Origin of the sequence: Micromonospora sp. DT43 (assembly GCF_049841645.1) — a bacterium.
Taxonomy (GTDB): Bacteria; Actinomycetota; Actinomycetes; order Mycobacteriales; family Micromonosporaceae; genus Micromonospora.
Window position 1 is genome coordinate 1 of record NZ_JBNCKR010000011.1, and the last position, 227,068, is coordinate 227,068.

Here is a 227,068-nt window from a genome sequence, read left to right on the forward strand (position 1 = left end):
GTGTGAGCACCTCGTCCGGCGCTGCACAGTTCAAAGGGGGAAAGTCTGGGGGTCGGCGGCCTGCGAGCGGGGGGCTCACGGCGCCGGGACCGTGTGTAACGACCGGCTGGCCGGGGTCATTCCCAGGCCCTCGGCGGGACCCGGGACTGGCCTGCGGTCGTTCGCGGGGTCTGCAACGAGCCGGCCCGGCCGGCCATTCCCACCCTCACGACGGGGCGGGGGTGGCCGTGGTCCTGCGATCGTCAGGGTATGTAACGACCCCCGGCCCGCCACGATTCCGGCCCACGGGTGCACCCGGTCACAGCCCAGACGCCCCAGGACCGGACAAATATCCCACGGCGCACGCTGGAGGCGGCCTTCGTCGGGTGATCCACTCGCCTTCGGCGAAACCGGGCTATCCGGGACGTGTAGACACCCCGGTTTCAGTGAACGCGAGTCGATCACCCCGACCCCCGCCCGGCCCCGACCCCCGCCCGGCCCCGCACCCCGATCAGGAGCCCACGGCGGTCGGGGGCGCGGCGCAGGCCCTAGGGTGATCGGTGTGGCGACCCTTCTGCTTCTGCGACACGGCCGTACCACCGCGAACGCCGACGGCGGCCTGGCCGGTCGGCAGCCGGTCGAGCTGGACGACACCGGGCGCGCCCAGGCCACGGCGGTGGGCGAGCGGCTGCGGGCGGTCCCGCTGGCCGCGGTCGTCACCAGCCCGCTGATCCGCTGCCGGCAGACCCTGGAGCTGGCGTTGCCGCAGGCCACGCCGGTGGTCGAGGACGGGCTGATCGAGTGCGACTACGGCAGCTGGGAGGGGCAGCCGCTGAAGAAGCTCGCCAAGGAGCCCCTCTGGCCAGTGGTCCAGCAGCACCCGAGCGCGGCGGTCTTCCCGCAGGGGGAGGCGATGGCGGCGATGGCGGCCCGCGCGGTGGCGGCGGTCCGCGCGTGGGACGCCCGGGTGAGCGCGGAGCACGGGTCCGAGGCGGTCTGGTTGGCGTGCAGCCACGGCGATGTGATCAAGGCCATCGTGGCGGACGCGCTCGGCGTACACCTGGATGCTTTTCAGCGGATCGTGGCCGACCCGGCGTCGGTGACGGCGATCCGTTTCACGCCGCTGCGACCGTTCCTGGTCCGGCTCAACGACACCGGCGGTGACCTCGCCGCGCTGGTCCCGGCGCCGCGCAAGCGGCGGCGGCGGACGGCCCGGGCGGCCGACTCGGACGCCGCCGTCGGCGGCGGGGCGGGTGCGACCCGGTGAGGCGCGCGACGGCAGCGTCCCCGGTCCGGGCGGCGTCGGCGAACGCCGGAAAGGCCGCCACGCCCGGGTGTGGCGCTCGCTACACCGGGCGCGCCGCCCCTGCGGCGAATCGGGTCGGTGGGGTGCGCGACGCCCTGGCGGGCCGGATAGGGTCGTGGGTATGACCCACCAGGTGCACGCCTTCGAACCGCCGGAGCGGTTCGTCGCCGGGACTGTCGGGCCGCCGGGGGAGCGCACGTTCTTCCTGCAGGCCCGCGGCGGCGGCAGGCTGGTCAGCGTCGCGCTGGAGAAGGTCCAGGTCTCACTGCTCGCCGAGAAGCTGGAGGAGCTGCTCACCGAGGCGCAGCGTCGCTTCGGGGTCGACCTGCCCGAGCTGGCGCCGGTCATCGGCGACAACGAACCGCTGGACACCCCGGTCGACGAGGAGTTCCGGGTCGGGACCCTCGGGCTGGCCTTCGACGTGGACACCGCGACCGTGGTGATCGAGGCGATCGCCGCCGGCGAGGTGGAGCCCGAGGTCGAGCTGGGCGACGAGGACGACGACGAGGACGACGAGGACGAGGACGAGGAGCCCGACGAGGACCTGGACCGCCTGCGGGTCCGGCTCACCCCGCAGGCCACCCGCCAGTTCATCGAGCGGGCCCGGCGCGTCGTCAACGCGGGTCGGCCGCCGTGCCCCCTGTGCGGCCAGCCTTTGGATCCCGCCGGGCACCTGTGCCCGCGGCACAACGGTTACCACAGGTGACCTTGTCCGGCCTCGAGCCTCTGCGCGACGGTGACGCCGCGCTGCGGCTGCTGCGCGACGGCACGCTCGACCTGGAGGGCCGACTGGTCGACGCGTCGAACACCACCCTGCGGGGCATCCTGACCCTCGACGGCGTCACCGCCCGCTGCGTCTACAAGCCGGTGCGCGGTGAGCGTCCGCTGTGGGACTTCCCGGACGGCACGCTCGCCGGGCGGGAGGTGTCGGCCTACCTGGTCTCCGCCGCCACCGGCTGGGGTCTGGTGCCGCCCACAGTGCTGCGCGACGGGCCGTTCGGTCCCGGCTCCTGCCAGCTCTGGATCGACGAGCCGGACGACGCCGAGCCGCTCGTCGGGTTCGTGCCGGCCGACGAGCTGCCGCCACGGTGGTTCCCCATCGCGGCGGCGCGGGACGACGACGGCGTCGCGTACGCCCTCGCGCACGCCGACGACCCCCGGCTGGCTCGCCTCGCGGTGCTCGACGCGGTGATCAACAACGCGGACCGCAAGGGCGGCCACGTGCTTGTCGGCGCGGACGACCGGATCTACGGCGTGGACCACGGGGTGAGCTTCCACGTCGAGGACAAGCTGCGGACGGTGCTGTGGGGTTGGGCCGGCAAGCAGCTGCCGCCGGACGCCGTGGAGATGCTCGCCGGGCTCGCCGCGCAGGTCTCCGGGGCGCTCGGGGACGAGCTGGCCGATCACCTGACGATCAGCGAGGTCGCGGAACTGGCTGCCCGCATCGACGTCCTGCGGGAGACCTGTCGTTTCCCGCAGCCGCCGGAGGACTGGCCGGCCGTTCCCTGGCCGCCCATGTGAACGCTGTCATCTTGATCACCCGTGGGGCGGCCCGGTGCCGCCTGAGGGCTGGTTAGGCTGAGGTCATGGAGTCTTGGGCGGGACACGAGGTGCCACGGCTGCCGGGCAGGGGTGAGCCGTTGGCGTTGTACGACTCGGCGCGGCAGGGTGTCCACCCGAGCGAGCCGGACGACGCGGGAAGCATGTACGTCTGCGGCATCACCCCGTACGACGCGACCCACCTCGGCCACGCCGCCACCATGATCACGTTCGACCTGGTGCAGCGGATGTGGCGGGACGCCGGCCGTCCGGTGCGCTACGTGCAGAACGTCACCGACATCGACGACCCGCTGCTGGAGCGGGCCGCCCGTGACGGCGAGGACTGGGTGGTCCTGGCGATGCGCGAGACGGCGCTGTTCCGCGAGGACATGGAGGCGCTGCGGATCATCCCGCCGGAGCACTACGTGGGCGCCGTCGAGTCGATCCCGGACATCGCCGACAAGGTCGAGGTGCTGGTCAAGGACGGCGCCGCGTACCGCCTCGACGACGGCACCGGCGACGTCTACTTCGACATCTCCGCCACCGGCCGGTTCGGCTACGAGTCCAACCTGACCCGCGAGCAGATGCTGGAGATCTTCCCCGAGCGCGGCGGCGATCCGGACCGCGCCGGAAAGCGCGACCCGCTCGACCCGCTGCTCTGGCGGGGGGCCCGCGAGGGTGAGCCGTCCTGGCCGGGCGGGGAGCTGGGGCCGGGCCGGCCGGGCTGGCACATCGAGTGCGCGGTCATCGCGCTGAACCTGCTGGGCGACCGGATCGACGTGCAGGGCGGCGGCAACGACCTGCTGTTCCCGCACCACGAGGCTTCCGCCGCGCACGCCGAGCGGTTGACCGGGCAGGCGCCGTTCGCCGAGCACTACGTGCACGCCGGGATGATCGGCCTGGACGGCGAGAAGATGTCCAAGTCCCGTGGCAACCTGGTCTTCGTGTCCCGGCTGCGCGCCGACAAGGTCGACCCGATGGCGATCCGGCTGGCGTTGATCTCCGGGCACTACCGCGGTGACCGCACGTGGACCGACGAGCTGCTCACGGCCGCGCAGGAGCGCCTGGACCGCTGGCGGCGGGCCGCCGCCGCGCCCGCCGGGCCGTCCGGGGCCGAGCTGCTGGCCGGGGTACGCGAGCGCCTGGCCGACGACCTGGACACTCCGGGTGCCCTCGCCGTGGCGGACCGGTGGGCCGACGCGGCACTGTCGGGTGTTGCCGATGACGCGGGCGCCCCGGCGCTCTTCGCCCGGACGGTGGACGCCCTCCTGGGCATCCGCCTCTAGCCGCCGTGCGGTGATCGACTCGGTTTCCGGGAAGTCGCGGTGTCCAACCGCGTGCGACGCACCGATTTCCAGGAAGCCGAGTCGATCAACGCGTCACGGAATGAACGCCACCTCGGGGAAGGACCGGCTCGGGCCGCTCAGCAGGTGACCGCCCCGGTGCCGCAGGTGCAGGTCGAAGAACGCCAGCGGGTACGCCTGCCCGATGCGGACCGCGCGGGCGGGGTCGAGATTGCCGATCCAGCCGACGAGTTCCTCGTCGCTCATCCCGATGACCCGTGCCAGTTGCGGAATCAGCCACTGGTTGTCGCCGTACGACGCGTGGATCGCTTCGGCGGCCTGGATGTTGAGTCGCCATCCGCGTAGATGCGTGAAGAACTCGGCGACGGCGGGCTCCGCGGCCCGGGTGGACTCCGCCGTCATCAGCATGAACGGCCGGTACAGGTCGGCGGTGGGCATCGGCTGCGACACCATCGGGCCGTCCAGGCTCAACCCCGCCCGGACGCGTCGGTCGGTGCCCATGGTCAGGGCCGTCGCGGTGCCGCCCTTCGACCAGCCGAACATGCCGATCCGGCTCAGGTCGAGGGAGGCGCCCAGCCCGGCTGGCAGCGGCGCGTGGTCGACGTCGGGGTTGCCCCCGGCGGCGAGTTCGGCGATCTGGTCGAGGACGAACCGGACGTCGCGGGTGTAGGTCCACGGGGTGGAATCGAATTGCTCTTCCTGGACGGTGACCCGGCCGTCGGGGAACTCGCCGAACCCGTCGTAGGTGTGGTCCACCGTGACCACCACGTAGCCGTGGCTGGCCAGTTCCTGGACAATGATTGTGGTGTCCGACCGGTGACTTCCGGCGCCGTGTGAGTACAGCACCACCGGCAGCCGTCGGCCCGGGCGCCGTACCGGGGCACCCTCGTGGCCGGCGGTCAGGGGCGCCAGCACGGCGTCGGGGTCGAAGCCGGCGGAGCCCAGCAGCGTACGCATCGACGCGGCGCCCATCCACGGGGCGAGCGGGTACCGCCGCACGTCCCCGGCGGGATACCAGACGCTCACCATCAACTCCCGGTACCGTCCCGGCCCGGCCAGCGGTTCCGGTCGTGACCGGTCGCGCAGGTGCAGCGGCACCGTGCCGACGCGGTACGGCCCGGTCGGCCGGGGAAGAGTGAGCCGGGCCGGGCCCGAGTCGGCGGTGGCCGCCGTGGCGCGGCCGGCAATGCCCATCGATACGCCGACTCCCACCGCCAGCGTGGCTCCGACAAGGCCACGGCGTGTCATCCCCTGTGCACCAACGGGTTTCACGGTTGGCATTGGTCCTCCCCTGGGTTGCTCGACGCCGGAACGGAACGCTCCGGCCATCGATATACTCGCAGTATATATACCGAGTGTATAGACGCAACGGTGGCGGCGCTCTTCGATGATGAAGACATCAGTGCCCCGATGGTGGAGACACCGGGCCGCCCGTGGCTGGGCGGGACGGACCCCCGTGCGGCACCGGATGCGGTCCGCGCACGTCGGCTGGCCGTCGGTCACCTGTCGGCGGTCGGTGCCGTCTCCGCTTGTTCGACCTGCTGGATGAGTTGCTTGAGGTGGGCGATCTCGTCGCGCAGCGCTGCCTGACCGGCGGCGGTGAGAGTCACCCAGGTGCGTGGGCGCCTGCCCTCGTAGCCCTTCTCGATCTGGATCAGCTCGGCCTTCTCCAGGACGTTCAGGTGCTGCCCGAGGTTGCCTGCGGTCAGCTGCAGGGTGGTGCGCAGGAAGCCGAACTCGACCTGGCGGGCCTGGTGTGCGATGGCCAGGATGCCCAGTCGGACGCGCTGGTGGACCACGTCGTCGAGGCCGTTGGTGGGATGGTCGGTCATCGCCCCGGAGCCTCGGTGGTCCGCCGGGACAGGGCGAAGGCGGCACTGCCGAGCAGCAGCAGCGCCGCCGGGACGAGCAGGTGCGGCAGGAAGAACCACCGCGAGGTCGAGTGGAAGACCTGGCCGCCCTGCACCATCACGACCGCCAGGTAGACGAGGCTGTAGGCCAGCAGCGCCCAGTTGCGTTCGACCCACGCGAGCACCAGCAGCGCCAGCGCGATGACCGCGATGGGACTGACCAGCCCGTTGATGAGCCACGCAGCCGGCCCGACCTCGATCTCGACCGGGTCGGTGGAGAAGGGGTCGGCGGGGACGGGGATGAGCGGGTGGAACGTCAGCCAGATCGACACGGCCGCCATCAGAACGGCCAGCGCGACGCCGACGACGACGTACGGGCGGATGGGGGTGCCCACGCCACGCCGTCGGGACTGCCGTACGTAGAAGCCTGCGATCGCCGCGTAGGCGAGCACCAGCGCGACCGTCCAGTATCCGAGCTGCGCCGGATTGGGCGCCATGCAGACCGTGTGCTGGGGGCGGGATCGGCAGGTGTCGAACAGGTCGAGGTAGGGGGCGTACCGGTAGACGGGTATCGCGACCAGGGTGATCACCGCGAAGACCAGCAGCGGAAACCAGGTGCCGCGCTGGGCGACACGGACCTGGCGTGTCAGGTCGCGCACGGCCGCCAACAGCTCGTGAGGCCCGTCCGCCTGGGGGACGGATTCGTGTGTCATGAAGTTAGCTTTGCATTACAGACCTATCCGTGCAAGAGAGTGGGCGGCATTTCGCGGGCCGTGCCAACTGTGACCGCGCCGCCTACCGCGAACGCAAACCAGGTGGGACGCGGGTTGGCCACCGACTACCGAGCCGCCCTTAACCGCGTCGAGGCGCTGGACCGGCTACGTGCCATGCCCAACGGCCGCGAACGCCTGGCCCATGACCTGGACACCCCCGGCACCCCGGCGGCGGCCGACCGTTGGGTCGACGCAACCCTGGCGGGCGCTGCCGTGGCGGGCGTGATCGACTCAACTTTCAGGAAGTCGCGGTGTCCAGGCCGGTGCAACCCACCGACTTCCAAGAACCCGAGTGGGCCGGGGTGGGCCGGGGGTGGGTGGGCGGCTGTCAGCCCAGGACCAGGCCGGGGTCGGGTTCCGGGTCCGGGGTCGGGCCGGGGATCCTGTACTCCTCGGTGAGGGTGGTCATGGGGCCGGGCCAGGTTGCCTGGGCCACCTCGATCGGCTTGCGGTTCGCGTCGTACGCGACGTGCAGCAGGTGCAGCACCGGGGTGTCCGGCCGGATCTGGAGGGTCTCGGCCTCCTCCCGGCTGGGCTGGCGGGCGCTTATCGTGTCGGTGGCCGAGACGTACCGCCGGCCGGTCGCCTCCTCGGCCTCCTGGTAGAGCGGCCGGCCGAACGCCTCGGCGCGTTCCAGCGAGGTGCCGGCGGTGTCGGCGGGCAGGAACCAGGAGGCGCCCACCTCGACGGGGGAGTCGTCGGTGCGGACGAGGTGGCGGCGGCAGAGCAGGTCGGTGCCGTCGGAGACGCCGAACGCGTCGGCGACCTCGGCGGGGGCGGGGGAGCGGCCGACCGAGACGAGTTGCTGGCGGTACCGGGCGGCCAGGTCGGTGTGGTAGCCGCGGAAACCGCCGTACCGGCCCCGGGAGAGGCGGTTGAGTCGGCGCCGGGTGCCCCGGACGTACGTACCGGAGCCGGGTTTGGTGATCAGGATGCCCTCGACCCGCAGCTGGTCGACGGCGCGCTGCACGGTCTGCTTGGCGACGCCGAACATCTCGGCGATGGCCGGGATGGACGGCAGTCGTTCGCCGGGCCCCCAGTCGCCGCGACGGACCTGGGCCTTGAGCTGCGCGGCGATCTGCCGGTGGGGGAACTCGGCCGCGCCGGGGTTGATCTGCACACCCGCCTCCTTGATCACATCTAGGTTCCTAGGATGCCCTAGAGGGTGTGACCGCGCCACCCCGGACACGCGAAAACGGGCCCCCGGACCACAGAAGGTCCGAGGGCCCGCGGCGAAACAGTGCTACCAGGAGCCGGCGGTGGGACCGGCCGAGCCGCCCCGACGCCGGAGGTACTTCTCGAACTCCTGGGCGATCTCGTCACCGGTCAACGGGGTGATGCCCTCGTCGCCGACGCGTTCCTCCAGCTCACGGACGTACTCACCCAGCTCGGCGTCCTGCTCGGCGGCGCTGCGCACCCGCTGCTCCCACTCGGCGGACTCCTCGGCCAGGTCGGCCATCGGCACCGGCAGGTCGACGACCTCCTCGACCCGGTGCAGCAGCGCGAGAGTCGCCTTGGGGCAGGGCGGATTGTTGGCGTAGTGCGGCACGTGCACCCAGAACGACACGGCGTCGACCTCGGCGCGGGCGCAGGCGTCGTGCAGCACGCCGACGATGCCTGTCGGCCCGTCGTAGCGGGTCGGGGTGAGCTGGTAGCGCTCCGCGGCCTGCGCGTCGGAGGCGCTGCCGCTGATCGGCAACGGCCGGGTGTACGGCACGTCGGCAAGCAACGCGCCGAGCAGCACCACCCGTTCCACCTCCAGGCTGTGGCAGATCTCCAGCACCTGCTCGCAGAACGTCCGCCACCGCATGCTCGGCTCGATGCCCCGGATCAGCACCACGTCCCGCTCGGTGCCCTCGGGGCTCGCCACCATGAACCGCGTCGTCGGCCACTCCACCCGGCGGGTCTCCCCGTCGGCCATCGTGATGGTGGGCCGGCTGACCTGGAAGTCGTAGAAGTCCTCCGGGTCCAGTTCGGCGATCTGCCGCGCGTTCCAGACCTGCTCCAGGTGCTCGACGGCCGCTGTGGACGCGTCGGCGGCGTCGTTCCAGCCCTCGAATGCGGCAATGGCCACGGGGGACCGCAGTACCGGCAGTCCGTCGAACTCGGTCACGCCGTCACCTCACCCTGCTCGTCGCGGCCGACACCGGGACCGCGCCCGGTCGTCGGGCCGTGGTGCACGGTGGCGTCCCTGTTGTCCTTCACGTCCGCCAGCCTACGTGCCGGGCAGGGATGCGGCCCGTCGGCCGCGCCGGTCCGCTCGGTCCACGACCGGGCATACGGCAGCGAACCGGACAGCGTGATCCGCCCGACACAATATGGGATCGGGCGCGGACGGCGCTCGGGTTCCGGCAGGACCGCACTAACCTGAACGGGTGCGGACTTCGTTGCTGGATGTGCTGACCGATCGGATCCTCATCGCCGACGGGGCGATGGGCACGATGTTGCATGCCGCTGACCTCACGCTCGACGACTTCGACGGCCTCGAAGGGTGCAACGAGATCCTCAACGTGACCCGTCCGGACGTGGTGCGGGGGGTGCACGACGCCTACCTGGCCGCCGGCGCGGACTGCGTGGAGACGAACACGTTCGGCGCCAACCTCGCCAACCTCGCCGAGTACGACATCCCGCAGCGCATCCGGGAGCTGTCCGAGGCCGGCGCGCGCATCGCCCGCGAGGCCGCCGACGCGGCCAGTACGCCGGAGCGCCCCCGGTTCGTGCTCGGCTCGATCGGCCCGGGCACCAAGCTGCCCACCCTCGGGCACGCCCCCTACGCGACCCTGCGCGACGCGTACCAGGAGAACGCCGCCGGCCTGATCGTCGGCGGCGTCGACGCGCTGATCATCGAGACCTCTCAGGACCTGCTCCAGGTGAAGGCCGCAGTGGTCGGGTCGAAGCGTGCGATGGCCGAGCTGGGCCAGTCCGTGCCGATCATCTGTCACGTGGCGATGGAGACCACCGGCACCATGCTGGTGGGCAGCGAGATCGGTGCGGCCCTCGCCGCCATCGAGCCGCTCGGGGTCGACCTCATCGGGCTCAACTGCTCCACCGGCCCGGCGGAGATGAGCGAGCACCTGCGCTACCTGTCGCAGCACTCCCGGCTCCCGCTGTCGGTGATGCCGAACGCCGGCCTGCCGGTGCTGACCGCCGACGGGGCGTACTTCCCGCTGACTCCCGTGGAGCTGGCCGAGGCCCTGGAACGCTTCATCACCGAGTACGGCGTGGGGCTCGTCGGCGGCTGCTGCGGCACCACCCCCGAGCACATCCGGGTGCTGTCCGAGCGGCTGCACGGCGTCACCGCCCCGGCCCGCGAGCCGCGCCACGAGGCGGGTGTCTCGTCGGTCTACCACCCGGTGCCGTTCGCCCAGGACGCGTCGGTGCTGATGGTGGGTGAGCGGACCAACGCCAACGGCTCCAAGGCGTTCCGGGAGGCGATGCTCGCCGGTGACTTCCGCGCCTGCGTGGAGATCGCCCGCAGCCAGGCCCGCGACGGCTCGCACCTGCTCGACCTGTGCGTGGACTACGTCGGCCGCGACGGCACGCAGGACATGCGGGAGCTGGCCGGCCGGTTCGCCACCGCGTCGACCCTGCCGATCATGCTGGACTCCACCGAGCCGAACGTGGTGGAGGCCGGGTTGGAGATGCTCGGCGGCCGCTGCGTGGTCAACTCGGTGAACTTCGAGGACGGCGACGGCCCCGAATCCCGCTACGCGCGGGTGATGCCTGTCGTGCGCGAGCACGGCGCGGCCGTGGTGGCGCTGCTCATCGACGAGGAGGGGCAGGCCCGTACACAGGAGTGGAAGGTTCGGGTCGCGGCGCGGCTGATCGACGACCTGACCAACCGGTGGGGCATGGACCGCGCGGACATCCTGATCGACGCGCTGACCTTCCCGATCGCCACCGGTCAGGAGGAGACCCGCCGCGACGGCATCGAGACGATCGAGGCGATCCGCGAGATCGCCCGCCGCTATCCGGGGGTCAACTTCACCCTGGGCATCTCGAACATCTCGTTCGGGCTCAACCCGGCGGCCCGGCAGGTGCTCAACTCGGTGTTCCTGCACGAGTGCGTGCAGGCCGGCCTGACCTCGGCCATCGTGCACGCCAGCAAGATCCTGCCGATGTCGAAGATCCCCGACGAGCAGCGCGAGGTCGCGCTCGACCTGGTCTACGACAGGCGCCGCGAGGGCTACGACCCCGTGCAGCGTTTCCTGGAGCTCTTCGAGGGCGTCGACGTGACGAGCGCGCGGGCCACCCGTGCGCAGGAGTTGGCGGCGCTGCCGCTGGACGAGCGGCTCAAGCGGCGGATCATCGACGGTGAGCGCAACGGCCTGGAGGCCGACCTGGACGAGGCGATGGCCGGCGGCCGGTCCCCGCTGTCGATCATCAACGACATCCTGCTGGACGGCATGAAGGTCGTCGGCGAGCTGTTCGGCTCCGGGCAGATGCAGCTGCCGTTCGTGCTCCAGTCCGCCGAGGTGATGAAGACCGCTGTGGCGTACCTGGAGCCGCACATGGAGACCACCGAGGACGGCGGCAAGGGCCGCATCGTGCTGGCCACCGTGCGCGGCGACGTGCACGACATCGGCAAGAACCTCGTCGACATCATCCTGTCCAACAACGGCTACGAGGTCGTCAACATCGGCATCAAGCAGCCGATCAGCGCCATCCTGGACGCCGCCGAGCAGCACCGCGCCGACGCGATCGGCATGTCCGGGCTGCTGGTCAAGAGCACCGTCATCATGAAGGAGAACCTGGCCGAGATGGCCACGCGCGGGGTCGCCGAGCGCTGGCCCGTGCTGCTGGGCGGGGCGGCGCTCACCCGGGCGTACGTCGAGGACGACCTGCGGTCGATGTTCCCCGGCCAGGTGCACTACGCGCGGGACGCGTTCGAGGGGCTGTCCCTCATGGACAAGGTGATGACCGCCAAGCGCGGCGGTGCCCCGGTCATCGACCCGGAGCGGGAGGCGGCCCTCGCGACCCGGCGAGCGCGCCGCGAGCGCCAGCGTTCGGTGGTCACCGAGTCGCTGCCGGAGCTGCACGACTCGTCGGTACGCTCCGATGTCGCCGCCGACGTGGCGGTACCCACCCCGCCGTTCTTCGGCACCCGGGTGGTCAAGGGCGTGCCGATGGCCGACTACGCGGCGCTGCTCGACGAGCGGGCCACCTTCCGCGGGCAGTGGGGGTTGAACGGCGCCCGGGGCGGCAAGGGTCCGTCCTACGACGAGCTTGTCGAGACCGAGGGCCGGCCGCGCCTGCGGTACTGGCTGGACCGGCTGATCGCCGACCAGGTCCTTGAGGCAGCCGTGGTGTACGGCTACTTCCCCGCGTACTCCGAAGGCAATGACCTTGTGGTGCTCGACGAGAACGGGCACGCGGAGCGTGCCCGGTTCTCGTTCCCCCGCCAGCGCCAGGAGCGACGGCTCTGCCTGGCCGACTTCTTCAAGCCCAAGGGCGACCAGCTCGATGTGGTCGCGCTGCAACTGGTCACCGTCGGCCAACCCGTCAGCGAGTACGCGGCGAAGCTGTTCGCCCGCAACGAGTACCGCGACTACCTGGAGGTGCACGGGCTGTCCGTGCAGCTCACCGAGGCCCTCGCCGAGTACTGGCACCGGCGCATCCGAGCCGAGCTGACCCTGCCCGACGGGCGTCCGCTGGGGCACGACGACCCGACAGACCTGGCCGGCATCCTGCGCAACGACTACCGGGGCTGCCGGTACGCGTTCGGCTACCCGGCCTGCCCCGACCTGGAGGACCGGGCGAAGATCGTGGAACTGCTGGGGTCCGAGCGGATCGGCGTGGAGCTGTCCGAGGAGTTCCAGCTGATGCCGGAGCAGGCCACCGACGCCATCGTGGTCCACCACCCGGAAGCGAGCTACTTCAACGCCAAGTGACGGGCGTAGGGTCGCTGAGCCGCAATTACGGTCGTCCCGCGGCCACGGGTAACACGATCAGTCGTCAACGGGTTCCGGGCCGTCATTAGTGACCTGGCCCTCGCTGAACGCCGTGTCGATGGCTCGGCGCGTCCGGATCTTGTCTCTTCGCCCTTGTCGTTCAGTCTGGCTCGTGTAGATGCTGTTCGAGGTCACCGAGGGTGTCGTAGAACTCGGCCTTTGGCCAAGGCGGTGTTTCGGCTGCACCTCTCCAGGTGAGGTGGATGAGTGCGCAGCGCCCGGCTGGGAGTTCGACGACGATGTCGTCCGAGACCTCGGACTTGGCGATGACCTTGGTGGGTTGGTCGTGGAGAGGATGGCCCGCAGCCAGCTCGGTGAGGAGTTCGGCTTGCAGGGTCTGCTGTAGTTGGCGTTCGGCGGGGCCGCCTTGGCGTAGGTCCCACCATGGGTCGCTGAAGACGGGTTGCTCATCCACTGCCTCATCCTCGCTCAGTTCGTGGGGATAAGGGTTTGACGGTCGACAGTGACGCGGGGCCGCCCCGTCGGGCAGGATTCCGGCGGGTGTAGAACGGAAGCGTGGAGATCGCGCAGCTCAGCCAGGCGTTGGATGACATCTTCGACGGCGCTGTCGTACATCACGGGTACACCGACTACATCCGCGATTACGAAGTCATTGTCTACGTCACCGCAGACCCGCGTTCCGGCATCCCGCCGGTCCATCTTCGTTACCTCTTCAAGTACTGCGTCTCCGCCGAGGTGCGGACGGTAGTGGGTCCCGACATCTGGCGTCGTTCGCTCGACGACCGGCTGACGGACCGGGAGGTCGGTCCGGACCTGGACGGCTTCGTTTGGGCGGTGCGCTGGCAGTCGCTTTACCCAGGTGCCGAGGTGGTGGCCGACTCCGAGCGTGGGCGGTCCTGGGCTGACAGGATCGGCATCCCCTTTCATGAGGTTCGCTTCGAGATGAACGCCCACGTCCTCACTCTCATCTTCAGCGACCTTCAGGTGACGGAGGTGGGGGAGGGCTACACGCCCTTCATCGTCACCGAGGACTGACACCAGGGTCCCCTCAACTCGGGATGCGACGAGGCGTTCTGGCGCGCGAAGTCGTCAAGGTGGGCTTGACGCGGTAGGTGTGGCGGTTCGCTCACCGGGGCGGGTCGGTGTGAACGAACTCAACGTCCAGCAGATCGGCTGCTTCCTCGACGGTGGCCACGAACTTGTCCGGTGGAATCCTGGCCACGAAGACCTTGCCCAGGTCATCCGGGAAGGGATGGGTTCGCCGCCAGAACGCGAAGACGATCACCAGGTCGTCGTCCAGGTAGGCGTACTTGGAGACGTTGTCGACGGTCTCACCCCACTGCATGAACCAGAACTGCTCCCGGAACTCCGTGTCGTCCGCGTGGAGCAGCCGGAAGATCTCCTCCGGTGTGCGGTCCGGGAATGGACAGGGCCTGACGTCGCGTCGGCGCACCTGCGCCGCGCTCGACCGCATGGCGTTGATGAAGAACGGGAGGAAGGCGTAGTTGTCGTCGGTGGTCAGCCTCTTGCCAGCCGCCCACAGGTCGACGACCCGCAGTTGGTACGGCTCGATCTCGCCGATCTCCACGGCGAACGTAGCGAGGCCACCGAAGCGTCGTGTCGGCCCCGTCACTCGTACCGGTACTTCAGCGAGTCCGCCTCGGCCTGCTCGATGTCGGCGATCGTCAGGTTCGGCATCCGTAGCTGGGCCAGCGTCACCTCGGCCGAGGTGGGCTGGGCGTCCGCCGGCAGCCACCGCTGCGGGTCCCAGACACCGGTGCGCAGGAGCGACTTGGGGCAGTGCGGGTAGACCTCCTCGATGCCCACCACCAGCGCGCTGGCCGGTGGCTTGCCCACGGCGGTCAGCTGCGACAGCAGGTCGGGGCGGGTGGAGACGCAGGCCCGGCCGTTCACCCTGAGTGTCGTGGTGCGCCCCGGAATGAGGAACAGCAGCCCGGCACGCCCGGTGGCGATGACGTTCTGCAGGGTGTCCAGGCGCTTGTTGCCTGTCGCGTCCGGTATCGCCACCGTCCGCGCGTCCAGGACGGCGACGAATCCGGCGGGGCCGCCGCGCGGGGAGACGTCGCAGTTGCCCTCGGCGTCCACGCTGGCGACCAGGACCAGCGACGAGCAGCCGATCAACCGTCGGGTCTGCTCGGTGAGTTCGGTCATCTGCTTCCGCACGGCCGCCTCGCTGGGGAGCTCGTAGGCCCGGCGTAGCGATTCCTGGTCGGGCACCGCGTCGAGGCGCAGCGAGTCGAACGCGGTGGTGGCAGGGGCTGGTGTCATGCCGCCGACCCTAATGGGGCGCACAGCAGCCGTGGGGGGACCACGATGGCCGCGGTTCAGACCGTCCCGGACGTTCCGGCATCGCGGCCGACCCAGGTGGCGATGCACACCTCGTTGCCCTCGGCGTCGGCCAGCACCCACCACATCGGCGCGTACGCGTCGGATACCAACCGGCCGCCGGCGGCCAGGGCGGCGGCGATGCGCGCCTCGGCCTGGTCGTGCGGGACGGCGACATCGAGATGCATGCGGTTGCGGTGCGAGCGCGGTAGGTCCATCTGCTGCAACCCGAAGCCGGGGCCGCGGCGCGACGGGTCGTAGAGGTAGTCGTCGCCGATCGGGGAGTAGCCGAGTACCGCACGCCAGAACGGCAGCACGTCCGCGCCGACGAGCGCGTCGAGCGTGACGTTGATGACCTGCACGGCGGTCGGATCGGCGGAGAGCCCCCGGTCCTGCGCGGCCGCCGAGATCCGCCGGGCCAGCCCGGCATCGCGCCGGGACAGGGACACCGTGACACCGGCGTTGCGCAGGTCGATGGTCAGAATCCGCTGCTCGGCCTCGTCGGCGAGCCTGCCGATCTCATCGACGAGAGCGATGCCGTCCGTCAGCGAGCGAGTGGGGAAGTGGGCAGAGACCAGGTGGTACAGAGAGCGCCAGTCCTCGACACCCTCGGCGGCGTGAAACTCCCTGGCCGTGATCTGCCGAGTCATGCCGGCGAACCTAACATCGCACGCCCCGACCGGAGTCCGGACGCCCACTGCCGGGACGTGGAACCTGTCCTGGTTGCTCCTGGGACGGCGTCGGCCGGCTCGCGGCCCTAGGTTCCGCTGGCGACGAGCGCGGCCTCCGCTGACTCTGGGCGCGTTCGCTCGCCCCATCGGACGACCGCTGGCACGGCGAGCCCTACGGCGACGAAGATGCCGCCCATCAGCAGCCAGCCGGGAGCCCCCCAGGCGATGCAGAGCAGGCCCAGTATGGAAGGGGCGGCGACGTTGGCCAGGCCCGTGCCGAGCCCGGATACTCCCGTGTACTGCCCCTGCGCGTGCGCGGGGGCGAGTCGGAACTGCAGCTCGAGTGACCCCGCTGCGTGCCACAACTCGCCGATGGTGTGCGCGGCGACCCCCAGCGTTATCACCGTGACGGCGAGCCATCCGGGCATCGTCGACGTGGCGGCGATCAGGGCCATCCCGATCAGGAACGCCAAGCCGGAGCGGCGCATTGCCCGACCCGCCGCTGGGCTGGTGTCGATTCCCCGGCTCGCTCTGACCTGAAGCGCCGCCACGAGGGCGGTGTTGACCAGCACGGCCACCCCGACGAACCAGCGCGGCGCCTGCGTCTGCGAGATGATCCACACCGGCAGCGCGAAGACCAGTACCTGGCCCTGAATTCCCAGGATGGCGTCGAGCACGGTGACCGCCAGGAAGGGCTTGTCCCTCAGTGCGATCCAGCGCCCGGTCATCCGGGGCACTGGAACAGGCGGCAGCGAGGGCAGCCGGGTGATGATGGCGGCGCATGCCACGAAGCTGATGGCGTTGCCGACGACCAGGGCGAGGTAGGCCGCGCGGGTGTCCAGTTGCACCGCAGCGCCGGCGGCGAGGGCGCCGCAACATCCGGCAAGGTTGGCGACCGAACGCAGATAGGCCCGGTACCGGGCCAGATGCGTGCCGGCGAAGCCACGCACCAGCGGACCGCGAGACGCCCCGCCGGCCGAGTGGGCGAACTGGGTCAGACTCACCAGGACGACGAAGAGCCAGAATGAGTGCACGAATGCCAGAGCGGCCATGGTGGCGGCTCGAACGATCAGCGTCAGCAGGTAGATCTCGCGCGGCCCCCGCCGATCGGCGAGATGCCCCACCGGGACTCCGGCGAGCATTCCGACCAGCGCTGCTATGCCCATGCCCAGGGCGACCTGCGCAAGGGGCAGCCCGACGGACCGGGTGAAGAAGAGCACGGCACTGGCCATGAAGATGCCACTTCCGAGCATGTTGACGAAGGTCGCGAAGGCCAGCACGCGACGAGGACCGCTCGCGGGAATGAGTCCTCGGGCAACCAGCCACGAGCTGTCGGGCGGCGGGGTGGAGATGGGCGATGTCGCTGCCTGCACGTGACGAACCTTCCGTCGGGGATCATGGGCTCGTGGCAGGGCTGCAACCTGCCCGAGAGCTCCTACTCGAGGCTGGTCAACCGCTAGCTCACCCAGTGCTTGACCGACCGGAGCGGCGAGAAGTGGAAGGCCGCCGTGCCGCTGTGGTCCAGCCGAGTGTCCAGGCACCCGCGGGCCGCGCGGTAATCACGTTCGTGGGCATTGGGCGAACGTAGCCACCGCCGCTGACGTGCGCAGTCGGTTGTCCGCCCGATACCGATCGCGCACAATCGCTGTTAGGTTATCTATCGTGGGAAGCGCTCCGCCGGCAGCGCGATGACGGCTCTCGCGCGGTAGTCAGGTGGGCTCGTAGGATCTGCTGATGATCGAGCCTGCGCCGGTGACCCGGTCGTCGTTGCGTCGCATTTCGCCGATCGCGGCGCCGATGCCGTTGGCGGTGCTTCCGGCCCGGACCTGGTCCGACGAGCAGTGGAAACGGATCACGCTCGGTTACCGGGCCCGCGACATGGACGAGAAGTGGAACGTGTTCGTTGAGGACGAGGTTGCGTTCCTGCATCGCAGCTGGACCGGCAATGGCATCTACGAAGCGTCCTTCTCGCCCGTACCCGGCGATGGCTGGCGTATCTCCACCGTGGTGGTGGAGTCCGATCCGTCGCGTTACCGCCGCCGTTCGGACCAGTACGACCGCCTGCTGGTCGAGTTGGTGCTCAGCGGAATCGTGCTCGGTGAGCCCGTCGTTGATCTACGGGCCGAGCTGGTAGCGCTGACAACGCAGGGGTCTGGCCGCACCGACCTGCCCGCAGGCGTCATCGAACACAGCGCGCTCGGGCTGAGGTCACCCCAGTAGCCGACAAGGGTTTGCCCGACCCCGTCCACGGTGAGCGCTCAACTGTGTCTTCGGCCCGACCTGGGTGACGGCAGCGGAGGCGATGCTTCCGAGCAGGGCGCCGAGCGCGGCGAACAGGATGCCGTCCCAGGGCTGCGGTAACGACCCCTGCGACAGCACGGCAGCAGCAAGAGCCGCTGGCAACGCCGTCAGCACCGCTGCGCCGAGGGCCCACCCCGAATGGCGATCGTCCTTGTGGTGCAGGAAGCCCAACGCGGTGAGGATCGCGAGCATCCCATCGGAGTAGAACCACGACAGGGCCAGGACGAGGACAGCTCCCATGGTCAGGCCATGGGCCGATCGCTGGAGAGCGGCGCCCAGCGACACGATACCCTGCTGAGCCGGATCCCCTCCGCTGCTCAGGTCATCGGCCGTGCTTGCCACCGCGCCGGTAAGCGGGTCACCCATGAGATGGCGGCACACCGGCCACTCGGCCCTACTGGCCACGTTCACGCCAGTGTGCTTCTCGGCTCCGATCCAGCTTGGGCAACCTGTTCGGAAAGTGCGGCCCGGTATGCCTCGTCTACTATCCGTGCGAACAGACGTTCCCGAATCCGAAAGGACGGCTCCAGATAGGCTTCGCGCGAGCTCTTCCAGAAGTTGCGAATCTTGTCGCTCTCGAATTTGCGCTTCATCTCAGAGCGAAGTTCCGGTTCGGTGATGGTGCCGAGGTCGAAGGCCGTCAGTAGGTAGGCGAACACCAGGTTCGTATATGCGCGCAGGCGAGCCTCGGCGGCAGGGGTTTCTTCCCGGTAGCCCCACGCGGCCAACAGATCTGGATCCTCGAGCGCCGGTTTAACAAGTTCAAGGCGCATCGTCCGTGAAGCCTGTACCTGACTGATCCGCGTCTGCTTTCGTTGCATGAGCAGCGAAAGAGCTACGCCAGCGAGTGCGATCACTGAGATCCCGACGGAGCTGATGGCTGCGACGCGCTCAAGCGAGAGCCGGACACCACCCCGTGTCGAGAACGCGTCGGTGGCTTCGTCTCAGGGGAGGATGCGACCACGGAGGCCGCAGCAGAGCGAGGAGATTCGGCATGGCGATCCAGCGGATGGACAACGTCCTCATCGTTGTCAACGACCTTGACGCGGTCGTCGCGTTCTTCGTCGAACTCGGCATGGAGGTGGAGGGCAGGGGGCCGGTCGAGGGACGGTGGGTGGAGCGCGTCATCGGCCTCGACGACGTCCGCCAGGAGGTCGCGATGCTGCGGACCCCGGACGGTCACGGCAAGGTCGAGCTGGCGATGTTCCACACGCCGAAGGCGATCAGCCACGAGCCGGAGAACGCCCCGACGAACACCCTGGGGGTTCGCCGGATCATGTTCGCGGTCGACGACATCGAGGACGTCGTCACCCGGCTGCGTGCCCACGGGGCCGAACTCGTCGGGGAGGTGGAGCGGTACGAGGACATCTTCCTGCTCTGCTACCTGCGCGGCCCGGAGGGCATCGTCGTCGGGTTGGCCCAGCAGCTCACCTGAGCGTCAGGCCCCGATCTCGGCGACCATCGTGTCCGCGTCCGTGAATGACTCGACAGTGCGGAACCCCTCGGCGGCATAGAGGCGGGCGGCCGCGTTGGCCCGCTCGACGCTCAGTGACACGGTACGGATGCCGCGTTCCCGTGCGCTGTCCAGGACGGCGCGCAGCAGTGCCCGGCCCACACCCCGACCCCGCCAGGCGTCCACCACGCCGATTGTCAACTCGGGCACGTCGTCACTGACGTACCCGTATCCGGGATCTTCGGCGGTGAGGTAGCGGAACCAGGCCGCGCCGACAGGCCGACCGGCCGGGTCCACCGCGACCACGCCGAGGTCGGTGGGCCGCATCCACCCCGCCACGTAGTGGGCCAGCGCGCGATCCGTCAGGATCCGCTCGCGAGGCCAACTGCGTTCGGGCAGCCAGTTCACGGCCTCGACGAGCATGTCCACCAGGAAGTCGGCGTCGGCCGGGGTGGCCGCGCGGATGGCGAAGTCGGTCACCGTGCCAGCCTCGCACAGGCGAGCGGATGCGAGAGGCGGCCGGCGCCACCACAATGGGCGCCGGAGGTGATCGAGGATGGTCGACCAGGAGAGCGTGCCCAAGCTGTGCCAGGTGGTGCTCGACTGCACCGACGCCCGGTCGCTGGCGGAGTTCTACCGGCAGCTGCTGGGTTTGGTCTACCGGCCCGGCGACGAGCCGCCAGCGCCGGGGCAGGACGATCAGCGCGGGCGCGACTGGCTGGTGCTCAGGACTCCCGAGGGCGCGTCCCGGATGGCGTTTCAACAGGTGGATCACCTGCCGGAGACGACCTGGCCGGACAACACGGTGCCCCAGCAACTGCACCTGGACCTGACCGTGGAATCGGTCGAGGAGCTGCTCGTCCAGCACGAGCGGGTCCTGCGCCTCGGTGGTCGGTTGCGCTACGACCGCATCGACGACCGCGACGAGCCACTGCGGGTGTACGCCGACCTGGCCGGCCACCCCTTCTGCGTGTTCGTCGGCTGAGCGACACCGCCTGCGCGGCGTGAGCGCCGAGCGCAGTGAGCCCGGCAAGCGCCGGCAGCGCACGGGGGTCGGTCGGTCTGGAGAGGCATATACCTGTGAGTCATAAGTATGACTCACAGGTATACCGCTCAACGGCGATACCGCCCCCGGCTCACAGCGGTGGGTGACGGCCGTCGTCCACGACCTGCGCGCCAGCAGGCGGGAACGTGGCGCTGAGAGCGAACATGCGGTACGCCGGAGCGTGCGGTCCCTACGATGTCCGAAGAGGTGGCCGCTGTGAACGGGGATGACCATGCCGGAACCGCGCGCTTTCTGGGTCGACGAGCACTTCGACCGGGAGCACGGCGTCGACGACCGCGGCCGGTACGAGGCCGAGGTGCTGAGACGGATCGACGAGTTCACCGCCAGTTGGGACGACATCGCGCCGGTGAGCTTCGCGGCTACCGCGTGGCGCATCGCCTGTGAGTTGGAACCGGGCTACGTCCGCTGGCATCGGCGGATCCTGTCGGCGTCCTGCACGCGCAGCCCGTGGGACGGGGGCATGGTCTGCGCGGTGACGGTGATCTCCCGCTGGCCGGCGGAGCTGACCTGGACGAAGCAGTGGCAACGCGACAGGGGTTGGCAGGACTGGCCGCAGATGTTCGGCCAGTACACGACCCCGTCCGAGCAGGACGTGACGCGCCGCCCGCACCTGCGGGCGCTGCTGCAGGTGGAGGCGCCGGTTCCGCTCGGGGAACTGCCGCCGGCGCCCGCCGGGCCGCAGGATCAGGTGGTGTCCGCTGCGCGCAGGGCGGTCACGGTGCTGTCCCGGGAGCTCAACGACCTGCTCGCCCCGATGATCGGCCAGCTCGAGGCCGGGGTCCCGGCCGACTCCTGAAGGCCGCCGACAGCGACGCCGTCGAGGGCGACGCCGCCGACAGCGAACGCGGAGGCCGGCGACACGACCAGGGAGTCCGGGGCGACGGCAGGCCGCCCCGGACTCCACAGGCTCACACGGTCCGGTAGGCCCGCAGCACCGTCTGCGTCACCGTGTTGCCGGCGGTGTCGGTGGCCGTGACGCGCAGCGACACGAAACCGGCCCGCCGTGGGTGAGCGACGAGCGCGACGCCGCGCACCACCGGCAGCGCGATCCACGTCCTGCCGTCGTCGAACGAGGCGGAGACGCCGAGCTTCCGGTTGGGCGCGGCCGACGAGCCGGCCTGCCGGTCCAGGCCGACCGGGATCGCCATGACCCGCCCCGCCCGGGCGGTGTTGGTGTCGTCGAGCGTCGGCGTCGGCCGGGCTGTGGTCAGGGGCAGCCGCTGCGGCGCCGAGGTGTGCGCCGAGGTGAACGTCCAGGCCACCGACACCGACGTCGACAGGGTGTCCGGGGCGCCGCGCCCGGCGATGGCCTCCAGCCGGTAGTCGGCCTTGCCGGCGGGCACCGTGAACTCCGCCCACGGGCTGTCCGACGTGCCGATCCGCGTGCCGTTGCGGAACAGTCGGACCTCGACCGGCAGGTCGTCGCGGTTGGCGGGGCGGCCGGTCGCGTCACCGAACAGCGGCAGCCCGGCGATCGAGATGGTGTCGCCGTCGCGGCCCGCGTACCCCAGGGGGTTCAGGGCTGGCACCTGGGCCACCGACGGGCCGAACGGGGCCGCGTTCCAGGTCTGGGTGTACGCCCGTCCCGGTTGGAAGGTCGACTCCTGGATGGTGGAGTTGTCGCCCTCGACGAACGTGGACGTCCAGGTGAGGCCACCGTCGGTGTTGTAGTACTCGGTGCCGTGGAACGGCAGGTCGATGGGCGTGTTCGACCCGATCGGGCCGGATCCGCCAGGTGCCGCCGCGCGGTGGAACCGGACGGCCGTCGCCGTGGTGGACTGGCGGCGGTAGGTCGCGGTGACGGTGGCGAGGTTCTTCGACGTCAGCTTCGTCGACAGTCCGGTGAACATGTCGCCCTGGCGGACGTAGGCGAGGTCGTACGTGTAAGGGCTGTTGCGGAAGGTCCCGTCCCGGCCGGGGCGGGCGAGTCCGACGCCGAGCGTCGCGGCGAACTCGGGGGCGGCGACGGCGGGCCCGATCCGGCCGAAGAACACGTCCGTGAACGACACACCGCTGAGCTGCACGCCCGGGTAGCGGAAGCCGTCGTCCCAGTTGGCGCTCACGTTGATCGCGGTGGGCGCGGCGTCGCGCTGCGGCACGGTCAGTGCGACGGGCTTGGCGGTACGGGCGTCGACGGCCTCGGTGACCGGGCCGTGGACATCGAGGACCGGCTGGACGAGCAGCGTCGAGGCGTCGCCCTCGTGGATGGTGCTGTAGAGCGCGTAGCGGCCCACGGGCAGCCGCAGGGTGCCGCCGCCGGGCTCGGAGGTGAGGGTGCTGAACTCCCCGGTGGCGAGGTTCGCCGCCACTGTCGTGTACTCGGTCGCCGGCTTGCCGTCCCGGCCGGTGTGGGGGAGCGCGACGTCGTAGCTCTCGATCTCGCGGTTGAGGGCGAACGGCGTGCGTACCCGCAGGTCACCGGCGCCGGTGGCGACGACCGCGCCCTGGTAGACGCCGTCGGCGGCGTCCACGCGGGTGTCCACGGTGATCGTGGCCTCGGCCCGGCCGCCGGCCGGTACGACAAGCGTGGTCGGGCTGACGGTGAGCATGCCGGCCGGCGCGGGGGCGACGCTAAGCGACAGGGTGACCGGTGCGGCGCCGGTGTTGCGGTAGCCGACGACCCGGGTGACGGGGGTGTCGTCGGCGTGCGGCCAGCGCTGGACCGGGAAGTCGATGGCGGCCACGTCGGCGGCGATCGGCTGGGTGACCGCGCGGGCGATGTCGACCCGGCCGGCGCCCTGCTCGTAGAGGGTGTCCGCGCCGGTCGGCTTGGCCGAGTCCATGAGCGCGGCCTTGAGCTGCGCTCCGGTCCAGTCCGGGTGCTGGCCGGCGAGGATCGCGGCGCTGCCCGCCACGTGCGGGGTGGCCATCGACGTGCCCGCCATGGTGGCGTAGTCGCCGCCGGGGGCGGCCGCGACGATGTCGACGCCCGGCGCGCTGATCTCGGGCTTGATGTGGTTGTCGCCGACGCGCGGGCCTCGGCTGGAGAAGTACGCCCGCTGGTCGTCGGCGTCGACGGCCGCGACGGCGAGCGCGTCGTCGGCGGACGCCGGCGAGGACACGGACTTCGGCTTGCCCTCGTTGCCGGCGGCGACCACGAACAGCGTGCCGTACCGGTGGCTGAGGTCCTGCACCGCCGTCTCCAGGGGGTCGAGGCCGGGCGCGTCGTCGCCGCCCACGCTCAGGTTGACCACCCGGGTCTGCGGGGCGAGCCACTGCATGCCGGTGATGATGTCCGAGTCCTGGCACTCGGTGGTGGCGCAGACCTTGCCGACGAGCAGCTTCGCGCCCGGCGCGACACCCCGGTACCGGCCGCCGGAGGCGGCGCCGCTGCCCATGATCGTCGACGCCACGTGGGTGCCGTGGCCGACCGCGTCGGAGGGGTCGTCGCCGCCGGTGAAGTCGCGGACCTCGGTGAGGTGCCCGGCGAAGTCGGGGTGGGCGGCGTCGATGCCGGTGTCCAGCACGCCGACGGTGACGCCGGTGCCGTCGAAGCCGGCCTGCCAGGCGGTCGGGGCGCCGATCTGCGGGACGCTGCGGTCGAGCGTCACCCGCCGTTTGCCGTCGAGCCAGATGGCGCTGACCCCGTCGGTAAGGGTGCGGGCCATCGACGTGCCCCGGGTGAGCGACGACCACAGCGTCACCCGGTCGTCGCGGCCCGCCCGTACCGCGAGGGCGTGGGCGGCGGGCAGGTCGGCCCGCACCCGCCCGTCGCCCCCGACGGTCGCGGTCCGCGCCCCCGCCGCGTTCTTCCCGGGGTACGCGACAAGCAGCGGCAGGTCGGCCGCCCGGTCGTCGTAGCCGAACCCGGCCAGCGTGGTGAGGTCGAACAGCCGCCGGTCGAGCCGCCCGTCGCGCAGCAGCGGCAGGGCGTCCACCGGGACGACGAACTGGTGGCCGCCCTCCCGGCTGGTCACGAAGCGCATCGCGGTCCGCCCCGGCCCCCGCTCGATCGCCGGGCGCCCGGCCCCGTCGACGGACACCCGGTCGCCGGTGATCAGCGTGAAGGTGCCGGGCGTGCCGGGCGTGCCGGGCGTGCCGGGCGTGCCGGAGACGGTGGCCGCGGGCCGCACCTGCGCGCTCGCCGGGTGGGCCGCCAGCCCCGCCGCGACAAGTGCTGCCGCGAGCACCCGGGCCGTCAGGGCGCGTCGTTGACGTCGTCGCACATCGTCCTCTCCGCCACGGGCGTCTCCCGGGACGGCACGATGACGTCTGGGCTCCCCACCCGGTTGATCTCTGCTGGTGTGACCGTGATCACAAACCGACCGGGGTGGCCGTCGGCCGGGTCGGCGCGGCGAGTTGCATGCGCGGTGACCAGGGGAACGAGGCTTCGGAAGGCGCAGGTCGGATGCGTGACGCTGAGGAGTTCGACGCCCTCTACGCCGCCTGCGCCGGGCGGATCGTGGGTCACGTCTACGCGCTGACCGGCAACCGCAGCGAGGCCGAGGACGCCGTCGCGGAGGCGTTCATGCGGGCCTGGCAGCGCTGGCACACCGTCCGGGAGGCGGACAGCCCGGAGGCGTGGGTCCGCGCGGTCGCCTCCCGGGCGGCGGTGAGCAGTTGGCGCAAGACGTTCAACCGGATCCGCGCCCACCACCGGGCCGCCGTCGACCAGAGCGTGCCCGGCCTCAGCGAGGACCACGTCGCGCTGATCCAGGCGTTGCAACGGCTCAGCGCCAACGAGCGCCGCGCCGTCGTGCTGCACCACCTGAACGACCTCAGCGTCGCCGAGGTGGCAGCCGAGATGCGGGCCCCCGTCGGGACCGTCAAGACGTACCTCGCCCGTGGTCGCCGGGCGATGGCCGGGTTGCTGACCGAGGTGAACCAGGAGGGGACCTCCCATGCCTGATCCGCACGACGACCTGCGGGCGATCGTCGACGAGGTCCGACGCGTCACGACCCTGCCCCCCGCAGGGGCGCTGCGCGGGCGCAGCGACAGGCGGCGTCGACGCCGGGCGGCGGTCACCGGCGTGGGCCTGGCCGTGCTGGTCGCGGCCGTCGGGACCGCAGCTCTGCGGGTACGCGCCGACGTCCCGACACCGACCGTGGGCCCGGCGGGCGTGGTGTCGCCGTCGCTCCTCGCCCCGACCCAGGCCGTCCCGAGCCAGACGGCACCGGCGGGGCCGCAGGACATCCTCGGTGGTCGCCGGCAGGTCCGGATCGTGGTTCCCGGCCTGGGTGGGGCGGCGCTGGCGAGCGGCCCCGACGACGACCGGGTGCGGGCCACCGCCGGGGCGGGCGTCGACGAGCGCGCGTTGTGGGTCCTGCGGCCCGCGGGGAAGGCGTTCCGGATCGTGGCGGCCACCCCGGCCGGCGCCGGCCAGGTCTGCATGACAGTCGTGCACGACGCCGCGCCGGGCAGCGTCCGTGCCCGCGCCTGCGAGCCGACCGCGGCGACGCAGCTCTTCACCATCGACCGGGTCGCCGACGGCAGCTACTCGATCCTGCAGGGCAGGCGCTACGTGCAGGTCGTCGATGGCACGTTCGCCCTCGTTCCCGACCTGCCGGAGGCCCTGACCACCACCTACGAGTTCGAGGACCGGGGCCCGTCGGGCTCCTGACCGCCGCCGGCCGGCAGGTGGTGCGACACCGCTGCGTGATCGGCTCTGCAGGCTCGGGCTCAGGAGACCAGGGTGCCGCCGTCGATGGTCACCACCGTGCCGGTGGCGTAGGTCGCCCGCAGCAGGTAGACGAACGCCTCGGCGACCTCCTCCGGCTCGCCCACCCGGCCGAGCGGCAGCGACTCGCTGAGCTGGGCGTACATCTGCTCTCGGGTCTCCTCGGCCAGCGAGTCCCACAGCGGCGAGCGGATCACGCCCGCCGAGACGGCATTGACTCGGATCGGGGCGAGTTCGACGGCGAGCGCGCGGACCAGGGCGTCGATCGCCCCGGTGATGCTGGACGGCACCGACCAGCCGGCGCTCGGCCGGTGGTTGGCGGTGCCGGTGGTGAGGGTGATCGACCCACCTGGCCGCAGGTACGGCAGTGCCGCGTTGACCGCGGACAGGGCGCCGAAGTACCGCAGGTCGAAGGCGGTACGAGCGGTGGCGAGGTCGAGGGCGTCAACGGACATCAGCGCGAGCGGCTCACCGGCGGTGTAGACGAGGTGGTCGAACGGGCCGAGGCCCTGGAACAGTCGGGCCACGTCGCCGGGGTCGGTCAGGTCGGCCACGTGCCCCTGGGTGCCGGCCGGCAGGGTAGCCAGGGCGCGGTCCACGCTGCGCTGGTTCCGGGAGGCGACCACGACCTGGGCGCCCTCGCGGGCGGCCCGGGTGGCCGTGGCCAGCCCGATTCCCGAGGTCCCGCCGAGTACGACGACACGCTTGTCGCTGAGGTTCATGATCGTGTCCTTCCGGATCTGTGGTGGAGACGGTTCCCACCATGCGCCGGTTGCCGCGCCCACGTCCAAGACCTCTTTCACCTGCTGTGATACCCATCGGGTATCATGGATACGGCCCGATGGCGGGACCGGACGGGGGACCGGATGGATGTCGATCTGCGCAAGCTGCGCTACTTCGTGGCGGTCGCCGAGGAACTGCACTTCGGGCGGGCCGCCGCGCGGCTGCACATCGCCCAACCGGTCCTGTCGCGCCAGATCCGGGTCTTCGAGCAGGAGTTGCGCGCCGAGCTTTTCGTCCGGGACCGTCGCTCCACCGTGCTGACCGAGGCAGGCCGTCAACTGTTGACCGACGCTCGTCCGCTGCTCGCCTCGGCCGAGGCACTGCATCGGCGGGTGCAACGGGCCGCCCACGGCAGGTCGACGTTCACCATCGCGTTCATGCCCGGCATCATCGTCACTGCCGAGGCTCGCGCGATCGCCGAGCGGCACCCCGACCTGTCCGTCGATGTCGTCCGCACCTCCGTGACCGACCAGGCCGACGTGGTACGCGAGGGGCGCGCCGACGTCAGCTACGTCCGGCTTCCGATCGACCAGCGCGGCCTGAGCCTGCGCCCCCTGTTCACCGAACCCCGGGTCGTGGTCCTGCCTCGGGAGCATCGCCTGGCCGGCAAGGAGTCGGTCGGGCTTGCCGAGCTGGTCGGGGAACGGCTTCTCCAGGACCCGGACGTGGTGCCCGAGTGGCGGGACCTGCCGAACCGTCCGAGCGACAGCGATCCCCGTCCCCGGCCCGTGCTGTCGTCCGTCGAGGAGAAGCTGGAACACGTCGCCGCGCACGCGGGAATGGTGATCCTGCCGCTGTCGATCGCGACGTTCTACACCAGACCGGATGTCGCCCACGTGCCCGTCGGCGACCTCGGGCACAACCAGGTGTGCCTGGCGTGGGCCGAGGACAATCGCTCGCCGCTGGTGCGGGAGTTCGTCGACATCGCCGCGCGGCAGGCCCGGGCGGCCGACCGCACGTCCCCCAGTGGGGACGGCCGCTGACTACGCTCGGCGCATGTTCCGTGCGGCTCGGCCCGATGACTTCGCGCAGATCATCCGCCTCTACCGGCAACTGAACCCGGACGATCCGGTGCTGGACAACGGCGCCGACGAGGCGGCCTTCCACCGCATCCTGGGGGCACCGGGGCTGCACCTGTTCGTCCTCGAAGCCGACGGGGTCGTCGTCGCCACGACCTACCTCAACGTGATTCCGAACCTCAGCCGGTCGGCTTCGCCGTACGCCGTCGTCGAGAACGTCGTCGTCGAGGAAGCACGGCGCGGCACCGGCCTGGGTCGGCAGATCATGGCCGGGACTCTCCAGGCGGCCTGGGACGCCGGCTGCTACAAGGCGATGCTGATGACCGGCTCGCGCGACGCGGCGACCCACGCCTTCTACCGCGCGTGCGGGTTCTCGGCCGACGTCAAGACCGCGTACCTCGCGCGCCCGCCGGCAGCCTAGGCGGGGAAGGTCTCGCGCAGCGCGGAGTCCAGTGACCGGCCGGTCGTCGGCTCGACGAACAGGTCGGCGAGCAGCAGGTCCGCGAGGTGGGCGGGGTTGATGCCCGACTCCTTGCCCCCGAGGCTCTGCAACCCGCCGCCGAGTCGGAGGGCGGCCTTCGCCGCGCCGGCCGGCAGTCGGGCGACCCGGCGGCGTCGGCCGACCGCCTCGGCGATGCGGCCGAGCATGTCGTGCCACGTGAGGTTCTCGTCGGCGACCGGGATGTCCGCGCCACTGGCCTGCTCCAGAGCGTCCGCCGTGACCTCGGCGACGCTGCGCGCCGAGGCCGCGGCGCTCCCGCCGGTCGGGGCCACCAGAGGGGTACGGGAGCGAGCCCACCGGTCCAGCGGCCCGGCCCAGTTCGGCAGCCGGTCGCCGGAACGACCGAAGACGAAGGGCAGTTCGAGGACGGCTATCGGCAGATCCGGGCCGGCCGCCGCGCGTCCCTCCCGGGCCTGCTCGACCCGGCACCTGATGTACGTGTGCCGCTCGGCGAGCCGCCACTGCGGATGCCGCCTGTCGAAGTAGGTGTAGTACGAGCCCATGACGACACCGCGGGTGAGGCCCTCCAGGCGGGCGGCGGTGAACAGGCGTACCACCGGATCCACGTTGTCGCGGCGGAACTGCGGATAGATCGGCTTGGGCAGCGGGCGCTGCTCGTCGGTGCGGGTGGCGTACACGACGCCGTCGTGACCGGCGAGCAGCGGCCGCAGCTCCTCGATCGGGGCGGACCCCACATCGAGCAGGTGGTCGACCCCCGGCTGGGCGGTGCGTGCCACGGTGGTGGTGGCATGGCCACGCTCGCGCAGCACGTCCACGACACGAGCGCCGATCAGGCCACTGCCACCCACCACGAGAATTCGCACGGTGCATCGTCCAGTCTGGACCCCGGTGCGTGTCAAGCCATGGCGCCGGTCACTGCTTGTTCTTCGCGACGTTGTAGATGTCCAGGACGTCGTCGTCGAAGTAGGGGCCGTACATGTTGCCGGAGTACTTGTACGACATCACCGAGTTGACGTACCCGAACCGGAGGGTGTTGTCCCAGGCGCGCAGGAACGGGCCTCCGCTGGAGCCGTGGTTGAGTGGGCAGTCCTTCAGCTTGACCCGCTGCGCCCCGGCGGCCTTGATGCCGCCCTGGGCGTAGTACTGGGACTGCCCGTCGTAGGGGGCCTCGCCGGGGTAGCCGAGCAGCAGCGCCGTGAGCGTCTTGGACTTGTTGACGCTGAGCCCCTGCCCGCCGGTGACGTGCACGAGCCGGTCGCCGTTGCGGGGGTGCATGGTGACGAACGCGAAGTCCCACCAGAGGTAACCCCAGTCGACCCAGCCCTCGACCGAGGTGAACTCCTTGGCGAACCAGAGGCCGTGCAGCGCCACACCGTCGGTGAACTCCGGGGCGTACGCCCAGTTGTCGAACCAGACCGACCCGCCGTCACCGGGATGGACACAGTGCCCGGCGGTGGACACCATGTTGGCCTGCGGATTGTTGATGGTGCCGCCGGAGCAGAAGAAGTCCTCGTCGTTGTGGGTGAAGAAGACGCGTCCCACACCGGGTGAGGCGTTCACCGACAGGGTCCCCTGGCTGGCGCCCCGCGCGGCCGCGCTCAGCCCGGCCGCCGGGGAGCGTGGGGGTGCCGGCGTCGCCACGTCTCGTGCGGGGCCGATGCGGCCGGGTCGGTCGGTGGCCTCCCCGTCGAAGGTGTCGACCCCGTCGGGCATGGGGGCGGGGCGTGCCGCGCGCATGCGCTCGGGCGTCCAGTAGGCACTGCCCGCCGACGCCGCGGTGTCCGCGTCGGTCGACACCCGCCCGTGGATGGTGGCACGCGCCTCGGCCACGCTCGCCGAGGCGCTCGGCGCGTCCGCCGCCGAGGCACCCGCACGGGCCGGCGTCGGTACGACGGCGAGGGTGGCCACCAGCATGATGCCCACCGGGACGAATCCGAGTTTCCTGCGCACGGGACCCCCTGAGGTTGGCGGTCGGAGTCACTACGCTCCGACGTCGCACCGCCAACGCTAGGGTCGGCCGGCCGATCCACAGTGGTCCTGTCGTCTACGTTCGGTGACGGTTGCCTGACTGCGGAACGGGCTCCGCCGTGTATGAGAATTCTTCACTACCGCCTGTGCGGACTGGCCAGAAAGGAGCCGGGGCGGACGGTGTGCACCGTCCGCCCCGAACTCCCGCCGTTTCACGGCCCGGCCGCCGACCAGGCCGGGTAGCGCCGTCTAGCTGCTGGTCAGGATGAACCTTTCCCAGGATCCGACAGACGTGCGGTTGGCGATCAACGCACTCGCCCCGGAGTTCTCGGCGGCCACGATCTGGTTGTTGGCAAGTGCCCGCAGCGCGACCGTCCCGTCCGAGTTGTTGATGACCTGGAAGGTCTCCCACGGGCCGATCGTCGTACGGTTCGCGATCAACGGACTGGTGCCCGTGTTGTCAGCGCAGACGTACAGTCCGTTGGCGCGCGAGCGCAGGGCGATGTTGCCGTTGCCCGCGTCCACCCGGTCGTACTGCTCGGTCGTCGAGACGCTCGCCTTGTTGGCGATCAGCGGGTTGCTGCCGACGGCCGACACGTACTGGTTGTTGACCTGTGCCCGCAGCGTGATCCCCCCGGTGGGTGGGGTGGTCGTGCCTGTGGTGAAGGTGAACGCGTCCAGGTCGAACAGGTTGCCCGAGCCGCCCTTGAACACCAGGTACAGCGTGGTCGACGCGGTCGGCGGGTTGCTGATGGCGGTGGAGACGTCGACGAAGGTCTCCCAGTTACCGGTCACCGGCACGGTGGCGGTGCCCAGCAGGGTGCCGGTGGCGGACCCGGTACGGACCTCGATGGTGCCGCCCGCGCCGGCCGAGGAGACCCGTGCCGTGAACCGGGTCGCGTTGGCCAGGTTGTACGGCTGGTACGAGATCCAGTCGTTGTTCTCGATGAACCCGGCCGTCCGGCCACCCTCGGCGTTGGTGTGGTCGGTCGCCTGCACACCGGACTGGGCGGTGAAGTGCTCACCCTGGCGGTGCTTCGGCTGGAGCGTCTTGATGCTGTGCGTGGTGAGCCCACCGTTGTCGGTGTAGGCCGCGTCGAAGACCCCGTAGATGTTGGCCGCGGAGTCGTGCTCCCCGTCGGTCGGGACGGTGATGGAGCCGCTGCACCCGTTCTTCGAGGTGATCTGGTGCGCGTGGCTGTCGTGGCCCAGCGCGTAGGTCAGGCTCACCTTGGAGCAGTCGATCGTGCCGTCCTGCGGGTCGCTCACGCTGATCTGGTACGACACCGTGTCACCGAAGCTGAACAGCTGCCCGTCGGCGGGCGTGGTCAGCGTCACCGTCGGCGCGGTGTTGCCCACGGTGACGACCAGGCTCGCCGTGCCGGACAGGCCGGTCGGGTCGGTGACCTTCAGCGTGGGGGAGTAGGTGCCGTCGGTGGTGTACGTCTTCGTGGGGTTGGCCGCCGTCGACGTGGTGCCGTCGCCGAACGTCCACAGGTAGCTCAGCGCGCCACCCTCCGGGTCCGAGCTGCCGGCCGACGAGAAGTTGACGGTCAGCGGGTTCGACCCCGAGGTCGGGTTGGCCGAGGCGACCGCGATCGGGTTGCGGTTGCCGCCGCCGATGTACTCGATGCGGAAGAGCGCCTGGTTGTTCGAGCCGGTGCCGTAGTCCAGCACGTAGAGCGCGCCGTCCGGGCCGAAGGCCATGTCCATGACCTGCGTGCCGCTCCACGGGAAGCTGGAGATCTCCCCGCGCGAGCCGTCGGAGTTGACCTTGATCGGCTTGATCCAACGGCGGCCGTACTCGCCGGCGAAGAACTGGCCGTCCAGCGACTGCGGGAACTTGATGCTGGAGTTGAGCGAGGCGTTGTACCGGTACACCGGGCCGCCCATCGGCGACTCCGAGCCGCTGCCGAACTCCGAGGGCGACCCGGAGTCGCCGGCGTACTTGATCCAGGCCGGCTTCGCCGCGGGAAGCGTGCCGAGACCGGTGTTGCGGAACGAGTTGTTCGTAGGCCCGCCGGTGCAGTTGTACTTGGACTGCGACGGCCCGGACGGGAAGGTGTATTCGTTGTATGTTTCGGCGCTGGTGTTGCTGCCGGTGCAGTACGGCCAGCCGAAGTTGCCCGGTGCCGCGATGCGGTTGAACTCCACCTGACCCTGCGGACCGCGGCTGGAGTTGGTGCTCCCCGCGTCGGGGCCGTAGTCACCGAGGTAGACCACGCCTGTCGCCTTGTCGACGCTCATCCGGAACGGGTTGCGCAGACCCATCGCGTAGATCTCCGGACGGGTGTTGGCCGTGCCGGGCGCGAACAGGTTGCCGGACGGGATCGTGTACGTGCCGTCCGCCTGCGGCTTGATCCGCAGCACCTTGCCCCGCAGGTCGTTGGTGTTGCCCGCCGAGCGCTGGGCGTCGAACTGCGGGTTGCGGTTGGTGCGCTCGTCCAGCGGCGCGTACCCGGACGACTCGAACGGGTTGGTGTCGTCGCCCGTGGTCAGGTACAGGTTGCCGGCACCGTCGAAGTCCAGGTCACCACCGACGTGGCAGCACTGTCCACGGTCGTTGGCGACCTGGAGCACGATCTTCTCGCTGCTCAGGTTCACCGTGTCGTCGGAGTTGAGGGTGAACCGCGACAGCCGCAGGTGCCCCTTCCACCGGTCCCAGTCCGACTGCGAGCCCGTGGTCGGCGCATCCCCGGACGGGGTGCTCAACGTGGGCGAGTAGTACAGGTAGATCCACCGGTTGGTGGCGAAGTTGGGGTCGACGGCGACGCCCTGCAACCCCTCCTCGTCGTGCGTGTAGACGGACAGGGTGCCGGAGACCTTGGTGTTGCCCGCCACGTCGGTGACCCGCAGCACGCCGTTGCGGGCGGTGTGCAGCACCGAGCGGTTGGGCAGGACGGCCAGGGACATGGCCTCACCCAGCTCTGCCGAGCCGGTGGCGAGTTTGACCTGCTGATAGTCGGAGGCCGGGATGACCGCCGCCTGAGCGGTGGAGGGCGCGGCCACGGCCAGGGCCACACTCGCGGCGGTGGTGACCGCTGCGACGAGTGCCCGGGACCAGCGCCGGGGGTTCGAAAGCATGATCGTCCTTTCTCGACGACCAGGGCCGGGCGTGCGGGGGCGCACCACGGCCAGGTGGGGGTGGTGAAGAGCGCGTCGAGACGCGATCAGTTGGTGGTGACGAGGTCGAACTTCTCCCACTGACCGATGGAGGTCCGGTTGGCGATCAGCGGGGAGGCGCCAGCGTTGTCGGCCGCGACGTAACGGTTGTTCACCGTGGCCCGCAGGCTCACCGTGCCGTCGGAGTTACGGACGAGCTGGAACGTCTCCCAGGCGCCGGCGCTGGCCCGGTTGGCGATCAGCGCGGAGGCCCCGGAGTTCTCCGCCGCGACGAACTGCCCGTTGCTCTTGGCGCGCAGCGCGACGTTGCCGTTGGCGAGGTTGACCAGTTCGAACCGCTCACTGGTCCCCACGGAGGTCTTGTTGGCGATCAGCGGGGTGCTGGCGTTGGGCGCGCTCACGTACTGGTTGTTGGCGCGGGCCTTCAGCGTGGAACCGACGGCGGCGGGCGGCGGGGTGGTCGGCGGGGCCGTCGTCGGCGGGGGAGTGGTCGGCGGGGCAGTGGTCGGCGGGGCCGTGGTCGGCGGCGGGGTCGTCGGGTTCGTCGACCCCGGCGAGCAGTTGGCGCTGACCGAACCCGCGGCGACCTGTAGGCCACCGAGCAGCATCCGGGTGAAGTTCGGGTCGGTGTACGACGCCTCGGTGTGCCCGAGGCCCGTGTACCACGCCCGGCCGCTGCCGACCGTCTTGCACCAGGTGATCGGGTGGTCGCCGTTCATGTTGCCGCCGCTGTAGGACGACTCGTCGAGGCTGGCCAGGACCCGCACGGTGGACCGGGGGTTGGTGCGGTAGTTGTACCACTCGTCGGAGCGGGACCAGGTGCTGGGCAGGTGCGCGGTCGACGGGTTGGTCCGGTCCTCGATCTTCACGGTCGCGGTCTGGATCGCCGGGTGCGAGTCGAACCACGCCCCGACGAGCTGGCCGTACCACGGCCAGCTGTACTCGGTGTCGGCGGCGGCGTGCACGCCGACGTACCCACCACCGGCGGCGATGTACGACTCGAAGGCCGTCTGCTGGCTGGAGTTGAGGACGTCGCCGGTCGTCGACATGAAGACCACCGCCTGGTACTGGGCCAGGTTCGAGGTGGTGAACTGGCCGGCGTCCTCGGTGGCGGTCACGCTGAAGCCGTTGGCGGAGCCGAGCTGCTGGATCGCGGCGATGCCGTTGGGAATGGCCGAGTGGCGGAAGCCGGCGGTCTTGCTGAACACCAGGACCTTGGTCAGCGGTGCCGCCGAGGCGGTGGTCGGCAGTGCGACCAGACCGGCCATCAGCACGGCCAGGCCGGTGACGAGGGCCAGTAAACGGGGACGGGAACGCATGGTCTTGCTCCTCTGCTGAGCGTCGACCCCGAAGGTGTGCACGAGGGCACGCCCGGAGCCACGGTGGCGGTGGTGCGGAAGCCGGGCCGCCGATGCTCGGCTGAGATGGTGCGGTGATGTGGTGGTGTGGTGCGGTGATGTGATGCGGTGGTGAACGTGCGAATGGTCAGCCGATGACCCCGACCACCCTCAGTGGACGGTCGCCGCGCATCGACTCGCATCGCTGACGCAGTAAACCTCCGATGTCTGCGCCCCGTCAAGCCCACCCGCTCCGGCCAGGGACGCGCCGTCGCACGGTCAGCGCTGGCGTCGGGGCGGGACGTAGGGTCGCCCTATGTCCACCGACGAAGATCGCGAGCGCCTCGCCGGGCACCTCGCGGCGCTGCCGGTCCGTGAGCTGGTCGACGTCCTGCGGCGTGTCCTACCGCACTTCGAGCAGGAGGCGTACGGCATGCGAACGGTGCTGACCCTGGCCAACGTGACCTGGTACGAGGACGATGTCGACCCCGGCCTCGATGTCGAGCTGGTCGCCTGGCCCGATCCCGACCACTACGGCGGGGAGCTGGGCCCGGACCAGGGTCTGTGGGAGAACGGCCGGTGCCGACGCTGCGACGTCGAGGTCACCTCGAACGCCAAGCGCGCGCACTGCCCGTACTGCGGCACCGTGTGCGCCCTGACCTGACGGTGGGCGCCGGCGTCGTGGTGGTCAGCTCCGGCTGTCCGCAGCGGGACCGCGGGTGCCCGTGGTCGCCATGAGGATGAGGTCGGCGATCGTCTCGGGGTGCGTGACCATGGCGAGGTGCGAGGAGTCGACCTCGATCGTCGTCGCGTTCATCCGTTCGGCCAGGAACCGCTCCAGCTCCGGCGCGGTGGTCCGGTCCGCCGTGGAGACGGAGTAGTAGCAGGGGCGGTTCCGCCAGGCCGCGACAGTCGTCCGGCCCGCGAACAGGTCCCCGGCGATCGGCCCCTGAACGGCGTAGAGGGAACGCGCACGGGTCGCCTCGACGCCGCCCGCGAAGTCGTCGAGGAAGGCCTTCTCGCTGAGCTGCGCGAAGCCGTCGTCGTGCACGAGCCCGGCGTTCGCCGGCGGGGTGGGGAACCGTGCCGCGAGCGCTGTGAAGTCCTCTCCGGCGTCCGGCGCGCGGGCGGCGACGTACACCAGGGCGGTGACCGTGGGATGGTTGCCGGCCTCGCTGATGACCGTCCCCGCCCAGGAGTGGCCCACCAGCACCGTCGGCCCGTCCTGCCGGTCGAGAGCGCGGTTGGTGGCCGCCACGTCGTCGGCCAGGGAGGTCAGCGGGTTCTGCACCGCGGTGACCGTCAACCCGGCCCTTTGCAGGAGAGGAATGACGTCGGACCAGGAGGAGCCGTCGGCGTAGGCGCCGTGCACCAGGACGACGTTGCTGACGGGCCCGGTCGGGGTCGTGCCGCTCATCCGCACCTCCGCACGCCACGACGCCGTGCCACCGCCCGGCCGTCGACGACAGTTCTCGTCAGCACTCTTCCCCACCCCGGCAGGGTCGGGGGGCCGAACGGACGGGCTTCCGCCGGAGGGGTCAGCGACCGAGGACGAGGTACGCGAGGCCGAGAACGCCGCGGTAGCCGCTTACGTACTGGTGCAGCCGGTCGTCGAGCTCCGCGCGGACCTCTGCCGCGCGGGGATCCTCCGGGTACGTCAACAGCCACTCCTGCCGGCCCGCGAGCCAGGTCGACTCGAAGTCGTCCCACTCGCGCTGGTCGGCGGTGCTCAGGTGCAGCAGCCGCCATCCCCGCTCGCGCGCGGCCTCGACGAGCCCCGCGAGATCGGTGACCTCCGTGCCGAAGATCTCCTCGGCCTCCGTGGTGGGGTCGCGCTGCCAGTACGCCTCGCCGAACAGCAGTCGCCCACCGGGCCGGACCACTGTCGCGAGCGCGTCGAGGGCCGCCCCGGTGCCGCCGAAGGCGTGCGCCGAGCCGATGCACAGGACCCGGTCGGCCGGCTCGTGCCAGGCCGCCGCCTCGCCCATCACGAAGGCGACGTGCCGGTTCAGCGACCTCTCGCTGGCGAGCCGGCGACCGCGGGCGAGCGCGGCCTCGTCGGTGTCCACACCGACACCCCTCGTCGCGACCGGACCGGTCACGCCGCCGGCGGCGACGGCGCGGAGCAGCAGTTCTCCCCAACCGCAGCCCAGGTCGAGCACGCGCGCGCCGGGCCCGACGTCGAGTCGTCGCAGCAGCAGGGCCGCGTGCTCCTCCGACAGCGGCGTGTTCCAGCGCATCCGCGCGTACCGGCTGGTGGCGAGGTGGTCGGTGCTGTGCATCCGTTCAGGGTCTCAAGCCGTGATCACCGGCGTGCACCGGGTGGGGCGCGTTCGTGTTGCGCGCACGTCGGGACGGGCGTCGGGGCGTACGGCAGGATCGGTGGTGTGGACGCGGGCGCGGCGCAGCCCTGGCGGCCGCCGACCCGCCACGAGGTCGCGGCCGCGGCCGGTCGCGGCCTGGTGGACGTGATCGGCCCCGGCCTGCGGGTGCTCTTCTGCGGCTTCAACCCGGGCCTCTACTCGGCGGCGGTGGGGGAGCACTTCGCCCGCCGGGGCAGCCGCTTCTGGCCGGCCCTGCACGGCGCCGGCTTCACCGACCGGGAGTTGCGCCCGTGGGAGCGCGCCGAGCTGCTGCGCCAGGGACTGGGCATCACCAGCCTGAGCAACCGTGCCACCGCCCGCGCCGACGAGCTGACCAGCGCCGAGCTGGTGGCAGGCGTGACCGGGCTGGCGGTCAAGGCCGAGCGTCACCGGCCACGGTGGGTGGCGATTCTCGGGGTGACCGCGTACCGGATCGCGTTCGTCCGGCCGAAGGCCGGGCTGGGCCCGCAGCCGGAGCGGCTCGGCCCGGCCCGGGTCTGGGTGCTGCCCAACCCCAGCGGCCTGAACGCGCACTTCCCGCTGCCGGCCTTGACGGCCGAGTTCGCCGCGCTGCGCCGGGAGGCCGGCCCCACGACGGGGCGCGAGGCCGGCCGCTAGGCGTGCGGCGCGGCCTCGGCGACCAGCCCCTCGTAGTAGGGCTGCATGGCGGGGTGGTACTCGTCGAACTGCGGTCGGGGTGAGCCGTCCCGGGCGGCGACGAACATGTCCAGGTAGTACTCCCAGCCGGCACCCATCTCGGCGATGCCCTCCACGCTGTCGAGGTGTTGCACGAAGCGCAACTCGGTGCTGCCGTCGGTCTCGGTCAGCGCGAACTCCAGCAGCCAGGTGCCGTAGCTGTCGGTCGTCGACACGGCGAGGCGCCGCCGCGGCTCGCACGCGTCGATGTGGACGTCGCACCAGGGCTGCTCCTCCTCGTACGCCATCTGGACCCGGATGGTCCGGTCGGGCCCGGCATCGCCCTCCCACGGACCGAACCAGCGGGCCGTGCGCTCCGACTCGGTCAGGCTCGCCCACACGTCCGCCGCCGGGGCGCGGAACGTGCGGGTGAGGACGAGGTCGTGGCCGGTGGCGGTGCGAAACAGGCGTCCAGCGGGTGTACGGGTCATGCGACATGCTCCGTTCGATGCTCTGCCGGGCCGCGGGCGCGGCGTTCCCGGCGGGTTCGATGGACCTCGGTCTCCAGCGCGTCGAGGCGCTGCTCCCACTTCTGCGGTGCGGTGAACTCGGCGACCCAGTCGGCCAGCGCGGCGAGTGGGTCGGGGTCGAGCCGGTAGATCCTGCGACGGCCGACCACCTCGTCGCGGACCAGTCCGCTCTCCCGCAACACCCGCAGGTGGCGGCTGACGGCGGGTCGGCTGATGGCGAACCGCTGGGCGATCTCGCCGGCGGCCAGCGGCGCGTCGCGCAGCATGGTCAGGATGCGCCGCCGCACCGGGTCCGCGATCGCGGTGACCACCTCGTCCACACCGGAAGCGTAACCCATGGGTTACGCAATTGCCTGCCGCGCTGCGTCGATGGTGGGCGCATGATCAGGTGACCTGGCACTCTTGGCGGCATGCCAGCCCAGCTTCGATCCCGCCTGCTCGACTGGACCGTCGCCGTACCCGTGCTCGCCGTGCTGGTGTTGCTCGTGACGTGGGGGCGGGACCTTCCCGGTCCCGTCGTCGTGGTGGTCGCCGCGTTGCTGGGCGGCGCGGTGCTCGCCGCCGTGCACCACGCGGAGGTGGTCGCCCACCGGGTGGGGGAGCCGTACGGCTCGCTGGTGCTCGCCGTTGCCGTCACCGTCATCGAGGTGGCCCTGATCGTCACGCTGATGATCAGCGGGCCGGAGAAGACCCAGTCGCTCGCCCGCGACACAGTCTTCGCCGCCGTCATGATCACCTGTAACGGGATTCTCGGCCTGTCCCTGCTGCTCGGGGCGCTGCGCCGACGCGTGGCCGTGTTCAACCCCGAGGGCACCGGCGGGGCCCTCGCGACGGTGATCACCCTGGCCACGTTGAGTCTGGTCATCCCGACCTTCACCACGGCCCGCCCCGGGCCGGAGTTCAGCCCCGCGCAGCTCGTCTTCGCCGCCGTCGCGTCGCTCGCCCTGTACGGGCTGTTCGTGCTGGTGCAGACCGGCCGGCACCGCGACTACTTCCTGCCCGTCGACACCGAGGGGCGGGTCATCGACGCGGAGGAGCACGCCAGGCCGCCGACCACCCGCGCCGCGCTGATCAGCCTCGGGCTGCTGCTGGTGGCGCTGGTCGCGGTCGTCGGCGACGCCAAGACCGTCTCACCGACCATCGAGGCGGGCGTGGCGGCGGCGAACCTGCCGCACGCGTTCGTCGGCGTGATCATCGCCCTGCTGGTGCTGCTGCCGGAGACCCTGGCCGCGGCCCGCGCCGCCCGTCGTGACCGGGTGCAGATCAGCCTCAACCTCGCCCTCGGCTCGGCGATGGCGAGCATCGGCCTGACCATCCCGGCCATCGCGATCGCCTCGATCTGGCTGGACGGCCCACTGCTGCTCGGCCTCGGCGGCACCCAACTCGCGCTGCTCGCCCTCACCGCCGTGACCGCCGTGCTGACAGTGGTGCCGGGCCGGGCCAACGTGTTGCAGGGCGGCGTGCACCTGGTGCTGCTGGCCGCGTTCGTCTTCCTGGCCGCCAGTCCCTGACCGGCCCGCCGGCTCAGCCGGCGGGCGGAGGGTCGTCCGCGAGACGGTCCGCGCGGGCGTTCAGGTAGCGCTGCTGCGCCAGGTTCGTCGAGCGCGCCGCCGCCATCCGGTACGCCTCCCGCGCCGCGACCCGCTCACCCACCTGCTCCCACAGGTGGGCGCGGGCGGCCGGCAGCCGCGGATCGTCGGCCAACCGGACGTCGCCGGCCAGATCGGCCAGCAGTGCCAGGCCGGCCGACGCGCCCCGGCTCATGGCGACCGCCACCGCGTGGTTGAGCGCCACGACCGGATTGTCGGCCAGGCCGAGCAGCACCTCGTACAGGGCGGTGATCTGCGCCCAGTCGGTCGCCGCCGCGGAGGGCGCCTCGTCGTGCACGGCCGCGATGGCCGCCTGGAGCTGGTACGGGCCGACGACCCCGCGCGGCAACGCCTCGCTGACCAGGGCGACGCCCTCGGCGATCTGATCGGCCCGCCATCGGCCGCGATCCTGCTCGGCCATCGGCACCAACTCGCCGTGCGCGCCGATCCGCGCCGGCGTGCGAGCGTCGGTGAGCAGCATCAACGCCAGCAGCCCCGCGACCTCGGGATCGTCGGGCAGCAACCGGTGCACCAGCCGGGTCAGCCGGATCGCCTCGGCGGTCAGGTCGGCGCGCAGCAGCCCCGGGCCGGCGGTCCGCGCGTACCCCTCGGTGAAGACCAGATACAGCACGTGCAGCACCGCGGCGACCCGCTCGGCGCGTTCCGCAGGCGTCGGCGGCGCGAACCGGAGGCCGCTGGCGCGGATGCGCTGCTTGCCCCGGCTGATCCGCCTGGTCATCGTCGCCTCCGGCACCAGGAACGCGCGGGCCACCTCGGCGGTGCTCAACCCGCCCACCGCACGCAGCGTGAGTGCGATCTGCGATGCCGGTGAGAGGGCCGGATGGCAGCACAGAAACAGCAGGACGAGAGTGTCGTCGACGTCCGCCGTCGGCCGGTCGGCGGCCGGCGCCAACCACTGCTCCGGCAGCGTCCACCGCGCCACGGTCTCCTCCCGCCGCGTTCGCGCCTGGTCGCGCCGGAGCAGGTCGGTCAGCCGCCGGGACGCCACGGTGATCAGCCAGGCCCGGGGATTCTCCGGTACGCCGTCGCGCGGCCAGCCGCCCGCCGCAGCGATAAGCGCCTCCTGCACGGCGTCCTCGGCCGTGTCGAAGTGACCGTAGCGGCGGACGAGCGCGCCGAGGACCTGCGGCGCCACCTCGCGCAGCAGGTCCTCGACGGGTGTGTCCGGCACCGGTCAGCCGGCCAGGTCCTCGACGCCGTCCAGCACCGGCCGCACGTCCACGTACTGGCCGGGGGCGTCCGGGTCGACCAGGCCGGCGGCGATCTCCGTGGCCCGGTCGAAGCTGGCACACTCCACGATCGTGTAACCGGCGAGGACTTCCTGCGTCTCCGGGTACGGGCCGTCGGTCACCACCGGTGCCCCGTCGCGCACCTGCACCCGGCGGGCGTGCACCGGCTCGCTGAGGCCCTGCGCGTCGACCAGTTCGCCGGACTCGGCGAGCGCCTGGTGGAACGTCTCCATGTGCTTGTGCATGGCCGCGATCTGTTCGGCCGACATGGCCGGCCGCTCGGTTGCCCGCCCCGACAGCACGTCGTAGTCCCGCTGCGACCCGTAAAGCAAGATCATGTATTTCACACCGCTACCCCCTTCTGACAAGCGCACCGCCCGGACCGGGCCGGCGTCACCAGAAACGTCGAACCCACCCCGCCCACCCGGACACCAACCCCACCTCATCCCTGGTTGATCATGAAGTTATTGCCCTCGATGCCGGCGTGTCGGCGCAATAACTTCATGATCGACGAGGTGGGGGCGGGGGTTGGGCGGCCGGGGTCTGGTCAACTCCGTTGTGTGGTCCTACCGGACTACGGTGGCGGGCATGACGGTGGTGTGGGTGGTCGCCGGGGCTTTCGTCGCGGTGGCGGGACTGGCGGTCGGAGTCGTGGCGCGGCGGGGACGGGGTCGGCCGGGCTCGGGTGACGACCGCGCCGCTGGGCGGGACGCTCGGGTGCGCCAGCAGCGGTACGAGGCCGAGCGGCACGCCGACCAGGGCGACACATGGCAGCGCGGACGCGATTCCAGCGGATGAGGGTCACTGGCCGTAGGACAGGCGGAGGCGGTTGTTGACCAGGTAGTTGAGGCGGTGGCGTAGGTAGCCGAGGGTGCTCTCGCTCGGCAGGTCCGCCTCGCTGGTCAGGGTCCAGCGCAGCGTGCAGTCCCCGCCCGGTGATCCGGGCGTCACGTCGAAGCGGATCCGGTCCAGCGGCCGGTGCGGCCACAGCGACGACCACACCAGCAGCACCGGCGCGTAGCCGGCCACCACCCGGGGCGGCACCTCGTCGTCGCGCAGCTCCAGCCAGGGACGATCGCCCGCCGCGTACGGGTCACGCAACGACCGCCACACGACGTGCGCCGGGGCCGGTTGGCTTCGCCGGCGGCTGCCCAACACGTGCACGTCGCGCCCTCCTCGCCGGACGGCCACATCCGCCCCGGGCCATTGTGGCCGCCCGGCGCCGGCCCGTGAACCGCCCGGCCCGGTCGTGCGTGCATCCGGTGGGCATGCGGTCGTACCGTCGGGGTATCGCACAGCCTGAGCGCCGATGTCTGGGGAGGCACCGTGGGGGCATGGTCAGGACGCGACATCCGAGGGCCACTGGCGGGCCTGATGGTGGCCGCGCTGGTGTCGCTCGCCTGCGCCGGCGGTGGGCTGGCCGAGCCGGAGGGCGAACGCCCGGGCGCGAAGCCGTCGGCCGCCTCGCCGGGACCGAGCACCACCCGCGCCGACAGCACCACAAGCGTGGCCGAGTTCAAGCAGGACGTGGCCGACGCGCAGGCGGTCGCCGAGCGCTACTGGGCGGCCCAGTTCAAGGCGTCCGGGAAGCGCTTCTCACCCGTCCGGCGGGTCACCCCGTACCAGCGGGCCGGTGAGGTCTCCTGCGGCGGGCAGCCGCTGCCCCGCAACAACGCGGTCTACTGCTCGCAGGGCGACTTCATCGCGTACGACGTCGCCTGGTCGGTGGCGGCGTTCCGCGAGGTCGGTGACGCGTTCGTGTTCTACCTGCTCGGCCACGAGTACGCCCACGGCATCCAGGTGCGCCTCGGCATCAACTACAGCTTCACCATCCAGCAGGAGTTGCAGGCCGACTGCATGGCCGGGGCGTACCTCGGCGATTCGGTACGCTCCGGCGACCTGAGCCTCGCCGAGGGCGACCTGGACGAGTTCCGGGAGGGGGTGGCGGCCGTCGGCGACGACCCCGACCAGCCGTGGTTCGCCGAGGGCGCGCACGGCACCGCCGAGCAGCGCACCGACATGTTCTTCCGCGGCTACGAGCGCTCCCTGTCCGAGTGCGACCTGGGCTGAGCGGGGGTAGCCCCGATCACCTCGGCGCCCGTTGCCGCCACCGGCGACGACAGGTGCTGGCAGGATCTCCGGTGTCGGTTACGACCCAGGAGGATCCGCTGAGCAGCCATCACCCCGCCGCCGTGCTCTTCGACATGGACGGCACGCTCGTCGACAGCGAGAAGCTGTGGGACGTCGCCCTGCAGGAACTGGCGCGCGAGTACGGCGGTGATCTCTCCGCCGACGCCCGCCGGGCGATCATCGGCACCGCCATGGCCGAGTCGATGCGTATCCTGCACGACGATCTGGGGCAGCCGGAACGGGATCCGGACCTCAGCGCGGCGTGGATCAACGCCCGGATCCTGGAGCTGTTCCGCACCGGTCTGCGCTGGCGGCCCGGGGCGTTCGACCTGTTGCGCGCGGTCCGCGCGGCGGCGATCCCCACCGCGCTTGTCACCTCCAGCCCGCGGGCGCTCGTCGAGATCGCCCTGGACACCCTGGGGCGGGACAACTTCGACACGGTGGTCGCGGGCGACGAGGTGGTCGCGGCCAAGCCCCACCCGGAGCCCTACCTGACCGCCGCACGGCTGCTCGGTGTGCCGATCGAGCGGTGTGTGGCGATCGAGGACTCGCCGACCGGGGTGGCCAGCGCGCGTGCCTCCGGCGCTGCCGTGCTGGCCGTACCCGCCGAGGTGCCGCTGCCCAGCCTGACCGGCGTACACCAGGTGGAGAGCCTGACCGGCGTGGACCTGGAGCTGCTCGCGACCCTGGCGGCCGACCGGGCCGGCGCGACCGGCTGAGCCGGGCCGGCGCGGTTCAGGGACGCTCGGCGAAGACCGCCGCGACCACCTGGTAGCCGTCGAACGCCCGCGCCGCCCCCGCGTAGGCGGCGAGGTGGATGAACAGTTCGACGATCTCCTCCCTGGTCACCCCCGACTGCAGGGCGATGCGGAGTTGGCCACGCAGCGGTTCGTGGGTGCCGAGGGTTGCGGCGATCGCCACGGACACCAGGCTGCGGCTGCGGAGGTCCAGACCCGTTCGGGGCCATGCCTCGCCGAAGGTCTGCAGGGTTGCCAGGCGGCGGAAGTCCTCGCCCACGGAGGGCTCGCCGTCGCCGAGGGGCAGCACGAGCGGTTGACCGAGCAGTCGCTCGGCGGTCGCGAGCGCGCGGTGGTACGCGTCCTCGTCGGTCATGTCGTCCGTCCCGGGGTCTCGGCCGCCGCGACTCGTGGGCGGGCCGACGCCGTGCCGGCCCGACCAGCCTGGCAGCGCGCGCCGACCGACGGGGACGAATCGGCCAGGCCGGACGGCCGAGGCCCCCGACCGCGCAGTGGCGGTCGGGGGCCTCGGTGACGTGCTCAGTCGTGGGCGATCGCGCCCAGGACGTTGATCCGGGCCGCCCGCACGGCGGGGAGCACCGCGGCCACCACCCCGATGATCGCGGCGAGACCGAGGAAGACCCCCATCTGTCCCCAGGGCAGGATCAGGTCGGTGATGCCCTCGTCCTTGAGCGCCTCGACCACTGCGGCGCCGAGGCCGCTGCCGACCGCCACGCCCAGCAGCGCGCCGAACACGGAGATCACCACCGCCTCGACAGTGATCATGCCCATGGTCTGGCCACGGCGCAGGCCGATGGCCCGCAGCAGACCCAGTTCCCGGGTCCGCTCCAGCACCGACAGCGCGAGCGTGTTGATGATGCCCAGCACGGCGATCACGATGGCCAGCGCCAACAGGATCTGGATCATCGTGAGCAGCCCGTCGAGCGAACTGGTCTGCTGCTTGATGAACGCGTCCCGGTCGGCCACCGAGACCTCGGGGCTGTCCGCGAGCAGCGTCTCCACCTGCGGCTGCACGTCGGCCACCTGGGTGCCCGGCGCGAGCTGGATGAAGCCCTGGATGGGCTGCGGGATGGCGAAGTCCTTCGCGGCCTGCACCGGCAACGTCACCGGGTTGGTCAGCTGCGACGACTCGTAGATCCCGCTGACGGTGTAGGTCCGGGCCTCGCCCCGGGTCGGCTGCACCTTGACCGTCGAACCCACCGACCAGCCACGGGATGTGGCCGTGTCCGAACTGGCCAGCATCTGGGTCGGACCGAGCCGGTCGATGTCACCGGCGGTGGCCTTCGCCCCGAAGATCCGCCGCAGCGACGTGATGTCACTGCTCGCCGCGACCCAGGTGCTCTCACCGTCGAGCTTCGCCATGTCGCCGTACTCGCCGTCGACCAGCGCCACGCCGGGCAGGGCCTTCGCCTTGTCCAGCACACCCGGGTCGAAGCTCGGCGGACGCGGCCCGCCCTGCTGACCGGAGATCACCAGCTCGGCCTTGATGGTGTCCTGGGCGAGGGCGCTGATGCTGCCCTTGGCCGAGTCGAGGATCACCGTGACGCCGGTGACCAGCGCGATGCCGACCATCAGCGCGGCGGCGGTGATCGCCGTGCGCCGCGGGTTGCGCCCCGAGTTCAGCCGGCCCAGCTTGCCCGGCACCGACCAGGAGAAGATCGCGCCGAGCAGGCTCACCACCGGCCGACTGATCAGCGGCGTCAGCAGCGCCACGCCGATGAAGGCGAACAGCACCCCACCCAGGATGGTGGCCAGGGTCTGACCGCCCGCGTTGCCGCTGAGCCCCAGGAAGAGCAGCACCGCGCCGATGCCCGTGACGACCGCCCCGGCCACCGTGACCTTGGTCAGCGGCCGGTCCGGGGTGGCCACGTCCTGCATGGCGGCGATCGGGGGGATCCGGGATGCCCGCAGCGCCGGCAGCAGCGCCGCCACCACGGTGATCACCAGACCGACGCCGAACGACCCGATCACCGCGGCCGCCGGCACACCGATCCCGGCCAGGGTCAGCCCACCGGCCAACTTGCCGAACAGGAACGCCAACAGCGCCCCCACGCCGATGCCGGCCGCCAGGCCGAGCACCGACGCGATCAACCCGACCGCGATGGCCTCCAACACCACCGAACCGATGATCTGCCGGCCGCTGGCCCCGATGGCGCGCATCAGCGCCAACTCCCGGGTGCGCTGCGCCACGATGATCGAGAAGGTGTTGAGGATCAGGAAGGTGCCCACCAGCAGCGCCACCGCGGCGAAGCCGAGCAGGATCTTGTTGAAGAAGGACAGGCCCTCCTTCAGGCTGGCAGAGGCGTCCGCGGCCACCTGCTCGCCGGTCTTCACCTCGAAGTCCGCGCCCAGCGTGCGGGCCACGTCGTCGCGCAGCGTCTCGTCCGAGACGCCGTCGGCGGCGCGCAGCGTGATGCTGCTGAACGTGTCCGGCTCGCCCAGCATCAGCCGCTGCGCCACAGGCGTGGTGAAGAAGACCTCGTTGACACCACCGATCGAGTCCCGGTCACCGCTGTAACCCATGATGCCGACGAGCGTGAAGTCCCGCTTCTTCGACTCGAACGCGGTGAGCACGCCGACCTTCTGACCGACCTGCACCTTCGCCGTCGTGGCCAACGCCTTGTTGATGACGATCTCGTTCTCGGCCTGCGGCGCGCGCCCCTCCCGCAGCTGCATCAGGTCGCTCTCGCCGATCCAGTTCTCGCCCAGCTGCGGCGGACCGAACGACGTGACCACCTTGCCGTTGCTGCCGATCACCCGGGCGCCGTCGGCGTTGACGATGCCGGTGGCCGAAGCCACCCCCGGCACCTGCTTGACCCGGCCCACCACGGCGGCCGGCAGCGCAGCGGCGGTCTGCTCGCCCTCCATCTCGTTGACCTCGACCTTCGGCTTCGCCGCGACGTTCACGTCGATCTCGGAGAAGCCGTCGGCGAAGACCGAGTCGAAGGAGCGGCCGAGCGTGTCGGTCAACACGAACGCGCCGGAGACGAACATGACCCCGAGCACCACCGCCAGCCCGGACAGGATCAACCGGACCTTGCGGGCCAGCAGACTCTTGAGTGTCGCCCGGAACATCAGTTGCCCACCTCGGCCGGAGTGTCCAGCTTCTTCATGGTGTCCAGCACCGTCTCGGCGGTCGGCTCGATCAACTCCGAGACGATCTGCCCGTCGGCGAGGAAGACCACCCGGTCGGCGTACGCCGCGGCGGTCGGGTCGTGGGTGACCATGACGATGGTCTGGCCGTGCTCACGCACCGAGTTACGCAGGAAGCCGAGCACCTCCGCCCCGGAGCGCGAGTCCAGGTTGCCTGTCGGCTCGTCCGCGAAGATCACCTCGGGACGGGAGACCAGCGCCCGCGCACACGCCACCCGCTGCTGCTGACCGCCGGAGAGCTGCGCCGGCCGGTGGTCCAACCGGTCCTGCAGCCCCACCGTCCTGATCACCGTGTCGTACCAGGCCGGGTCCGGCTTGCGCCCGGCGATCGACAACGGCAGCAGGATGTTCTCCTTCGCGGTGAGCGTCGGCAGCAGGTTGAACTGCTGGAAGATGAAGCCCACCTTGTCCCGGCGTAGCTTCGTCAGCCCCGAGTCGCCCAACCCGGTGACAGTCGTCGCACCGATCGACACCGTTCCCCGGGTCACCGAGTCCAGACCGGCCAGGCAGTGCATCAGCGTCGACTTGCCGGAACCCGACGGGCCCATGATCGCGGTGAAGCGGCCACGTTCGAACTCCGCGCTGACCCCCCGCAGGGCGATGACCTGAGCCTCGCCGCTGCCGTACACCTTCCACACGTCGTTCGCCCGGGCCGCGGCCTGCGCCTGCTGGCCTACCGTCGCGGTCACGTCATCTACCTCTTCCGTCTGTCCGAATCTCACGCCGCCCCCCGATGGTCCGGCGTGACTGTTCAATCATCGGCGCTGCTCGGGCCCGCCTTGTCCGCCCACGGGGGGACCCGGCGCGGATTTCCCGCTGCGGGTGCACCCCCATGCCGCATCAGGGTTGCCCCTGACCCGACGGCCGATCGACAGGTTTCCCGACCGGCGAAACACCGCCGGGCACGACACTTCCCCCTCACGCCACAGGAGGGTCAACCGCGCCGAGCCGTCTACGGTCACGGTAGGTGACGACGGCAACAGAGCCGTCCCCCCACGGAGGGATCTTCGAGTACGCCGGGTGGGGTACCCGTCACGCGGCCACTACGCCCGCGGGCGGACCAGACCCGACTCGTACGCCAGCACGACCGCCTGCACCCGGTCGCGCAGCCGCAGCTTGGTCAGCACGTGCCCGACATGGGTCTTGACTGTGGTCTCGCTCACCGACAGCACAGCGGCGATCTCGGCGTTGGACAACCCCCGGGCCACCTGCACCAGCACCTCACGTTCCCGGTCGGTGAGCGCGCTGAGCGCCGCCGACGGAGTCGCCGCAGGGTCCGGCAGCAGGCCGGCGAAGCGCTCCAGCAGGCGGCGCAGGATCCGCGGCGCGACAACCGCGTCCCCGCCGGCCACCGTGCGGATCGCGGCGATCAACTCCTCGGCCGGCACGTCCTTGGCCAGGAACCCGCTCGCGCCCGCGCGCAGCGCGCCCACCACGTACTCGTCGAGGTCGAACGTGGTCAGCACCAGCACCCGCACCGGCAGCCGGGAGTCGACGATCGCCCGGGTCGCCGCCACCCCGTCCATGCGGGGCATCCGGATGTCCATCAGCACGACGTCGGGCAGCAGCCGCCGCGACAGCTCCACCGCCTCCACGCCGTCGCCGGCCTCCGCCACCACGTCCAGATCACCCTCGGCGCCCAGCACCATCCGGAAGCCCGTGCGCAGCAGCGGCTGGTCGTCGGCGAGCAGGATCCGCACCGGCCGCGCCGAGGCCACCCGATCGGCCATCACGTCTCCCGTCCCCGTCGCCGTCGCGCCCACGCCGGTCATCGTCGCGTACACCGGCCGGCGCGTCGTGGACCACCGTAGAGGCCCGCCGGCCGCGGTGTCCCGACCGACGCGGCACCGTCGCGGTCGGGCCCGGGCGAACCGGCGGTCACTCGTCGGCGCCGGGCACCACCGGAGCGGACCGGGCGTCGCGCAGCGGATCGGCGTTCGCCGCCGCGACGGGGAACGGCGGCGGAGTCCCGCCGAAGGTGGGGCAGAGCGCCTGGTGACTGCACCAGTCGCACAGCCTGCTCGGACGGGGTCGGAAATCCTGCCGGGCGGTGGCCTGCTCGATCGCCCGCCACAGCGCCACCACCGTGCGCTCGAAGCGGACCAGCTCGTCGGCGTCGGGGGTGTAGTCCAACACCTCGGCGTCGCGCAGGTAGAGCAGCCGCAGCACCCGGGGCACCACCCCCCGGGTGCGCCACAGCACCAGCGCGTAGAACTTCAGCTGGAACAGCGCCCGCGCCTCGAACGCCTCCCGCGGCGCGCCGCCGGTCTTGTAGTCGACCACCCGCAGCGCGCCGTCCGGGGCGACGTCGAGCCGATCGAGATAGCCCCGGATCAGCAGCTCGTCGTCGACGACCGCCGAGATCAGGCTCTCCCGCTCGGCCGGCTCCAGCCGGGTCGGATCCTCCACCGCGAAGTAGCCCTCCAGCAGCCCCGCCGCGGAGCGCAGGAACTCCACCGGGCCGGCCGGCTCGGCGTCGTCGAAGATCCCGGCAAGCTCCGGCTGCTCGGTGACCAGCCGATCCCACTGGGGGGCCACCAGGTCGCCGGCAGCGGCCGGGGTGCGGCCCTGCGCCGGCAGGTCGAACAGCCGCTCCAGCACCGCGTGCACAAGCGTGCCCCGCGCCTGCTCGACTGTCGTCCGCTCCGGCAACCGGTCGATGCTGCGGAACCGGTAGAGCAGCGGGCAGGTCTTGAAATCCGCCGCCCGCGACGGCGACAGCGAGGCCCGCACCGTCGGCGGCGCCTGCGCCGGGGAGGAGGACTGGGAGGTGGTGACCGGTTCCGCCGTCATGTCCGCAAAGGTTAGGGCACCGGTGTGACACCGCCCGCCGCCCGCCCCACGCCGGACCGGTCCGTAGCATCGGTGCGATGGAGCAGACACCCCGGCCGCCGCGTCGGTCCGACCGGCGACCCGGTCTGAGCGCGGGCCGGGTGCTCGGGGTGCCGCTGCACCTCAACGCCTCGATGCTCCTGCTCGCCGTGCTGGTCGCCGTGCTCTACGCCGAGTTCGCCCGCCGGCAACTGGACCTGCCGCAGGTCAGTGGCTACCTCATCGGCTTCGGGTTCGTGGTGTCACTGCTCGGCTCGGTGCTGCTGCACGAGCTGGGACACGCGCTCACCGCCCGCCGCTACGGCATCGGTGTGCGCGGGATCACCCTGGAACTGCTCGGCGGGTACACCGAGATGGACCGGGACGCGCCGACGCCCAAGGTCGACCTACTGGTGTCGCTCGCCGGCCCGGCGGTCTCCGCGGTGCTCGGCGTCCTCGCGGTCGCCGCCACCGTGGCCCTGCCCCCGGGCACCGTGGCCCACCAGCTCGCCTTCCAGCTCGCGCTGAGCAACGTCATCGTCGCGGTGTTCAACATCCTCCCCGGGTTGCCGCTGGACGGCGGGCGTGCCCTCCGCGCCGCCGTGTGGGGCCTGACCCGCGACCGGCACCGCGGCACCGAGGTCGCCGGCTGGGCGGGCCGCGTCGTGGCCGTCGGCACCGCCGTCCTGGTCGGTCTGTTGACCCTGACCGACTACCTGGTGCCGGTGGCGCTGCCCCTGATGCTGCTGGTCGCCGTCACCCTCTGGCGCGGCGCCGGGCAGTCGATCCGGGCCGCGCGGGTCAGCCGGCGGTTCCCGCTGATCGACCTGTCCCGGCTGGCACGGCCGATCTGGCCGGTGCCCACCGGCACACCGCTGTCCGAGGCACAGCGCCGCCGCGCCGAGGGCGGGCAGCCCGCCGCCGCGCTGCTGGTCACCGACTCCACCGGTCACCCGGTGGCGCTTGTCGACCCGGCCGCCGCCGCGGCCGTCCCCGCCGAGCGCCGCCCCTGGCTGACGGTGGACACCGTCGCCCGGCCACTGGCCGCCCTCCCCGCCCTGCCGGTCGGGTTGGACGGGGAACGGGTGATGGAGGCCGTGCAGACCCACCCGGGCGCGCAGTACGTGGTGACGTCAGGCGAAGATGTCGTCGGCATTCTGCACATCGGGGACCTGGCACAGCTCCTCGAACCCAACCGGAAGATGACATCGTGACCGCAACTCCCTCCACCGTCGCCGCCGACACCGCCCCCGGAGCGCTGACACCCGTGCACCGTGGCCCGTTCCGGCCCGGCGACCGGGTGCAGCTGACCGACCCCAAGGGGCGGATGCACACCGTGACGCTGGAGCCCGGCAAGGAGTTCCACACCCACCGCGGCATCCTGGCGCACGACGCGCTGATCGGGCTGCCCGACGGCAGCGTGGTGACCACCTCCGGCGGCGGCACCGCCTTCCTGGCGCTGCGCCCGCTGCTCTCGGACTACGTGCTGTCCATGCCGCGCGGCGCCCAGGTGATCTACCCGAAGGACTCGGCGCAGATCGTCGCGATGGGCGACATCTTCCCCGGCGCCAAGGTCCTCGAGGCCGGCGCCGGCTCCGGCGCGCTCAGCTGCTCGCTGCTGCGCGCCGTCGGCACCGAGGGAGAGTTGCACTCGTTCGAGGTGCGCGACGACTTCGCCCAGATCGCCAAGCGCAACGTCGAGGCGTTCTTCAACGGGCCACACCCCTCGTGGAACCTGCACGTCGGCGACGTCGCGCAGTGCCAGGAGACCGGCTTCGACCGGATCATCCTCGACATGCTCACCCCCTGGGAGACCCTCGACATGGTCGAGCGCGCGCTGGTGCCCGGCGGCGTCTTCATCGGCTACGTCGCCACCACGCCCCAACTCTCCGAACTCGTCGAGGCGCTGCGCGAGCGCGGCGGCTGGACCGAGCCCCGCGCCTGGGAGTCGCTGGTGCGCGACTGGCACGCCGAGGGCCTCGCCGTGCGCCCCGACCACCGGATGATCGCGCACACCGCGTTCCTGGTCTCCGCGCGCAAGCTCGCCCCGGGCGTCACCGCGCCGCCGCGCCGCCGCAAGCCCAGCAAGGGCACCGAGGCGTACGCGCAGCGCCGGCAGGACCTGCGCGAGGCCGAGGCGGCCCGCCAGGCGGCCGCCGCCCGGGCCGCCGACGCGCAGCCCGACACGACCGGGGAGATGGACAGGCCGTGACCATCGGCGAGCGGGGGGAGGCGGCGGCATGAGCCGACCGGGTTACGGCGGCGGCGACCTGCCCGCCGTTTTTCCGGACTGGTCGCCGTACCAGGATCTGGAATCGGCGGCGCGGGCCTACCTGCGCGACCCGGACGTCGCCCTGGAAGCCCTCGGTGGTGTGCTGCGCGGCGCCTCGGTGCTCGGCTTCACCCTGGAACGCTTCGTCAACGAGGTCAACGGCGTGTGGCAGGAGGTTGTCGTCTGCGACGGCAGCCGACTGATCCTCTGGCACGGTGAGGACGTGCCGCCGGGGGAGGGGCCGCCGGGCTCGATGACGTCGTCACTGCGGGTGGTGCCGGTCTCCACTGTCACCGAGGTGGGCTGCCGGCGGCGGCTCAACCGCTCCGAGAGCGGCGAGATCCGGGTCGACAGCATCGACGTCTACCTGCTGCTCACCTCGCTGGACGAGGCCCCGCCGAGCGAGGAGATGGCGGGTACGCCCCGACACGACGCGCTGCGCTTCGGCAAGACCCTCGACGACGGCGGCGCCGGGCAGATCGCCCGACTGGAGGAGTTCGCCCGGCTGGTGGCGTCGGTGGTCGGCCGCCCGATGCTCTGAGGGCGTACCCCGAACGGGTGGCGCCGGCGTCGCGCGAACCGCGACGCCGGCGCCCGCCCGACTCAGTCGTCCTCGGCGTCCGGGCCGGCGACCTCGACGCCGTCGCCGCGCACCACGTGGATGCAGTCGCCCGGGCACTCCTTCGCGGAGTCGATAACTTCGAGGCGCAGGTGCGCGGGCACGTCCACCCGGCTGCCCGGCGCCATCCGCAGCTCACCGTCGACGCCCTTGACGTACGCCAGGCCGTCGATGTCGAACTCGAAAACCTCCGGCGCGTACTGCACGCAGAGCCCGTCACCCGTGCAGAGATCCTGGTCCACCCAGACCTGCAACTGGTCGGTCGCGACCTCGGCCACCGGTGCACCCCCCATGTTCTCCCGTACCAGCCTCCGACGGTACCTGAACGTCCGTACCGGCCCGCCAGGCCACCCTTGGCGATCAAGGTTCGGTGACGAGGGTGTTGCGTGGGACCGAATCGGGCTCATAGCGGCTAGTGTTAGGTCAGAACGTTCAAGCCCCCCGGGGAGGTGGGACGTGGCAGCACGCAGCGACGACGCGGACTCGCGCGCCGCACGGTGGGAGAAGGAAGCCCACGATCTCTCCACGCAGGTCGCGTTCCTTCAGGAGGAACTCGCTCTGGTGCGGCGTAAGTTGACCGAAAGCCCCCGACACGTCCGGCAGCTCGAAGAGCGGCTGGCGGCCACCCAGGCACAGTTGGCGCGGCTGACCGAGAACAACGACCGGCTGGTGAGCACCCTCAAGGAGGCTCGCACGCAGATCGTCACGCTCAAGGAGGAGATCGACCGGCTCGCGCAGCCGCCGAGCGGCTACGGGGTCTTCCTGGCCAAGCACGACGACGGGACGGTGGACGTCTTCACAGGCGGCCGCAAACTGCGGGTCTCCGTCTCGCCCTCACTGGACGTGGACGAGCTGCGCCGCGGCCAGGAGGTCCTGCTCAACGACGCGCTCAACATCGTCGACGCGTTCGGATACGAGCGGGTCGGTGAGGTCGTGATGCTCAAGGAGATCCTGGAGGGACCGAACGGCGGGCCGGGCGACCGGGCGCTTGTGGTCTCCCACTCCGACGAGGAACGCATCGTGCACCTCGCCGAGACGCTCATCGGCTCGGCGATCCGGGCCGGCGACTCGCTCATGATCGAGCCCCGCTCGGCGTACGCGTACGAGCGGATCCCGAAGAGCGAGGTCGAGGAGCTGGTCCTGGAGGAGGTGCCCGACGTCGACTACGGCGACATCGGTGGCCTCCAGTCGCAGATCGAGCAGATCCGCGACGCGGTGGAGCTGCCGTTCCTGCACGCGGACCTGTTCCGCGAGCACCAGCTCCGCCCGCCCAAGGGCATCCTGCTCTACGGCCCGCCCGGCTGCGGAAAGACACTCATCGCCAAGGCGGTGGCCAACTCGCTGGCCAAGAAGATCGCCGAGCGGCAGGGCAAGGAGAAGCACACCAGCTTCTTCCTCAACATCAAGGGCCCGGAGCTGCTCAACAAGTACGTCGGCGAGACCGAGCGGCACATCCGGCTGATCTTCCAGCGGGCTCGGGAGAAGGCCGGCGAGGGCACCCCGGTGATCGTGTTCTTCGACGAGATGGACTCGATCTTCCGGACCCGCGGCTCCGGTGTCTCCTCCGACGTGGAGAACACGATCGTCCCGCAGCTGCTCAGCGAGATCGACGGCGTGGAGGGCCTGGAGAACGTCATAGTCATCGGCGCCTCCAACCGGGAAGACATGATCGACCCGGCGATCCTGCGCCCCGGTCGCCTCGACGTGAAAATCAAGATCGAGCGACCGGACGCCGAAGCGGCGAAGGACATCTTCTCCAAGTACATCCTCTCCGGGCTGCCGCTGCACCCGGACGACCTCGCCGAACACGGAGCCGACCCCCAGGCCACCGTCGCCGCGATGATCGACGCCGTCGTGCTGCGGATGTACTCCGAGACCGAGGAGAACCGCTTCCTCGAAGTCACCTACGCCAACGGTGACAAGGAAGTCCTCTACTTCAAGGACTTCAACTCCGGCGCGATGATCCAGAACATCGTCGACCGGAGCAAGAAGATGGCCATCAAGGAATTCCTCACCTCCGGTCGCAAGGGCCTGCGCCTGCAGCACCTGCTCGACGCCTGCGTCGACGAGTTCCGCGAGAACGAGGACCTCCCCAACACCACAAACCCCGACGACTGGGCCCGCATCTCCGGCAAGAAGGGCGAGCGGATCGTCTACATCCGCACGCTCGTCTCCGGCGGCAAGGGCGCCGAGGCCGGCCGGTCCATCGAGACCGCCAGCAACACCGGCCAGTACCTCTGAACAAACGGTGACACCAGCGGGCCCGGGACGCGTCGCGTCCCGGGCCCCACCCGTCGCGCCGACCCCTGCCGGGCTGGTCCCGGCGACGGGCAGCGCAGACGACACCGGTAACCCGCCCGCACCGGCGTGCCCCCGTCCCCGAACACTCGGACTACGCTCGACATGACGGGGGACCGGGTCGGGCGAGCGAAGCGGGTAGGTCGATGAGCGTAAGACGGATCATGGGCACCGAGGTCGAGTACGGCATCTCCGTGCCCGGCCAGGCCGGAGCCAACCCGATGGTCACCTCGTCCCAGGTGGTCAACGCCTACGGGGCCCGGCCAGAGCTCAACCGGGGCGGGCGCGCCCGCTGGGACTACGAGGAGGAGTCGCCGCTGCGCGACGCCCGCGGCTTCACCTACTCCGGGGCCGCCTACGACCCCGCCGAAGCCCTCGCGGACGAGGACCTCGGCCTGGCCAACGTGATACTCACCAACGGCGCACGCCTGTATGTGGACCACGCCCACCCCGAATACTCCACCCCCGAGGTCACCACCCCCCGCGACATCGTGCGCTGGGACAAGGCCGGCGAGCGGGTCATGGCCGAGGCGTCCCGCCGGGCCGCCACCATCCCCGGCAGCCAGCCCATCCACCTGTACAAGAACAACACCGACAACAAGGGCGCGAGCTACGGCGCCCACGAGAACTACCTGATGCGCCGGCAGACCCCGTTCGCCGACATCGTGGCGTACCTGACGCCGTTCTTCGTGACCCGGCAGATCGTCTGCGGCGCCGGCCGCGTCGGCATCGGGCAGGACGGCGGGCAGAGCGGCTTCCAGATCTCCCAGCGCGCCGACTTCTTCGAGGTCGAGGTCGGCCTGGAGACGACCCTCAAGCGGCCGATCATCAACACCCGCGACGAGCCGCACGCCGACGCCGACAAGTACCGCCGGCTGCACGTCATCATCGGCGACGCCAACCTCTCCGAGATCTCCACCTACCTCAAGGTGGGCACCACCGCGCTGATCCTCACCATGATCGAGGAGAAGGCGCTCGGCGCGGACCTCGGCATCGCCGACCCGGTAAGCGAACTCCGCGCGGTCAGCCACGACCCCTCCCTGGCGCACCTCATGAGGCTGCGCGACGGCCGCCGCCTGACCGCTCTGGACCTGCAGTGGGCGTACCTGGAGCGGGTGCGGTCCTTTGTCGACGACCGCTACGGCACCGACGTCGACGAGCAGACCGCCGACGTGCTGGACCGGTGGGAGGACGTGCTGGACCGGCTCGGCCGCGACCCGATGCTCTGCGCCGACGAGCTGGACTGGGTGGCCAAGCTGCGGCTGCTGGAGGGCTACCGGGAGCGGGAGAAGCTCGGCTGGGGCTCGCACAAGCTTCAACTCGTCGACCTGCAGTACTCCGACGTACGCCCGGAGAAGGGCCTCTACAACCGGCTGGTCTCCCGGGGGGCGATGAAGACGCTGCTCACCGACGAGGAGACCCGCACAGCCATGACCGAGCCCCCGGAGGACACCCGGGCCTACTTCCGTGGCCGCTGCCTCGCCCAGTACGCCTCCGAGGTGGTCGCCGCGAGCTGGGACTCGGTGATCTTCGACGTGGGTCGGGAGTCACTGGTCCGGGTGCCGATGATGGAGCCGGAGCGGGGCACCCGCGCCCACGTCGGCGCCCTCTTCGACCGCTGCGCCAGCGCCAAGGACCTGTTGGAGACGCTGACCGGGGGCTGAATCCGCTCCCGAATGCCCGCCGTGCGCCGCAACCCGGCGCGCGGCGGGCTTTTCGTCGTCCGCGCGAGGTAAGTTCATCGCAGACGATCGTGGAGGAGGCAGCAATGGCCACTCATGACAGCGGCGGCCAGTCGCAGTCCGGTAAGTCCCGCCAGGGCGAGGAGATCGAGGACGTCACCACGGAGGCCAACCCCGAGGTGGCCGAGCGGCACGCCGAGATCACCGAGGACGTCGACGACCTCCTCGACGAGATCGACTCCGTCCTGGAAGAAAACGCGGAGGAGTTCGTGAGGGGTTATGTCCAGAAGGGCGGGGAATAGGGCTTAATGTCCGATTTATCGGACCCCTCGGGCAAGGCATGCCCGCAGTGCAAGAGGGTGCTGCCCAGCACGGACTTCCATCGAGACCGTCGACGGGCAGACGGTCTCGCCTTCTACTGCAAAGCCTGTGCGGCTCTCCGGTCCGCGGCGAGCCGGCGTAAGCGGGGTATCGCCCCGCAGCGACGCTCGCCCACGCCCGTCGGCGAGGGTCTCAAGTGGTGTCCGGACTGCGAGCAGATCAAGCCCTTGGAGGAATTCCCCACCACCACGACCAAGGCGAGCGGCCGGCACAGCTACTGCAAACCCTGCCATAATGCCCGTGGCAAGGAGACCGCGCAGCGGCTCTACGGCGGGACACGCGAGTACCACCTGCGGCGGCGGTACGGCATCGGCGAGAAGGAGTTTCAGGAGCTCCTGGCCGAGCAGGGCGGGGTCTGCGCGATCTGCGGCGGCGCGGACCCGCAACATCTGGACCACGATCATCGCACCGGATGGGTGCGCGGGATACTCTGCTTCAACTGCAACGGTGGTCTTGGCCAGTTCCGTGACAGTCCTACGAGGCTGGCCAGGGCGATCACGTACCTGAGAGGAACCACGTGGCAGCGGGCTTTGATCCATCCGGGCGTCTACCAGATGTGTTCACCAACGCGGGGACGTCCTCCTTCACCACGTTTCTGAGCCGGGTGGCGCCCGAGATGCTGCCCGGTCGTCGGCCGTTGCCGCCGGGCATGGCCGCCGACCTGGCGCCGCACGCGACCACCATCGTGGCGATCTCGGCCGCCGGCGGTGTGGTGATGGCCGGCGACCGACGGGCCACCATGGGCAACCTGATCGCCCAGCGCGACATCGAGAAGGTGCACCCCGCCGACGCGTACTCGCTAGTCGGCATCGCGGGCACCGCGGGCATCGGCATCGAGCTGATGCGACTGTTCCAGGTGGAGCTGGAGCACTACGAGAAGATCGAGGGCGCGATGCTCTCGCTCGACGGCAAGGCCAACCGTCTGGCGTCGATGATCCGGGGCAACCTGGGCGCGGCCATGCAGGGCCTGGCCGTGGTTCCGCTGTTCGCCGGCTTCGACCTGGCCGCCGCCGACCCGTCGCGGGCGGGGCGGATCTTCAGCTTCGACGTGACCGGTGGCCCGTACGAGGAGACCGGGTACGACGCGATCGGCTCCGGCTCGCTCTTTGCGAAGTCGGCGTTGAAGAAGCGCTTCCGGGCCGGCATCTCCGTGGACGACGCGACCCGGCTCGCGGTCGAGGCGCTCTACGACGCGGCCGACGACGACACCGCGACAGGCGGACCGGACCTGACCCGCCGGATCTATCCGGTGGTGATGACCGCTACCGCCGAGGGCACCCGCCGGCTGACCGACACCGAGACGGCGGCGATCGCCGAGGGTGTGGTCGCCGGTCGGATGGAGAACCCGGGCGGTTGAGTTCCGTCCACCCCCACCAGTCAGCAGTCGTCAGCACAGTGCCGTAAGGAGAACCGCCGCCGTGGCAATGCAGTTCTACGCCTCGCCCGAACAGATCATGCGCGACCGCTCCGAGCTGGCCCGCAAGGGCATCGCCCGGGGTCGCAGCGCGGTGGTCCTCAGCTACTCCGGCGGGGTGCTCTTCGTCGCGGAGAACCTCTCCAGCGCCCTGCACAAGGTCAGCGAGATCTACGACCGGATCGGCTTCGCCGCGGTCGGCCGCTACAACGAGTTCGAGAATCTACGCCGCGCCGGTGTGCGGATGGCGGATCTGAACGGCCTCAGCTACGACCGGCGGGACGTCACCGGCCGGGCGCTCGCCAACGCGTTCGCGCAGACGCTCGGCGCGATCTTCACCGAGCAGTCGAAGCCGTTCGAGGTGGAGATCTGCGTGGCCGAGGTCGGGGCGACTCCGGATGACGACGAGCTGTACCGGCTCACGTACGACGGGTCGGTCAACGACGAGCCGGGCCGGATGGCGATGGGTGGCCAGGCCGAGGCGATCACCGGTGTGTTGAAGTCGCAGCACCGTGCGGACATGTCCCTCGGTGAGGCGGCCCGGGTGGCGGTGCAGGCGTTGAGCACCGTCGGCGGTGAGGGCGGCGCGGCCCGCACGATCGCCGCCAACCAGCTCGAGGTGGCGGTGCTGGACCGCCAGCGGGTGGGTCGTACGTTCCGTCGGATCACGGGCGCGGCGTTGACGGCGCTGCTCGATGGTGACGTCGCGGACGCGGACCAGCCGGCCGAGGCGGGTGGCCCGGACACGCCGGCGCAGCCGACCACGGAGGGGCACAAGCCGACGACGTCGGCGGGCTCCGCCGACCTGGAGGACAAGCCGGCGGACGGCAAGTAGCGCCTGTCGTGTCGGCGGGCGGCCCGGGGGAACGGGTCGCCCGGTCCGCCAACGTCGATCGTCGGTGTCGGACGATCGGGTCACGCGGCCGGTGCGGCCTTCAACGGCTCCCACCAGGCCCGGTTGTCGCGGTACCACCGCACGGTCTGCGCCAGGCCGTCGGTGAGGTCGATGCTCGGGGCGTACCCCAACTCTTGATTGATCTTGGTGATGTCCAGCGAGTAGCGGCGGTCGTGGCCCTTGCGGTCGGCGACCGGGACGACCCGGTCCCGGCCGGCGCCGCAGGCGTCCAGCAGCAGGCCGGTCAGCTCCTTGTTGGTCAGTTCGGTGCCGCCGCCGATGTGGTAGACCTCGCCGGCGCGGCCCTTCTGCGCAACCAGCGCGATGCCCCGGCAGTGGTCGTGCACGTGCAGCCAGTCGCGGATGTTGCCGCCGTCGCCGTAGAGGGGAACGGTGCCGCCGTCGAGCAGGTTGGTGACGAACAGCGGGATGACCTTCTCGGGGAACTGGTACGGCCCGTAGTTGTTGGAGCAGCGGGTGACCACCACGTCCATGCCGTGGGTGCGGTGGTAGGCCAGGGCGAGCAGGTCGGAGCCGGCCTTCGAGGCCGAGTACGGCGAGTTCGGCGCGAGGGGTGAGGTCTCCGTCCAGGAGCCCTCGTCGATCGACCCGTACACCTCGTCGGTGGACACGTGCACGAAGCGGCCGGTGCCGTGGCGCAGCGCGGCGTCCAGCAGCGTCTGCGTGCCGAGCACGTTTGTGGTGACGAACGGCGTGGCGCCGGTTATCGAGCGGTCGACGTGCGATTCCGCCGCGAGGTGCACGATCACGTCGTGCCCGGCGACCACCTCGTCGACCACACAGGGGTCGCAGATGTCGCCCTGTACGAAGCGCAGGCGCGGGTCGTCGCGCACCGGGTCGAGGTTCGCCAGGTTGCCCGAGTAGGTGAGCTTGTCGAGCACTGTCACGCCGGCGGGGTCGACCGCGGACACGCCCGAGGCGGTGCCACCGGGCACGCCCAGCAGCATCCGGACGTACTCCGAGCCGATGAATCCGGCACCGCCGGTGACGAGGATCCTCACGGATCCATGAGTGTACGCGAAGCGGTGGGCTGTCTGCCGCGACGAAACCATGCCGACGGGCTGGTTGCGGCTAAGCTCCCACGGGTGCGCGGAATCGTACTCGCCGGCGGCACCGGCTCCCGACTCTGGCCGATCACCCGGGTGGTTTCCAAGCAGTTGATGCCGATCTTCGACAAGCCGATGATCTACTACCCCCTCTCCACGCTTGTGATGTCCGGTGTCCGGGACATCCTGATGATCACCACGCCGGAGGACCAGGACCAGTTCCGCCGGTTGCTCGGCGACGGCAGCCAGTTCGGGCTGCGGCTGGAGTACGTCACGCAGGCCCGCCCGGAGGGCATCGCCCAGGCGTTCATCCTCGGCGCGGAATTCATCGGCGACGAGTCGGTGGGGCTGATCCTCGGCGACAACATCTTCCACGGCGTCGGTCTGGGTCGGCAGTTGGCCGCCCACAGTGACCTCGTCGGCGGCCGGGTGTTCGCGTACCCGGTGGCCAACCCGCAGGAGTACGGCGTGGTGGACTTCGACGCCGAGGGTCGGGTGCTCTCGATCGAGGAGAAGCCGGCTCGGCCGAAGTCGCGCTACGCGGTGCCCGGCCTGTACTTCTACGACAACCGCGTGGTGGACATCGCCCACAAGGTCACGCCCAGCGCCCGGGGCGAGTTGGAGATCACGGCGGTCAACGAGGTGTACCTGGAGACCGGTGAGCTGTCCGTCACCCTGCTGGACCGGGGGACGGCCTGGCTGGACACTGGCACGTTCGCGTCGATGATGCAGGCCGGCGAGTTCGTCCGGGTGATCGAGCAGCGGCAGGGTCTGAAGATCGGTTGCCTCGAGGAGGTGGCCTGGCGGGCCGGCCTCATCGACGACGACCAGCTGGCCGCGCTCGCCGAGCCGCTGACCAAGAGCGGCTTCGGGGACTACCTGTTCGGTCTGCTGGCCGAGAAGAACGACGCGCAGGCGACCCGATGAAGATCCGGGAGCTGGGCATCGAGGGGGCGTGGGAGGTCATGCCGCAGCGGCACGACGACCCCCGCGGCATGTTCATGGAGTGGTACCGCTTCGACAAGCTCGCCGAGGCGGTGGGCCATCCGCTGCGGTTGGCCCAGGCCAACCTGTCGGTGTCCGCGCGTGGCGTGGTGCGCGGCGTGCACTTCGCCGACGTGCCGCCCGGGCAGGCCAAGTACGTCACCTGTGTGCGCGGCGCGGTCCTCGACGTGATCGTGGACCTGCGGGTGGGCTCGCCGACCTTCGGCCGGTGGGAGGGCGTCCGGCTGGACGACACCGACCGGCGGGCGGTCCACCTGAGCGAGGGGCTGGGGCACGGCTTCTGCGCGCTTACCGACGACGCGACGTTGAGCTACCTCTGCTCGGCCACGTACAACCCGACCGGCGAGCACGCGGTGCACCCGCTGGACGAGGAACTGGGCATCGAGTGGCCCGCCGACGTCCCGCTGCTGTCCGCCCGCGACGACGCCGCGCCGACCCTCGCGCAGGCGCGCGAGGGCGGTCTGCTGCCGGAGTACGACGCCTGCCGGCGGTTCGTGGCGACCATCGGGCCGGACGGAATGTCGCACTCAGCCGGTATGTGACCACCCCCGGAGCACGACCTGTGGTGTGACAGTGACGAACCGGGCCTCCGGGCGGCTAATGTCACACCATGGAGCGGCGAATCTTCGGCCTCGAGACCGAGTACGGCGTCACCTGCACCTATCGCGGGCAGCGGCGGCTGTCCCCGGACGAGGTCGCGCGGTATCTGTTCCGTCGCGTCGTGTCCTGGGGTCGGTCGAGCAACGTGTTCCTGCGCAATGGGGCCCGGCTCTACCTGGACGTCGGGTCGCATCCGGAGTACGCGACACCGGAGTGCGACTCGGTGACCGACCTGGTGGCCCACGACCGGGCCGGCGAGCGGATCCTGGAGGGGCTGCTCGTCGACGCGGAGAAGCGGCTGCACGACGAGGGCATCGCAGGTGAGATCTACCTGTTCAAGAACAACACCGACTCGGCCGGCAACTCGTACGGCTGCCACGAGAACTACCTGGTCTCGCGGCACGGCGAGTTCGGTCGGCTCGCTGACGTGCTCATCCCCTTCCTGGTCACCCGGCAGTTGATCTGTGGGGCCGGGAAGGTCCTGCAGACCCCGCGCGGCGCGGTCTACTGCCTGTCGCAGCGGGCCGAGCACATCTGGGAGGGCGTCTCCTCGGCGACGACCCGCAGCCGACCGATCATCAACACCCGCGACGAGCCGCACGCGGACGCCGAGCGTTACCGGCGCCTGCACGTGATCGTCGGTGACTCCAACATGAACGAGGTCACCACGCTGCTCAAGGTCGGCACCGCCGACATCGTGCTGCGGATGATCGAGGCCGGGGTCGTCATGCGGGACCTGTCGCTGGAGAACCCGATCCGGGCCATCCGCGAGGTCTCGCACGACATCACCGGTCGGCGCAAGGTGCGACTGGCCTCCGGCAAGGAGGTCAGCGCGCTGGACATCCAGCAGGAGTACCTGTCCAAGGCCACCGAGTTCGTCGAGCGCCGTGGCGGTGACCAGGCCGCCAAGCGGGTCGTCGAGCTGTGGGGCCGGGTGCTCAACGCGGTGGAGAGCGGTGACCTGGAGCCGGTCTCGCGCGAGATCGACTGGGTCAGCAAGCTGCGGCTGATCGAGCGCTACCAGCGCAAGCACGACCTCCCGCTGTCGCACCCCCGGGTCGCGCAGATGGACCTGGCGTACCACGACGTGCGCCGTGGGCGTGGCCTCTACGGGCTGCTGGAGCGTCGCGGTGAGGTGGACCGGGTGGCCACCGACCCGGAGATCTTCGAGGCCAAGGAAACCCCGCCGCAGACCACGCGGGCGCGGCTGCGCGGAGAGTTCATCAGGCACGCCCAGGAGAAGCGGCGCGACTTCACAGTCGACTGGGTGCACCTGAAGCTCAACGACCAGGCGCAGCGCACCGTGCTCTGCAAGGACCCGTTCCGGGCGTACGACGAGCGGGTGGAGCGGTTGATCGCCAGCATGTGACGGGTGTGCCGGCCTCGTCGGTGGTGTACGCCGACGGGGCCGGCCGGCCCGGTAGGCTGGGCGCGCCATGACGACTTCTGGACCATCCGACCGCTCCGAGCGCTCCGAGCGCGGCACCGAGCGGCAGAACTGGGTCGAACGCCGGCGGGAGAAGATCCGCGCCGAGGTCGACCGCAACAGGCGCGGCGACTACACCGTGCCGACGTGGGTGCTGGCCCTGGCGCTGGTGCTCATCGTGGGCGGCTGGCTCGCCCTGATCTTCCTCTCCTGACCCCGCCGTCCGAGCCCGCCTTCGGGTGTCGCTCGGGTGGTCGTCCGTGACCCATCGGGGCCAGAGGTTGGCCCGGCCGGGTCGCGTCGACGGGTACCCGCTCGCCGTCGCCGTCGCGGACGGGTCCGCCCGCCTCTCGCGTCGACGACACCGACGCGACGACGCGGGAGGCGATCATGGACGACGAACCGAAGGTGCCGCAGCCGGAGCGCGGTGGCGGAGGCTGGCAGGACCCCGGGCCGCGCGACGTGGTCCGGGACCGGCAGAACCCCGACCTGCTGACCCCGCCGAGCACGGACGCGGGGACACTGCCCAACCTGCGGTTCTCCTTCTCCGACGCGCACACCCGCGTCCAGCGCGGCGGCTGGACCAGAGAGGTGACCGTACGCGAGCTGCCGATCGCCACCGAGCTCAGCGGTGTGGACATGGCGCTGGAACCGGGCGGCTACCGGGAGCTGCACTGGCACAAGCAGTCCGAGTGGGCGTACGTGTCACGCGGCAGCGCCCGGATCAGTGCCGTCGACCAGGAGGGCCGTAACTTCCTCGACGACGTACACGCCGGTGACCTGTGGTTCTTTCCGCAGGGGGTGCCGCACCACATCCAGGCGCTCGACGAGGGCGTGGAGTTCCTGCTGGTCTTCGACGACGGGGCGTTCACCGAGAACGGGACGTTCCTGATCAGCGACTTCTTCGCGCACACCCCGAAGGATGTGCTGGCCAAGAACTTCGGGTGGCGACCCGAGCAGCTCGACTCGATCCCGGAGCGGGAGAAGTACATCTTCGCGGGGCAGGTGCCGCCGCCGCTGGACCGCGACCGGGTGGTCAGCCCGACCGGGGACGTGCCCCGCAGCCTGAGCCATCGGCTGCTCGCGCAGCAGCCGCAGCGGTTCGCGGGCGGTCAGGTCCGCATCGCCGACGTCGCCCAGTTCCCGGCGGCGACCACGATCTGCGCCGCGCTGGTCGAGGTCGACCCGGGCGGGATGCGCGAGCTGCACTGGCATCCCACCGACGACGAGTGGCAGTACTACCTCTCCGGCCACGGTCGGATGGGCGTGTTCGCCAGTCAGGGAGTGGCCGGCACCTTCGACATGCGCTCCGGCGACGTCGGGTACGTGCCGTTCGCGTACGGCCACTACATCGAGAACCTCGGCACGGAGCCGCTGGTCTTCCTGGAGATGTTCCGCAAGCCCCGGTTCGAGTCCGTCTCGCTGACCCAGTGGATGGCGAACACCCCGGCCCAGGTCAGCGCGGACACCCTCAACCTGCCCCGAGAGCTGATCGAGGCCCTACCCCGCGACCAACGCCCAGTAATCCGCTAAACCCACCCACCCCCCCCAACCCACTCGCGTTGATCATGAAGTTATTGCCACGACACGCCGAGGAGGCGGGCAATAACTTCATGATCAACGGGGCGGGGGCGCCCGTGGGGCGGGGGGCTGGGGGCGGGGGTGGGGGTGGGGTGGGGGTGGGGCGGGGTGGGGTTAGGGGATGTGGGTGGTGGCTTGGCGGCCGGCTGCGGCCGCCGCCATGAAGTAGGCGTGGTCGGCGTCGAGGTTGCGGCCCATGGTGGACAGCGGCACGGCGCTGGCGCGCAACGCGTCGTCGAGGCCGGCGGTGGGCACCCGGACGATCCGGTGCCGGGCCGCCAGCGGCGCCAGCGCCGCGTCGACCTCGGCGGCGAGCGCCGGGTCCAGGTCGTCGGGTACCACCAGCTCCGCCGGGGCGAGCGCCACTCGGCCGTACGCGGTGAGGCTGTGGTGCGACACGCCCCGGTGTCGGGGGCGGGGGTCGGCGTCGGAGATGCGCAGTGAGCCGACCGGCCGGCCGCCGAGCGTGGCGATCGCGTTTACCGCCTCGCCGACGGCGACGCCGGAGAAGCCCCAGCGGGTGCCGGTGCCCAGGTTGCCGGGCCCCTGGGCCACGATGGCCACGTCCGCCTTCAGCACGTGGCGGGCGGCGAGCAGGCCGCCGTGCAGGGTGGTGGCCTCCAGGTCGCCGCCGAACGCCTGCCCGACGGTGATCGTCCCGGCCAGCTCGTCCCGCAGCCCGGCGAGAGTGCGGGAGAACCAGGCCGGCAACGCCCCGCCGTCGGTGAGCAGGTACGCCACCCGGGCTCGTGGGGCGTCGGCGCGGATGCCGGCCAGGATCGCCGGCAGCGCCGAGTGCAGGTCGGCGGTGACCACAGGCATTCCGCCCAGGTCGTCGGCGTCGGCGAGGACGGCGCGGTGTGGGCTGGCCTCCTCGTCGACGCCGAGCAGGATCGGCTGCAACGGGGTGTAGCGGGCCTTGACGAGGTGCCCGGCGTCGCGGGTGTCGGCGGCGTCCGGCGGGTCCGGCGGCAGCCGGTCCGGCAGGGCCACCACGAGGGCGTACCCGCCGGTGCCCAACCCCATCAGCAGCGCACCCGCGTTGAGCAGCACCCGGTCACCCGGCTCGGGCGTGCCGACCAGCTCGGGATAGGCCAGTGCCCGCATGCGCGTGCCGTCGGGCAGGTCGACGTCGAGTTCCACCGCCCCGGTCCACTGCCGCCGCAGCGCCGCCACCGTCCCCGCCCGCCATCGCACCATGACGGGCACGCTAGCCGCGCGGACCGGCCGGCCCGCGCCCGGGTCAGCCCGTCCCTCAGCTGGGGTCGGGTTCGCCGCCGGCGTCGGCGCTGGGCCGGGCCTGGGTGGGGTCGGGTTCGCCGCCGGCGTCGGCGCTCGGCCTGGCCTGGGTGTGGCGGGCCTTCCCGGGGGCGCCGGGCAGCGAGCGGGTGGGATCGAGGAAGACGTAGCGGATCTCCGGGTACCGCCCGGTGAGCCGCCGCTCGGCCTCGTCGGCGGTGGCCTCGATGGCCGCGCCGGTGGCCTCGTCACGGAAGTCGACCTTCGCGGCGACGAGGATGTCGTCCGGGCCGAGCTGCATCGTCAGCAGGGTGTCGATCCGCTCCACCTCGGGCAGCCCGGCCAGGTCGTGCTCGATCTCGCGGCGCAGCCGCTCCGGGACGGCCCGACCGACAAGCAGCGACAGGTTGTTGCCGGCCAGGATCCCGGCGACGGCCAGCAGCAGCAGCCCGATCAGGATCGACGCGACGCCGTCCCACACCTCGTCGCCGGTGGCCTGGGACAGGCCGACGCCGAGCGCGGCCAGCAGCAGACCGATCAGGGCCGCGCTGTCCTCCAGGAAGACCGCCTTGACTGTGGTGTCGGCGGTCAGCCGCAGGAACCGGCGCGGTGTCGTCTCCCAGCGCGCGGACTCGCGGCGAACCTGCCGCACTGCCCGGGCCAGCGAGATCGACTCGATGACGAACGACACCGCCAGCACGATGTACGAGATCAAATAGTCGCCACTGTGCTCGTGCACGAGGATCGTGGTGACACCGTGGGTGACGGCGAAGCCCGCACCTGCCACGAAGGTGAACATGGCGGCGAAGAACGCCCAGACGTAGCTCTCCTTGCCGTACCCGAAGGGGTGTCGCTGGTCGGCCGGGCGTGCCCCGCGGCGCAGCGCCTGGAACAGCAGCACCTCGGTGGTCGTGTCGGCGACCGAGTGCGCGGCCTCGGAGAGCATCGCGGCCGACCCGGAGATCAGCCCGGCGACCAGCTTGGCGATCGCGATGGCGAGGTTGGCGGCGCCCGCGACGACCACCGTGCCGACGCTCTCGCTCTCGGTCTTCATCCCGGCTTGCGACATGAGGGCAACCCTATGACCGAAGCCGTCGTCACGCCGCTCGGGTGGCGCGACACCCCGGATCCGAACAGATGTGCGGCACGCCCGCGTGGGTGCACGCCTGTGCCGCGTCGGCTGCTAGCGTCTACCCGTGTCGCGGACCCGCACCGAACGCCTGGTCAACCTGGTGATCTGCCTCCTGTCCACGCGACGGTTCCTGACCGCCGCGCAGATCGCCGCGACCGTGCCCGGCTACGAGCACGACCCCGACGACGCGCGCGACCACGAGGCGTTCCAGCGCAAGTTCGAGCGGGACAAGGCCGAGCTACGCGAGCTGGGCGTTCCGCTGGAGACCGGCACGGCAAGCGTCTTCGACGCCGAGCCCGGCTACCGCATCGCCCACCGCGAGTACGCGCTGCCCGACATTCCCCTGGAGCCCGACGAGGCCGCCGCGGTCGGCATCGCCGCCCGCCTGTGGCAGCACGCCGGCCTGGCCGCCGCCGCGTCGTCCGGGCTGGCCAAGCTGCGTGCCGCCGGGGTGGACGTCGACCCGCAGGCCACCCTCGGGCTGGAGCCGATGGTCACCGTCGACCCGGCGTTCGCGCCGCTGACCGCCGCCGCCCGGGACCGTCGCGAGGTCGGGTTCGACTACCGGGTGCCCGATCGGGACGCCTCCACCCGTCGCCGCCTGCAGCCGTGGGGCGTGGTCTGCTGGCGCGGGCGGTGGTACGTGGTCGGCCACGACCTGGACCGCGCCGCGACCCGCTGCTTCCGCCTGTCCCGGGTGGTCGGCGCGGTCCGGCTGACAGGCGCGCCCGGCGCGTACGAGCCGCCGGCCGGCGTCGACCTGATCAGCCACGTGGCCCGCTGGTCCGGGCCGGTGGAGCGCACCGGCCGAGCCACCGTGCTCGCCGCGCCCGGGCGGGCCGCCGGCCTGCGCCGCTGGGCCGTGGAGGTGACCGCCGGGTCGGAGGGCGACCGGCTGGTCCTGCCGTACGCCGACGCGGACGGGTTGGCCGGCCAGCTCGTCGGGTACGGGCCGGACGTGCGGGTGCTCGACCCGCCGGAGGTCCGCGAGGCGGTCATCCAGCGGCTCAAGGAGATCGCCGCCCGGCACGACGAGCTGGCCGTCTCCGGGGGTGCCCGGTGACCCGCCCGGCCGCACGCGGCGCTTCCCGGGCCTCCGCCGACCGGCTCGCGCGACTGCTCAACCTGGTGCCCTACCTGCTGGCCCGGCCCGGCATCGAGATCGCCGAGGCAGCCGGTGACCTGGGCGTCACCGAACGGCAGCTCCGGGAGGACCTGGAGCTGCTGTGGGTGTGCGGGCTTCCCGGTTACGGCCCCGGTGACCTGATCGACATGGCGTTCGACGGCGACCGGGTCACCATCACCTACGACGCGGGCATCGACAGGCCGTTGCGGCTCACGCCCGACGAGGCCCTCGCGCTCGTGGTGGCGCTGCGGATGCTCGCCGAGACCCCCGGGGTGGCCAACCGGGAGGCCATCGAGCGGGCCCTGGCCAAGATCGAGGACGCCGCCGGTGACCTGGTGGGCGCGCCGGTCGCGGTCCGGCTGCCCGGGGACACCCGGCGGGTCGAGGCGCTGCGCGCCGCCGTGGAGGGCGGCAGGGCGCTGCGGATCACCTACTACACGGCGGCCCGGGACGAGACGACCGAGCGCGTCGTCGACCCGCTGCGGATGTTGATGGTCGGTGGCCGGGCGTACGTGGAGGCGTGGTGCCGCCGCGCGGAGGCGGTCCGGCTGTTCCGGGCCGACCGGATCGACGCGATCACCGAGCTGGACGAGCCGGCCACCGTTCCGCCGCAGGCCGTTCCGCACGACCGCACCGAGGGTGTCTTCCGGCCGTCGCCCGACCTGCCGCTGATCACCCTGCGGGTAGGCCGCAGCGAGCGGTGGATCACCGAGTACTACCCGTGTGAGCGGGTCGAGGCCGGCGACGGGGACCAGTGGCTCGTCTCGCTGCGGGTGACCGACCTGGGGTGGGCGCGGCGGTTCGTGCTGGGCCTCGGCCCGGATGTCACAGTTGTCGCCCCGGGCGAGCTGGCCGAACAGGTCCGGGCGACCGCGGCCGCCGCCCTCGACGCGTACGCCGTGCCCGTGTCCGCTGTCCGGGCCCCGGCCGATTCCGTGCCGTCGGGCGATCCGGCGGTGGCCGCCGGCACCCAGTAGGCTGACCGGCGTGCTGATCTGGATCGTGCTCGCGGTGGTGCTGCTCCCGCTCGTGGTGTTCGCGCTGGCCGTCCGCCCGGTGCTGAGCCGGCTGCCCCAGCTGCGGCGCGCCGCGGTGGCGTTGCAGCGACGGGCCACCGAGGCGGAGGCGCTGCGGGAGTCCGCCGAGGCGTTGCAGCAGCGCGCCGAGGGTGTCCAACGCCAGCTCGACACCGCCCAGCAGCGACTCGCCGTGATCCAGGCCAAGCGCGGCTGACCGACAGCCGTCGGCCACCGCCGGCACCCGGCCGGGTGGCGATGGTTGACTGATCATCGCGGTTGGTCAAGACTTCACCGGCCGGGCCCTGATCATCATCCCCGGCAGGTGGCATTCGGTTCATCCGCACGTACGATGGGCTGCGTACCACCCCCGGACACAGAGCGACTGGAGCTTCTCATGGGTGCCCTCAAGCCGTGGCACATCGCCGTTCTCGTGGTTGTGCTGATCCTGCTCTTCGGTGCCAAGCGGCTCCCCGACGCGGCCCGCTCGCTGGGTCGCTCGCTGCGGATCATCAAGGCCGAGACCAAGAGCCTGCAGGACGACGACCGCGACCTCGCCGAGAAGGCCGACGCGCAGGCCGGCTACCAGCCGCTGCCGCCGCACGCCGGCCAGCAGGCGCCGTACGCCGGGCAGCCGCAGCAGGCGCCGTACCAGCAGGCGCCGGCGCAGCAGCCGGTCGTCGACCCGGTGCACCGCGTCCGCGACAACTGACCGAAGGGCCCCACCACCGTGGCCTTCGCACTGCGTAAGCGCGGCCCGAGCACGTTCGAACGGGCCGCCGACGGCTCGATGACGCTCATCGAGCACGTCCGTGAGCTGCGCAATCGTCTCTTCCGCGCCTCGCTGGCGATCCTTGTCGGCTTCGGCTTCGGCATCTGGCTGGCCGAGCCGGTGCGGCATCTGCTGTCGCAGCCGTACTGCGACCTGCCGGGGTCGAAGGACGCGTCCGGCAAGTGCCTGTTCGTCCAGCTCGGCCCGGCCGACCTCTTCCTGTTGAACCTGAAGATCGGCCTCTGGGTGGGCCTGATCATCGCGGCGCCGATCTGGCTCTATCAGCTCTGGGCGTTCATCGCTCCCGGTCTGCACCGGCACGAGCGGCGCTACGCCTACGCCTTCACGGCTCTGGCAGCACCGCTCTTCGCCGCCGGTGCGGTGCTGGCGTTCTTCGTCACCACCAAGGGCCTCGAGTTCCTGATGAACGTGTCCGGCGATGACATCCAGACCACCCTGGAAGTCACCCGGTACATCTCGTTCGTCACCAACCTGATCCTGCTGTTCGGGGTGGCGTTCGAGTTCCCGCTGATCGTGCTGATGCTCAACTTCGTGGGCATCGCCAGCGCGAAGCGGCTGCTCAGCTGGTGGCGGGTGGCGATCTTCGTGTTCTTCGCGTTCTCCGCAGTCGTCACCCCCACGCCGGACCCGTTCGGGATGACCGCCCTGGCGGCCTGCCTCTCCGCGCTCTACTTCGCGGCGGTAGGGGTGGCGTTCATCAACGACCGGCGACGCGGGCGGGGCAAGGAGGTCTACGCCGGTCTCGACGACGACGAGGTCTCGCCGTTGGAGTTCGACGCGGACCCGGTCGTGGCCGGGCAGCGGGTCGACGCGACCGCCCCGGTCGGCGCGCCCGAGCCGATCGCCAAGCCGGCGCCCATCGAACGCCGCTACGACGACATGACCTGACGGCCCCGCGCCGCCTGGTTCACCGACGCCGTCCCCGCCTGCCGGGGGCGGCGTCGTCGTCGGGTCACCCCTGCTGCGCTCACCCGTCGCGTCGACGGCGGAACTGATCGTGACGTCGCCCGCCCCGGGTGAACGGGGGGTGTCCGACCGGTACGGTGCTGCCCGTGACCGCAGACGATCACCTGCCCGGCCCGCCCACCGATGGCCCGGTCGAGCGCACCCCGGCCGTCGGCGGCTCGGTCGATCGCGTCCGGGATGAGGGTGGCCCCGTGGCCGTGCTCGCCAATCCGACCGCCGGCCGGGGACGGCACCGGGCCCTTCTGCCCCGGCTGCTGGACGGGCTGGCCGCCACCGGCCGGCCGGTCCGACTGCTGCCGGCGTCCACTCCGGCCGAGGCGGAGGCGGCGTGCCGGAGCGCGGTCGCCGAGGGCGTCGGCGCGCTGATCGCGGTCGGCGGGGACGGCACCGTGCACCGGGCGATGCAGGCGGTCGCCGGCACCGACGTGCCGTTCGGGCCGGTGCCGGCGGGCACCGGCAACGACTTCGCCCTCGACACCGGCTTTCCGGCCGATCCCGTCGCGGCCGTGGCGGTGATCGCCGAGGCGCTGCGCGCGGGCCAGACCCGCCCCGTCGACCTGGCCCGGATGACCGGTGCCGACGGGGCCGTGCGCTGGTACGGAGCTGTCCTCGCGGCGGGCTTCGACGCGATAGTCAACGAGCGCGCCAATCGGATGCGCTGGCCGCGCGGCCCCCGCCGCTACGACCTGGCGATCGTGGCCGAGCTGGCCCGGCTCCGGCCGCGCCGCTACACGCTGCGCCTCGACGGGGTGCCCCACGAGCTGGACGCGGTGCTGGTGGCGGTGGGCAACTGCCCGACGTACGGCGGTGGGATGCGGATCTGCCCCGACGCCGACCCGACGGACGGACTGCTCGACGTGGTGGTGGCCGGCCGGGTCGACAGGCGGACCCTGATCCGGGTCAAGCCGCGCATCTACCAGGGCACCCACGTGAGCCACCCCCTGGTCACCAGCTACCGGGCGCGCACCGTGGAGCTGGCCGCCGACGGCATCGTCACGTACGCCGACGGGGAACGCTCGCTACGCCTGCCGGTGACGATCACCGCCGTGCCGGGCGCTCTGCGGCTGCTGCTCTGACCCGTACCGCGCCGATGCTGGCAGCGATGACGAGCGCGATGGCGGCGCACTCCAGCAGGCTCAGCTCCTGCCGCAGCACCAGCCAGCCGGCGAGGGTGGCGATGGCCGGGCCGAGGCTCATCAGCACCGCGAAGGTGGCGGTGGGCATCCGGCGCAGGGCCAGCAGCTCCAGGGTGTACGGCAGCCCGGAGGCCAGCACCGCCAGGGCCGTGCCGAGCGCCAGGACCGTCGGATCGAGCAGCTCCGCGCCGCCGTCGACGACGCCCAGCGGCAGGGTGACAAGCGCGGCGAGGGCCAAGGCCAGGGCCAGCCCGTCCGCGCCCGGGAACCGGCCGCCGACCCGCGCGCTGAGCACGATGTACGCGGCCCACATGGCGCCCGCGCCGAACGCGAAGGCCACACCGGCCGGGTTGAGCCGGTCGAAGCCGCCCTGCCCGAGCAGCGCCACCCCGGCCAGCGCCAGTCCTGCCCAGCACCAGCTCGCCAGCCTGCGGGCGGTGAAGACGGACAGCGCCAGCGGGCCGAGCACTTCCAGGGTCACCGTCGGGCCGAGGGGGATCCGCTCGATGGCCTGGTAGAACAGGGAGTTCATGCCGGCCAGCGCCAGCCCGAAACCGCCGGCCGCCAGCCAGGCCGAGCGGTCGTGCCCGCGCAGCCGGGGCCGGCACACGACGAGCAACAGCACCGCCGAGATCGTCAGCCGCAGGGTGACCGCCCCGGCCACCCCGGTACGCGGAAAGAGCAGCGCGGCCAGGGCGGAGCCGAACTGCACCGACAGCGCCCCGCCGAGCACGAGCCCCACGGCGACGACGCCACCACGCCGCTCCGGTGGCGCGTCGGTCGGGGTGGGCAGCAGGGTCTCCGTCACGCGCATGACGCTAGGCGGTCGCCTCAGGCAACTCCCCAGCGGTGTCCACGGCAGCGGGCGGCGCTTGCGGGCGGGCTTCGACGGGCGGGCCGCGTGGACGCCTGAGCGCCAACACGGGCCGCAGATAGTCGCCAACCCGGTGCTACCGGCGTACGGTCTCGGGTATGACCAGCGCCATGCGGAAACTGTCGATCTCCGTGCCCCCGGACGTGGCGGAACGTCTGGAGCACGAGACGAACGCCAGCGCGTACATCACCCAGGCCGTCCGGGACCGCATGCGCCTGGACGCACTGGACGCCGAGCTGGCCCACCAGGGCATCCAGATCACCGAGCAGGGCGTGGCCGAGGCGCGTGCCCGCCGTGCCGCCGTCGAGGCCGAGTGGTCGCCGGAGCGCCGGGAGGCCCTTCGCGAGCGGGCACGCCGCCACGCGCTGAACGCCGCCGGCACCGTCGAGCAGCCGGCTGCGTGACTCCGGAGGACGACCGGCCGATCCGGCTCGTGCTGGACCGCTCGGCGCTGCTGGCGTACCTGGCGGGATCGGTGCATGTCGGGGAGCCGCTGCACGAGGTCATCCAGGACCGCAACCGGTTCGGCGTCACCGCCGTGACCGCGGCGGAGACGCTGGCGATCGTCAGCGATCCGAAGGAGCGGGCGACCCTGCACCGACTGCTGAACCTGGACGCCTGCGAGGTGCTCCCGACCGAGGGGCACTCCTGGCACGAACTCAGCTTCTGGCGTACGGTGACCGGCCGTGCCGATCTGGCCACCACGGCGCTGGCCGTCCTCGAACACGACGCCTCCATCCTGACCGGGGAGGACCGGTACGGCGACGGTGACCTGCCGGTGATCCCCATCCCGAACTGACCGCCCAGGAGCTGTGGGTCAGGTCGGCAGGGCCAGGTCCAGGACCGCGCCGAGGCCGTTCTCCCGACCAGGGTCGGCGGCCGGCAGCACCAGCACCGCGCAGCCGGCCGCGACGGCGCCCGCGTCGGCAGGTGTGTCGCCGACCATCAGCGTCTGCTCGGGGTCGACGCCGAGCATTCCGCAGGCCCGCCAGAAGATCGCCGGGTCGGGCTTGCAGCGTCCCACCTCGTACGAGAGCGCGAACGCGTCGACGAGGTCGGTCAACCCCCAGGCGTCGAAGTGCGGTCGCAGGTCGAAGCCGATGTTGCTGACCACACCCACCCGCACACCGGCCTCGCGCAGCGCGGCGAGGGTGGGTGCGGTGTCCGGGTACGGCAGCCAGCCCTCGGCGACGAGCAGCCGCTCGTAGAGCGCGTCGGCGAAGCCCTCGATGCCCGCGTCCACGGTCTCGGCGAGCCCCGTGTACGCCCCCCGGTGCGCGTGCGCGTAGAGGTCCCGGTCGGCCCACAGCTCGGCCAGCCGGGGCGGCACCCGGGCCGGCAGCGGGCCACCGGCGCGCCCGGCGGTCAGCAGCCGGTCGGCAAGCGAGGTCGCCCGGACCCGGTCGAGGGTGACCCCGCACGCGGCGGCCGCTTCCATGACCCACTGCCGGGGCTCCTCCACCTGGGCCAGGGTGCCGTGGAAGTCGAAGAGCACCGCCTTGACGGGCCGTCGGGACGCCCGGGGTGCGCTGGCATCGGCGACGCTGCCCGGCGGACTGGTCTGGGGCGGTTCGGCATGGTCCGGCACGCCGTGCACCCTACCGACCGCCCCCGACGGCCCCTCCGCACGGCCTTGTCGGGTGTCCTGTCCCGGCACGCACTAATCTTGGTGCCATGTCGAGCCCCGCCGAGCGGTTTGCAGCGGCGCGCCGCCGGGCCGCGCAGGCCGCACAGTTTCCGGCGCTGGACGAGTTCGCCCTTGACCTGGGGTTCGATCTCGACGACTTCCAGCGGGAGGCGTGTCAGTCGTTGGAGCGGGGCAGTGGCGTGCTGGTCTGCGCCCCCACCGGCGCCGGCAAGACGGTGGTCGGCGAGTTCGCCGTACACCTGGCGTTGCGGGGGCGGCCCGACGACCCGGCGGCGGCCGACGACGCCGCGACGCCGCCGATCCGGCGCAAGTGCTTCTACACCACGCCGATCAAGGCGCTCTCCAACCAGAAGTACCACGATCTGGTGGCCCGGTACGGCGCCGAGCAGGTCGGCCTGCTCACCGGCGACAACGCGATAAACGGCGACGCGCCAGTGATCGTGATGACCACCGAGGTGCTGCGCAACATGCTCTACGCGGGGTCCAGCACCCTGAACGGGCTGGCCTACGTGGTGATGGACGAGGTGCACTACCTCGCCGACCGGTTCCGTGGTGGTGTGTGGGAAGAGGTGATCATCCACCTGCCCGCCTCGGTCACCCTGGTCTCGCTGTCGGCGACCGTGTCCAACGCCGAGGAGTTCGCCGACTGGCTGGTCACCGTGCGCGGCGAGACCGCGGTGGTGGTCAGCGAGCACCGGCCGGTGCCGCTGTGGCAGCACATGCTCGTCGGCAAGCGGATGTTCGACCTGTTCCACGACGCCGACGCGGCCCGCAAGCACGACGTGCACCCGGAGCTGCTGCGCTACACCCGTGACCAGATGCGCCGCCTGGAGCTGGGGGAGGGGCGCAGCGCCGGGCCGGGCTCCGGTCGGCGCGGCCCCCGTTGGCGTGGGCCCATGCGTCCGGACATCGTCGACCGGCTGGACCGCGAGGGGCTGCTGCCGGCGATCCTGTTCATCTTCAGCCGGGCCGGCTGCGCCGCCGCCGTGCAGCAGTGCCTGGCCGCCGGACTGCGGCTCACCTCGCCGGAGGAGCGGGCCGAGATCCGCCGCGTCGTCGAGTCCCGGGTCACCGCCATCCCCGGCGAGGACCTGACGGTGCTCGGCTACTGGGAGTGGCTCGACGGCCTGGAACGGGGCCTCGCGGCCCACCACGCCGGCATGCTGCCGGTGTTCAAGGAGATCGTCGAGGAGCTGTTCGTCAGGGGTCTGGTCAAGGCGGTCTTCGCCACCGAGACCCTGGCGTTGGGCATCAACATGCCGGCCCGCTGCGTCGTCCTGGAACGCCTCGTCAAGTACAACGGCGAGGCGCACGTCGACCTGACCCCGGGGGAGTACACCCAGCTCACCGGGCGGGCCGGCCGGCGCGGCATCGACGTCGAGGGGCACGCCGTCGTGGTGTGGTCCCCGGAGACCGATCCGCGGCACGTGGCCGGGCTGGCCTCCACCCGCACCTATCCGCTGCGGTCCAGCTTCCGGCCCTCGTACAACATGGCGGTGAACCTGGTCGGCACGGTGGGTGCGGAGCCCGCCCGGGCGTTGCTGGAGTCCTCGTTCGCCCAGTTCCAGGCCGACCGGTCGGTGGTCGGCCTGGCACGGCAGGTGCAGCGCAACACCGAAACCATCGAGGCGTACGGCGCGGAGGCAGCCTGCCACCACGGCGACTTCGACGAGTACTTCGCGCTGCGGGTGGCGATCGCCGACCGGGAGAAGGCGATCGCCCGGCAGGGGCAGACCCAGCGCAAGGCCGCCGCCGTGGCATCGCTGGAGCGGCTGCGGGTCGGTGACGTGATCCGCGTGCCGTCGGGTCGGCGGGCCGGCCTGGCGGTCGTGCTCGATCCGGCGACAGGCGGTTTCGGCGAACCCCGTCCGCTGGTGCTCACCCAGGACCGCTGGGCGGGGCGGGTCAGCCCCGGCGACTTCACCACCCCTGCCGAGGTGCTGGCCCGCATCCGGGTGCCCAAGCACTTCAACCACCGGTCGCCGGGTGCCCGGCGGGATCTGGCCGCCGAGGTCAGCGGCACCGGCCTGGACCGGCACGGCGGTCGCCGCGGTGGCCGTTCCCGGCAGACGCCCGGCGAGGACCACCAGCTCTCCCAGCTCCGCACCGAGCTGCGCAACCATCCCTGCCACGCCTGCCCGGAGCGCGAGGAGCACGCCCGCTGGGCGGAGCGGCGCCGACGGCTGGAGCGGGACACCGAGGAGCTGCGCGAGCGGGTGTCCGGACGCACCGGGTCCCTCGCGCGGACCTTCGACCGGATCGTCGCCCTGCTGACCGACCGCGGTTACCTTGCCCGCGACGGCGCGGTCACCGACGCCGGTCGGATGCTGGGCCGGATCTGGACGGAAGCCGACCTGCTGGTGGCCGAGTGTCTGCGCCGACGCGTGTGGGACGGGCTCTCCCCGGCCGAGCTGGCCGCCGCGGTGTCCGTGGTGGTCTTCGAGGCGCGTCGCGACGTCGACGAGCGGGCGTCGCTGCCACGTGGCCCGGTGGCCGACGCGGTGGACGAGACGCTGAAGCTGTGGGGTGAGATCGAGGCCGACGAGGCGGCGCGCGGTCTGTCCGCGACCCGGGAGCCGGATCTGGGCTTCGCCTGGCCTGTCTTCCGGTGGGCGCGGGGCGAGGCCCTGGCCAAGGTGCTCGGCAGCGGGCACGAGATCGACGGGGAGATGCCCGCCGGTGACTTCGTCCGCTGGGCGCGGCAGGTGGTCGACCTGCTCGGTCAACTTGCCGACTCCGGCGGCGCCTCGCCGGAGCTGCGCTCCACCGCCCGGCAGGCGATAGCGGCCATCAACCGGGGCGTACTGGCCTACCACACCTCCGCCTGATCATCATTTTCGGTCAGCGCCGCCCCCGGGTCGACGCATCGGACGGTCACCGCGCCGGCACCCCCCGCATCGCCCGGGGGGCGCTGTTGCGCCTGTTCGGGGCAGCCCTGATCATTGCCCGAGCGCCGTGTTTACGCGCCGGTAACGAATGGGGAGAGAACCGCCGTGGCGGACATCAATCATTTTGAGTACGGGTGGATCACACCCGCGCTGAGCTACGCGCTGTCCGTGCTCGGCTCGGTTCTCGGGCTCGTCTGCGCCGGCCGCATCCGGACGGCCCGCACCGCCGGTCAGCGCGCCTGGTGGGGCCTGCTGGCCGCCTGGGCGCTGGGCGCCACCGCCATCTGGGCGATGCACTTCATGGCCATGCTCGGCTTCGCCGTCGACGGCGCCCGCATCCGCTACGACGTACCCCTCACCGCCGCCAGCACCGCCATCGCGGTGGTCGCCGTCGGCATCGGCCTGGCCATCGTCGGCACCGGCCGGTTGAATCCGGTACGCCTCGTCGCCGGCGGCGTCTTCACCGGCCTCGGCGTCGCCGCCATGCACTACACAGGCATGGCGGCGATGCGCCTCAACGGCAGCCTCGGCTACGACAGCACCCGCGTCATCCTCTCGGTGGTCATCGCGGTCGTCGCCGCGACCGTCGCGCTGTGGCTCGCGATGACCGTCCGGCGCGGCCTGGCGATCTTCGCGTCCGCGCTGGTCATGGGCGTCGCCGTGAACGGCATGCACTTCACCGGCATGAGCGCGCTGTCGGTGCACCTGCACGAACGCGCCGGCGGGGTGAGCGGCGCCGGGGTGAGCGCCCTGCTCGTGCCGATCGTCGTGGCGGTGATCTTCGGGGTGGTGGGCCTGCTCTACGCGCTGCTCGCCGCGCCCACCGACGACGACCTGGCCGCCGCCGCTTACCTGGACGCGCGCCGGGCACCGGAGCCCGCCCCGGCCGCGCCGGTAGCCGCTCCGGACCCGGTCGGGCTGCGCGCCCGGTCCACACTCGGGCAGTCCGGCACTCCGTTCCCGTCCCGCCGGGACACCCCTACCCGCCGGGACACCCCGTCGCGCTGACGCCGAGCACCCGGGGGCCGATCAGGCCCCCGGAACCCGGTCCAGCCAGCCGAGCACCTGGCGCAAACGCCCGTCGCCGTCCACCACGGCGACGTCGAAGCCCACGATCGGCGCCTCGACGCCGTCGGGTCCCAACTCCCAGGTGAACCGGACCTGATCGTGGTGGCCGTCCACAGGTCCGGCGAGCCGGAACGTCATGCCGGGAAAGAACCGGTCCTGTACGGCCGCGATCATCGCGTCGATCGCCTCCCGACCCTCGGCGACGCTCAGCGGGTCGACGTAGCGGGCGTCGGCAGCCCACACGTCGGCGATCTCCGTGCGGCGACGGGCCGGGTCGATCTCGTTCCAGATCGCGATGTACCGCTCGGCCAGGGTGTCGAAGCTGGTAGCCATGACTCTCTCCTCATCGTCGGACGACGGCGGCGGTGCTCGCCGCTCTCGAGAGAGATGCTCGCGGCCGGCGCGGGGCGCTGTCGATTACGTCGGAGGTAATGGCCGCTGCGCCGCCGCGGTCACTAGGGTCGGTCGCGTGACGACGACGACCAGACCTGTGCGACGGGTCGGAGAGCTGCTGCGCGACTGGCGTCAGAGCCGCCGGATGAGCCAACTGGACCTGTCGATCGAGACCGGAATCTCCGCGCGACACCTGAGCTTCGTGGAGACCGGGCGGTCCCGGCCGAGTCCCGAGCTGATCCTGCGGCTGGCCGAGCAGCTCGACGTGCCGCTGGCGGACCGCAACACGATCCTGCTCGCCGGCGGGTACGCGCCCGCCTACCCCCGCCACGAGCTGGACGACCCGGAGTTGGCGCCGGTGCGTGCCGCCGTCCGGCGGATCCTCGACGGCCACGGTCCGTACCCGGCGGTGCTCATCGACAGGCACTGGCAGCTCGTCGAGGCCAACCCCGCGGTGGCGTTGTTCACCGACGGTGCGGCGGCGCACCTGCTCGCCCCTCCGGTAAACGTGCTGCGGCTCAGTCTGCACCCCGACGGCATGGCCCCGCGGATCGGCAACCTGCCCGAGTGGCGTACGCACCTGCTCGCCCGGCTGCGCCAGACGGCAGTCACCACAGGCGACGCGGCCCTGCACGACCTGCACGAGGAGCTGCGCGGCTATCCCGGCGACAACGGCCACTCCCCGGCAACGGGTGACCCCGTCTCGCGGGTCGCCGTCGGGCTCCGCTACCGCCACCAGGGCCGGGAACTGTCCTTTCTCAGCACCACCACAGTGTTCGGCACCCCGCTCGACGTCACAGTCGCCGGGTTGGCCGTCGAGTCGTTCTTCCCCGCCGACGCGGCGACGCTGCGCGCCCTCGGCGTACGGGGCGGCGACGAGGTCCCACCGAGCTGACCGAGGTGATCCCGCCGTGCCGGGCGCGGGGCGTGTCGGTGTTGAATGCGGGGGTGTCCGCCACCGCCCGGTCAGCCCGGACACGGAGGAGAGTGAGATGAACTTCCAGCGCATCGGCCCGAGTGGCCAGGAGATCCCTGTCGTCCAGCGCGACGGTACGACCTTCGACCTGCGGCCGCTCACCGCCGACCTGGACGGGGCGTTCTGGGCGTCGGACGGGATCGCGCGGACGCGGGACGCGCTCGACCGTGGCGAGCTGACCGAGCTGCCCGACGCGGACAGCCTGCGGGTGGGCGCCCCCATCGCCCGACCTCACAAGATTGTCTGCATCGGACTCAACTACCGCGACCACGCGGCGGAGACGGGTGCGGCGCTGCCCGCCGAGCCGGTGGTCTTCATGAAGGACCCGATGACAATCGTCGGGCCGTACGACGACGTTCTCGTCCCACGTGGCTCGACGCAGACCGACTGGGAGGTCGAACTCGCGGTGGTCGTCGGCACGACCATCCGCTACGCCGACTCCCCGGAGGAGGCCATGCGGCACATCGCGGGGTACGCGGTGTCGCACGACGTCTCCGAGCGCGGGTTCCAGTTGGAGCGCGGGGGCCAGTGGGACAAGGGCAAGAGCTGCGAGACCTTCAACCCGTTGGGGCCGAGCCTCGTGCCGGCCGACGAGGTCGACGACCCGCAGTCGCTGGAGCTGCGGTTGTGGGTGAACGGGGTGCTGCGCCAGGACGGGTCCACGAAGGACATGATCTTCCCGGTCGCGCACGTCGTCTGGTACCTCAGCCAGTTCATGGTCCTGTACCCCGGCGACGTCATCAACACGGGCACCCCGGCCGGGGTGGCGCTGGGCCTTCCGGACCACCCGTACCTGCGCGCCGGTGACGTGGTGGAGCTGGAGGTCGCCGGCCTGGGCCGGGCACGCCAGACGTTGGTGGCGGCGTGAGCGCGGAGTTCGCCGGGCTGGCGGCGCTCGTCACCGGCGGTTCCTCCGGCATCGGCCGCGCCACCGCCGTGGAGCTGCGCGAGCGGGGCGCGCGGGTGGCCGTCCTGGACCTCGACCCGAGCGACCTGCCGGAGGACGTTGCCGGCTTCGCCGCCGACGTGTCGAGCCGCCCGTCGGTGCGGGAGGCGGTCGCCGCCGCCGCCGACGCGCTCGGCGGCATCGACGTGGTGGTCAACAATGCCGGGATCGGCGCGACCGGAACCGTCGCCGACCAGAGCGACGACGAGTGGCACCGCGTGCTCGACGTCAACGTGGTCGGCATGGCGCGCGTCGTCAGCGCGGCCCTGCCCTGGCTGCGCGCCTCGGCGCACGCGTCGGTCGTCAACATCTCGTCCATCGCCGCGCTCAACGGCCTGCCTGGCCGGGCGCTCTACTCGGCCAGCAAGGGCGCGGTGCTGTCGCTGACCCTCGCCATGGCCACCGACCACGTCCGCGAGGGCATCCGGTTCAACTGCGTCTGCCCCGGCACTGCCGACACGCCCTGGGTGGGACGGCTGCTGGCGCAGGCCGACGACCCGGCCGCCGAACGTGTGGCGCTGCAGGCCCGCCAGCCCATCGGACGACTTGTCACACCGAAGGAGGTCGCGAACGCGATCGTCTACCTGGCGTCGCCGCTGTCGGCGTCGACCACGGGTACGGTGTTGGACGTCGACGGTGGGGTCACCCATCTGCGGGTCCGGCCGTGACGGCGGCCGGCCGGCGACGGTCGGTGGGGGGAGGCGGGCCGTGCGGATCGCGCTGTTCGTGACCTGCCTGGCCGACACCATGTTCCCGCAGGCGGCCACCGCGACCGTGCGGCTGTTGGAACGGCTCGGCCACGAGGTGGTCTTCCCGCAGGAGCAGACCTGCTGCGGGCAGATGCACGTCAACACCGGCTACCAGCGCGAGGCCGTCCCCCTGGTACGCCGGCACGTGCGGGTCTTCGACCCGTACGACGTGATCGTCGCGCCGTCGGGCTCCTGCGTCGGGTCGGTGCGGCACCAGCACGCGACGGTGGCCCGCCGGGCGGGCGACGTGCGGCTGGCCAGCCGGGCCGAGTCGGTGGCCGAGCGGACGTACGAGCTGTCCGAGCTGCTCGTCGACGTGCTCGGGGTGACCGACGTGGGCGCGTACTACCCGCACCGGGTCACCTACCACCCGACCTGCCACTCCCTGCGGATGCTGCGGGTGGGGGACCGGCCGCGACAGTTGCTGGACGCGGTGCGCGGGCTCGACCTGGTCGAGTTGCCGGCCGCGGAGCAGTGTTGCGGGTTCGGTGGCACGTTCGCCGTGAAGAACCCGGAGACGTCCACGGCGATGCTCGCGGACAAGATGCGTCACGTGCTCTCCACAGGCGCCGACGTGTGCGCCGCCGGGGACGTCTCGTGTCTCATGCACATCGGCGGTGGGCTGTCGCGGCTGCGGACCGGCGTACGCACCGTGCACCTCGCCGAGATCCTGGCCTCGACCGAGCAGAGCGGCGCGGTCGGCGTCGGGTCGGCGGCCCGGTCGTGACCCGCCGGACGTTCCTCGGCATGCCCGGGGCCATGCCACCGGTGACCGCGCCGGCCGGCGTGGGGCACCTGCGCGGCGACGAGTCGTTCCCGACCGCCGCGCGGCGTAGCCTGGCCGACCCGCAACTGCGGCGCAACCTCCGCCACGCCACGACGACGATCCGGGCCAAGTCCGCGGGGGTGATCGCCGAACAGTCGGACTGGGAGCAGTTACGCACGGCGGGCGCGGCCATCAAGGCCGACACCCTGCGCCGCCTGCCCGACCTGCTGGAACAGCTCGAAGAGAAGGTCACCGGGGCAGGCGGGGTCGTGCACTGGGCGGCGGACGCCGTCGAGGCCAACCGCATCGTCACCGACCTCGTCCGGGCGACCGGCGCGGACCGGGTCATCAAGGTCAAGTCCATGGCGACCCAGGAGATCGGCCTCAACGAGGCCCTCGAAGCGGCCGGGATCACGGCCGTCGAGACCGACCTCGCGGAGCTGATCGTGCAGCTCGGCGACGACCGGCCGAGCCACATCCTGGTGCCCGCGATCCACCGCAACCGGGCCGAGATCCGGGAGATCTTCCTCCGCGAGATGCCCGGCGTCGACCAGGCGCTCACCGACGACCCGACGGCCCTCGCGGCCGCCGCGCGCCGGTTCCTGCGCGAAACCTTCCTGAGTACGCCTGTGGCGGTGTCCGGCGCGAACTTCGCCGTCGCCGAGACGGGCACCCTGGCCGTGGTGGAGTCCGAGGGCAACGGGCGGATGTGCCTGACCCTGCCGGAGACCCTCATCACCGTGATGGGCGTGGAGAAGGTGGTGCCGACCTGGCGCGACCTGGAGGTCTTCCTCCAACTGCTGCCACGGGCGTCGACCGGGGAGCGGATGAACCCGTACACCTCGATGTGGACGGGTGTGACCCCGGGCGACGGGCCGCAGACGTTCCACCTCGTGCTGCTCGACAACGGGCGCAGCGCGGTGCTCGCCGACGAGGTCGGCAGGCAGGCGCTGCGGTGCATCCGCTGCTCGGCGTGCCTCAACGTGTGCCCGGTCTACGAGCGCGCCGGCGGCCACGCCTACGGGTCGGTGTACCCGGGGCCCATCGGTGCGGTGTTGTCGCCCCAGCTCACCGGCATCGAGGACAACGCGTCCCTGCCGTACGCGTCGACGCTCTGCGGCGCCTGCTACGACGCCTGCCCGGTCAAAATCAACATCCCGGAGTTACTCGTGCACCTGCGTGCCGAGGCCGTCGAGTCGCGACAGCGGCCCACCGCCGAGTCGATTGCGATGGCCGCGGCCGCGTACACGATGGACCGACCCCGGCTGTACGCGGCCGGGCAGCGCGCCGCGCGGCTGAGCCGGCTCGCCGGCAGGCGTGGTCGGGGGCTGCCGCCGCCGCTGAACGGCTGGACCGCCAGCCGGGACCTGCCGGACCCGCCGGCGCAGACGTTCCGCGAATGGTGGGCCGGGCGGTGACCTCCCGGGACCTCGTCCTCGGCCGGCTGCGGGCCGCGCTCGCCGCGGACACCGCCGCGCCCGTCGACGTGCCACGCGACTACCGGCAGGCCGCCGCCGTGGACCTCGACCAGTTGGCGCAGCGGCTCACCGACTACCGGGCGCACGTGCACCGGGTCGCCGAGGCCGCTGTCGCCGACACGATCGCCGACCTCCTGCCGGACGGCGGCACCGTCGTCGTACCGCCGGGTCTGCCGCACGCCTGGCTGCCGCCGACGGTGACCGCGCTGCCCGACGACGGCCTCGACCACGCGCGGATCGGCGCCGCCGACGCTGTCGTCACCGCCGCCGCCGTCGCCGTCGCCCAGACCGGAACCGTCGTCCTCGACGCCTCGCCCGACCAGGGACGCCGGGTGCTCAGCCTCCTGCCGGACCGGCACGTGTGCGTCGTCCGCGCCGACCAGGTTGTGGCCACCGTGCCGGAGGCCCTCGCCCGACTGACGCCACACCGTCCACTGACCTGGATCAGCGGCCCGTCGGCGACAAGCGACATCGAGCTGATCCGCGTGGAAGGGGTGCACGGCCCCCGCCAGTTGCACGTCATCCTGCTGCCCTGACCAGCGTCTCCTACTCGGTCATCCGCCGACCCGTCCGAGCGCGCCGCCCCGGACGAGTAAGACGCTTGACTCAAGACGGGGCTTGGGTTGCGGCGACCGGCGCTGGCCATCCGCTGTGGCTGCTCGGCGAGCCGATGTGCTGTTGAGCGGTATACCGCAGAGGTATGAATATGACTCTGAGGTATATCGCTGACGACCGCATCCGCCCCCAAGAAGGTGACGGACGGTCACGGCCGCCGGCTGCGCCCACCGCCCAGCCAGGGCTAGGAATCACTCGTGTAGGGCCCATGCCGAGAGCACAGGCGGTCGCGCTGCGGCGTGACGGCGGGCCGGCCGGAGTCCGCGAGGTCGATGCGCCAGTCGTTGCTGCGCATCAGCGAGCCGCTATCCGGCGGATATTCGAAATTGCAGGGGCCGAGGAGGGCGAAGCCGAGGCGGTGGCAGAGCGCGTTGGAAGGGGCGTTGTCGACTGCGGGGAACGCGTGCAGGCTGTGGGGCTCGTCGGGCTGGCGGGCGACCTCGCGGACGATAGTGATCAGGGTGGCGCCGGCTGCGGAGGCAATGCCTCGGCCCTGGTAGGGCGGTAGGACGTTCCAGCCGGTCTCGAAAATCTGCTCACCCTGCCAGGTGCGTCGGTGATAGGCGATGCTGCCGACCATCTCGTCGCCGAGCAGTACGGCGAACATGCAGCCGCGACCAGTTGCCGGCATGGCAAGGTACCGGCGGTGCCGGGCAAGCAGTTGTTCCTCCGGCTCAGGGCCGCCGACGTGACGACGCATCTGCGGAGTGTTGATCCGGCGCAGAAGGTCGAGCGCGGATTCCGACCAAGGCTCAAGACGAAGGTCCATGCGGCGCAGCCTGGCAGGCATCGGGATCACCAAGCACCTCATTTCGACCGGGTGCGGATGTCGTTCGCCTGTACAACTCGGGCCTGCGCCGCATTCGGCGGCAACGCGGCCTTGGAGCCGGGTGGTGCCCGTGGGACGTGGGGTTGGGGACGCGGCTGCCGGCTGGACCGTCGAGTGAGACCTAGTCGGACTGCCCAGCCTCGGCCACGTAGACACCCTTGCCGGGCTGTCCCTCGACCAACCCGCGATCTTTGAGGATTGTCGTGACCCGGTTGATCGTGGAGATGTGCACACCGTGCTGGTCGGCCAGCTCTCGTGTGGACGGTAGCTTCTCGCCCGGCGCAAGCTCTCCGGACTTGATCTTCTCGGCTATCTCGTTGGCGATGCGCCGGTAGTCCACTCTCTCGGTCGGCATGACTCGATCTCCGTAGGTCCCTGGTTTCGGCAAACTCCTGGGTTCCTGGCGGCAGGCCCACCTGAGGGAGCACAACGGGCTCGCTCAGGTGGGACCCAATCATCGTGGGGAAGGTGCCGATCATGTCGATAGACGAACCGGTGTCGAAGGCAACCGAACTGTTCATGGCGAAGCGGGTGCTCGACGCACACTGGACTCGGGCACTCGACCGGCCATGGCGAGTAGGTGGGTGCCTGGAGTGTCAAGGTCGCAATGATTGTCCACAGCTTGACTGGGCAATCGCGCTGACCGCAGACGTGGCAGCCCGGATGATTCCGAAACTGGCGTCATGACACTCGCGCGGCACAGCGACTGGTCGTCACGGCTCATGATCATGTGATGAAAAGTAGGCCAGGAACGCCTCTAGCACCTACTTTCCATCACATGATCAAGCTTTGCCCGGTCGCTCCACCGCGACGTAGCTGCTGGAGCACGGGGGTGTCGGTGATCTTGTCGTCGGCGGCGTGGTCGCTCGGCGCTGATCACCTCGGCGGCCCTGGTCATCGATCGACCAGCCTGGCCGCAGCGCGGGTGACGCCGCTGGGCCGTCGTCGCCGTCCTATTCCGGCTCCCAGGCGATCAGTTGGTCGAAGACGCGCCGGTCGCCGTCGACTTCCAGCGAGTCCATCGCGATGCGGCCGTAGCAGAACATGACAAGCTCATTGGCCGTACCCCGGGCGGAGACATAGGCCGTCTCCGGGCGCTCGCCGGCGACCGGCGTGGGGAGGCGGGCGGCCCGGGCGCCGTCGGCGGAGAACCAGAGCCGCCAGGTTCGGCCCTCGGTGGCGTGGTAGTCGACGACAGCGGGCTCGTGCGGCCACGCGATCGTCGTCGCGACGCAGGTGGTCACGAACTCGTCGACACCGTCGAGGGCCACCTCGTCCGGCAGCGGCTGCGGGGCGCCCACGGCGACCTGGGCGTCGTAGGTGTGCACGGCGACCTGCTGGAGCTGGTGCCGGGCGACGGCACCGGCGGTCTGCGGCGACTGCGAGTCACCCCACCACGTCCAGCAACCACGATCCGGGCCGGCCTCCCGCAGCGCGTCCAGCAGCTCCCCCGTCGCCGCGGCGAACCAGGCCAGCAGGGCCTCGCGCTCCCGGGGCGCCTCAGGGGCGGTCATCTCCGGCGGAGCGTCGGCGGGCCCCGCGGCCACGATGGCGGCCCACCTGCGGCGACCCTCGCCCAGGTGCTGCACCAGGTCGAACAACGTCCACTCGGGACAGGTCGGCACCCGCACGTCGAGGCTGGGTGCCGCGGCGACCGCCGCCCGGAAAGCGGTCGATCGTTCGTCCATCAACCGCAACAGGTCGGCGAACTCCAGAGTCTCTTCCACCGCGGCTTTGTACCACCTCCCCTTCGACAACCGGCAGCGAATTTCCCACCCCCGGTGGCGGGGCCACCGAGCACGCGCGCCGCGCTGACACGGGCCGTGCGGGGAGGGTGGACCCCGCACGACCCGTGCCGGTTCAGCGGTGCGGCCTGGGCGCGACGCGCGGCAGGACGTACGGCGGGCCAGCGAAGATCAGGTCGGACTTCAACTCCTGGTACGCCCGCTTGGGCTGGTAGTTCTCGTCGTAGATGGTGGCCAGGCCCTCGGGCGGGTCGTTGAACCACTCCGGCACCCAGGAGTACTTGTCGCTGAAACCCCACACGGTGTACGACAGGCAGGTGCGCACGGCGAGGCACGCCTTCATCAGCACGCTGAAGTTGGCTGCCGACGCCTGCAACCGGGGGTTTATCTCGGCGGAGTTGCCGGCCCGGACCGCCTCGGTCATCTCACTGCGCACGTCGACCTCGGTGAACGCGGTGGCCAGACCGAGCCCGGCGAACCGCTTCAGGGCGTCGGTCACCTGGAGGGTGTCGAAGTTGCCGTACTGGGTTCCCAGGTGGCCCTGCGAGCCGACGCCGTCGATCGGGACGCCCTGCGCGCGGAGCCTCTTGGCCATGTCGTAGACGAACTGCGTCTTGTCGTCGGCAGGGTTGCCGGAGCCGAACGCCTCGATGTTGTAGTCGTTGTAGAACAGCAGCGCCCTGGGATCGGCGGCGCGGGCCCAGCGGAACGCGTCGGCGATGTAGTCGGGGCCGAGGTTCTGCGCCCAGAAGCCCTTGTAGTGCAACGTCGACGGGGTGTCCCAGGGGTCGCTGACCGCCTCGTTGACCACGTCCCACTGCCAGATCCTGCCCTGGTAGCGCTTCACGACTGTGGTGATGTGCTTGCGCAGCAGCTCGCGCAGCTCCTGCTTGCTGATGCTGCCGTCGGCGACGCCGTTGGTCAGCCAGGCGGGCAGTTGGCTGTGCCAGACCAGCACGTGGCCGCGGACGGCCTGGCGGTTGCGTTTGGCGAACTCGACGAGCTGGTCGGCGGCCGTCCAGTCGTAGGTGCCCCGGGTGGGCTCCAGGCTCTCCCACTTCATCGCGTTCTCGGCAGTGACCGAGGAGAACTCGGAGGCGGCCAGCCGGCGGTACTGCGGGTCGCCGGTGTCGTTGAGGGCTGTCGCGTTCACAGCGGTGCCGATCTTCAGCCCGTGGCGCTGGCCGAGAGCGGCGAGGGTCTGCGCGGTCGGGTCGTACGGCCGGCTCGCGGTGGCCGGCATCGCGTTCAACGCCGCAGCGGTCGCGACGGCGACGACGCCGGCGCTGATCCACCGTCGTGGCTTCATCTGCCTACCTTTCGGAATTAATCGACAAGTGTCGATCTTCAAAGGGAGGGTGCGGGGCGGGACGAGGACCGGAACTCGTTCGAAACATTATGGCCGTCGATGGGCCCCGTCAACTCTGAAAACTTCCGGAAAAGAGTCGGGTGAGCTGCCCGGCTGTGGACAGTCGTCGGATGAAAGTTTCGACGGTACGTCCGCTCACGACAGTGGGGACGGCACCGACCGCGATGAGTCGGTGCCGTCCCCACTGTGCTGGTTCGACGAGGGAGCGCCCTACCGCAGACGCGCCTCGATGGCCTCGATGACGCGCGGACGCAGCTCGGCGGCGCGGATGACGGCGTCCACCGAGCCGACCTCGACGGCACGTTGGATGTTGTGCACCCGGTCGAACTCCGTGGCCACCTCACCGAGCTTCTCCGCCCGCACCGATGAGCGCAGCTCGTCGAGCTCGGCGGCCAGCGCGGCGCGCTCGGTGCCGGCCGCGGCGGCGACACGGGCCTCCAGGGCCCGCACCCGCTCGTCGGCGGCCGTACGGGCGTTGACGTCCGCGGAGAACACCACCGCCGCGGCGGGAGCGCCGCCGAGCACCGAGGCGAACGACCCCTCAAGCGCGAGCACCGTCATGCTCGGGTTCAGCGCCTTCGAGAACACCACGAACGCGCCGCCGTGGTAGCGCGAGATCACGCAGAACACGATCGGACCCTGGAAGTTCACGATCGCCCGGCCGATCTCCGCGCCGTACTCCAGTTGCAGCTTGCGCATCGACTCGGGCGAGCCGTCGAAGCCGGACAGGTTCGCCAGCACGACCAGGGGTCGGTTGCCGCTTGCCGCGTTGATGGCCCGCGCGGCCTTCTTCGACGAGCGGGGGAACAGCGTGCCCGCCGTGTAGGTGTCCGGGCCGTCGGTGGGCGGGAATCCGCGCCGCGGCACCGACCGGGACTCGATGCCGAGCAGGCACACCGGGATGCCGCCGAGGTGGGCGTCCTGCACGACCGCGGTGTCGGCGTCGGCCATGCCCGCCCACCGCTCCAGCACCGGGTGGTCCTGGTCGGCGAGGGCCCGCAGCACCGTCCGGATGTCGAACGGCTTCTTGCGGTCCGGGTTGGCCTCGGCGGAGAAGATCTCACCGACCGTGCGGAAGGGGCTGCCCGCCACGTCGTGCGGGAAGCTCGAGACGTCGCGGTCCACCGGGTCGGTGGTGGTCGCCCGCCGCGGCGCGTCCTCGCCGGGCGCGACGTACGTGTGCTCGTAGTGGGCCATCAGCACGTCCCGCGCGGCGGTCAGGTTCGGCGCCCAGTACTGCGCCTGCCCGTTGGGCCCCATCACCCGGTCGTAGCCGCCGATGCCGAAGTTGTCCTCGGCGGACACCCCGCCGGAGAAGTCGAGCGACTGCTTGCCGGTGAGCACCATCGCCGAGTCCGGCGTCATCACCAGGACGCCCTTGGTGTGCATGAGCATCGTGGCCTCGGCGTTCCAGTACGGCTGCGCGCCGACGTTGATGCCCGCCACGACGATGTTGATCTCGCCGCCGGCCTGGGTGAACTCGACGATCCGCTTGAGCGCGGCGGCCACCCAGTCCATGTTCTCCGTGCCCGAGGTCATCGAGATCCGGGCTCCGGCGGACAGCGCCCACCACTCCAGCGGCACCGCCATCCGCTCCGCCAGGTCCAGCGCGGCGATCACCCGCCGGCACTCCGGCTCGGACAGGGCCCCCAACGACTTCGTCGGGTCACCGAGCAGCACGACCCGGGTGACACCCTCCGGGTGCAGCGTGGCAGGCGTGGTGACGACACCGGCGACGATCGCGGCCCGGTTGCGCCCCTTCGGCCGGTCCACGGGCACCAGCGACTGAGCGCAGCCGGAGCCGGTGTTGGGCGGAGACGAGCACAGTCCATCGTGCCCGGCGTGCGCGTCGTCCAGGTCGTGCTCGACGAACTCACCGAGCCGGCTGGTCAACTCGTACGGGTACACCGTGTTGCGGCTGCTGGCCCGCAGCACCTTCAGCCGGTACTCGTCGAGCGGCTCCACCGGCTCGACCGGCGGGGTGCCGACGGCCAGCTCGGCGCCGCCTGCGGCGTCGAACGAGATCCGTACCGCGATCTTGGTCAGCTCGCCGGTGCGACGGTCGCGCTGCCGCGCGACGAACAGGATCTCCTCCAGGCCGGCGCCCACTGTCGTCGGGCGCACGCGCCCGGCGATCATCTCCATCTCCTCGCGGGTCAGCTCGCTCGGCGGCCAGACGTAGACCACGATCCGGTTGGTGGTGAAGCGCGTCTTCGACGGCCGCCGCGACTGCGCCCGGCGGATCGAGTCGAGGCACGCCGCGACCGCGTCCTCGGCGGTCGGCAGCGCCACCAGCCGGCCGTCCTGCTCGCGCAGCTCGGTCAGGTCGCGCACCTGGGCGAACGCCACGAGACGCTCGTCGGCCGGGTTCTCCCGCGCCACGCACTGGAAGAGGTAGACCTCCTCGTCGGACGACGGCAGCCGGGTCAGGTCGAACTTGTGCAGCCGCTCCAACTGCATCCGCTGCGCGATGTACGGGTGCAGACCGCGGATCAGCCGGTCCTCCACCATCGCGCCGTCGGACGGGCGGAAGGTGAAGTGGTGGTGCATGACCGCACCGCCACGACCCGCGACGGTGGCGGTGAGCCGACGGACCTGCGCCGGCAACGGATGCGCGGCGAGCACCTGGAGCAGCGCGGCGGCCATGGCGTCGAAGTCCTCCGGCTGGTTCTCCCAGCCGAGGTAGATGTCGGCGTCGACGGAGTCCTCGTCGCCGGCCAGCTCGGCGAGCCCACGCAGCGCGCCACCCAGCGCGTCGAAGCTCACCGCCGCGGAGACCACACTGGAGTCCGCGCGTTCGGCGACCACGAAGGCGCAGTCGGCGACCTCGCGGGTCCGTACCCGGGTGAGGGCCTTGTTGCCGTAGTAGCGGCGGGTGAGCACCTCCAGCATGACCGTGTTGTCCAGGTGGTCACGGACGAGGCGCTGGCCGAGCAGACGCACCAGCGGCTCGGTGCTGCGGACCATCTCGGCGATGCGCTCGGCGCGGTCGGGGGCGTCCGGGTGCGCGTCCAGGTGCCGCAGGTGCGCCCGGATCTGGGCGTAGACGCGGGCACGGTTGCGGCGTAGCAGCGGCTGCGCGAACCACGCGAACACGACACCCCGCGCCAGGTCGGCGATGGCGGGGAAGCGGACCTGCGTCGCGGCGATCAACCGCTCGAGCGCCAGACCGGCGGGCTCGCGCAGCGACTCGTCCGGCGGGGTCTCCCGCAGCCATTCGCGCAGCAGGGCCGCCACGACCGTGGCGTCGGCGGACGCACGCTGCTGGGCCAGGAAGATCCGGAACACGGCGGCTTCCAGGCCGGGGGAGCGCTCCAGGTCGGTGATGCCGTAGTGGCCGAGCGCCTTGGCGAGCCTGGCCTGGAAGGCGTCGGGCAGGCCGGCCCGCTCCACGTCGAGGCTCTGCAGGTAGGTGTGGAAGTACTCCCGGGCGCTGCGGACGTGGGCGCCACCGTCCTCGCCGGTCGGCCGGTTGCGGCTCAGCTCGGCCAGGTCGGCGAACACGTCGACGAGGTCCACCTCGGCGGCCAGTTGCCGGTGCCCGTCCTCGGCGGCCAACCGCCGCACGACGAGGTAGTCGTCGAGCACCCGGCGGTCGTCGTGCGGGTCGACGTCGAAACCGAGCAGCAGGCCGCGCAGGTCCTCCTGGCCGCGCCTGCTGCGCTCGTACGCCCCCGCGTTGTCGTCGGCGGCGGGCAGGTCCAGCTCGACGGTGTCGGCGCTCGGGGCGGCGGCGGCCTCGGTGGCCTCGTCGGCGAGCGGCTCCAGCCGCAGCAGCGGTGCGCCGGCCTCCACCTGGCTGCCCACCGCGACGGCGCACTCCTTGAGCCGGGCCCGGAACGGCGCGCGCAGCACCGTCTCCATCTTCATGGCCTCCAGCACCAGCACCGGCGCGCCCGCCTCGACCTCGGCGCCCACCTCCAGCGGCGTGGCGACGACGAGCGCGGGCATGGGGGAGCGCAGGACGCCGCCCTCGTCGCGGCTGACCCGGTGCGTCACACCGTCGACCTCGACGAGGTGGGTCGGCCCGTGCGTGCCGGTGAGCAGGCGGTACCGGATGCCGTTGACGACGATCTGGCCGGTGTGCCTGTCGAAGCGGTCCAGCTCGACGTCGGCCGTGTGCACCGTGCCACCCGCCTCGATGCCGACGCGGAACCGGTGTGCCCCGATCCGCGCCACCCGCATCCGGTAGGTGGCGCCGCGCAGCTTGAGGTCCAGCGGCCGCCCGCTGGCGTGCTGCACCTGCGGGCGGCCACCGGCGGCCGTCGACAGCAGCCGCTGCCGCTCGGCGCGCTCCTCCTCCTCGTACGACTCGATGGCGGCGGCGGCCAGGGCGACCGCTGAGTGCCGGTGCGTCACGAGTCGGCCCTCGCCCCGGACCCGGTCGATCCAACCGGTGTCGGCGCTGGCGTCGATGATCTCGGGCTGGTCGAGCAGGTCGAGCACGAAGCTCTTGTTCGTCGCGCCGCCCTCGATGATCACCGTGGTGTTGGCCATCGCCCGCCGCAGCTTGCCGAGCGCCTCGTCGCGGTCGCGCCCGTACGCGATGATCTTCGCAATCATCGAGTCGAAGTCGGCCGGAATCGTGTCGCCCTCGCTGACGCCGGTGTCCACCCGGATGCCGGGGCCGGCGGGCAGGTCCAGCCGCGCGATGCGGCCGGGCGACGGTGCGAAGTCGCGGTCCGGGTCCTCGGCGTTGAGCCGAGCCTCGATGGCGTGGCCGCGCTCGGCCGGCGGCTCACCGACGAGCCGGCCGCCGGACGCGACGTGCAGCTGTGCCTTGACCAGGTCGAATCCGGTGGTCAGCTCGGTGATCGGGTGCTCGACCTGCAGGCGGGTGTTGACCTCCAGGAACGCGAACAGCCGATCGCCGGGGTGGTAGAGGAACTCGACTGTCGCGGCTCCCCGGTAGCCGACCGCCACGGCGAGCCGCTCCGCCGAGGTCTTCAACTCGGCCGCCTGGGACGCGTCGAGCACCGGTGAGGCCGACTCCTCGATGACCTTCTGGTTGCGCCGCTGCACCGAGCAGTCGCGTACGCCGAGCGCCCACGCGGTGCCCTGGCCGTCGGCGATCACCTGGACCTCGACGTGCCGGGCGCCGGTGACCAGGCGCTCCAGGAACACGATCCCGCTGCCGAACGCCCGCGCCGCCTCCTGGCTGGTGCGCTCGTACGCGTCGGCGAGCTCGGTCTCGTTAGTGATCACGCGGATACCGCGTCCGCCGCCGCCTGCCGTCGCTTTCAGCATGAGCGGATAGCCGATCTCGGCCGCCGCCGTGCGAGCGGCGTCCAGCGTCTCGACGGCGCCGCGGCTCCACGGCGCGACAGGCACGCCGACCTCCTCGGCGATCAGCTTCGCGCCGATCTTGTCGCCGAGCTGGCGCATGGCCTCGGGACTCGGCCCGACGAACGTGACGCCGATCTTCTCGCACAGCTCCGCGAACGCCGGATCCTCGGCGACGAAGCCCCAGCCGACCCACGCGGCGTCGGCCCCGGTCTCGATCAGGGCGCGCTCCAGCGTCGCCAGGTTCAGGTACGGGCGGGCGGACGCCGGCCCGAGGTCGTACGCGATGTCCGCCTCGCGCACGAAGGTGGCCGTACGGTCGACGTCGGTGTGGAGGGCGACCGTCTCGATCCGGCTGCCCGTCTCCGCGGCCAGCTCCCGGACCGCGTGGATGAGCCGCATGGCGGCTTCACCACGGTTGACGATGGCGACACGGTTGAACACCCGACTGACCCCTTTGGTAGACCATATGTGCGTGCCGGGAGTCGACGGCTCCCGGCAGTGGTCACTTTTCCGGCTCTCGGCGGACAGCGCCATGGTGCAACCGCCGAACCGACAGTCGCTCTGTTGTAGGAACCCCACAAAACTTTTTGGCTGTCAGGGCGCGAGTGCCGGATCTCCGCCCGATCCTCGGCCTGGATGCCCAGATGTCCGCTTCGAGGTCTTTGCGGACATTGGCGACGATTGGGGGCCGGCTGGCCCGCCACGAAGAGGCCACCTCCGATACGGCAGGCGTCTGTCATACATTCATATGTATCGCACGGATCATCCCTACGCTCTGTCTGCCCAGCTCAACGGGTACCGACGTCGAGAGGATGGAGCGGTGTTGACCAGAAGAAGCAGATCCGCGTTCGTGGCGGCGGTCGCGGCGACTGTTGTCGCGGTGGCGGCAGGCGCGCTCGCCGGCGGCACGGCGAGCGCCGCCGAGCCCTCGCCGTTCACAGTCGTCGACGGCGCGATCCGCACGGCGACCGGCACCCCCACGCCCACCTCCGGCACGCACGCCTCGCTCTGGGGCAACTCCAGCTACGCGCAGACAAGCGTCACAGGCTCCGGGCGGGTGCTGATCGGCGCGATTGGTGACAACTGCCAGGGGTGGCCGACCGTACGGGTGACAGTCGACGGCGTCAGCGTCGGCCAGACCACCATCGTCAGCGCGACCGCCTACGGCACCTATCCCGTCGGCGCGGCGGTCGGGGCGGGTCAGCACACCGTGCGGATCCAGTTCGTGAACGACTTCCGGGCCGAGTCCTGCGACCGCAATGTCCACGTCGCGTACGCGCGGATGGAGACCCCGGGCGCCACGGACACGACCTTCAGCTTCGCCGTCCTGCCGGACACCCAGCAGGAGGTGCTGAACAGTGCGGACACCCGGTTCCGCAACCGTACGGACTGGCTGGTGCGCAACCGGTCCGCACTGGACCTGCGCTTCGTGGCCTCCTCCGGTGACATGGTCAACTGGGACACCCCCGACCACTCCCAGTACGTCATCGCCCGCGACGCGATGCGCCCGATCGAGGCCGCCGGCATCCCGTACGCGCTGGCGATCGGCAACCACGACACCCAGGCGACTGGCGTCGGCGGCTCGGCCCGCGACCCGGCACACACCCGGGAGCTCGTCCGGGACACCACGGTGTTCAACCAGTTCTTCACCGTCGGCCAGTACGGCGCGGTGCAGGGGCAGTTCGAGAGCGGGAAGGTCGACAACTCGTACTCCACCTTCTCGGCCGGCGGCGCGCAGTGGATGGTGCTGACCCTCGAACTCTGGCCCCGGGTCGAGGCCGTCGCCTGGGCCCGCGCCGTCGTCGCCGCCCACCCCCGGCACAACGTCATCGTCGTCACCCACGACTACATCGACGGCAGCGGTGCCATCGAGCAGAGCGCGTCGTACGGCGCGACCAGCCCTCAGTATCTCTTCGACAACCTGGTCAAGCAGTACGCCAACATCCGTTTCGTCTTCTCCGGGCACGTCGGCGTCGCCGGCAACCGGGTCGACACCGGTGTCAACGGCAACAAGATCTACTCGTTCCTCCAGACGTTCCACTCCAACACGACGAACCCGGTGCGGCTGGTCGAGATCGACACGGCGGCCAACTCGGTGCGTACCTGGATCCACGCGCCGTACACGAACCAGTCGTTCCCCGAGTACGACAGGTCGTTCACCGGCATCGGCGTCCTGCGCTGACCAGGACACCGTCCACGGAGGGCGTGCGACAGCTGTCGCACGCCCTCCGGTCGCCCGTAATTGATCAAGACCGTGTGGGCGGTTCACGTCGACAGTCCCTCGCGTTCACCGTCGGGTGATCGGCTGGCCAGGAAGATCGCCGCGGTTCGGGCCAGTTCGCCCGTCCGGCGTGGAACCTGCGGGCATCGGCCCGCAACCGCACCGAAGGAAAGGAACGGCGATGAGGCCATCGCACCTCGTACGCCCGGGTCTGGCACTGCTGCTCGCCGCAGGGCTGAGCACGCTCGCGACGCCGGCCGAAGCCGCCCGGATCGCGACGACGACGTCGGCGTCAGTGGCCCCGGTCACGGTCACGTCGAGCGAGCAGCTCGCCCCGGGCGTCACGTACGGCTCGTTCCAGGTGGACACCCCGCGCGGCGCCGCCGTCGGCTACCTGCTCACCGCCGACCTGCGCAAGAACAAGGTCTCGCTGGACCTCCTGCACCCGGACACCGTGGCGCAGCGCCAGGTCGTCTCGGCGATGACCAACGCCCAGGGCGCCATCGCCGGCGTGAACGGGGACTTCTTCAACATCAGCGAGACGCACGCCGGCGTTGCACCGACCGGATCGTCCTCCGGCCCGGAGATCGCCGACGGCGAGCAGCTCAAGTTCGCCGTGCCGACCGCCCAACGCTTCGGCCCCGGCCTCGCCCCGGGCACCTCGACCCGCGACGTGTTCGGCGTCGGCGTGAACGGCGAGGCGCGTGTCGACACCCTGAGCCTCACCGGCGAGGTCCGCAGCGGGACGCACGCGATCGCCCTGGGCGGCCTCAACCAGTACGCGCTCCCGGTCGGCGGCGTCGGCCTCTTCACCTCCGCCTGGGGCACGGCCTCCCGGGTTCGCTCGACCTGCGGCAGCGACACCAGCCGCAACGACCCGTGCAGCACCCACACGTACGAGGTGACCATCCGCCGCGGAGTGGTGACCGCTGTGGGCCAGACGCCCGGCGCGGGTGCGATCCCCGCCGACACCGAGGTGCTCGTCGGCCGCGAGGGCGGCGCGGACGCGCTCGACGACCTGGCCGTCGGCGACCGGGTGAGCGTGCACGAGAAGCTCGCCTCCGCCGGGGCGCCCAAGCTGACGTTCGCGGTCGGCGGTGCGCCGATCCTGCGCGACGGCGTACCCCTCGCGGGCCTCGACACCAGGACCGCCGCCGTGCGCAGCGCGGCCGGCGTCAGCCCGGACGGCAGGACCGTGTACCTCGTCGCGCTCGCCGGCCGCGCCCCGGCCAGCGCCGGCCTCACGATCGCCGAGCTGGCCGACGTGCTGCGCTCTCTCGGCGCGGACGCGGCGGTCAACCTGGACGGCGGCGGCTCGACCACGATCGCCGTCCGCGAGCCGGGCCAGGCGGCGGCCACCGCCCGCAACAGCCCCTCCGACGGTACGGAGCGCGCGGTCGCCAACGGCATCGGCATCTTCGTCGGCCGTCACTGACCGAGCTGTCCGGGTCGGCGCCGCGGTTGCGCCGCAGTTGTTTCCTAGGACGCTCTAGGGGGTGTGCGGCCCGCCACGCACGGCGGGCCGCACCCGTGGCCTAGCTGGCCCGGCGGCCGCGCGTCGACACGAAGTGGTACGACATGACGGCGAACGAGGGCTCACGCAGCAGTCGACGGAAGGCGGTGAGCTGCTGGGGAGACAGCCCCGCCGCCAGCAGGTCCGGCTCCAGCTGACGGGAGTTCGTCTCGTAGAGCGACGCACCGGTCGACCCGCCGGCCCAGCTCTGCGAGTGGGTGCTGGTGTCCACCTCGATCAGGCCGGCGAGGATCATCTCGGTGTGCACGTCCTGCGCCCACCCCAGGTCGGCGCCGTGCTCCTGCAACACCTCCATCATCGCGTCCATCACCTGCGTGAACAGCTTCGCCGCGTCGTCGCTCGGCGCGTTCAACACCCGCACCGGCGTGGTGCAGTCGAACTCCTCCACGAGCAGCCAGCCGCCGGGGGCCAGCGCGCCGACGAGGGTACGCAGGACCCGTCGGCGCTCGGGCAGGTGCAGCAGCACGAGACGGGCGTGGACCAGATCGAACGCGTCGCCGGGCGGAAGGTCGGTGCGGACGTCGTGCCGCCGTACGGTCAGGTTGCCGTCGGCACGCAGGTGCGTGGGGTCGATGTCGGTGGCCAGCACGCCGCCGTCCGGGCCGACCGCGCGGGCGATCCGTCGGGCCATCGAGCCGCCACCGGCCCCGACCTCCCAGCAGGTCGAGCCGAGGCGCAGCACCGGGCGGGCCAGGCGACGCATCGTGATCGGGTCCAGGAAGGACTCCAGCGCCCGCATCTGCGGGACCGCGTCCGGTGCGCCGTTGTCGAAGGTGTACGCGCCATCGCTTGTGGGAGTCGCCATCGTCTTCTGCCTCTCCGAGAGGAAACGGGTGACCTACGGGGTGTCGGCCCAGAGCCGAGGGGTCGATCGGTTGGCCGGGGAGGGCGGCGTGGCAGCGATGCCCACGATCGCCTCCAGCGGACCCGGGTCGCTGCGCGCCTCGACGGTCGGCCGGTCGTAGACGACCCGGCCGTACTCCAGCACCGCCACCCGGTCGGCGACCTCGATCGCGTGGCGGAGCTGCTGCTCGACCAGCAGCACCGTCAACCCGCCGGCGGCCAGCTGACCGATGAGGTCGCGGACCCGCGCGGCCAGATCGGGGGAGAGCCCTTCACAGGGCTCGTCGAGCAGCAGCACCCGTGGTTGACCGAGCAGCGCGCGGGCGATGGCCAACATCTGCTGCTCGCCGCCGGAGAGTTCGCAGCCGCGGTGGCGCAGCCGTGCCGAGAGCCGGGGCAGCAGTTCGAGGATCCGGGGCACCGTCCAGCCCTCACCGCCGGGTGTCGCGGCCCGCCACGGCGACGCCGCCAGAACGAGGTGCTCGGCCACCGTCAACCGGGAGAAGACCCGCCGGCCCTGCGGGACGAGGCCGACGCCGGACTGGGCGACCCGGTGGGGTTGCCGTCCGGCCACGTGGACGCCGCCGATCTCGATGCGTCCGCTGGAGGCGCGTACCAGCCCGGCGATGGTGTGCACGAGCGTGCTCTTGCCCGCCCCGTTGCGGCCCACCACGGCCTGGATGCTGCCCGGGTGCACCCGCAGGTCCACCTCGTGCAGCACGATTCCCCCGGCGTAGCCGGCGCAGAGCCGCTCCACGTACAGCATCAGGACACCCCGTCGGCGTAGGCCCGCCGCACCAGCGGCGAGGTACGGATCTCGTCAGGTGTGCCGGCGGCCACCGTCCGGCCGTCGCGCAGCACGGTGACGGTGTCGCAGAGGGCGTACACCAGGTCCAGGTGGTGCTCGACAAGCAGCACGGCTACCCGTCGGGGCAGCGCCGCCAGCAGCTCGGTCAGCCGGGCGACCTCGGTGGCCGACAGGCCGGCCGCCGGTTCGTCGAGCAGGAGCAGGCGCGGACGGCCGGCGAGGGCGATCGCGATCTCCAACTGCCGACGCTGCCCGTGGGCGAGGTGACCGGCGGGCACCGCCGCGAGATCGGACAGGCCCAGTTGGTCGAGCAGCCCGGCGGCGGCCTGGCGGGCCGCGCCCCGGGTCCCACCGGGCCGCCACCTGCGGCGTCGCATCGTTCGGGGCAGGGCGGCGACCTCGACGTTCTCGATCGCGGTGAGGGTCGCGAAGACCGCCGGTCGCTGGTGGGTCCGGTTGATGCCGCGCCGCGCCCGCGCCGCCGGGCCGAGCCGGCTGACGTCGCGTCCGGCGAAGCGCACCGTGCCGCGCTGCGGCCGTGTCGTCGCGCCGAGCACGTTGAGCAGTGTCGTCTTGCCGGCCCCGTTGGGCCCGATCAGGGCGTGCCGCTGACCGTCGTGCACGCACAGGTCGACGTCGGTGAGCGCGGCGAGCGAGCCGTACCGCACGCTGATCCTCTCGGCGCTCAGCAGGCAGTTCATACGCGTAGCTCCGACGTCGCCTCGCGGTCGCGGGTCGCAGCGGCGTCCGGTGGGCGCGGCGCGAAGACCGGACGCGGGCGGCGGGCCCGGGTGACGCCGGTGGGCAGCAGGTAGACAGTCGCCACGAACAGCGCGCCCAGCACCAGCGGCGCGTGACCGGGCAGCACCCCGAACAACCAGTCGCGGACGGCGATGACGAGCGCCGCCCCGACCAGCGCGCCGCCGACCGACGCGGTGCCGCCGATGACGACGCCGAGCAGGAGCAGGGCGGAGGTGTCGAAGCCGAAGTCGGCGGGGGAGATGTACTGCTGGGCGACGACGAGCAGGGAGCCGGCCGCGCCGGCGATCGCCCCGGCGGCGACGTGCGCGCCGGACAGGTACAGCGGCACGCGGTGCCCGCTGGCCCGCAGCCGCATCTCGTCGTCCCGGCCGGCGCGTAGCAGCAGCCCGACCCGGGTCCGCAGCAGCAGCAGGACCGCGCCGACGAGTGTCGCCACGACGACAAGCGTGTAGAGGTAGCGGGCCTGGTCGGTGGCCAGGACCGGCAGTCCCCAGAAGGGACGGACCCCGGCGATGCCGGCCAGGCCGTCCGTCCCGCCGGTCACCGACCGCCAGCGCCCGAGGACTGTCACGGCGAGTTCGCCGACGGCCAGGGTGATCATCAGGACGATGACGCCCCGGGCCGGAACGACCAACGGCAGGGTCACGGCGGCGAGCGTCGCCCCGGCGAGCGCCGCCACGGCGACCTGCACGACGCCGACGTCGGAGACCTGGCTGCCGAGCACCGCGCTGGCGTACGCGCCGGCGGCGTACGGCGCGGTCTGGCCCAGGGTGGGCATGCCGGCGACACCGGTGAGCAGTGCCACGCTCACTCCGACCAGGCCCAGCGCCAGCGTCCGGGCGAGAATCGCCGAGGTGTAGTCGTCCACCACCCACGGCGCCACGACCAGGCCGGCCAGGACGAGCGTCGCGACGGCGGCGCGTACCCGACGGAGCACCTCGTCCCTCACGTCGCCGCCCACCGCAGGGCCAGGCCGCGTGCCCGCACGGCGAGCACGGCGGCCATGGCGGCGAACAGCAGGAACGGGGCGGCGGACGGCAGCAGCGCTACGCCCAGGGTCTGGATCTCCCCGATCGCCAGCGCCGCGAGCAGGGTGCCCACCATGGACCCGAGGCCGCCGAGGACGACGACCACAAGCGACAGCAGTAGCACCGTGTCGGCGGTGTCCGCGCCGGGGCCGATGATGGGCGCGCCCAGGACGCCGGCCGCGCCGGCCAGCGCGCCACCGGCGGCGAGCACACCCACCCTGATCCGCGCCGGGCTCACGCCCAGGCAGGAGACCATCTCCGGGTCGTCGACGGCGGCGCGGACCAGCATCCCGGCCCGGGTCCGCCGCACCGTCAGGTAGAGCCCGGCGGCGAGCGCCGCCGCCACCACGATGAACACCAGCCGGTACGCGGCGTAGCGGTGCCCGGCGACCTGTACCGACCCGTCGAGGGCGGCGGGCACCAGGACCTGCGGATCGTCGGGGCCGAAGCCGGCGACGAGCAGGCTGCCGCCGGCCAGCGCCACCCCGAAGGTCAGCAGCGCCTGGGTGAGATGGTTGCCGGCGGCGACAGGTGTGAGCAGGCCGGCGAGCAGCGCACCCGCCGCGGCGGCGGCCAGCACGCCGACCCCCAGCGCCAGGGCCAGACTCGCCCAGCCGCCGTCGAACACCGCCGCCGCGGTGTAGCCGCCGATCGCGTAGAACATGCCGTGCGCCAGGTTGAGGATGTTGGCGACGCCGAAACAGAAGACCAGGCCCGCCGCCGCCACGAAGACGAGCAGCCCGTAGGCGACACCGTCCAGCGCCGGGATGACGTACGGGTCGATCCGGTTCGGGCCGGCCGCCACCGCGATCACCGGCCGATGGTCGCGAGGTCACCCACGACGGTGTTGGACAGCGCCCGGCCGTCCTGGCGGACCTGACGCAGGTACCACTTCTGCACCGGCGAGTGGGTGACTCCTGAGAACTGCCACGCGCCGCGTGGGCTGGCGATCTGCCCGAGCTTGCCGATCTGGGCGTTGATCGCCTCCGGCGTCGGGTCGTCCCCGGCGGCGCCGATGGCCCGGTCGAGCACCGCCGCCGCGTCGTACGACGCAAGGGCGTACGTGGTGGGCGATCCGTCGTGCTTGGCCTTCCACGCCGCGACGAAGCCACGGTTCTCGGCGTTGTCGAGGTCGGGGGAGTAGTTGAGCACCGAGAAGATGTCCCGGGCCGCCTCGCCCTGCGCGTTGAGCACGCCGCCCTCGGTGAGGAACCCCGCCGCGTACAGGGGGACGTCCTTGATCTCGGACTGCGCGTACTGCTTGACGAAGTCGACGGCGGCGCTGCCGGCGTAGAAGGTGTAGACCGCCTGCGCGCCGGATGCCTTGATCCGGGCGAAGTACGGCGTGAAGTTGGTGGTGGCCGGGAACGGGGTGAAGGTGGTCTTGCCGTCGGGGTTGGCGAGCGTTCCGCCGGCCTTGGCGAACGCCTCGGTGAAGCCGCGCAGCTCGTCCCAGCCGCCCTGGTAGTCGGGGCCGATGGCGTACACCGAGCCCTTGACGTTGTCGCGGACGTGCTGGGCGATCGCGGCGCCCGGCTCGTCGGAGAGGTACGAGGTGTGCCAGACCCGGGAGACGTCCTTGATCTCCGGCCGGCCGTTGGAGCCGACGAGCGGGACCTTGGTCTCCTGCAGCAGGGGGTAGACGCCGGCGACCGACCCGCCGCCGACGATGCCGGTGAGTGCGGCCACCCGGTCCTGCTTGAGTAGCTTGGTCGCCGCCGGCACGGCGGTCGCGGCGCCGTTGCCCTCGTCGGCGACGACGAGGTCCACCTGCCGGCCGCCGAGCTTGCCGTCGTGCGTGTCCAGGTACAGCTCGAAGCCGTCGCGGATTTCCTTGCCGACGGACTGGTACGTCCCGGACAGCGAGGCGAGCAGGCCGATCTTGATGGATCCGCCGCCGGTCGTGCCGGGCTCGTCGGCGGCGCAGGCGGTGCTCGCGCTGAGCACGAGTGCGAGCAGCCCGGCGGTGAGGGCACGGCTGCGCGCGGGGGTGGTGAGGGACATGTCGTCTCCAGGGGAAGGGGAGGGGTCGGGCGGTGGGGGTCAGCGGCTGCGGGCGAGCGCCGCACGGGCCGCGGGGGTCAACGCGTCGCCGATCCGGTTGGCCAGCTCCGTCATCTCGTAGGAGACCTTGCCGACGTCGCACTCGGGTGCGGCGAGCACCAGCAGCGACGCCCCGTCGTTGAAGGCCATGGAGAACATGAAGCCGCCTTCGAGCTGGGTGACGTTGGAGATCACCGCCCCGGCGTCGAAGAACGCCGCAGCGCCCCGCAGCAGGCTGACCAGGCCGCTGCCTGTCGCGGCGAGCTGGTCGGCCCGGTCCGGCGGGAGGTCGCGGGTTGCGGCCACCATCAGGCCGTCGCTGGAGATGGCGATCGCATGGCTGACCTCGGTCGCGCGCTCGGCGAAGCTGTCCAGCAGCCAGCCGAGGTCCTGGTGGTCGGTCACGTGCCCTCCCTGTCGGTCATGAGTTGCCGAGGTTGATCGGGGTCCGCCGGCGGGCCGCCACTCCGCGCGCGTACGCGGCCATCGCGGTGGCGACCTGGGCCGGGTCCCGGTATTCGGAGCGTTGCTGTGGCGGGGGCGTGATGACGCCGCCGGGCACCAGGTGCCGCTGCGGCTGTCGTTTGGGCAGGCCGGCATTGGTGGTCGCGGCCACGTCGGGGGTGTGCGCCGCAGCGGCGGTACGCCAGGCGTCGTCGGCGGGGCTGGACCACTGCCTGTCGTCGGAGGCGTCGACGTCATCGGCGTGGAACCAGTGGTTGACCTGTTCGAAGATGAGCAGCTCCTCGGTCGGCGCGTCATCGGGGTCCGCGCGGGGCGTCGGGCGGAACACGGGCGCCGCCGGCAGGGGCCGCGCCGCGGGGGCGTGCCCGGCGGTCGGCCCCGGCCGGTACGGCGGGGGTGCGGACGTGCGGGCGGCCCGCCGCGACAGCCGGCCGGGCGCGAGCAGGTACTCCTCCGGCGGCAACGACCGGATGATCGCGGCGGGCAGGGTCGCCTCGGCGAGGGTGCCGCGGCGGGGGCCGCGACGCAGTTGGACGCTGGCGCCCAGGCGGGCCGCGAGCTGGCCCACGACGACCAGCCCCATGGCCCGCACGGCGGCGACGTCGATGGCGGGTGGCCGGGCCAGCAGATCGTTGAGCTGCTGCAACCGCTGTGCGGGCAGACCCACGCCCTCGTCGCTGATCTGGATGATGACCCGGTCGCCGAGGCTGCGGCCGCTCACCCAGGTCTCGCTGGCCGGCGGCGAGTACGCGGTCGCGTTGTCCATGAGTTCGGCGAGCAGGTGCACGACCTCGTCGACGGACTTGGCGGCCACGGCGACGTCGCCGTCGACCATGCCGAGCCGGATCCGCGCGTAGTGCTCGATCTGGGACAGGGCCGCCTGGAGCACCTGTTGCAGCGGTACGTCGTGTTGGCGTACCCGGCCGACGCCGACGCCGCCGAGCACGAGCAGGCTGGCGTTGATCCGGCCCATCCGGGTCGCCAGGTTGTCCAGGGTGTAGAGCTGGTGCAGGCGGTCGGGGTCGGTCTCGTCGCGTTCGACCCGGTCGACCTGGGCGAGGACGGCGTCGACCAGCCGCTGTTCGCGCCGGCTGAGGTGGATGAAGATGTCGGCGGTGTTGGCGCGCATGACCGCCTGTTCGGCGGCGGTCCGCACGGCGGCCTGGTGTACGGCGCTGAACGCCTGGCCCAGCTCGCCGATCTCGTCGTCGCTGGAGGGTTCGAGGGCGGCGGTGGATTGTTGGCGGGCCAGTTCGTCGGGGTCGACGCTGGCGCTGTCGGGGCGTTGCAGTCGAGCCACCACGGCGGGGAGTTGTTCGAACGCGACGGCGTTGGCCGCGTCGCGCAGGCGTCGCAGCCGGCGGGTGATCTGCCGGGCGACGGCCCAGGTCACCAGGGCGGTCAGCAGCAGCGCCAGCAGCACGCCGACCGCCTCGGCCACGGCCCTGCGGCGTTGGTCGGCGTGGGCGGCCCGGACGTCGTCGAGCACCGCGACGTCGACGCGTCCCCGCAGGTCGGCGAGGCGGGCGGCGCGCTGCTGTGTGGTGGACACCCAGTCGGCGGTCGCCAGGCGCAGCGGCGTGCCCGGCTGGGCGCGGGACACCTCGTCCTGCATCCGTTGCAGGGCCAGCGCCTCCTTACCGCTGCCGGCCTGCTCCCACCAGATGCTCCACTCGGCCGGGGCGAGGGCCAGGAACGACAGGCTCGACTCGGTGTAGCTGGTGCGGGCCGCGGTGATGTCCTGCTGGGTGGCGGGGGTCAGCTCGCCGGCCGCGGCGGCGCGCAGCACGGCGACCTGCTGCTGGCCGATCGCCTCGGCGGTCTTCGACAGCGCGGCCGAGGCCCGGATGCCGTCGGCGAGCCGGGCGTTGACGACGCCGTGCGAGACGTTCTCCCGGAAGGTGATCAGGTCGGCGATCGCGATGCGGTAGCTGAAGGTCATCGCGGACACCGAGGCGTGCTCGGCCGTACGGACCTGGGTGCGCAGCGGGGACAGGCCGTCCAACGCCGCGTCGACGCGGCGCAGGAGCGCCGCGTTGGCGTCGGCGGGCACCCGGTCGCGCTGTCGGCGGTACCGCGCGACGGCGGCGTCGGTGGCGGCCAGCTCGACTCCGAAGGCGTCCTGCTGCTGCCCGTCGGGGTGGGTGAGCAGGTCGGCGGCGGCGACGCGTTCGCGTTGCAGCCGGTACGCCAGGTCGCCGGCCTCGGCGCCGAGGCGTGCCACCACCTCCAGGTCGCTGGCTCGGGTCGTCTGGCGCGCGCTCTCGGTAAGCGCGAGGCCGGCGAACCCGATCACGGCCACCAGGGGCGCTGCCACGATGAGCCGCATCCGTCCGGCGATCTTCCAGGCGCGACGACCCCTCGGGTAGGGTCGGGCCGCGTGGGACCTCGTGCTCGACGCCAAGATTGACTCCCACGACTCGTCGATGACGGTCTATACGCACCTTGCCGAATGCAAGTCCCATTCCGCCGGAACCCGCGCTCGGAGGCCAGACCTGGCGGTGGTACAAACTGGCCGTACCAGCATCTGTACCCACAGTCAGCGGCCGGTGGCGTCCCAGCGGTCGGTCGCGGACGCCGCGCTCAGCGCTTGTCGTCGAGGTGCTCGGGCGCGCGGCGCGGCCCGGGGTCGTCCGCCTCCGGCTGGCTGTTGAGCACCTGGCCGATCAGCTCACGCAGCTCGTCGATGGCGTCCACCACGGCGCCCGGGTCGCGCGCGTCGCGCCGACCCCGCTGGCGCGGCACCGGCGGATCGAGTCGCGCCTGCTCCGCCGATCGTGGGCCCCGTCGGCCGTCGGCCGCCAATTGCTCGGCCGCGACCTGCGGCCACAGCGACGCCAGCACGCCGCCGGTGTCGAGCACGTCGTCGCAGCGCACCGCGAACTCGTGGCTGCCGAAGCGGCGGCCCGACTCCACCGCCGCGACCGTCTCCCGGCTGAACCGCACCAGGTCCGCCAGTGCCCGCTGGGTCAGTCCCCGTCGGACCCGGCAGCTGCGCAGCGCCCAGCGAAATTGTTGGCTGGCCGCGGAGTGAGCGGCGCTCGGCGGGGGCGTGTGCTCCATGCGCTCACCTTCGTGGCACCCGCGAATCAGCAGCAGGTGCCAGATCGAGACTGGCCGATGGGCTGAACATTCATAGGGGGCAATTCTTAACCCTGGACACGATGGGTGTGAAGACGTACGCCGAAACCAGTCGCCGCGCACAGTGTGCGAGGCCAGGCGTCCGACGTGCCCCGAGGTGGCGGGAGCGCGTCGGGTCGAGCCCAACCGGCCGCCTCGATTGGCCCGCAGGTCAGCGCCATCGGCGTCCTCGTCGTCAGGCGGCCCGCGCCTCGGTGGCGGCGGCCGGAGCTGCCGTCGGGCCGTCGGCGGGCGCGAGAATATCGATTGTCGCGACGAGTGTGTGGTGTGCGCGAAACGAAACATTGGGGTGGAACGAACGGCTGTGCTCGGGTGTCAGACGGAGGCCGGGAATGGCCTCGGCGAGTCGGGTGAGAGCTGCGCCGGCCTCCAGTCGCGCCAATGCGGCCCCGATACAGAAATGCGGCCCGTGGCCGAACGACAGGTGATCGGCGGCATCGAGGCGGTGCGGGTCGAACCGGTCCGGTTGGGCGAACACCGCGGGGTCCCGGTTCGCCGCGCCGATCATCAGCAGGCAGCGCGCCCCCGCCGGAATGGTGGCCCCGCCCACTGTGACGTCGCGGCGCGTCACCCGCAGCCAGCCGTCGATGGCCGGCGCGAACCGAAGGGTCTCGGTCACGAAGTCGGGCACGGATCGCGGGTCGGCGACGAGCGCGCGCCACCGCTGCGGTCGGGACAGGGCCTCGTCGAGCGCGTGGGCGAGCAGGCCGGCGGTCGTCTCGTGCCCGGCGACCAGGAGGTTGAAGGCGAGGCTCGCCACCTCCGGCACGGTCAGCACCGCGTCGTCGTCGTCGCGGTAGGCCAGCGCCCGGCTGATGAAGTCGACGCCGTCGCCTCCACTGTCGAGCCGCTGCCGCACCAGGTCCTGGCAGTAGTGCCAGAACTCCAGCAGACCCCGAGCCAGGCGCACCTGCTCGCCCGGGTCCGGCTGCCCCCAGATCAGGGCGACCTGGCCGTCGGCCCACCGCCGGATCTGGTCGACGTCGGCGTCGGGCACCCCGAGGATGTCCAGGATGACCAGCAGCGGAAGCTCGGTGGTGAAGTGGCTGACGAGATCCACCCGCCGGCCCGCTCGGTCGACGAGCCGGGACACCAACTCGTCGACGCGGCGACTGACGATCGCGCCGTACTCGGCCTCGGCCCGGTCCGGCGTGTTGGCGAAGGTGGCCCGCAGGGCGCGGCGGGTACGCGGATGCGTCGGCGGGTCGGCGGCGGCCGTCGTGGGTGGCGCGTCGATCTGCGTGATGACGCTCATCGCCTCCGGGCAGACCTCGTAGATCGGGGCGAGGGTGAGGGCGTTACCGAACGTCGCGGTGTCGGCGAGGGCGCGCCGGACATCCGCGTGCCGACTGATCAACCACAGCCCCAGATCCTCGGCGTAGGGCACCCGATCGGGATCGTCGAGAATGCGTCGCCAGGCGCTGGCGGGATCGGTGAGATAGACCCCGGAGAACGGATTCAACTGCATCGAGCGCCTCCTGATACGCCGCGTGCAATCAACGGCGCTCGCATTCGGGGCGTCGCCGAAGGCGGGGCCGACAATGGTGCGCAACCGCCGTGCGCCCTTCACGGTGCGCCGGTCCAATGTGCAAGTCAAGATAGGTCGATATCTATTTACCGGTCGCGCCAATTGTCGACCGCAGAACCGTTCCGGCCTTGGCGGGACGCACCTTGCATCCCGGCGCTTGCCAGTTCCGTCGCCAGGTGCAGGCCCGATGCGTGTCCTCCGTCCACGGTGGTTGGTGGGATTACCAGTTCCTGCAAATCCTCATTCCCGACAACGATTCCGCGGGACGACTGTGACGCCGGAGCGGGAGGCGCGACCCTGGCGAGGGCGTTCAGCCGTCGGCGCTGCGGCCCACAGGCGTGGTCAGGTGGGCAAGCCATCCACGCAGGCGCCCCAGCGCGCCCGCCGATTCGAGCAACGACAGTCCGCCGCCCACCATCGCCACGCCCGCCGTGGCGGCGACCATCCCGACCGGGTACTCCCGCGCCGGGAACGCCAGCAGGCCCAGCACGGTGACCGCCGCCCCGCTGAGCGCCAGCAGCGCCCCGGCGAGGGCGTCCCGCCGCTCGGCGAACACGAAGACGAGCGTCACGCCCAGCCAGCACAGGCCGGCCACCGCGACCACGACGGCGGTCACCACGGACCCCTCGCGGGCCAGGCTGACGCCGGCCGGAACGCTGGGCACGCCCAGCGCGCCGGCCCGGGACCAGAACACGCGGGCCTGCCGCAGCAGATCGAGGCCGGCGCTGTCCGTACCGAAGAGATCCCGGCGGTGAAGGAGGACGAGGAGGCCCACCAGCACGGCGAAGGTCCCCAGGGTCACCCCGACGAGCCGGCCGCCGGCCCGCTCGACGCGCACGGCGTCGGTGACGACGAACAGACCGGCGGTGCAGACGCTGATGCCCGCCAGCGAGGTCAGAGCGGTTGCCCGGTCCCGGGCGACGAGCGCGGCGCAGGCGATCGCCACGACCGCCACCAGGGTGAGCGGCCCGGCCCACGACGCCGGCGTCGTCACGGCCAGCGCGACACCGGCGACCGCGACGGCGAGCATGATCCGGGGCAGCGCCTCGGCCAGCGGGGCGCGCTCGTCGAGTCGGTGGTGGCCGTACACCACGGCCACCACCAGGAGCACCGCGCCGACGGCGACCGGCGGGAGGACGGTGGCCAGCTGGTTCAGGGCCACGGCCGAGCCCGCCGGGCCCAGCCACCCGACCAGCCGCGGCCGCCACCGCTCCGTCCCGGCCCGCGGTGGGGAGGGCTGCGGTTCGCGTACGGACGACATGCCGCCAGCCTCGCACCCGGGCACCAGTCCGCGGCGAGTGCTCGCCGCCGGCCAAGGCGCGGCCGGCGGCGAGCGAGAGGGTACGGATCAGGAGTACGGAAGGCGCAGCACGGACTGGTTGCCGACGCCCACTGTGGTGGGGTTGTTGCCGATGGCCGACCAGACCTCCACCCGCACCGTGCCGTTGCTCAGCGTGCCCAACGAACCGGTCGCCGAGGCCAGGCCGACGGCCTGGGTGTAGTGCTCGTAGCCGGCCACCGGGTCGGTGGCGAAGTAGCGCCACGTCTCCGTCCGGTCCCAGCTGCCGTTGCCGGTCAGGTCGTAGGACACGCGTACCTGCACGCCGTTGCCCACGGCCGCGCCGGCGTCGAGGAACAGGTCGAACGTGGTCTGCGCCCCGGAGTAGGCGAGGTTGAGGCCTGTCGCCGTGAAGACCTGCGCGTTGGTCGGCGTACCGTCGTGGTTTCCGTTGGCGGCCGCGACGGTGGTCGTGGCCGCGCTGCCGGCGGCGCCCAGCCCGCCACCGGGCAGCAGATAGCGCGTGGGTGAGCCCGAGCTCGGTGGCGGCGTGGTCGGTGGCGCGGTGGTGGGAGGCGCGGTGGTCGGCGGGGCGGTGGTGGGTGGGGCTGTGGTCGGCGGGGTCGTGCTCGGCGGCACGCCGCCGGAGGCGTTGCCACCGCTCCAGGTGTACGCCCCGGTGGTGGCCGTCCGGCCGGCAGCCACGGTGAGCCGGGTGCCGGTGGAGAACGTGACGGTGATCGGGTTCGCCGTCGGGTTCGACGCCACGTAGGTGCGTGCCCCGTTGCGGGAGAAGACCGCGCTCAGCGGGTGGTTGGCGGTGACAGTCGTGTCGACGGTGCCCAGCGCCGCCAGGTTGCGGATCCAGTGGAAGGTGTGCGCGCGGCTCTCCCCCTCCTCGGGCGTGTAGCCGGGGTTGGCGCGCAGGTTCGCCAGGGCCGCGTCGCCGTCGCCGAGGGCCTGGAACTGCCAGAGGATGTCCTGCCACACCGTCGGCGGCCCGCCGTTGTTGCGGACCAGCTCGGCGTAGTTGGTGCGCACGTACGCCGGGTTGTTGCCCAGGTAGAGGTGCCCGCCGGTGACCGGTAGCAGGTTGATGCCCTGGATCATCTCCGGCTCGCCGCTGAACCAGGTGGCGTACGCCCCACCGTCGCCCCAGACCATGCCGACAGTCGAGTGCCCGAAGGCGGCGGGGAAGTTCTGGTCGCTGGCGTCGAACCAGTACTCCTGAATGGCGGCGGCCTGCGTCGTGTAGAGGAAGATGCCGGCGTCGCGCACTGCGGTGTCGCCGGTGACCTGCCCCCACTGGATGAGGGCGTTGGCGAAGTTCATCCCCTCGGAGGACGACTCCTGGTTGTTGCCGGAGCCGAACGAGCCGTGCCCGGAGGCCCAGTCGTGGCCGGCGTAGATGTCGAAGTCCCGCAGGTACGGAAAGCGGGTGTCGTCGCGGCGGTAGTTGTTGGCGTCGCGGATCAGCAGGTCCACCATGCCTCCGTAGCGGCTGGTCGCGGCCCACGACCTGTCGAACTTGGCGAGCGTCGCGGCGGCGGCGATGAAGTAGCCGTAGTGGAAGTGGTGGTCGTTGAGTTCCTGGTCGGAGCCGTACGACGCCGGGTAGCCGATCAGGGTGCCCCAGTTGGCGTCGTAGTAGAAGAGCCTCTGGGTCTTGCCGCTGGACGCGGTGAACCAGTCGGTGAGGGTGCTGCGGATCGCGTTCAGCGCGCTGTCGCGGGTGGCCGTGTCGTTGACCAGGTCGGCGACCTCGGCCAGCCGGGCGGCCCGGCCGAGCCCCTTGCCGGTCCAGTACGTGTCGTTGCCCCGCTGGTCCGTCGGGTTGCTCCGGGCGGCGGCCAGCTGGCCGGTGAGCGTGGCCAGGTCCGCGCCGCTGCCGTCGCCGACGGCGGGCAGTTCGGGCAGGACCCCCTGGAACGCCATGGCGGTCCGGAACTGGTTGACGCCGGTGAGGACCTTCATCCGGCCGCGCGCCGACGGGTAGGTGGGCGTGATCGGGGTCGAGCCGGCCAGCGACTTCCACTGGTGCGGGTAGAGGCTCACCACTGTCTGCGTGGCGGTCCCCTCCCGGGCGGTGGTGGTGAACGCGTACGTCGTGCTCAGGCCGTTCGTCGTCGGGTCGAAGGCGTAGGAGACCCGGGTGCCGGTGACGTGGGCGTGCGCGTACCGGCCGTAGGTGGTGGCCAGGTCGGCGCGCTCGGTGGCGTTCGCCGTGGGAGGCAGCAGGGCGACGGAGAAGTAGCCGCGACCGGCGAGGGCGGAGGAGATGCGGCCGCCGCTGACGGCCCAGGTCGCGCCGCCGGGCGCGTACGCCACGTAGTCGTGGCCGTTGACCCGGAAGCCGATGGTGGCGCCGCCGGTGGACCAGACGTCGGCTGTGCCGGACGTGTTGATCACCGCGTCGCCGCCGCTGGCCTGGAAGTACGCGAACGGCAGGCCGTGGCCGATGGTGGCGCGCAGGGTGCGGGTCCCGTCGCTCCAGTACGGGCTGACAGTCCAGTCGGTCCAGCCGTCCACAGTGACCTGGGGCGCGGCGAGCCCGGCCACGCCGACGCGGATGTCCTGCACGTACGGGTAGTGGTACTCGCCGACGCCGGTGGCCGTGCCGCTGATGGCGGGTGTGGAGTTGGCCGAGAAACCGAGACCGTCGGTGAACGTGTCGTACGAGGTCGGGTGGGCGTGCAGGGGCTCGCTGAAGGCGCAGTCGGTGCGCTTCCACAGCAGCGAGGACCACCAGTCGTTTGTGGGCACGGCGCCGACGGGCGCGTTGGCGGTGGCGTACTGCCGGGGGTTGCCCGACATCGCGCCGCAGCCGGTGGGGAGCGCGCCGACGGGTGTGGTGGTGTAGCTGCCGGCGCCCACGGGCGCGGCCTCGGCGGCGCGGGTGACGGGGATCGTGAGGCCACCGACGACCAGGGCCAGGGCGGTGGCGCCTGCCACAGCCCAGCGGCGGTGGGGGACGGGAGGTTTCATGGTGCCTCCATCGCGCGTCCCGGTACGGACCGTGTCGACCCGGGCGCGTAGCGTCTGAATTGTGGAAAACGTCGATCGGGAGAGCGCTCTCTCAGTCGGCACGGTAATCGATCGTCGAGATGCCCGTCAATGTGTCGGTCCGGTTGCGTGCTGATGTCGCAAACTGATCGCCCACCGTGTCGGCTAGCTTCCCGCCGCGCGAGCCCCGTCCAGGTCGGTGTGCAGCGCGTCCGGCGCACGCATCCGCCACGCGTCGGTCACGAGTTCGTTCAGGCGGTCGACGTCGACGGCCGCCAGGCGCAGCATCACCAGCGGCAGTCCGTCGTACCCGGAGGTCGTGAAGAAGACCTCGGGCTCGCCGAGCAGGAGGGCCTGCTTCTCGGCCTCGTCCCCGACGAACAGCACCGCGATGTCGCGCCGGAGCACCCGTGGCCTGCCCGGCCGGCGCTCGGGATAGGACCAGACGAAACCCTTGTCGGCCACCCGGAAGTCGAAGCCGTCGCTGTCGATCTCGACCGTGTGGGGCAGGGCCAGGGCCAGGCGGCGTACGTCGTCGGCGTCAGCCACCGAGACTCCGCACCGCGCGTGCCATCAGCATGTGCCGAGGTTACGCACCGGGACCGACAGCCGTCGGGCGGGCCGGCCACCGGTGACGTCAGCCGGCCGCAGCGGCCAGGTCGACGGCCGTCGCGCCGACGATCGCCCGGTCGCCCTCGCGCTGGACGTAGCCGATCACCGTGGCGCGGCGACTGTCGAGATCCGGCGGCGTGGCCAGTTCCACCCGGCCCTGCTCGGCGTCCAGGGGCACCGACGCGAAGGCGCGCACCACGTTGTCCTGCCGCAGCGTCCGGCCGGCGTTCTCGCCGCGGGCGATCTCGCTGTCCAGGCCGCGCTGCACCACCGCCACATTCACCACGGCGCGCTGCGGCAGCCGCTGCACGCGATAGTCCAGCGCCATCTGTCCGCCGTCCACGACGTCCGGCACGGACAGCGTGAGGGGTGCGGTGGTAGCCGACGTCAGGGCGGACGCGATGGCGCTCGCCGCCCGGCGACGGTCGGAGCCGACGAACTCCACGGTGCCGTTGACGATCATCTGCGGGGTGTAGAGCCCTCCGGTGCCGAAGCCGCGCGCGTACGCCTCCTGCCGCGCGGTGTACGCCGCGTCCGCGAACTGGTCGGGCCAGCCCAGGTCGTCCCAGTAGTCGACGTGGAAGCCGAGGGCGAAGACCGGATCGCCTCGCGTCCGGGCGTCATGGTCGATCTCGGTCAGCAGCTCCTCGGCCGGAGGGCAGCTGTTGCAGCCCTGCGAGGTGAACAGCTCCACGACGGCGACGCCGCCGCCCGTCGCCGAGGACGGCGGAGCCGACGAACGGGCAGGGTCCGACACGTGGGGCGACGGGTTCGTCATGGCATCTCCTCCCAGAGCTGCTGGCGACCCCTGCGATTCCCGTTACCGCACCGACAACGCCTGGTCACCGGGGTCGCGAGGGCCGACGGGTGCGTCCAGGGCCGGCGGGTGCCGCACTACCACGAATCCTCCGTTACGCCCGGAGATGCCACTTACGGGTAAACCGCGTCTAAGTGGCGTCATCCTCCGATAGCTTGCCAATGAGAGGAAACCTCGTATTTTCTCCCCAAAGCGGCTAAGGAGTCAGTAATGAAGCGCAGCGTAGCGCTAGCGGCGGCCCTCCTGGTGGGTCTGACCAGTGCCGGATCGCTCCCCGGAGCTGCCTTCGCCGACGGCGGCGGCCCGGCGGGCAACCACGACGAGCGCGGGGGAGGTGGAAACCACCACGACAGCGAGGGCGCGGTCTTCGTCCAGACCAACAAGGCCGAGGGCAACACCATCAAGGTGTACGACCGGGACGAGGACGGCCGCCTCAGCAAGGCGGGCGAGTACGAGACCGGCGGGCTGGGCGGGTTCACCATCGGTGCGCCGGTCGATGCACTGGCCTCGCAGGGATCCTTGATCTATCACAAGGGGCTGCTGTTCGCGGTGAACGCCGGCAGCAACACCGTGACGGTCTTCGGGGTTGACGGCACCAAGCTGCACAAGCTTCAGGTCATCTGGTCCGGGGGTCTGCTGCCGGTCAGCGTCGCGGCTCGTGGTGACCTCGTGTACGTCCTCAACGCCGGCGGCGAGGGCTCGGTGCAGGGGTTCGAGCTGCACAAGGGGCGCCTGTCGCGGATCGAGGAGGCCAACCGGTCGCTGGGGCTGCACAACGGCAACCCGCCCGCGTTCGGGACTGCCCCGGCCCAGATCAAGATCGACCCGGACAGCGAGTTCGTGTTGGTGTCGACCAAGGCCGCCAACGTCATGTTCAGCTATGAGATCGGTCGTCACGGCGAACTGGCCCGGAACCCCGTCATCAGCGACGCGGGGGACGGTCCGTTCGGCTTCACCTTCGACACCGACGACACGCTGCTGGTCACCGAGTCCAACGCGAACGCGGTCAGCCGGTTCGAGCTTGAGGACGACGGCGCGCTCGACCAGGTCGGGCCGTCGGTGCCCAACGGCCAGCAGGCGACGTGCTGGATCCAACGCGTCGGCGACTTTTTCTACGCCGGCAACGCCGGCAGCTCCACCATCAGCTCCTACCGGGTCAACGACCACGGCAAGCTTGAGCTGGTCAAGGCCGTCGCCGTCGACACCGGCGGCGGGGCGATCGACATGACCACAAGCGACGGCTTCCTGTACGTACAGAACGCCGCCGCCGGCAACGTGCAGGGCTACGAGGTGGACAAGGACGGCTCCCTGAAGCTCGTCACCACCGTGGAGGGCCTGCCGAAGTTCACCGACGGCATCGGCATGGAGGGCATCGCCGCCTCCTGACGGTCGACACCCCGCTGGTCCCGGTCGACACCGACCGGGACCAGCGCGCGTCCCCGCTCTGGTTTCGTGGCCGGTGGGCTCGGCGTCGACGAGACCGCCGGCATCGACCGGATCGAGCTGCTTCCGCAGGTCCTGTTCGCCGCGATCGGCGTGGCCGTCACCGCCGCCGCCTACGGCCGCCGACGCCCCTGACGTCCCCGGGCCGCTCCACTCCGCCCGGCGCGGAGCGGACCCGCCCGTGCACCATGGCGACGACCGCAGGTGGTCGCCACGGGCGCTGTGCTTGGATGGTCCGGTGCAGTTCACCGTGACAGAGGCGCCGACGCGGGAGCGGTTCGAGGCGCGCGACGAGACGGGCGCGGTCGCCGGGGTCGTCACCTACCAGCTGACCGGCGCCATCATCGCCTACACCCACACCGAGGTCGATCAGGCGTACGAGGGTCGCGGCGTCGGGTCGACCCTGGCCCGCGCCGTCATGGACGACGCCCGGGCCAGGGGACGCACCGTGGTGCCGATCTGCCCGTTCCTCGCCGAGTGGCTGGCCAAGCACCCGGAGTACGAGGACATCGTCGTGCGGTCCACCCGCAAGGTGAAGTAGCGCCGGGCTCAGTGCCTCCCGCGACTCCTTGAGGCTCAGTTGTCGGTGCGGTGGCGTTCGATCGTCTCGGCGATCCGCCTGATCCGGCGGAGTCGGGCGTCCCAGGCGTCGCCGACGGCGGCCAGTTGGGCGACCGCGCGGGCGAGCTGCGCCTCGTCGACCCGGTAGTGACGCTCACGGCCGGCCGGAGCGGAGTGGATCAGGCCGACCCGGTCCAGGACGGCCAGGTGCTTCGAGACGGCCTGGCGGGTGACGGGCAGCCGCTCGCTCAGCGACGTGGCGGTGCCGGGTCCGCCGGCGAGCAGCAGGTCGATCATGCTGCGCCGGATCGGATCGCCGATCGCCGACCACAGGGCGTCGTCGACTGCCGTGGTCATGACGCGGCGACCAGCTTCGCGACGTACACGCCGAGGGCGGGGATGTAGTGGTCCCACCCGCTGACGTGGTCCTGGTACTGCTTCTCCAGGACGGCGATCTCCCAGCCCATCTCGCGGAAGCCGGTCTCCGTCATGCGGATGCGGGTCCCCGCTCCGATCGGGACCAGGTCGAACGTGACGAACAGCGACTGCCCGCCCCGGTCGGGCCCGGTGAAGCACCACCGGAAGGAGAACCGCTTCGGCGGGTCGACGTCCACGACGGCGAGGTCGACCGTCGTCGTCTCGCCGGTCTGCGCGTCGCGCCACACCAACTCGCCGGGCGCGCCCTCGACCGGTTCGAACCGCGCGTCGTCGGGCCACCACTCCCGCACGTGCTCGGGCTGGCTGATCACCTCGAAGACCACCTCGGGTGAGGCGTCCACGTCGATGTCGCGTTCGATGACTCCGTACTCCATGGGTACCACCCTTTCGCAACGTTTGGTTGCGTAAGGCTATGACACCCCAACGCCTCGCGCAACCCTTTGTTGCGCTTTCGGGGGACGGTTCCGCGCTGGCGCACAGAGAGTGCGACGACGGTACGGTCCAGCCGCGCCTCACGCGTGCGTGCCGCCCCGCACGCGTGACCGCACACGCGTGCGTGCCGGGCGGTGGCGGTCAGGCGTCGGCGCGGGCGGACAGGGCGTCGACGAGGCGGCGGGCGGATCCGGCCAGGTTCCATTGGCCGGCCAGATCGAGCAGCCGTTCCGGGTCGGCGGGGGCGGTCGGCAGGGCGGTGGGCAGCTCCGGCAGCGCCACGTCCAGGGCGACCCGGACCACGGTCGGCGCGACGGCCAGGTAGTCGCGAGCGCCGGCCAGCTTGGTGCGCAGCCCCGGCGCGAAGGACGAGTCGGAGTCGTCAAGCGCGGCGAGGATGCCGTCGATGCTGCCGTACCGCTCGATGAGCCGCGCGGCGGTCTTCTCACCCACCCCCGGCACCCCGGGCAGTCCGTCGCTGGGGTCGCCGCGCAGGGCGGCGAAGTCGGCGTACCTGTCGGCCGGCACGCCGTAGCGGGCGCGCACCGCCGCGTCGTCGCAGTCGTCGAGCTTGGCCACGCCGCGCCCGACGTAGAGCAGCCGCACGTCCCGGGTGTCGTCGATGAGCTGGAACAGGTCCCGGTCGCCGGAGACCACCTCGACCGGGCCGGGCTGGGTCACCGAGAGAGTGCCGAGCACGTCGTCGGCCTCGTAACCGGTCGCGCCGACGGCGGGGATGCCGACGGCGTCGAGGACCTCCAGGATCATCGGCACCTGCGGGGAGAGCGTGTCGGGCACGACCTCGCCCCCCTGCGGGGCCACCCGGTGCGCCTTGTACGACGGCAGCAGGTCGACGCGCCATGCCGGCCGCCAGTCGTAGTCCAGAGCGCACACCATCCGGTCGGCGCCGCGACCGCGGATGAGCGTGGCGAGCATGTCGAGGAAGCCACGCACCGCGTTGACGGGCTGGCCGTCCTCGGTGCGCGCGGCGGACTCGGGGATGCCGAAGTAGGCCCGGAAGTAGAGGCTGGGTGCGTCGATCAGCAGGATCGGGGATCGGTGTGCCACGTCCGACAGCCTGGCACAGCCCCCCCGACGATCAGCGGTACGCCCGGCCGCCCGGCGGCGTCAGCGCCGCTCGTCGTGGCGGTAGACGGTGTCCCGTCGGGCGAGGTGCTGCACGACGTAGCTGGTCACCAGCAGCAGGATTGCCACCAGCACCTCGACCCAGGCGGCGACACCGTCGGCGGCGGTGAGCCCGATGACCAGCAGGACCAGGCCGACGAGCGCGAGGACCCCGGCCCACAGTTGCCGGCGGCGGCGGGTCGCCGCCCGGTTCGCGTCGTTCGCTGTCACGTCGGCCCTCCCGGTTGCGACCCCGTACGGGCGTCCTTCCAGGCTATGGCCCCCGCCCCGGTCCTACCCGGAAAACCACAGTGCGGGCAGGCCCTACGACGGCGCAGACTGCCGGTGTGGTGTTTCTTCCCGGCCTGGTGCTGGCCCGCCGGTACCACGACGAGGTGGTCGCGCCGATCCTGCGCGGTCGTCTCCCGGGCCTGCGGTACGCGGCAGGGCTGCTCGACGGTGGTTCCGAGGTGCTCGGCCTGGACACGACGCGGTCCACCGACCACGACTGGGGACCGCGTGTGCAGCTTTTCGTCGGCCCGGCTGACGTCGCGGCGATCCCACAACTGGGCGCCGTGCTCGACGCCGACCTGCCGACGGAGTTCCTCGGCTGGCCCACTCGTTTCGTCGGCGACGACGGTCGACTGGGCGTCGCCGACGCGGCCGGAACGCGGCACGGTGTCACGGTCGACGAATTGGCCGCGTGGTGGCGTCGCCGGCTCGGGTTCGACCCGGCCCACGGCGTCGAGGTCGCGGATTGGCTCGCGAGCCCGACCCAGCGGCTGGCCGAGGTGACCGGTGGTGAGGTCTTCCACGACGGCCTCGACGGGGCGCTTACCGCTCGACGGGCGGCGCTGCGGTGGTATCCGCCGGACGTGTGGCGGTACGTCCTGGCCGCGGTGTGGACGCGGGTCGCGCAGGCTGAGCATCTGCCCGGCCGGTGCGCCGAGGTCGGCGACGAGGTGGGCAGCCGAGTCGTCACCGGGGGCCTTGCCAGGGACGTGCTCCGGCTCGGTCTGCTGCTGCGTCGCCGCTGGCCGCCGTACGACAAGTGGCTCGGCACGGCCTTCGGCCGGCTGCCCGGGGCGGCCCCGACGGTCGCGGCGCTGGCCGAGGCGACCGGCCCGGGCGGCTGGCCGCGGCGCCAGGCCGGTCTGGTCGAGGCCCTGGAGGCCATGGCCCGGTGGACCGACGAGACCGGTCTGGCCGCGCCGGTAGGCGCCCGGGCCGTGCCGTTTCATGGCCGGCCGTTCCTGGTGCTGCGTGCCGAGCGCGTCGCCGCCGCGCTACGCGTCGCGGTGACCGACCCGACGCTGCGGGACCGACCGCTGCTGGGCGCGGTCGACCAGTACGTGCACAGCGTCGACGTGCTCACCGACGCGACCCGGGCTCGCCGGGTGGCCGACGGCCTGTGGTCGGGTACGGTCACCGACCGATGACGGCGGCCGGACGCGGGCCCTCGTCGCGGTCGTGGTCGCTGAGGTCGCGCAGGTGCCGGACGGGGGAGAGCAGCAGCACCAGGGGCGCGCAGATGAGGGTCGCCGCGAAGACGAACAGGGTGGCGCGGGCGCCGAGCGGGCCGGCGAGCGCGCCGGCGACCAGCCCGCCGACCGGGATGGCGCCCCAGGAGACGAACCGCACTGTGGCCATAACCCGGGAGAGGAGTTCGGGTGGGCTGGCGATCTGCCGGTACGTCCGGGTGGTCACGCTGAGCACGACCGTGCCGAGGGAGAAGACGATGCTGCCGGCGGCGAAGGCGACGTAAGCCGGCCAACCGGTGCCCCCGGGGATCAGGAACGCTCCGGCGACCGTCGTGAACCCGGCGGCGACCAGAGCGCGGGCGCTGCCGAGCCGCGTGGTGATGCGGGTGGTGAGGGCCGCGCCGACGAGCGCGCCGACACCCTCGACGGCAAGCAGGACGCCGACCAGGCCGGCCGGCGCGTGCAGGTCGCGGACCAGGTAGAGCGGGTGCAGTGCGAACTGCGCGCCGCAGACGAAGTTCATGGCCGTGGCGGCCCACATGCACGGGCCCATGACCGGGTGGTACGCGACGTAGCGCCAGCCCTCGCGGATCAGCTCACCGACCGGCGGCCACTGCGCGGGCGCGTCGACGCGGCGCGCGGGCAGAGTACGCAGTAGAGCCGCCGAGACGAGGTAGCTGGCCGAGTCGACGAGCAGGGTGGGCACCGCGCCGAGCGTCTGCACGGCGAGCCCACCGAGCGACGGGCCGCTGAGCAGGGTCGCGGCGTGGGTGGCCGAGGTGAGGCTGTTGCGCGACTGCAGCTGCTCGCGCTCGACGATGCTGGGCAGGAAGGTCGAGTTGGCCACGTCGAACAGCACGTTGGCGAAGCTGACGACGAGCGCGGTCACCACCAGGTGGGTCACGGTGAGCTGCCCCCACCACCAGGCCAGCGGGATCGACGCGACGGCGAGGGCGCGGGCCAGGTCCGCGCCCACCTGGGTGCCGCGCAGCGGGAGGCGCTGCACGATCACACCGGCGGGCAGGCCGATCACGATCCAGGCGACGTAGCTGGCCGCGGCGATCAGACCCATCTGCCAGGCGGAGGCGTCCAGGACGGTGAGCGCGGTCAGCGGCAGGGCCACCGCGCCGACCGCCGACCCGACCAGACTCGTCGTGCCGGCGGTCCACCAACGCCAGAACACTCCGGCCCGTTCGTCGACGTGCATGTCGTCGGCCCCCGTCCGTCGCGCCGATGTGTTCCCGGTGTCAGTGCATTGCCGTCGGCGATCTGTGCCGTTCGTAGTGCGTTCCATTTTGGAACGGACTATAGTCGTGCCGGGTCGAAGGGAGGAAGTGGGTGCGACGAGAGGAGCTCGCGGACGCGGACTGCGGCATCGCGCAGGCGCTCGGCGTGCTGGGGGACTGGTGGACGTTCCTCATCGTGCGCGACATCGCCGGCGGCACGACCCGCTTCGAGGCGCTCCAGCGCGAACTGGGTGTCAGCCGGCGAGCGCTTACCGAACGCCTCGCCGCCCTGGTCGAGCACGGCGTGCTGGAACGCCGCCCGTACTCGGCGCACCCGCCCCGGCACGACTATCTGCTCACCGCGAAGGGCGAGGGCCTGTTGCCGGTGCTCATCGCCCTACAGGACTGGGGAACGAGGCACCTGATGGGTGACGGAGAGTTGACCGCGACCGCCGACGACGCCTCGGCCGAGGCGCGACGGGTACACGCGCTGGTGGGTCGACGGCTGCCGGAGGTCACCCTGCCCGGCGCCGACGGCCGGCCGGTCGCGTTGAGCGCGCCGGACGTCTGGAGCGTCCTGTACCTGTTCCCGGGCGCGTACGCGCCGGGAACGCACGGCTACCCGCCGGGATGGGCCCAGATCCCCGGCGCCCGGGGCTGCACCCTCGAATCGACGACGTACGCCGACCGGCACCCGGCCTTCGCCGCGGCCGGGGTACGGGTGCGCGGGATCAGCACCCAGCGGCCGGATGAGCTCGCCGAGTTCGCCGCGTACGCCGGGCTGCCGTTCCCGTTGCTGTCCGATCAGGACGGTCGGCTCGCCGCGGGGCTGCTGCTGCCGGTCTTCTCCGCCGGTGGGGTGACCCGGTTCAAGCGACTGACGATGCTCGTCGACCCGACGTCGGTGGTGCGGGCGGTGCAGTTCCCGGTCACCGATCCGGCCGCTTCGGTCGACGAGATGCTGGCTCTGGCCCGCAACCACGCGACGATCCCCGGCTGACGCGGCGGCGTCGACCGGGGATCGCGGCGTCCGGGTCAGGTTCAGGCGGGGAGGGTCCAGCGCTGGTTGGCGCCGGCGAAGCAGTCCCAGATCTGGAGTCGGGCGCCGTCGGCGGAGCTGTTGTCGGTGACGTCCAGGCACTTGTTGGACTGCGGGTTGCGCAGCGTGCCGTTGGACTGCGCCTGCCAGACCTGGGCGCCGCTGCCGTTGCAGTCGTACAGCTGCACCTTGGCGCCGTTGGCGGTGGAGCCGCTGGCGATGTCGGCGCACTTGCCGAGGGAGCGCAGCGTGCCGTCGCTGGCCACGGTCCAGGTCTGCGCGTTGGTGCCGTTGCAGGTCCAGAGCTGGATGGCGGTGCCGTTGGCGGTGCTCGCCGAGGCCACGTCGACGCACTTGCCGCCGAGGCCGGTGATCCGGCCGGTACGACCTGACGGCGGCGGGGTGGTGCCGCCCATGATGGTGTCGTACATGGCGCTGACCAGCGAGGTGGAGCCGGTGGTGTCCTGCGACAGCTCCCAGTTCATGACGCCGCCGGCGTTGGCCAGCGCCCACTGTGTCTTGCGCTTGACGGTCGGAACGCCGTTGTAGCACTGCTGCGCGCCGCCGGCGGTGGTGCAGTCCCGGTTGGCGTTGGCCGGGTCCAGGGCGACGAGCGCCGAGTACGTGTAGTAGCCGGGGCGGCTGTAGAACGGGATGCCGAGGACTGCCTTGCTGGCCGGCAGGCCGCGGGACTTCCACAGGTTGATGCTGTTGATCGACCAGTCGTAGTTGGAGTGCGGGCTACCGCCGTCGTACGCCATGATGTTGAGCCAGTCGACCTGGCCGAACACGGCCGTCGGCACGCCGTCGAGGTAGTAGCCCTCGGAGACGACGGCAGCGGTGAGCAGCTTGCCGCGGCTGTGCATGGCGCTGCCGAGCTGTGTCATGAGCTGGCTGTAGTTGTTCGCCGAGGCGCCCGGGTCGGGGTACTCCCAGTCGATGTCGACGCCGTCGAGGTTGTACTGGTTGACGAAGTTGACCAGGTTGTTGACGAAGGCGCTCCGGCTGCCGGAGTTGCCGGCGAGGGCCTCGAAGGCCGAGTCGTTGCCGTCGTTCCAGCCGCCGACGGCGATCGAGACCTTCACGTTGTTGGCGTGGGCCTGGGAGACCAGCGAGGAGAGTTTGCTCGGGTTCTCCACCGCGCGCAGGCTGCCGTCGTTGTTGGGCAGCACGAAGGCGTAGTTGATGTGGGTGAGCTTGTTGTACTGGATGGTGTTGACGTTGCCAGCCCACGAGGGCATGTAGCCGACGCTCTTGAAGTTGTTCGGCAGCACCACGGCCTGCGCGGCGGTGGGGACGAGGGTGACGGTTGCGGCGGCGGTGGCCAGGGTGAGCAGGCCGGCGGCGAGGGCGCGGCGCAGTGGTGAGGACATCGGGGGCCTTCCCGTGGGCGGGGGACGACGCCCGCCCACGCAGGGTTGTCGCGGGCGGGAATTGCGGGACGCAGGAACGGGGTGGGCCTCGAGGCAGCCAAATCTTAAAGAGTGTTAACTGTCGGCGTCAATCAACGCCGGTGTATTTCCTTCCCCGAGTGGATGTGGGCTTCTGGGGATCCCCAAACGACCGTTAAGCTGACGGCGTGGGAACCGATGAGCTGTACCCGCCGGACCGGCTGATCGCCGCGCAACGCGCCACCGCCGCCGCCGGCCTGGACGCGCTGCTACTCACGCCCGGCTCCGACCTGCGCTACCTGACCGGGTACGACGCCCACGTGGGGGAGCGGCTGACCTGCCTGGTGCTGCCCGCCGAGGGCACCCCCACGCTCATCGTGCCCAGACTGGAACGTCCGGCCGCGGAGGCGGCGCCGACCACAGGCGTGCGCATCGTCGACCACCCCGACGGCGTCGATCCGTACCCCCTGGTCGTCGCCGCCCTCGACGGCCCGCCGGCGGCGGTCGGGCTCGCCGACCGGATGTGGGCCGAGCAGGTCCTCGCCCTGCGCGCGGCGCTGCCCGGCGCCGCGCAGCGGCTCGCCGGCGAGGTGCTGCGCGAGCTGCGGATCCGCAAGTCCCCGGCGGAGGTGGAGGCGCTCGCCGAAGCCGGCGCGGCCATCGACGAGGTGCACCTGCGGATGGGTGAGTGGCTGCGCCCCGGCCGCACCGAGGCCGAGGTGGCGGCCGACATCGCGGCGGCGATCCGCGACGCCGGGCACGTCAGCGTCGACTTCGTCATCGTGGCTGCCGGCCCGAACGGGGCCAGCCCGCACCACGGCACCTCGGATCGGCCGATCGGCGCCGGCGAGCCTGTGGTGGTCGACATCGGCGGCACGATGCCGTCGGGCTACCGCTCGGACTGCACCCGCACCTATGTGGCGGGCGGGCCGGCGCCTGCCGACTTCGTCGACTACTACGCGGTGCTGCACGCCGCCCAGGGCGCGGCGGTGGCGGCGGTGCGCCCCGGGATCACCGGCGCGGCGGCCGACGCGGCGGCCCGGGAGCCGATCGCCGCAGCCGGCTACGGCGACGCGTTCCTGCACCGCACCGGGCACGGCATCGGCCTGGACGGTCACGAGGAGCCCTACCTGGTGGCCGGCAACGACCGGCCGCTGGAGGCCGGCATGGCGTTCTCCATCGAACCGGGCATCTACCTGGCGGGCCGGCACGGCGCCCGCATCGAGGACATCGTCGTCTGCACGACGGACGGCGTGCAGCGGCTCAACACCACCCCCACGGAGCTCATCGCGCTATGACTGTCGACCGGATCCTCCCCACCGACGAGGCCCACGACCTGCTGGAGCTCGCCACCGAGCTGGCCGACCGCGAGCTGGCGCCGAAGGCCGCCGGCTTCGAGGAGCGCGCCGAGTTCCCCCGCGAGGTGCTGCGCACCATCGGCCGCGCCGGCCTGCTCGGCCTGCCGTACGCCGAGGAACACGGCGGCGCGGCGCAGCCGTACGAGGTGTACCTGCAGGTGCTGGAGATCCTGGCCAGCCGCTGGCTCGCCGTCGCCGAGGCGGTGAGCGTGCACACCCTGAGCTGCTACCCGGTCGCCGCGTTCGGCACCGCCGAGCAGCGCAAGCTCCTGCCGGACATGCTGGGCGGGGAACTGCTCGGCGCGTACTGCCTCTCCGAGCCGCAGGGCGGTTCCGACGCCGCGGCGCTGAGCACCCGCGCGGTCCGCGACGGCGACGCGTACGTCGTCTCCGGTACCAAGGCGTGGATCACCCACGCCCGGGTGGCCGACTTCTACAACGTCTTCTGTCGCACCGGCGGGCCCGGCCCGAAGGGCATCTCCTGCCTGGTCGCGGACGCGGGCACCGCCGGCATCGTGCCGCAGGCCGCCGAGCGGACCATGGGGCTGCGGTCCTCGCCGGTGGCGCAGATCGCCTTCGAGGAGGCGCGGGTGCCGGCCGACCGCCTGGTCGGCGGCGAGGGGGCGGGCTTCACCATCGCGATGTCCGCGCTGGACTCGGGTCGACTGGGCATCGCGGCGTGCGCGGTCGGGCTCGCCCAGGCCGCCCTCGACTACGCCGTCGGCTACGCCCGGGAGCGACAGCAGTTCGGCCGGTCCATCATTGACTTCCAGGGTCTCGGCTTCCTCCTCGCCGACGCGGCCACCCAGATCTCCGCCGCCCGCGCGTTGACGCTCGCGGCGGCCCGACTGCGCGACGCGGGGCGGCCGTACTCGATCGAGGCGGCGAAGGCGAAGCTCTTCGCCTCCGACGTGGCGATGCGGGTGACCACCGACGCCGTGCAGGTGCTCGGGGGCGCGGGCTACGTCAGCGACCACCCGGTCGAGCGGTACATGCGGGAGGCGAAGGTGCTGCAGATCGTGGAGGGCACCAACCAGATCCAGCGGTTGGTGATCTCCCGGGCGCTCGCCGGAAGCTGAGACGGCGGGTCAGCGCGGCGTTCGTCGTCGCCGTCGCGCCGATTTCCCGGTAGGTTGCACGCCGTGGAGGAGATCGACCGCGCCATCGTCGCCGCGCTGACCGCTGACGGCCGTCTGTCGTACACCGACCTGGCCGAGAGGGTGGGGCTGTCGGTGTCCGCCGTGCACCAACGGGTGCGCCGGCTGGAGCAACGCGGCGTGCTCAAGGGGTACGCCGCCCGGGTGTCGTTCGAGGCGCTGGACCTGCCGTTGACCGCGTTCGTGGCGATCCGGCCGTTCGATCCGTCGCAGCCGGACGACGCGCCGGAGCGGCTGGCCCACCTGCCGGAGATCGACTCGTGCTACTCGGTGGCGGGGGAGGACTTCTACCTGCTGCTGGTGCGGGTGGCCAGTCCGGCGGACCTGGAGCGGGTGTTGCAGGAGATCCGCACCTCGGCGAACGTGACGACCCGGACGACTGTGGTGCTGTCCACGCCGTACGAGAACCGTCCGCCGAAGATCAGTGCCGGGGCGCCGAGTCGGTCGCGGTCCCGGGTGCCGGAGGAGCCGGCTGGTTCCACCGCAGGATGACCTGTCGGCCGTGCTCGTGACCGAGCGCGCTGACCGTGGCGGTGTCCAGGCGCAGCCGTCCACCGGCGGACGGGGGCAGCCCGATCCAGCGGGCGCCGAGCACCCGCAGGCTGTGCGCGTGGCCGACAAGCGCCACGCTGCCCCGGTCGAGCAGCGGTGTGACGCGGGCCAGCACGCGGTCGAGCCGGTCGCCCACCTGCGCGGGTGACTCCCCGCCGGGGCAGCCGTCGGTCCAGATGTTCCAGTGCGGATCGTCGTCGTGGATGTCGACTGTGGTGCGGCCCTCGTACTCGCCGTAGTTCCACTCGCTGAGGTCCTCGTCGACCGCGTCGACGGTGAGGCCGGCGAGCTGCGCGGTGCGCAGCGCCCGGGAGCGGGGGCTGGCCAGCACGGTGGCGAAGCGCCGGCCGGCCAGGAACGCGGCGAGGGTGCGGGCCTGTCGCTCACCGTCGGGGGTCAGCTCCAGGTCGGTGTACGAGGTGTGCCGCAGGCTGGCGCTCCAGGTGGTCTCGCCGTGCCGGATCAGCAGGAGCTCTCCCATGCGGTCAGTTAATCATCGTGGCGGGGGCGTTCGTGCGGCCCTCCCTCAACCTATCTTCCTAGGATGCCTTAGCGGGTGTGGGCCGCCCGGCACCACCGGTTTCAGCACCGGGACAAGGGGCAAGCGAGCGGTGCCAACCGCCAGACCGAGGAGGCGCGATGAGCTTCACCGAGAAGGCAAAGAACAAGGTCGAGCAGATGGCCGGCGCCGCGAAGGAGCGGGTCGGTGACGTGACCGACAACGAGCGGATGCGTGGCGAGGGCGCCAGCGAGCAGGGTGACGCGCGCGCCAAGCAGGCCGGTCAGAACATGAAGGACGCGGGCCGCAACGTGAAGGACTCCTTCACAAAGTGACCTGAGCGGTCCGCGGGTCCCCGGGTGAGCATTCACCCGGGGACCCGTCGTGCGCGGCGGTTAGGGTCGCGGCGTGACAGTGCTTCGTTCCCTGGTGTTGTTCGTGCTTGCCGCTCTGGCCGAGATCGGTGGCGCGTGGCTGGTCTGGCAGGGGTGGCGGGAGCAGCGTGGCCTGTGGTGGATTGCCGCCGGAGTGGTCGCGTTGGGCTGTTACGGCTTCGTGGCCACGTTCCAGCCGGACGCGAACTTCGGCCGGATCCTGGCCGCGTACGGCGGGGTGTTCGTGGCGGGCTCGTTGGGCTGGGCGATGGTGGTGGACGGTTTCCGCCCGGACCGCTGGGACCTTTCCGGTGCCGCGCTGTGCCTGCTCGGGGTCGCGGTCATCATGTACGCCCCGCGCGGTGGTTCCGCCTGACCGGTTCCTGCTCCGATCTTGCATGTGCGCCCCCGACGGCCGCCGCAATCGCGGGGCAGTGAGCGTCCTTCGCGTCTGCGATGATTCGCGGCGTGATCCGACCCCGGCTTCGTCCGTTGTGGTGTGGCGTACTGGTCGCGACGGCCGTCCTCGGCGGTGTCGGGTGTACGGCGTCCCGGGCGACACCGCCGGACCAGCCGATCTTCGTCGGCTCGTCGGCCACACCATCGGCCAACGCCACCGCCTTGCCGGCGACGCCGACGGCTTCCGGCAGGCCGCAGGGCGCTCCGACGTCGACGGGTCCCGGTGCGCCGCCGATTGTCCCGACGCCTGTGGTTCCGGCTGTTCCCGGGGCGTCGCGGGTGGGGACCAGGGCGCCGGTGGTGGATCACGGGCCGCGTACGGGTGACAAGGTCGCGTTGACGTTCGACGCGGACATGACCGACGGGATGCTTGCCAACCTGCGCGCCGGCCGGGTGACGTCGTACGCGAACCTGCGCATCCTGGACCTGCTGGAGCGGGAGCGGGTGCCGGCGACGTTCTTCCTGACCGGCAAGTGGGTGCAGCGGTACCCGGACGTGACCCGGCGGATCGCCGGCAATCCGCGCTTCGAGTTGGCCAACCACACGTACGGGCACGCGGCGTTCACCGCCGACTGTTACGACCTGCCGCGGTTGCCTGTCGACGAGTTGGCCGGCGATGTGGCGAAGACGTTCGAGGTGATCGCGCCGTACGGCGGCCGGCAGACCCGGTACTTCCGCTTTCCGGGGCTCTGCCACGACGCGGCGGCGCTGGACGCTCTGGCACCGCTGGGTGTGACCGTCGTCGACGGGGACGTGGTGAGCGGCGATCCGTTCGCGAAGGCGTGGAAGCCCCTGGTGCGCGCGGTGTTGGACCACGTACGCCCGGGGTCTGTGGTGATCATGCATGTGACCGAGGCGAACGCGGCGATGACCGATGAGGCGTTGCCGCACATCCTGGCCGGGTTGCGCGCGCGGGGGTTGGTGCCGGCGCCGTTGTCCGAGGTGCTGGCCAGGGGCTGAGGTTCAGCCTTCCGGCACGCCGTCGACGCGGACTACGTTCGGGCCGGCCTGCTGACGATCGCTTCGCTACGGCAGTTGCCGGCGGCGATGAGCGCCCGCGGTGATCGGTAGGGTCGCCGGTCTCGTGCTCGCCGGTATCCGCGCCTGACTGTGCGCGGGCTGTCACGGTTGTCGTCGTGGTGGACATGGACTGGACGTGAGCTCAGGGACAGAGCATGACGAGGACCGCTTCCGGCGGGTCTACGCCGAGGACTTCGAGTCGCTGTTGGCGTACGCGCTGCGGCGGGTCGCGCACCCGGAGGACGCGGCGGACGTCGTCGCGGAGACCTTCCTGGTGGCGTGGCGGCGCCGTCGGGACCTTCCGGCCGGAGGGGAGGCGCGGTTGTGGCTGTACGGGGTGGCCCGGCGGGTGTTGGCCAACCAGCACCGTGGTGGTGTTCGTCGGCAGCGTCTTGGTGAGCGGTTGCGTCAGCAGATCGTCGCGTCGGTCGCCGATCCGGGGAGTGAGGTGCCGGAGCGGCTTGCCGTTCGGGTGGCGTTGGCTGGTCTGGCTGAGGTGGACCGGGAGGTGTTGATGCTCACCGTCTGGGAGGGGCTGCGGCCGCATGAGGTGGCTGCGGTGCTGGGGGTGGGGCCTGCGGTGGTCCGGACTCGGTTGTCGCGGGCGCGGGCGAGGTTGCGGGGGCTGGTCGGTGACGATCCGGGACCGCCCGGACATGTGCTCGATGTGCTGACCGCATCCACCCGGAAGGAGGACAGGTGACGAGTGGAGAGCGCGTGGACCGGGTGGTTCGCGCTGCCGACCCGGCCCGGCCCGAGGTGATCGGGTCCCTCGGCGGGGTGAAGCAGAGCCTCTTGGAGGAGATCATGTCTGAGCCGATGGTCGAGCGTGTCGTCGAGGTTCCCCGGCGGCGGTTGCGGGTGCGTCGCTTCGCCGGTGTGGTGACGGCGGCCGCTGTTCTGCTCAGTGTCGTGCCGGCGTCCATTGTGCTGCGGGGGTCTTCGGAGGGTGGTGGGGTCTCTCCCATCGCCTCGGCCGACGCTCAGGTGGTCTATCCGCCGGTGGCGATGGCGGTTGCGGAGAGGAACCCGCGGCTGCTCATCGACCGCCCCGGTTGGGTGGTGAGCACGGTTTCGGAGTTCGAGGAGGACCACGGCAGCATGGTGTTCCGCAGGGGTGGTCGTGAGCTGGAGATGACCTGGTATCTGGCTACCGGTTATGCGGACCGGTTCGCCGACCGGCGGGACGTTGGTCCCGCGAAGTCGGTGCGGGTCGACGACTGGCCGGCTGAGGTTTTCCAGTATCTCGCCGGTGATTTCTCGGTCCTGTTGCGTCCTCGTGACGGGATGTTCGTGGAGATGCGTACCTCCGAGGGCTGGTCGCGTAGGGACCTGGACCGGGTTCTCGCGGACATCGTTCGGGTGGATGCGCGGACGTGGTTGGCCGCGCTTCCGGCAGAGGTGGCCAGGCCGGTGGGGGTGCGGGCGGCGGAGGTGCTCGTCGGTGTGCCGCTGCCGCCCGGGTTCGATGTCGCCGCGCTGGACGACATCGGTGTGCCTGACGCGTACCACTTCGGTGTGGGTGTGACGTCCCGGGTGGGTTGCGGGTGGATCGCTGAGTGGCAGCGGGCGAGGGCAAGTGGGGACGAGGCGGCGGTGCGGCGAGCGGCTGACGCGCTTCAGGGGAGCCACGGGTGGCGGGTGCTGCGGGACATGGACGCGGCCGGTGACTGGCCGGAGGTGTTCTGGGAGTACGCCGACGAGGTCGCGGCGGGGACGTTGCGGGCGGGTTATGTCCAGGGCTTGGGCTGCCGGTGACGGAAGCGGCGGCGATGACCGATGAGGCGTTGCCGCACATCCTGGCCGGGTTGCGCGCGCGGGGGTTGGTGCCGGCGCCGTTGTCCGAGGTGCTGGCCGGGGGCTGAGGTTCAGCTTTCCGGCAGGTCGTCGACGGTCAGGACGATCTTGCCGCGTCGGGATCCGTGCTCGGATGTCCGGTGTGCCTCGGCCGCCTTCGTGAGGGGGAAGGCCGCGTCGATCGGCACCGTGAACCGGCCCTCGGTGAACAGTTGGGCTGCGGTGGGCAGGCCGTGGCGGCCGTCGGGTTCGCCGGCCAGTTGTCCCATGGAGAGGCGGACGCCGTGGGTGGGGGCGGTGAAGTCGGCGAGGGTGACGACCGCTGTGGGGTCGCCGGTGAGGTGGAGCAGTTCGGTCAGGGAGCCGGCGCCGGCGACGTCGAGGGCGCGGTCGATCCGGGTGACGTCCAGAGCGGCGAGGCGGTTCGTGAGGTCGGGGCCGTAGGTGACGGGTGTCGCCCCGAGCTGGCGGAGGAGGTCGTGGTTGTCGGCGCGGGCGGTGCCGATGACGTGGACGCCGCGGGCGGCGGCGAGTTGGACGGCGATGCTGCCGACACCGCCGGCGGCGCCGTCGACAAGCAGTGTCATGCCGGGTCGTGGGTCCAGCAGGTCGAGGGCCCGGGTGGCGGTTTCGATGCTGGTGCCGGCCGCGCCCGCCTGGGTCCACGGCATGGTGGTGGGTTTGTGTGCCCAGTGCTGTAGGACGGCGAACTGTGCGCTTGCGCCGCCGAGTCTGGCCAGTTCGACGATGCCGAAGACGTGGTCGCCGAGGGTGACGTCGTGGACGTCGTCGCCGATCTTGTCGACGGTGCCGGCGGCGTCGACGCCGGGGATGTGGGGCAGCGGCAGTCGGGCGCTCATCGGGGTGCGGCCGGAGCGGAGGCCGACGTCGACGGGGGAGACGCCGGCGGCGTGGACGCGGATGCGGATCTGGCCGGCTCGGGGTTGTGGCGCGTCGGTGGTGCCGAGGTGGAGGACGTCGGGACCGCCGAAGCGGTCGTACTGCATGGCGAACATCAGGGCGCTCCTGTGCCTGGGTGACGGGGTGATGGTCGTACCGTAGGTCGGAAACGGAGCAGCCGTTCCGCTGTGGGGTCAAGTGAGAGGAGGGCCGGGTGGAGATGTCTCGGATGCGGCGGGCTGATGCCCGGTCGAACCGTGATCGGCTGGTGGCGGCGGCTCGGGAGGCGTTCGCGTCGGCGGGGCTTGAGGTGCCCATGCGGGAGGTGGCGCGACGGGCGGGGGTTGGTGTGGCGACCCTGTATCGGCATTTTCCGACGCGTACGGAGTTGGTCACCACGGTGCTCGTCGAGCGCGTCGAGGAGTGTGGTGTGCGGATGCGCAGCGCGCTCGACGACCCGGATGCGTGGCGGGCGTTGTCGGGCACGGTGCGCGAGTTCGCCGATCGGCAGGTGCATGATCGGGTGCTCAACGAGGCGTTGTTGGGGCCGGGCGAGTTCGCTGCGGCGTTCCAGGTGGAGCGCCGGGAGCATGCGCAGGCGTTGGACGTGCTGGTTGCCCGGGCTCGGGCGGCGGGTGTGCTGCGCGATGGTGTGGACGTGGACGATGTCCGGGCTGGCCTGTTGGCCATCGCGTCGCTGCGGCGGTTGCCGGCGGAGACGAGTGCCCGGGTGATCGGTAGGGTCGCGGCTCTCGTGCTCGCCGGTATCCGTGCCTGACCGGTGCGGCCTGTCACGGTTGGGGCGGTGCACCGGCTGGTCGAGCGGCTGGAGTGTTTACGTCGGTGGTCGGGTGAGTTTGGCGGCCACGGCGTCGAGGACCCAGTCCAGGCCGGTTGCGAAGGATGCCTCGGCGGTTATCTCAATGGCGTCGTGTACGGCCTTGGTCAGCGTCGGGAAGCGGCCGGTGGCCAGCATTGTCGTCACGTGTGGGCCGTTGGCGCGCTGCCAGTCGCGCTTGGACTGGCCGGTGGCGCGTTCGGCCCGTAGGTTGGCGATTTCGCGTCTGATGGCTCCGGTGACGTAGGCGCTGACGGTTTCCGCGGCGCGCATGATGGTGTCGATATCGGCGAGGCCGTCGAGGGCGGCCAGCGTGGCCTCGGTGACGGCGAGGCCGTGCGGGCCGAGGGTCGGGCGGCCGCCGAGCAGGTCGGCCAGCCAGACGTGGCGCAGGGCGGCCTGCCTGGTGCGGTGGGCGAGGATGCGCAGCGCCTCCCGCCAGTCGGTGGGCTGCTCCCCGGGGAGGATCTCGGCGTTGACCTCGTCGATCATGAGGTCGAACAGTTCGTCCTTGGTGGTGATGTATCCGTACAGCCGCATCGGGCCGGCGTTCAGTCGGGCGGCGACCTTGCGCATCGACACCGCCTCCAGGCCGCCTTCGTCGGCGAGTGCGATGGCGGCGGCGATGATCTGTTTCCGGTCGAGTGGCACGGGGGGAGTCGGCGGCGCGGGCCGGTCCCACACGGTCATGGTTTCTCCCTGCTGTTGCGATGCATTGTACGGCGGCGATACGGTGTATCGCTATGAGACACCGTATCGCCGTGGTCGGGGGTGGCCCTGCCGGCCTCACCTTCGCCCGTGTCCTGCACCGTCTCGGCTACCCCGTCGCCGTCCTCGAGCGCGACTCCGCGCCCGACTCCCGTCCTGCGGGCGGCACGCTGGACCTGCACGAGGGGCTGGGTCAGCTGGCACTGGAGAAGGCGGGGCTGTCGGCGGAGTTCTCGGCGCTGTCTCGTCCCGAGGGGCAGGCCATGCGGATCCTGGACACGGCGGGGACCGTTCTGCGGGACTGGCGGCCCGACCCGGATGAGCGCGCCAATCCGGAGATCGACCGGGGGCAGCTTCGTGACCTGCTGCTCGGCTCTCTCGACGTGCGGTGGGGGCGAGAGGTGACGCGGGTGGTGCCGGGGGCGGGGGACGGCGTGGTGGTTCATTTCGCGGACGGGCGGCAGGAGACGTTCGATCTCGTGGTGGGCGCGGACGGCGCCTGGTCCCGGGTCCGCCCGGCGGTCTCGCCGGTGACGCCGCAGTACACAGGCGTGACCTCGGTCGAGACCTCCCTCGACGACGTCGACACCCGCCACCCCGACCTCGCCCGGTTGGTCGGCGACGGTTCGGTGGCCGTGTACGGCGTGAACCGATCTCTGGTGGCCCAGCGCAACAGCGGCGGTCACGTCAAGGTGTACGTCAAGTTCCGCGCGCCGCTGGATTGGCACGCGGATGTGGACCTGACGGACGTGGAGGCAACGCGATCGAGCCTGCTGGCTCTGTTCGACGGCTGGGCGGCTCCCGTCCTCGACCTGCTCGCCCACGGTGGAGCCTTCGTGCACCGGCCCATCTTTGTCCTGCCCGAATCCCACACCTGGGCCCACGTCCGCGGGGTGACGCTTCTGGGCGACGCCGCCCACCTGATGCCTCCGTTGGGGGCGGGCGCGAACCTCGCGATGCTCGACGGTGCGGAGCTCGCGGAGTCCATCGCTGCCGGCCCGGACGATCTGGACGAGGCTGTGGGCGCCTTCGAGGAGCGGATGTCGGCGCGGGCCGGCAGGTGGGCCAGGATCACGACTGCCGGTCTGGAACGCCTCGTGAGCCGGGATCCTGCCGACGCCGTCGCCCTGTTCGATGAGGTCCAGCGATCCTGACCGGCGGGTGGAAGAGCGCCCGGGTCAGTCGTCGCGGTGGTCGTGCCACCACTGCTGGCCGTCGGCGGGCAGGGTGTCGATCGGGTCGTAGTAGGCGTAGCGCTTGTTGAGCGCCTCCAGGTCGGCGGACTCGATGGAGGTGCGGTAGTTCTTGGTCCAGTAGGAGATGCCGCGCTCACGGTCGTAGTCGGTGAGCATGTGCACCCAGCGCTTGCCGACGAAGGGCACGTCGCAGACGATGCGTGGGGTGGCGTAGCCGGGTAGGTAGCCCATGATGTCGTGCTGGAGCTGCTGGGCGTGCCAGACGGGGACGCGCCAGTGTTCGGCGTTGGGGATCATGTCGCACATGTAGAAGTAGTACGGCAGGATTCCGGCTTCGCCCTGGAGCGCGAAGCAGAGGTCGAGCAGTTCCGGGGTGGTGGCGTTGACGCCGCGCATGAGGACGCCCTGGTTGCGGACGTCGCGGACGCCGACGTCGAGGGCGGTCTGGGCGGCCTTGGCGACCAGTGGGGTGAGCGACTGGGCGTGGTTGACGTGGGTGTGGATGGCGAGGTTGACGCCTCGGCGTCCGGCGGTGCGGGCGACGCGTTCCAGGCCCTCGACGACGTCGGGTTGCAGCCAGTGCTGGGGGAGGCCCATGAGGGCCTTGGTGGCGAGGCGGATGTCGCGGACCGTCTCGAGTTCCAGCAGGCGCATGAGGTACGCCTCGAGGTTGCGCCACGGGACGTTTGCCACGTCGCCGCCGGAGACGACGACGTCGCGGACGCCGGGGTGGGCCTTGAGGTAGGCGATGTGGGCGTCGTAGCGGTCGACGGGCTTGAGGGTGAGCTTGAGCTTGTCGACGGCGGGGGTGGAGTTGCCGACCAGGTCCATGCGGGTGCAGTGGCCGCAGTACTGGGGGCAGGTGGAGAGCAGTTCGGCGAGGACCTTTGTGGGGTAGCGGTGGGTGAGTCCTTCGGCGACCCACATGTCGTGCTCGTGGAGGCTGTCGCGGCTGGCGTAGGGGTGTGAGGGCCAGTCGGTGCGTCGGTCGGAGGCGACCGGGATCATGTAGCGGCGGATGGGGTCGGCGAGTAGCGCCTCGGTGGTGAGGGTCGCGAACGGCACCATCGTGTTGATCATTTGTGGTGGCACCAGCATGGACATGGTGGCCAGGGCCGACTGGTCGGCCTCGAGGTCGGCGTAGAAGGTGTCGTCGATGAGGTCGCCGAAGACGGCGCGGAGTTGCTTGGTGTTCTTGACGCAGTTGACGCGCTGCCACTGGGCGGATTCCCACTGGTCGCGGGTGACGTGGCGCCAGCCGGGGAAGCGGGTCCAGTCGGGTTCGACCAGGGGGCGGCGGTGGTATTCGTAGGGCTGCCCGGCGGTCGGTGTGGCGACCTGGCCGTGACGGGGGTGCGGGATTGTCTGGGTCACGGCCCCTCCTCGGTGGTGCGGTGGATCATCGCCCGAAGGCTACTGGAAAATATTCGGTACAGAAACTAGTCTGCCGTAAGTTTTCCCGTTACGCGAGCCCTGGCCGGGGCTTCGAGCGGCTGGACAGGGGAGGTCGGCGTGACGTCACCGGTGGGACTGCACCGCGTCGTGCAACCGGCGGGGGTGCTGCCGCAGGCGGCGTGGCGGCTGGACGCGTCCGCCGCGATCGCGCCGAACGAGGTGCGCATCCGGGTGCAGCGGCTGAACCTGGACGCGGCGAGTTTCCGGCAGTTGTCGGAGAAGCACGGCGGTGACGGGGACGCCGTACGCGCCGAGGTGCTGGAGATCATCTCCACGCGGGGAAAGATGCAGAACCCGGTGACCGGCTCCGGCGGGATGCTGATCGGCACTGTCGAGGAGGCCGGTCGGCGGTCCCCGCTCGGGCTCAGGGCGGGGGAGCGGGTCGCCACCCTTGTGTCGTTGACGTTGACGCCGCTGGTGATCACCGATGGGTTGGCCCGGTGGGACGGGCGCAGCGAGCAGGTGCCGTGCGACGGGTGGGCGATCCTGTTCGCGCGGTCGATCGCCGCGGTGCTGCCCGACGACGAGGACCCGCAGTTGTCCCTCGCCGTGCTGGACGTGTGCGGGGCGCCGGCGCTGACGACGCGTGTGGTGTCGCGCTACGTCGAGGAGCGGCGGCGTGCCGGTGATCCGACTCCGGTGCGGGTCGCGGTGATCGGCGGGGCCGGCAAGAGCGGGTCGCTGTCCCTGGCCGCGGCGCGGCGGGCGGGCGCCGCGCGTACCGTCGGGGTCGTTCCGGTGGCGGCGGAGCGCGACGCGCTGACGGCCGCCGGCCTGGCGTCGGTGGTGGCGTTGGCCGACGCCCGCGACCCGGTGGGGTTGTCCACGGCGGTGACCACCGCGCTGGGCGCCCCGGCGGACGTGACTGTGCTGTGCGTGGACGTGCCGGGGTGTGAGCACGGCGCGGTGCTGGCCACCGCGGACGGCGGCACGGTGATCTTCTTCTCGATGGCGACGAGCTTCTCCGCGGCGGCGTTGGGCGCGGAGGGGTTGGCGGCGGACGTGACGATGCTGGTGGGCAACGGGTACGTGCCGGGGCACGCGGAGTTGGCGTTGGCGCTGCTGCGGGCCGAACCGGGGGTGCGTCAGCTGTTCACGGCGCGGGTCGCGGCAGACTGAGAGTCATGACGAACCCCTCGACGTTGTACCGCGGCGGCGTGCTGCACTGCCCCGCCGAGCCGAGCGCCACCGCGCTGCTGGTGTCCGGTGGGCGGATCACCTGGTTGGGCGCCGACGGTGACGCGCCGTCTGCCGACCGGGTGGTGGACCTGGGCGGGGCGCTGGTGACGCCGGCGTTCGTCGACGCGCACGTGCACGCCACCGACACCGGGTTGGCGTTGTCCGGGCTGGACCTGTCCGGGGTGCGCTCGGCGGGGCAGTTGCTCGACGCGGTGGCCGGGTTCGCGGCGGGACTGCCGGCGGACGCGGTCGTGCTGGGGCACGGCTGGGACGAGTCGGGTTGGTCGGATGCCACGTTGCCGGACGCGGCGGCGTTGGACCGGGCCGCCGGTGGCCGGCGGGTGTACCTGTCGCAGGCGTCGATCCACTCGGCGTTGGTGTCGTCGGCGTTGCTGGCGGCGTGCCCGCAGGCGGCCGACGCGGCCGGGTACGACGCGTCGGGCTGGTTGCGGCGCGACGCGCACCACGTGGTGCGGGCTGCGGCGCAGGGGTCGGTGACGCGGGCGCAGCGGGTAGCCGCGCAGCGGGTCGCCCTCGCGCACGCGGCGTCGTTGGGTATCGCGGCGGTGCACGAGTGCGGCGGCCCGGAGATCTCCGACGAGGAGGACTTCACCGGTCTGCTGGGCATCTCCGGGGCGGGGTTGCCGGAGGTGTACGGGTACTGGGGTGAGCTCGGTGGCGCGGCCCGGGCCCGGGAGTTGGGCGCGGTGGGCGCCGGCGGGGACCTGTTCGCCGACGGGGCGTTGGGGTCGCGCACGGCGCACGTGTCGCAGCCGTACGGCGACGGTGACGGTGACGGCTGCGGGCACGGGTACCTGTCGGTCCAGCAGGTGCGCGATCACCTGCTGGACTGTGCGGCGCACGGCCTGCAGGGCGGGTTCCACGCGATCGGGGACGCGGCGATCGGCACCGTGCTGGACGGGTTCGCGGCGGCGGCGGCGACGCTGGGCGTGGAGCGGTTGCGCGCGGCACGGCACCGCATCGAGCACGCCGAGATCATGAACAAGTCGATGATCGCGCGGTTCGTGGAGTACGGGATCGTGGCGAGCATGCAGCCGGCGTTCGACAGGTTGTGGGGCGGGGCGGGCCGGATGTACGAGGCGCGGCTGGGGTTGCAGCGGTCGTTGGAGTCGAACCCGATGGGCGCGATGCACTCGGTGGGTGTGGCGTTGGCGTTCGGGTCGGATTCGCCGGTGACGCCGCTGGACCCGTGGGGGTCGGTGCGGGCGGCGGCGTCGCACCACAACCCGACGCAGCGGATGGGTGTGCGCTCGGCGTTCGCGGCGCACACCCGGGGTGGGTGGCGGGCCGTGCACCTGGACGTCGAGGGCGTCCTCGCTTTGGGTGCGCCGGCGACGTTCGCGGTGTGGTCCACGCCGGCCGGCGTGGAGCGGGGCCTGCCGGTGCTGCTGGCCGAGGACCCGGAGGCGCGCGGTCCCCAGGACCCGACGCCGCTACCGGTGTGCCGGCGGCTGGTGCTGCGCGGTGAGGTCATCTACGAGGAAGGGTCGTCGTGACCGGGAAACTTGACCTTGATCCGGTGCTGGTGGCGCGGGCGCGGGAGTTGGCGCGCCGCGCCGGACAGCCGGTGGTCGACCTGGCGCGCAGCCACACGACGGTGTCGGTGGAGCGGGCGGTGCTGCGGCTGGCCGGGGTGAGCGGCGCCGACCCGGACGGCATTCCGTGGGTGAACCGGCTCGTCGACGCGGTCGTCGCGGACGTGGGGTTGGGTCACGGGGTGGCGGTGCCGGTGTTCGACGCCCTGGCCCGCGAGGGGATCACCGATGTGACGTTGCTGGCGCAGAAGGCCGCCGCCGGGTCGGTGCGGTTCGCGCTGCCCAGCGGTCGGGCCGCGACGGCGGCCCGGTCGGCGGCGCGCAGAGCGGTGGGCGCGGGGATCCGGCGCATCGACAGGCGGCGCGCGGAACGCGACCGGCTCGTCAAGCGGCACGGTGACCCTAAGCAGCGGCCCTGGATCTACCTGATCGTGGCGACGGGGGACATCTACGAGGACATCCCGCAGGCGCAGGCCGCCGCCCGGGCCGGCGCCGACGTCATCGCGGTGATCCGCTCCACCGGGCAGTCGCTGCTGGACTACGTGCCCGAGGGCGCGACCCGCGAGGGGTTCGCCGGCACGTACGCCACGCAGGAGAACTTCCGGCTGATGCGCGCGGCCCTGGACGAGTCGTCGAAGGAGTTGGGCCGCTACGTGCGGTTGACGAACTACGCGTCGGGGCTGTGCATGCCGGAGATGGCGACCCTGGCCGGGTTGGAACGCCTCGACATGATGCTCAACGACTCGATGTACGGGATCCTGTTCCGCGACATCAACCCGGTCCGTACGTTCGTCGACCAGCGGTTCTCCCGGCAGGTCCACGCCCGCGCGGGGATCATCATCAACACCGGTGAGGACAACTACCTCACCACGGCCGACGCGGTCGACGAGGCGCACACGGTGACGGTCTCGCAGCTGCTCAACGAGTTCTTCGCGCACGAGGCGGGTCTGGCGGACTGGCAGTTGGGCCTGGGGCACGCGTTCGAGATCAACCCGGAGGTGCCGGAGTCGTTCCGGCTGGAGTTGGCGCACGCGCTGCTGGCCCGGGAGCTGTTCCCCGACGCGCCGCTGAAGTGGATGCCGCCGACGAAACACATGACCGGTGACGTGTTCCGGGGCAACCTGCTCGACGGGTTCTTCAACCTGGCGGGCGCGCTGACCGGTCAGGGCATCCTGCTGGTGGGGATGATGACCGAGGCGGTGGTGACGCCGTGGCTGTCCGACCGCGACATCGCGCTGCAGAACGTGCGCTACGTCCTCGGCGCGGCCGGTGGCCTGCACGAGGACTTCGTGCCCGCGCCGGACGGGTTCATCCGCCGCCGCGCCAACCAGGTCCTCGGTGAGGCCCTGGACCTGTTGGAGCGCATCGGCGAGCAGACGCTGCTCACGGCCATCGCGCAGGGCACGTTCGGGATCATGAAGCGGCCCGCGGACCGCGGCAAGGGCCTGTCCGGGGTCGCCGCGCACGAGGCCGACTACTGCAACCCGGCCACCGACATCCTGGAAGGGCCGGCCGCATGAGCGCCGTCGAGACCGGCGCCACCGGCGCCGAGAAGAAGATCGTGCGGCCGTACGGGGACACCACCGGCGACGGGATGGTGCAGGTGTCGTTCACCCTGCCGGTGGCGCACGACAAGCGGGCCGAGGGCGCGGCGGTGCAGTTGGCCAACAAGATGGGCATCGACCCGGCGATGGTGGTGCACGCCAAAGGCATGGGTGACGGGTTCACGTTCTTCGTCGTCTACGGGCGGGTCAACCACCTGGTCGACGTGGGCGCGGTGCAGGTGGTGGAACGCGACTTCGCGCTGCTGAGCGCCAAGGAGGTCAACACGGTGGTCAAGCAGCGGCTGCGGCGCAAGCTGTCAGTGGTCGGGGCGTGCATCGGCACCGACGCGCACACCGTGGGCATCGACGCGATCCTCAACGTCAAGGGCATCGCGGGGGAGAAGGGCCTGGAGTACTACCGGGAGTTGAAGGTCACCAACCTGGGCGCGCAGGTGAGCGTGCCCGAGCTGGTGGAGGCAGCGAGGGTGGAGAAGGCCGACGCGGTGCTCGTGTCGCAGGTCGTCACCCAACGCGACGCGCACCTGCACAACACGCGGGAGATGTCCGCGGCGTTCCGGGAGGCGATGCCGGCGGGCCGCCGACCCCTGTTGATCGTCGGCGGTCCCCGCTTCGACGAGTCGATGACCGACGAGTTGGGCGTCGACCGGATCTTCGGTCGCGGGACCACGCCCGGCGAGGTGGCCAGCTACCTCGTGCACGCCCTGATCACGCAGCGGAAGGCGAACGCATGACCGACACCAGGCTCGGGTTGACGGTGACGCACCGAAGGTACGTGCCGTACTCGCACGCCCACTACGCCGGCAACCTCGTCGACGGGGCGTACGCCCTGGCGTTGTTCGGCGACGTCGCCACCGAGGTGTGCATCCGCACCGACGGCGACGAGGGCCTGTTCGCCGGCTACTCCGACGTGCGGTTCACCGCGCCGATCCGCGCCGGTGACGTGGTGGAGGTGACCGCGCGGGTGTCGCGGGTCGGCAGTCGCAGCCGCACCCTGGAGTTGAGCTGCGCGGTGGTGTGCCGGGGCCGCCCGGACCGGTCCGCGTCCGCCGCCGAGGTCCTCGACCCGCCGATCGTGGCGGTCACCGCGACCGGCACCGTGGTCGTCCCCGCCGGCTCGTGACCCTGGCGGTCTGCGCGGACGTCGGCTCCACGTACACCAAGGCGGCAGTGGTGGACCTGGCCGCCGGTGTCCTCGTCGGCGCGGCGGCCGCGCCCACCACGGTGGGCAGCGACGTGCTGCACGGCCTGGACGCCGCCGTCGCGGCGGCCACCGCCGGGCTCGGGGTCCGTGACGTGCCGTGGTACGTCTGCTCGTCGGCCGGCGGTGGGCTGCGGCTGGCCGTGCTCGGCTACGAGGCCCTCGTCACCGCCCAGGCGGGCCGGCGGGTCGGGTTGTCCGCCGGCGCGCACGTGGTGCACGTCGCGGCCGGACGGCTCGGCGCGGTGGACCTGACGGCGTTGCGGGCGGCCCGGCCGGACGTGGTGCTGCTCGTCGGCGGCACCGACGGCGGCGACGCCGACACGATCACCCACAACGCGACCCGCCTGGCCCGCGCCCGCTGGCGGGTGCCTGTGGTGTACGCGGGCAACGCCCACGTGCGCGCGGAGCTGACCGGGCTGCTGGAGGCCGCCGGGGTGCCGGTCACCGGGGCGGACAACGTGCTGCCGCGCATCGGGGTGCTCGCCCCGGCGTCGGCGCGGGCGGCCATCCGCGCGGTGTTCCTGCGCCACGTCATCGGCGGCAAACGACTGTCCAGGGGCGCGCGGTTCGCGCGGCTGGTGCGGGCCGCCACGCCCGACGCGGTCCTCACCGGCGTGGAGGTGCTCGCCGACACGATCGGCGGGGACCTCGCCGTCGTCGACGTGGGTGGGGCCACCACCGACGTGTACTCGGTGCTCACGCCCGACGAGCGGGCCACCGGGCCGGGGCGGGAGGTCGCGGGCAGCCTGTGGCGGGCCCGTACCGTCGAGGGTGATCTGGGCATGCGGTGGAGCGCGCCCGGCGTGGTGCGCGCCGCCGTCGAGGAGCGGCTGCTCACCGCCGGCGAGGCCGACGACCTGACCGCCGCGGCCGACCGGCGGGCCGCCGACCCGGCGTTCCTGGCCGGCGACGACGTCGAACGGGTCGTGGACCGGCGCATCGCCACCCTCGCCGCGACTGTCGCGCTGCGCCGGCACGCGCGGGGCGCCGCCACCGGTGAGCGGGCCGGACGGGACCTGCGCGACGTGCGGCTGCTGGTGGGTTCCGGTGGGGTGTTGCGGCACGCTCCCGGCCCGGCGTCCGGGCACGTCCTGGCGGCGGTCCTGGCCGATCACGCGGGTGGGTGGGCGTTGCCACGCGCCGCCCGCGCGGTCGTCGACGTCGACTACGTGCTGGCCGCCGGTGGGCTGCTCGCCGAGGAGCACCGGAGCGCCGCGGGGGCGCTGCTGCGCCACCACCTGGGCACGCAGTGAGACACGCCGACCCGACACGCCGTGGCGCAACACACGACAGGCCGGGGGTGGGTTGACAGGAGACGGGGTGCAGCACGTACCGTCTTTGAGTCCTACCACGGGAAGCGGCTGTTGTTCGCTTCGTCCCTTCGTCCGCTGGCCGAGCGACATTTTGAGCGTCATCGTCGCGGCGGCCAGGTCCAGCGGGCGGGGGTCGGCGGGGCGGCGCGAACCGGTCGCGGTTACCGGTGTACGGGCAGGGTGAGGTGCACGGCCAGTAGACAACGGCCCGGCGGGGGCAGCCAGTCCACCGCCTGGTCGGTCCGAAGGTCGGCGTGCCGCATCCTCGCCGCACCGGCCGGGGAGGGCCTGGGAGCATCGGGGCGCGGCGCGAGCCGCGCCCCGATTTCATGCCCGCCGGGTGGTGTGTCCCCGGCAGCCCGACGCGGTCGCCGGACCCGCCGGCCAGGTAGCCTTCGCCAGGTGATCGAGGAAACACTGCGGTGACGACGCTGGACCGGGACGAGACCCACGCCCCGGCGGCCCCACCGAACCCGGCGCCTGTGGGTCGTCCGCTGCCGCTGAAACTCGCCGCGCCGATGGCCGTCGCCGCCGGGCTGGCCCTGCTGCTGGCGTTCCCGCCGTACGGGGTGTGGCCGCTCGCGCCCGTCGGCGTGGCGCTGCTGGCCGCCGCCGCGCACCGGCGACGGTTACGCGCCGGCGCCGGCGTGGGTTTCCTCACCGGGGTGGCCCTGTTCGCGCCGCTGCTGGCCTGGACGAACCTGCACACCGGTTACCTGCCGTGGGTGCTGCTGTCGCTGCTGCAGGCCGGCTACCTGGCGCTGCTCGGTGTCGCCACGGCCTGGGTGTCCCCGCTGGCCGACCGTGGCCGTTGGCAGTGGCCGGCGCTGACCGGCCTGCTGTGGGTCGGGCAGGAGGCGCTGCGCGACCGCACCCCCTTCGGTGGGTTCCCGTGGGGTCGGCTCGCGTTCACCCAGGACGACTCGCCGCTGCTGCGACTGGCCGCGCTCGGCGGCGCGCCGCTTGTCACCTTCGCCGTGGCCCTCGTCGGTGGCCTGCTCGTCACCGCCGTCTGGCGGGGCTGGACGGCCCGCCGCGACGCCCGGCCCGACTGGTGGCTGGCGGCGGCCGCGCCGGCGGCCGTGGTCGTGGCGGTGGGCGCGGTGAGCGTCCTGACGCCCGTGGCCACCGCCGGCGGCGGCAAGGCCGTCACCGTGGCGATCGTGCAGGGCAACGTGCCGCGCCTCGGGTTGGACTTCAACGCCCAACGCCAGGCGGTGCTCAACAACCACGTCGACGCCACCCTGGAGTTGGCCGCGCGGGTCGCCTCCGGCGCGCAACGCCAACCCGACCTGGTGGTGTGGCCGGAGAACTCCAGCGACATCGACCCGCTGCGCAACCCCACCGCCGGCGCCCGCATCTCGCAGGCCGCCGACGCGATCCGCGCGCCGATCCTGGTCGGCGCGGTGCTGCTCGGCCCCGGCCCCGGGCAGGTCCGCAACGCGGGCATCCTGTGGCGACCCGACACCGGCGCGGACATGGCGCAGCTCTACACCAAACGCCACCCGGTGCCGTTCGCCGAGTACGTGCCGCTGCGCGACATCGCCCGCCAGGTCAGCGACCAGGTCGACCTGATCCGCAACGACTTCGTGCCCGGCAGCACCCCGGGCGTGGTACGCGCCGGCCCGGCCGTGCTCGGCGACGTCATCTGCTTCGAGGTCGCCTACGACGAGGTGGTCCGCGACACCGTCACCGGCGGCGCGCAACTGCTCGTGGTGCAGACCAACAACGCGACCTTCAACGCGGCCGAGGCCCGCCAGCAGTTGGCCATGGTGCGGCTGCGGGCCGTGGAGCACGGCAGGCCGGCGTTGATGGCCTCCACGGTCGGGGTGTCCGGGTTCGTCGCCCCCGACGGGCGGGTAAGCGACGCCACCGGGTTCAACACCCGGGAGGTCGTGGTGCGGCAGCTCCGGCTCGACAGCGGGCGCACCCTCGCCACCCGCCTCGGCTGGTGGCCGGAGGTCGCCCTCGCCGGGCTGGCCGTGGCCGCCCTGGTCGGCGCCGGCGTGCTGCGCCGTCGCCAGCGGGTGGTGCCCGGATAGCAGCAGCCGGTACGCCGGCGGGAGCGGAGGAACCGTGATCCAGGCGACCGATACGATCCGGCGTCCGGACGAGGTGCCCGGCGTGGGCCGGGTGCTGGTGGTGATCCCCACCTACAACGAGGCCGACAACATCGCGGCGATCGTCGGCCGGGTCCGCCGGGCCGCCCCCGCCGTGCGGATCCTCGTCGCCGACGACAACAGCCCCGACGGCACCGGCGCGATCGCCGACGCCCTCGCCGACGGCGACGCGCACGTGCGGGTGCTGCACCGCGAGGGCAAACAGGGCCTGGGGGCTGCGTACCTGGCCGGGTTCGGGTGGGCACGTGAGCGTGGCTACCACGCGGTGGTGGAGATGGACGCCGACGGCTCACACGCCCCGGAGGACCTGCCGGCGCTGCTGAGCGCCGCCCGCGACGCCGACGTGGTGATCGGGTCGCGGTGGACCAGCGGCGCGCGGGTCGTGAACTGGCCGCTGCGGCGGCTGCTGCTGTCGCGCTGCGGCAACCTGTACGCGCGCCTGGCGCTGGGCATGCCCGTGTCGGACGCCACCGGCGGGTACCGGGTGTACCGGATCAGCGCCCTGGACGCGATCGACCTGGGCTCGGTGTGCTCGCAGGGCTACTCGTTCCAGGTGGAGCTGTCGCGTCTCGCCCACCGGGCGGGGGTGCGGATCGTGGAGGTGCCGATCACGTTCGCCGAGCGGGAACACGGCGACAGCAAGATGAGCCCCCGCATCGTCGCCGAGGCGCTGTGGCGGATCACCCGCTGGGGTGTGCAGGACCGGCGCCAGGCCGTACGCCGGGGTCTGCACGGCACCCCCACGGGTCAGGTGCGGTGGCCGTGAGCGCGGCCGTGTCATGCTGGATGTGCGGTACGTGTCGGTGTGCCGCGGGATGGCGATGAGGTGAGATGCGCCGAGGACTGAGGTTCGTACCGGTCGCCCTGCTGCTGGCGGTGCTGCTGGAGTTGGCGGTGTTCGTCGCTGTGGGGCAGGCCGTGGGGTTCGGCGCGGCGGTGCTGCTGGTGTTCGCCGCGTCCCTGCTGGGGTTGGTGCTGCTGCGCCGCGAGGGAATGCGCGCCTGGCGGGGGTTCCGCACCGCCGCGCGGGCCGGGCAGCCACCGGGGCGGCAGGTGACCGACGGGCTCGTCGGGTTGGCCGGTGCCATGTTGCTGGCGGTGCCCGGTCTGGTCAGTGGCCTGGTCGGGTTGTCGCTGATGGTGCCGCCGGTGCGTCGCCTGGCCCGCTCCGGGGTGCAACGTGTCGCCGAGCGGCGGGTGTCGTCGATGGTCGCCGGTGACCTGTTCGGCCCACGCACGGTGCGGGTGCGCCAGGGCGCGCCGCAGCCGCCGCCGCGTCCCGAGCCGGAGCAGCCGGTCGTCGTCGACGGTGGCCGGGCCATCGAGGGTGAGATCGTGGAGCCCGGCCGCAACTGAAGCCACGCACACACGACGGCGCCCCCGGGGAAACCCGGGGGCGCCGTGTCGTGCGGGTGCTGCTCAGGCGCGGCCGCGGCGGGTCCGAACCTCCTGGAGGCGTTCGGCGAGGATGTCCTCGAGCTCGGCGATCGAGCGCCGCTCCAGCAGCATGTCCCAGTGGGTACGCGGCGGCTTGGCCTTCTTCTGCTCCGGCTCGCTGCCGTCGACGAGTCGGGCGACGCTGCCGTCGAACTTGCATTCCCAGGTCGTCGGGACCTCGGCGTCGACGGCGAACGGCACCTCGAACTGGTGGCCCTTGGCACACAGGTACTCGCGGGTCTGACGCGGCGCGAGCTCCGTGTTGCGGTCGGATTCGTAGCTGACCGCGCCGAGTCGGCTTCCGCGCAGCATACGCTCGCCCATGATCGACTTCCCCTCGTTCGTGGTGCTGGTCTTCTGGGTGTAACGGTGGGTTCCCGTCGCCCCATTCCCGCCCGAGGGCGTGAGGCGTCCACGGGTGAGCCGGACCCAAGGGTAGCCGGCCGAAACGGTGACGCCACGTCGGTGGCGTGTTGCGACTGCCACCGGGGATGTTAACCGCCCCGGCGCGGTCAAGGTTGCGCCGGCGTCGCACCCGGTTCGGAGGCGCCGGCCGCAGCAGGGGCGGCGGCGCCCAGCCGAGCCAGCGCCAACGCCAGGTCGCTGACCTGGTCGCCGAGCTGCGCCACTCGCCGCTGCGCCAGGTCACGGTCGGTCTCGGCGGCGTCGAGACGTACCGTCAGGGCGGTGAGCCGGCCCTCGGCGGTGGCCGCGGCCTGGCGGGCGGCGGTCAGGTCGGCGGCGAGGGCGTCGCGCTGCGTGGCCGTGGCGGTCAGTTCCGCGCGCAGCCGGACGGCCAGCTCGGCGGCCTCCTGCCGGGCGTCGTCGGCTTCGACGGCGGCGACCTGGGCGCGGTCGCGGGCCCGGTCGGCCTGTTCCCGGGCCCGGGAAGCGTCGGCGGCCTCGGCGCGGGCCCGCGCGGCGTCGGCGCGCGCCTGGTCGATCTGGCGGCGTACGTCCTGCACCTCGGCCTGCCACCGGCCGGCCCGCTCGGTCGCCTCGGCGGCGGCCCGGGTGGTCCGCTCGGCGTCGGCGCGCGCCGCGTCCCGCTCGACGCTCAGGTCGGCCGCGCGCTGCCGCTCGGTGTCGCGTTCCGAGCGCAGGTCACGCACCTCGGCGCGGGCCTGGTCCCGGTCGTGTTCGGCCTGGGCGCGCAGCGCCTCGGCGGCGCTGACGTCGTGGCGCGCCTGATCGGCGGCGGCCTCGGCGCGCTGCGCCCGCTCGTCGGCCGCCGTGGCCTGCCGCACCGCCTGCTCGGCGCGCTCGCGGGCGTCGTCGGCCTCGACGCGCGCGCCGCGCGCCTGCTCACGGGCGCGCGTCGCCTCGGCGACCGCGGTCTCGGCGTCGTCGCGGGCCTCGTCGCGTTCGGTCTGCGCCGCCGTGATCTCGGTGGCGGCCTCCGCGCGAACCTGGGCGACCTGCCGCTGCACACCCACCGGCGACAGTTCGGCGTGCAACGCCTCGGTCAACGTCTCGACGATCTGGTCGAGACGGTCCACCGCCTCCCAGGTGCGGGCCACCTGACCGGGCAGGCCGGGAGCGTTGCGGTGGCGCATCCGACTGTTGCGTGAGGCGCGCTGGCAGGCGCCGTCGTTGTCGCGGCAGTAGCGAAACGGGCGGCCCGCGCCGACACGCTGCGGCACCGGTGATCCACAGTGGGCGCACGGGCGGGTTTCGGTGGGGGTGAGCGGGGCGTCCATCGAGGGCGAAGTCTAGTGCCGGCCGTTCAGCTCGCGGCCCGGGCGGTCGTGTCCAGGGTGTAGCGGCGTTGCAGCAGCAGCGCCGCGAGCATCGCCGCCGCCGGCAGCAGCCCGAAGCCGTAGCGGACCGCCGCGAGCGCCGCGTCGGGCTGCGTCGGCGACTCACCCGCGGTCGACGCCACGAAACCGCCCACGGCGAGGCACAGGGCGTACACGTACGGGCCCAGGGCGGCGCCGAGGGCCTCGGTTGCCGTCCACACCCCGGTGTAGGTGCCGGCGCCGGTCCCGGCGGACGCGCGGATGACGTCGGGCAGCATCGAGAACGGCAACAGCTGCATGCCGGCGAACGCCACCCCGAGCACCGCCACCGCGGCCACCAGCACCGGCAGACCGGCCGGGCGGCCCACCGCCAGCACCAGCGACCCGAGCGCGAACGCGCCCTGCGCGCCGAGCAGCGCCCGCTGCTTGCCGACGCGGCGGGCCAGCAGCAACCACCCGGGCGTGACCAGCAGCGCCGGAGCGACGAACGCGGCCACCAGCACCGTGGTCAGGCCGGAGGCGCGCAGCTCGTACTCGGCGTAGTAGGGCACCCCGGCGAGAACCAGGTGGGTGGTCGTGGACATGGCCAGGTACGCGGCGACCAGCCAGCGGAACTGCCTGTCGCGCAGGGCGGTGCGCAGCGTCCGCCACCCGCCGTGCCCCGCCGTCGTGGCGCCCGCCGCGACGCCGCGCAGCCGGGCGGTGCCGGCGACGCCGACGAGCATGGCGGCCAGCATCCCGACGGCCAGGACCACACCCATCCGCTGGTAGCCGCCGCGGCTCGCCGCGTCGCCGCCGGTCAGCAGCGGGGCCACCAGCCCGGAGGCCAGGATGCCGAGGGTCAGCACGACCATCCGGAACGCCATCAACCGGGTGCGTTCGTCGTAGCCGATGCGCAGGTCGGCCGGGGTGGCCAGGTAGGGGACCTGATAGGCGGCGAACAGCAGGTTCCCGGCGACGAAGAACACCGCCACCCACGCGGCGGCAGGCGCGCCGGTCAGACCGCCGGGCACCGCGAAGAGCGCGGCGAACGCCGCCGGCAGGGCGCAACCGAGCAGCAGCAGCCGACGCCTGTCGCCCCGGCGGGCCTGCTCGACGTCGGCGCGGTGCCCCACCCACGGGTGCAGCAGCACGTCGGCGACCTTCGGCAGCAGCAACGCGAGGCCGGCCAGCCACGGCCCGACGGCCAGCACGTCGGTGAGGAAGTAGAGCAGCAGCAGGCCGGGCACTGTCACCCAGACACCCATGCCGAGCGAGCCGGCCGCGAAGCCGGCCAGGGGGCCGCGGGGCAGTGTCGCGTCGGTGGCGGCCGCGGGCCGCCGGTCGAGCCCGGTCATCGCCGCATCCTCTCCGCAATCCAACAGTCGCTGGATTCTAGGGGCACAATGGCGGCCATGACCATGCCCCGACGCCGCCCGGGTCGGCCCCGGCGCGACGAGACCCGACCGACACGCGAGGTGGTGCTCACCGCCGCCACCGCGCTGTTCGCCGAGCGCGGCTTCGACGCCGTCGGGCTGCGGGAGGTCGCCGCCGCCGCCGGGGTGGACGTCGCCACGGTCGCCCACCACACGGGTACGAAGGCGGCGCTCTACGAGGCGTGCTTCGCGCGGGTGTTCGCCGTCGAGCGGGAGGTCCTCACCGCCGCCGCCGAGCGGGCCCGGACGGCCCTCGACGCCGGCCCGGACGCGGCACGGCGGGCCCTGCACGACCTGGTCGACGTGTTCGTCGACTTCCTGCAGGACCACCCGGAGACCACCGCGCTGTGGCTGCGCCGCTGGTTGGAGCCGCAGCGGCACGCCGAGCTGGACCAGCGCTACGCCGAGCCGCTCTACCGGCTGGTGGCGGATTTGCTGACCACCGCCGCGGCGGCCGGCGCCCTCGCGGAGCCGACCCCGCACATCACCGTGCGCAGCCTGGTCTGGGCGACACACGGGCACGTCGTGGCGTTGGCCGCGGGCGCGCCGGGCGCTCGGGAGCGGCGCGAGTTCCGCGCGTTCGTGCACCGCCTCCTCGACGGGCTGTACGGGCCGGCGGCCCCTTGACGGGCCGCCCTCGCCCGACGATTATCCATCGGACGTTGGATTAGTTGGGGGCAGCGATGCGGGCACGACCCAGGGTGGCGGTGATCGGCGCCGGCGCGGCCGGACTCGCCGCCGTCAAGGCACTGCGCGACGCCGCCGTCGCCGTGGTCTGCTTCGAGGCGGCCGACCAGGTCGGCGGCCTCTGGGTGTACGGGGCGCCCGACTCGCCCGCGTACCGCACGCTGCACCTGAACACCAGCCGGGGCCGCACCGAGTTCGCCGACCACCCGATGCCCGCCGACTGGCCCGACTACCCGGACCACACGCGCGTCGCCGGCTACCTGGCCGACTACGCCGACCGCTTCGGGCTGCGCGACGACATCCGCCTGCGGCACACGGTCGAGCGGGTCACCCGGAAACCCGACGGCACCTGGACGGTCACCGCCACCGGGCCGGACGGACCGGTCGAGGTCAGCGTCGAGGCCGTGGTTGTCGCCAACGGCCACAACCGGGTGCCCCGGCTGCCCAGCCCGCCGTACCCGGGCACCAGCACCGCCGAGCAACTGCACAGCCACGACTACCGGGGTCCCGAGCAGTTGGCAGGCAAACGCGTCCTGGTCGTCGGCGGTGGCAACTCCGCGATGGACATCGCCGTGGACGCCTCGTACGCCGCCGAGCGCACCCTGCTGTCGCTGCGCCGGGGCGTGTGGGTGGTACCGAAATACCTGCTGGGCCGCCCGTCGGACACGCTCAACGGCGCGCTGGCCCGCCGGCTGCCGTGGCGGCTGCGCCAGCGCATCAGCCAGACGATGCTCACCGCCACCGTCGGCAGCCCCGCCCGCTACGGGCTCCCCGCGCCGACGCACGGCTTCCTGCAGGACCATCCGACGCTCTCCGACGGGCTGCTGTCCCGTCTGACCCACGGCGACATCGAGGCGCGCCCCGGCGTCGCCGCCCTCGACGGCGACCGCGTCGAGTTCACCGACGGTCGCGCCGAGCACGTCGACCTCATCGTCTGGTGCACCGGGTACCGCGTGGAGATCGGGTTCCTCGACCCCGACCTGCTCGCCGGCGGCGCCGACACCCTGCCGCTGTACCGGCACGTGTTCCACCCCGAAGCCCCCGGCCTGACGTTCGTCGGGCTGATGCAGTCCACCGGCTCCGCGTTCCCCCTGGTCGAGGCGCAGGCCAAGCTGATCGCCGCGCAGCTCGCCGGCCGGTACACGCTGCCCGACCCGGACCGGCAGCGGGCCGCCTGCCGCGCCGAACTGCGGGCGGCGACGGCCCGCTGGGGTCAGCGCCGCCCGGCGATGCGTGTGGACTTCGACGCCTACCTGGCCGAGCTGACCCGGGAACTGACCTCGGGCGCCCGCCGCGCCACGGCGGCCGGAGCGGGCCGATGACGCACCTGATCGGCCGACGGGTCCTCGTCACGGGCGCCAGCGGCACGTTCGGTCAGCACCTCAGCGCCGCGCTGCACGCCGCGGGCGCCCGGGTGGTGGGGCTGGACCTGCACGCGCGAGGAGACGTCGACAGGCCCGTGCTCGGCTGCGACCTGACCGATCCAGCGGCCGTACCCACGGCGGTACGCGCCGCCGTCGACCACCTCGGCGGCCTCGACCTGCTGATCAACAACGCCGGCGTCGGTGGCCCCGCCCCGGCCGAGCTGCCGCCCGACGAGGTGGTCCGCCAGCAGTTGGAGGTCAACCTGCTCGCCGCCTGGCGGACCACCGCTGCCGCGCTGCCCCCACTGCTCACCACGCGCGGCCGGGTGATCTTCGTGGCCAGCCGGATGGCGGTGCTGCCGCTGCCGCTCGCCGCCGCGTACGGGGTCAGCAAGCGCGCCCTCGTCGCGTACGCCGACGCGCTGCGCCACGAGGTGGGCACCCACGTCGGGGTGAGCGTCGTCTACCCGAGCATGGTGGCCTCGCCGATCCACGACAGCACCGCAGAGGCCGGCCTGTCCCTGCGCGGAGTGTCCCGCCCGGAGCCCGTCGAGGGTGTCGTCGCCGCGATCCTGCGCGCCGCCACCGCCCGGCGGGCACCCCGGGACGTGGCGACCACCCGACGCGGCCGGCTGGAGATGGCCGTTGGCCGGCACGCGCCCGCGCTGGCCGACCGGCTGGTACGCCGTACCCTCGCCGCCCGCCTCGCCGCCGGTGACCTGGACGCCGCGCCGCTGGCCGCGGCGATGCTCCGCCGCCACCGGGGACGGTGACCGCCGGGTCAGGGCGCGGCGACAGCCGCGCGGGACCTGTCGGTCGCGATGCGGACGGCAAGCGCCGCCAGGGCCGTCCCGGTCACCCACCGCTGTACCCGCAGCCACACCGGCCGGCGGGCGAAGAACCCGGCCAGCGCCCCGGCGCTGAGCACGATAAGCGTATTGACGCTCAGCGCGACGGCGATCTGGGTCAGGCCGAGCAGCAGGCTCTGCGTGGCGACATGCCCCCGCGTCGGGTCGACGAACTGCGGCAGCAGTGACACGTACAGCACGGCGATCTTCGGGTTGAGCAGGTTGGTGACCAGGCCCATCGTGAACAGTCGCCGTGGCGGGTCCGGTGGCAGCGGCGCGGGCGTGAACGGTGACCCGCCGCCCGGGCGCAGCGTGCGCCACGCCAACCACAGCAGGTAACCGGCGCCGGCCAGCTTCACCACCGCGTACAGCGTCGGGACCAGGACGAACACGGCGGCCAGGCCGGCGACCGCGGTGGCCAGGTAGACGCCGAACCCGGCTGCCACCCCGAGCAGTGAGATCAGCCCGGCGCGGCGGCCCTGCGCCACCGAGCGGGAGACCAGGTAGACCATGTTCGGGCCGGGCGTGAGCACCAGCCCCAACGCCACCAGCGCGATACCCAGCAGCGCACCCGTGCCGATCATGACGTTGCCCCCGTTCGCCGTCCCCTTCGTCGAACCTAGACCGGCCGACCGCCCCGACCCAGGACCACTCGATCGGTGGTGGCCTGGAACTCGGTCACGCGGGCGAAAACCACCTCGGCGGGAATGGTCAGCGCCGTGGAGGCGCTGACCGGTGGCGAAGCGCGTGTCGCCGGCCGGAGGCGGCGCGTTACGGTGGCCAGGGGAGGTGCCGCAGGGTGACCGAGGCGTGGGACGCGGCCGTGGAGGCGCAGATCCGGGGAGCCGTGCAACGCGGCGAGTTCGACAACCTGCCCGGCATGGGCAAGCCGATCCCCGGGCGTGGAATGCCGTACGACGAGTCGTGGTGGATCAAGAGTTTCCTGGAGCGCGAGAAGCTGCCCAGCGACCTGCTGCTGCCCACCCCGCTGCAACTGCGTCGGCGCATCGAGCAGGTCCCCGACGAGGTCCGCGACCTGCCCACCGAGCAGTCCGTGCGGGACTTCGTGGGGCAGCTCAACACGCAGATCGTCGCGTGGCTGCGTAACCCCGAGGGGCCCCGGGTGGCCGTCCGGCCGGTGAACGCCGACGAGGTGGTCCGTCGCTGGCGTGCCGAGCGGGTCCCGGCCGAGGCCGCGACAGGCGCGGCCGAGTCGGCGACCGTCGTCGCCCCGGCCCCACCGCCCCGACGTGGCTGGTGGCCGCGGTGGCTGCGCCGGCGCTGATCCCCGCCCGCCGGGGCACCTCGTCGGGCTACCGCGACGGCACACTGTACGGATGTTGATCGTGGCACGGACGTCGGAGATCGCCCCCGGACTCGTCCTGCGCCAGTGGTGCGGGGACGACCTGGACGCGCTGCTGGCCGCGTACCGGGATCCGGTGCTGCGCCGCTGGACCCGCGTCCCGGTGACCGACGCCGCCGAGGGCCGGCGATGGCTGGACCAAGCGCGACAGGACTGGGACGACGGCCGCCGATACAGCCTCGCCGTCGTCGAGGACGACGTGGACGGCCCGCGGCTGGTGGCGAACGTGGCGCTCAAGGGTGTCGCGCCCGGGCAGCCGGTAGCCGAGGTGGGCTACTGGACGGCGGCATGGGCGCGCGGTCGAGGGGTCGCCCCACGGGCTGTCACCGCGCTCAGCGAGTGGGCGTTCGACCGGTTTCCCGGACTGACCCGGCTCGACCTGCTGCACCAGGTGGACAATGTGGCGTCCTGCCGGGTGGCGCAGAAGAGCGGTTACGTCTTCCAGGAGGTGCTGCCGGCCCGGCCGCCCTTTCCGCTCGACGGTCACCGGCACTCCCGCGCCGCCGCCTAGCGGTCAGTCGACCGCGGCGCGCCAATGCCAGGACGTGCGCCGCTCCCGGCCCGGCAACTCGCCGCGACCGGTCATCCACAGCAGCACGTCGGGCGCGGGGCCGGAGGGGGCGTCCGGGAAGAGTCGCCGCAGCACCAGCGCGCACAACCGATCCGGTGGCTGCCACGGCACACCGAGGCCGAGGGTGATGTCGTGGGTGTGCAGCAGCGTCTCGGCCACCCCCATCGCCGCGAACCCGGCCGGGTCGCAGGGCCCGAAGTGCCAGGCCCGCGCGTCCGGCGCGGCCGCGTCGACCGCGACGGCGAGCAGCCCGGCGCAGGCCCGCACCACGGTGAGGGCCTGCGCCGGACTCGCGGTGGGGGAGACCCGCAGGTCGTACGGCAGGTAGCCGTCCCGCGGAAGGCCACTGACCTGCCCCGCGTACGCGAGCAGGTCGTGCGCGATGTGCGCGGCGGTGGTCCAACAGCTCCACGTCAGCGTGCCGGCGGGCACCGACCAGTCACGCTCGCGATGCGGGTGCAGCACCCGGGTCGTCTCGTCGGCCGCCTCCCGCAGGTCGGCGCCGGTCACCGTTGACATCGCTCGACCCTCGCACCGCCGCTCGGGCGGAGCAACCGAGATCGCCGTCCGGCAGCCGCCCCTCTCAGTGACCCACTAGGGCCGAGAGTCGGTCGGGTCGTCGGCGGCGAAGTCGCGTACGGCGGCGCGGATGGCCTCGCCGTACGCGTCGTCCGGCAGGTGCGCCAGGTGCTGGCGGACGTCGGCCAGGTGCGTGCGGGCCTGGGCGGCGTTGCCCAGGCGCCTGTGACAGTCGGCCAGGTTGAGGTGCAGCGACGGCAGGAACGCCTGGACCTGGAGCGAGGCCAGGTACCGCTGGGCGCGATCGTCGGTCAGGTCGGACACGGCGGCCAGAGCGCGCTCGTCCCACCGCAGCTCCGCGTCGACAGTGTCCTGTAGGTCGGCGAGGTAGTGGGCGAGGGTGCAGCGGTGGAAGGCGTCGCCGTCGGCGCCGATCTCGTCCCACAGGGCGGTGAGGGCGGTGCGGGCTTGGACCTTCTGCCCCGATCGGCCGAGCCGCACCGCCTCGCCGATGCGGGTCATGGTCGGGTCGGGTGTCGGTTGGTCGTTCATGGCGCAGATGCTCGGGCCTCGACCCGGTCGAGGGTCAAACGGCCGTGGCGGGTGCGCGCCCCCGCCGGCCGCGCCCCCGCCGGCCGCCACTCGACGTCCGGATCCGGATCCGGATCCGGCGCCGTCACCGAGGCCGCGCTGCCTCGACACTGGTCCGGGACGGGGATCTCGCCGTCAGGGTGCGTCACCGGCGGGCGACGATGGCCTCGAGCACCGAGCGGGCGGACGTCGGGGGGTGACCGAGGAGGCCCTCCAGGGTCGGGTCGGTGACGTCGAACTCTCCCCGTCGCGCCGCGCGGTAGAGGCCGAGGGTGAAGTCGGCGGCCGCGGCCGGCATGCCTCCTTCGATGGCGCCCGCCCGCCACTCTTCGTCGGCGACGACGACGCGTCGGATGCCGCGGCCCGTGATGTCGGTCAGCAGGGCGGCCACCGCCTCGATGTCGAGGGCCTCGGATGCGGTCAGGGCGGGCGTGATGCCGTCGAGGACGCCGTCGTCGGTCAGGGCGATCGCTGCCGCCTCGGCCAGGTCGGCGTGTGCGGTCCACGACACGGGGCCGTCCGCGGGCGCGACGAGCTGGCCGGTCTCGAGCGCCGCGCCGATGGAGTAGCTGAGCGTGCTCGCGTAGAAGCCGTTGCGCAGGGCGGTGAAGGGGACGCCCAGCGCGGCCAGGTGCTCCTCGGTCTCGGCGTGCGTGAGCTGGGCGGGGAACAGCGAGTGCCGGGAGGCGGCCTGGTGGCTGGTGTAGAGGATGCGCTTGGCCCCGGCGGCGTGGGCGGCGTCGATGGCGGCGCGGTTGGCGACGACCGCGCCGGGGCCGCGGATGGCGGCGGAGACGATGAGGATCTTCTCGGCGCCCTCGAAGGCGTGCGCCAGCGTGGCGGCGTCGGTGAAGTCGCCGGTGCGGACGCGCACGCCACGGTGGGCAAGGCTGGCGGCCTTGTCGATGTCGCGCACACTCACGGCCACGCCGCTGGCGGGGACCCGCTCGAGCAGCCGGTCGACGATCAGGGATCCGAGCTGGCCGGTGGCGCCGGTTACGACGATCACGAAGAACTCCCTCGTTAGCAGCGATATCGCTGATACGTTAGCAGCGATAATACGAAGATAACAAGATGCTGTTAGCATTGGTTCATGGTGGGGGCGCAGGAATCGGCATCCCGGGACGACGTCCGGGCCGGCATCATCGCGGCCGCCGCACGGGTGCTGCGCGAGAGCGGGGCGGACGCGGTCACCACGCGCGCCGTCGCCCAGGCGGCCAGCGTGCAGGCGCCGACCATCTACCGGCTGTTCGGTGACAAGGACGGCCTCATCGACGCCGTCGCCGAACACGTCATGGCCGCCTACGTCAGCGACAAGTCGGCAAACGCGCACGAGGCGACGGACGACCCCATCGCGGACCTGCGCTCCGGATGGCGCACGCACATCGGGTTCGGCCTGGCGAACCCCGAGCTGTACGCGCTCATGGCCACGCGTGGGCGCGGCAGGCCCTCACCGGCGACGCTCGCGGGGATCGAGGTGCTGCGTGCCCGGGTGCGGCGGCTCGCCACGGCCGGTCTGCTGCGCGTCGACGAGCAGCGGGCGCTCATGATGATCCACGCCGCGGGCAACGGAACCATTCTCGCCCTGCTGGGAACCCCCGACGACGAGCGCGACAGCGGTCTGGCCGACGCCATGTTCGACGCCGTGCTCAGCGGCATCGTCGCGGACGCTCCGGCGGCACCCGACACGGCCACGAACGCGGTGACGGTGACCTTCACGACTGTCCTTCCCGAACTCCCCGGGCTCACCGACGCCGAACGCACGCTGATGGGCGAATGGCTGCACCGGTCGTTGACCCACTCCCCGCACCGGGGCGAATAAGCAGTGGACGGGTGGCTGAGCGGGCTTGTAGCGTCCTGCTGACCGTGACACCGCCCGAGGAGGTGAGACCCATGACCGTCGTATCGAAGTGGGTGCTCCCCCCTGCCGTCACGGCCGGGCGACTGACGTAGGTGTCGCCGGGAGCGCCTCGCCACAGTGGCACTCCCGAAGGGCAACACCTGTGCACTCTCCACGACACACCACCGCGCAGCCGTCGAACGACGTCGCCGAACTCCCGTCCCCGGCCACCGGCATCTCCGGCAGGCACCCCGCGTTCGACGTGATCATCGCCGGCTGCGGGCCGACCGGCGCGATGCTGGCCGCCGAACTGCGGTTACACGACGTACGGGTCCTCGTGCTGGAGAGGGAGACCGAGCCCGTCTCGTTCGTCCGGATCGTCGGCCTGCACATCCGCAGCCTCGAGCTCCTGGCGATGCGTGGGCTGCTGGATCGCATCCTCCCGCACGGTCGGCGACGTCCGGCGGCCGGATTCTTCGCCGCCATCGCCAAACCCGCGCCCACGGGCCTGGACTCCGCGTACGCCTATCTGCTGGGCATCCCGCAGCCGGTCATCGTCCGCCTGCTCGAAGACCATGCGATCGAGCGGGGCGCGCAGGTTCGCCGCGGTTGCGCGGTCGTCGGCGTCGAGCAGGACGAGGAGGGGGTGACCGTCGAGCTGGCCGACGGGGAACGGCTGCGGGCGCGTTACCTCGTCGGCTGTGACGGCGGGCGCAGCACGGTACGCAAGCTCCTCGGCGTCGGCTTCCCCGGCGAGCCCACGCGCAGGCAGACGCTGATGGGCGAGATGGAAGCGGGTGTGCCGGCCGAGGAGATCGCCGCCCGGGTGGCCGAGATCCGCGAGACCCCGCACGCCTTCTGGATGCGGCCGTTCGGCAGTGGCGTCTACAGCGTCGTGGTCCCGGCGGCGGGAGTCAGCGACCGCGCGGAACCGCCCACCCTCGATGATTTCCGGCAGCGGTTGCGGGCCGTCGCCGGAACCGACTTCGGCGTGCACTCCCCGCGCTGGATGTCCCGCTTCGGAGACGCCACCCGGCTGGCGGAACGCTATCGGGTCGGGCGGGTGCTGCTGGCCGGCGACGCGGCGCACATCCATCCACCCATCGGCGGGCAGGGCCTCAACCTGGGTGTGCAGGACGCGTTCAACCTCGGCTGGAAACTGGCCGCGCAGGTCCGCGGCTGGGCGCCGGAGACCCTGCTGGACACCTACCAGGCCGAACGTCATCCGGTCGCCGCCGACGTGCTGGACAACACCCGCGCCCAGACCGTACTGCTGTCCGACGAGTCGGGCGCGCGGGCGCTGCGCCGGCTGTTCGCCGAACTGATGGACGTCGACGAGGTGAACCGCCATCTGATCGAGAAGATCGCCGGGACCAGCATCCGCTACGACCTGGGCGGGGGCCCCGACCTGCTCGGCAGCCGCCTGCGCGACGTCGACGTGCGACAGGGCCGCCTCTACGGCCTGCTGCATCGCGGACGCGGCCTGCTGCTGGACCGCACCGAGCGCCTGACCGTCGGCGGCTGGTCGGATCGGGTCGACCACCTCGCGGATCCCACGGCGGCACTGGACGTCCCGGGCGTCCTGGTACGCCCCGACGGCCACGTCGCCTGGATCGGCGACGACCAGCGGGACCTGGACGACCACCTCTCCCGCTGGTTCGGCGAGCCCACCCACTGACGCCGGGGGAGCGGACCGGGCAGGCGTACGAGCCCCGGTCCGCTCCTCCGTCCCGCTGATGCTGGCAGACTGCCCGCGTGACAGGTCTGAGCGCCGAGCACGTGGTCGATGGTCGTGATCCGCGGTCCCCTGTGCTCGCCCCGAACGGGCGCCTGCTCTGCCACGTCCTGACGCCCCTCAGCCGGACCGGTGACCACCTCGACACCGAACTGTGGCTCGTCGACCCCGACGGCGCCGTCGCGTCGCGCAGGGCGACAGGTGACACCGCGACCGAGTCCCGTCCACGCTGGTCGGCCGACTCGCAGACGCTGTTCTTCCTGTCCGACCGCGCCGATCGCGGTGTCCCACAGCTGCACGGGCTCACCCTCGCCGACGGCACGATCACCGCGTTGACCCACTGGCGTGTCGGCGTCCTCGACCACCTGCCGCTCACCGACCCCAACCTGGTCGCCCTGCTCGCCGAGGACGAACCCACCGAGCGGGATGCGCGCCGTGCCCGGGACCGCGACGACGCCATTGTCGTCGGCGAGCGCGAACCGCGGGCCCGGCTGCGCCTGCTCGACCTGCGCACCGGCCGGATCGCCACCCCGACGGTGTTCGGTGACCGGCACGTCGTGGAACTGCGGCAACGGCCCGACGGCGGCCCGGTCGCCGTGCTCACCTGGGCCAGCGCCGACAACGACCACGGTCCGCGTACCGGCCAACTGCACCTGTTCGACGTCGGGACCGGGAATGTGGAGAATCTCGGACCGGTCGGGGTCGACGCGCGATCGCTGGCCTGGTGGCGGGGCGAGGACGGCTGGCACCTCGGTTACCTCGCGCTCACCCCACCGGTTCTGCAGGCCGGCACCGCGGTGTTCGACCTGGCCGTGGAGAGCCGCGTCCTGCGCAACCGCACCGCTGGTCTCCCGATGTGCCCCACCGAACTCTGCCAGACCGACGCCGCACCGCTTGTGGTGTTCGCCGACGGACTGAACACGACCCTGGCCCGGCTCGATCCCACCGACCTCACCGCCCTGTCGCATCACCCCGGACGCCTCGACAATCTCACCACCACCCCCACCGGCGACCAGATGGCCGTCCTGACCGGCACCCGCTATCAACCCCCGAATGTTCACGTCGGGCCGCCGGCCGGGCCGCTACGCAGAATCACCAACTCCCGCCCGGAACTGGACGGCATCGCCCTCGGCACGCAACGACCGCTGGCCTACCGGGCCGCCGACGGCCTCGACCTGGACGGCCTGCTCGTGCTGCCGGTCGGACGAAACGCGTCGGAAGGCCCGTTCCCGCTGGTCACGATCGTGCATGGCGGCCCATATGAGCGCTACGCCGATCGTTGCCAGTTGTTCTGGTTCCCCAGCGCGCAGTGGCTGGCCGCCGCCGGATACGCGGTGTTGCTGCCCAACCCGCGCGGCGGTCAGGGCCACGGCCACCAGTTCGCCGCCAGTGTCGCCGGCCGGGTCGGACAGGAGGAGTGGACCGACATCCTCAGCGGCATCGACCTGCTCGTCGCCGACGGCATCGCCGATCCCGACCGGCTGGGCATCGCTGGCTGGAGCCACGGCGGGTTCATGTCCGCCTGGGCCGTCGGGCAGACCGATCGCTTCCGTGCCGCGCTTGTCGGCGCCGGCGTCATCGACTGGGGCATGCTCGCGGCGACCGGGGAGAACGGCCAGTTCGAAGCCGCGCTCGGCGGCAGCACCGGCTGGTCCGGCATCGGCCCACACCCGCATGACGCGATCAGCCCGATCTCCTTCGCCAGCCACATCCGCACTCCGGTGCTCATCCTGCACGGCGCCGAGGACACCAACGTTCCCCTGGGGCAGGCCGTGTACCTGCACCGGGCGTTGCGTCACTTCGACGTCGAGCACGAGTTCGTGATCTACCCGAGAGAGGGTCACGCGATCCGTGAACGTCACCACCAGCTCGACGTCCTGCGCCGAACCCGCGCCTGGTTCGATCGCTGGCTCCAACCCTGACCGCCTGAACCAGGCGCACGCGGCGCGATTGGTAAGGCGCAGCGCACGAACTACTCGGCGCAGTCCACGATGGCCGGGACCGCCTCCCTGTGTGGCCCCGAACGTGGGGTCTGTCAGGATCGGACCGCCGCGGTGACTTCCACCTCCAGTACCGCTCCGGGTAGGAACAGTCGGTTGACCTCCACGGTGGTGCTGGCTGGCGGGTTGGTGGCCGGGTGTGCGGGGAACAGGCCTCGGCGTACCGCCGCGTAGGCGGGCAGGTCCTGCAGGCTGGTCATGAAGGTACGGATGTGCAGCACGTCGGCGAAGGTGGCCCCGTGCGCCGCCAGGAGCCCGTGGATGATCTCGAAGATGCGTTCTGCCTGAGCGGCGGCGTCGCCTGGTGCGACGACCTCGCCGGCGTCGTCCACGGCGACCTGCCCAGCGAGCATGAGCAGGGCGCCGCCGTCGAGGTCCAGGCGAGCGACGTGGGCGAACCGGTCGCCGAACGGTGCGGCGACTGTCTGTGGGTTGTCCAGGCTCAGGTTCATCTGGTCTCCACGTTGATGAGCGACGCGATGTCCGCCGTGGGGTTGGTGGCGGAGTCGAGCAGGTGCAGGGCGGCGGCCGCGACGGGGGCGGTCTGCACCTCGCGCAGGGCGAGCCGCGTGTCCTTGGCGGCCAGGGAGATCGCGAACGACGCACCAGTCGCGGTCGCCCGCTGGATCGCTCCGCTCAGCGGCCCTGCCGCGAGGGCGTCGAGCGCGGTCGTCGCGTCGACGCCGACCGCGTCGGCGACGGCGAGGGTGTCGTGCAGCGCGCCGAGCGCGGTGACAAGCGCCGTGTTGACCACGAGCTTCAGGGCCGCACCAGCGCCGACGGGGCCGCAGCGGCGGATCCTGCCGAGGTGGCGCAGCACGGGTTCGGCGAGATCCAGGTCGGCGGGTGAACCGGCGGCGAAGATGGTGAGGCTGCCCGTCTCGGCCGCGCCCACGCTGCCGCCGACGGGCGCGTCGAGCAACGACAGCGTCCGAGGCAGGCGGGCGGCGATGCCGCGTACCTCGTCAGGCCCGATCGTCGACATCTGCACGACCGCGACCCCCGGTGCCATGGCCGTCACCGCCGAGTCGGTGTCGCCGGGTCCGGTGCCGAACAGCGTGGCTTCCACCGCTGCGGCGTCGGTAAGCATCGTCACCACCAGGTCAGCCCCGGCCACGGCCGCGGCAGGCGTCGCCGCGATCTCGACGCCGAGCGCGGCCAGCGGTGCGGCGTGCGCCGGGCTGCGATTCCAGACCGTGACGTGGTGACCGGTCGCCACCAGTCGCCGTGTGATTGCCGTGCCCATGTGCCCTGTTCCCAGGATCGCGATGCTCGTCACGGCCACCACGGTAAAGATCGGGGGGACATGCGACCAACGAATGTCCGGCATGGGTGCCATGCACAATTACGATGTCAGGGTGGAGACCCTGCTGCTGGAGGTGTTCCGGACGGTCGCGCGTCACGGCTCGATCACCGCCGCCGCCCACCATCTGCAGTTCACTCAGTCGTCGGTCTCGCGGCAGATCGCGGCACTGGAGGCGCAGTTCGGGGTCCGGGTGTTCGACCGGCTGCCGCGCGGCGTGGCGCTCACCGAGCAAGGGCGCATCCTGTTGCCGCACGCGGAGGCGATCCTGGATCGGCTCGCCGCCGCCCGGCGAGATCTCGACGATCTGCACCGCCTCGGCAGTGGCCGGCTACGTGTCGGCGCGTTCCCCACAGCCGTCGCGGCACTCGTGCCCCGGGCGATGGCATCGTTTCGCGCCGCGCACCCCGACGTGGCGCTGTCACTGATCGAGGGACTGACACCCGAGCTGCTGGAACGCCTCGCCTCGGGGGACGCCGACGTGGTGGTGGTCAGTTCGTCACCGACGGGACCTACCGACACCGTTCATGTCGACTTGCATCATCTTCTCGACGAACAGCTGCTCGTGGCGGTGCCGCAGGAGCACCGGCTGGCCCGCCGACGCATGGTGCGACTAGCGGACCTGGCCGACGACGCGTTCATCGTGGGCTCCGCGAACGCCGAAGACACCCTGCTGCGTGCCAGCCTGCCGAGCGGTTTCCAACCGCGGATAGACATCGTCGCCGCGGAGTGGATCGGCAAGCTCGGTTGCGTCGCGGCCGGGCTCGGCGTCGCGCTCGTGCCCGCCCTGGCCGTGCGTGGCACGCCGGCCGACATCGTCCTGCTACGCCTGCATCCTGAGGACGAGTCGGTTCGGCGCATCTTCGCCGCGACCAGCGCGGGACGGGCCAGGCCACCCGCGGTGACCCGGTTCCTCGCCCACCTGGACGACGCCGCCCGCGGGTTCACCCAGAGCCGTTGACCGAGCGCAGCGCAGCGGCGTCCGTCGATTCGCTCCGTTGCGGCCGGCGCCTCAACTCGGGACGGGTGGCCGAGCCGGTAACGCCGTCGGGTTCGTGTCTGGCGCAGCCGAAATCCGGTGGGATCACCGCAGGTCATGCCCGGTCGTGGCGTCGACGTGGTCGGGAACGGGGTCATGGTGGTCGCCGACGCTGAGGGTGCCGGTGCGTTCGAACATCAGGATCGCGGCGCCGTCCGCGGAGAAGGGCTTGTGGTCGGTGCCACGCGGCACGACGAACACCGATCCCTGCGGCAGCACCACTGTGCGTTCCTGCTCGCCCGTCGGGCGCAGGGCGATGCTGAACTGCCCGGAGAGGACGAGGAAGAACTCGTCGGTGTCGTCGTGGCGGTGCCACACGTGCTCGCCAGCGACCTTCGCGACGCGTACGTCATAGTCGTTGACCCGCGTCACGATGCGTGGGCTCCACAGCGCCTCGAAGGTGGCCAGTGCGGTGGACAGCTCGACCGGTTCACTGATCATGGCTCTCATCGTGGCCGATGCCGTCAGTCCAGCGTGAGTGCTAGAAATCGCGTGTGCCGCAACAATCCTCGCAGCCTGGTGGCGGCGCGCACCGGGTGGTGATGCTCGTCGACGACGGGTCGAACCCGTTCGAGCTGGGCGTGGCCACCGAACTGTTCGGCCTGCGCCGCCCGGAGATCGACCGCCGCTGGTACGACTTCACGCTGTGCGCCGCCACCCCGGACACGGTGTTGCACGCCGGGCTGTTCACCCTTACCGGAGTACCCGGGCTGCACGCCGCCGAGTCTGCTGACACCCTCATCGTGCCGAACCGACCCGACCCGCACATCCCGCCCGCGCCCGCCGTCGTCGAGGTCGTGCGACGCGCTGCCGCCCGCGGTGCGCGGCTCGTCAGCTTCTGCACCGGCACGTTCACCCTCGCCGCCGCCGGCGTGCTCGACGGCCGCCGCGCCACCACCCACTGGCGCTGGAGCGAACTGTTCGCGGCCCGCCACCCCCGCGTGCTGCTGCGTCCCGACGTGTTGTTCGTCGACGACGGCGACGTCCTCACCGCCGCCGGCAGCGCCGCCGCCCTCGACCTCGGACTCCACCTGATCCGCCGCGACCACGGCGCCGAGGTCGCCAACACGGTCAGCCGCCGGCTGGTGTTCGCCGCGCACCGCGACGGCGGGCAACGCCAGTTCATCCCCCAGCCACTGCCGGCCGTACTCGACACGTCTCTGGCACCGCTGCTCGACTGGGCCCGAGGACGGCTGCACCAACCCCTGAGCGTGACGGACCTGGCCACCCGCGCCGCCGTCAGCCCGGCCACCTTGCACCGCCGCTTCCACGCCGAGCTGGGCACCACCCCGCTGGCCTGGCTGACAAGCGAACGCATCAATCTGGCCTGCCGTCTGCTCGAAGCAGGTGAACCGCGCCTGGACACCGTCGCCCGCGCCAGCGGTCTGGGCACCAGCGCCAACCTGCGCACCCAGATCCGCCGCCACACCGGACTGACCCCCAGCGCCTATCGCGATCGGTTCACCACGACCCCACCCCGGTCCAGTGGAAGCGTGCTGAGAGCTGACCACGAGAAGTCCCCCTCGGCCCCGGAGGTGACCGGGCGCCGCCGGAGGGCTTGGCCGGGGGCTCAGTGAAGGCGTGCGGCTATGCGTGATCCGCTGATCTCCTTGAAGGTCCCGTGGTGGAGCGCGTCAGCCTCCGAGAGCTGACCCGCCACGAACGCGAGCCAGCCGCGCCGACGTACGAGCTGATTACCGGATTACCGGTAATGATTATCCGTTAAATACCTACCACGAAAGGGGCATATCGCACATGCATCATAATGACAGTTCTTGTGCGTAAGGGTTTACGCTGGTGTATCGGCGGTCCCGCTGTAGCTGACACCTTCCCGCTCAACTGAGAAGCCGGACCACCTGCCTGATGGGCGGCCCATCCGTCCTGATGAGAAGATCGACGTCGGTGGGTTGGCGACGTACCCCCGATGTTGTCCGTGTTCCGGGTTGAGGGAGCCGCTGGTGGCGCTGTCGGTTGAGGACAGGCTCGCCGTGCATGAGCTGGTCTCGTTGCATGGTCATCTGATGGACAGCGGCGAGTTCGACCGGATGGACGAGCTGTTCTGCGCCGACATCGTCTACGACGTCTCCGCGTTCGGGCTCGGCGAGCTGCGCGGCTACGAGGCGATCCGCGAAGCCAGCCTGGCGGTGGGCGACGCGAACCCTGTCGGCCATCACGTCACGAACATCTGCGTAACCGAGGATCTGGACGGCACAGTCCGGGTGCGTTCGAAGGGAATCGGGGTCTCCGCCACCGGCAGCGTAGGCAGCGTCGTCTACGAGGACGTCGTACGCCGGGAAACGGCTGGATGGCGCATCGCGTATCGCAGGGTGATTCCCCGCCGCACTCCACTGCACCCCTGACGCCGGCGTGAGTGTCGTGCGGCGCCAACTGCTCGACGATGTCGCTGACCTGGTTCCGACGTTCCTCGCGCCGCGGTGCGTACGGGTGGCCGTTGACGGGGTCGACGGGGTGGGTAAGTCGACGTTCGCCGGCGAGCTGGCCGCGGTGCTGAGCGGGCGGGGACGTCATGTCGTGCACGTGTCGGCGGACGACTTTCATCACCGCCGTGCGGTGCGGCACCGCCGGGGCCGGGATTCGCCGGAAGGGTTCTGGCTCGACAGTTACGACTACGAAGCCCTCGTCCACAACGTGCTGGAGCCGTTCGGCCTCGGGGGCTCCCGCCGTTACCGCCCCGCTGCCCATGACCTTCGGACCGACGAGGTGCTCCATCCTGCGTGGCGCACGGCGGCGCCTGGCACGGTACTCATCGTCGACGGGTTGTTCCTGCACCGTGACGAGGTGGTGGAGTTCTGGGACTTCTCCGTCTTCCTGGACGCGCCGTTCGCGGTCACCGTGGCACGGATGGCCCAACGCGACGGCTCGCACCCGGATCCCGACCATCCCAGCGTCGGCCGCTACGTCGGCGGTCAGCGGCTGTACTTCGCCGCCTGCGCGCCGCACGAACGCGCGGAGGTCGTCATCGACAACCAGGATGTGACGCGACCTGTCCTCGCAAGGGTCGACATCGGCCGACGAGGATCGAGATGAGTGAGATCGAGCCGACCCGCACGTCGGCACTTCGGTCGCGGGATGTCAGGACGGTGGCCGCCGTACGTCGGGGCGGTTGTCGACGAGCGGTACCTCGCGGATGAAGTACGCGGACAGCAACGCGACCGCGCCAGCGACCGCGGCGCCGATCGCGACGATGTGCAGGCCGTGGGTCACGGCCGCCGACCAGGCCGCGCGCACCGCCGGGGCCAGCGCGCCGACCTGTTCCCGGTTCAGCCCGGTGCCGCCGGACGGCAGCGGGCCGACCGAGCCCAGCTTGTCGGTCAGGGTGCGGGTCAGGGCGCCGAGGTAGAGCGCGCCGAAGAGTGCCGCCCCGATACCGCTGCCCATCGTTCGGGTCAGGGAGCCCATGCCCATGGCGGCGCCGATGTCGCGGGGCTCGACGCTCATCCGGATGATCAGGATGGTGTTCTGGATGAGGCAGCCGAGGCCGATGCCGAGTGGGATCCCGACCAGGGAGGCGAGCACGGGGTTGGTGTCCGGCCCGAGCAGGAGCACCAGCAGCATGCCGGCCACGACTCCGGCTCCACCGATGATCGGGAGGATCCGGTAGCGCCCGGTCCGGCGGATGTAGGCGGAGCTGCGGTTCATCACCACCACCATCCCGGCCATCATCGGGATCAGCAGGAAACCGCTCCTGGCCGGGTCGACGCCGCGGGCGTTCTGGAAGTACTGCGGCAGGAACGTGACGGTCGCGACCATCGTGACGTTGAACGCGAACCCGAGGACCTGGGCGAGGGCGAAGTTGCGGGTGCGGAACATCCGGAACGGCACCAGCGGCTCGGGCGCCCGGCGCTCGACGTGGACGAACGCGGCCGTGGCGACCACCACCACCGCGCAGAGGCCGAGGATCACCCCGGACCCCCACCGATAGGTGGTGCCCGCCCAGCCCGTCACCAGGGTCAGGCAGACGACCGCCGAGGTCAGCAGCACGATGCCCAGGTAGTCGACGCGCACCCGGGTTTCCTTCGGCCGCATCGGCACGGTGACCCCGATGACCGTGCCGAGCAGGCAGAGCAGCCCGATCGGGGCGTTGACGTAGAAGATCCAGCGCCAGCTCAGTGAGCTGGTGAGAACGCCGCCGACGAGCGGGCCGGCGATCAGCGCCACGCCCAGCAGCAGCCCGGTCCAGCTGGAGACCCGGGTGGACTCCTTTGGCGGCAGCAGCGTCTGCACCATAGCCATCGCGCCGACCAGCAGCCCGCCCGCGCCGACGCCCTGCAACGCCCGGAACGCGATCAGCGCACCCATGCTCTGGGCCAAACCGCACAGCATGGAGCCGGCCAGGAAGACCGCCACCGACAGCAGGAACATGGTCTTGCGGTGGTAGAGGTCGCTGAGCTTTCCCCAGACCTGTGTGGAGGCCGCGATCGCCAGCGCGTACGACGTGACGATCCAGGTCATCGACGTGAGGCCGCCCAGATCGCCGACGATGCTCGGCACCGCGGTGGCGACGATGTAGCTGTCCATCATGCCGAGGAACATGCCGGACAACGCGCCGGCGATCCCGAGCTTGACGAAGCGGGGTTGTTCGCCCGCCCACTGTGGCGGCGCTGTGGTGGTCGTGTCGGACACGGTGCCTGGCCCTCCTTGCGGAACCGCATGTGGACGCGATGGATCCCGGGCGCTCGGCGACGCCCGCTGCACGAAGAAGAAAAGGAGATCGATTACCTGTCGGACGGTGGCGGCAGTCCCTGGGCGATGTCGGCGAACACCTCGCGCAGCGCCGACGACATCGCCACCGACGCGTCGGTCTGCACGTAGCGGTGCAGGACGGCGTTGAGCGCGCCCACTGTGACGTTGGCGGCCAGCCGCGGGTAGAGGTCGGCCTTCGGGTCGGTGCCGGTGCGCTCGGCGATCGCCTCCACCAGGTCGTCGACAGTGTTGCGGGCCAGCGCGACCTGCATCTCCGGTGTCGCGTTGAGCTTGCGCACCTCGAGGATCTGCTCGTCGGTGGGCCGCCCGAACGGGACACCGTCGTCGCGCAGCGGCTCGATCAGGGCCTCGGCGATCGCCGTCCACAGCGGTTCCTCCGCCGGACGGCCGCGCAGCAGCTCGGCGCTGCGGCGGATCCGGTAGTTCACCCGGTATGCCAGGGCGTCGTACTTGCTGGCGAAGTAGTTGCTGAACGTCCGCAGGGACACTCCGGCGCGCGCCGCGACGTCCTCCCGGACGAAGTTGTCCAGACCGCGCTCGAACATCAGCTCCAGGGCGGCGTCACTCAGCGCCTTGCGGGTGTCGAGCTTCTTGCGTTCGCGCAGGCCTGATCGTTGTTCCTCCGGCATGACACGACGGTACCCGAGTAATTGCCTTGAAGGCAACTTTGCCTACAAGGCAATTGATGCGTCTGGAGTCAGTTGACCTCGAAACGCAGCGCCAGCAGTTCGTCGAAGACGGTGGGGAACGGCCCCGGGTCGACGTCGCCCTCGTAGACCTCGATGAGCTGGCCGGGGTCGGTGTCGGGGGAGACACAGTAGAGCATCTGCTCACCCTCGCGGCCGACGACCAGCAGCCGGGCCGACGCGATCTCCTGCACCTCGTCCCAGTCTTCGACGCCCTCGGGCGTCCCGGCCATGTCCGCGAGCGTCACCATCCAGCTCGGGCGCATCACGCCGAACTCCTCCGGACCGCGCGAGGTGAATCCGGCGTGCACCTCACGCAGGAACACCCGCAGGGTGTCCGGGAAGTGCTCCCAGAACCGCGGCTCCGCGCCGAAGGAGCGGGGGTCGTGCCCGACCCAGGTGATCAGCGGCTCGTAGGCGCCGGGAAAGACATAGACCAGGGCGGGTGCGCCGTCGAGCAGGCACACCCGCACGTCGGCGAGACTGTCGCGGAGCGCGCCGGCGAAGCGGGGGAGCACGGCGAGCACGTCGCCGGGCCAGAGTGCGAGGGCTGCGGCGCGGCGGGTGGCGGCGTCGGTGGCCTGCGTGATCGGCAACCACGCCGCCGGCAGCACGCCCTCGCCCGGCGGAACCACGCCCGGCTCCAGCAGGGTCACCGGGTGATCCGCCCACGGTCGCAGGGTCGCGATGACGGCCTCGTCGTCCACCGCTGCTCCTTCCGTGGTCACTGGCTGGCCAGCAGCTTCCTGATCATATCTATGAGCAGGGTGCGGACCTCGTTCTGCAGCGCGACCTGGTCGTTGCGCCAGGTCTTGTCGGCGCCCTTCACCCACCTCACGCTGCGGGCCTGCTTGGCGCTGTTCGCCGACCAGGACAGCCACTGGTAGTTGACCGGGGCCTGGGTCACGGCGTACATGTTCCTCGGGTTGAGCCTCAGGAACCCCGGCAGGCGCATGATCTCGGTGAGCGGAATGATGTGATCGGCGGCCACCCAGGGGCCGCCGCCCCTCGGGTTCGCCTTGATCGTCGCACCGGGGTAGGCCGGATCCGGGTCACCGACCCTGGGGCGCTGCTCGCCGCGGAGTTTGACGGCACCGATGTTGCCCGGGTTGTCCCGACGCAGGGCGTCGTACAGCGCCCGTCCCTTCGGATCCTTCACCTTGTCCGGCCCCGGCCAGCTCTGGTCGCGCCCGGGCCGGTTCGGCATCTTCCAACCGGGCGGCAGATTCTTGACGGCGTCGCCGATCTTCTTGACCCTGTCCGGTGTCGGCGTCCTCAGGGTGGGCCCGCCGGGTTCCTCGGCGGCGAGCTTCTGCATCGCCTCCAGGCAGTTGAGCGCGGCCGCGCGGGCCGCGGTCTGCGCCGCATCGAGCCGAATCTTGTTGGCGTTGTACGCGCTGAGAGCGGCCTGCTGCCGAGGCAACTGGAAGACGTGCGGCCGGGCGTTGTGAGCCTCGATCTCCGCCCGCACCGCCAACACGCGCTGCACCTGCGGCATGCAGAACGACTTCGGGTCCGCCTGTACTGGCGCTGCCGTCGTCACGAGCGCCAGCAGGACCGCAACCAGCACTGCCGCCGCGCGGCTCAACTGTCGGCTTCTCCTCGGGTCCATCCTTCTCACCCCCGCGTGCACCGGGCTTGCACAATGACGGCATCGTATCGGTGCATGTCGACAAGTTGATCGAGGTGAAGCGATGACCCAGCCGCCGATTCCGTCCGACAGCCCGGCGCCTGCACCGCCCGCGGGCGCTCACCCACGGCACAAGCTCATCGTGGCCGCGGCCGTTCTCCTGCTGGTGGTGGTGGCAGGCGCCGTGGCGTGGATGGCGTTCGGAAGATCCGGCGGCGCCGGAACCCCGCCGGACACCGACGAGACCCGGCTGACCCGCCTCACCGCCGATTTCGCCCTCGCCGTGGAGCGCGCTGATCAGGTACGCGTTCTCAGCCTCATGTGTGCGGAGGAGGCCGAAGAGGTCAAGGACGGCGAGGGGTACGACCCGTCGTTCGACGGGGCCGCCGACACGTCCGTCACCGCGGCGCCGGTGACGCTTGCGGACGTCGTCGTCACCGGGGACACCGCGCAGGGGACTGTCGCCCGGCCGGGGCAGGACCCGAACACCCTCTACTTCCGCAAGGAGAAGGGCACGTGGACGGTCTGCGCGCCGGCCGGCGACCAGGTCACCCCGAGCGCCTCCGCCTCCTAGGGCCTCTGTCCCGGGACGTACGCCGAACGGGCCTGCGCCACCTCGGCGGCCTGGCGCTCGCGCCACCGGCGCTGGCTGTCCCGGTTGCAGGCGCGACACGTCCGGCGATAACGGCCCGTCGACTCGTCGATCTCGCGGTCGTGCCCGTTGCGGCAGGTCGACCCCTGCGTCCTGGAGCGGCAGTTCTCGGCGTGGCTGACCTGTCGTAGGTGGGTGGGCTCCACGCAGTCCTTCGTCGGGCAGAGGTGGTCGACCTCCAGGTCGGGGTCGTACCCGCCGACGAAGACGGCGTACGCCACGATGTGCGCCCAGGCCCTGCCCGCGACCTTTTGGTAGGTGCCGCGTCGGGTGCCGTAGCCGCGGATGATCAGGCAGCCGTCGTCCCGCCGGACCGAACGACGCAGGAGATAGTCGCGCAGGCTGTCCTCGGTGAAGTGTCGGGACAGACCGGTGACCCTGCTGAGCACGACGTCACCCTAGCCCGGCAGGCGGGCCGCCTGTTCGGGAAGGTCGACGTCGGTGTCGTCGGCGACGTCGGCGCAGGGGACCAGCCGGACGGCCTCGCCCTGGGCCCGCAGGTAGTCGCGTGCGCCCCGGTCACCGACCGCCGCCTCGCTCACGCCGGCCCAGTGGTTCCGGCCGAGCAGCACCGGGTGTCCACGTCGACCGTCCGCGTAGGTGGCCACGGCGAGGGTGCCGGCGGTGGCGTCGCGGGCGACCCGGCGTACCGCAGCGGGGGTGAGGCCGGGCATGTCGACGAGGGTGACCACGACGGCCACGGCCGCGCTGGACGTCAGGGCGGCCAGGCCGGCCCGCAGGGAGGAGCCCATCCCCGTCGTCCAGTCCTCGTTGACCACCACGTCGGACAGCCGCGTGCGGTCGCGGACCTCATCGGCCTGGGCGCCGAGCACCACCACGACCGGCTGGCAGCCGGCGGCCGTGAGAACCGCCGCCGCGTGCTCCACCAGCAGTTGCCCCCGGTAGGGCAGGAGGGCCTTCGGCCTGCCGAGCCGGCGGCCGGCGCCGGCCGCGAGCAGCAGTCCGGCCGTCACCATGGGCCCGAGCGTAACCCGATCTCGCTTTCGGTTCCGGGCTTCTTCCGGCTGCCCGGGCTTCCGGGCGACCGATCCGCTGTGCTTCAGGGGGTGAACCGGTCGGTCGCGACCGCTAACATGCATCTCGTATCTGCTGTCACGTATTTACGGTGAGGTGCCGGATGACACCGGACGAGACGTCGGCGTGGCAACGACTCTGCCCGCGCCCGATGGCCCAGGTCGATCCGCTGCCGGCCATCGCCCGGCACCTGGAGCGCCCCGCCACCGCGCGCCGGCTCGCGGTGGCCGACGCGGACCGCACCCCACCGGACGACGTCCTTGCCGACCTGCGCGAGCTCGGCGTGGCCGCCGTGTACGACCCGGACAGCGCCACCGCCGTGCACGTCAACGCCCTCAACGCGGTGGCCGCCCGGCACAGTGGCAGCCTCGCCATCACCCTCGGTGTCAACGCGTTGGCCCTGCTGCCGCTCTGCATCACCGGTACCCCCGAACAGCGCGAGCGGGCCGGCGCGGTGCTGCGCGGCGGAGGCGCCGCCGCCATGCTGCTCACCGAGCTGGAACACGGCAGCAACCTGGCCCGCACCGACACCCGCGTCGACCCCGACGCTGACGGATACCGGCTGACCGGGGAGAAGCAACTGATCAACGGCGGCAGCCGGCACGACCTGCTGGTCACCCTGGCCCGACTCGGCGACAGCGACCGCTTCGGCCTTTTCCTCGCCGAACGGGACGACACGGTGACCGCGCTGCCCCCGTGGCGGACGCTGCCCGCCACCGCCGCCGACATCTCCGGCGTACGGTTCGCCGGCACACCGGCCCAGCCGATCGGCGCTCCCGGCGACGGCCTGACCATCCTGCAGCTGACCCTGGCACTTTCGCGGGGCGGCATCGGCTCGCTCGCCTCCGGCGCCGCCAGCGGCGCGCTGGCCCAGGCCGTGCGGTACGCCCGCGAGCGCGACGTCTACGGCCAGCCGATCGTCCACCTCGGTGCGATAGCCGAACACCTCGCGCGGGCGGCGGCTCTCGACGTGCTGGTCGCGGCGACCGCCGTGAAGGCCACCTTCCTCATCAACGCGCTCGGTCCGGCCGCCGCGTACGCCGCCGCCGTGGCCAAGTACGCCTGCTGCGAGCTGGCCGAGCAGGCCGTCAGCGAGGGCCGCGCGGTACTGGGATCCCGGGCGCTGGTCGAGGAGTTCGGCTACGCCGCGCGGGTACGCGACGTGCTGCTCTACGGCGTGTTCGACGGCACCCGGCACATCCTGCTCGACCAGTTGCAGTGGCGGTTGGAGCGCTTCGCCGCCGGGGCCGACCGCTCCGGTGACGGCTATCAGGTGCTGGCCGAGGCGTACTCCCGCCCACCGCAACCGCTGGCGCGCATCGCCCGGCTGCGGCTGCGGCCCTACGCCCCGACCCCGGCGGCCCGCGCCGCGACGCTCGCCTCCCGCACGGACCGCCCGGCGGTGGTCGCGCTCGGCACGCTCCTGACCCGCCTCGTCGACCTGGTCGCCGCTGCCCGCCGCTGCGGTCGATGGGCCGCCGACCAGGCCTGGCGGTTCGCCGCGGCCGCCGTCCTCGCCGAGGCCGAGGCGCTGCTCGCCGCCGTCGAGCTGATCGATCCCGGCTGCCGTGCCGTCGCCGGCCTGCCGGGACGGGCGAGCGCCGAGGACGAGGCGGCGCTCGGCTACGCGCTGGGCTGGCGCGGCGCCGAACTCGTCACCCGGGTCGAGGTGCTCGCCGCCGACCTGCGCGCCGACGGCGGGGCCGCTCTGGCGCCCGACCGGTCCGACCACGATGATCTGGTCGCCGCCTTCGCGGGCGAGCTGCCACCGGCCCGCGCCGCCCTACGCCACTGGCTGACGACACCGCTGACGCGCGGCCCGAATCGCGACGGGCCGGGCCATGACGGCTCGGACCGCGACGGCTCGGACCGCGACGGTGTGGTCACGGACGCCCCCACCCGGGCATCCACGGCGGGGGACCGGCTCGGCGCGGGGACGCGGTGATGACGCGTCGGGGTGAGTCGCCGGACCGGCGGTTGCGGGTGGCGGTCGACGTCGCCGGCGCGGACCTCGGGCCGGAACCCGTCGTCGCCGGCGCGCTGGCCGCCGCCACCACCGTGGACATCGCGTTGGTCGGTCCGCAGGCGCTCATCCGGTCGCTGCTGCCCGGCGGCGTCGCGCCGGCGGGCGTACGGCTGGTGCACGCCCCGGACGTGGTCGGGATGGGTGAGGATCCGGTGGCCGCGACGTACGCCAAGCGGCGCTCCTCGCTCCTGGTCGCGGCCGGGGAGGTGGCGGCGGGCCGGGCGGATGCCATGGTGACCCCCGGCAACACCGGCGCGGCGGTGCTCGCGGCCGCCGTCCGGCTGGGCCGGGTGCCGGGGGTGAGCAACCCGGCCCTGGCGACGGTGCTGCCGGTGCCGGGCGCCGGCCCGACCGTGCTGCTGGACATCGGCGCGACGGCGGCGGCCGTACCGGAGTGGCTCGTCGAGTTCGCGGTGCTGGGCGCGGAGTACGCGCGCGGGCGGCTGGGGCTGCTCCGACCGCGGATCGGCCTGCTGTCCAACGGGCACGAGGCGGTCAAGGGCGGGCCGGTACGCCGCGACGCGCACCTCCTGCTGGCGACGATGCCCGGCTACGCCGGTCAGATCGAGGCGTACGACGTGCTCGGAGGCCGGGTCGACGTGGCGGTGACCGACGGGTTCACAGGCGACGTGGCGTTGAAGATGTACGAGCGGACGTTGGACGCCACAGTCGGCCTGGCGCTGGACGCGGTGCGCGAGTTCTCGCCCATCGGCGCGCTGGCGCGGGAGCGGCGGCGGCGGGTGACCCGGGCGGTGCGCGACGGGCTCGCGGCCGAGCCGGGGGGAGCGCTGCTCGGGGTACGCGGGGTGTGCGTGATCTGCCACGGTACGGCCACCGCGGCCGACGTCGAGGCGGGCGTACGGATCGCCGGGGAGTGCGTCGGATCGGGTGTGGTCGGCCGGATCGCCGCTGCCTTCGCGGCGTCGTCGCGGCAGCGAGTGCGTAGCCGACGCAGCCCTGTCGACGGGTGAGATATCCGTTCTCGTATCTGGCTTTACCAAGACAGGCGTTGATATGGTTCCGAGATTCCTGGCATGAGGGTGGTGCGATGTCACAACAGTTGATCCAGGTCAGCGACCTGCGCCGGTCGTTCGGCGCGACGGCGGCGGTCGACGGCGTGAGCTTCGAGGTGGCCGCGGGTGAGGTGGTAGGCCTGCTCGGACCCAACGGCGCGGGCAAGACCACCACTATCCACTGTCTCACCACGCTGCTGAAGCCGGATTCCGGCACCGCCCGCGTCGCCGGCTTCGACGTCGTGACGCAGGGCGGCGAGGTGCGTCGCAGCATCGCGGTCACCGGGCAGTTCGCGGCCCTCGACGAGCTGCTGACCGGCCGGGAGAACCTGGTGCTGTTCGGCCGGCTGCTCGGGCTGGGCCGGCAGCCGGCCAGCGCCCGCGCGGACGAGCTGATCGACCGGTTCGACCTGGGCGAGGTGGCGGGCAAGGCGGTGCGCACGTACTCCGGTGGGTTGCGCCGCCGCCTCGACCTGGCCGCGAGCCTGGTGGTCGACCGGCCCGTGCTGATTCTCGACGAGCCGACCACAGGTCTGGACCCGCGCAGCCGGCGGGCCCTGTGGGAGGTCGTCCGGGAGTTGCGCGACGGCGGCACTGCGGTGCTGCTCACCACGCAGTACCTGGAGGAGGCCGACCAGTTGGCCGGGCGGGTCCTGCTCATCGACCACGGTCGGGTCGCGGCCGAGGGCACTCCGGACGAGCTCAAGCGTCAGCTCGGCGGCGCGGTCTGCGAGGTACGCATCGAGGACCCGCGGGCGCGGGCGGTCGCGGCGGAGCAGCTCGGCGCGGTGTTCGAGGGGCTGACCGAGGACGAGGACGTGCTGCGGTTGGCGGCCGGCTCGGGCACGCTGACCGAGGTGGTGCGGCGGTTGGAGTCGGCGGGTGTGGAGGCCGACGACGTCACCGTGCGACGGCCCACCCTGGACGAGGTGTTCCTCTCGCTGACCGGGTCCGTCGACGCCGAGAAGGCGGTCGACGTGGACGCGGCGGGGGCCGACCGGTGAGCACCACGACGGCGGTGGCGGCCAGCGGGCTGCGGCAGTTCGCCGTCCTGGCCGCCCGCAATCTTCGGCAGGCGCGCGCGGGCCGGTCGGTCGGCCTGACCGTCGTGTTCCCGCTGACGTTCTTCGCCGGTTTCATGGTGGTCTTCCAGCGGCTGATGTCCGACTACGGGATCGCCTACGAGCAGTTCCTCCCGCCCGCGATCGTCGTGCAGACCACAGCCCTGGTCGCCATGTCGGCCTGCTACATGATCGCCGGTGACGCCCGCAGCGGGCTGATCTCCCGGTACCGCACGCTGCCGATGAGCGCGGTCGTGGTGCCGCTGGCCCGGCTCGTGGTGGACGCGGCCCGCGCCGCCGTCGCGGTGGCGGTGATCCTGGTCGCCGCGGTGCTCGTCGGTTTCCGGTTCACCGCCGGGGCGGCACGCGCCGCGGGCTTCGTCGCGCTGGCGGTTGGCTTCGCGGTGGTGCTCGCGGCGGGCTGCGCGGCCCTGGGGCTGGGCGCCCGCGACCCCGAACAGGTGTACTCGGCGCTGACCCTGCCGTACCTGGTGCTCACCACGGTCTCCACCGCCTTCGTGCCTGTCGACGCGTTTCCGGGCTGGCTGCAACCGGTGGTCGAGGTGTCGCCGTTCTCCGCCCAGGTCGACGCGTTGCGGGCGCTGTCCACCGAGGGCGCCGACGAGAGGGTGTGGCCGGCCCTCGTCTGGCTGGTGGTCCTGGGGCTGCTGTTCGGGTTGGCCGCGGCACGTTCGTTTCGGAGGAGCCGATGAGTACCGTCACGCAGGCCTCGCTGTTCGCCGGGCGCAACCTTCGCCGGTTCTTCCGCGCGCCGCCCGCGCTGATCTACGCGTTCGCGTTCCCGGTGCTGCTCCTGCTCACCCAGTACGCGGTCTTCGGCCGGATCGTCGGTGACGGCGACCGGCAGCACTACCTGGAGCGGTTGGCCCCGCTTGTGGTGCTGTCCACCGCGGCGTTCGGGTCGCCGTCGAGCGCCGTCGGTTTCCTGCGCGACCTGCGCGGTGGGCTGGTCGACCGGCTGCGCACCATGCCGGTGGCGCCGGGTGCGCTGCTGGCCGGTCGGGTCGCCGGTGACGTGTTGCGCATCGTCGCGATCGGAGCGCTCACCACGGGCGTGGCCATGCTGCTGGGTTTCCGCTTCCGGGAGGGGCCGCTCGCCGTCGTCGGCTTCTTCGCGGTGATCGCGCTGTTCGGCCTGCTGTGGGCGGCGATCGCGTTGTGGCGGGGCTCCGGTCCCGGTGACGAGGAGTCGCTGCCGCCGTCGTTGACCGGCCCGGCGACGCTGCTGTTCATTTTCTCCTCGGGGTTCGTGCCGGTGTCGGCGTTCCCCTCGGTGGTGCAGCCGGTGGTGCGGGCCAACCCGTTCTCGGTCGCCACCGAGGCGCTTGTCGGCCTGTCCAGCGGCGGTCCGGTGCTGTGGCCGGTGCTGCAGACCCTCGCGTGGGTGCTCGGGTTGGGCACTGTCTGCCTGCTGGTGGCGGTGCGCAGGTTCGGCCGCCGCGCCGATCGCTGACGGGCCGCGCCGGTTGCTTGAGAGGGCCGGTCAGACCGGGCTGGCCATCCGGTAGAGCATCTGCTGCCCGCCGGTGGCCAGCAACAGCCCGCTGTCGGACCAGACACGGGCGCGGGCGCCCAGCACCCCACCGGTCGCGGCGGCGGCCTCGCCCTCCACCAGCAGCCAGCCCGCGCCGTCGTCGCCGCCCTGGAAACCCACATACAGATCCATGCTCGGTGCCATGAACGTGGTCCGCTCGAACGCCTGCACCACCGCCGGGAACTGCACCACGTCGACGGCGAAGACCAGTCGGGCCGCCGCCAGCCACGGGTCCGCGTCGGCGGGCAGCTCCTCGTGCAGCCGCAGCCAGCCCCGGATGGTCGGCACGCCGTCACGTTGCGGCTGCCAGCCGCCCGCCGGCCAGCCGGCCAGCCGGACCTCGTAGCACCGCTCCCAGATCGGCAGCACCGGCAGGCCGTCGCGGCGCATCAACTCGACAAGGGTGGGCAACTCGTCGGGCTTGGGCAGGTCCGGTGGTGGCATCCACCGCCGCTCGGGGCCGAGCAGGCCGGCGGCGATGGTCCAGACGTGCGCGGTGAGCAGGATCCGGCCGCGCTGGCGCAGGGTGACGTGCAGGGCGGCGGCGCGGCGGGTGCCGTGCACCCGGGCGACCTCGACGTCGACGTCGCCGTAGCGCGGCGGCGCGAGGAACTGGCAGCTCAGGCTCACCGGCAACATGCCACCGGCCTCCTCGCCGGCCGCGCGCAGCGCGATCGCCGCCAGGTAACCGCCGTTGGGCCCCCAGACCGACCAGTCCTCGGACAGGTACGCCCGGTACTGGCCGGGCGCGGTCTGCCGTACCGCGGCGTCGTCCGCGAGACTGGCCATCGAGGACCCCTTCCGGCGTTGGGACGCGTGAAAACAAGATACTGCAGAACAAAACCAGATACGAGTACGATTCGGCGCATGGATCTGCGTGACAGCGCCCAGGAGGCCGAGTTCCGGGCGGGCCTGCGTGCCTGGTTGGCGGACGCGGTGCCGGTGACCACCGGCCCGGACGGAGCGCCGCCGCAGGGCCGGTGGGGCGACATCGAGGCGGTGCGGTCGTACACCCGCGCGCTGCACGACGCCGGGTACGCGGGCCTGACCTGGCCGGCCGAGCACGGCGGGCGCGGGTTGTCCCCTGCCTACCAGGCGATCTACCTGGAGGAGACGGCCCGGGCCGAGGCCACCGAGCACATCGGTGTCATCGGCCTGGGCATGGTCGGGCCGACAATCATCGCCTGCGGGTCGCCCGAGCAGCGCGCCTGGTACCTGCCCCGCATCCTCACCGGGGAGATCATCTTCTGTCAGGGTTTCTCCGAGCCGGAGGCCGGCAGCGACCTGTCCGCCGTGCGGACCGTCGCACGCCGCGACGGCGACGAACTGGTGGTGACCGGGCGCAAGGTGTGGTCGTCGTACGCGCACCTCGCCGACCACTGCCTGCTCCTGGCGCGCACCGACCCCGAGCAGCGCCGCCACCGAGGGCTGTCCTGCCTGCTGGTGGACCTGCGCTCGGCCGGCGTCACGGTGCGCCCGATCCGTCAGCTGACAGGCGAGGCCGAGTTCGCCGAGATCGAGTTCGACGAGGTGCGGGTGCCGCTCGACGCGGTGGTCGGCGCCCTCGACGACGGGTGGCGGGTCGCGATGACCACCCTCGCCCACGAGCGGGGCACCTTCGGGTTCACCCTGACCGCCCGGCTGGACGTGGCGTTCCGCCGCCTCGTCGCGACGGCGAAGGCCCGGGGCCGGGACACCGACCCTCTGGTACGCGACCAGATCGCCGCCCGCTACGTCGAGTTGGAGGGTCTGCGCTGGACCAACAGGCGCGGACTGGCCGCGTTGGAACGTACCGGGGTGCCCGGCCCGGAGACGTCGGTGATCAAACTGCGCTGGTCGCAGGCGCACCAGCGCCTCACCAGCCTCGCGGTGCATCTGCTCGGCGGTGACGCCGAACCCGACGGGTGGGACCGCTACTGGCGGCACCAGATGCTGCGCAGCCGGGCCAACACCATCGAGGGCGGCACCTCCGAGGTGCTGCGCAACCTGGTCGCCGAGCGCGTACTGGGCCTGCCCCGGTCGTACTGATCGCCGACTCGCCCACGAAGGGGAGACCTGATGGACTTCGCACTGACCGGCGAGCAGGAGGCGCTGCGGGACACCGCAGCGAAGTACCTCGCCGACGACAGGTCCACCGCCGACGGGCGGGTTGCCTGGGCCGAGATCGCCGACCTGGGCTGGCTCGACGCCGAGCTGGGTACCGTCGAGCTGGCGCTGCTCGCCGAACAGCTCGGCTGGGCGCGTGGCCAGTCACCCTGGTGGGCCACAGTGGGCCTGGCCGGCCCGGCGCTGCGGGCGGCGGGCCGGCCGATCGCCGCCCCCGCGACGCTGGCCTGGGCGTGGGAGAACGGCCCCGGCACCCTCGCCGAGGCGGTGGCCGCCGCCCGCCGACCGACGGGCACCGACCCCGCCGCGACGGCCGCTCGCCCGCCAGCGGGCACCGTCGCCCGCGACGGGACGCCGTCGTCGGGCAACCCGGGGGTCGTCGCCGGCGACGGGACGCTCACCGGGCGTGCCCTCCGCGTGCCGCACGCGGTCGACGCGGCGGACCTGGTGGTGGCCGTGACCGGGGCGTACGGAGTGGAGCTGCGCCTGGTCGACGCGTCCGCGGTGCGGGCGACACCGGCCGGTGCCGGCGGACAGGCGCTCGACCCGAGCCGCCCCGTCTCGACAGTGGAGCTGACCGGCGTACCCTCGACGCTCCTCGTGGCCGCGGACGCCGCCGCGGACGTGCTGGCGCTCACCCGGCGGCGTGCCCTGGCGCTGCTCGCCGCCGAGGCCGTCGGCGTGGCGGCGAGGGCCCTGGCCTGGGCCAGCGGGTACGCCGCCACCCGCACCCAGTTCGGCGCGCCGATCGGCGCCAACCAGGCGGTCGCGCACCCCCTCGCCGAGTGCTACGGACAGGTCGAGACGGCCCGCTCGCTTGCCTACCGGGCGGCGTGGACTGTCGACGAGGAGACGGGCCGGGTCGCCGACCAGGCAATACTCACGGCCAACGTGGCCGCTCGGGAGGCCGCGCTCAACGCCTGCGAGGTGGCCATCCAGACCTACGGGGGCAGCGGCTTCACCTGGGAGCAGCCGCTGCACCACTGGTACCGCAGGGCGTGGTGGCTGGCGACCTTCGACGGCACGGTCGCCGACGCGCGGGCCGAGCTGGCCGGTCTGTTGCTGGACGACTGACCCCGCGCGGCGCGCGGGGGGTCAGCCGTCGGCGGTCAGGACGAGCCAGGGCGGTAGGAGCCGAAGCTCCACAGGTTGCCCTCGGCGTCGCGGACCGAATAGCCCTGGCCGCCGTAGTCCTCGTCGCGGAGCTTCTGCACCACCTCGGCGCCCGCCGCGACGACCCGTTCGTAGTGCGCCGCCACGTCGTCGAGCACCACATAGGTCGACGCGGGCCCGCTGTCCAGAACGAGCCGGCCGTCGCTGCCGTCCGTCTCGGAGGCGAGCATGACCATGCCGTTTCCCCAGGTCAGCTGCGCGTGACTGATGGAGTCGTCCGGGCCGGGGACGACCAGCTCCGCGCGGAATCCGACGACGTCGACAAGCCACGCGACGGCGGCCGGCGCGTCGCGGTAGCGCAGGGTGGGGATGACTTCCGGGCCTCTGCTCATACACGAGAGTCTAATGAAGAATCGCGGATAGCACATGTGATGCGTCCTGGCATGTCGCGTATTCGGCTACGCTGAGCCCATGCTTCGCTACGATTTCGTGGTCGTCGGCGCGGGCGCGGCCGGCGCGGTGCTCGCGGCCCGCCTGAGCGAGGACCCGAGCCGTTCCGTTTTGCTGCTGGAGGCCGGCCCGGACCTCGTCGGGGGCGCGGTGCCCGAGGCGTTGCGGACCGGTTCGGTGGAGGCCGAGGACGGCTTCGACTGGGATCTGCGGGCGACAGTCGTCGACGGTCGGGAGGCGCCGCTGCGGCGCGGCCGGGTGGTCGGCGGCTCGACGCAGATCAACGACCGGGGCGCGATGCGGGCCCCGGCAGCCGACTTCGTCTCCTGGGGCGCGCGCGGCCTGCCCGAGTGGGACTGGCCGGCGGTGCTTCAGGCGTTTCGCCGGTTGGAGGCCGACCAGCAGTTCGGCGACCGTGACCACCACGGCGCCGACGGGCCCGTCCCGATCACCAGGTGGCCGCGCGGTGAGCTGACGCCGGCGATGGACGGCTTCCTGCAGGCCACGCTCGGCCTGGGCCACGACTACCAGGAGGACATGAACGCCCCCGACGCCGTCGGCATCGGGATGTATCCGCAGAACCGGCGCGACCGGCTGCGGATGTCCACAGCCCTCACCCACCTCGACCCGGCCCGGTCGCGGTCCAATCTGGTCGTCCGCGGCGACGCCGAGGTCGAGCGCGTGCTGCTCGACGGCGGACGTGCGGTGGGTGTGCAGGTCGCGGGGGAGCGGATCGACGCCGGCGAGGTGATCCTCTGCGCCGGCTCGCCGTACAGCCCGGCTCTGCTGCTGCGCTCGGGGATCGGCCCCGCCGACGAGCTGCGCGCGGCCGGCGTCACGCCGCTCGTCGACCTGCCCGGTGTGGGCGCGGACGTGATCGACCAGCCCGGCGCGATCATCCTGGTCGTTCCCGAGCCGGAGACGATCGGCGGGGACTGGCCGCGTACGCAGCTCATCGCGCGGCTCGCCGGCATCCCGGGTCACGAGGTCGACCAGGCGTTCTACCTGAGCCTGTTCACAGGCATGAGCACGTCGCGGGGCCCCGGCGCGGGTCTGGACCGGATCATCGGCGTCGACCAGGTCAACACCGTGATGATCGGCGACATGGCGATGGCCTCGCGCGGACGGATCTCGGTACGGGACGCCGACGGGGCGAGCCCACCCGTGGTCGACCTCGGGTTCTACTCGGCAGAGGGTGACCTGGCTCGGATGCGCGACGCGTACCGGCACGCGTGGGAGATCGCCAACCAGGCCGCGTTCACCAAGACGGTCGCCCGGTTCGCGCTCGTCGACGACGCGGTCGTGGGCGACGACGAGCAGCTCGACCACCTGTTGCGCGCCACCACGTACAGCCGGTTGAACCTGGTCGGCGGCGCGCGGATGGGCTCGGCCGGCGACCCGGGCGCGGTCGTCGACGGGCGGTGCCGGGTGCGTGGGGTGGCCAACCTGCGGGTCGTCGACGCCAGCATCGTTCCGGTGCCGCTGCGCGCGCCGGCCGCGTTGACCAGCATCATGATCGGCGAACGCGGGGCCGAGCTGATCGCGGGCTAGCGCCTGGGGCAAAGCCCGCTCGGCCGGTGCCGTAGGTCCTAGCGGCGCAGCAGCGTCGACAGCGACGCGGAGGGGTTGCCCACGACCGCCCGTGCCACGGCGACATAGCCGTCGAGAAGGCGTACGGCGTCGGCCGGGGCCAGCCGTGGCGTGTGGAACAGGACCACCCGCAGGCCGTCGCCGCGCGGGGCGATCGCCAGCTCGGTGCCGAAGCGGCTGCCGATCGCCTCGGGGACGAGCAACTCGAACTCGGTGTCGCCGACGCGTACGCGGTGGGACAGCTCGGCCATCATCTGGAACACCACGTCGTCGACCCGGCCGCCCAGGTTGGCGCTGCCGGTGGCGACGGCCTGGTAGGGCTGCTCCTGGTTGGCGAAGGCGGCGGCTGTCGTCGCGTGCGTCGCCTGGAGCAGGGCCGCGAAGGTGGCGAACGGTGGCAGCCGGGTGCGCAGCACCACCATGTTGGCGCAGAACCCGACGGTACGTTGACTCTCCGGCCGCGCGCGGTTGGCGAACAGCGAGGCGACGGCGAGGTCACCCTGGCCGGTGACGCGGTGCAGGACGGCGTAGTAGACGGCCAGGGCCACGGTGAACAGCGTCGTGCGGTGTCGTCGGGCCAGGGCACGCAGCCCGTCGGCGACGTCGGCGTCCAGGTCGCGGGCCAGCACTCCCGGTGTGGCGTCCGGGGGTGGCTCGCGGTACGGCAGACGCGGCAACCGCAGCCCGGTCAGCTGACCGCGCCAGAACTCGCGGTGCCGGTCCAGCTCCGTGCCGGCCAGCCGGTCCTCCTGCCAGGCCACGAACTGCGGGTACTGCCAGCGCACCGGGGGCAGCTCGGCTGTCGCGTCGGCGTAGAGGGTGTGCAGCTCCTCGAAGAGCAGCCCGCACGACCACGCGTCGGTGACCAGGTGGTGCATGGTGAAGCAGACGATCACCTCGTGGTCGCCCACCCGCCAGGCGGTGGCACGGGTCGGCCACTGTGTGACGTCCACCCGGGTGGCCAGCTCGGTGGTGACGGCGGCGTCGGCGGCGGCACGCGGATCCGGCTCGCCGCGCAGGTCGACCACCCGCAGCTCGACGGGTCGCGGATCGTGCACGAGCTGGGACACCCGTGGTCCGCGTCCCACGACAGTGGTCCGCAGCGCCTCGTGCCGGACGGTGAGCGCGGTGAGCGCCCGCTCCAGCGCGCCCAGGTCGACAGTGCCGGTGAGGCGGCACAGCAGCGGGCAGGTCAACGCCCCGTGGTCCGCCCGGTAGTGCTCGATGATGCCGAGCAGCCGCTGTCCCACGGAGGCCGGTACGGGTCGGGGGGCCACGCCACGACGGTACCGCTCGTCTTTGTATCTGTCATCAAGGGTCTGGCATCTTGTGTTCTCTCTCGGTACCTTGGGCGCATGTCTGGTCTGTCGGTGACCACCCCCGTGCACGCGCAGCTGACGTGGCACTACGAGTCCGAGATGCCCCGGGTGCTCTCCCTCTACGAACGGGCCAAGAGCGCGCAGTGGAACGCCAGCACCGATGTCGACTGGTCGATCGAGGTGCCGTTCGGTGAGCCGTTGCCCGACGACTCCGCGTTCGCCATGGCGTCGTTCGAGGCGTCCCCGCTGGCGCGTCGCGGCCGCCCCATGTGGGACACGTTCCGCTGGGAGCTGCAGTCGTGGATGGTGAGCCAGTTCCTGCACGGCGAGCAGGGCGCCCTGGTGGTCGCCGCGCGCCTGGTCGAGGTCGTGCCCGACATCGACAGCAAGTACTACGCCGCGAGTCAGGCCGCCGACGAGGCCCGGCACGTCGAGGCGTTCTCCCGCTACCTGCGCGAGAAGGTGCCGCACCCGTACCCGATCAACCCGGCGCTGTCCGAACTGATCGAGGATCTGCTCTCCGACTCCCGCTGGGACATCACCGCGCTGGGCATGCAGATCGTGGTCGAGGCCCTGGCGATGGCCGCGTTCCGGCTGGCCAACAGCACCTTCCACGACCGCCTCATCTGCGACATCACCCGCCTCGTGGCCCGAGACGAGGCCCGGCACGTGTCGTTCGGAGTGCTGTCGCTGGAGGGCATCTACCGGGAGATGACGAGCGCCGAGCTGGCCGACCGCGAGGACATGGTGCTCGACTCCGCGAGCCTCATGCGCCGCCGGTTCCTGCTGGAGGACGTCTGGGAGCGCATCGAGGTGGACCGGGGCGAGGGCGTCGACTTCGCCGCCCACAACGAGCTGATGATCAAGTATCGGCAGGCCATCTTCGCCCGCGTGGTCACCGCGCTGTCCAACATCGGCCTGCTGACTCCCCGGGTCCGCGAGGGCCTGCAGCGGCTGGACCTCATCGGGTTCGCCGACCGCTCGATCCGCGTTCCCCGCGCCTGAGGAGTCGGGAGGAGACATGCCAGTGCTCACCACGCTGACCCTCGACGGCATGTGCGACGACGTCGCGTCGCTGCTCGACGAGCCGGTGTCACCCGACGAGGATCTGCTGGAGCGCGGCCTCGACTCGATCGGGCTGATGCGACTCGCCGCCCGCTGGGCCGGCGCGGGTCTCACCTTCGCCCACCTCATCGAGCTGCGCACCGTCCGGCAGTGGCACGCGCTGGCCCACCCGCAGGCCGGACCGACGACGCCCGTCGAGGACGACGTGACCGTCGACCCGGACGAGCCGTTCGCCCTGGCGACGATGCAGCACGCGTACTGGGTCGGGCGGGCCGGTGAGCAGGCCCTCGGCGGCGTGGGGGCGCACTTCTACAACGAGTTCGACGGCCGGCAGGTGGACCCCGACCGGCTGGAGAGGGCCATCCGAGCCCTGGTGCGCCGCCACGACATGCTGCGGGCCCGCTTCCTCGACGACGGTCGACAGCAGATCACCCCGGACGGCGCCTGGCCCGGCCTGACCGTGCACGACCTGCGGGACCTGCCGGCGTACGAGCGGGACCGGCGGCTGGCCGACCTGCGCGCCACCCTGTCGCACCGCACCCTGCGGGTGGACCGGGGCGAGGTGTTCGACGTCCAGCTCTGTCTGCTGCCCGACGGGGCGAGCCGGGTGCACGTGGAGATCGAGATGCTGGTCGCCGACGCGCACAGCTTCCGGGTGCTCCTCGGCGACCTCGCCCGCCTCTACCGCCGGCCCGACGAGCCACTGCCGCCCATCGACTACAGCTATCCCCGGTACCTGGCCACCCACGAGCGACGGCGGGCCGACGCCCGCGAGGCCGCCGCCGACTACTGGCGTCCGCGGGTGCCCGACCTGCCCGGCGGGCCCGACCTGCCGGTGGCCGTGGCACCGGAGCGGGTCAGCGGACACCGGGTCATCCGCCATCACCACTGGCTCTCCGGCGCCGACCGGGACCGGCTCGCCGCCCGCGCTCGCGAGCACGGCGTCACCCTGTCGATGGTGTTCCTGACGGCCTTCGCCGAGGTCCTGGCCGCCTGGAGCAGCAGGCAACGCTTCCTGCTCAACCTTCCGCTGTACGACCGGACGCCGTACCACCCGGACGTGCCGTTGCTCAGCGGGGACTTCACCAACCTGCTGCTGCTGGAGGTCGACGCAACCGACGAGGTGCCGTTCGTCGATCGCGCCCGCCGCCTGGGCGAGCAGTTCGCCCGGGACGTGGCGCACAGCGCGTACTCCGGGGTGGACGTGCTGCGCGACCTGGCCCGCGCCCGCTCCGACCGGGCCGTGCTCGCGCCCGTGGTGTTCACAAGCGCGCTCAGCCTCGGCGACCTCTTCGGCGCCGACGTGCGGGAGTGCTTCGGGGACCCGGTGTGGACGTCGTCGCAGACCCCGCAGGTGTGGCTGGACAACCAGGTCACCGAGCGCGAGGGCGGCCTGTACCTCAACTGGGACGTGGTGGCGGAGCTGTTCCCGCCCGGTGTGTCGGAGGCGATGTTCGCCGCGTACGTCCGGCTGCTCACCGGGCTGGTCGACGGCGACTGGACCGCGTCGCCGGGCGAGCTGCTGCCTACGGAGCAGCGGGCGGTGCGCGAGCGGGTCAACGCGACAGCCGCGCCGGTCACGCCCGGCCTGCTGCACGACGGGTTCTTCGGCTGGGCGGCGCGGGAGCCCGCTCGGGTTGCGCTGCTCGGCGACGGGGTGTCGGTGTCCTACGGGGATTTGGCCGCGCGGGCGTTGACCCTGGCCGGGGCGCTGGGGCGGGCCGGCGTCGAGCCGGGTGACGCGGTGGGTGTGTGCCTGCCCAAGGGCGTCGACCAGGTCGTCGCGGTGCTGGGTGTGCTCGCCGCCGGTGGCGTGTACGTGCCTGTCGGCGTCGACCAGCCGGCCGCCCGACGCGACCGGATCTGGCAGCGGGCCGGCGTGGAGACGGTGATCGGCGCGGACGGGCTCGACCCGGCCGGCGACGGCCGCCCGGCCCTGCACGGCTGCGTGCCCGGTGACCCGGCGTCGGTGGCCTACGTCATCTTCACCTCCGGCTCCACAGGCGAACCCAAGGGCGTCGAGGTGCCGCACTGCGCCGCCGGCACCACCATCGAGGCCATCCGCCAACGGTTCGACATCGGGGCGGACGACCGGGTCCTCGCGGTGTCGGCGCTGGACTTCGACCTGTCGGTGTTCGACATCTTCGCGCTGCTCGGTGTCGGCGGGGCTGTGGTGCTGATCGGCGAGGAGCAGCGGCGCGACGCGAGCGCCTGGCGGCGGCTCGTGGACGCGCACCGGGTAACCGTCTGGCAGTCCGTCCCCGCGCTGCTGGACATGCTGCTGACCGCCGCCGAGACCGACGGCGGCCTGGACCACCTGCGGCTGGCGCTGCTCGGCGGTGACTGGGTCGGCCTGGACCTGCGCGACCGCCTGGTGGCGCTGCGCCCCGACGCCCGGCTCGTAGCCCTGGGCGGCACTACCGAGACCGCCATCCACTCGACGGTCTTCGAGGTGGGTGAGGTGCCGGCGCACTGGCGGTCCATCCCGTACGGGGTTCCGCTGCCGAACCAGCGCTGTCGCGTGGTGGACGGGCGGGGACGGGACTGCCCCGACTGGGTGGTGGGGGAGCTGTGGATCGGCGGGGCCGGGGTGGCGGCCGGCTACCGGGGGGATCCGGAGCGCACCGCGCAGCGGTTCGTGACCCACGACGGGATGCGCTGGTACCGCACGGGTGACCTGGGCCGGTACTGGCCGGACGGGACGCTTGAGTTCCTGGGGCGGGCGGACTTCCAGGTCAAGATCCGGGGGCACCGCATCGAGTTGGGCGAGGTAGAGGCCGCCCTGGCCGCCTGCCCCGGCGTACGCGAGGCAGTGGTGGTGGCCGTGGGCGCCAGCACGCGCCGGCTCGCCGCAGCCGTCGTGCCGACGGCGTCGGACCTGGACCCGGAGACGGTACGGGCGTTCGTCGTCGAGCGGCTGCCCGCGTACATGGTGCCCGAGCACGTCGCAGTGCTCGACGCGCTGCCCCTGAGCGGCAACGGCAAGATCGACCGGCCGGCGCTGGCACGACGGCTCGCCGAGGGCGCCGGCCGCTCCACCGAGGTCGAGCCACCCGCCGGGCCGGTCGAGACGGCGCTGGCCACCCTCTGGGCCGACCTGCTCGGCGTGCCGACAGTCGGCCGCGCCGACAGCTTCTTCACCCTCGGCGGGGACAGCCTGCTCGCCACCCGCCTGCTCGGGCGGATGCGCTCGGCCGGGCTGGCCGGCGGTCAACTGCGCCGCCTCTTCGCCGAGCCGACCCTCGCCGGGTTCGCCGCCGGCGTACGCCTCGACACCGGCGCCGCGCTGACCGGGACGTTCGTCGCCGACCCGGCGAACCGCCACGAGCCGTTCCCCGCGACCGACGTGCAGCGGGCGTACTGGATGGGTCGCAGCGGCGACTTCGCCCTCGGTGAGGTCGGCTCCCACTGGTACTGGGAGTTCGACGGCGAGGACGTGGACCTCGACCGGCTCACCGCGGCCTGGAACCGGCTGGTCCGCCGGCACGAGATGCTGCGGGCCGTCTTCGACGCCGACGGACGCCAACGCGTCCAACCCGAGGTGCCCGAGGTGACCATTCCGGTCGGCGAGGGCGAAGCCGCGCTCACCGACCTGCGCGACAGGCTGTCACACCGGGTCGCCGACCCGACCCGCTGGCCGCTGGTGGCCATCGAGGCCGTCCGCTACGGGGAGCGTCGCGTCCGGTTGGCGTTCAGCTTCGACTACATCGTGCTCGACGCGCTCAGCATCGTGACGGTCTTCGCCGAACTGTCCGCCCTCTACGTCGACCTCGACGCGCCGCTGCGCCCGATCGGCGTGTCGTTTCGCGACTACGTGCTCACCGCCCGGCCGGACGAGGCGACGGTCGAGGCCGACAAGCGCTACTGGTCGGCGCAGGCCGCGGAGATGCCCCCGGCGCCGCAACTGCCGCTCGCCGTCGACCCCGACCGGGTACGCGCCCCCCGCTTCGTCCGGCACGCGGCGCGGCTCGACCCCGCCGAGTGGACAGCCCTGGTCGACGCCGCCCGCGCCCACGGGGTGAGCCCGGCGGCGGTGCTCGCCACCGCGTACGCCGAGGTGCTCTCGGCCTTCAGCGCACGGCCGGACCTCACCCTCAACCTGACCCTCTTCGACCGCCGCGAGGTGCACCCCGACATCGACCACGTACTCGGCGACTTCACCTCGCTGCTGCTCGTCGGCCACCGCCCCGGCGCGGCCGACGACTTCCTGACCCTGGTGCGTCGCCTTCAGGAGCGGATGTGGGACGGCATGGAGCACAACGCTGTCTCGGCCATCTGGGTGCTGCGGGAGATCGCCCGGCGCACCGGCGCGCCCGCCGCCGCGATGCCTGTGGTCTTCACCAGCGCGCTGGGCATCAGCGACGAACTGGTGAGCATGTCCCTGCCGTTCGGCGAGCAGATCTGGGGCGCCTCGCAGACCCCGCAGGTGTGGCTGGACAACCAGGTCATGGAACGCGACGGCGGCCTGAGCATCAACTGGGACGTGGTGGCGGAGCTGTTCCCGCCCGACGTGGTGCAGACGATGTTCGCCGCGTACGTCGAGCTGCTGACCACCCTCGCGGCCGGGAACTGGGCACGGCAGGTGCCGGTCGGGCTCCCCGCCGGCCAGCGGGCCGTACGCGAGCGGGTCAACGCGACAGCCGCACCGATCCCGCCCGGCCTGCTGCACGACGGGTTCTTCGGCTGGGCGGCGCGGGAGCCCGCTCGGGTGGCGCTGCTCGGCGACGGGGTGTCGGTGTCCTACGGGGATTTGGCCGCGCGGGCGTTGACCCTGGCCGGGGCGCTGGGGCGGGCCGGCGTCGCGCCGGGTGACGCGGTGGGTGTGTGCCTGCCCAAGGGCGTCGACCAGATCGTCGCCGTGCTGGGTGTGCTCGCCGCCGGTGGCGTGTACGTGCCTGTCGGCGTCGACCAGCCGATGGTGCGCCGGGAGCGGATCCTCACCCGCGCGGACGTGAAGACGGTCGTCGGCGCGGACGGGCTCGACCCGGCCGGCGACGGCGGCCCGGCCCTGGACGGCTGCGTCCCGGTGGACCCGGCTGCGCTGGCCTACGTCATCTTCACCTCCGGCTCCACGGGCGAGCCCAAGGGCGTCGAGGTGTCCCACGCGGCGGCCGGAAATACCATCGCGGCGGTCAACGACCGGCTGCGCCTCGGCCCGGACGACCGGGTCCTCGCCGTGTCGGCGCTGGACTTCGACCTGTCGGTGTACGACATCTTCGCCCTGCTCGGCGTCGGCGGCGCGGTGGTGCTCGTCGAGGAGGGGCAGCGACGCGACGCCCGAGCCTGGCTGCGGCTCGTCCGCGAACACGACGTCACCATCTGGAACACCGTGCCCGCCCTGCTCGACATGCTGCTCACCGCGGCCGGCGACGAGCCGCTCGGCGCGCTGCGACACGCCCTGGTCTCCGGCGACTGGGTCGGCCTGGACCTGCGCGACCGGCTGGTCGCCCGCCGACCCGACGCCCGGCTCACCGCCCTCGGCGGCGCCACCGAGGCGGGCATCTGGTCCAACGCGTTCGACGTGGGGGAGGTGCCGGCGCACTGGCGGTCCATCCCGTACGGCTTCCCGCTGCCCAACCAGCGCTACCGCGTGGTGGACGGGCGGGGACGGGACTGCCCCGACTGGGTGGTCGGTGAACTGTGGATCGGCGGAGCGGGAGTCGCGGCCGGCTACCGGGGGGATCCGGAGCGCACCGCGCAGCGGTTCGTGACCCACGACGGGACGCGCTGGTACCGCACCGGTGACCTGGGCCGCTACTGGCCGGACGGGACGCTTGAGTTCCTGGGGCGGGCGGACTTCCAGGTCAAGATCCGGGGGCACCGCATCGAGTTGGGCGAGGTCGAGGCCGCCCTGACCGACTGCCCCGGCGTACGCGAGGCAGTCGTGGTGGCCGTGGGTACCAGCACCCGCCGGCTCGCCGCCGCCGTCGTACCGGAGGCGGGCGTCACCCTCGACCCGGACGCCACAGGCGCGTTCGTCGTCGAGCGGCTGCCCGCGTACATGGTCCCCGAGCACGTCGCCGTGCTCGACGCGCTGCCGCTGAGCGGAAACGGCAAGATCGACCGGGGCGCGGTGGCCACCCTGCTCGCCAGCGGAGACGCCGCACCGCCCGACGAGCCACCCCACGCCGGCCTGGAGAGCGACCTCGGCGCGCTCTGGGCCGAGCTGCTCAACGGCCCCGTTCCCGGCCGCACCCGCAACTTCTTCAGCCTCGGCGGGGACAGCCTGCTCGCCACCCGGCTGCTGGCCGTGCTGCGGGAACGCTACGGCGTCGACCTGCCGATGCGGGGCCTGCTCGACCGACCGACCATCGCGGACCTGGCCACCGCCGTGCAGCACGCCGCCGGCACGTACGAGGAAGGAATCGTATGAACGGGCAGGACCTCATTGCCGAGCTGGCGCAGGTGGGCGTCCACCTCTGGGAGGAGGACGGCCAGCTCCGCTTCCGGGCACCCACAGGCGTTCTCACCGACCAGCGCCGCGCCGCGCTACGCCAGCACAGGGAGCAGGTGCTGGCCGTGCTGCGCGACGCCGCCGCACCAACCGCTGTGGCGCACCCCGAGCAGCGGTACGAGCCGTTCCCGCTCACCGACGTGCAGAGCGCGTACCTGCTCGGGCGGAGCGACAGCTTCGCCTACGGCGGGGTCGGCTGCCACGGCTACGGCGAGCTGACCTTCACCGAGCTGGACGTGGACCGGCTGGAACGCGCCTGGCACGAGGTCGTCGCCCGGCACGACATGCTGCGGGCGGTCGTCAACCGCGACGGCTCCCAGCAGGTACGACCCGACGTGCCGGCGTACCGGATCGAGGTGCGTGACGCCGACGCGGCCGGCTTCGCCGACGCGGTGGCCGCCACCCGGGCGGAGTTGGACCACCGCCGTTACGACCCGCAGCAGTGGCCGCTGTTCGCGCTGCGGGTCACCCGCGGCCCGCAGCGCTGCGTCCTGCACTTCTCGATCGACTTCCTGGTCTGCGACTTCGTCAGCATCAACATCCTGCTCGACGAGCTGGGCCGCCGCTACGCGGGTGACCCGCCGAGCGACGAGTTGACGCTGACGTTCCGCGACCATCTGCTGGCCACCGAGCCGCTGCGCGGCGGCCCTCGCCACGACGCCGACCGGGACTGGTGGCTGGCCCGGCTCGACGACCTGCCCCCGGCGCCGGAGCTGCCGCTGCGCGGTGACGCCACGGCCGCGCCGCCCCGCTTCCGCCGCCTCGACCTGCGGCTCGACCCGACCGAGTGGGCCGGGTTGCGCCAACGCGCCGGGCAGCACGGCATCAGCCCGTCCGGGGCGGTGCTCGCCGCGTACGTCGAGGTGATCGCCGCGTGGAGCGTGCACCCGCGCTTCACCGTGGACGTCACCCTGCTCAACCGGACGCCCACGCACCCGCAGGTGGACCGGATCGTCGGCGACTTCACCTCGGTCAGCCTGCTCGCCGTGGAGCAGAGCCCGGACGCGCCGGTGCAGGAGCGGGCCAAGCGCATTCAGGCGCAGCTCTGGTCCGACCTGGACCACCGCCGGTTCTCCGGCGTCGACGTCGTCCGCGAGCTGGTCCGCCGTCGGGGCGCCGACGCCGCGCTGATGCCCATCGTCTTCACCAGCGCCATCGGGTTGGGCGGCGACACCGGCGTGGAGGGCTTCGGCGAGCTGGGGTACGGCATCAGTCAGACCCCGCAGGTGTGGATCGACTGTCAGAACATCGAGCGCTCCGGTGGGCTGGCCACCAACTGGGACGTCCGCGAGGGCGTGTTCCCCGACGGTGTCGTCGACGAGATGTTCGCCGCGTACGCCGCGCTGCTGCGCCGGCTGGCGGGCACCGACGAGGCGTGGGAGGAGCTGGCCCCGGTGGCGCTGCCCGAGGCGAGCGCCCGCCGCCGCGCCGAGGTCAACGACACCGCCGCGCCGCTGCCCGACGGGCTGCTGCACGAGGGGGTGCTCGCCCAGGCGCTGCGGACCCCGGACCGGGTGGCCGTGGTGGCCGCCGACGGCTCCCTCACGTACCGGCAGCTCACCGGCCGTGCCACGGCGGTGGCCGCGCGGCTCGTCGAGGCCGGCTGCCGGCCCGGCGACCTGGTCGCTGTGGTCGCCGAGAAGGGCTGGCGGCAGGTGGTGGCGGTGTTCGGCGTCCTGCTGGCCGGTGGGGCGTACGTGCCTGTCGACACCAACCAGCCGGCCGTGCGCCGCGACCTGATCCTCGACGGCGCGGGGATCCGGCACGTCCTCACCGAGGCCGACCGGGTGGACGGCGACTGGCCGGAGCATGTGACGCCGATCGCCGTGGACGACTGCGACGGGCCCGCGCCGACGGCCCTGCCGGCCCGCACGGTCGGCCCGGACGACCGCGCGTACGTCATCCACACCTCCGGTTCGACGGGCACCCCGAAGGGAGTGGTGATCACCCACCGGGCGGCGCTGAACACCGTGGCGGACATCAACGCCCGGTTCGACGTGACGCCCGACGACCGCGTCCTCGGCCTGGCCAGTCTGGGCTTCGACCTGTCCGTCTACGACCTGTTCGGCCCGCCCGCGGTCGGCGCGGCACTGGTGCTGCCCGCGCCGCAGCGGCGCGGCGACCCCACCCACTGGGCGGAGCTGGTCGCCGAGAACGAGGTGACCCTCTGGAACTCGGTCCCGGCGCAGTTGCAGATGCTCGCCGACTACCTCGCGGCCGCGCCGATGGTCCGGATCCCCTCGCTGCGGCTGGCCCTGCTCAGCGGCGACTGGATCCCGGTAACCCTGCCGGACCAGATCCGCGATCTCGTTCCCGGTCTGGCAGTGGTCAGCCTCGGCGGCGCGACCGAGGCCGCCATCTGGTCGATCATCCACCCGATCGGGCGTGTCGACAGGTCCTGGCGCAGCATCCCGTATGGAGTGCCGCTGGCCAACCAGAGCTGGCACGTCCGGGACGCGGCGCTGCGGGCCCGCCCGGACTGGGTCGCCGGGGAGCTGTACATCGGCGGCGCCGGGCTGGCGCTGGGCTACCTCGGCGACGAGGTCCGCACCGCCGAGCGGTTCGTCACCGACCCGTCCACGGGCGAACGGTTGTACCGCACCGGTGACCTGGGCCGCTACCTGCCCGACGGCACCATCGAGTTCCTCGGCCGGGAGGACTTCCAGGTCAAGATCCGCGGCCATCGCATCGAACTGGCCGAGGTCGAATCGGCGCTGCTCGCGCATCCGGGGGTGGGCGGGGCGATCGCGGTGGTCGACGGGGACCGTCCCCTGGAGAGGCGGCTCGCCGCCGTCGTCCAGCCCGCCGCGGTCGAGCCCGGAGGTGGGCAGCCGGTCGACCCGGCCGGACCCACCGCGGCCGGGTCCGTGCTGGTGGCCGGCACCGACCTGGGCGCCTACGAGGCGTACCTGCACGAGCTGGACGCTCTCGGCCTCGCCGCCATGCTCGACACCCTGCGCGCCGCCGGCCTCGCGCTCGACGACCGCCCGCACCGCCTGGACGAGGTGTACGCCGCCACCCGCGTCGCGCCCCGGCACCGCCGGCTGCTGCGCCGCTGGCTGCGGGCGCTCACCGACAGCGGGGTGCTGCGCCACGACGACGACGGCTACCGGCTGGCCGGCGCGCCACCACCGGCCGCGCGGGCCTGGGACGCGGTGGCCGAGCGGGCGGCTGCGGTCGGGGAGTCCCCCGAGCTGGTCCGCTACTTCCAGGCCAGCGCCACCGCGCTGCCGGCGCTGCTGCGCGGCGACGAGGACCCCCTCGCGCTGCTCTTCCCCGGCGGCGAGCTGGAGGTGTCGGACAACCTCTACGCCGACGCCCTGTTCAACAGGTGGGCAAACGCGGTCGCGGCGGCGACAGTCCGGTCGCTGGCCGAGCGGCTGGACGGGCCGGTGCGCATCGTCGAGGTCGGCGCCGGGTCCGGCGGTACGACAGCTGCGGTGCTCGACGCGCTGGACGGCCTCGACGTCGACTACCTCTACACCGACCTGTCCGCGTTCTTCCTCGGTGCCGGCCGGCAACGCTTCGCCGACCGGCCGGGGCTGCGGTTCGCGCAGCTCGACCTCGACGCCGACCTGGCCGGGCAGGGCATGGCCCCGAACAGCGCCGACATCGTGATCGCCGGCGACGTCCTGCACGCCACCCGGGACGTGCCGGCCACGCTGGCCCGGCTGCGCGGCCTGCTCGCCCCCGGCGGGCACCTGGTGCTGCTGGAGATGACCCGGGAGCACTACCAGATCATGACCTCGCTGGAGCTGCTGGTGCGGCTCGACGACGACCTCGGTGACTTCGCCGACCTGCGCCGGGGCACCGACCGCACGTTCCTCACCGGCGACGAGTGGCGTGGCCTGCTCGCCGCCGCCGGGGCGTCGCCGGTGCTCGACCTGCCGTCGGCCGCCGACCCGATGGCCGGGCTCGGCATGCGGATCATCGCCGCGCGGGTGAAGGCCGACAGGCGGCGGGTCGTTCCCGACGAGCTGCGGGCGCACCTGGCCGACCGGCTGCCCGACTACATGATCCCGGGTGTGCTGCAGGTCGTCGACGACCTGCCCCGCACGGCCAACGGCAAACTGGACCGGGCGGCCGTACGCCGGCTGGTGGCGGCCACGACTGCCGGTCCCGAGGCGAGCGCCACGGCCCCGCTCACGGAGCTGGAGGAGCAGATCGCGGCCGTCTGGGCCGACGTGCTGCGGGTGGATCGGGTCGGACGGGACGCGGACTTCTTCGCCCTCGGCGGTGACTCGCTGCTCGCCGCGAAACTCGCCGGTCAGCTCGCCGAGCGGGTGCCGGCCGCCGCCGACGTCTTCTTCGACGAGCTGCTGCGCCGGATCCTGGAGCACCCGAGCGTGGCGGACCTGGCCGATCACCTGGCCGCCGTGGGCAGCGTCCGGCCCGACGAGGAGCCGGCCGTCAGCGACACCGGCGAGGTGGTGGCGCTGGCCGGTGAGGGCCCGCCCCGCTACGTGCTGGTGCACGACGGCAGCGGCTGCCTCGACGGGTACGCCGGGCTGGCCGAGCGGCTGGCGGCCACCGGGGCCGTGTGCGGGATCGTGGACGGCGGGCTGCACCGCTACGCGGGTCTCGACCCGGCGCCGCTCGTGCAACGCCTCGCCGCCGACTACACGAGCGCGCTGGCCGGGCACGTGTCGGCCGGGGAGTTGGTGCTCGTGGGTCGGGGTGCGGCCGGGGTGCTGGCGTTGGAGCTGGCCCGGCAGCTCACCGAGTCCGGGGTGGACGTGGCGACCCTGGTGATCGCCGACCCGGTCGACGGCGACGACTACGGCAGTTCCCCGTACGCGGGCGACGTCACGCTGCTGTGCGCGGACGAGCCGGACCCGACGAGCGTCGACTGGTGGCGCGACGTGTGCCTGGGCGAGCTGACCGTGCGACGGGTGCCCGACGATCCGGGCGAGTGGGCCGGCCCGATCGCCGGAGATCGCTGACATGGCCCCGACGATCGCCCTGGTGGGCGCCACCGGTGGTGTGGGCCGGCACGCCCTGGCGCACCTGCTGGCCTGGAGCGTGGACGACGTCCGCGCCGGCGCCCGCGATCCCGCCCGGCTCGGCGTGGACGATCCCCGGGTGCAGGCGCGGGCGGTGGACGTCACCGACCCGGCGAGCCTGGACGCGTTCTGCGCCGGCTGCCACACAGTCGTCAACTGCGCCGGGCCGGCGGCCTCGATCGGCGACACGGTGGCCCGCGCGGCGGCCCGCTGCGGGGCCGGCTACGTCGACGCGGCAGGCGACGACCCGCTGCACGCGGCGGTGTCCGCCCTGCCCGGAGCCACCGACCGGGTCGCGGTGCTGTCCGCCGGTCTGATGCCCGGCCTGTCCGGGCTGCTCCCCGCCCACCTCGCGGCGCAGGTGCCGGGAGCGCGGCGGATGACCGGGTACGTCGGAGGTCGCGACGGGTTCACACCCGGCGCCGCCCTGGACTTCCTCGCCGCCGGAGACGCCGAGTACGGCGAGCCGTCGGCCGCGTGGCGTGACGGCGCGCGACGCAGCAACGCCCTCGCCGCCCGGTCGGAGGCGCCGGTGCCATTCTTCGACGAGCCGGTGCTGCTGCAGCCGTACCTCAGCACCGAGACCGAGCGGCTCGCCCGCCGGCTGGGCCTGACCGACGTCGACTGGTGGTCGGCGTTCGCCGGCAGCCGGTTGCCGGCGGCGCTCGCCGCGGGAGCCCGCCGTGCGCGCGACGGCGCGACGGCGGCGCAGCTGGCCGACGCTGCCGCGCAGTTGTGTCGGGCGGCCGAGCTGGACACCTTCGGGCGGCCCCGCTACCAGCTGCTCATCGTCGAGCTGACCGGCCCGGCGGACGCCCGCGTGCTGGTCTGCCGGGGGACCGGCGCGAACGCGCTCACCGGCGCGGCTGTCGCCCTCGGCGCCCTCGCGGTCGCCGCCGGCGACGTGCCACCGGGCGTGCACCACCTGGCCGAGGCGGTGGATCCGGGATGGGCGGTGGACCTGCTGCGCACCAGCCCGGCGGTCACGTCACTGCGCGTCGAGGACGGCCCGCTGGGGTCGTACGACCTGATCGAGGAGGGGGTGGCGTGAAACCGAGAGTGCTTGTCGCCGGCACCAAGTTCGGCCAGGTGTACCTGCAGGCGTTCCGGCAGCCGGACTTCCCGTTCGAGCTGGCCGGAATCCTCGCCGGGGGCAGCGCCCGGTCGGCGGCCTGTGCCCGGCACTACGGGGTGCCGCTGTGGACCGACGTCGCCCAGGTGCCCGAGGACGTGACGCTTGCCTGCGTGGTCATCCGTGGTGGCCTGCTGGGTGGGCCGGGCGGCGAGGTGGCCCGGGCGCTGATGCAGCGCGGCCTGCACGTGTTGCAGGAGCATCCGCTGCACCACGACGAGCTGGTCGAGTGCCTGCGTACCGCCGGTCGGGCCGGTGTCGTCTACCACCTGAACTCGTTCTACGTGCACACCGCCCCGGTGCGCCGGTTCCTCGCCGCCGCCCGGGCGCTGCTGGCCCGACAGCCGGCCCGCTACGTCGACGCGGCCTGCGGGTTCCAGGTCGCGTACGCGCTGCTGGACATCCTCGGTCAGGCCCTCGGCGGCGTCCGCCCGTGGGGCCTGGCCCCGGCGGTCGAGCTGCCCGAGCAGGTACGCCGGCTGTCCCGGGTGGACGTGCCGTTCCGCAGCCTCGACGGGGTGCTCGCCGGTGTGCCGTTGACGCTGCGGGTGCAGAACCAGATGGACCCGGCGGACCCGGACAACTACGCGCACCTGCTGCACCGGGTGACGATCGGCACCGAGGCCGGCAACCTGACCCTGGTCAGCACGCACGGGCCCACCGTGTGGAGCCCTCGGCCGGACTTCCCGCAGCAGGTGCAGGACCGGGGCGTGGGCCGGCCGCACTTCGCCGACGGCGAGAGCGACGAACCGGACCACCTGGACGTGCCGAGCGCGCAGCCGCTTGCCGACACCGTCGCGCCCAGCTACCGCAGGGTGTTCGACGAGGTGTGGCCGGCCGGCGTCGGGTACGCGCTGGGCAACCTGCACGCCGCGGCGCTGGGTGGGCAGAAGCTGGCCCGCCACGGCCAGTACCACCTGAGCCTGTGCCAACTGTGGCAGGACGTCACCGCCCGGCTGGGGCCACCCGAGCTGGTGCACTCCGTACCGCCGCGGATGTTCGGGGCGTCCGACGTGGCCGACCTGGCCGACGCGGCGGCGAGGGCTGTCGACCCGCAGGCCGGTTCGTCGCAGGCCGGTTCGTCGCAAGCCGGCGATAAGCGGGCCGGGGAACAGCCGGTCGGAGCGCGGCCGTGACCCCCGTCGCGCGGACGTGGCTGCGGTGCTTCCGGCCGCTGCGCTGGCCCGCGCTGCGCCTCGTCTGCTTCCCGCACGCCGGCGGCAACGCCGCGTTCTACCGGGCGTGGTCGGCGCAGGTGCCCGACGACGTCGAGGTGCACGGCGTGCAGTATCCGGGCCGGATGGACCGGTCGGCGGAGCCGTTCGCGGCCGACCTGCCGAGCCTGGCCGAGGGCGTCGCGCAGGCGGTGCGGGAGCTGCCGGCCGACGCGCCTGTCGTCCTGTTCGGGCACAGCCTCGGCGCGTCGGTGGCGTACGAGACAGCGCGCCGGTTGGACGGGCCCGGCAGCGTGCTGCGGGCGCTCGTCGTCTCCGGTCGCCCCGGCCCGGGTCGGCTGCGGGCCACAAGCGTGCACCTGGCCGACGACGACACGCTGTGGGCGGAGACCGGACGCCTCGGCGGCACCGGCCGCGAGGCCCTCGACCACGAGGGGGTACGCGCCATCGCCCTGCCGGTGCTGCGCGCCGACTACCGGATCGCCGAGACGTACCGCCCGGAGCCACCCGTGCCGCTGCGCGCGCCGGTGCTGGCCTGCGTCGGCGCGGACGACCCGGAGGTCACCGCCGACGAGGCCGGCGACTGGGCGCTGCGCACCCGCGGCGGGTGCACAGTGCACACCTTCCCCGGCGGGCACTTCTACCTGCTGGCGCGCCGCAACCAGCTCATCGACACCATCCTGCGGGCCACGCACCGCAGCCCGGTGCCCACCTGGTCGGCGGCCGGCCCGTGATCCCGGCGAGCCTGCACTACCACCGGGCCCGGGACCTCACCGAGGCGCTGGAGCTGCGCCAGGCGTACGGGGACCAGTTGCGGCCACTGGCCGGCGGGCAGTCGCTGTTGCCGGCGCTCAAGCTGCGCCGGGACCGGGTCGACACGCTGTTGGACCTCGGCCGGGTCACCGAACTGTCGTACGTGGCGCACCGCGACGACCACCTGGCCGTCGGCGCGCTGACCCGCTACCACCTGCTGCTCGGCGATCCGCTTGTCGACAGGTACGCCCCGCTGCTTGCGGTCGCGGCCGCGGCCGTCGGTGACCCGCAGGTGCGGCACCTCGGCACCGTCGGCGGGGCGCTCGCGCAGGCCGATCCGGCCGCCGACCTGCCCCTGGCCCTGGTCGCGCTGGACGCCGTGGTGGTGCTGCGCAGCGCGACCGGGGCGCGGACCGTGCCCGCCGCCGAGCTGGCCGTCGCGCCGGGCGTGACTGTGTGCCGGCCCGACGAGCTCGTCACCGAGGTACGGGTGCCGCTGCCCGGCCCGGCGCGGTGGCGCTACCTGACGTTCGCCCGGCCGGCGTTGGAGTGGTCGGTGGTGGCCGTCGCCGTCGCCGACTCCCGGGTGGCGCTGGCCGGGATGGGTCCGACCATCCGGCGGGCGTACGGGGTCGAGGCGGCGCTCGCCGAGGGCGCCGGTGTCGCGGTCGCGGCGGCACGCGCTGACGAGGGGTGCGACCCGCCCGACGACGTACGCGCCTCGGCCGCGTACCGGCGGCACCTCAGTCGGGTGCTGGTGGCCCGCGCCCTGACCGATTCCGGCACGACGGTGGAGGAGCCACGATGAGCATCGACGCCCGGCCCGGTACGACGACGGTCGCCGTCACCGCCACCGTCAACGGCCGCCCGGAGAGCCGTCGGGTGCCCTCGCGCACCCTGCTGGTGCACCTGCTGCGTGAGGAGTTGGGGCTGACCGCCGCGACGGTGGGCTGTGACACCACCTCCTGCGGTGCCTGCACGGTGCTGCTCGACGGGCGGTCGGCCAAGTCGTGCACCCTGCTGGCCGCGCAGGCCGACGGCGCCGACATTCGCACCGCCGAGGGGCTCGCCGACGGCGACCGGCTGCACCCGGTGCAGGAGGCGTTCCGGGAGCACCACGCCCTGCAGTGCGGCTTCTGCACCCCGGGGATGGTCCTCGCGGTGGTGAGCCTCCTTCAGGAGAACCCGGGGCCGCTCACCGAGCACGACGTGCGGCACGCCCTCAAGGGCAACCTGTGCCGCTGCACCGGCTACCACAACATCGTTCGTGCCGTGCTCGCCCTCGACGGGGCCCGCCAGGCCGGATGACCGCCAGAGACCGGAAGGGAGGCCGACCATGTCGGCGCGTTACGTACTCGGGGTGAACATCGGCTTCCACGACTCCAGCGCCGCGCTGGTCCGCGACGGCGCGCTCTGCGCTCTGGTCGAGCAGGAGCGGGTCAGCCGCCGCAAGCACGCGGTGGGCCAGCCGCCCGCCGAGGCGATCGCCGCGTGCCTGGCGATGGCGGGCATCGGCGCGCGGGAGGTGGACACGGTCGCCATCGGCTGGGACTTCCGGGACATCCCGCTGGGCCGCAACCGACGGTTCACCACCGAGGGGCTGCGGGCGATGCTCTTCCCCGACGACGAGGACCTGCCCATGCCTGCGGTCCGCTGGGTGCCGCACCACGTCGCGCACGCGGCCAGCGCCGTGTACAGCTGCGACTGCGAGGAGGCCGCCGTCCTGGTCCTCGACGGCGCCGGCGAGACGCAGTCGACCTCGTTCGGGCGGTACGCCGACGGCGAGATCGAGATTCTGCGAGAGTGGCCCGTGGAGCAGTCGCTGGGCTTCTACTACAACGCCGCCGCCGAGTGGGCCGGGCTGGGCTACTGGGGCACCGGCAAGCTGATGGGCCTCGCCGCCTACGGCAGACCCGGTCCGGGCGCGCCGGTGCGACCCGTCGCGGGCGGGTACGAGCTGGTCCGCGGCACGCCCACCGCCGAGGTCCCCAGCCGGCGGGCCGCGACGCTCGGCCCGCTGATGGCGTACTACCCGGCCGTCGCCGAGTCGCTCAAACCCGAGTTCGGCAAGCTGTTCCCGTACGCGCCGCGCACCGGCGAGGAACCCATCGCGTACGCGGACTTCGCCGCGACGATCCAGCAGGGGCTGGAGGAGACGGTGCTGTCCCTGGCGGCAGACCTGCGTCGGCGGGTCGACACCCCGGTGCTGGCGCTCGCCGGCGGGGTGGCGATGAACTGCACCATGATCGGTGTGCTGGTCCGCAGTGGACTCTTCGACCGGGTGTACGTCCCGCCGGTGCCCACCGACGCGGGGGTGTCCCTGGGGGCGGCGCTTGTCGCGGCGCGGGAGTGCGGGGAGTTCACGCCCACCCGCATCGACCACGCGTACTGGGGTCAGCCGATCACCACGGAGGCCGGTGAGGCGGCGGCCGCGCGCGCCGGCATGGTGCACCGCCGCCTCGGCGACGACGAGTTGGCCCGCTCCGTGGCCGGTGAACTGGCCCGGGGTCGGATCGTGGGCTGGGCGCGCGGCCGGGCGGAGATCGGGCAACGGGCGCTCGGCGCCCGCAGTCTGCTGGCCGATCCGCGGTCCCGGCGCAACCTGGAACGCCTCAACGTGCTCAAGGGCCGGGAGATGTGGCGTCCGGTCGCGCCGAGCGTCCTCGCCGAGCACGTGTCGGACCTGATCGAGGGGCCGGTCGGCGAACCGTCGCGGTTCATGCTGGCCGCCGCGTCGCTGCGTCCGGACGCCCGGCTGCGGGTGCCGGCGGTGACCCACGTGGACGGCTCGGCCCGCCCGCAGACCGTGCACCGCGACACCAACCCCGGCTACTGGGCGCTCATCGAGCAGTTCCGGCAGCTCACCGGCGTGCCGGCGGTGGTCAACACGTCGTTCAACCTGGCCGGTGACCCGATCGTGAACTCGGCAGTCGACGCGGTCGACACGTTCGTACGCGCCAAGGAGATCGATCTGCTGGTCCTCGGCGACACGGTGGTGGCCCGCAGCGAGGCCGACCTGCCGTCCTGACGTGCGGTGGGGCCGCCCGGTCGGGCGGCCCCACCGTGTCGAGCGGGCTCAGGCGCGGGTCGACTGGCGGTCGCGGCGCCACACCTGGCGGAGCCGGTCGACGAAGAAGTCCCGGTTCACCCAGTAGAACTCCAGCCAGATGTTGTCCGGGTCGCGCAGCCAGATCTGCGATCCCGCCTCGTGCTTGCTGGTGGTGATGCCGGAGTGCGCGACGTCGATGGCGTCCAGGTGCACGACCCACTCGTCCAGGTCGCCGCGCTCGGGCACGTGGTAGGCCAGGTGGTGCAGCCCGGGCCGCCGCTCGTCGAAGCGATCGGCGTCGACGTCACCCTCGGCCGGGCCCTCGACGCAGCCCAGCACCACCGAGGCGAACGACGCCGTGTGCAGCAGGGTGCGGAAGCGGAAGCCGGATTCGGGTGGGGTGACGTCGTTCACCACCACCATCTCGAACACCGAGCAGTAGAACGCGGTGCTGCGCTCCAGGTCGACGACCGTGAGGTTGATGTGGTTACGACCGTCCAGGCGTGGCATCGCCGGCCTCCTCAGGCCGTCCGGCCGGCCGCCGCGACGGCAGGTCTGCCGGTGGCCCGGTCGCCGTCGGGCGCGGGCACCGCCGGGACGGCCTCCAGGACCGACATCGACGAGGTCGGTGTGATCCGCGCCAGCCGGAACCCGGCGTCGTCGAGCAGCGCGCGGAACTCCGGCTCGGTCCGGGTCCGCCCGCCGAAGAGGGCGAGCGCCTTGACGTCCATCACCTTGCCGGTGTCGTCGTGGTTGCCGTAGCGGCTCACCGACTCGACGATTACCACTCGGCTGTCGGGCCGGGCCGCGGCGCGGACGTTGCGCAGGATCGCGGCGGCCTGCTCGTCCGGCCAGTCGTGGATGATCGTCTTGAGCAGGTACACGTCGGCGCCTTCGGGCAGCGGATCGAAGAAGCTGCCGCCGCGGACCTCGCACCTGTCGGCGACACCCGCGGCTGCCAGCACGTCCGGCGCCTCGGCTACCACGTGCGGCAGGTCGAGCAGGATCGCGCGCAGCTCGCGGTGGCGGGCCAGCAGGCCGGCGACGAAGGTGCCGTGGCCGCTGCCCACGTCCACGAGCGTCCGCGCCGTGCGCAGATCCAGCGCCGGCGCCACCGTGCGCAGCACGAACGGGTTGACGCTCTCGGCCGACCGCTCGAACCGGACGCACTCGTAGGGGTGGTCGGCGAAGTGGTCGTAGTAGCGCGTCCCGCCGTGCACGTGCCCGAACGCGGTCTCGCCGGTGCGCAGGCTGTGCGTCAGGCGGGCCCACGAGTAGATGTCCGGTGGCATGAGGGGGAAACACTCGCGTACCGAGAACGGGTGGTCGCTGCGCAGCGGCTCGGCCAGCGGGGTGAGCCCGAACACCTCGGGCGTGACCTCGGTGAAGATGCCCCGGCCGGCAAGCGCGCGCAGGCCACGCGTCAACGCGGCGGGGTCGGCGCCGACGCGCCGGGCCAGCACGTCCACCGGCAGCGGACCCTCGATGAGCTGGTCGGCGACCGCGAGGTCACACATGACCCGGATGGTGAACGGAACGATGTAGTCGGCCAGTTCGGTGAGGCGGGTGACCGACGCGAGGTCGATGCGAGGCGTCACGGGCATGTCCGTACGGTATCCGGTCGAGCGTTGCGATACCAGATAGCATACGAGACACTTGATACGTGCATCTGAACCTGTTCACCCAGTGCTCGCCGTCGCCGCAGTTCAAGGGGTTCTGGCGGCACCCCGCCGACCGCACCGCCACCGGCTACCGCGACCTCGGCTACTGGGTCGAGCTGGGTCGCCGGCTGGAGGCCGCCTGCCTGGACGCGCTCTTCTTCGCCGACGTGCACGGCACGTACGACGTCTACCAGGGCTCCTGGCGGGCGGCAGTGCGGCATGCCGTGCAGATCCCGTCCATCGACCCGCTGCTCGTCCTGCCGGCGATCGCGGCCACCACCTCCCGGCTGGGCCTCGCCGTCACCTACTCGACGACGTACCACGCCCCGTACGAGTGCGCCCGGGTGTTCAGCTCGCTGGACCACCTCACCGGCGGACGCATCGCCTGGAACATCGTCACCTCGTATCTGCGCTCCGCGTCGGCGAACGGGCTCGGCTCGTACCTGGACCACGACGAGCGCTACGACCGGGCCGACGAGTACGTCGAAGTGGCCCGCCGGCTCTGGGAGGAGAGCTGGGACGACGACGCGGTGCGGCGCGACGTCGCCGCGAACGTCTTCACCGACCCGGACCGGGTGCGCGAGATCGGCCACGACGGGCGCTGGTTCTCGGTGCGGGGGCCGCACCAGTGCGAGCCGTCACCGCAGCGCACCCCTGTGCTCTACCAGGCCGGCGCGTCCGGGCGGGGGATGACGTTCGCGGCCCGGCACGCCGAGGTCGTCTTCCTGACCATGGCGGACCCGGCCAGCGGCGCGTCGCAGGTGGCGAGGCTGCGCGCCGAGGTGGCCGCCCACGGGCGCGACCCGCGTGCGGTCAAGGCGTTGCAGGGCAGCATGGTGATGGTCGCACCGACCAAGGCGGAGGCCCGCCGGCGGGCCGAGGAGTACGTGGCGCTGTGGAGTGGCGAGGGCCAGCTCGCCAAGTGGTGCGGCTGGATGGACGTGGACCTCGCGGCGTACCCGGACGAGACGCCGGTGGCGGAGATCGCAGGGCAGGGCAGCCAGAGCTTCGTGGGTTTCCTGCGCCGACTCGGACCCGAGCGCACCTGGACGGTGGGCGACGTGCGCTACCTCGTGGCGACGGCCCGCCGGCCCCGTACCGGTGCGCCGGTGACCCTCTTCGGCACTGTCGAGCAGGTCGCCGACCGGATGGAGGAGTGGTGCGCGGTGGCCGACGTGGACGGTTTCAACCTCATCCCCTGCCCGACGACCCAGGGCATCGACGACATCTGTGACCTGCTGGTGCCGGAGTTGCAGCGGCGTGGCCTGTTCCGCACCGCGTACGACCCGGCCGAGCGGACCCTGCGGGAGCGCTACTTCGGCGCCGACACGCCCGTGCCGGCCCGGGTGCCGGCGCGGGACACGCAGGTGCCGGCCGAACCCGCCACCGCGCGCGGCTGACAGGCCGCCTCGGCCGCGCGCTGCTCGCGTGCGCCGCGGCCGGAACATCCCGCCGTCAGAGAGTGGTTCGGGAGCACATGTCGCGCGGATCGTCGCGGCAGGCGTCGTCGTCACACCTGGTACGACCGGCCCGTACCTCGCTAGTCTGCGATGCGGGACTAGCGAGAACAGTGAGAAATATGGAACGACCAACCGGGGCAGTGGCGGAGCTGGCCGAGCAGCGCGGCTACGGTTCGCATGTCGTGACGGCGGTGCTGGCCGACATCGGCTCCGGGTGCCTGAGCGTCATCGCGCCCTTCGTCCTGGCACTCGTCGGCACCGGGCTGCTCGTCGCCGACGGTGGACCGGTGACGACCGCGGTGGGCATCGCTCTGATTGTTCTTGCACCCGTTGTCGCCTTCCTCTTCTGGCGGGCGTACGGCCGAACCTGGGCGCGAGCACCCAGGTTGTACTGCTTCGAAGCCGGCTTCGTTCTTGGCGGGAACGGACAGCTGCGGCCATATGCGTGGAACGAGGTGGATGTGCGGAAGGGGTCGAAGACCCATCTTGTCGGGCAGGCGCAGAGCCCCCAGACCTTCGCCTACCTCGAGGTGCGCACAAAGGAGGGCGAATTGCTGGTTACTCTGGGTGAGGCGAACCATCTCCGAGAGGTTGCAGAGTTGGCGGCACGCGTTTCGTAGCCGACCTGCTTGCGGCAAGGTGCGAACGCCGTCGCGGCGTCGATGTGCACGAAAACCTGTCCCAGGTATCGCCGACGCGCCGGTCGCTTCTCGGCGGTAACCTGTCGGGCTGACGCCGGGGTCGGCAGCGAAGGTTGGAGGCCGGATGGTTCACGAAGCGACGAGCCGCGCAGTTTGGGAGGCGGACCGGACGATCGCCCGGCTGTGCGCTACGAGCTATGTGCAACAGGTGTTTCCCGAAGCGATCCGCCTCTGGGGCACGGACGGCGATCCGACCGAACCCGACGAGCTCGACGCGGTGTGGCGGATGCCGGGAGACCACGGCGAGCGGCTGATCGCGGTCACCGCGCTGGCCGGCGAGTACGAGCTGCCGCGACGGCGTCTCCCGTACGGGACGACGGTGGTCGGCGGCACCCGCGACTATCTCCGCTACGCCGTCGACCGGCTCCGTGAGCATGGGCGGAACGACCTCGCCGGGGCGATCGAACAGGAGATGTACGCCGACCGCCTGTGGTATTTCGAACTCGCCGCCGTGGTGACAGTGGTGAACGGGGAGCACCGGGTGGAGGACGTCCGTGCCCGGCAGTACGACATCAGCGACGCCAGCCTGCTGCGCGGCCTGTTGACGGCGATTCGGGCCGGCGACCGCGACGCGATCGAGAAGCTACGCCAACCGTTCGGAGAAGACCTGCTCAAGGCTCTGGTCGACGCGTACCCCTCGCTGGACACCTGGCCGCAACGCGCCCACCTGGTGCGGGCAGTCTCCGGCCGCCACGGTCCAGTGGTCACACCGGTGATGGCAGCCATCCTCGACATCCCTGACGACGCAGGCGGATCGGGCGACCCCGACATGGCACGGGAGGTCCGGGCCATCGCGCTGAACGTGCTGGAGGCCGGCGGCTCCGTCGAGCGGTTCATGCGCTACTACGAGGACGACGAGGCCGCCGCGGCCGCGATTGCCCGGTACCGGGCCGGATTGCCGCCGGCTGGGTAGGGCTGGGCGCCGGTTGCGGCTTGTCCCGGTGCAGCTCGATCGAGTAGAAGCTGGAGATCTGGATCATCGTGTCGTCGGTGCAGGTGTGGCGCTCAGGCCAGATCAGTCCTGACGATCACGCTCAGAACATCGTGGTGTCGACGTCCGCGCCGGAGAGCAGCGCGCCGACAGTGGCGTAGCTGTCGCGGCTGTTGACGAAGTGCTGCGTGGCGGTGTTGATGTCGCGCAGCCGACGTTGCAGCGGCGAGGAGTCGAACACGGTCGACGCGCCGGCAAGCGCGTACGCCGTCTGCACGGCCTGGAGCGCGGTGGCCGTGACCTGCGTGGCGGTGGCCCGCAGGCAGGCGCGGTCCAGCGCGCTGAGCACCTCGCCGCGACGCGCGGTCTCCCAGGCCCCGGCCGCCTCTTGGTGCAGCAGCGCCCGGGCCGCGCGCAGGGCCACGTGGGCCTCGCCGAGGCGGTCGTGGAACACCGGCGAGTCGGCGAGCGACCGGGTGCTGAACGTCCGGCGGCGGCCGGCGGCGGCGTGCGCCGCCGCGTCCTGCACGGCACCCTGTGCGATGCCGAGGTCGACGGCCGCGATGAGCAGCCCGGCCTGGGCGATCCGGAAGACGGTGCGGCGTACGTCGTCGCCGTCGCCGACCAGGCTGAAGCCGCGGTGCTCGGGGCAGGTGCGGCCGGCCGCCCGCACGTCCTGGCTGGCCGTGCCGCGCAGGCCCAGCACCTGCCAGGTGTCGACAGGCTCCAGCTCACCGGCGGGGAAGAGCACCATCCGGGTCAGCGGGGCCCCGTTGGGCAGGGTCCGGGGGGTCCGCCCGTCGAGCACTATGCAGTTCAGGTAGATCCAGCTCGCCTGTGGGCTGCCGGTCACGAACGGCCACTGGCCGCTGACCCGCCAGCCGCCCGCCCCGTCCGGGGCCGCCCGGCCCTTCGGCGCGACCGCTCCGGCGCCCAGCACGTCCGGGCCGTGCGCGTAGATCTCGTCGCGGGCGGCGTCGGGAAAGCAGGCGAACAGCAGGTGCGCCAGGCCGACCTGGCCGATCAGCCAGCCGGTGGAGGCGTCCACCGTGGAGAGCTGCTCGATGACGCGCAGCGCGTCGCCCAGCGGCAGGTCGGCGCCACCGTACGCGGCCGGCACCAGCATCCGCAGGCAGCCCGCCGCGCTCAGCTCGGCGAGAACGTCCTCGGGGACCCGGCCCGCCCGGTCAATCTCCGCCGCCCGCTCGGCGAGCGCGGGGAGCAGTCCGTCGACGCGGGGAAGCGTACTGGTCACGGTTGGACTCTATCGCCTTCCTCGTATCTTGTTTAGCCTTGTATCTGCTATCAATCTCGGATAGACGTATCGGGGAGGAGGTGACGGGCCGATGACCGCACGCGCCGTGGCGGAGTCGCCGCTGCTGAGCTGGCTGGAGCGTCCCCGGCAGGACCGGGGTGTGCACTTCGCCGCCGGCGGCGACGACTGGAGCTTCCTGTCGTACGCCGAGTTGGCCGACCGGACCCGGGTGATACTGGCCGGCCTGCGGGCGGTCGGGGTGACGCCGGGCGACGTGGTGTCCATCGTCGAGCCCGCCGGCCCCGACTTCGTCGCCACGCTCTTCGCCGTGATGGCCGCCGGGGCGGCGCCCTCGCCGATCGCCCCGCCGCTGAACTTCCAGGACCGCGCGGTCTACGGCGAACACGTGCTGGGTCTCCTGCGCGCCGCCGCGCCGCGCGTGGTGGTCTGCGCGGCCACCCTCACCGCCACCATCGCGCCGCTCGCCGAAACCGCCGGGGTCCCGCGCGTGCTGAGCGCCGACGAACTGGCCGACGCCGCAGGCGGATCCCGGGGCGCCCTTGCGGATCCCGGCCCGCTGGCCCTGCTGCAGTTCACGTCCGGCTCCAGCGGCCGCGCCCGGGGCGTGCAGGTGCCGCACGCGGCACTGGCCGCAAACGTCGCGGCGATCCGGCGGTGGCTCGCGATGACCCCCGACGACCCGACCGCGTCCTGGCTGCCGGTGCACCACGACATGGGCCTCATCGGCTGCCTGGTCACCCCTGTGGTCAACACCAGCGACCTGTGGCTGATGCCGCCGGAGGAGTTCGTCCGCAACCCCGGGCGCTACCTGCGCTGCTTCGGGGCGCACGGCGCGCGGCTGACCTCGATGCCGAACTTCGGGCTGGAGTACATCGCCCGCCGCGTCCGCCCCGAGGCGCTGACCGGGCTGGACTTCTCCGCCTGGCGCGCGGTCATCGTCGGCGCCGAGCGCGTCGACGCCGAGGCGCTGCGCCGCTTCTGCGCCCTGCTCGGCCCGCACGGCTTCGACCCGCGCGCGCTGCTGCCGGCGTACGGGCTGGCCGAGGCGACACTGGCCGTCACCGGGCTGCCGCTCGACGAGCTGTACCACGCCGTCGAGCTGCGCCCGGACCGACTGCGGCTGGGCGCGCGGGCCGTCGCGGACCCGGGCGAACCGGTCGACGGCGGCGTCGAGGCGTACCCGGTGGTGGGTTGCGGCCGGCCGTTGACCGGGGTGCGGGTGCGGATCGTGGACGAGGGCGGCACGCCGCTGCCGGACGGGGTGGTCGGCGAGATCGAGGTGCACGGCCCGTCCGTCGCCCAGGGGTACGTCAACGCGGCCGACTCGGCGTCGCAGACCGCGCTGGGCGGTGGGGTGCTGCGCACCGCCGACGCCGGGTTCCTGCACGAGGGGCAGTTGCACGTGCTGGGCCGCCTCGGCGACAGCATGAAGGTACGCGGCCGGGCGGTCTTCGCCGAGGATCTCGAGTGGGCCATCTGCCGTCCCGGGGTGCCGGCGCAGCGGATGGCCGCGCTGCTGGGCCACCGCGGCGGCACCGCGACGGTGGTGGCCGTCTTCGAACAGGCCCAGCCGGAGTGGCTGGCGCAGGCAGAGCGCGAGCTGCGCCGCCGGGCGGAGGGCGCGCAGGTGGTCATCGTGGACGCGCCACGCGGCACCATCGCCCGCACCTCCAGCGGCAAACCCAAACGACGCCAGCTGTGGCAGGCGTTCGTCGATGACCGACTGCCCGGCACCGTGGTCACCACGGGACCGGCCGGTCAGCGAGACCAGACCGAGCAGACGACGACGGCGTCCTGAGGGACGTTCGGACAGGAGGCGGGAATGACCGACGCGACCAGGTCGACGACAGCCGAGGTACGGACCGAGGCGGAGGTGCGTGACTCGGTGACGGCGATCGTCACCGAACTGGCGCCCAACCCGGAGCAGACCGAGGGGGCGGGTGACTCGCGGCTGGTCGAGGACCTCGGCTTCCACTCCCTCGCGCTGCTGGAGTTGGCCTTCACCCTGGAGGACGAGTTCGAGTTGCCGCCGATCGACGAGACGACGGCCCGCAAGATCGTCACGATCGACGCGGTGGTGGAGCACGTGAAGGACATCCTGCGCTCGCGCGGCGAGCTGGCCAGTTGACCGGCCGCCCGGGGAACGCGCCGGGCACGGCGACACTGCGCCCACCGGTGCCCGGCGAGCCGGATCAGCGGGCCCGGGCGTTGTCGCTGCGGCTGTTCCTGGCCATGCTGCACACCCAGGAGCTGCTGGCCGGCTACCTGGGCGCCCGGTTGGGGCTGTACGAGGCGCTGGATCGTGGCCCGGCCGACGTGGCCGAGCTGTGCGCGCGTACCGGGATCGACACCCGGTACGCGCGCGAGTGGCTGGAACAGCAGGCGGTCGCCGGGTTCGTCGACGTGGACGACGTGACGGCCGCGCCCGAGCGGCGGGTCTACCGGCTACCGCCGGGGCACGCCGAGGTGCTGCTCGCCTCGGACAGCCCGCTGTCGCTGGTGTCGCTGACCATGCTGCCGCTGGGCGGGGTGGCCGGCGCGTTGCCGGCGCTGCTGGAGGCGTACCGCACCGGCGCCGGGGTGCCCGACGAGGTGTACGGCGACGACTGGCGGCACGGGCACTCGGGCGCCAACCGGGCGCTGTTCACGTACTCCCTGCCCGGGTGGCTCGCCTCGGCGCTGCCGCAGCTGCACCAGCGGCTCGCCGCCGCGCCGAGCCGGATCGCCGACGTCGGCTGCGGCGCGGGCTGGGCGGCGATCGCGCTGGCACGGGCGTACCCCCTCGCCGAGGTCGACGGCTACGACCTGGACGCGCCGACGGTGGCCGCGGCGCAGGCGAACGTCGCGTCCGCGGGCGTCGCCGACCGCGTGCGGTTCCACCGGCGCGACGCCGCGGATCCGGAGCTGGCCGGCAGGTACGACCTGGTCTGCGTGTTCGACGCGTTGCACGAGATGAGCCATCCGGTGTCGGTGCTGGCGGCCTGCCGGCGGCTGCGCGCCGACGGCGGCGCGGTGCTGGTGCTCGACGCCAAGGTGGCGCACCGGTTCGTCGCACCCGGCGACGAGGTCGAGCGTTTCCAGTACGCCACGAGCGTGCTGCACTGCCTGCCGGCCGGTCTGGCCGCGCCCGGCTCGACGGCAAGCGGCACGGTCCTGCGGCCCGCGCAGGTCCGCCTGTTCGCCACCGAGGCCGGCTTCGCCGACGTGCAGATCGTGCCCGTGGACGACCGGTTCCACAGGCTTTACCACCTGACCGGCTGACCGAGGCGCGGGGGAGGGCGGCGTCGCCTTCCCCCGCGCCGGCTCAGCCCGCCAGCTCGGCGCCGAGCGCCCGCTTGTCCACCTTGCCCACCGCCGTGTGCGGCAGCGCCGTACGCAGCTCCAACCGGTCGGGCAGCTTGTACGCGGCCAGCCCCCGGCCGGTGAGGAAGTCGCGCAGCTGCCCCAGGGTGGGGGCGTCGGCGCGGGGCACCACTACCGCGCAGGTCTTCTCGCCCAGGACCCGGTCTCCGACGGCGAGCACGGCGACCTCGCGGACCGCCGGGTGGGCGAGCAGGTGCTCCTCGACCTCGCCGGCGGGCACCTTCTCGCCGCCCCGGTTGACGACCTCCTTGATCCGGCCGACCACTACCAGCTCACCCGTCGGCGTCCAGCGGACCAGGTCCCCGGTGCGCAGGAAGCCGTCGCGGGTGAAGGTGTGCGCGTTGTACTCCGGCACCCGGTAGTAGCCGCGCAGGGTGGTCGGGCCGCGCACGATCAGCTCACCCACCTCACCGGCCGCGACCCGCCGGCCGTCCTCGTCGACGACCTGGAACTCGTCGTCGGCCGACAGGGGACGACCCTGGGTGTGCGCGGCCAGCTCCGGCGGGTCGTCCGGGCGGGTGCAGCAGATCGGGCCCTCGGCCATGCCGAAGAAGTGCGCCAGGCGGATCCCCAGCTCCCGGGTCACCCGCTCGGCGACCGCGGGGCTGAGGTTGGCGCCGCCGACCTCGACCACCAGGCCGCTCAGGTCGGCGCCGAGCATCGGCGCGAGGTCGGCCCACAGCGGTAGGAAGGGCGGCATCAGCGTGGTCAGGGTGACCCGCTCGCTGGCGATCAGCCGGAACGCCTCGTCGGGGCTGGGGCTGCCGGCCAGCACGGCCGTGGCACCCACCCGCAGCGCGCCGAGCACGCCGGGGCAGCCGAGTGCCGCGTTGTGGGCGACCGGCAGCGCGGCGAGATAGACCCCGTCGGGTCCGAAACCCATCGCCGCGGCGGTCGCCCGCAGTTGGTACGCGTAGTCGTCGTGGGTGCGGGGGATCAGCTTCGGCAGGCCTGTCGAGCCGCCGGAGAGCAGGAAGAACGCGACGTCCGACGGGTCCGGGGCGGGCAGCGGCACCGGCTCGGCGTCCACCTCGGACAGGGCGGTGAACTCACCCGGGTCGCCGACGACGAACACCTCCCGCAGCGTCGGCGTCTCGGCGCGGACGTCGGCGGCGAGCTTGCGCAGGTCGTACCCCTGGACCTGGTCGACTGTCACGTACGCGACCGCCTCGGTGTGCGCGCACAGGTGACCGATCTCGGCGCGCCGGTGCGCCGGCAGGGCCAGCACGGGCAGCGCGCCCAGGCGGAACAGCGCCAGGCACAGCACCACGAACTCGACGCTGTTGGGCAGTTGCACCACCACCCGGTCGTGCCTGTCGATGCCGCGGGCCCGCAGTCCGGCGGCCATCCGGTCGGCCCGGCGGTCGAGGTCGCCGTAGCTCACCCGCCGCTCGCCGGTGACAAGCGCGACGCGCTCCGGGTCGGTCCGCGCCCACTCCCGGCCCAGGTCGGCGAGGGATTCGCCGCGCCAGTAGCCCTGCGCGCGATAGCGCTCGGCCAGCTCCTGCGGCCAGCTCACACATCCGTCCAGCATCCCGTGCCTCCCGTGACGACGGTGACAGCGACCCGCTCACAAGCTAGTGTGCAGATACACGAGATACAAGACACGCGATAGTGGAGGCGGTTGATGCTGGCGGCGCGGCCCCGTACCGACCTCGGTGCGCTGACCAGGCTCACCGAACTCGCCGACTACATCGTGCCGTTCACCATCCGGGTGATCGCCCACCTGGGCGTCGCCGATGAGCTCGTCGACGGGCCACGGCCGGTCACCGAGCTGGCCGAGGCCACCGGAGCGCACGCGCCGTCGCTGCTGCGCGCCCTGCGGGCGCTCGCCGGCAAGGGCATCTTCACCGAGGTCGAACCCGAGGTGTTCGGCCTGACGAAACTCGCCGAGCCGCTGCGCACCGACCACCCGCTGTCGCTGCGCGACGCGTACCCCCTGATGGCCGCGGACGTGCGCGCCTGGGCCGGGCTCGCCCGGTGTCTGCGCACCGGCGAGGCCGCCTTTCCCCGGATCCACGGCGCCGACTACTGGTCCTACCTGGCCGAGCATCCCGCCGACAGCCTCGCCGTCGACCGCTGGATGTCGAGCCTGACCCGGCTGCACCTGCGCACCGTCCTGCCGGCGTGGCCGTGGGCGCAGGCCCGGCAGCTCGTCGACGTGGGTGGCGGCGACGGCGCGTTCCTGGCCGGCCTGCTGCGCCGCTACCCGCACCTGCACGGCACCCTGCTCGACCTGCCCCACGTGGTGGCCGCCGCGCCGACGCTGCTCGCCGAGGCCGGGGTCGCCGACCGGTGCCGGATCGTGGCGGGCAGCTTCTTCGACCCGCTACCGGCCGGTGCCGACCTGTACGTGCTCAAGACGATCCTGCCCGGCTGGGACGACGCCGACGCCACGGCCATCCTGCGCCGGATCGCCGCGGCCATGGCTCCGCAGAGCCGGCTGCTGCTGCTGGAAGCGATCATCCCCACCGGCGACGTCTTCGACGTCGCCAAGCTCGTCGACCTGCACACCCTGGTGCTCACCGGCGGTCGGCACCGCACCCGCGACGACCTCGTCGACCTGCTGGCCCACGCCGGCCTGCGGCTGGACCGAGTCGTTGCCACGCCCACCCTCACCGTGATCGCCGCCGGTCCCGCCGGGCCGCAGCTGACATCCCCCTAGGAGGAATCGATGGCCCCGAGCCGACCCCGGATCGACATCGAGTCGGTGTTCCGACTGACCGAGCTGGCCGACTACATCGTGCCGTTCACCGTGCGCGCGGTCGCCGAGCTGGGCGTCGCCGACCAACTCGTCGACGGGCCACGGCCGGTCACCGAGCTGGCCGAGGCCACCGGAGCGCACGCGCCGTCGCTGCTGCGCGCCCTGCGGGCGCTCGCCGGCAAGGGCATCTTCACCGAGGTCGAACCCGAGGTGTTCGGCCTGACGAAACTCGCCGAGCCGCTGCGCACCGACCACCCGCTGTCGCTGCGCGACGCGTACCCGCTGCTGGAGCCGGACATCGAGGCGTGGGCCCACTTCGACCACAGCATCCGCACCGGAGAGGCGTCGTTCGACCAGGTCCACCCCGAGGGCTACTGGCCGTACATGGCCGCACACCCGCACGACAGCGCCCGCTTCGACGCCTCCCAGCAGGCGGCCACCCGGCTGGAGCTGCGGGCGGCGCTGCCCGCGTACCCCTGGGGGGAGCTGACCACAGTGGCCGACGTCGGCGGCGGCAACGGCGCCTTCCTCGGCGGCATCATGGCCCGCTTCCCGCAGTTGCAGGGCACCCTGTTCGACCTGCCACACGTGGTCGCCGAGGCCGAACCGGTGCTGCAGAAGCTCGGCGTGGCCCAGCGGTGCACGGTGACCGGCGGCAGCTTCTTCGAGACCATCCCGGCCGGCGCGGATGCGTACCTGCTCAAGCGGATCCTCTACGGCTGGGACGACGACAACGCCGTACGGCTGCTGACGGCCGTGCGCGCGGCGATGCGGCCGGACAGCCGGCTGCTGGTGCTGGAGCCGGTGGTCGAGGCCGGCGACCGCTTCGACGTGGGCCGCCTCTACGACCTGCTCCTGCTGGCCATGGTCGGCGGTGGCGCGCGCTCCCGTGAGCACATCGAACGGCTGCTGGACGCCGCCGACCTGCGGCTGGCGCGCAGCGTGCCCACCATGATGTTCCCCATCCTCGAGATCGTCCCGAAGGAGGCGTGAGCGATGCGACTGGTCGTGGACTTCTCCCGCTGCGAGAGCAACGCGGTCTGTGTGGGGCAGGCGCCGGAGGTGTTCGACGTCGGCGACGACGACCGGCTGCACATCACCGAACAGCCGCTGGAAGGCTCTCTTGCCAACCGGGTACGCGAGGCAGCCCGCCGCTGCCCGAAGCAGGCGCTGTCCGTCGTGGACGACTGAGGAGGCACCCGCTCCCCGTTCGACGGGGAGCGGGTGGCCCGCTACTCGTAGTACTCGACGTAGGCGACTATCGAACAGCGGTCCTCGGACCCGTACCCGGGACGCGCCATGCCGAGGCACACCCAGACCTCCGCCTGGTCCACGTTCTCGACCGGCCACCCGTAGTTCGGGATCTCCGCGCCGGTCGAGGTGGAGGTGTCGTCCGCGACGAACGGCCCGCTGGTCGCCCAGTAGCCGTACCAGGTGTCGTAGTACCGGAACCAGGCGCGGGCCGCGTACCCGTCGGCCTTCTGGTCCTTGACGTAGTTGTACCTGCTGGTGTCCAGCGTCGGACGGTACTTGTCGTTGATGCAGACCCGCGCGCTGGCGGTGGCGCCGACGCCTCCGGTGGGGCTGTACACGGTCGCGCTGCCGGTGCTGCACCGGCTCGCGGCCTGCGCCGGGGTCGGGGCGACGAGCGTCACCGTGGCCAACGTGAGGACGCCGACGAGGATTCTGAGCAGTCTCGGATACCGCACGGGTTTTCCTTCCGGGAGAGGTGACGGCCCGCCCACCCGCGGCGGACCATGTGCCGCGATCCCGCCCGACACGAGGAACCCGCGGGATCTGCGCCGAGGCTAGGGGCGCGTTTCGGCTGGCCACCAGCGTTCCGATGCGTCCCGGACAGCACGGTTGTGTCCGGGCTGCTCGCGGGCGTCGTTCGGTCCTGTCCCGAACGCGTCGAGCTGAGCGGTCGCCGGCTTCCTGTACCGGCGGGCCGCGCGGTGATCAAGTGATGGAAAGTAGGTCAGGAACGCTGCTGGAACCTACTTTTCATCACTTGATCAAGCCGATGCCGAGCTGGTCGGTGCGGTCGCCTCCTGGATGGCTGTCCAGACGCGTTCGGCTGTCACCGGCATGTCGATGTGCCGGACGCCCAGGTGGCGGACGGCGTCGACGACGGCGTTCTGCACCGCCGGCGGGAGCCCGACCGCACCCGACTCGCCCAGGCCCTTGGCGCCGAGCGCGTTGACGGGCGTGGGGGTCTGCGTCGCCACCGTCTCGAAGGAGGGCAGTTCGGCCGCGCCGATCATGGCGTACCGGTGCAGGTCACCGTGCAGGGGCGTGCCGTCGGCGGCGAAGCGGACCTCCTCCACAAGCGCCTGACCGGCACCCTGCGCGAGGCCGCCGTGCACCTGCCCCTCGGCCAGCAGCGGGTTGAGCAGCACTCCCGCGTCGTCCACGGCCACGACCTGCCGCAGGGTCACCTGCCCGGTCTCGGTGTCCACAAGCACCACCGCCAGGTGCGCGCCGAACGGGCAGGTCGCCGCCGTCGGCTGGAAGTTCGCCTCCGCGGACAAGGCGTCGTCGGCGGCGGCCAGTTCGGTCCAGTAGACGACGTGCCCGGCGGTCGAGCGGAACCGTCCCGCCGTGTACTCCACGTCGTCGCGGGGCACACCCAGGTGTACGGCCGCCGCGTCCCGCCCCCGCTCCACCAGGGCCAGGGCCGCCTCGCGTACCGCCATGCCGCCGGTCTGCAACGACCGGGACCCGCCGGTGCCGCCGCCGGCGGCGACCGTCGCGGTGTCGGAGTGGCGTACGTCGACGCGGTCCAGCGCCACGGCGAGCACGTCGGCGGCGAGCATCGCCCACGCCGTGACGTGGCCCTGCCCGTGCGGGCAGGTGCCCGATCCGACGGTGAAGCGGCCGGTGTCGTCGACGTGGATCGAGGCGTACTCGCTGCGGGTGTCCGCGCCGGTGATCTCCACGAAGGTGGACAGGCCGATGCCGAGCTGCTCGACGTCGCCGCGCTCGCGGCGGGCCGCCTGCTCGGCGCGTAACGCCTGGTAGTCGGCCTCGGCGAGCACCCGCGCGAGCGCCGCGGGGTAGTCGCCGGTGTCGTAGCGGGCGCGGGTGATCGTGGTGACGGGGAAGCTCTCCGGCGGCAGCAGGTTGCGCCGGCGTACCTCGGCCGGGTCCAGGCCGATCTCCGCCGCGTACACGTCGACCATCCGCTCCAGCGCGGCGACGGCCTCCGGCTGCCCTGCGCCCCGGTACGACACCACGGGCGTGGTCGTGGTGGTGACGCTCGACGAGCTGAACTTCGCCCGGCTGATCGCGTACGGGCCGGTGAGCATCGTGCGGGTCCAGAACGGCAGGATCGCGCCGATGCGCGGGTACGCCCCGGCGTCCTGGACGATCTCGAGGGCGTACGACACGATCCGCCCGTCGCGGGTGCCGCCCAGCTCGGCGCTCTGGTGCTGGGCCCGGCCGTGCCCGGCGGCGATCATGCTCTCGCTGCGGGTCTCCGCCCAGCGCACCGGCCGGCCGAGTCGACGGCTGGCCCAGGCGACGAGGACGTCCTCGCGGCTGGCGAACGCCTTGGAGCCGAACGCCCCGCCGACGTCGCCGTTGACCACCTGGACCCGGTCCTCCGGCTCACCGAGGGCCGCCGCGAGTTGGTTGCGCCACAGGTGCACGGCCTGGCTGCCGGCGCGGTAGCGCAGCCCGTCCGGCCCCCACTGGGCCTGCCCGGCGCGGGCTTCCAGGGGGCACGGCGCGACCCGGGGGTTGCGCATCCGCTGCCGGACGACCACCTCGGCGCCCTCGTGCAGCTCAGCACGCCCGGCCGGGCGCCGGAAGCCCAGCTTCAGCACCATGTTCGTGCCGGCCTCGGGGTGCAGCACCCGCTCGTCGGTGAGCGCCTCCTCGACGTCGACAAGCACCGGCAGCGCCTCGATGTCGGCCGCGACGAGGGCGGCGGCGTCGACAGCTTCGGCGCGGCTGGTCGCCAGCACCGCGGCGACGGGTTCGCCGACGAAGCGCACCACCCCGTCGGCGAGCACCGGGGTGGTCATCTTCTGGTTCAGCACCCCGGCCTCGGGCGGCAGCGGCGGCAGGTCCACGTCCGTTGCCGTGAACACCGCGACCACGCCGGGCGCCCGGCGGGCGGCGTCGGTGTCCACGCCCCGCAGCCGGCCGTGGGCCACCGTCGAGCGGACGACGACCAGCTCCAGCGAGCCGGGCACCCGTACGTCGTCGACGTACGTTCCGCCGGTCGTGAGCAGGGCCCGGTCCTCGGTGCGTCGGACCGGTCGGCCGATCAAAGACATCTGCGACTCCAGGTTCCGCCCGGGTCAGGCCGGGCTGACGGCGAGCGGGATCGACGCGTACGACCGGAAGAGGGCGCTGGGCTCGCGGACCGGGTCGGCGGCCAGCTCGATGCCGGCGACCCGACGCGCGAGCCGCTCGAAGACGACAGCTCCCTCGATGCGGGCCAGCGCGGCGCCGAGGCAGCCGCGCACGCCGCCGCCGAAGCCGACGTGCGGGTTGGGGTGGCGGCCGATGTCGACGCGACCCGGGTCGGGAAACACGTCCTCGTCGTGGTTGGCGCAGCCGAGCAGCAGGAAGACCGACCGGCCGGGCCTGATCACCCGGTCGCCGACAGGGATCGGCTCCAGCGCCAGCCGCGCCGTGTACTGGATCGGGGAGTCGAACCGGACGAACTCCTCGGCCGCGGTGGCGGACAGCGACGGGTCGGCGCGCAGTCGACGCCACTCGTCGGGTCGGTCGGCCAGGGCGACGCTGCCGGTGCAGACCATGTTCATTGTCGTCTCGTAGCCGGTGAAGCAGAGGAAGACGATGTTGTCGACGACCTCCTCGATCCCCTCGGCGGGGTCGGCCACGGCGAGCATCCGGTCGAGCAGGTCGCCGCCGAGGTCGGCGTGCCGATTGGCGAGCAGGTCGCGGACGTACCCGCGCAGCCAGGCCAGCGCCTCGTCGGCCGCCGCCCGGTCGGCCTCGGGCAGGAACGGGGTGAAGGCCCGGCCCAGCGCCCCCGAGCGGGGCCAGACCTCGGCCCGGGTCCGCGCCGCCGGCAGGCCGATGAGTTCGCACACGACAGTCGCGGCGACCGGGAACGCCAGGTCGGCCACGGCGTCCATTCGCCCGGTGTCCAGCGCCGGGGCGAGCAGTTCGTCGACGAGGTCGCCGACGCGGCTCGCGGTGCGTCGGGCCACGCCGGGGCTGAACGCGCGGACGACCTGCTGGTGCAGCCGGCTGTGGTCGTCCGGGTCACGGGTGGGAATGATGCGGCGGAACACCTCGCGGGAGAGGTCCTGTGCCATCCGGAACTGCGGGTCGTCCTCCGGGAAGGTGTTGCTCAGCCGGCGGTCGCGTAGCAGCGCGGCGACGTCCCGGTGCCGGGTCACGCCCCAACTCGCCGGCCCGAAGCGACACAGCGGGCCGGCCGCCCGCATCCGCGCGTACGTCGGGTACGGGTCGGCGACGACCTCGGGCGCGAGCGGGTCCATCCGCGCCGGCAGGACGCGGCCGGCGGGGCTCACGGCCGCACCGCCACGGGCACGCTGGCGTACGAGCGCAGCGTCCCGTCGGTCTGCCGGCGGGCCGGGCCGGCCGGGGTCAGCGTGGGATACGTGCGCAGCAGGGTCTCGAACGCGACCTGCGCCTCCACTCGGGCCAGGTAGCCGCCGAGGCAGTGGTGGATGCCGCCGCCGAAGGACAGGTGCGGGTTCTCCGCGCGGGTGATGTCGAGGCGGTCCGGCGCGGCGAACTGCTCCGGGTCGCGGTTGGCGCTGCCGATCAGCAGGATCAGCACCCGGCCGGCGCGGATGGTGCGGTCGCCGATGTCGAGGTCCTCGCGGACCAGGCGGGCGACGCCCTGGATGGGTGCGTCGTAGCGGAGGAACTCCTCCACCGCCGCCGGTGTGCGGGACGGGTCGGCGCGCAGCAGGGCGAGCTGCTCGGGGTGGTCGAGCAGGGCGGCCACCCCGGTGGCGATCAGGTTGGTGGTGGTCTCGAAGCCGGCGAAGAAGGCGAAGACCGCGTTGTCCACGATCTCGTCGTGCCCGAGCACGGCGCCGTCGTCGTCGGTCGCGGCGAGCATCCGCGACAGCAGGTCCTCGCCGGGTTCGGCGCGACGCCGCTCGAGGATGTCGCCGAGGTAGCCGCGCAGCCACTCGACAGCCCGGTCGGCGGCCGGGCGGTCGTCGTCGGGCACGATCGCCGCGAACGCCTTGCTCAGGTCCAGCGCGTACGGGCGGATGCGTTCGTGGTCGGCCGGTGGGATGCCCATCAGGGCGCACACCACCATCACCGGCAGGGGAAAAGCGAGATCCGAGACCGCGTCGAAGCCTCCGGTGCGGGCGGCCGGGGCCAGCAGCTCGGTGACCATCTGCTCGATCCGGGGCCGCAGCCGGCGGACCAGCGCCGGGCTGAACGCCTTGGCCATCAGCCGGCGCAGCCGGCCGTGCTCGGGCGGGTCGCGGTAGAGGATGATGCTGCCGAAGAAGTCGCCGGCCGCGCCGTCGCCTGCCGACATTCGGTGGTAGGCGGCGGGGAACTCGCTGCCCAGGCGCGGGTCACGGACCAGCCGGGCGACGTCGGCGTAGCGGGTGACACCCCAGCTGCCCGGGCCCATCCGGCACAGCGGGCCGGCCGCCCGCAGCGCCGCGTAGGTGGGGTAGGGGTCGGCCGCCACGGCGGGGTCGCGGGCGTCGAATCTCGGCGGCATGCCGGTACGGGCCGAGGTCATGCCCGCCAGTATGCTCAACCAAAGATACGAGAAACAAGTACTTCCGAGATACGCGAAACACTATTAGGCTTCCGAGCCATGACCGAGACCGTGGTGAGCGCTGACCCCCGGATCATCGCGATGGAGTTGCTGATGAAGGCTCCGGCCACCGTCAGCAGCCCCTACCCGCACTACCACGCGCTGCGCACCGCGGCGCCGAAGTACCGGATGGAACAGCCCGGTCAGGGTGTGGGTTGGGTGCTCACCGCGTACGACGACTGTCGGGCCGCGCTGCGCAACCCGTCGCTGGACAAGTCGGCCCAACGCCCCCGGATGGGCGACTCCCGCGGCCGCGAGGGCGCCCGCACCCTGCTGTTCCTCGACGGGCCGGAGCACACCCGGCTGCGCGGGCTGGTCAGCCGGGTGTTCACCCCGCGGCGCACCGAGACCCTGCGTCCCCGACTGGCCGCCTTCGTCGACGGCCTGCTCGACGACATCACCGCCCGCATCGGCCCCGGCGGCGGCGAGGTCGACATCGTCGGCTCGTTCGGCTTCCCGCTGCCGGTCATGGTGATCGGCGAACTGGTCGGCGTGCCGCCGGAGGACTGGCCGCTGCTGCGCCGGCTCACCCGCGCCGCGTCCGGCGGGCTGGAGATCTTCGCCCCCGAGGAGGTGCTCAAGGCGTCCGACCAGGCGCTCGGCGAGATGGAGGAGTACTTCGCCGACCTGGTCCGCAAGCGCCGCGAGGACCCCCGCGACGACCTCGCGTCCGCGCTCGGCCAGGTCGAGATCGACGGCGACCGGCTCTCGGTCGACGAGCTGATCCAGGTGATCGTGCTGCTGTTCGGCGCGGGCTTCCAGACCATGACCGACCTGATCGGCCTCGGCACGCACGCGCTGTGCCGCAACCCGGCCCAGTTGCAGCGGCTGCGCGCCGAACCGGAGCTGACCCGCTCCGCGGTCGAGGAGCTGCTGCGCTTCGACTCCCCGGTGCACGTGCTGGGGCGTGCCGCGTTCGAGGACACCACCTTCGTCGACGGCACACCGCTCAACAGCGGCGAACACGTGATCACCCTGATCGGCGCGGCCAACCGTGACCCGGCCCGCTACGCCGACCCGGACCGCCTCGACATCGCCCGTTTCGCCGGCGCCGAACCGCCGGAGACGCCGCTGTCGTTCGCCTGGGGCCCGCACCACTGCCTCGGGGCGCAGCTCGCCCGCGCCGAGGGCCAGATCGCCTTCCGCCGTCTGGTCGACCGGTTCGCGGTGATCGAGCTGGCCGACCCGGACGCCGACGAGATCGACCTCGAGTGGCGGCACAGCAGCACGTTCCGGGGCCTGGAGGAGCTGCGCGTCCGGCTCGTCCCGGCCTGAGCACCCACGAACCACCACGCGCCGACCAGGAGGGGGAGTCCATGCCGGAGGCGGTGATCGTCGAGGCGGTGCGGACGCCTATCGGTCGGCGCGACGGTGTGCTGTCCGGCCTGAAGGCCGTGCAGTTGCTGCGCCACGTGCAGGTCGAGGTGCTCCGTCGGGCCGGCGTCGAGCCCGGCGAGGTGGAGCAGATCATCGGCGGTTGCGTCACCCAGGTCGGCGAGCAGAGCCTCAACGTCACCCGCAACGCCTGGCTCGACAGTGGCCTCGACTACGAGGTCGGGGCGAGCACCGTCGACGCCTCGTGCGGCTCCGCGCAGCAGGCCAACCACCTGATCGCGGCGCTGATCACTGCCGGCGCCATCGACGTGGGCATCGCCTGCGGCGTGGAGTCGATGAGCCGGGTGCCCGTCGGCACCAACCTCTACCAGGGGCCGGGCCACTACAAGACACCCGACTACCCGTACGACGATCCGCCGAAGGCGCAGTTCGGCGGAGCGGAGCGGATCGCGGCCCGGCAGGGGCTGACCCGCGCGGACGCCGACGCCTACGGGCTGCGCTCGCAGCAGCGCGCGGCGCGGGCCCGCGACGAGGGCCGCTTCGACCGGGAGATCACAGCGGTGCCGCTGCCCGACGGCACGTCGGTCGACGCCGACCAAGGCATCCGCGACACCACAGCGGAGGGGTTGGCGGCCCTGCGTCCGGTGCTCCCGGACGGCATCCACACCGCCGGCACCACCTCGCAGATCTCCGACGGCGCGGCGGCGGTCCTGTGGATGTCGCGGGAGCGGGCCACCGCGCACGGCCTGCGGCCCCGGGCCCGGCTGGCGCAGCAGGTCGTCACCGGCGCCGACCCCTACTACCTGCTCGACGGCCCCACCGTGGCCACCCGCAAGCTGCTCAAGCGCGCCGGGATGACCCTCGCCGACATCGACGTCGTCGAGGTCAACGAGGCGTTCGCAGCGGTCGTGCTGTCCTGGGCGGCGCACCACGACGCCGACCTGGACCGGGTGAACGTCAACGGCGGCGCCATCTCGCTCGGGCATCCGCTGGGCAGCAGCGGCACCCGGCTGCTGGTGACCGCCCTGCACGAGCTGGAACGCGCCGACGGCGAGGCGGCACTTGTCACCATGTGCTGCGGCGGCTCGCTCGGCACGGCGTCGCTGCTGGTGCGGGAGTAGGCGGCATGGACACCGAGACGCGTACCGCGCCCGCCCGCGACGCCGCGGACTTCTACGCCGACGCCCGGCACGACCTGACCGGGCCGTTGCACGGCGTACGGGTCCTGGACGTCACGAAGGTCTGGTCCGGCCCGATCGCCAGTTGCGTCCTGGCCGACCTCGGCGCGGACGTCCTGCGGGTGGAGATGCCCGGCAACCGGGAGGGGTTGATGCCCCCGGACATCCCCGGCACCGGCCTGTCCTGGTTCCGGCAGAGCGTGCACCGCAACAAGCGCAGCATCGGGCTCGACCTGCGCCGCCCCGGCGCGGCCGAGGTGTTCCTGCGGCTCGTCGCCACGGCCGACGTGGTGGTGGAGAACTACAAGCCCGGGACGCTTGACGCCTGGGGCGTCGGCTACGCGCAGTGCCGGGAGGTCCGGCCGGACGTGGTGCTGGTCTCCGTCTCCGGCTACGGCCAGTACGGCCCTGACGCGCAACGACCCGGGTACGACCCGACCACCCAGGCCGCCGCCGGCTGGATGGCGCTCAACGGCGACCCCGACGGCACGCCGCTGAAGGCGCCCACCTTCCTCGCCGACGACCTCGCCGGGCTGCACGCGGTGATCGGCGCGCTCGCCGCGCTGCGCCACCGCGACCGCACCGGCGAGGGTCAGCACGTCGACGTGAGCATGCTCGACTCGCTGCTGTTCTCCAGCAACGGCTACCTCACCCTCGGCGCGACAGGGGTGCCGCTGCGCCGCTGGGGCGACCAGGCCGACTTCGTCGTGCCGGCCGGCTGCTTCCGGTGCGCCGACGGCCACGTCTACGTGGCCGTCGCACTGGACCGCTCCTGGCGTCGACTGGCCGAGGTCGTCGGCCGCCCCGAACTGGCCCGCGCACCCGGCTACGCGACGAACGAGGAACGCCGCGCCAACCGCGCCACGGTCAACGCGGTAGTCGCCGACTGGTTCGCCGGGCGGACCTGCGCCGAGGTGGTCGCCACCCTCGACGCGTCCGGGATCACCGCCGAACGGGTGCGGACCTTCGCCGAGGCCGCGACCGACCCGCAGGTCCACGCCCGCGCGATGGTGCAGGAGACGGTGCTGTCCAACGGCAGCACCGCGCCGCTGACCGGGCCGGCGGTCAAGTTCTCCCGGACACCGACAGCCGTCCGCTCCGGCGCACCCGAGCCCGGCGCGGACACCGACCGGGTCCTCGACGAGGTGGGCGTCGACGCGGCAACGCGGGAACGGCTGCGCGCGCAACGGGCCATCGGATGAGCAGGGGGTGACATGACAACGGCAGGCGAGGCGTCACGCTGCGCGCTGGTGACCGGGGTGTCCCGGGGAATCGGCCGGGCCGTCGCGCTCCGGCTCGCATCCGAGGGGTACGCGGTGGCGGGCTGCTACAGCGCGCCCAGCGAGGCCGCCGAGAAGACCCGGGCGGAGGTCGAGGCGTACGGGGTCGGGTCGTGGTTCGGGCCGTGCGACGTGACCGACCCGAACGCTGTCGACGCGTTCGTCACCGCCGCCGAGAAGCACCTCGGACCGCTCACGGCGCTCGTCAACAACGCCGGCATCACCCGGGACCGACCGCTTGTGCTGATGGCCCCGGACGAGTGGCACGACGTGATCGGCACCAACCTCACCGGCACCTGGAACACCTGCCGGACGGTCGCGTTCCGCTTCCTCAAGCGACGCCGCGGCGCCATCGTCAACCTCTCCTCGGTCGCCGGGGTCACCGGCAACACCGGGCAGACCAACTACGCCGCGAGCAAGGCCGGCATCATCGGGCTCAGCCTGTCGCTGGCCAAGGAGGTCGCCGGGTACGGCGTACGGGTAAACGTGGTCGCCCCCGGCTTCATCGAGACCGACATGACCGCCGCGCTGCCGGCGAAACTGCGCGAACAGGCGCTGGGGCAGATCCCGCTGGGCCGCTTCGGCGCGCCCGCCGACGTCGCCGAGCTTGTCGAGTTCCTGCTCTCCGAACGCGCCGGCTACGTCACCGGCCAGGTGATCCGCGTGGACGGGGGGATCGTGCTGTGACCGCCGCACCCGCGTTCAGCGCCGCGACCCGCCCCGTCGACACGTACGAGGCCGCGGCGGCGCCCCTGCCGGCGATCGACTGGGTCGAGGTGTCCGCCGGGCCGCGCGGCGGGATCGGCCTGCGCGCCGGCGTCACCGTCGACGCCACCGACGTCTACCTGGCCGGGCACTTCCCCGAGCTGACCGTCTATCCGGGCGTCTTCACCCTGGAGACGATCGGGCAGGCCGTGACGGCGGCCGTCGGCTACTGCGCCGGCCGGCTGCCCCAGCTGCACCTGTTGCGCTCCGCCCGGTTCCTCGCCCCGCTGCTGGCCGGCGACACGCTCACCGTCGAGGCGTCGGTCGGCCCGGTCGGCGAGGACCAGTCCTTCGACGTGACCGCCCGGTGCGTACGCGACGACGGCGTCCACGCGGCGACGGTGCGTGCCGTCTACCGCTGGCCGAGCGCGGACGGCGGGAACGCCCGATGAGACTCGACCACGGCGAGTTGCGGTCCCTGCTGCCGCACCGGTACCCGATGCTGCTGCTCGACCGGGTCGACAGCGTCGAGCCGGGCGTGAGCCTGGAGGCCGTCAAGGCGGTCACCGGCTGCGAGCCCTGCTACCGGGGGATCGCCGAGGGACAGGCCCCCGACCGGTACGCGTATCCGGCGTCGCTGCTGATCGAGTCGTTCGGTCAGGGCGCGGCGGTGCTGTGGCTGCTGTCGCGGGGGCCGGGCACGACCGGGCTGCCGATGTTCACCGCGGCCCGTGACTGCGTGCTGCTGCGCCCGGTGTACCCGGGCGACGTGATCCGGCACCGGGTTCGACTGGAACAGGTCGTGCACGGCGCCGCGTTCGCCGCCGGATCCAGCTGGGTGGGGACCGACCAG

The 227,068-nt window shown here is 72.3% G+C and carries 215 protein-coding genes (1 of these 215 cut by a window edge); 121 read left to right on the forward strand and 94 right to left on the reverse strand.

The window, feature by feature from the left end; all coding sequences use genetic code 11:
• Positions 1-532 precede the first annotated feature (532 nt).
• The 4 genes from ACLQ26_RS23460 (at position 533) to mshC (ending at position 4,110) form a co-directional block, all read left to right on the forward strand.
• Positions 533-1,246 carry an MSMEG_4193 family putative phosphomutase gene (locus tag ACLQ26_RS23460; protein ID WP_425746483.1) on the forward strand — a complete coding sequence of 238 codons (714 nt, stop codon included), beginning with the start codon at positions 533-535 and terminating at the stop codon, positions 1,244-1,246.
• 160 nt (positions 1,247-1,406) lie between these two features.
• On the forward strand, positions 1,407-1,991 hold the full coding sequence (locus tag ACLQ26_RS23465; protein WP_425746484.1) for a DUF3090 domain-containing protein: 585 nt from the start codon (positions 1,407-1,409) through the stop codon (positions 1,989-1,991).
• Positions 1,988-2,806, forward strand: coding sequence for an SCO1664 family protein (locus ACLQ26_RS23470; protein ID WP_425746485.1), 819 nt, complete (start codon positions 1,988-1,990; stop codon positions 2,804-2,806). Before ACLQ26_RS23465 ends, ACLQ26_RS23470 begins: the two co-directional genes overlap by 4 nt.
• A gap of 65 nt (positions 2,807-2,871) precedes the next feature.
• Complete coding sequence (mshC, locus tag ACLQ26_RS23475) at positions 2,872-4,110, forward strand: cysteine--1-D-myo-inosityl 2-amino-2-deoxy-alpha-D-glucopyranoside ligase (protein WP_425746486.1); 1,239 nt, start codon at positions 2,872-2,874, stop codon at positions 4,108-4,110.
• Between the two features lie 93 nt (positions 4,111-4,203).
• Here the strand turns inward: mshC and ACLQ26_RS23480 are convergent, their stop codons facing one another.
• From ACLQ26_RS23480 to ACLQ26_RS23500, 5 genes are all read right to left on the reverse strand, one after another.
• Entirely contained in the window at positions 4,204-5,376 is a 1,173-nt protein-coding gene (locus tag ACLQ26_RS23480) for an alpha/beta hydrolase family protein (RefSeq protein WP_425746487.1), read from the reverse strand.
• A gap of 251 nt (positions 5,377-5,627) precedes the next feature.
• Positions 5,628-5,960: a transcriptional regulator gene (locus ACLQ26_RS23485; protein WP_425746488.1), complete on the reverse strand. Its 333-nt coding sequence runs from the start codon at positions 5,958-5,960 to the stop codon at positions 5,628-5,630.
• A complete protein-coding gene (locus ACLQ26_RS23490; protein ID WP_425746489.1) occupies positions 5,957-6,691 on the reverse strand; it encodes a hypothetical protein in 735 nt (244 codons plus the stop codon). Before ACLQ26_RS23490 ends, ACLQ26_RS23485 begins: the two co-directional genes overlap by 4 nt.
• A gap of 388 nt (positions 6,692-7,079) precedes the next feature.
• Positions 7,080-7,871: a GntR family transcriptional regulator gene (locus tag ACLQ26_RS23495; protein WP_425746490.1), complete on the reverse strand. Its 792-nt coding sequence runs from the start codon at positions 7,869-7,871 to the stop codon at positions 7,080-7,082.
• Positions 7,872-7,994: 123 nt separating this feature from the next.
• Positions 7,995-8,864, reverse strand: coding sequence for a PAC2 family protein (locus tag ACLQ26_RS23500; RefSeq protein ID WP_007459801.1), 870 nt, complete (start codon positions 8,862-8,864; stop codon positions 7,995-7,997).
• 262 nt (positions 8,865-9,126) lie between these two features.
• Between ACLQ26_RS23500 and metH the strand changes: the two genes are divergently transcribed.
• Positions 9,127-12,642, forward strand: coding sequence for a methionine synthase (gene metH, locus ACLQ26_RS23505; protein ID WP_425746491.1), 3,516 nt, complete (start codon positions 9,127-9,129; stop codon positions 12,640-12,642).
• Positions 12,643-12,802: 160 nt separating this feature from the next.
• Here metH and ACLQ26_RS23510 read toward each other — a convergent pair whose 3' ends face one another.
• Positions 12,803-13,117, reverse strand: coding sequence for a hypothetical protein (locus tag ACLQ26_RS23510; RefSeq protein WP_425746492.1), 315 nt, complete (start codon positions 13,115-13,117; stop codon positions 12,803-12,805).
• A 101-nt stretch (positions 13,118-13,218) separates the two neighbouring features.
• Between ACLQ26_RS23510 and ACLQ26_RS23515 the strand changes: the two genes are divergently transcribed.
• Positions 13,219-13,698, forward strand: coding sequence for a HalD/BesD family halogenase (locus ACLQ26_RS23515; RefSeq protein ID WP_425746493.1), 480 nt, complete (start codon positions 13,219-13,221; stop codon positions 13,696-13,698).
• A gap of 91 nt (positions 13,699-13,789) precedes the next feature.
• On the opposite strand, the gene ACLQ26_RS23520 is transcribed toward ACLQ26_RS23515, so the two are convergent.
• The 4 genes from ACLQ26_RS23520 to ACLQ26_RS23535 all read right to left on the reverse strand — a co-directional run bounded on the left by ACLQ26_RS23520 (position 13,790) and on the right by ACLQ26_RS23535 (position 17,053).
• Entirely contained in the window at positions 13,790-14,296 is a 507-nt protein-coding gene (locus ACLQ26_RS23520; RefSeq protein ID WP_425746494.1) for a hypothetical protein, read from the reverse strand.
• Positions 14,293-14,952 carry an MSMEG_1061 family FMN-dependent PPOX-type flavoprotein gene (locus ACLQ26_RS23525; protein ID WP_425746495.1) on the reverse strand — a complete coding sequence of 220 codons (660 nt, stop codon included), beginning with the start codon at positions 14,950-14,952 and terminating at the stop codon, positions 14,293-14,295. The genes ACLQ26_RS23520 and ACLQ26_RS23525 overlap by 4 nt, the downstream gene beginning before the upstream one ends.
• A 56-nt stretch (positions 14,953-15,008) precedes the next feature.
• Positions 15,009-15,659, reverse strand: coding sequence for a VOC family protein (locus ACLQ26_RS23530; RefSeq protein ID WP_425746496.1), 651 nt, complete (start codon positions 15,657-15,659; stop codon positions 15,009-15,011).
• Positions 15,660-15,766: 107 nt separating this feature from the next.
• Positions 15,767-17,053, reverse strand: coding sequence for an MFS transporter (locus ACLQ26_RS23535; RefSeq protein WP_425746497.1), 1,287 nt, complete (start codon positions 17,051-17,053; stop codon positions 15,767-15,769).
• A 379-nt stretch (positions 17,054-17,432) separates the two neighbouring features.
• On the opposite strand from ACLQ26_RS23535, the gene ACLQ26_RS23540 reads away from it, so the two are divergent.
• On the forward strand, positions 17,433-17,900 hold the full coding sequence (locus ACLQ26_RS23540; RefSeq protein ID WP_425746498.1) for a hypothetical protein: 468 nt from the start codon (positions 17,433-17,435) through the stop codon (positions 17,898-17,900).
• On the opposite strand, the gene ACLQ26_RS23545 is transcribed toward ACLQ26_RS23540, so the two are convergent.
• Positions 17,889-18,392, reverse strand: coding sequence for a hypothetical protein (locus ACLQ26_RS23545; protein WP_425746499.1), 504 nt, complete (start codon positions 18,390-18,392; stop codon positions 17,889-17,891). The two genes, ACLQ26_RS23540 and ACLQ26_RS23545, sit on opposite strands and share 12 nt — an antisense overlap.
• A complete protein-coding gene (locus ACLQ26_RS23550; protein ID WP_425746690.1) occupies positions 18,389-18,859 on the reverse strand; it encodes a DUF6082 family protein in 471 nt (156 codons plus the stop codon). The genes ACLQ26_RS23545 and ACLQ26_RS23550 overlap by 4 nt, the downstream gene beginning before the upstream one ends.
• A 116-nt stretch (positions 18,860-18,975) precedes the next feature.
• Between ACLQ26_RS23550 and ACLQ26_RS23555 the strand changes: the two genes are divergently transcribed.
• Positions 18,976-19,416 carry a VOC family protein gene (locus tag ACLQ26_RS23555; protein ID WP_425746500.1) on the forward strand — a complete coding sequence of 147 codons (441 nt, stop codon included), beginning with the start codon at positions 18,976-18,978 and terminating at the stop codon, positions 19,414-19,416.
• A gap of 3 nt (positions 19,417-19,419) precedes the next feature.
• Here the strand turns inward: ACLQ26_RS23555 and ACLQ26_RS23560 are convergent, their stop codons facing one another.
• Complete coding sequence (locus tag ACLQ26_RS23560; protein WP_425746501.1) at positions 19,420-19,914, reverse strand: GNAT family N-acetyltransferase; 495 nt, start codon at positions 19,912-19,914, stop codon at positions 19,420-19,422.
• 76 nt (positions 19,915-19,990) lie between these two features.
• Between ACLQ26_RS23560 and ACLQ26_RS23565 the strand changes: the two genes are divergently transcribed.
• Together ACLQ26_RS23565 and ACLQ26_RS23570 are read left to right on the forward strand one after the other, a co-directional pair.
• On the forward strand, positions 19,991-20,419 hold the full coding sequence (locus ACLQ26_RS23565; protein ID WP_425746502.1) for a VOC family protein: 429 nt from the start codon (positions 19,991-19,993) through the stop codon (positions 20,417-20,419).
• Between the two features lie 292 nt (positions 20,420-20,711).
• The gene (locus tag ACLQ26_RS23570) at positions 20,712-21,296 is read left to right on the forward strand and encodes a hypothetical protein (protein ID WP_425746503.1); all 585 of its coding nucleotides are present in this window, start codon (positions 20,712-20,714) and stop codon (positions 21,294-21,296) included.
• 112 nt (positions 21,297-21,408) lie between these two features.
• On the opposite strand, the gene ACLQ26_RS23575 is transcribed toward ACLQ26_RS23570, so the two are convergent.
• Positions 21,409-24,666 (reverse strand): S8 family peptidase, encoded by a 3,258-nt coding sequence (locus tag ACLQ26_RS23575; RefSeq protein WP_425746504.1) that lies wholly within the window; start codon positions 24,664-24,666, stop codon positions 21,409-21,411.
• Positions 24,667-24,848: 182 nt separating this feature from the next.
• Between ACLQ26_RS23575 and ACLQ26_RS23580 the strand changes: the two genes are divergently transcribed.
• Positions 24,849-25,349, forward strand: a complete 501-nt coding sequence (locus tag ACLQ26_RS23580) for a SigE family RNA polymerase sigma factor (protein ID WP_358100990.1) — start codon at positions 24,849-24,851, stop codon at positions 25,347-25,349.
• Positions 25,342-26,061 carry a hypothetical protein gene (locus tag ACLQ26_RS23585; RefSeq protein ID WP_425746505.1) on the forward strand — a complete coding sequence of 240 codons (720 nt, stop codon included), beginning with the start codon at positions 25,342-25,344 and terminating at the stop codon, positions 26,059-26,061. Before ACLQ26_RS23580 ends, ACLQ26_RS23585 begins: the two co-directional genes overlap by 8 nt.
• 59 nt (positions 26,062-26,120) lie before the next feature.
• Here the strand turns inward: ACLQ26_RS23585 and ACLQ26_RS23590 are convergent, their stop codons facing one another.
• Positions 26,121-26,840: an SDR family oxidoreductase gene (locus tag ACLQ26_RS23590; RefSeq protein ID WP_425746506.1), complete on the reverse strand. Its 720-nt coding sequence runs from the start codon at positions 26,838-26,840 to the stop codon at positions 26,121-26,123.
• Positions 26,841-26,984: 144 nt separating this feature from the next.
• Between ACLQ26_RS23590 and ACLQ26_RS23595 the strand changes: the two genes are divergently transcribed.
• Positions 26,985-27,884: a LysR family transcriptional regulator gene (locus ACLQ26_RS23595; protein WP_425746507.1), complete on the forward strand. Its 900-nt coding sequence runs from the start codon at positions 26,985-26,987 to the stop codon at positions 27,882-27,884.
• 13 nt (positions 27,885-27,897) lie between these two features.
• A complete protein-coding gene (locus ACLQ26_RS23600; protein WP_425746508.1) occupies positions 27,898-28,341 on the forward strand; it encodes a GNAT family N-acetyltransferase in 444 nt (147 codons plus the stop codon).
• On the opposite strand, the gene ACLQ26_RS23605 is transcribed toward ACLQ26_RS23600, so the two are convergent.
• From ACLQ26_RS23605 to ACLQ26_RS23620, 4 genes are all read right to left on the reverse strand, one after another.
• The gene (locus tag ACLQ26_RS23605) at positions 28,338-29,246 is read right to left on the reverse strand and encodes an NAD-dependent epimerase/dehydratase family protein (protein ID WP_425746509.1); all 909 of its coding nucleotides are present in this window, start codon (positions 29,244-29,246) and stop codon (positions 28,338-28,340) included. The genes ACLQ26_RS23600 and ACLQ26_RS23605 overlap by 4 nt on opposite strands.
• 49 nt (positions 29,247-29,295) lie before the next feature.
• Positions 29,296-30,333 carry a trypsin-like serine peptidase gene (locus ACLQ26_RS23610; RefSeq protein ID WP_425746510.1) on the reverse strand — a complete coding sequence of 346 codons (1,038 nt, stop codon included), beginning with the start codon at positions 30,331-30,333 and terminating at the stop codon, positions 29,296-29,298.
• A 267-nt stretch (positions 30,334-30,600) separates the two neighbouring features.
• Positions 30,601-33,435, reverse strand: a complete 2,835-nt coding sequence (locus tag ACLQ26_RS23615) for a PQQ-dependent sugar dehydrogenase (protein ID WP_425746511.1) — start codon at positions 33,433-33,435, stop codon at positions 30,601-30,603.
• 86 nt (positions 33,436-33,521) lie between these two features.
• Entirely contained in the window at positions 33,522-34,793 is a 1,272-nt protein-coding gene (locus tag ACLQ26_RS23620) for a ThuA domain-containing protein (RefSeq protein ID WP_425746512.1), read from the reverse strand.
• Positions 34,794-35,127: 334 nt separating this feature from the next.
• Here ACLQ26_RS23620 and ACLQ26_RS23625 point away from each other — a divergent pair, with 334 nt between their 5' ends.
• Positions 35,128-35,475 carry a hypothetical protein gene (locus tag ACLQ26_RS23625; protein WP_425746513.1) on the forward strand — a complete coding sequence of 116 codons (348 nt, stop codon included), beginning with the start codon at positions 35,128-35,130 and terminating at the stop codon, positions 35,473-35,475.
• A 24-nt stretch (positions 35,476-35,499) separates the two neighbouring features.
• Here the strand turns inward: ACLQ26_RS23625 and ACLQ26_RS23630 are convergent, their stop codons facing one another.
• Together ACLQ26_RS23630 and ACLQ26_RS23635 are read right to left on the reverse strand one after the other, a co-directional pair.
• Positions 35,500-36,228, reverse strand: coding sequence for an alpha/beta fold hydrolase (locus tag ACLQ26_RS23630; RefSeq protein WP_363689482.1), 729 nt, complete (start codon positions 36,226-36,228; stop codon positions 35,500-35,502).
• 121 nt (positions 36,229-36,349) lie between these two features.
• On the reverse strand, positions 36,350-37,093 hold the full coding sequence (locus ACLQ26_RS23635) for an SAM-dependent methyltransferase (RefSeq protein WP_425746514.1): 744 nt from the start codon (positions 37,091-37,093) through the stop codon (positions 36,350-36,352).
• Positions 37,094-37,198: 105 nt separating this feature from the next.
• Here ACLQ26_RS23635 and mug point away from each other — a divergent pair, with 105 nt between their 5' ends.
• Positions 37,199-37,792 carry a G/U mismatch-specific DNA glycosylase gene (mug, locus tag ACLQ26_RS23640; RefSeq protein WP_425746515.1) on the forward strand — a complete coding sequence of 198 codons (594 nt, stop codon included), beginning with the start codon at positions 37,199-37,201 and terminating at the stop codon, positions 37,790-37,792.
• Here mug and ACLQ26_RS23645 read toward each other — a convergent pair.
• Both ACLQ26_RS23645 and ACLQ26_RS23650 read right to left on the reverse strand, forming a co-directional pair.
• Entirely contained in the window at positions 37,789-38,301 is a 513-nt protein-coding gene (locus ACLQ26_RS23645; RefSeq protein ID WP_425746516.1) for an SRPBCC family protein, read from the reverse strand. The two genes, mug and ACLQ26_RS23645, sit on opposite strands and share 4 nt — an antisense overlap.
• The gene (locus ACLQ26_RS23650; protein ID WP_425746517.1) at positions 38,298-38,660 is read right to left on the reverse strand and encodes an ArsR/SmtB family transcription factor; all 363 of its coding nucleotides are present in this window, start codon (positions 38,658-38,660) and stop codon (positions 38,298-38,300) included. Before ACLQ26_RS23650 ends, ACLQ26_RS23645 begins: the two co-directional genes overlap by 4 nt.
• Positions 38,661-38,750: 90 nt before the next feature.
• Between ACLQ26_RS23650 and ACLQ26_RS23655 the strand changes: the two genes are divergently transcribed.
• Positions 38,751-39,851, forward strand: coding sequence for a calcium:proton antiporter (locus tag ACLQ26_RS23655; RefSeq protein ID WP_425746518.1), 1,101 nt, complete (start codon positions 38,751-38,753; stop codon positions 39,849-39,851).
• Between the two features lie 13 nt (positions 39,852-39,864).
• On the opposite strand, the gene ACLQ26_RS23660 is transcribed toward ACLQ26_RS23655, so the two are convergent.
• Together ACLQ26_RS23660 and ACLQ26_RS23665 are read right to left on the reverse strand one after the other, a co-directional pair.
• The gene (locus ACLQ26_RS23660; RefSeq protein ID WP_425746519.1) at positions 39,865-41,121 is read right to left on the reverse strand and encodes an RNA polymerase sigma factor; all 1,257 of its coding nucleotides are present in this window, start codon (positions 41,119-41,121) and stop codon (positions 39,865-39,867) included.
• A gap of 3 nt (positions 41,122-41,124) precedes the next feature.
• Positions 41,125-41,517 carry a YciI family protein gene (locus tag ACLQ26_RS23665; protein WP_425746520.1) on the reverse strand — a complete coding sequence of 131 codons (393 nt, stop codon included), beginning with the start codon at positions 41,515-41,517 and terminating at the stop codon, positions 41,125-41,127.
• Positions 41,518-41,767: 250 nt separating this feature from the next.
• Between ACLQ26_RS23665 and ACLQ26_RS23670 the strand changes: the two genes are divergently transcribed.
• Complete coding sequence (locus ACLQ26_RS23670) at positions 41,768-41,977, forward strand: hypothetical protein (RefSeq protein ID WP_425746521.1); 210 nt, start codon at positions 41,768-41,770, stop codon at positions 41,975-41,977.
• 3 nt (positions 41,978-41,980) lie between these two features.
• Here ACLQ26_RS23670 and ACLQ26_RS23675 read toward each other — a convergent pair whose 3' ends face one another.
• Positions 41,981-42,343, reverse strand: a complete 363-nt coding sequence (locus ACLQ26_RS23675) for a hypothetical protein (RefSeq protein ID WP_425746522.1) — start codon at positions 42,341-42,343, stop codon at positions 41,981-41,983.
• Positions 42,344-42,505: 162 nt separating this feature from the next.
• On the opposite strand from ACLQ26_RS23675, the gene ACLQ26_RS23680 reads away from it, so the two are divergent.
• Both ACLQ26_RS23680 and ACLQ26_RS23685 read left to right on the forward strand, forming a co-directional pair.
• Positions 42,506-43,249: a neutral zinc metallopeptidase gene (locus ACLQ26_RS23680; RefSeq protein ID WP_425746523.1), complete on the forward strand. Its 744-nt coding sequence runs from the start codon at positions 42,506-42,508 to the stop codon at positions 43,247-43,249.
• Positions 43,250-43,371: 122 nt separating this feature from the next.
• On the forward strand, positions 43,372-44,028 hold the full coding sequence (locus ACLQ26_RS23685; RefSeq protein WP_425746691.1) for an HAD family hydrolase: 657 nt from the start codon (positions 43,372-43,374) through the stop codon (positions 44,026-44,028).
• Between the two features lie 16 nt (positions 44,029-44,044).
• On the opposite strand, the gene ACLQ26_RS23690 is transcribed toward ACLQ26_RS23685, so the two are convergent.
• The 5 genes from ACLQ26_RS23690 to ACLQ26_RS23710 all read right to left on the reverse strand — a co-directional run bounded on the left by ACLQ26_RS23690 (position 44,045) and on the right by ACLQ26_RS23710 (position 50,013).
• Positions 44,045-44,422, reverse strand: a complete 378-nt coding sequence (locus ACLQ26_RS23690; RefSeq protein WP_358101045.1) for a carboxymuconolactone decarboxylase family protein — start codon at positions 44,420-44,422, stop codon at positions 44,045-44,047.
• Positions 44,423-44,586: 164 nt separating this feature from the next.
• Entirely contained in the window at positions 44,587-47,142 is a 2,556-nt protein-coding gene (locus tag ACLQ26_RS23695; RefSeq protein ID WP_425746524.1) for an ABC transporter permease, read from the reverse strand.
• Complete coding sequence (locus tag ACLQ26_RS23700) at positions 47,142-47,909, reverse strand: ABC transporter ATP-binding protein (RefSeq protein WP_425746525.1); 768 nt, start codon at positions 47,907-47,909, stop codon at positions 47,142-47,144. The genes ACLQ26_RS23695 and ACLQ26_RS23700 overlap by 1 nt, the downstream gene beginning before the upstream one ends.
• A gap of 354 nt (positions 47,910-48,263) precedes the next feature.
• Positions 48,264-48,950 carry a response regulator gene (locus ACLQ26_RS23705; protein ID WP_425746526.1) on the reverse strand — a complete coding sequence of 229 codons (687 nt, stop codon included), beginning with the start codon at positions 48,948-48,950 and terminating at the stop codon, positions 48,264-48,266.
• 148 nt (positions 48,951-49,098) lie between these two features.
• Positions 49,099-50,013: a RecB family exonuclease gene (locus ACLQ26_RS23710; RefSeq protein ID WP_425746527.1), complete on the reverse strand. Its 915-nt coding sequence runs from the start codon at positions 50,011-50,013 to the stop codon at positions 49,099-49,101.
• A 140-nt stretch (positions 50,014-50,153) separates the two neighbouring features.
• Here ACLQ26_RS23710 and ACLQ26_RS23715 point away from each other — a divergent pair, with 140 nt between their 5' ends.
• The 3 genes from ACLQ26_RS23715 to ACLQ26_RS23725 are packed head-to-tail and all read left to right on the forward strand — an operon-like array spanning position 50,154 to position 52,844.
• Positions 50,154-51,245: a site-2 protease family protein gene (locus ACLQ26_RS23715; RefSeq protein ID WP_425746692.1), complete on the forward strand. Its 1,092-nt coding sequence runs from the start codon at positions 50,154-50,156 to the stop codon at positions 51,243-51,245.
• Positions 51,242-52,243: a tRNA (adenine-N1)-methyltransferase gene (locus tag ACLQ26_RS23720; protein ID WP_393292814.1), complete on the forward strand. Its 1,002-nt coding sequence runs from the start codon at positions 51,242-51,244 to the stop codon at positions 52,241-52,243. The genes ACLQ26_RS23715 and ACLQ26_RS23720 overlap by 4 nt, the downstream gene beginning before the upstream one ends.
• Before the next feature lie 28 nt (positions 52,244-52,271).
• The gene (locus tag ACLQ26_RS23725) at positions 52,272-52,844 is read left to right on the forward strand and encodes a hypothetical protein (RefSeq protein WP_355053016.1); all 573 of its coding nucleotides are present in this window, start codon (positions 52,272-52,274) and stop codon (positions 52,842-52,844) included.
• Between the two features lie 62 nt (positions 52,845-52,906).
• Here the strand turns inward: ACLQ26_RS23725 and ACLQ26_RS23730 are convergent, their stop codons facing one another.
• Entirely contained in the window at positions 52,907-53,200 is a 294-nt protein-coding gene (locus ACLQ26_RS23730) for a ferredoxin (RefSeq protein WP_039908212.1), read from the reverse strand.
• 178 nt (positions 53,201-53,378) lie between these two features.
• Here ACLQ26_RS23730 and arc point away from each other — a divergent pair, with 178 nt between their 5' ends.
• The 6 genes from arc to prcA all read left to right on the forward strand — a co-directional run bounded on the left by arc (position 53,379) and on the right by prcA (position 59,532).
• A complete protein-coding gene (gene arc / locus ACLQ26_RS23735; RefSeq protein WP_363689455.1) occupies positions 53,379-55,163 on the forward strand; it encodes a proteasome ATPase in 1,785 nt (594 codons plus the stop codon).
• Positions 55,164-55,366: 203 nt separating this feature from the next.
• Positions 55,367-56,884 (forward strand): depupylase/deamidase Dop, encoded by a 1,518-nt coding sequence (gene dop / locus ACLQ26_RS23740; RefSeq protein WP_425746528.1) that lies wholly within the window; start codon positions 55,367-55,369, stop codon positions 56,882-56,884.
• A 104-nt stretch (positions 56,885-56,988) separates the two neighbouring features.
• Positions 56,989-57,204, forward strand: coding sequence for a ubiquitin-like protein Pup (locus ACLQ26_RS23745; RefSeq protein WP_088948111.1), 216 nt, complete (start codon positions 56,989-56,991; stop codon positions 57,202-57,204).
• A gap of 246 nt (positions 57,205-57,450) precedes the next feature.
• Entirely contained in the window at positions 57,451-57,882 is a 432-nt protein-coding gene (locus tag ACLQ26_RS23750) for an endonuclease VII domain-containing protein (protein ID WP_425746529.1), read from the forward strand.
• Entirely contained in the window at positions 57,801-58,640 is an 840-nt protein-coding gene (gene prcB, locus ACLQ26_RS23755; protein ID WP_363689449.1) for a proteasome subunit beta, read from the forward strand. The genes ACLQ26_RS23750 and prcB overlap by 82 nt, the downstream gene beginning before the upstream one ends.
• 61 nt (positions 58,641-58,701) lie before the next feature.
• Entirely contained in the window at positions 58,702-59,532 is an 831-nt protein-coding gene (prcA, locus tag ACLQ26_RS23760; protein ID WP_425746530.1) for a proteasome subunit alpha, read from the forward strand.
• An 80-nt stretch (positions 59,533-59,612) separates the two neighbouring features.
• Here the strand turns inward: prcA and rfbB are convergent, their stop codons facing one another.
• Positions 59,613-60,614, reverse strand: a complete 1,002-nt coding sequence (rfbB, locus tag ACLQ26_RS23765) for a dTDP-glucose 4,6-dehydratase (protein WP_425746531.1) — start codon at positions 60,612-60,614, stop codon at positions 59,613-59,615.
• A gap of 84 nt (positions 60,615-60,698) precedes the next feature.
• On the opposite strand from rfbB, the gene rfbA reads away from it, so the two are divergent.
• The 5 genes from rfbA (at position 60,699) to ACLQ26_RS23790 (ending at position 65,223) form a co-directional block, all read left to right on the forward strand.
• Positions 60,699-61,586 (forward strand): glucose-1-phosphate thymidylyltransferase RfbA, encoded by an 888-nt coding sequence (gene rfbA, locus ACLQ26_RS23770; RefSeq protein WP_425746532.1) that lies wholly within the window; start codon positions 60,699-60,701, stop codon positions 61,584-61,586.
• Positions 61,583-62,206, forward strand: a complete 624-nt coding sequence (locus ACLQ26_RS23775) for a dTDP-4-dehydrorhamnose 3,5-epimerase family protein (protein ID WP_425746533.1) — start codon at positions 61,583-61,585, stop codon at positions 62,204-62,206. The genes rfbA and ACLQ26_RS23775 overlap by 4 nt, the downstream gene beginning before the upstream one ends.
• Positions 62,207-62,274: 68 nt before the next feature.
• On the forward strand, positions 62,275-63,633 hold the full coding sequence (gene pafA, locus ACLQ26_RS23780) for a Pup--protein ligase (protein WP_007459930.1): 1,359 nt from the start codon (positions 62,275-62,277) through the stop codon (positions 63,631-63,633).
• A 67-nt stretch (positions 63,634-63,700) separates the two neighbouring features.
• Entirely contained in the window at positions 63,701-63,904 is a 204-nt protein-coding gene (locus ACLQ26_RS23785; protein WP_363689439.1) for a hypothetical protein, read from the forward strand.
• A 176-nt stretch (positions 63,905-64,080) separates the two neighbouring features.
• Positions 64,081-65,223: an oxalate decarboxylase family bicupin gene (locus ACLQ26_RS23790; protein WP_425746534.1), complete on the forward strand. Its 1,143-nt coding sequence runs from the start codon at positions 64,081-64,083 to the stop codon at positions 65,221-65,223.
• Between the two features lie 162 nt (positions 65,224-65,385).
• On the opposite strand, the gene ACLQ26_RS23795 is transcribed toward ACLQ26_RS23790, so the two are convergent.
• Positions 65,386-66,471 (reverse strand): DUF3866 family protein, encoded by a 1,086-nt coding sequence (locus ACLQ26_RS23795; protein ID WP_425746535.1) that lies wholly within the window; start codon positions 66,469-66,471, stop codon positions 65,386-65,388.
• A gap of 55 nt (positions 66,472-66,526) precedes the next feature.
• Positions 66,527-67,579 carry a cation diffusion facilitator family transporter gene (locus tag ACLQ26_RS23800; protein ID WP_425746536.1) on the reverse strand — a complete coding sequence of 351 codons (1,053 nt, stop codon included), beginning with the start codon at positions 67,577-67,579 and terminating at the stop codon, positions 66,527-66,529.
• A gap of 127 nt (positions 67,580-67,706) precedes the next feature.
• Between ACLQ26_RS23800 and ACLQ26_RS23805 the strand changes: the two genes are divergently transcribed.
• From ACLQ26_RS23805 to ACLQ26_RS23830, 6 genes are all read left to right on the forward strand, one after another.
• On the forward strand, positions 67,707-68,705 hold the full coding sequence (locus ACLQ26_RS23805; RefSeq protein WP_425746537.1) for a helix-turn-helix transcriptional regulator: 999 nt from the start codon (positions 67,707-67,709) through the stop codon (positions 68,703-68,705).
• Positions 68,702-69,745 carry a helix-turn-helix transcriptional regulator gene (locus ACLQ26_RS23810; RefSeq protein ID WP_425746538.1) on the forward strand — a complete coding sequence of 348 codons (1,044 nt, stop codon included), beginning with the start codon at positions 68,702-68,704 and terminating at the stop codon, positions 69,743-69,745. The genes ACLQ26_RS23805 and ACLQ26_RS23810 overlap by 4 nt, the downstream gene beginning before the upstream one ends.
• Before the next feature lie 10 nt (positions 69,746-69,755).
• Positions 69,756-70,001: a hypothetical protein gene (locus ACLQ26_RS23815; protein WP_425746539.1), complete on the forward strand. Its 246-nt coding sequence runs from the start codon at positions 69,756-69,758 to the stop codon at positions 69,999-70,001.
• 180 nt (positions 70,002-70,181) lie between these two features.
• Positions 70,182-70,496 (forward strand): Sec-independent protein translocase subunit TatA, encoded by a 315-nt coding sequence (gene tatA, locus ACLQ26_RS23820; RefSeq protein ID WP_007459946.1) that lies wholly within the window; start codon positions 70,182-70,184, stop codon positions 70,494-70,496.
• A gap of 18 nt (positions 70,497-70,514) precedes the next feature.
• On the forward strand, positions 70,515-71,465 hold the full coding sequence (gene tatC, locus ACLQ26_RS23825; RefSeq protein WP_425746540.1) for a twin-arginine translocase subunit TatC: 951 nt from the start codon (positions 70,515-70,517) through the stop codon (positions 71,463-71,465).
• Between the two features lie 269 nt (positions 71,466-71,734).
• Positions 71,735-72,619 carry a diacylglycerol kinase family protein gene (locus tag ACLQ26_RS23830; protein ID WP_425746693.1) on the forward strand — a complete coding sequence of 295 codons (885 nt, stop codon included), beginning with the start codon at positions 71,735-71,737 and terminating at the stop codon, positions 72,617-72,619.
• Here ACLQ26_RS23830 and ACLQ26_RS23835 read toward each other — a convergent pair.
• Positions 72,582-73,493 (reverse strand): EamA family transporter, encoded by a 912-nt coding sequence (locus ACLQ26_RS23835; protein WP_425746541.1) that lies wholly within the window; start codon positions 73,491-73,493, stop codon positions 72,582-72,584. The two genes, ACLQ26_RS23830 and ACLQ26_RS23835, sit on opposite strands and share 38 nt — an antisense overlap.
• 158 nt (positions 73,494-73,651) lie before the next feature.
• On the opposite strand from ACLQ26_RS23835, the gene ACLQ26_RS23840 reads away from it, so the two are divergent.
• Both ACLQ26_RS23840 and ACLQ26_RS23845 read left to right on the forward strand, forming a co-directional pair.
• Positions 73,652-73,957 (forward strand): hypothetical protein, encoded by a 306-nt coding sequence (locus ACLQ26_RS23840; RefSeq protein WP_425746542.1) that lies wholly within the window; start codon positions 73,652-73,654, stop codon positions 73,955-73,957.
• Entirely contained in the window at positions 73,954-74,352 is a 399-nt protein-coding gene (locus ACLQ26_RS23845; protein ID WP_425746543.1) for a PIN domain-containing protein, read from the forward strand. Before ACLQ26_RS23840 ends, ACLQ26_RS23845 begins: the two co-directional genes overlap by 4 nt.
• 18 nt (positions 74,353-74,370) lie before the next feature.
• Here the strand turns inward: ACLQ26_RS23845 and ACLQ26_RS23850 are convergent, their stop codons facing one another.
• Entirely contained in the window at positions 74,371-75,141 is a 771-nt protein-coding gene (locus ACLQ26_RS23850) for an HAD family hydrolase (RefSeq protein ID WP_425746544.1), read from the reverse strand.
• Between the two features lie 86 nt (positions 75,142-75,227).
• On the opposite strand from ACLQ26_RS23850, the gene ACLQ26_RS23855 reads away from it, so the two are divergent.
• Positions 75,228-78,029: a DEAD/DEAH box helicase gene (locus tag ACLQ26_RS23855; protein ID WP_425746545.1), complete on the forward strand. Its 2,802-nt coding sequence runs from the start codon at positions 75,228-75,230 to the stop codon at positions 78,027-78,029.
• 165 nt (positions 78,030-78,194) lie between these two features.
• A complete protein-coding gene (locus ACLQ26_RS23860) occupies positions 78,195-79,097 on the forward strand; it encodes an MHYT domain-containing protein (protein ID WP_425746546.1) in 903 nt (300 codons plus the stop codon).
• A 21-nt stretch (positions 79,098-79,118) separates the two neighbouring features.
• Here the strand turns inward: ACLQ26_RS23860 and ACLQ26_RS23865 are convergent, their stop codons facing one another.
• The gene (locus ACLQ26_RS23865; protein ID WP_425746547.1) at positions 79,119-79,490 is read right to left on the reverse strand and encodes a nuclear transport factor 2 family protein; all 372 of its coding nucleotides are present in this window, start codon (positions 79,488-79,490) and stop codon (positions 79,119-79,121) included.
• A 136-nt stretch (positions 79,491-79,626) separates the two neighbouring features.
• Here ACLQ26_RS23865 and ACLQ26_RS23870 point away from each other — a divergent pair, with 136 nt between their 5' ends.
• The 6 genes from ACLQ26_RS23870 to ACLQ26_RS23895 all read left to right on the forward strand — a co-directional run bounded on the left by ACLQ26_RS23870 (position 79,627) and on the right by ACLQ26_RS23895 (position 85,001).
• Entirely contained in the window at positions 79,627-80,445 is an 819-nt protein-coding gene (locus ACLQ26_RS23870) for a helix-turn-helix domain-containing protein (RefSeq protein WP_425746548.1), read from the forward strand.
• Between the two features lie 97 nt (positions 80,446-80,542).
• A complete protein-coding gene (locus tag ACLQ26_RS23875; protein ID WP_425746549.1) occupies positions 80,543-81,394 on the forward strand; it encodes a fumarylacetoacetate hydrolase family protein in 852 nt (283 codons plus the stop codon).
• Entirely contained in the window at positions 81,391-82,140 is a 750-nt protein-coding gene (locus ACLQ26_RS23880; RefSeq protein WP_425746550.1) for an SDR family NAD(P)-dependent oxidoreductase, read from the forward strand. Before ACLQ26_RS23875 ends, ACLQ26_RS23880 begins: the two co-directional genes overlap by 4 nt.
• A 40-nt stretch (positions 82,141-82,180) precedes the next feature.
• Positions 82,181-82,948: a (Fe-S)-binding protein gene (locus ACLQ26_RS23885; protein ID WP_425746551.1), complete on the forward strand. Its 768-nt coding sequence runs from the start codon at positions 82,181-82,183 to the stop codon at positions 82,946-82,948.
• A gap of 20 nt (positions 82,949-82,968) precedes the next feature.
• Entirely contained in the window at positions 82,969-84,405 is a 1,437-nt protein-coding gene (locus ACLQ26_RS23890) for a LutB/LldF family L-lactate oxidation iron-sulfur protein (protein WP_425746552.1), read from the forward strand.
• The gene (locus tag ACLQ26_RS23895) at positions 84,402-85,001 is read left to right on the forward strand and encodes a LutC/YkgG family protein (RefSeq protein WP_425746553.1); all 600 of its coding nucleotides are present in this window, start codon (positions 84,402-84,404) and stop codon (positions 84,999-85,001) included. The genes ACLQ26_RS23890 and ACLQ26_RS23895 overlap by 4 nt, the downstream gene beginning before the upstream one ends.
• A gap of 263 nt (positions 85,002-85,264) precedes the next feature.
• Here ACLQ26_RS23895 and ACLQ26_RS23900 read toward each other — a convergent pair whose 3' ends face one another.
• From ACLQ26_RS23900 to ACLQ26_RS23920, 5 genes are all read right to left on the reverse strand, one after another.
• Positions 85,265-85,849 carry a GNAT family N-acetyltransferase gene (locus ACLQ26_RS23900; protein ID WP_425746554.1) on the reverse strand — a complete coding sequence of 195 codons (585 nt, stop codon included), beginning with the start codon at positions 85,847-85,849 and terminating at the stop codon, positions 85,265-85,267.
• A gap of 181 nt (positions 85,850-86,030) precedes the next feature.
• Positions 86,031-86,264: a GntR family transcriptional regulator gene (locus ACLQ26_RS23905; protein WP_007459982.1), complete on the reverse strand. Its 234-nt coding sequence runs from the start codon at positions 86,262-86,264 to the stop codon at positions 86,031-86,033.
• Positions 86,265-86,862: 598 nt separating this feature from the next.
• On the reverse strand, positions 86,863-87,636 hold the full coding sequence (locus ACLQ26_RS23910; protein WP_425746555.1) for a maleylpyruvate isomerase family mycothiol-dependent enzyme: 774 nt from the start codon (positions 87,634-87,636) through the stop codon (positions 86,863-86,865).
• 133 nt (positions 87,637-87,769) lie between these two features.
• On the reverse strand, positions 87,770-88,963 hold the full coding sequence (locus tag ACLQ26_RS23915) for an endo-1,4-beta-xylanase (RefSeq protein ID WP_425746556.1): 1,194 nt from the start codon (positions 88,961-88,963) through the stop codon (positions 87,770-87,772).
• 270 nt (positions 88,964-89,233) lie between these two features.
• Positions 89,234-94,750, reverse strand: a complete 5,517-nt coding sequence (locus ACLQ26_RS23920) for a carboxyl transferase domain-containing protein (RefSeq protein ID WP_425746557.1) — start codon at positions 94,748-94,750, stop codon at positions 89,234-89,236.
• Positions 94,751-95,129: 379 nt separating this feature from the next.
• On the opposite strand from ACLQ26_RS23920, the gene ACLQ26_RS23925 reads away from it, so the two are divergent.
• Both ACLQ26_RS23925 and ACLQ26_RS23930 read left to right on the forward strand, forming a co-directional pair.
• Positions 95,130-96,491: a carbohydrate-binding domain-containing protein gene (locus tag ACLQ26_RS23925; protein ID WP_425746558.1), complete on the forward strand. Its 1,362-nt coding sequence runs from the start codon at positions 95,130-95,132 to the stop codon at positions 96,489-96,491.
• Positions 96,492-96,711: 220 nt separating this feature from the next.
• Complete coding sequence (locus ACLQ26_RS23930; RefSeq protein ID WP_425746559.1) at positions 96,712-97,965, forward strand: phosphodiester glycosidase family protein; 1,254 nt, start codon at positions 96,712-96,714, stop codon at positions 97,963-97,965.
• Between the two features lie 100 nt (positions 97,966-98,065).
• Here ACLQ26_RS23930 and ACLQ26_RS23935 read toward each other — a convergent pair whose 3' ends face one another.
• The 14 genes from ACLQ26_RS23935 to ACLQ26_RS24000 form a co-directional block, all read right to left on the reverse strand.
• Positions 98,066-98,869 (reverse strand): class I SAM-dependent methyltransferase, encoded by an 804-nt coding sequence (locus ACLQ26_RS23935; RefSeq protein ID WP_425746560.1) that lies wholly within the window; start codon positions 98,867-98,869, stop codon positions 98,066-98,068.
• 33 nt (positions 98,870-98,902) lie between these two features.
• Positions 98,903-99,673 (reverse strand): ABC transporter ATP-binding protein, encoded by a 771-nt coding sequence (locus tag ACLQ26_RS23940; RefSeq protein WP_425746561.1) that lies wholly within the window; start codon positions 99,671-99,673, stop codon positions 98,903-98,905.
• Entirely contained in the window at positions 99,673-100,416 is a 744-nt protein-coding gene (locus ACLQ26_RS23945) for an ABC transporter ATP-binding protein (RefSeq protein ID WP_425746562.1), read from the reverse strand. Before ACLQ26_RS23945 ends, ACLQ26_RS23940 begins: the two co-directional genes overlap by 1 nt.
• Positions 100,413-101,426 (reverse strand): branched-chain amino acid ABC transporter permease, encoded by a 1,014-nt coding sequence (locus tag ACLQ26_RS23950; protein ID WP_425746563.1) that lies wholly within the window; start codon positions 101,424-101,426, stop codon positions 100,413-100,415. Before ACLQ26_RS23950 ends, ACLQ26_RS23945 begins: the two co-directional genes overlap by 4 nt.
• Entirely contained in the window at positions 101,423-102,319 is an 897-nt protein-coding gene (locus ACLQ26_RS23955) for a branched-chain amino acid ABC transporter permease (RefSeq protein ID WP_425746564.1), read from the reverse strand. Before ACLQ26_RS23955 ends, ACLQ26_RS23950 begins: the two co-directional genes overlap by 4 nt.
• Positions 102,316-103,509: an ABC transporter substrate-binding protein gene (locus ACLQ26_RS23960; protein ID WP_425746565.1), complete on the reverse strand. Its 1,194-nt coding sequence runs from the start codon at positions 103,507-103,509 to the stop codon at positions 102,316-102,318. The genes ACLQ26_RS23955 and ACLQ26_RS23960 overlap by 4 nt, the downstream gene beginning before the upstream one ends.
• A gap of 39 nt (positions 103,510-103,548) precedes the next feature.
• Positions 103,549-103,953, reverse strand: coding sequence for a roadblock/LC7 domain-containing protein (locus ACLQ26_RS23965; protein ID WP_007460021.1), 405 nt, complete (start codon positions 103,951-103,953; stop codon positions 103,549-103,551).
• Positions 103,954-103,969: 16 nt separating this feature from the next.
• Positions 103,970-106,342 (reverse strand): sensor histidine kinase, encoded by a 2,373-nt coding sequence (locus ACLQ26_RS23970; RefSeq protein ID WP_425746566.1) that lies wholly within the window; start codon positions 106,340-106,342, stop codon positions 103,970-103,972.
• A 254-nt stretch (positions 106,343-106,596) separates the two neighbouring features.
• Positions 106,597-107,076, reverse strand: a complete 480-nt coding sequence (locus ACLQ26_RS23975; RefSeq protein WP_425746567.1) for a helix-turn-helix transcriptional regulator — start codon at positions 107,074-107,076, stop codon at positions 106,597-106,599.
• A gap of 253 nt (positions 107,077-107,329) precedes the next feature.
• Complete coding sequence (locus ACLQ26_RS23980) at positions 107,330-108,622, reverse strand: cytochrome P450 (RefSeq protein ID WP_425746568.1); 1,293 nt, start codon at positions 108,620-108,622, stop codon at positions 107,330-107,332.
• Between the two features lie 370 nt (positions 108,623-108,992).
• The gene (locus ACLQ26_RS23985; protein WP_425746569.1) at positions 108,993-109,943 is read right to left on the reverse strand and encodes a hypothetical protein; all 951 of its coding nucleotides are present in this window, start codon (positions 109,941-109,943) and stop codon (positions 108,993-108,995) included.
• An 87-nt stretch (positions 109,944-110,030) separates the two neighbouring features.
• Complete coding sequence (locus ACLQ26_RS23990) at positions 110,031-112,946, reverse strand: glycosyl hydrolase (protein WP_425746570.1); 2,916 nt, start codon at positions 112,944-112,946, stop codon at positions 110,031-110,033.
• Between the two features lie 183 nt (positions 112,947-113,129).
• Positions 113,130-113,513, reverse strand: a complete 384-nt coding sequence (locus tag ACLQ26_RS23995) for an MmcQ/YjbR family DNA-binding protein (RefSeq protein WP_425746571.1) — start codon at positions 113,511-113,513, stop codon at positions 113,130-113,132.
• Between the two features lie 88 nt (positions 113,514-113,601).
• Positions 113,602-114,354 carry a DUF1223 domain-containing protein gene (locus tag ACLQ26_RS24000; RefSeq protein WP_425746572.1) on the reverse strand — a complete coding sequence of 251 codons (753 nt, stop codon included), beginning with the start codon at positions 114,352-114,354 and terminating at the stop codon, positions 113,602-113,604.
• Between the two features lie 249 nt (positions 114,355-114,603).
• Here ACLQ26_RS24000 and ACLQ26_RS24005 point away from each other — a divergent pair, with 249 nt between their 5' ends.
• From ACLQ26_RS24005 to ACLQ26_RS24015, 3 genes are all read left to right on the forward strand, one after another.
• The gene (locus tag ACLQ26_RS24005; protein ID WP_425746573.1) at positions 114,604-115,779 is read left to right on the forward strand and encodes a lactonase family protein; all 1,176 of its coding nucleotides are present in this window, start codon (positions 114,604-114,606) and stop codon (positions 115,777-115,779) included.
• A gap of 66 nt (positions 115,780-115,845) precedes the next feature.
• A complete protein-coding gene (locus ACLQ26_RS24010) occupies positions 115,846-115,971 on the forward strand; it encodes a hypothetical protein (RefSeq protein ID WP_425746574.1) in 126 nt (41 codons plus the stop codon).
• A gap of 103 nt (positions 115,972-116,074) precedes the next feature.
• Complete coding sequence (locus ACLQ26_RS24015) at positions 116,075-116,377, forward strand: GNAT family N-acetyltransferase (RefSeq protein WP_425746575.1); 303 nt, start codon at positions 116,075-116,077, stop codon at positions 116,375-116,377.
• Between the two features lie 35 nt (positions 116,378-116,412).
• On the opposite strand, the gene ACLQ26_RS24020 is transcribed toward ACLQ26_RS24015, so the two are convergent.
• The 4 genes from ACLQ26_RS24020 to ACLQ26_RS24035 form a co-directional block, all read right to left on the reverse strand.
• Positions 116,413-116,754 (reverse strand): ArsR/SmtB family transcription factor, encoded by a 342-nt coding sequence (locus ACLQ26_RS24020; RefSeq protein WP_425746576.1) that lies wholly within the window; start codon positions 116,752-116,754, stop codon positions 116,413-116,415.
• Positions 116,751-117,209 carry an SRPBCC domain-containing protein gene (locus ACLQ26_RS24025; protein ID WP_425746577.1) on the reverse strand — a complete coding sequence of 153 codons (459 nt, stop codon included), beginning with the start codon at positions 117,207-117,209 and terminating at the stop codon, positions 116,751-116,753. The genes ACLQ26_RS24020 and ACLQ26_RS24025 overlap by 4 nt, the downstream gene beginning before the upstream one ends.
• A gap of 199 nt (positions 117,210-117,408) precedes the next feature.
• Positions 117,409-118,335, reverse strand: coding sequence for a 5'-3' exonuclease (locus tag ACLQ26_RS24030; RefSeq protein WP_425746578.1), 927 nt, complete (start codon positions 118,333-118,335; stop codon positions 117,409-117,411).
• A gap of 60 nt (positions 118,336-118,395) precedes the next feature.
• Positions 118,396-118,623, reverse strand: a complete 228-nt coding sequence (locus ACLQ26_RS24035; protein ID WP_425746579.1) for a hypothetical protein — start codon at positions 118,621-118,623, stop codon at positions 118,396-118,398.
• 116 nt (positions 118,624-118,739) lie between these two features.
• Here ACLQ26_RS24035 and ACLQ26_RS24040 point away from each other — a divergent pair, with 116 nt between their 5' ends.
• Complete coding sequence (locus ACLQ26_RS24040) at positions 118,740-119,831, forward strand: DUF4037 domain-containing protein (protein ID WP_425746580.1); 1,092 nt, start codon at positions 118,740-118,742, stop codon at positions 119,829-119,831.
• Here the strand turns inward: ACLQ26_RS24040 and ACLQ26_RS24045 are convergent.
• Complete coding sequence (locus ACLQ26_RS24045; RefSeq protein ID WP_425746581.1) at positions 119,818-121,080, reverse strand: MFS transporter; 1,263 nt, start codon at positions 121,078-121,080, stop codon at positions 119,818-119,820. The two genes, ACLQ26_RS24040 and ACLQ26_RS24045, sit on opposite strands and share 14 nt — an antisense overlap.
• Before the next feature lie 131 nt (positions 121,081-121,211).
• Here ACLQ26_RS24045 and ACLQ26_RS24050 point away from each other — a divergent pair, with 131 nt between their 5' ends.
• Positions 121,212-122,099, forward strand: coding sequence for a winged helix-turn-helix transcriptional regulator (locus tag ACLQ26_RS24050; RefSeq protein WP_425746582.1), 888 nt, complete (start codon positions 121,212-121,214; stop codon positions 122,097-122,099).
• A 41-nt stretch (positions 122,100-122,140) separates the two neighbouring features.
• Here the strand turns inward: ACLQ26_RS24050 and ACLQ26_RS24055 are convergent, their stop codons facing one another.
• Positions 122,141-123,511, reverse strand: coding sequence for a glycosyl hydrolase family 18 protein (locus ACLQ26_RS24055; protein ID WP_425746583.1), 1,371 nt, complete (start codon positions 123,509-123,511; stop codon positions 122,141-122,143).
• Between the two features lie 206 nt (positions 123,512-123,717).
• On the opposite strand from ACLQ26_RS24055, the gene ACLQ26_RS24060 reads away from it, so the two are divergent.
• The 3 genes from ACLQ26_RS24060 (at position 123,718) to ACLQ26_RS24070 (ending at position 126,536) form a co-directional block, all read left to right on the forward strand.
• The gene (locus ACLQ26_RS24060; protein WP_425746584.1) at positions 123,718-124,827 is read left to right on the forward strand and encodes a M24 family metallopeptidase; all 1,110 of its coding nucleotides are present in this window, start codon (positions 123,718-123,720) and stop codon (positions 124,825-124,827) included.
• Positions 124,824-125,966, forward strand: a complete 1,143-nt coding sequence (locus ACLQ26_RS24065) for an acyl-CoA dehydrogenase family protein (RefSeq protein ID WP_425746585.1) — start codon at positions 124,824-124,826, stop codon at positions 125,964-125,966. Before ACLQ26_RS24060 ends, ACLQ26_RS24065 begins: the two co-directional genes overlap by 4 nt.
• A 63-nt stretch (positions 125,967-126,029) precedes the next feature.
• Positions 126,030-126,536, forward strand: a complete 507-nt coding sequence (locus tag ACLQ26_RS24070; RefSeq protein ID WP_425746586.1) for an Lrp/AsnC family transcriptional regulator — start codon at positions 126,030-126,032, stop codon at positions 126,534-126,536.
• On the opposite strand, the gene ACLQ26_RS24075 is transcribed toward ACLQ26_RS24070, so the two are convergent.
• On the reverse strand, positions 126,466-127,077 hold the full coding sequence (locus tag ACLQ26_RS24075) for a histidine phosphatase family protein (RefSeq protein ID WP_425746587.1): 612 nt from the start codon (positions 127,075-127,077) through the stop codon (positions 126,466-126,468). The two genes, ACLQ26_RS24070 and ACLQ26_RS24075, sit on opposite strands and share 71 nt — an antisense overlap.
• A 158-nt stretch (positions 127,078-127,235) precedes the next feature.
• Between ACLQ26_RS24075 and ACLQ26_RS24080 the strand changes: the two genes are divergently transcribed.
• From ACLQ26_RS24080 to ACLQ26_RS24100, 5 genes are all read left to right on the forward strand, one after another.
• On the forward strand, positions 127,236-127,430 hold the full coding sequence (locus ACLQ26_RS24080; RefSeq protein WP_363686110.1) for a CsbD family protein: 195 nt from the start codon (positions 127,236-127,238) through the stop codon (positions 127,428-127,430).
• Positions 127,431-127,503: 73 nt separating this feature from the next.
• Positions 127,504-127,845, forward strand: a complete 342-nt coding sequence (locus tag ACLQ26_RS24085; protein WP_425746588.1) for a YnfA family protein — start codon at positions 127,504-127,506, stop codon at positions 127,843-127,845.
• A gap of 380 nt (positions 127,846-128,225) precedes the next feature.
• Entirely contained in the window at positions 128,226-128,888 is a 663-nt protein-coding gene (locus ACLQ26_RS24090) for a polysaccharide deacetylase family protein (RefSeq protein WP_425746589.1), read from the forward strand.
• Between the two features lie 196 nt (positions 128,889-129,084).
• Positions 129,085-129,651: an RNA polymerase sigma factor gene (locus tag ACLQ26_RS24095; RefSeq protein WP_425746590.1), complete on the forward strand. Its 567-nt coding sequence runs from the start codon at positions 129,085-129,087 to the stop codon at positions 129,649-129,651.
• Entirely contained in the window at positions 129,648-130,706 is a 1,059-nt protein-coding gene (locus ACLQ26_RS24100; protein WP_425746591.1) for a hypothetical protein, read from the forward strand. Before ACLQ26_RS24095 ends, ACLQ26_RS24100 begins: the two co-directional genes overlap by 4 nt.
• A gap of 110 nt (positions 130,707-130,816) precedes the next feature.
• On the opposite strand, the gene ACLQ26_RS24105 is transcribed toward ACLQ26_RS24100, so the two are convergent.
• Positions 130,817-131,761: an NADP-dependent oxidoreductase gene (locus ACLQ26_RS24105; protein WP_425746592.1), complete on the reverse strand. Its 945-nt coding sequence runs from the start codon at positions 131,759-131,761 to the stop codon at positions 130,817-130,819.
• 113 nt (positions 131,762-131,874) lie between these two features.
• Between ACLQ26_RS24105 and ACLQ26_RS24110 the strand changes: the two genes are divergently transcribed.
• On the forward strand, positions 131,875-132,423 hold the full coding sequence (locus tag ACLQ26_RS24110; RefSeq protein ID WP_425746593.1) for a TetR/AcrR family transcriptional regulator: 549 nt from the start codon (positions 131,875-131,877) through the stop codon (positions 132,421-132,423).
• 57 nt (positions 132,424-132,480) lie between these two features.
• On the opposite strand, the gene ACLQ26_RS24115 is transcribed toward ACLQ26_RS24110, so the two are convergent.
• Positions 132,481-133,173 (reverse strand): TetR/AcrR family transcriptional regulator C-terminal domain-containing protein, encoded by a 693-nt coding sequence (locus tag ACLQ26_RS24115; RefSeq protein ID WP_425746594.1) that lies wholly within the window; start codon positions 133,171-133,173, stop codon positions 132,481-132,483.
• 53 nt (positions 133,174-133,226) lie between these two features.
• Here ACLQ26_RS24115 and ACLQ26_RS24120 point away from each other — a divergent pair, with 53 nt between their 5' ends.
• Positions 133,227-134,345 carry an FAD-dependent oxidoreductase gene (locus ACLQ26_RS24120; RefSeq protein ID WP_425746595.1) on the forward strand — a complete coding sequence of 373 codons (1,119 nt, stop codon included), beginning with the start codon at positions 133,227-133,229 and terminating at the stop codon, positions 134,343-134,345.
• A 24-nt stretch (positions 134,346-134,369) separates the two neighbouring features.
• Here ACLQ26_RS24120 and ACLQ26_RS24125 read toward each other — a convergent pair whose 3' ends face one another.
• Positions 134,370-135,761, reverse strand: a complete 1,392-nt coding sequence (locus tag ACLQ26_RS24125) for a KamA family radical SAM protein (RefSeq protein WP_425746596.1) — start codon at positions 135,759-135,761, stop codon at positions 134,370-134,372.
• Positions 135,762-135,911: 150 nt separating this feature from the next.
• Here ACLQ26_RS24125 and ACLQ26_RS24130 point away from each other — a divergent pair, with 150 nt between their 5' ends.
• The 9 genes from ACLQ26_RS24130 to ACLQ26_RS24170 all read left to right on the forward strand — a co-directional run bounded on the left by ACLQ26_RS24130 (position 135,912) and on the right by ACLQ26_RS24170 (position 146,132).
• Entirely contained in the window at positions 135,912-136,961 is a 1,050-nt protein-coding gene (locus ACLQ26_RS24130; protein ID WP_425746694.1) for a zinc-binding alcohol dehydrogenase, read from the forward strand.
• A 5-nt stretch (positions 136,962-136,966) separates the two neighbouring features.
• Positions 136,967-138,538 carry an amidohydrolase gene (locus ACLQ26_RS24135; protein ID WP_425746597.1) on the forward strand — a complete coding sequence of 524 codons (1,572 nt, stop codon included), beginning with the start codon at positions 136,967-136,969 and terminating at the stop codon, positions 138,536-138,538.
• On the forward strand, positions 138,535-140,097 hold the full coding sequence (locus ACLQ26_RS24140) for a lysine 5,6-aminomutase subunit alpha (RefSeq protein WP_425746598.1): 1,563 nt from the start codon (positions 138,535-138,537) through the stop codon (positions 140,095-140,097). The genes ACLQ26_RS24135 and ACLQ26_RS24140 overlap by 4 nt, the downstream gene beginning before the upstream one ends.
• Positions 140,094-140,873 carry an OAM dimerization domain-containing protein gene (locus ACLQ26_RS24145; protein ID WP_393292657.1) on the forward strand — a complete coding sequence of 260 codons (780 nt, stop codon included), beginning with the start codon at positions 140,094-140,096 and terminating at the stop codon, positions 140,871-140,873. The genes ACLQ26_RS24140 and ACLQ26_RS24145 overlap by 4 nt, the downstream gene beginning before the upstream one ends.
• On the forward strand, positions 140,870-141,262 hold the full coding sequence (locus tag ACLQ26_RS24150) for a hotdog domain-containing protein (protein ID WP_425746599.1): 393 nt from the start codon (positions 140,870-140,872) through the stop codon (positions 141,260-141,262). The genes ACLQ26_RS24145 and ACLQ26_RS24150 overlap by 4 nt, the downstream gene beginning before the upstream one ends.
• A complete protein-coding gene (locus ACLQ26_RS24155; RefSeq protein ID WP_425746600.1) occupies positions 141,259-142,596 on the forward strand; it encodes a glutamate mutase L in 1,338 nt (445 codons plus the stop codon). Before ACLQ26_RS24150 ends, ACLQ26_RS24155 begins: the two co-directional genes overlap by 4 nt.
• Before the next feature lie 491 nt (positions 142,597-143,087).
• On the forward strand, positions 143,088-144,698 hold the full coding sequence (gene lnt, locus ACLQ26_RS24160) for an apolipoprotein N-acyltransferase (RefSeq protein ID WP_425746695.1): 1,611 nt from the start codon (positions 143,088-143,090) through the stop codon (positions 144,696-144,698).
• Between the two features lie 34 nt (positions 144,699-144,732).
• On the forward strand, positions 144,733-145,542 hold the full coding sequence (locus ACLQ26_RS24165; RefSeq protein ID WP_363686082.1) for a polyprenol monophosphomannose synthase: 810 nt from the start codon (positions 144,733-144,735) through the stop codon (positions 145,540-145,542).
• A 65-nt stretch (positions 145,543-145,607) separates the two neighbouring features.
• The gene (locus ACLQ26_RS24170; protein WP_425746601.1) at positions 145,608-146,132 is read left to right on the forward strand and encodes an FxsA family protein; all 525 of its coding nucleotides are present in this window, start codon (positions 145,608-145,610) and stop codon (positions 146,130-146,132) included.
• Between the two features lie 63 nt (positions 146,133-146,195).
• Here the strand turns inward: ACLQ26_RS24170 and ACLQ26_RS24175 are convergent, their stop codons facing one another.
• The 3 genes from ACLQ26_RS24175 to ACLQ26_RS24185 form a co-directional block, all read right to left on the reverse strand.
• Positions 146,196-146,537, reverse strand: a complete 342-nt coding sequence (locus tag ACLQ26_RS24175; protein WP_046564157.1) for an RNA polymerase-binding protein RbpA — start codon at positions 146,535-146,537, stop codon at positions 146,196-146,198.
• A 188-nt stretch (positions 146,538-146,725) separates the two neighbouring features.
• The gene (locus tag ACLQ26_RS24180) at positions 146,726-147,913 is read right to left on the reverse strand and encodes a hypothetical protein (RefSeq protein ID WP_425746602.1); all 1,188 of its coding nucleotides are present in this window, start codon (positions 147,911-147,913) and stop codon (positions 146,726-146,728) included.
• Positions 147,914-147,939: 26 nt separating this feature from the next.
• Positions 147,940-149,289, reverse strand: coding sequence for an MFS transporter (locus tag ACLQ26_RS24185; RefSeq protein WP_425746603.1), 1,350 nt, complete (start codon positions 149,287-149,289; stop codon positions 147,940-147,942).
• A gap of 57 nt (positions 149,290-149,346) precedes the next feature.
• On the opposite strand from ACLQ26_RS24185, the gene ACLQ26_RS24190 reads away from it, so the two are divergent.
• Genes ACLQ26_RS24190 through ACLQ26_RS24200 form a run of 3 tightly spaced genes read left to right on the forward strand, consistent with a single transcriptional unit; the run spans position 149,347 to position 152,191 of the window.
• Positions 149,347-149,994 carry a TetR/AcrR family transcriptional regulator gene (locus ACLQ26_RS24190; protein ID WP_425746604.1) on the forward strand — a complete coding sequence of 216 codons (648 nt, stop codon included), beginning with the start codon at positions 149,347-149,349 and terminating at the stop codon, positions 149,992-149,994.
• A 56-nt stretch (positions 149,995-150,050) separates the two neighbouring features.
• Positions 150,051-151,376: a flavin-containing monooxygenase gene (locus ACLQ26_RS24195; protein ID WP_425746605.1), complete on the forward strand. Its 1,326-nt coding sequence runs from the start codon at positions 150,051-150,053 to the stop codon at positions 151,374-151,376.
• The gene (locus tag ACLQ26_RS24200) at positions 151,373-152,191 is read left to right on the forward strand and encodes an SDR family NAD(P)-dependent oxidoreductase (protein WP_425746606.1); all 819 of its coding nucleotides are present in this window, start codon (positions 151,373-151,375) and stop codon (positions 152,189-152,191) included. Before ACLQ26_RS24195 ends, ACLQ26_RS24200 begins: the two co-directional genes overlap by 4 nt.
• Before the next feature lie 8 nt (positions 152,192-152,199).
• Here the strand turns inward: ACLQ26_RS24200 and ACLQ26_RS24205 are convergent, their stop codons facing one another.
• Positions 152,200-152,850, reverse strand: coding sequence for a LysE family translocator (locus tag ACLQ26_RS24205; protein WP_425746607.1), 651 nt, complete (start codon positions 152,848-152,850; stop codon positions 152,200-152,202).
• Positions 152,851-153,065: 215 nt separating this feature from the next.
• Between ACLQ26_RS24205 and ACLQ26_RS24210 the strand changes: the two genes are divergently transcribed.
• Together ACLQ26_RS24210 and ACLQ26_RS24215 are read left to right on the forward strand one after the other, a co-directional pair.
• On the forward strand, positions 153,066-153,551 hold the full coding sequence (locus ACLQ26_RS24210; protein ID WP_425746608.1) for a DUF1992 domain-containing protein: 486 nt from the start codon (positions 153,066-153,068) through the stop codon (positions 153,549-153,551).
• A gap of 52 nt (positions 153,552-153,603) precedes the next feature.
• Positions 153,604-154,140: a GNAT family N-acetyltransferase gene (locus ACLQ26_RS24215; RefSeq protein ID WP_425746609.1), complete on the forward strand. Its 537-nt coding sequence runs from the start codon at positions 153,604-153,606 to the stop codon at positions 154,138-154,140.
• Positions 154,141-154,143: 3 nt separating this feature from the next.
• On the opposite strand, the gene ACLQ26_RS24220 is transcribed toward ACLQ26_RS24215, so the two are convergent.
• From ACLQ26_RS24220 to ACLQ26_RS24230, 3 genes are all read right to left on the reverse strand, one after another.
• A complete protein-coding gene (locus tag ACLQ26_RS24220) occupies positions 154,144-154,719 on the reverse strand; it encodes a maleylpyruvate isomerase N-terminal domain-containing protein (protein WP_425746610.1) in 576 nt (191 codons plus the stop codon).
• Positions 154,720-154,794: 75 nt separating this feature from the next.
• The gene (locus tag ACLQ26_RS24225) at positions 154,795-155,271 is read right to left on the reverse strand and encodes a hypothetical protein (RefSeq protein ID WP_425746611.1); all 477 of its coding nucleotides are present in this window, start codon (positions 155,269-155,271) and stop codon (positions 154,795-154,797) included.
• A gap of 184 nt (positions 155,272-155,455) precedes the next feature.
• Positions 155,456-156,319 (reverse strand): NmrA family NAD(P)-binding protein, encoded by an 864-nt coding sequence (locus ACLQ26_RS24230; protein WP_425746612.1) that lies wholly within the window; start codon positions 156,317-156,319, stop codon positions 155,456-155,458.
• Positions 156,320-156,403: 84 nt separating this feature from the next.
• Here ACLQ26_RS24230 and ACLQ26_RS24235 point away from each other — a divergent pair, with 84 nt between their 5' ends.
• The 3 genes from ACLQ26_RS24235 (at position 156,404) to ACLQ26_RS24245 (ending at position 160,807) form a co-directional block, all read left to right on the forward strand.
• Positions 156,404-157,132 carry a TetR/AcrR family transcriptional regulator gene (locus ACLQ26_RS24235; RefSeq protein ID WP_425746613.1) on the forward strand — a complete coding sequence of 243 codons (729 nt, stop codon included), beginning with the start codon at positions 156,404-156,406 and terminating at the stop codon, positions 157,130-157,132.
• Between the two features lie 253 nt (positions 157,133-157,385).
• A complete protein-coding gene (gene rox / locus ACLQ26_RS24240; RefSeq protein WP_425746696.1) occupies positions 157,386-158,828 on the forward strand; it encodes a rifampin monooxygenase in 1,443 nt (480 codons plus the stop codon).
• Positions 158,829-158,905: 77 nt separating this feature from the next.
• The gene (locus ACLQ26_RS24245; protein ID WP_425746614.1) at positions 158,906-160,807 is read left to right on the forward strand and encodes a S9 family peptidase; all 1,902 of its coding nucleotides are present in this window, start codon (positions 158,906-158,908) and stop codon (positions 160,805-160,807) included.
• Between the two features lie 113 nt (positions 160,808-160,920).
• Here the strand turns inward: ACLQ26_RS24245 and ACLQ26_RS24250 are convergent, their stop codons facing one another.
• Positions 160,921-161,337 carry a RidA family protein gene (locus ACLQ26_RS24250; RefSeq protein WP_425746615.1) on the reverse strand — a complete coding sequence of 139 codons (417 nt, stop codon included), beginning with the start codon at positions 161,335-161,337 and terminating at the stop codon, positions 160,921-160,923.
• The gene (locus ACLQ26_RS24255) at positions 161,334-162,164 is read right to left on the reverse strand and encodes an NAD(P)-dependent oxidoreductase (protein ID WP_425746616.1); all 831 of its coding nucleotides are present in this window, start codon (positions 162,162-162,164) and stop codon (positions 161,334-161,336) included. The genes ACLQ26_RS24250 and ACLQ26_RS24255 overlap by 4 nt, the downstream gene beginning before the upstream one ends.
• Here ACLQ26_RS24255 and ACLQ26_RS24260 point away from each other — a divergent pair.
• On the forward strand, positions 162,154-163,149 hold the full coding sequence (locus tag ACLQ26_RS24260; protein WP_425746617.1) for a LysR family transcriptional regulator: 996 nt from the start codon (positions 162,154-162,156) through the stop codon (positions 163,147-163,149). The two genes, ACLQ26_RS24255 and ACLQ26_RS24260, sit on opposite strands and share 11 nt — an antisense overlap.
• Before the next feature lie 123 nt (positions 163,150-163,272).
• Here the strand turns inward: ACLQ26_RS24260 and ACLQ26_RS24265 are convergent, their stop codons facing one another.
• Entirely contained in the window at positions 163,273-163,668 is a 396-nt protein-coding gene (locus ACLQ26_RS24265; protein WP_425746618.1) for a cupin domain-containing protein, read from the reverse strand.
• 53 nt (positions 163,669-163,721) lie between these two features.
• Between ACLQ26_RS24265 and ACLQ26_RS24270 the strand changes: the two genes are divergently transcribed.
• From ACLQ26_RS24270 to ACLQ26_RS24280, 3 genes are all read left to right on the forward strand, one after another.
• The gene (locus ACLQ26_RS24270) at positions 163,722-164,804 is read left to right on the forward strand and encodes a helix-turn-helix domain-containing protein (RefSeq protein ID WP_425746619.1); all 1,083 of its coding nucleotides are present in this window, start codon (positions 163,722-163,724) and stop codon (positions 164,802-164,804) included.
• 381 nt (positions 164,805-165,185) lie between these two features.
• A complete protein-coding gene (locus ACLQ26_RS24275; protein WP_425746620.1) occupies positions 165,186-165,587 on the forward strand; it encodes a nuclear transport factor 2 family protein in 402 nt (133 codons plus the stop codon).
• A 7-nt stretch (positions 165,588-165,594) separates the two neighbouring features.
• The gene (locus ACLQ26_RS24280) at positions 165,595-166,275 is read left to right on the forward strand and encodes a uridine kinase (RefSeq protein WP_425746621.1); all 681 of its coding nucleotides are present in this window, start codon (positions 165,595-165,597) and stop codon (positions 166,273-166,275) included.
• A 45-nt stretch (positions 166,276-166,320) separates the two neighbouring features.
• Here the strand turns inward: ACLQ26_RS24280 and ACLQ26_RS24285 are convergent, their stop codons facing one another.
• The 4 genes from ACLQ26_RS24285 to ACLQ26_RS24300 all read right to left on the reverse strand — a co-directional run bounded on the left by ACLQ26_RS24285 (position 166,321) and on the right by ACLQ26_RS24300 (position 170,250).
• Positions 166,321-167,871 (reverse strand): MFS transporter, encoded by a 1,551-nt coding sequence (locus ACLQ26_RS24285; RefSeq protein WP_425746622.1) that lies wholly within the window; start codon positions 167,869-167,871, stop codon positions 166,321-166,323.
• A 92-nt stretch (positions 167,872-167,963) separates the two neighbouring features.
• Positions 167,964-168,581, reverse strand: a complete 618-nt coding sequence (locus ACLQ26_RS24290) for a TetR/AcrR family transcriptional regulator (RefSeq protein WP_425746623.1) — start codon at positions 168,579-168,581, stop codon at positions 167,964-167,966.
• 68 nt (positions 168,582-168,649) lie between these two features.
• Positions 168,650-169,345 (reverse strand): hypothetical protein, encoded by a 696-nt coding sequence (locus tag ACLQ26_RS24295; protein ID WP_425746624.1) that lies wholly within the window; start codon positions 169,343-169,345, stop codon positions 168,650-168,652.
• A 17-nt stretch (positions 169,346-169,362) separates the two neighbouring features.
• Complete coding sequence (locus ACLQ26_RS24300; RefSeq protein WP_425746625.1) at positions 169,363-170,250, reverse strand: hypothetical protein; 888 nt, start codon at positions 170,248-170,250, stop codon at positions 169,363-169,365.
• 82 nt (positions 170,251-170,332) lie between these two features.
• Here ACLQ26_RS24300 and ACLQ26_RS24305 point away from each other — a divergent pair, with 82 nt between their 5' ends.
• Positions 170,333-170,842 (forward strand): hypothetical protein, encoded by a 510-nt coding sequence (locus tag ACLQ26_RS24305; protein ID WP_425746626.1) that lies wholly within the window; start codon positions 170,333-170,335, stop codon positions 170,840-170,842.
• Here ACLQ26_RS24305 and ACLQ26_RS24310 read toward each other — a convergent pair.
• Both ACLQ26_RS24310 and ACLQ26_RS24315 read right to left on the reverse strand, forming a co-directional pair.
• Positions 170,839-171,309: an HNH endonuclease gene (locus tag ACLQ26_RS24310; protein WP_425746627.1), complete on the reverse strand. Its 471-nt coding sequence runs from the start codon at positions 171,307-171,309 to the stop codon at positions 170,839-170,841. The two genes, ACLQ26_RS24305 and ACLQ26_RS24310, sit on opposite strands and share 4 nt — an antisense overlap.
• Positions 171,310-171,318: 9 nt before the next feature.
• Positions 171,319-171,897 carry a nucleotidyltransferase family protein gene (locus tag ACLQ26_RS24315; protein WP_425746628.1) on the reverse strand — a complete coding sequence of 193 codons (579 nt, stop codon included), beginning with the start codon at positions 171,895-171,897 and terminating at the stop codon, positions 171,319-171,321.
• Between the two features lie 161 nt (positions 171,898-172,058).
• On the opposite strand from ACLQ26_RS24315, the gene ACLQ26_RS24320 reads away from it, so the two are divergent.
• The 5 genes from ACLQ26_RS24320 (at position 172,059) to ACLQ26_RS24340 (ending at position 177,529) form a co-directional block, all read left to right on the forward strand.
• Positions 172,059-173,900: an acyl-CoA dehydrogenase family protein gene (locus tag ACLQ26_RS24320; RefSeq protein ID WP_425746629.1), complete on the forward strand. Its 1,842-nt coding sequence runs from the start codon at positions 172,059-172,061 to the stop codon at positions 173,898-173,900.
• Positions 173,900-174,952 carry a phosphate acyltransferase PlsX gene (locus ACLQ26_RS24325; RefSeq protein WP_425746630.1) on the forward strand — a complete coding sequence of 351 codons (1,053 nt, stop codon included), beginning with the start codon at positions 173,900-173,902 and terminating at the stop codon, positions 174,950-174,952. The genes ACLQ26_RS24320 and ACLQ26_RS24325 overlap by 1 nt, the downstream gene beginning before the upstream one ends.
• A 77-nt stretch (positions 174,953-175,029) precedes the next feature.
• Entirely contained in the window at positions 175,030-175,998 is a 969-nt protein-coding gene (locus tag ACLQ26_RS24330; protein ID WP_425746631.1) for an ATP-binding cassette domain-containing protein, read from the forward strand.
• On the forward strand, positions 175,995-176,768 hold the full coding sequence (locus ACLQ26_RS24335) for an ABC transporter permease (RefSeq protein WP_425746632.1): 774 nt from the start codon (positions 175,995-175,997) through the stop codon (positions 176,766-176,768). The genes ACLQ26_RS24330 and ACLQ26_RS24335 overlap by 4 nt, the downstream gene beginning before the upstream one ends.
• The gene (locus tag ACLQ26_RS24340; protein ID WP_393292602.1) at positions 176,765-177,529 is read left to right on the forward strand and encodes an ABC transporter permease; all 765 of its coding nucleotides are present in this window, start codon (positions 176,765-176,767) and stop codon (positions 177,527-177,529) included. Before ACLQ26_RS24335 ends, ACLQ26_RS24340 begins: the two co-directional genes overlap by 4 nt.
• Before the next feature lie 30 nt (positions 177,530-177,559).
• On the opposite strand, the gene ACLQ26_RS24345 is transcribed toward ACLQ26_RS24340, so the two are convergent.
• On the reverse strand, positions 177,560-178,399 hold the full coding sequence (locus ACLQ26_RS24345) for an acyl-CoA thioesterase (RefSeq protein ID WP_425746633.1): 840 nt from the start codon (positions 178,397-178,399) through the stop codon (positions 177,560-177,562).
• A gap of 78 nt (positions 178,400-178,477) precedes the next feature.
• Here ACLQ26_RS24345 and ACLQ26_RS24350 point away from each other — a divergent pair, with 78 nt between their 5' ends.
• Entirely contained in the window at positions 178,478-179,638 is a 1,161-nt protein-coding gene (locus ACLQ26_RS24350; RefSeq protein WP_425746634.1) for an acyl-CoA dehydrogenase family protein, read from the forward strand.
• A gap of 30 nt (positions 179,639-179,668) precedes the next feature.
• Positions 179,669-180,790, forward strand: coding sequence for an acyl-CoA dehydrogenase family protein (locus ACLQ26_RS24355; protein WP_425746635.1), 1,122 nt, complete (start codon positions 179,669-179,671; stop codon positions 180,788-180,790).
• Between the two features lie 35 nt (positions 180,791-180,825).
• Here ACLQ26_RS24355 and ACLQ26_RS24360 read toward each other — a convergent pair whose 3' ends face one another.
• Positions 180,826-181,221: a VOC family protein gene (locus tag ACLQ26_RS24360; protein ID WP_425746636.1), complete on the reverse strand. Its 396-nt coding sequence runs from the start codon at positions 181,219-181,221 to the stop codon at positions 180,826-180,828.
• Positions 181,222-181,300: 79 nt separating this feature from the next.
• Between ACLQ26_RS24360 and ACLQ26_RS24365 the strand changes: the two genes are divergently transcribed.
• Positions 181,301-182,830, forward strand: a complete 1,530-nt coding sequence (locus tag ACLQ26_RS24365) for a GMC family oxidoreductase (RefSeq protein ID WP_425746637.1) — start codon at positions 181,301-181,303, stop codon at positions 182,828-182,830.
• 38 nt (positions 182,831-182,868) lie between these two features.
• On the opposite strand, the gene ACLQ26_RS24370 is transcribed toward ACLQ26_RS24365, so the two are convergent.
• Positions 182,869-184,146 carry a condensation domain-containing protein gene (locus ACLQ26_RS24370; RefSeq protein WP_425746638.1) on the reverse strand — a complete coding sequence of 426 codons (1,278 nt, stop codon included), beginning with the start codon at positions 184,144-184,146 and terminating at the stop codon, positions 182,869-182,871.
• A gap of 78 nt (positions 184,147-184,224) precedes the next feature.
• Here ACLQ26_RS24370 and ACLQ26_RS24375 point away from each other — a divergent pair, with 78 nt between their 5' ends.
• Genes ACLQ26_RS24375 through ACLQ26_RS24415 form a run of 9 tightly spaced genes read left to right on the forward strand, consistent with a single transcriptional unit; the run spans position 184,225 to position 202,798 of the window.
• On the forward strand, positions 184,225-185,193 hold the full coding sequence (locus ACLQ26_RS24375) for a ferritin-like domain-containing protein (RefSeq protein ID WP_425746639.1): 969 nt from the start codon (positions 184,225-184,227) through the stop codon (positions 185,191-185,193).
• 16 nt (positions 185,194-185,209) lie between these two features.
• Positions 185,210-191,626, forward strand: a complete 6,417-nt coding sequence (locus ACLQ26_RS24380) for an amino acid adenylation domain-containing protein (protein WP_425746640.1) — start codon at positions 185,210-185,212, stop codon at positions 191,624-191,626.
• Positions 191,623-196,650 carry an amino acid adenylation domain-containing protein gene (locus tag ACLQ26_RS24385; RefSeq protein WP_425746641.1) on the forward strand — a complete coding sequence of 1,676 codons (5,028 nt, stop codon included), beginning with the start codon at positions 191,623-191,625 and terminating at the stop codon, positions 196,648-196,650. Before ACLQ26_RS24380 ends, ACLQ26_RS24385 begins: the two co-directional genes overlap by 4 nt.
• 1 nt (position 196,651) lies before the next feature.
• Entirely contained in the window at positions 196,652-197,761 is a 1,110-nt protein-coding gene (locus ACLQ26_RS24390; protein ID WP_425746642.1) for an SDR family oxidoreductase, read from the forward strand.
• Positions 197,758-198,978: a Gfo/Idh/MocA family oxidoreductase gene (locus ACLQ26_RS24395; protein WP_425746643.1), complete on the forward strand. Its 1,221-nt coding sequence runs from the start codon at positions 197,758-197,760 to the stop codon at positions 198,976-198,978. The genes ACLQ26_RS24390 and ACLQ26_RS24395 overlap by 4 nt, the downstream gene beginning before the upstream one ends.
• Positions 198,975-199,751 (forward strand): thioesterase II family protein, encoded by a 777-nt coding sequence (locus ACLQ26_RS24400; protein ID WP_425746644.1) that lies wholly within the window; start codon positions 198,975-198,977, stop codon positions 199,749-199,751. Before ACLQ26_RS24395 ends, ACLQ26_RS24400 begins: the two co-directional genes overlap by 4 nt.
• Positions 199,748-200,578 (forward strand): FAD binding domain-containing protein, encoded by an 831-nt coding sequence (locus ACLQ26_RS24405; RefSeq protein WP_425746645.1) that lies wholly within the window; start codon positions 199,748-199,750, stop codon positions 200,576-200,578. Before ACLQ26_RS24400 ends, ACLQ26_RS24405 begins: the two co-directional genes overlap by 4 nt.
• Positions 200,575-201,078, forward strand: coding sequence for a (2Fe-2S)-binding protein (locus ACLQ26_RS24410; RefSeq protein ID WP_425746646.1), 504 nt, complete (start codon positions 200,575-200,577; stop codon positions 201,076-201,078). The genes ACLQ26_RS24405 and ACLQ26_RS24410 overlap by 4 nt, the downstream gene beginning before the upstream one ends.
• A 28-nt stretch (positions 201,079-201,106) precedes the next feature.
• Positions 201,107-202,798: a carbamoyltransferase family protein gene (locus ACLQ26_RS24415; protein WP_425746647.1), complete on the forward strand. Its 1,692-nt coding sequence runs from the start codon at positions 201,107-201,109 to the stop codon at positions 202,796-202,798.
• A 48-nt stretch (positions 202,799-202,846) separates the two neighbouring features.
• Here ACLQ26_RS24415 and ACLQ26_RS24420 read toward each other — a convergent pair whose 3' ends face one another.
• The gene (locus tag ACLQ26_RS24420; RefSeq protein ID WP_425746648.1) at positions 202,847-203,329 is read right to left on the reverse strand and encodes a VOC family protein; all 483 of its coding nucleotides are present in this window, start codon (positions 203,327-203,329) and stop codon (positions 202,847-202,849) included.
• A gap of 11 nt (positions 203,330-203,340) precedes the next feature.
• Positions 203,341-204,423, reverse strand: coding sequence for a methyltransferase (locus ACLQ26_RS24425; protein ID WP_425746649.1), 1,083 nt, complete (start codon positions 204,421-204,423; stop codon positions 203,341-203,343).
• A 59-nt stretch (positions 204,424-204,482) separates the two neighbouring features.
• Here ACLQ26_RS24425 and ACLQ26_RS24430 point away from each other — a divergent pair, with 59 nt between their 5' ends.
• From ACLQ26_RS24430 to ACLQ26_RS24440, 3 genes are all read left to right on the forward strand, one after another.
• A complete protein-coding gene (locus tag ACLQ26_RS24430; RefSeq protein WP_425746650.1) occupies positions 204,483-205,880 on the forward strand; it encodes an LLM class flavin-dependent oxidoreductase in 1,398 nt (465 codons plus the stop codon).
• 179 nt (positions 205,881-206,059) lie between these two features.
• Complete coding sequence (locus ACLQ26_RS24435) at positions 206,060-206,560, forward strand: hypothetical protein (protein ID WP_425746651.1); 501 nt, start codon at positions 206,060-206,062, stop codon at positions 206,558-206,560.
• Between the two features lie 145 nt (positions 206,561-206,705).
• Positions 206,706-207,554, forward strand: a complete 849-nt coding sequence (locus ACLQ26_RS24440) for a hypothetical protein (RefSeq protein ID WP_425746652.1) — start codon at positions 206,706-206,708, stop codon at positions 207,552-207,554.
• Positions 207,555-207,675: 121 nt separating this feature from the next.
• Here the strand turns inward: ACLQ26_RS24440 and ACLQ26_RS24445 are convergent, their stop codons facing one another.
• Complete coding sequence (locus tag ACLQ26_RS24445; RefSeq protein WP_425746653.1) at positions 207,676-208,827, reverse strand: acyl-CoA dehydrogenase family protein; 1,152 nt, start codon at positions 208,825-208,827, stop codon at positions 207,676-207,678.
• Positions 208,828-208,918: 91 nt separating this feature from the next.
• Between ACLQ26_RS24445 and ACLQ26_RS24450 the strand changes: the two genes are divergently transcribed.
• From ACLQ26_RS24450 to ACLQ26_RS24460, 3 genes are read left to right on the forward strand one after another with little or no spacing between them, the layout of a single operon-like run.
• Positions 208,919-210,646: an AMP-binding protein gene (locus ACLQ26_RS24450; RefSeq protein ID WP_425746654.1), complete on the forward strand. Its 1,728-nt coding sequence runs from the start codon at positions 208,919-208,921 to the stop codon at positions 210,644-210,646.
• 24 nt (positions 210,647-210,670) lie between these two features.
• Positions 210,671-210,976, forward strand: coding sequence for an acyl carrier protein (locus ACLQ26_RS24455; RefSeq protein WP_007460186.1), 306 nt, complete (start codon positions 210,671-210,673; stop codon positions 210,974-210,976).
• Positions 210,973-212,109 (forward strand): class I SAM-dependent methyltransferase, encoded by a 1,137-nt coding sequence (locus ACLQ26_RS24460; protein ID WP_425746655.1) that lies wholly within the window; start codon positions 210,973-210,975, stop codon positions 212,107-212,109. Before ACLQ26_RS24455 ends, ACLQ26_RS24460 begins: the two co-directional genes overlap by 4 nt.
• 43 nt (positions 212,110-212,152) lie before the next feature.
• Here ACLQ26_RS24460 and ACLQ26_RS24465 read toward each other — a convergent pair whose 3' ends face one another.
• Positions 212,153-213,745 (reverse strand): (2,3-dihydroxybenzoyl)adenylate synthase, encoded by a 1,593-nt coding sequence (locus tag ACLQ26_RS24465; protein ID WP_425746656.1) that lies wholly within the window; start codon positions 213,743-213,745, stop codon positions 212,153-212,155.
• A gap of 93 nt (positions 213,746-213,838) precedes the next feature.
• On the opposite strand from ACLQ26_RS24465, the gene ACLQ26_RS24470 reads away from it, so the two are divergent.
• From ACLQ26_RS24470 to ACLQ26_RS24480, 3 genes are read left to right on the forward strand one after another with little or no spacing between them, the layout of a single operon-like run.
• Complete coding sequence (locus ACLQ26_RS24470) at positions 213,839-214,876, forward strand: methyltransferase (RefSeq protein WP_425746657.1); 1,038 nt, start codon at positions 213,839-213,841, stop codon at positions 214,874-214,876.
• A gap of 9 nt (positions 214,877-214,885) precedes the next feature.
• Complete coding sequence (locus tag ACLQ26_RS24475) at positions 214,886-215,908, forward strand: methyltransferase (RefSeq protein WP_425746658.1); 1,023 nt, start codon at positions 214,886-214,888, stop codon at positions 215,906-215,908.
• Between the two features lie 3 nt (positions 215,909-215,911).
• Positions 215,912-216,106: a ferredoxin gene (locus ACLQ26_RS24480; protein WP_007460197.1), complete on the forward strand. Its 195-nt coding sequence runs from the start codon at positions 215,912-215,914 to the stop codon at positions 216,104-216,106.
• Between the two features lie 41 nt (positions 216,107-216,147).
• Here the strand turns inward: ACLQ26_RS24480 and ACLQ26_RS24485 are convergent, their stop codons facing one another.
• From ACLQ26_RS24485 to ACLQ26_RS24500, 4 genes are all read right to left on the reverse strand, one after another.
• Positions 216,148-216,624, reverse strand: a complete 477-nt coding sequence (locus tag ACLQ26_RS24485) for a hypothetical protein (RefSeq protein ID WP_425746659.1) — start codon at positions 216,622-216,624, stop codon at positions 216,148-216,150.
• A 306-nt stretch (positions 216,625-216,930) separates the two neighbouring features.
• Positions 216,931-219,198, reverse strand: a complete 2,268-nt coding sequence (locus tag ACLQ26_RS24490) for a xanthine dehydrogenase family protein molybdopterin-binding subunit (protein WP_425746660.1) — start codon at positions 219,196-219,198, stop codon at positions 216,931-216,933.
• 24 nt (positions 219,199-219,222) lie between these two features.
• Positions 219,223-220,431: a cytochrome P450 gene (locus ACLQ26_RS24495; protein WP_425746661.1), complete on the reverse strand. Its 1,209-nt coding sequence runs from the start codon at positions 220,429-220,431 to the stop codon at positions 219,223-219,225.
• Positions 220,428-221,639, reverse strand: a complete 1,212-nt coding sequence (locus ACLQ26_RS24500) for a cytochrome P450 (RefSeq protein WP_425746662.1) — start codon at positions 221,637-221,639, stop codon at positions 220,428-220,430. The genes ACLQ26_RS24495 and ACLQ26_RS24500 overlap by 4 nt, the downstream gene beginning before the upstream one ends.
• A gap of 78 nt (positions 221,640-221,717) precedes the next feature.
• On the opposite strand from ACLQ26_RS24500, the gene ACLQ26_RS24505 reads away from it, so the two are divergent.
• The 6 genes in view from ACLQ26_RS24505 to ACLQ26_RS24530 are tightly spaced (at most 41 nt apart) and all read left to right on the forward strand, a layout consistent with a single transcriptional unit that may run on beyond the window.
• Positions 221,718-222,992 (forward strand): cytochrome P450, encoded by a 1,275-nt coding sequence (locus ACLQ26_RS24505; protein WP_425746663.1) that lies wholly within the window; start codon positions 221,718-221,720, stop codon positions 222,990-222,992.
• Positions 222,993-223,033: 41 nt separating this feature from the next.
• Positions 223,034-224,173, forward strand: a complete 1,140-nt coding sequence (locus ACLQ26_RS24510; RefSeq protein ID WP_425746664.1) for a steroid 3-ketoacyl-CoA thiolase — start codon at positions 223,034-223,036, stop codon at positions 224,171-224,173.
• Between the two features lie 5 nt (positions 224,174-224,178).
• Positions 224,179-225,432: a CaiB/BaiF CoA transferase family protein gene (locus ACLQ26_RS24515; protein ID WP_425746665.1), complete on the forward strand. Its 1,254-nt coding sequence runs from the start codon at positions 224,179-224,181 to the stop codon at positions 225,430-225,432.
• 12 nt (positions 225,433-225,444) lie between these two features.
• Positions 225,445-226,197 carry a 3-oxoacyl-[acyl-carrier-protein] reductase gene (gene fabG, locus ACLQ26_RS24520; protein ID WP_425746666.1) on the forward strand — a complete coding sequence of 251 codons (753 nt, stop codon included), beginning with the start codon at positions 225,445-225,447 and terminating at the stop codon, positions 226,195-226,197.
• Positions 226,194-226,667: a hypothetical protein gene (locus ACLQ26_RS24525; RefSeq protein WP_363685957.1), complete on the forward strand. Its 474-nt coding sequence runs from the start codon at positions 226,194-226,196 to the stop codon at positions 226,665-226,667. Before fabG ends, ACLQ26_RS24525 begins: the two co-directional genes overlap by 4 nt.
• On the forward strand, positions 226,664-227,068 hold the 5' portion of the coding sequence (locus ACLQ26_RS24530; RefSeq protein WP_425746667.1) for a 3-hydroxyacyl-ACP dehydratase FabZ family protein. 69 nt of this gene lie beyond the right edge of the window; 405 of the gene's 474 nt are visible here — the first part of the coding sequence; its start codon is at positions 226,664-226,666; the stop codon falls past the right edge of the window. Before ACLQ26_RS24525 ends, ACLQ26_RS24530 begins: the two co-directional genes overlap by 4 nt.

Bases quoted from the DNA above. Each gene is read 5' to 3' on its own strand.
- ACLQ26_RS23635 (WP_425746514.1), bottom strand. From the start codon at position 37,093: ATGCACAGCACCGACCACCTCGCCACCAGCCGGTACGCGCGGATGCGC.
- ACLQ26_RS23800 (WP_425746536.1), bottom strand. From the start codon at position 67,579: ATGTCGCAAGCCGGGATGAAGACCGAGAGCGAGAGCGTCGGCACGGTG.
- ACLQ26_RS23865 (WP_425746547.1), bottom strand. From the start codon at position 79,490: ATGGCTACCAGCTTCGACACCCTGGCCGAGCGGTACATCGCGATCTGG.
- ACLQ26_RS23900 (WP_425746554.1), bottom strand. From the start codon at position 85,849: ATGGACCTTCGTCTTGAGCCTTGGTCGGAATCCGCGCTCGACCTTCTG.
- ACLQ26_RS24000 (WP_425746572.1), bottom strand. From the start codon at position 114,354: ATGACGAACCCGTCGCCCCACGTGTCGGACCCTGCCCGTTCGTCGGCT.
- pafA (WP_007459930.1), top strand. From the start codon at position 62,275: ATGGAGCGGCGAATCTTCGGCCTCGAGACCGAGTACGGCGTCACCTGC.
- ACLQ26_RS24320 (WP_425746629.1), top strand. From the start codon at position 172,059: ATGACACCGGACGAGACGTCGGCGTGGCAACGACTCTGCCCGCGCCCG.
- ACLQ26_RS23970 (WP_425746566.1), bottom strand. From the start codon at position 106,342: ATGCGGCTCATCGTGGCAGCGCCCCTGGTGGCCGTGATCGGGTTCGCC.
- ACLQ26_RS23690 (WP_358101045.1), bottom strand. From the start codon at position 44,422: ATGACCGACGAGGACGCGTACCACCGCGCGCTCGCGACCGCCGAGCGA.
- ACLQ26_RS23490 (WP_425746489.1), bottom strand. From the start codon at position 6,691: ATGACACACGAATCCGTCCCCCAGGCGGACGGGCCTCACGAGCTGTTG.
- ACLQ26_RS23655 (WP_425746518.1), top strand. From the start codon at position 38,751: ATGCCAGCCCAGCTTCGATCCCGCCTGCTCGACTGGACCGTCGCCGTA.
- ACLQ26_RS23465 (WP_425746484.1), top strand. From the start codon at position 1,407: ATGACCCACCAGGTGCACGCCTTCGAACCGCCGGAGCGGTTCGTCGCC.
- ACLQ26_RS24515 (WP_425746665.1), top strand. From the start codon at position 224,179: ATGGACACCGAGACGCGTACCGCGCCCGCCCGCGACGCCGCGGACTTC.
- ACLQ26_RS23905 (WP_007459982.1), bottom strand. From the start codon at position 86,264: ATGCCGACCGAGAGAGTGGACTACCGGCGCATCGCCAACGAGATAGCC.
- ACLQ26_RS24150 (WP_425746599.1), top strand. From the start codon at position 140,870: ATGACCGACACCAGGCTCGGGTTGACGGTGACGCACCGAAGGTACGTG.
- ACLQ26_RS23725 (WP_355053016.1), top strand. From the start codon at position 52,272: ATGAGCCGACCGGGTTACGGCGGCGGCGACCTGCCCGCCGTTTTTCCG.
- ACLQ26_RS24470 (WP_425746657.1), top strand. From the start codon at position 213,839: ATGCTGGCGGCGCGGCCCCGTACCGACCTCGGTGCGCTGACCAGGCTC.
- ACLQ26_RS23565 (WP_425746502.1), top strand. From the start codon at position 19,991: ATGGTCGACCAGGAGAGCGTGCCCAAGCTGTGCCAGGTGGTGCTCGAC.
- ACLQ26_RS24340 (WP_393292602.1), top strand. From the start codon at position 176,765: ATGAGTACCGTCACGCAGGCCTCGCTGTTCGCCGGGCGCAACCTTCGC.
- ACLQ26_RS23645 (WP_425746516.1), bottom strand. From the start codon at position 38,301: ATGACCCGTACACCCGCTGGACGCCTGTTTCGCACCGCCACCGGCCAC.
- ACLQ26_RS23630 (WP_363689482.1), bottom strand. From the start codon at position 36,228: ATGAGCGGCACGACCCCGACCGGGCCCGTCAGCAACGTCGTCCTGGTG.
- ACLQ26_RS24450 (WP_425746654.1), top strand. From the start codon at position 208,919: ATGACCGCACGCGCCGTGGCGGAGTCGCCGCTGCTGAGCTGGCTGGAG.
- ACLQ26_RS23930 (WP_425746559.1), top strand. From the start codon at position 96,712: ATGAGGCCATCGCACCTCGTACGCCCGGGTCTGGCACTGCTGCTCGCC.
- ACLQ26_RS24075 (WP_425746587.1), bottom strand. From the start codon at position 127,077: ATGGGAGAGCTCCTGCTGATCCGGCACGGCGAGACCACCTGGAGCGCC.
- ACLQ26_RS24185 (WP_425746603.1), bottom strand. From the start codon at position 149,289: ATGACCGGGCTCGACCGGCGGCCCGCGGCCGCCACCGACGCGACACTG.
- ACLQ26_RS24330 (WP_425746631.1), top strand. From the start codon at position 175,030: ATGTCACAACAGTTGATCCAGGTCAGCGACCTGCGCCGGTCGTTCGGC.
- ACLQ26_RS24145 (WP_393292657.1), top strand. From the start codon at position 140,094: ATGAGCGCCGTCGAGACCGGCGCCACCGGCGCCGAGAAGAAGATCGTG.
- ACLQ26_RS24290 (WP_425746623.1), bottom strand. From the start codon at position 168,581: ATGCCGGAGGAACAACGATCAGGCCTGCGCGAACGCAAGAAGCTCGAC.
- ACLQ26_RS24025 (WP_425746577.1), bottom strand. From the start codon at position 117,209: ATGGAGTACGGAGTCATCGAACGCGACATCGACGTGGACGCCTCACCC.
- ACLQ26_RS23480 (WP_425746487.1), bottom strand. From the start codon at position 5,376: ATGACACGCCGTGGCCTTGTCGGAGCCACGCTGGCGGTGGGAGTCGGC.
- ACLQ26_RS24180 (WP_425746602.1), bottom strand. From the start codon at position 147,913: ATGGACGCCCCGCTCACCCCCACCGAAACCCGCCCGTGCGCCCACTGT.
- ACLQ26_RS23990 (WP_425746570.1), bottom strand. From the start codon at position 112,946: ATGAAACCTCCCGTCCCCCACCGCCGCTGGGCTGTGGCAGGCGCCACC.
- ACLQ26_RS24365 (WP_425746637.1), top strand. From the start codon at position 181,301: ATGCTTCGCTACGATTTCGTGGTCGTCGGCGCGGGCGCGGCCGGCGCG.
- ACLQ26_RS24190 (WP_425746604.1), top strand. From the start codon at position 149,347: ATGACCATGCCCCGACGCCGCCCGGGTCGGCCCCGGCGCGACGAGACC.
- ACLQ26_RS24305 (WP_425746626.1), top strand. From the start codon at position 170,333: ATGACCCAGCCGCCGATTCCGTCCGACAGCCCGGCGCCTGCACCGCCC.
- ACLQ26_RS24110 (WP_425746593.1), top strand. From the start codon at position 131,875: ATGCGGCGGGCTGATGCCCGGTCGAACCGTGATCGGCTGGTGGCGGCG.
- ACLQ26_RS23485 (WP_425746488.1), bottom strand. From the start codon at position 5,960: ATGACCGACCATCCCACCAACGGCCTCGACGACGTGGTCCACCAGCGC.
- ACLQ26_RS24465 (WP_425746656.1), bottom strand. From the start codon at position 213,745: ATGCTGGACGGATGTGTGAGCTGGCCGCAGGAGCTGGCCGAGCGCTAT.
- ACLQ26_RS24215 (WP_425746609.1), top strand. From the start codon at position 153,604: ATGTTGATCGTGGCACGGACGTCGGAGATCGCCCCCGGACTCGTCCTG.
- tatA (WP_007459946.1), top strand. From the start codon at position 70,182: ATGGGTGCCCTCAAGCCGTGGCACATCGCCGTTCTCGTGGTTGTGCTG.
- ACLQ26_RS23590 (WP_425746506.1), bottom strand. From the start codon at position 26,840: ATGAACCTCAGCGACAAGCGTGTCGTCGTACTCGGCGGGACCTCGGGA.
- ACLQ26_RS23835 (WP_425746541.1), bottom strand. From the start codon at position 73,493: ATGCGCGTGACGGAGACCCTGCTGCCCACCCCGACCGACGCGCCACCG.
- ACLQ26_RS24325 (WP_425746630.1), top strand. From the start codon at position 173,900: ATGACGCGTCGGGGTGAGTCGCCGGACCGGCGGTTGCGGGTGGCGGTC.
- ACLQ26_RS24175 (WP_046564157.1), bottom strand. From the start codon at position 146,537: ATGGGCGAGCGTATGCTGCGCGGAAGCCGACTCGGCGCGGTCAGCTAC.
- ACLQ26_RS24135 (WP_425746597.1), top strand. From the start codon at position 136,967: ATGACGAACCCCTCGACGTTGTACCGCGGCGGCGTGCTGCACTGCCCC.
- ACLQ26_RS23790 (WP_425746534.1), top strand. From the start codon at position 64,081: ATGGACGACGAACCGAAGGTGCCGCAGCCGGAGCGCGGTGGCGGAGGC.
- ACLQ26_RS24510 (WP_425746664.1), top strand. From the start codon at position 223,034: ATGCCGGAGGCGGTGATCGTCGAGGCGGTGCGGACGCCTATCGGTCGG.
- dop (WP_425746528.1), top strand. From the start codon at position 55,367: ATGAGCGTAAGACGGATCATGGGCACCGAGGTCGAGTACGGCATCTCC.
- ACLQ26_RS23775 (WP_425746533.1), top strand. From the start codon at position 61,583: ATGAAGATCCGGGAGCTGGGCATCGAGGGGGCGTGGGAGGTCATGCCG.
- ACLQ26_RS24480 (WP_007460197.1), top strand. From the start codon at position 215,912: ATGCGACTGGTCGTGGACTTCTCCCGCTGCGAGAGCAACGCGGTCTGT.
- ACLQ26_RS23745 (WP_088948111.1), top strand. From the start codon at position 56,989: ATGGCCACTCATGACAGCGGCGGCCAGTCGCAGTCCGGTAAGTCCCGC.
- ACLQ26_RS24260 (WP_425746617.1), top strand. From the start codon at position 162,154: ATGCTCGTCACGGCCACCACGGTAAAGATCGGGGGGACATGCGACCAA.
- ACLQ26_RS23705 (WP_425746526.1), bottom strand. From the start codon at position 48,950: ATGGCCGATCGGGTGGCCTCGGCGCGGCCGGTGCGGATCCTGCTCGCC.
- ACLQ26_RS24500 (WP_425746662.1), bottom strand. From the start codon at position 221,639: ATGACCTCGGCCCGTACCGGCATGCCGCCGAGATTCGACGCCCGCGAC.
- ACLQ26_RS23795 (WP_425746535.1), bottom strand. From the start codon at position 66,471: ATGGTGCGATGGCGGGCGGGGACGGTGGCGGCGCTGCGGCGGCAGTGG.
- ACLQ26_RS24390 (WP_425746642.1), top strand. From the start codon at position 196,652: ATGGCCCCGACGATCGCCCTGGTGGGCGCCACCGGTGGTGTGGGCCGG.
- ACLQ26_RS23840 (WP_425746542.1), top strand. From the start codon at position 73,652: ATGACCAGCGCCATGCGGAAACTGTCGATCTCCGTGCCCCCGGACGTG.
- ACLQ26_RS24350 (WP_425746634.1), top strand. From the start codon at position 178,478: ATGGATCTGCGTGACAGCGCCCAGGAGGCCGAGTTCCGGGCGGGCCTG.
- ACLQ26_RS23710 (WP_425746527.1), bottom strand. From the start codon at position 50,013: ATGACGGCGGAACCGGTCACCACCTCCCAGTCCTCCTCCCCGGCGCAG.
- ACLQ26_RS23570 (WP_425746503.1), top strand. From the start codon at position 20,712: ATGCCGGAACCGCGCGCTTTCTGGGTCGACGAGCACTTCGACCGGGAG.
- ACLQ26_RS24415 (WP_425746647.1), top strand. From the start codon at position 201,107: ATGTCGGCGCGTTACGTACTCGGGGTGAACATCGGCTTCCACGACTCC.
- ACLQ26_RS23555 (WP_425746500.1), top strand. From the start codon at position 18,976: ATGGCGATCCAGCGGATGGACAACGTCCTCATCGTTGTCAACGACCTT.
- ACLQ26_RS23985 (WP_425746569.1), bottom strand. From the start codon at position 109,943: ATGTCGTCCGTACGCGAACCGCAGCCCTCCCCACCGCGGGCCGGGACG.
- ACLQ26_RS24455 (WP_007460186.1), top strand. From the start codon at position 210,671: ATGACCGACGCGACCAGGTCGACGACAGCCGAGGTACGGACCGAGGCG.
- ACLQ26_RS23595 (WP_425746507.1), top strand. From the start codon at position 26,985: ATGGATGTCGATCTGCGCAAGCTGCGCTACTTCGTGGCGGTCGCCGAG.
- ACLQ26_RS24300 (WP_425746625.1), bottom strand. From the start codon at position 170,250: ATGGACCCGAGGAGAAGCCGACAGTTGAGCCGCGCGGCGGCAGTGCTG.
- ACLQ26_RS24080 (WP_363686110.1), top strand. From the start codon at position 127,236: ATGAGCTTCACCGAGAAGGCAAAGAACAAGGTCGAGCAGATGGCCGGC.
- ACLQ26_RS24360 (WP_425746636.1), bottom strand. From the start codon at position 181,221: ATGAGCAGAGGCCCGGAAGTCATCCCCACCCTGCGCTACCGCGACGCG.
- ACLQ26_RS23585 (WP_425746505.1), top strand. From the start codon at position 25,342: ATGCCTGATCCGCACGACGACCTGCGGGCGATCGTCGACGAGGTCCGA.
- ACLQ26_RS23530 (WP_425746496.1), bottom strand. From the start codon at position 15,659: ATGACTCGGCAGATCACGGCCAGGGAGTTTCACGCCGCCGAGGGTGTC.
- ACLQ26_RS24475 (WP_425746658.1), top strand. From the start codon at position 214,886: ATGGCCCCGAGCCGACCCCGGATCGACATCGAGTCGGTGTTCCGACTG.
- ACLQ26_RS23890 (WP_425746552.1), top strand. From the start codon at position 82,969: ATGCCCGGGGCCATGCCACCGGTGACCGCGCCGGCCGGCGTGGGGCAC.
- ACLQ26_RS24345 (WP_425746633.1), bottom strand. From the start codon at position 178,399: ATGGCCAGTCTCGCGGACGACGCCGCGGTACGGCAGACCGCGCCCGGC.
- ACLQ26_RS24005 (WP_425746573.1), top strand. From the start codon at position 114,604: ATGAAGCGCAGCGTAGCGCTAGCGGCGGCCCTCCTGGTGGGTCTGACC.
- ACLQ26_RS24250 (WP_425746615.1), bottom strand. From the start codon at position 161,337: ATGAACCTGAGCCTGGACAACCCACAGACAGTCGCCGCACCGTTCGGC.
- ACLQ26_RS23915 (WP_425746556.1), bottom strand. From the start codon at position 88,963: ATGAAGCCACGACGGTGGATCAGCGCCGGCGTCGTCGCCGTCGCGACC.
- ACLQ26_RS23935 (WP_425746560.1), bottom strand. From the start codon at position 98,869: ATGGCGACTCCCACAAGCGATGGCGCGTACACCTTCGACAACGGCGCA.
- ACLQ26_RS23975 (WP_425746567.1), bottom strand. From the start codon at position 107,076: ATGGAGCACACGCCCCCGCCGAGCGCCGCTCACTCCGCGGCCAGCCAA.
- ACLQ26_RS23855 (WP_425746545.1), top strand. From the start codon at position 75,228: ATGTCGAGCCCCGCCGAGCGGTTTGCAGCGGCGCGCCGCCGGGCCGCG.
- ACLQ26_RS24200 (WP_425746606.1), top strand. From the start codon at position 151,373: ATGACGCACCTGATCGGCCGACGGGTCCTCGTCACGGGCGCCAGCGGC.
- ACLQ26_RS24435 (WP_425746651.1), top strand. From the start codon at position 206,060: ATGGAACGACCAACCGGGGCAGTGGCGGAGCTGGCCGAGCAGCGCGGC.
- ACLQ26_RS24505 (WP_425746663.1), top strand. From the start codon at position 221,718: ATGACCGAGACCGTGGTGAGCGCTGACCCCCGGATCATCGCGATGGAG.
- ACLQ26_RS24235 (WP_425746613.1), top strand. From the start codon at position 156,404: ATGGTGGGGGCGCAGGAATCGGCATCCCGGGACGACGTCCGGGCCGGC.
- ACLQ26_RS24045 (WP_425746581.1), bottom strand. From the start codon at position 121,080: ATGCACGTCGACGAACGGGCCGGAGTGTTCTGGCGTTGGTGGACCGCC.
- ACLQ26_RS23960 (WP_425746565.1), bottom strand. From the start codon at position 103,509: ATGTCCCTCACCACCCCCGCGCGCAGCCGTGCCCTCACCGCCGGGCTG.
- ACLQ26_RS24115 (WP_425746594.1), bottom strand. From the start codon at position 133,173: ATGACCGTGTGGGACCGGCCCGCGCCGCCGACTCCCCCCGTGCCACTC.
- ACLQ26_RS23580 (WP_358100990.1), top strand. From the start codon at position 24,849: ATGCGTGACGCTGAGGAGTTCGACGCCCTCTACGCCGCCTGCGCCGGG.
- ACLQ26_RS24055 (WP_425746583.1), bottom strand. From the start codon at position 123,511: ATGTCCTCACCACTGCGCCGCGCCCTCGCCGCCGGCCTGCTCACCCTG.
- ACLQ26_RS23785 (WP_363689439.1), top strand. From the start codon at position 63,701: ATGACGACTTCTGGACCATCCGACCGCTCCGAGCGCTCCGAGCGCGGC.
- ACLQ26_RS23625 (WP_425746513.1), top strand. From the start codon at position 35,128: ATGTCCACCGACGAAGATCGCGAGCGCCTCGCCGGGCACCTCGCGGCG.
- ACLQ26_RS24065 (WP_425746585.1), top strand. From the start codon at position 124,824: ATGACTGTCGACCGGATCCTCCCCACCGACGAGGCCCACGACCTGCTG.
- ACLQ26_RS24195 (WP_425746605.1), top strand. From the start codon at position 150,051: ATGCGGGCACGACCCAGGGTGGCGGTGATCGGCGCCGGCGCGGCCGGA.
- ACLQ26_RS24205 (WP_425746607.1), bottom strand. From the start codon at position 152,850: ATGATCGGCACGGGTGCGCTGCTGGGTATCGCGCTGGTGGCGTTGGGG.
- ACLQ26_RS23945 (WP_425746562.1), bottom strand. From the start codon at position 100,416: ATGAACTGCCTGCTGAGCGCCGAGAGGATCAGCGTGCGGTACGGCTCG.
- ACLQ26_RS24385 (WP_425746641.1), top strand. From the start codon at position 191,623: ATGAACGGGCAGGACCTCATTGCCGAGCTGGCGCAGGTGGGCGTCCAC.
- ACLQ26_RS24105 (WP_425746592.1), bottom strand. From the start codon at position 131,761: ATGTTCGCCATGCAGTACGACCGCTTCGGCGGTCCCGACGTCCTCCAC.
- ACLQ26_RS24375 (WP_425746639.1), top strand. From the start codon at position 184,225: ATGTCTGGTCTGTCGGTGACCACCCCCGTGCACGCGCAGCTGACGTGG.
- ACLQ26_RS23670 (WP_425746521.1), top strand. From the start codon at position 41,768: ATGACGGTGGTGTGGGTGGTCGCCGGGGCTTTCGTCGCGGTGGCGGGA.
- ACLQ26_RS24265 (WP_425746618.1), bottom strand. From the start codon at position 163,668: ATGATCAGTGAACCGGTCGAGCTGTCCACCGCACTGGCCACCTTCGAG.
- ACLQ26_RS23665 (WP_425746520.1), bottom strand. From the start codon at position 41,517: ATGATCTTGCTTTACGGGTCGCAGCGGGACTACGACGTGCTGTCGGGG.
- ACLQ26_RS24315 (WP_425746628.1), bottom strand. From the start codon at position 171,897: ATGGTGACGGCCGGACTGCTGCTCGCGGCCGGCGCCGGCCGCCGGCTC.
- ACLQ26_RS23525 (WP_425746495.1), bottom strand. From the start codon at position 14,952: ATGACACCAGCCCCTGCCACCACCGCGTTCGACTCGCTGCGCCTCGAC.
- ACLQ26_RS24225 (WP_425746611.1), bottom strand. From the start codon at position 155,271: ATGAACGACCAACCGACACCCGACCCGACCATGACCCGCATCGGCGAG.
- ACLQ26_RS23875 (WP_425746549.1), top strand. From the start codon at position 80,543: ATGAACTTCCAGCGCATCGGCCCGAGTGGCCAGGAGATCCCTGTCGTC.
- ACLQ26_RS24355 (WP_425746635.1), top strand. From the start codon at position 179,669: ATGGACTTCGCACTGACCGGCGAGCAGGAGGCGCTGCGGGACACCGCA.
- ACLQ26_RS24120 (WP_425746595.1), top strand. From the start codon at position 133,227: ATGAGACACCGTATCGCCGTGGTCGGGGGTGGCCCTGCCGGCCTCACC.
- ACLQ26_RS24380 (WP_425746640.1), top strand. From the start codon at position 185,210: ATGCCAGTGCTCACCACGCTGACCCTCGACGGCATGTGCGACGACGTC.
- ACLQ26_RS23620 (WP_425746512.1), bottom strand. From the start codon at position 34,793: ATGCGTTCCCGTCCCCGTTTACTGGCCCTCGTCACCGGCCTGGCCGTG.
- ACLQ26_RS24020 (WP_425746576.1), bottom strand. From the start codon at position 116,754: ATGACCACGGCAGTCGACGACGCCCTGTGGTCGGCGATCGGCGATCCG.
- fabG (WP_425746666.1), top strand. From the start codon at position 225,445: ATGACAACGGCAGGCGAGGCGTCACGCTGCGCGCTGGTGACCGGGGTG.
- ACLQ26_RS23600 (WP_425746508.1), top strand. From the start codon at position 27,898: ATGTTCCGTGCGGCTCGGCCCGATGACTTCGCGCAGATCATCCGCCTC.
- ACLQ26_RS24220 (WP_425746610.1), bottom strand. From the start codon at position 154,719: ATGTCAACGGTGACCGGCGCCGACCTGCGGGAGGCGGCCGACGAGACG.
- ACLQ26_RS23940 (WP_425746561.1), bottom strand. From the start codon at position 99,673: ATGCTGTACGTGGAGCGGCTCTGCGCCGGCTACGCCGGGGGAATCGTG.
- ACLQ26_RS24170 (WP_425746601.1), top strand. From the start codon at position 145,608: ATGCGCCGAGGACTGAGGTTCGTACCGGTCGCCCTGCTGCTGGCGGTG.
- ACLQ26_RS24420 (WP_425746648.1), bottom strand. From the start codon at position 203,329: ATGCCACGCCTGGACGGTCGTAACCACATCAACCTCACGGTCGTCGAC.
- ACLQ26_RS24425 (WP_425746649.1), bottom strand. From the start codon at position 204,423: ATGCCCGTGACGCCTCGCATCGACCTCGCGTCGGTCACCCGCCTCACC.
- mshC (WP_425746486.1), top strand. From the start codon at position 2,872: ATGGAGTCTTGGGCGGGACACGAGGTGCCACGGCTGCCGGGCAGGGGT.
- ACLQ26_RS23980 (WP_425746568.1), bottom strand. From the start codon at position 108,622: ATGCAGTTGAATCCGTTCTCCGGGGTCTATCTCACCGATCCCGCCAGC.
- ACLQ26_RS24410 (WP_425746646.1), top strand. From the start codon at position 200,575: ATGAGCATCGACGCCCGGCCCGGTACGACGACGGTCGCCGTCACCGCC.
- ACLQ26_RS24490 (WP_425746660.1), bottom strand. From the start codon at position 219,198: ATGTCTTTGATCGGCCGACCGGTCCGACGCACCGAGGACCGGGCCCTG.
- ACLQ26_RS23615 (WP_425746511.1), bottom strand. From the start codon at position 33,435: ATGCTTTCGAACCCCCGGCGCTGGTCCCGGGCACTCGTCGCAGCGGTC.
- ACLQ26_RS24440 (WP_425746652.1), top strand. From the start codon at position 206,706: ATGGTTCACGAAGCGACGAGCCGCGCAGTTTGGGAGGCGGACCGGACG.
- ACLQ26_RS23695 (WP_425746524.1), bottom strand. From the start codon at position 47,142: ATGTTCCGGGCGACACTCAAGAGTCTGCTGGCCCGCAAGGTCCGGTTG.